The organism is Novosphingobium fuchskuhlense (assembly GCF_001519075.1).
In the GTDB taxonomy this organism is placed as follows: Bacteria; Pseudomonadota; Alphaproteobacteria; order Sphingomonadales; family Sphingomonadaceae; genus Novosphingobium; species Novosphingobium fuchskuhlense.
The window spans coordinates 1-228431 of sequence record NZ_KQ954244.1; the positions used below are offsets into that span (position 1 = coordinate 1).

A 228431-nucleotide genomic window follows, 5' to 3' on the forward strand; every position below is an offset into this window, starting at 1 on the left:
TGTGGACACCAGATCGAGGTCATGGTCGAAAGCCGCGCGCTCGGGCATGAACACCTTGTCGAGATCGGCCCGGTAGTAGGCATCATGCAGCCCGTATTCGACAGCTACGCCGACACCTTCGAGGAAGGCCAGCGCATCGGCGATGGAGGTGCTGACGGGCGTGACCTCGGGCACGGCACTGTCCTCCACGCCATCGACCTGATCGCGGTTGAAGACGACGAAACTGCGCGCAAAGAACCGTGCCCGGCTTTCGCCATCCGAGCTAATTTCGGCAGTGGCATCTGCCCGCTCAACCTTTTTCCAGAGGATGACGTGGGTGCCGATCTCGCCCTTGCGAACCTGTGCCCCGTTGCTCCGCCATTGCTGGTAAGTCGCCCAGGTGCCGGAGGCATAACCATAGGCGTCGGCAGTAGCCCACAGCACAAGGCGGTTGATGCCGGAATAGCGCCGACCGGCAACGCTGGTCGGGCGCATGACCGGCGCGCCGGAATGGTGCCAGGGCATCCGCCAGGAGCCCGCTCCGGCCTCGATGGCCGCGACGAGCTGGTCGGTGACGGTGGCGTAAATGTCGTGACGTGGCTTTGTGGGATGGGGTTTCATGGGAATTGCTCCTCTGATCCGAGCCGCTGCTCGCACGAGGTCCTCCCCCTTAAGCTTTTGCGAGAGGGGCGCGGCCGTTCGACATGACTGCGGGAACCAGGCAGAACCGGTTCCCGCAGCATCAGGACGGGATGTCAGGCAGCTTCGGACAGCGGCGCCCCGCCGTCATTCTGGTTGGCGGCTTCCAGGTCGTCGTCTGCGGGAGCGGCATCCGGTCCGGACGACAAGTGATCATCGAGGTCAGCATCGACGCACGGCCGCGCATCGAAGAAACCCATCACGTCAGGCACCCAGGCCATCGCCCGAGCCTTGATTTCGGGTTCGGTGATCGTGTCGCCGGCGCAGAGCCGCGCTGCGGCAGAGGCCAGCTCGGTCTTCTTCGCCGAAGCATAGCGCAGGGCGAGTTCGGGATCGAACTGACCGAGGATGGCAAGGATCTGGGATTTCTTGATACGGTCGAAGAAGTTTTCCGCACCCGGTCGCCAGTGCTGAGCCACGTCGATGCCGATATGGGCGCCAAGGCGGGTCTGGAAGGACGAGCCATGTGTTCCGCTGGCAAGGCTAGCCTTAAGGCTCTGGCTCACGGCGTAGGCCATCCACCCGGCCTTCACGTCCTCGGCCAGCGCGCGGAAGGCGAGGAAGGAAGCGAAGCTATCCTCCTCACCGGCCCAATCATTGGGCAGCGATGCCCGCAGGCCTTCCAGGTCAGTCAGCGCCGCGGTGGTGGGCACCCCGCTGAGACCCGAAGGCTCGTTACGGTCAGCGATGCGGATGGTGCAGCCGGTGTCGCTGTAGCCAAAGTGACCGGCATGATCGCGCGCCAGCGCAAAGATTGTCAGATCGAGTGCCAGCGCCGGGTCATGGGCGATGTGCAGCGCCATGACATCGCGGCGATCCTTCGCCAGTTGCTCTTCAAGCGACCGCGGCAGGCTGGCCGCCGGTGCAGCTTCGTCACCACCAGCTTCAGCGCCGCCGGGAACCTCGGCAGTGCTGGCGCCCCGGCGGGAGGGCTTTGCGGTGCTGTAGTAGGTTTCGAGGAGGCGCGGCTGCCCATCCTTGCCCAGCACGAGGAAAGTCCCAACAGTGGGCTTGTCCTCTTCAGGGATCAGCAGGTCGGTATCGGCAAGCCGGTCATGCTCGGCATCGAGCGCCTGATATTCGGCCTCAAGCGCCTCGACGTCGTCGCCATCCTCCGGACCGTCGATGATTTCGGCAATTTCGGCCATGCGGTCCGAAATCTCGTCCATCCGGGCCACCGCTTCAGCACTGGGTTCGGCGCGCCGGGGCCAATAAGCGTGAAGCTCCTTGGTGTCGTCGTAAGTGACATGGGTGGCGAGAGTCGGCTTGACCCAGGCCAGCTTGCTGCCGAGTTCGGCAACTTCCGCTTCAAACGCCAGCTTCTTGGTCGCCAGATCCATGGCAAGATCGCCATCGAGCCACTGGCCTTCCCCTTCGGCGGCGAACAGGTCGCGTTCGATCCGGCCGCCGCAGGCTGTATATTCCGCCTCGCCGACGAAACGGGCGATAGGATGGTCAGCCGACAACGCCTCTTCGGCGATCGCGCGGCGGATCGCCTGCGGATTGTCGCCCTGCCAACTCGTCGACAGGCGCTCCCATGCGGCTAGCTGGCGTTCGCGGTCACCGGTCGAGCCATAGGCTTGTGCCACGTCGAGCGTGATCTCGCCCTCGGCCAGCGCGAGAAAGATCGGCTCGGCAAGATCAGCGAGGCGCAGGCGGCCCTGTACATGGCGTACGGTGACGCCAAACCTGCGAGCTACGGCCTCCGCGTCAGTGCCGCCTGCGATGATGTCCTTATAGGCCCGCGCCTCGTCCGCAGGAGTCATCGCTTCGCGGATAAGGTTTTCAGCCAGGCTGATCTCGCGGGCTACGGCATCCTCATTCTCGCACAGGCGCACGTCGATGGCGTAATCCTTGGGCAAGACCCCGCGCTCGATCAGCAGGCCGATGGCGCGCCAGCGCCGCCCGCCTGCGTGGACATCAAACAGGGTCTTTTTGCCTGCGGACGGGCTGACAATCAGCGGCTGTAACAGCCCATGTTCGGCGATGCTGGCAGCAAGCGCCTCAAGGCCGGCGTTGCCATTGGCTTTTCGGACATTGCTTTCGGACAGGCGCAGCTTGGCATGCGCAATCGTGGTGGTCTGCATGAAGGGTCTCCGGACCAGTTCCGAGGCCCAGATCATCGAAGACGCTTTTCGCCTCCAGGGGGCCTCGCCCCCAGCCTTCCTTCTCCTCTTTGGTCCTGTGCGATCTTGTCGGACTCACCACGCCGGCAAGCCATCGCGATCGAAGAGCAAAGCGCACCAAGCTTGATGACCATTGCTCCGGGCAATCGTCGTGGGCAACTGGCAATGAATTACTCGCTGCGGATGATTTGTCCTGCCCGGCCGCGATCATAGGCTGCCAACCATTTCTCGCGAACAAGATTGTAGAGTGATTCTGGTAGCAAGCCATAGGCGACAGCCCCCGAATCCCCGCCGGGAACTGGACGAAGATCGGGCCCGGGCCAACTGAAGCGATTGGCCTCATCGATGACGATCCATGATCGCTCGCTATCAAGGCCGAGGCGCGCTTTTGTCGCGGCGGGGATTTCCACAGCGAGGTCCGGATTGATCGGCGCCGTATGAGTTACCGGCAAGACCGTGACGATATCGCGCCCACTCTGGCTGCGCAGCGACAGCAGGACAGCGCAAGGGCGATCCTTGCTACCCTCGTCGGCGCCGGCCCTGGCCTCGTGGCTCCAGAGAAACGAATAGCGGATGACAAGGCCGGGAACCGGCGTCGGAAACGCCATGAATTCAATTCATTTCGTTATTGAACGCCTGAGCCTCGCTGGGCGCTTGCGATGCTGCGATCGCTGCCCGGTCTTCATCAGTGAAGTCGCCAAACGTCAGAACTTCGCGATCGCGGCGCTTGAGCCGCTCATACTCCGCATGCGACAACAGCACGAGGCTGGCGGCACCGTGATGCGTAATCGTCACAGGCTCCTGAAGGGCTTGCCGGCTGAAACGCCCGAAAGACTTGGAAACCTCGGCTGAACTTGCGACATAGGTCATGACATTGCTCCTTTCCGTAATTTACGTGAAATCCGGAAAATTTCAAGCTTTGATTCCAAGGCAGGGCGGCCAAGGCTGGCGGACATTGGTACGCCGCTGCCAAGCGCCTTGACCCATCTATGCCGCCAGCTTGGCGACGATCTCATTCGCGTGATTGACCGGCATGAACAAGCGCGTCTGGTACTGAATGATCTCGGTGAAACAGCCTTTGGCCTTCCACGATGGCAGTGCGCGGGGATCGAAACCGATGACCTCGAGGCGCTGCTCGCCATTCACGCGCGAACGCTTGAGGCTGGTGCCGGATAGAGCGTCAATGGGGACAACCTTGCCGCCAAGCGCGGCCTCGACCACTTGTTCGGGCGACAGGGCGATCCGGTCACCGATCCCTAGCTTGTCGAGCAGCATGTTGACGGCCTCAGCAGGCACGATGCGACCGAGTACAGACCGGCCGTCCTGGGTGACAAGCCGGCGGACCTGCGCCTCGTCGCCGAGCAAATTCCAAATCGGCAGCAGCCGCCCCGTCGCGAGGTAGAAGCGCTCGGTGTAAGGCCGAGTTGCCAGATCATCAGCCTCGGTCTGCCAGACTTGATCGAAGGCCTCGCGATCGCAATCATCCCAGTGGCTCTCAGCGAGTTCGTCAGCGGTAATCCAGCTTCGGCCACCGGGCCGGTGCAGCGTGAAGCTGGCAACCGGTGTGCCATCGTCCATCAGGCGCGTGCGGTCCGGCATCAGCAATGCCACGCGCGACGATCGGCCATTGCGCAGCAGCCGCGTTTTGGGACCGATGCGCTGGATAATCTCGCCCAGCGGCATGAACTTGGGCGCCCATTGCGCTTCGAGGGTGAGAAGTTGGGTCGAAGCGCCATTGGCATCCTCGCGAAGGATCCGCTCCTCGATGATGGTCAGCTTGTCGGCCATCAGCGTCTCAACCCCAGCATCGAATGTGCCGGCCTTGCGCGCCGCATCGATCCGCGCCTCGACCAGTCCGAGGAATTCATCGAAGACGGCATTCTGCAGGGCGATGGGCAGCGCGAGGATACGGTTGAGCCAGCGCTGGATCGGCGGGAGATTGTCGGTGAGGCAGCCCTCCTGCTCAAGCTGCAGGCCGGTGCGCTCGCAGAAATCGGCAAATCCGATGCTGGTGAGCTTGCCCTGATGCAACAGGTGATACCAGCGGTTCAGCGCCTCGCGGGCGTAATCGCTCTCGAGGTTGTCGGCAGGATCGAACAGGTTCTGCCCACCCGTCTGCCGCTGGCCGCGTGTGAGCGCGCCAAGCGCATCGAGGCGGCGGGCGATGGTCGAGATGAAACGGCGCTCACCGCGGCAATCGGTGGTGACGGGGCGAAACACCGGCGCCGAGGCCTGATGGGTGCGGTTGGTACGTCCAAGCCCCTGGATGGCGCGTTCAGCGCGCCAGCCCGGCTCCAGCAGGAAATGCATCCGGCGCTGCTGGTTCTTGGCGTCCAGACTGGCGTGATAAGAGCGGCCCGTGCCGCCGGCATCTGAGAAGACGAGGATGCGTTTGGCGCCAGCCATGAAGGCATTGGCATCGGCCAGAGATTGATTGGCGGTGCGCGATTCAAGGCGCTGGCTGCCATCCGGCAAGGTCACCAGGCGGCGCGTCCGGCCGGTGATTTCGGCAACGCCGTCCGTACCGAAACGCGCGATGATCGCATCGAGCGCCGGCACGATCGGCGGCAGCGCGCCCAGCAATTCCAACGTCTCGGCCTTGATCCGGAGGGCCTCCTGCGAATGTACTGGGTTGCCAGCCTCGTCAACCATAGGGCGCGAGCGTTCATTGCCGTCCTCGTCCCAGTAGCTCTCCATGGCGCGTGTCGGGAAGGCATTGTCGAGATAGTCCGCAACAATCTCGCGAGGCGAAAGATCGAGCTGGATCTCGGCGCGGTCCTCGGCCGAGAGATCGGCAAGGCGTCGGTCGAGCAAGGCTTCGGCAGTCGAAACTAGCTGAATGACGACGCTATGATCTGTTGCAAGCGCGTCTTCGATGGCGGGGAGCAGCGATGGCAGTTTCATCGACAACAGAAGCTGGCCGAAGAAGCGTTGCTTCGAGCTCTCGAAGCGCGAGCGCGCTGCGGACAGGGCCTGCCCATTGAGTGTTTTGCCCTCCAAAGGGTCAACGACGCCCGATGCACCTAGCGCGGCCTCAAGGTTGCGGTGGATGATCGCCCAGGCATCGGCATAGGCGTCGAAGTCGGCGATCTGGCGCGGGGTGAGCGCATGTTCGAGGATGTCGTATTCGACACCGGCATAGGAAAGCGCGCGGGCCGTGTAGACGCCCATCGCCTTCAGTTCGCGGGCTACAAGCTCCATGGCTGCAATTCCGCCCTCACGAATACGGGCAATAAACGAGGTTCGATCGGGAAAGGCCGTCCCTTCACCCCACAGTCCGAGACGCACGGCATAGGCCAGATTGTTCACGTCCGAAGCCCCAGTGGCCGAAGCATAGATCACCCGGGCGCGCGGCAAGCGGTTCTGCAATTCAACACCGGCGATGCCCTGCTGCGAGCCCTTGGTCGCACCGAACCGGCCTTCACCGCCGGCGACGCCGCCCATGGCATGGGCTTCGTCGAAGAGGATCGAGCCGTCGAAGTCCGGGGTCAGCCATTCGAGCAATTGCTGGAGGCGGGTCTTCTCGCCGGTGCCGCTGCGCAGCGTGGCGTACGAGGCGAACAAGATGCCATCGGTCTGCAGGATCTTGGCCTCGGGCTTGATCTTCGAAAGGGGCTGGATGTCGAGCGTGATGCCGCCCAGCGCCTGCCAATCGCGGCGCGCGTCCTCGATCAGTGCATTGCTCTCGCTGATCCAGAGATGGCGACGGCTACCGCGCAGCCATTGGTCCATCAGGATCGAGGCGAGCTGGCGACCTTTGCCAGCGCCCGTTCCATCGCCGAGAAAGAAGCCGCGCCGGTAGATAGCACCCTCGGCATCGGGCACCAGTTCGAGGCCGCGTTCTGGGACGCAATAGCGGCCCGGAAGATCGGATGAGGTCGCATCGAGCGCGTGGACCAGCGTTTCGAGCTGGGCACGGCTCAGCACGCGGTCGCGGATCACCTTGGCGGGAAGCTGGGGGACATAGTTCGGTACCGGAAGTGCGACCGATGCCATGGCCGCTGATTCCACCAGTTGAGAGGGATGGTCTGCGGCATCGTCAAAGACCAGGCGTTGCGGCCGATAAGCGACATAGACGCCGATAGCCTGCGCAGCATCGGCGATGGAGTCGCTCACGGTATAATCCAAAGGTATGGCCCCGTTTGCGTTGCCGCGGGGCGTTGCAAGGCTAGGTTTCGGGGCGGCTAAGCGAAATTCGCCCAGCAGGGGTGGCATGGCTTTGGAACGTGGAACTGGGGGCGCTGTCACAAGCTGCAATTCGGCCGCAGTGTGCCTGCGCGTGGGAACCTTGGACAGGAAGGGGATAAGGTCTGCAAAGTTCGGTCGATTGATGACGGCGCTATTGATCGAGCCTGCGTGCTTATCGACCACCAGCAGGCGAACCGGGATCGAGGTACCCTGTTTGGAAAACGCCCGCACAAGCCGGGCATGGAAGGCCACACTCGCGCCTTGAAGCGCACGCTTGAAAAACTCTGCGCGGCGACCATGAGGCTGGAAGCTGTCGGGCATAACTGCGACGAGGCGTCCATCGGGCTTAAGCACATTCAATGCTGCCGCCAAGTGGCGTGCGGCCGTGGTGGGATCTTCGAGGCCAGCAACGTTGCGGGCGAATGGCGGGTTCATCAGCACCACACTCGGCCGCTTGGTCAGATGGGCACCGATGCGGGCTGCGTCAAAACCGCTCACCTGCGCGGTGGGGAACAGTTGACGTAAAATCTCCTGACGGATCGGATCGATCTCGTTGAGATGGAGGCTGGCTGCATGTCTGGCCCAGATAGCCAGCATTCCGGTGCCCGCGCTGGGTTCGAGCACAGCATCGTCGCACTTGATGTCGGCAAGGTGGGCGGCCAGCCATGCGAGCCCCAGCGGCGTCGAGAAGTGCTGATGCTCGACCTGCTCTTCACTGCGAACGGTTTGAGTTGGCAGGTGGGCTTCCAGATCGTGCAGAAAGGCAAAGGCCTGCTCAATCGCAGGAGGAATGCTCTGTTCGGCAAGCCAGCGAAGCACTGCCATTTCCAGCATCTGGAAACTGTCACGTTGGGTCCATGCCCCGGAAGCCGAGGTAGAGCCTGTTGCCGTCTCCATGGTGGAGTTGAGCACCCGTCGCGAGATCTTTTCGCGCGCAGTTAAATGCGGCGTTAAACAGAGGGCGGCTTCGACAAGCTGGCCCACATACGCTGCGGGCCCGAGGTGGCCGTGATACATGAAAAATCCTTTCGGGTTCAAGGAACTCGAAAGCCTTTCCTCCCACTCTCACTTTGGCGACGTCAGTGATGCAACGCGCTCGGATCTGACTCTCCCAAGGCAAGATCGGCCCGTTGTCAGCGGTCTTTTGTTCACCTCACCGGCTCGAGAACTACCAGTCGAAAAACGCCGCACTCGACTTCGGCCAGCGCGTGCTGGGGAAACGCAGCGTGCAATCCTGCGGGTGCCGGAACAACCGCAGGCCACCCTCGCGGGCCAACTTGCTCTGCCTGTCCCATGCGGCATGGAAAACAGCTCTGGTCTGGCGCAGCCCACGCAACCGCGCCGGCCACGCAGGGGTCGCCCAGCACGCGGCCATAATCGCGGCGGAATTCGGCCAGAACCTGCTGGCTGCGCGTTTCCCAATCCGGGCGCAGGGAGCGGGCCTGCGCGCTGTTGAAGTTGTACCGCAGCAGATTTGGCTGATCCTCGCCATCGAACAACCAGACAAATAGCCGCCGCGCAGCCTGCGCCGTGTGCTGCGCTCGCTTTTGCTGCCGTTGATCGGCGGCTCCGATTTAGGTGCTGCATGAGCTTGTTCGTCGGCAAATGCCTTGCTTTGCAGCGCAATTATCTTCGTGTTGTTTGCCCCCACTGCGAATTGGCTTGTCGCCCGGCATCGCAAGCAGGCCGTTCGCTGCGCCTGTAGGCGCGGCTGCGATACAAAAGTCTGTGCATCCATGTCGAAAATGTCGAAAGCAGCTTACGTCTGCGTTCTGTCGCAGGTGATCAATCAGAAATATTCCGTCGGCAACAGTGATTCCTCGGTTCATGCATTTCGGGCGGCCAGAAAACATGACATCAGTGAATGAGCAATTATTCGGCGAAACATCAGACGGATAAGGTGAATTTTGCTTCGCCAAGTCTGTCGAATTAGGCAGGACAATTCATGCAGTGCCCGGAGGTTGGCGCAAGCCAGGGCCAGACTCTGCAGATGTGCTCGCCGCCGGTCACGGCCGCGCCGCGCGGGTCATGGAGCCCATCTGACCTGACCGATTTCCGGCCGACGATAGCCGAGCGCGATGAGCACGGCACCGCCTGCGATCATCGGCACACAGAGCCATTGGCCCATATGGAGACCGGTCACCTGCGCGAATGCGATTAGCTGCTGATCGGGTTCGCGAATGAATTCGACGAGGAACCGCAAGACGCCGTAGCCAAGCACGAAACTGCCGGTCAGCACACCCGGACGCCTTCTGGCGCTGCCCAAGTGATAGAGCGCAAACAGAAGCAAAAACAGCAGTGGCCCTTCCAAAACGGCTTCATAGAGCTGGCTTGGGTGCCGCGGCAGCGGGCCTGCATTCGGAAAGATGATGCCCCAAGGAAGAGTGGTGGGACGCCCCCACAACTCGCCGTTTATGAAATTGGCAATTCGCCCGAGCATAAGGCCGAACGGAGTGCACATCGCGACATAGTCGAGAACGCGAAGCCAGTTCAGGTTGCGACGCCGGCAGAAAAGGAACGTTGCAAAGGCAACGCCAAGTACGCCGCCATGAAATGACATACCGCCCAGCCACAAGGCAAAGATGCGGAGCGGCTGCGCGACGTAAGCCGCAGGCTCGTAGAACAGCACATACACAATGCGCCCACCTGCTATGATGCCGATCGTCGACCACGCGATAAGATCGTCCGCGTCGCTTCGAGTCAGTGGAGCATCAGCGTCCCGGGTCAGATGGACCAGATAGAGCCAGCCAAGCGCGACGCCGGCAAGGTAGGCCAGACTATACCAGCGCAGCGCGAAAGGCCCCAGATGCAGCAGGACCGGATCGAGGCCGAGAGAGGAAAACGCTATGCCGTGTTGTGCGTCTTGCGCGAGACCCATAACGACGCCTTGGGTTATGGACGGGATCGGTGGCCAGACCCTGTTGCCAATTAACTCCCAACCTAGCCTGAACCAGCGGCGCAGCCAGTGATGCCACGATCCATGATGCAGATTTCATCTACATCCGGTTTTCGCCTTTCGAATGCGATCCCGCTCTTGCGGCGCATGTTTCGGGTCAGCGAGGTCAGCTTCATCCTGCTGGCGACCTGCGTTGGCGTTGCGGCCGGTCTGGTCGCCTCGCTGCTTGGCAAATTCGCCCGAGCCTTGCAGGTCGTGATCTATGGGCTCGACAGCCATGCACGGCTCAGCAGTGTCACCGAAATTGCCCCAGTGAGGCTGCTAGCCTTGCCGCTTGGCGGGCTGATGCTGGGGCTTAGCGCGCTTTATATTCATCGGCGGCGGGCCGCGATCGACGTGGTTGAAGCCAATGCCCTTCACGGTGGCCGCATTCCGATGCTGGACACCTTGCTGATATCAGCACAGACGCTGCTGTCCAACGGCTGCGGTGCTTCGGTGGGGCTGGAGGCCGCCTATGCCCAGTCTGGCGGCGGCATCGCCTCGTGGTTCGGGCAGGCCTTGCGGATACGCCGCGCTGACTTGCGTGTGCTCGTAGGGGCTGGCGCCGGCGCAGCCATCGCGGCGGCCTTCGGTGCTCCGCTGGCCGGGGCCTTCTACGCGTTCGAGATCGTGATTGGCGCGTACACCCCGGCTAGCATCGCCCCGGTTGCAGCCGCGACGATTTCTGCGGTCATTACCGCCCGCACGCTGGGGGCGACACCCTATCTCATTGCGGTAAGCAGCAGTCGTTCGATCATAACAGCTGACTACCTGCTCTATGCCGGTTTCGGGCTGGTCGCCGCAATTGTCGGCATTTTGATCATGCGTTTGGTCTCGGTCGTGGAAGCCTGGGTCCGGTATTCCGGGCTTCCCGAGTGGTCGAGGCCAGCACTTGGCGGGATGCTGCTTATACCGATTGCCTGGGTAACCCCGCATGCCCTTTCAGCCGGGCATGGCGCCATTCACCTGACAATCGATGCGGGACTGGCGCTGCGCGCGCTCGTCCTGATATTTACGATGAAGGCCTTGGCTTCGGTCATATCCCTTGGCTTTGGCTTTCGCGGTGGCCTGTTCTTTGCTTCGCTGTTCCTCGGGGCGCTGCTGGGGCAGATTCTGGCGACCCTGTGGATGATGATCCCTGGTGTCATACCGATCACCTACACCGACGCAGCACTGGTCGGCATGGCTGCCCTTGCCGTTGCAGTTGTCGGCGGCCCCATGACCATGTCATTGCTGGTACTCGAGGCCACACACGATTTCGAGATCACCGCAACGGTTCTGACTGCCGCGCTCTGTTCGAGCGCCCTTGTGCGGGACCGCTTTGGCTATTCATTCTCGACATGGCGCTTGCACTTGCGCGGCGAAGTGATCCGCAGTGCCCGTGATATCGGGTGGATGCGGTCTTGGACGGCCCAGAGGATGATGCGCGCTGCACCGCCATCTGCGGCAGCAAACCTCCCCGTCGAGGACTTCCGACGCCAGTTTCCGCTCGGTTCCACAAGTCGAGTGCTCCTGATCGACGAGGCCGGGCACTATGCCGGCATGGTTCCGACCGCTGCGGCTTTCGCTCCAACATTGGCAAATGAGAGTCCCGTTGCCGACCTGGCGATCCTTAAATCCGCATTCCTTGGTCCCGAAGACGGCATCGGCGAAATCATGCGACGCTTTGAGGAAAGCGAAGCGGACGATCTGGCCGTGGTATCGCCCTCCGGCGCGGTGCTCGGGATCTTGACCGAGAAGTATGTGCAGCGTCGCTATGCCGATGAAGCGGACCGCGCGCTCCGCCAACTTTATGGCGAAGGCTAGAAAGTACCGTCCACCCCCTACATGGTCGACCAACTTTTCCAGAGCATATAGAGCGCGACACAAAAGATCAGCACGGCGAAAACCGTGTTCAACAACCCCTTGTGCGCGGACAGACGGCGGGAGGCGGCAACGCCTACGAGACCGCCGAGAACACCGCCACCAATGAAGACCGCGGCCAGTCCCCAATCGATCAGACCGGAGAAGGCGTAGTTGAGCGCCGTCGTCAGTCCGAATGCGGCGACTGCGACGAGAGAGGACCCAACCGCGTTGATCATCGGCATGCCGGTTGATGCCATTAGGCCTGGCACAATCAAGAAACCGCCCCCGATCCCGAAAAATCCTGAAAACAGGCCGGTGGCGCTGCCATAGGCGATCACTTTGGGGGCATTTTCCCGCTTGCATTCGACGTTGGGGTTCCCCGCCTGTCCGCGATTGCGAAGCATCAGCGCGCCCACCACCAGCATCAGCAAGGCGAACAGAAACAGCAGCCGCTGGCCATCGAATGCCTTGCCCATGCTCGATCCGAGAAAGGCACCGGCCACCCCGGCAAGTGCATACATACCTGCACAGCGCCATTTGACCGTACCCTGCCGCGCATGTGGCACAAGGTTTGCCGCTGCATTCGCGGAGACCGCCAGTGCGCTGGTGCCAATCGCGACATGCGGAGAAGCGACGCCCACGAGGTAGACCATCAGCGGAACCGCGAGGATCGAGCCGCCCCCGCCGACCAGCCCGAGCGTGAAGCCCACAAGCGAGCCCGACGCGCCGCCGAGCAGATACTGAATGGGCTCAAGCACCATGGTTTTTCCGGGCCGCGCTACAGGCTGTTCAGCGGGAGTTTGAGATAGCGCGTGCCGTTGTCCTCGGGTTCGGGTAGGTGGCCGCCGCGCATATTAATCTGGATCGAGGGCAGGATCAGGCGCGGCATCCCTAGCGTTGCGTCACGCGCTTCGCGCATCGCCGCGAAGGCATCCTCGGTGATCCCCGGATGGATGTGAACGTTGTCCCGGCGCTCCTGACCGATAGTCGTTTCCCAGACGAACCGATCCCGGCCCGGAGCCTTGTAGTCATGGCACAGGAACACCCGGGTCTGGTCAGGCAGTGCCAGCAGCCGGTAGATCGAGCGGTAAAGGGTCCGCGCATCGCCACCGGGAAAATCGACGCGTGCCGTGCCGTAGTCAGGCATGAACAGCGTATCGCCGATGAAGGCCGTGTCTCCGATGACATAGGCCATGTCTGCGGGCGTGTGCCCAGGGACATGGAGCGCGATGGCATCGAGCGAGCCGAGCCGAAAGCGTTCGCCGTCCTCCAGCAAATGGTCAAACTGCGAGCCGTCCCGGGCAAAGGCCGGCCCTTCATTGAAGATTTTGCCGAACACCGACTGGACCGTCAGGATATCGCGCCCGATCGCCAGCGTGCCGCCAAGGTGCTCTTGCAGATAGGGAGCCGCCGAAAGGTGATCGGCATGCACATGGGTCTCGAGGTGCATTTCGACCGTCAGCCCTGCCGCCTCGACATAGGCGATCACCTGATCCGCGCAGTCGGTCGACGTGCGCCCCGATGCCGGATCGAAGTCCAGCACGCTGTCGATGATTGCGGCCTTGCCAGTTGCGGGATCACTGGCAATGTGGGTGGCGGTGAACGTCGCCTCGTCGAACACAGTATGCACTCGCACGCCGCTGGGCGCGGCTGCTTCCACAATGCCGCATGCAGCTTTGAGCGCCCGGTCGGTCATGCTGCTGCCCGCACCAACCATGCCTTGGCCGGCACTGCCATGCCCTCCGGCGTTTCGAACTGCTGGAAGAACGCGGTGACCTTGGCGCGGATCGTTTCTTCAAGACCGGGCTCAGCACCCTCCAGCACATTGGCGAACGAAAAAGCGCGGAGCGAGAATTCGGCAGCCTTGGCAGCGTCGCTGCCCGAGCCGCCAACCGGGATTGCGCCATGCCACGCGGCAATGTCTATTTGCGAAAAACCGGCCTTGTGCAGCAGGCTTCCAGTAGCATCCGGATCGGCCAGCCTGAACGGTCCCGGGGCCATCGGATCGGCCGTCGGCAGTTCAATGTGCTCAGCGACAATCGCGCGTGCGCCGCTCATCCAGACATTGTCTTGCGGCGAAGCCCAGACCATGAAATCTGCTCGCCCTCCCTCGACCAGCAGCGTCCGCAAATGCGTGAAGGCAGCCTCGGGATCGGCGAAGAACATCACGCCAAGCCGCGAGATCAGCCTGTCGAACGGCGCGCCTTCGGGCACGAAGGATGCTGCATCGCCCGTGCTGAAGCGCACATTGCCAATCCCTGCTGCCTCGGCGCGGCGGGTCGCTTCGTCCATCAGCATTGGGGCGATGTCGATCCCGTGCACGCTGCCGCTGGGGGCGACCAGATGAGCAGCCAGACGCGAGGTCCGGCCCCCGCCGCACCCGATGTCAGCAATGTGCTGCCCGTTTTGCAGCGCGGCGCGGTCCAGCAGTGCGATGCCGAGCGGCTCCAGCATCTGTTCATAGGAATCGAGCTCGGCAAGCCAGAGCGCGCCGCGCGCGTCGGCCCAATCTTCACCGCTCGTGCCTTGGGAATTGGACATATTGTTCTCCAAAATTGATCGCTCAGGCCTTGGGCTCAGGAGCCGGTATCTTGGCCGCGAACTGGTCGTAAGCTTCGATGGCCTGCGCGGCGTACATCAAGCTTGGTCCTGCGCCCATGTACAGCGCCATGCCCATAACCTCCATGATCTCCTCGCGGGTTGCACCCTGTCTGACGGCGGCCTCGCTGTGAAAGGCGACGCAGCCGTCGCAGCGGATCGCCACGGAAATGGCTAGCGCGATCAGCTCCTTGGTCTTGACGTCGATCACACCGGGCGCTGTCGCAGCGCGCGCCATGGCCGAAAACGCTTTGGTGACTTCGGGGCTGCCAAGGCGCATTTCCTTGATTGCGCCGGTGAGCTGCTCGGCCATTTCCGGCCAGTCCTTGTGCATCGCGGTCATCCTCTATGCGTCAGAATTTGCGGCCGAGCAGGCTGAGCAGCCGGTAGGCAGCCACGATCCGGTCGGTGCCCGCCCTCGCGGCACCGGCCTCGGCGGACGTCGCCTCGCGCTCCGCATCGAGCAGATCGAGCTGCGGCTTCATGCCGACGCGGACTTCCTGCCTGACGCTGTCGAGCGCTTTGGCAGCAGCAGCGGTCTGTTCGCCCGCTGCCTGTTCCACGAGCTGGGCTGTCCGCACATCCTGGAACGCGGCAATGACCTGTTCCTCAATCTGCAGCCGCGCCGCGCGTAGCCGCGCATCGGCGGCCAGAACAGTACTGTCCGCTTCGGCAACTTTGCCCGAGACCCGGCCACCGCTGAAAATCTGCCAGCGGGCGCGTATACCAACAGTGGCGCTGTCGCCGCGATAGCCTGGGAAGAACTGGTCGCGCACGGTCGATGCCTCGGCGAAAGCACCTACCGTAGGCATCCGTTCCGCGCGCGCGCCACGCGCCGCCGCCTGCGCACCGCGGAGGCCAGCCTCGGCCTGGGCGAGCATCGGATTGGCCTGTATCGCTGCGTCCATCGCCTCGTCGAGCGAAGCCGGGAGCGGGGGATTGGCAGGAAGCGGCTTGAGATCGGCGGGTTCGAGCCCGGTCAGATTGCGGAACCGCGCCTGCGCCGAAACCTGCATGCCTTGCGCGCGGGCCAGCCCAGCACGCGCTTCGGCGAGCCGCGCATCAGCCTGCGCAACATCGGTACTGGGGCTCTCGCCCGCACGGAACTTGAGCTGCGCCTGGCGCCCGATCTCGGTGGTCTGCGATACGAGCCGGCCATAGAGATCGACGAAATGCGCGGCGGTCAGCACATCGCCGTAGGCTTGCGTCACTGCCAGAACCAGCTGGCTGCGGGTGCCGGTCTTCCCCGCCTCCGCCGCCGCCATGCCGGCGCGCGCGCGGTCGATCCCCGCACCGACCCGCCCGCCGGTAAACAGCGGCTGCTCGATCGCCATCTGCGCCGCGCGAGGGGTCACATCGGCTCTACCAAGTCCGAAGAATCCGCCCGGATCGAGGCGGCCATAGCCGATCGTGCCGCTCAGCGTTGCGGTGGGCATATGCTCGGCCGTGGCCTGATCTACCCGTGCCGAAGCCGCATCGGCATCAGCGTCGGCTGCCGAGACTTCCGGCGCATGCGCCAGCGCGGCCGCCAACGCGTCCTCGAGCGTGGTTCCATGTGCCGTGCCGCCGAGCACCAGCGGCGCGGCGAGCCACAGCGCGAGCTGGAAAGTGCGGCGCAGGATAGTCATTTGAACGCTGTGCCCGGACGCACGCCCATGGCCTTAAATGCGATCGCGGCAGGACAGAATCCAGTGAACCCGGCCTGGATCATGTTGAGCCCGGCAAAGGCCGACAGGCCGATCCACCAGGGATGGACGGCAAGCGACAGGGCAATTCCGAGCAGCACGACAAAGCCAGCAAAAATCATCACAGCACGATCAAGAGTCATGGTTCGGTCCTTTCAGGATCGCAGTTCACCGCGGCACGATGCGGGTCAGCTCCGCAGCTTCTCGATGCCCATCACCTGCATCGCGAGCTTCTCGTAGAAGGGCTCGCTCTCTCCCTTGCGCACCTTGCGCAGGAAGTATTTTTCGAAGCCGATCTTGGCGAGGTGGACCCACTTGCCGCTGGCAGCCCAATTGACATTGCGCGGGGGGATCTGGGGCTGGGCAACAAAGGCAATGCCGCCATCGCCAAAGTCGGCAAGGCAGACCGCATTCCAGGTCGCCTCGGCGGTCGGTTCCTTGCCGTCGAGGATTGAACTGAGATTGGCAGCAGTGGCGGTCACCATGCTCTCGATCATGAAGCCGGTCTTGGGCACGCCCACCGGCACGTTGGTCGGCCCGGTCGGCGGGATGGCCACGCACACGCCCAGCGAGAAGATTTCCGGGAAGACCGGATTGCGCTGGTGCTTGTCGATCAGGATGAAGCCGCGCGGATTGGTGAGGCCGGGGATATCGCGCACGGCAGCCACGCCGCGGAACGCAGGCAGCATCATCGAATAGCCGAACGGCAGATCATGCGTCTTGGCGACTGCGCCGCCGTCCGCGATCTCCTCGACATGCATCATGCCTGCCTCGACTTTGGAAACGCGGGCGTTCGTGATCCACTTGATGTGCCGATCGCGCAGTTTGCTCTCGAGCAGTCCCTTGGTATCGCCCACGCCGTCGAGGCCGAGATGGCCGACGTAGGGCTCGGCCGTCACGAAGGTCATCGGCACCTTGTCGCGGATCTTGCGGCGGCGCAGCTCGGTATCGAGGATCAGCGCAAACTCGTAGGCCGGGCCGTAGCATGAGGCCCCCTGCACCGCGCCGACCACGATCGGACCCGGATTTTCCACGAAGCGGTCAAAGGCATCTGCGGCCATCGACGCATGGTCCGTCTGGCAGACCGAAACCGTGTGGCCCTCATGCGGGCCGAAGCCATCAATTTCATCAAACGCCAGTTCCGGCCCCGTACAAATTACGAGATAATCGTAATTCAGAGAAGTACCATCGTTCAACTCGAGTCGCTTTTCGGTCGCATGAAGCCGCTTGGCGCCGACCGCGGTGAACCCGATCTTCTTCTTGGCGAAAATCGGCGGAAGATGGATCTGGATCGCCTCAGGCTTGCGCCAGCGCACGGCCACCCACGGATTTGAGGGGATAAAGGAATAGGTTTCCGTGTTGGAAACCATCATGACTTCGGCACGCCCCTTCACGGCGTCCTGGATCTCATAGGCAGCGATGGTGCCTCCCAGTCCGGCCCCGAGCACCACGATTTTCGGCTTTTGCATCACGCCTGTTCCTCTCACCTCGATATCTTGCTTGACTGAATATGATGATTACACGATATATGCAATATACAAATTGAAGCCCCTCATTCACGACATCTCTTGGAGACCCACCATGTTCGGATTCGGCAAGACCAAGGCGCACAGCGAGATCGACGCGCTGACCCTCAAGACGATGCTGGCAGATGGCTCGGCCCTGCTGATCGATGTGCGCGAACCCGAGGAGTTCGCCGCTGAACGCATCAAGGGTGCAATCAACGCGCCGCTGTCGGGTTTCAATCCGCAGAATCTGCCTGACGCTGCTGGCCGAACGATCGTGCTCCAGTGCGCTGGCGGCAAACGCTCGGGCCTCGGGCTCGATCAGTGCGCCAAGGCTAAGATCGCCGTGGACACGCATCTCGCCGGGGGAATCGGGGCCTGGAAGGCCGCTGGTCTGCCCGTCGAGCAGGGCTGAACCATGACGCCCAGGCAATCTGGCAGGGAGCATGAGGCTGTGACCAAGTGGACATGGATAATCGCCAGCGGGGCGATGGCACTGGCGAGTTGCAGCAGCACCTCGCCCAGCGAAACGAGCGCGCCGACCTTGCCAGCCGGTGAGCAGCTGCAAGTGGCGCTGGTCGAGACCGCCGACGTGAAGGCTGTCGGGGGCGAAATCACCACGCGCGACCAGGCGCAGGCGTTCGCCCGAATCCCGGGCACATTGGTGAGCTTCTCAGTTCGCGCGGGCGACATGGTATCCAAGGGCCAGCGGATCGGCTCGATCGTCGATTCGCGGCTTGGTTACGAAACCAGTGCAGCGGGAGCCCAGGTTGCCGCCGCTCAAGCCGAAGCCGCGCGGGCGCGCGGCGATCTGGCGCGGGTCCAGGATCTGTTCAATCACAACGTCTACGCCAAGGCGAAGCTAGACCAGTCGGTCGCCATGGCGCGCGCTGCCGATGCGCAGGTCGCGGCCGCGCGCGCCCAGCAGTCTGCGAGTGCAAGCGTGGCGGGGCAAGGCGCGGTGCTAGCACCGGCCTCAGGCAGGGTGCTTCGCGCCGATTTTCCCGCCGGTTCGGTCGTAGCACCGGGCATGTCGCTGGCAACGATCACCGTTGGTCCGCCGGTGCTGCGCCTTGATCTGCCCGAGTCGCTGGCCAGTGCCGTGCATGTTGGCGCGGTGGTCACCATCGCGCAGCAGGATTTACCCCTCGGGTCGCACCAGGGGCAGGTGACGCAGGTCTATCCTGCGATCGCCGGGGGCCGGGTACAGGTCGATGCGACCGTTCCCGGCCTCACCACCGAGTTGGTCGGACGTCGGGTCGGCGTCTCGATCGAAGTCGGGCGGCGCAAGGCCATCGTGATCCCGCGCCGCTTTGTGTCCACCCGCTACGGCATAGACTATGTCGACGTTTTGAACGCCGACCGGCACGTGAGCGCAGTTGCAGTCCAGACGGCACCAGCAAGTGATCCGGGCAGCGTCGAAGTTCTCGGCGGGGTCGCCGCCGGTGATACCCTGTTCACCGCGAGGCGCCCGAAATGAACCTCGGCCTTTCCGGGCGCCTGACGCGCGCGACCATCTCATCCCCGCTGACTCCGCTGTTCCTGCTGGCGGCCATCGCAGTCGGCCTGCTCGCACTGTTCACGATCCCGCGCGAGGAAGAGCCGCAGATCAGCGTGCCGATGGTCGATATCCAGGTCATGGCCCCCGGCCTCTCCGCGCCCGACGCGGTCCAGCTTGTCGGCATCCCGCTGGAAACGATCGTCAAGAGCGTCGACGGCGTCGAACATGTCTACACGCAGGCCGAAGACGACGGCGTGATGGTGACCGCGCGCTTCATCGTGGGCTCCAACCCCGAAGCCGCCGCCACCCGGATCGATGAGAAGCTGCGCGCCAACTGGGACCGCATCCCGGTCGGCATCCCGGAGCCCAAGGTGACGGTGCGCGGGATCAACGATGTTCCTGCCGTGGTCCTCACCTTGTCACCCAAGGCGGGTGCTGCAGGGCGTTATGATGACCAGGCGCTCTATACGCTCGCCACCAAGCTGCGCACTGAGATCGCCAAAGTCGACAATGTCGGCCTGACATTCCTCACGGGCGGACGCCCCGAGGAAATCCGCATTGCGCCCGATCCGGGCAAGCTCAGCCAATATGGTGTGCCGCTGGGCAGCGTGATCGATGCCGCCGCGCAGGCCAATCGCAGCTTCCCGGCCGGCAGCATCCGCGAGGGCGGACAGGCTGTTTCCGTGACGGCAGGTCAGACGCTCGGTTCGGCGCAGGATGTCGGCATGCTGACGGTGCGGTCAGCCAGCGGTGCGCCCGTCTATCTGCGCGATGTTGCTGCCGTATCGCAGGGCCCGCGCGAGGATCAAGCCCGCGCGTGGCGCTGGGCCCGCCGCGATGGCCGCTGGTCGAGCGCGCCGGCGGTCAGCATCGCAATTGCCAAGCGCGCAGGCGCGAACGCCGTGGTGGTTTCAGATGCGGTGCTGCAGCGGCTGGAAAGCCTCAAAGGCAGCCTCATTCCCGATGGCGTCGATGTCGCGGTCACGCGCAACTACGGCGCGACCGCGAACGAGAAAGCAAACGAGCTCCTCTATCACCTCGCGCTCGCGACGGTTTCGATCATCGTGCTGATCGGCTTCGCTATCGGTTGGCGCGAGGCGGCGGTGACGGCCGTGGTGATCCCCACCACGATCCTGCTGACCATGTTCGCCTCGAACCTGATGGGTTACACAATCAACCGGGTCAGCCTGTTTGCGCTGATCTTCTCGATCGGCATCCTGGTCGATGATGCGATCGTGATGATCGAGAATATCGCGCGGCACTGGGCCATGCCAGACGAGCGCACGCGCACTGAAGCCGCCATCGAAGCAGTTGCCGAAGTGGGCAATCCCACGGTCGTGGCCACCATGACTGTGGTCGCGGCGCTGCTGCCGATGCTGTTCGTCTCGGGCCTGATGGGCCCCTACATGGCGCCGATCCCGGTCAATGCCTCCGCCGCGATGGTCTTTTCGTTCTTCGTCGCAGTCGTGATCGCACCGTGGCTGATGATCCGCTTTGCGCGCAAGGTGGCAACGGGCGGCGACGCGCCCGGAAGCCATCATGGCCATGACAACAGCGGCGGCAAGCTAGGCGGGCTCTATGCCAAGGTCGCGCACCGGATCATCGACAACCGCACTTCGGCACGCAATTTCCTGATCGCTGTGGGTGTGGCGACGCTGCTTGCCTGCTCGATGTTCTATTTCGAGGCGGTCACGGTCAAACTGCTGCCGTTCGACAACAAGTCCGAAGTGCAGGTCGTGGTCGACATGCCTGAAGGTACGAGCCTTGAGGCCACTGGCCGCGTTCTGGAAGACGTGGCGCGCCTCACGCGCCAGCTCCCCGAAGCGACCGCGATGGAAGCCTATCTCGGCACCTCCGCACCGTTCAATTTCAATGGCCTTGTGCGCCACTATTTCCTGCGCAGCCGCCCGGAAATGGGTGATGTGATGGTGACCCTGCTGCCCAAGGAAGACCGCTCGCGCTCGAGCCACCAGATCGCGCTCGATCTGCGCACCAAGCTGAAGGCGCTGAAACTGCCGGAAGGCGCGTCGCTCAAGGTCGTCGAAACGCCGCCAGGGCCGCCGGTGCTCGCAACGTTGCTCGCCGAAATCTATGGCCCCGACGCGCAGACCCGCCGCGCCACCGCAACCGAGCTCGAAAAGATCTTCAAATCGGTTCCCTATATCGTGGATGTCGACAACAGCTTCGGGCAGGCGCGGCCTAAGCTGCGTCTGATCCCGCAGCGCGACCGGATCGACTACTACGGCCTCTCGGCGCGCGACATCAACGACTCGATCGGCGCGCTGCTGGGCAGCCGCACGGTCGGCTATGCCCCGCGCGGTAACGAGCGCACCCCGCTCCCGATCACCATCGCGCTCCCGCAATCGGCGCGCAGCTGGACGCAGACCTTGAACAGTACGCCCGTGGCCATCGGTCAGGGTGGGCAGCTGGTCGAGCTCGGTGCCGTGGTCGAAGCGCGGCAGGAGCAGAGCAGCCCGGCGATCTTCCGCCGTGACGGCCATTTCGCCGATATGGTGACGGCGGAGCTGGCGGGCGACTACGAAGCGCCGATCTATGGCATGCTCGCGGTCGATGCGGCCATCGACAAGTACGATTGGGCGGCCAAGGGCCTCACCAAGCCGGTCATCCGCCTGAGCGGACAGCCGACCGACGAACAAGCCACATCGCTGCTGTGGGATGGTGAATGGGAAATCACCTGGGTGACGTTCCGCGATATGGGCGCTGCCTTCATGGTCGCCTTGCTGGGGATCTATATCCTCGTGGTCGCGCAGTTCCGCAGTTTCACGCTGCCGCTGGTGATCCTGACCCCGGTGCCGCTCACGCTTGTGGGCATCGTGATCGGCCACATGCTGTTTGGCGCGCCGTTTACCGCGACCTCGATGATCGGCTTCATCGCGCTTGCCGGGATCATCGTGCGCAATTCGATCCTGCTGGTTGATTTTATCCGGCACACCGCCGCGCCGGAGCGGCCCTTGCGAGATGTGCTGATAGAGGCGGGCACGATCCGGTTCAAACCGATCGTGCTGACAGCGGCGGCGGCCATGATCGGCGCAGCGGTGATTCTCACCGACCCTATCTTCCAGGGCCTCGCGATCTCCCTCCTTTTCGGGCTGGCCTCCTCGACCTTGCTGACGGTTCTGGTTATTCCGGCCATCTATATCGTGCTGCGTGACGACGGGAGGCCGGCAAGCCAATGATGATGACGAGCGGCACGGCCGAGATGCTTTGCGAGCGCGCAAGCGAAGTCGCCGCGTTCCTTAAGGTTGTCGCAAACCCGCAGCGCCTGCTGCTGCTCTGCCGTTTGCGCGAGGGCGAAGCCTCTGTGAGCGAGCTGATCGGCCTCTGCGGCTTGTCGCAGTCCAGCGTGTCGCAGCATCTGGCGCGGATGCGCGATGGCGGACTGGTCGAGACGCGGCGCGAGAACACCACGATCTACTACCGGATTGCCGACCGCCATACGCTCGCGCTGATCGCGTTCCTCTGTGATCAATTCGGCGATACGTCCGCCGCACCTGCCAGGCAGGCCGTAGCGTGATGCGCCGCGCAACCAGCACTTTGCTCGGCGTATTGTTGGCTTCGTCCCCCCTCACGCTCCGCGCCGAACCCACCCCGCTGGCCATCCGTGTGCTGAGCCTTGGTGGCAAGTTCATCGGATCGGGCATGGGCGGCGCCCGGATCGTCGTGCGCGATGCCGCAACACAGCGGATCCTGGCGCAGGGCGTCACCACCGGCGGCACCGGCGACACCAAGCGGATCATGGCTGGCGGACCGCGCAACGCGCAGGTCGCCGATGCCAGCGCTGCGGCATTTCATGCCGTGCTCGATCTCACCGAACCGACCCTCGTCGAAGTGGAGGCTTACGGGCCGCAAGCGCAGCTGCAATCGGCGGTTGCCGCGCGGTCACAGCGCTGGGTATTGCCGGGACACGGCGTTGCCGCAGGCGATGGCTGGGTGCTCGAACTGGCTGGCCTTGTGGTCGATGTCATCGATCCGCCAGCGCATCTGCGAACGGCAGCCGGCGACCACCAGATCACACTCCGCGCCAATGTCGCGCTGCTATGCGGCTGCCCGATCGAGCCGGGCGGCTTGTGGGATGCAGCGCGCTTCGATGTCACCGCCCGGATCACGCGTGATGGCGGTGAACCCATGACTCAGCAGCTATCCTACGGCGGGAAGACCGGCGTGTTTGCCGCCAGCATCGATGCCGCCAAGCCCGGGACTTATGCCGTCACCTTAACCGCGGTGGACCGGGCAACCGACGCCGTCGGCATCGATCGCACCAGTTTCATCATCCCCTGACGTTCCGACCAATTCGCTCTCCGCAGGGGTTATTCTAGACCAGCGGGTTCTCGTCCGTGTCCGAATGGAACTCGTGCCATAGCCCGTTGAGAATACTGAAGCCGACGGCAACGCCAAGGCCGAGAACCCAGGTAAAGTACCACATCGCTTTGAATCCTCGTTCAGTAGAAATCGGGGTTGGTGCGGACATCCTGCAGCGTCACGCGGCCGAACATGACCTTGTAGGCCCAGGCCGTGTAGAGCAGCACGATCGGCAGGAAGAGCAGCGTCACCAGCAGCATGTTGAACAGCGTCATATGGCTAGAGGACGCATTCCACACCGTGAGGCTGGACGCGGGATCGATCGAGCTGGGCAGGATGAAGGGAAACATGGAGAGACCGACCGTGGCGATGATCCCGGTCGCCGCGGCCGACGATCCGCCGAAGGCCAGCGCCTCACGCCGCGCACGAATGCCCACGAGCGCGATGATTGGCCCGACAAAGCCGAGCAGCGGAGCCAGCAGCATCAAAGGATGCGCGCTGAAGTTGTCGAGCCACGCGCCCGGTGCTGCGATCATCGCCGCCATATGCGGATTGGACGGGCCCGCAGGATCGACGGCGCCTTGCATGCGGAAGCCGTACCCCATCGTGGCCATCATCACACCACCTGCGGCAAACAGAACAATCGACAGCACCGCCGCAATCTGGCCGAAGCGCTTGGCCCGGTCATGGACCGCGCCGTGCTCGATCTTGAGCGCAAGCCATGCGGAGCCGTGGAGCACCAGCATGGTGACAGACAGCAGCCCAGCGAGCAGCGAGAACGGATGGAACAGGCCGAGCAGCGTGCCTTCGTAGAACGAGCGCAGATCGCTATCGAGGCGGAAGGGAATGCCTGCCAGCACATTGCCGACCGCGACGCCGAACACCAGCGCGGGCACGAACCCGCCCACGAACAGCGCCCAGTCCCAGCGGCTCCGCCATGCCGGATCGGGCCGCTTGGAGCGATATTTGAAGCCGACCGGCCGCAGGATCAACGCCGCCAGCACAAGGAACATGGCCAGATAGAAGCCCGAGAAGCTGACCGCATAGACAAACGGCCAGGCCGCAAAGATCGCGCCGCCGCCAAGGATGAACCAAACCTGGTTGCCCTCCCAGGTCGCGCCGACCGCGTTGATCACCATGCGCCGCTCTTCATCGGTCTTGCCAACGAACGGCAGCAGCGCTGCCACGCCAAGATCGAACCCGTCGGTGAGCGCAAAGCCGATGAGCAGCACGCCCATCAGGAGCCACCAGATGACGCGCAAGGTTTCGTAGTCGATCGGGGGAACCATGGCGGTATTCCTTATTCAGCAGGCAGCGCGGCGTAGCCCTGAAAGCGGGCCTCGCCTTGCGCCGGATAAGCAGGTTGGTGCGGCACGTGATCTTCGATCGGACCGTGCGCAATGGCGGCCAGCATCAGCCGAACCTCGATCACGGCCAGCGTGCCGTAAAGCGCGGTGAAACCGATGATCGTGGTCCAGATCTGCGGGATCGTAAGGCTTGAAGCGCCGAGGAATGTCGGCAGCACGCCGTCGATCGCCCAAGGCTGACGTCCGATTTCGGCGAGTATCCAGCCACCTTCGATGGCGAGCCAAGGCAAGGGAATGATCCAGACGGCCGCGCGCATGAACAGGCGGCAGAAGCCGTTGGCGCAGCCGAAGCGGCGGATCGAGGCCATGTAGAACGCGGCACCAAAGAAGGCGATGAAGAAGAAGCCGAGCCCGGCCATGCCGCGGAACAGCCAGAACATCACCGGCACGTTGGGCACCGTGGTCCAGGCCGCCTTCTGGATATCGGCGGGCGTAGCGGCGCGCGGATCAGCCATGAAGCGCTTGAGCAGCATGGCATAGCCGAGATCGAGCTTGTGTTCCTCGAACTGGGCGCGCGCGGCCAGATCGGTGCGATTGACCTTGAGCTTCTCGACCGCATCATAGGCTTTGATCCCGCTTTCGATGCGGGTTTCAGCCTTGACCACCAGTTCATCGATCCCGGCGACCTGCCCGGTCAGGCTACGGGTGGAAATCAGGCCCAGAACATAGGGCACCTTGATCTCGTAGCGCGTCTCGCGGCCTTCCATGCTGGGAATGCCGAACAGTGTGATCCCAGCAGGGGCCGGCTCGGTGTGCCACATTGCCTCCAGCGAGGCGAGTTTCATCTTCTGGTTATCTGTAAGCGTATAGCCCGACTCATCGCCCAATACGACCACCGACAAGGACGACGCGAGACCGAACGCGGCTGCAACGGTGAACGAACGCTTTGCGACCGCGACCCATTTCCCGCGCAAGATGTACCACGAGGAGACACCGAGCACGAACACCGAAGCGCAGACATACCCGGCACTCACCGTATGGACGAACTTGGCCTGCGCCACCGGATTGAAGATAACGGCGGCAAAATCGGTGACTTCCATGCGCATGGTATCGGGATTGAAGCGCGAGCCGGTCGGGTGCTGCATCCAGCCATTGGCGATGAGAATCCACAAAGCGGACAAGTTGGAACCGAGCGCGACCATGAAAGTCGTGAACAAATGCTGGCGCTTGCTGAGTTTGTCCCACCCAAAGAACATCATGCCGACAAACGTCGCCTCGAGGAAGAAGGCCATGAGGCCCTCGATCGCCAGTGGCGCGCCGAAGATATCGCCTACATAATGCGAAAAATACGCCCAGTTTGTCCCGAACTCGAATTCCATGGTGATGCCGGTGGCGACACCCAGCACGAAATTGATCGCGAAGAGCTTTGCCCAGAAGCGCGTGACCACCCGCCAGATCGGCCGGTCGGTCATCACGTAGATGCTCTCCATGATGACCAGCATGAAGGAGAGCCCGAGCGTCAGCGGCACGAACAGGAAATGGTACAGCGCGGTGAGGGCAAATTGCAGTCGCGAAAGCTCGATGACGGCCATATCCACCATGGGTGGTCACTCCTGTTTATCGGTCTGGCCGCACGACTCATGGTGCGGCGTCCGGAATTGATTAGCCATTAGCCGTAAGTGTGTATATGATCAAGTCCAGATCGCTACGGATACCATTTTGCCCACTCGTGCATTCCTGTTCTGGCTACTCGACGGCCTGCTTGCAATTGCGCTTGCGGCGGCGCTGGCGGTTGCAGTCTCGTTGCTGGCCGAGCGCGTCGCCGGCGCCGAACTGCTGCTCGCCTTGACACTTCTGTGCACCGCCGGCCTCGCCCGCGCCGGAGCACAAGTGCTTGCTGCAGGTGCCGGACAGCACGAGGCGGCACGCGCGAAGCAAGCCTGGCGGGTGCGCGCCTTCGGCGCCGTGCTGCGCGCGCCCGCAGGCCTTCGCGTCATGCTCGGTGAACAGACTGCGGACGCGACCGACCGCATCGAAGACCTCGACGGATATCATGCCCGGTTCCAGCCGCTGCGGCTGGCGGCGGTGGCAACCCCGCTGATGGTGGCGGCGGCTGCCGCGACGGCAAGCTGGGTCGCCGCCGCGATCATGCTGGCCACGCTGGTGCCGTTTGCATTCGGCATGGCCTTCGCCGGCACCGCCGCCGCCCGTGCTGCGGCACGGCAACTCGATGCGCTGAGCAAGCTCTCGGGCCTGTTCATCGACCGCGTGCGCGCTTTGCCGATCATCCTCGGCTTCGGGGCGCAGGACCGCGTGGTCCGGCAATTGGGGGCCGCCACACAGGATGTCGCCCAGCGCACACTGGTGGTGCTGCGCGTCGCGTTCCTGTCGAGCGCGGTGATGGAATTCTTCGCCGCCATCTCGGTGGCGCTGGTCGCGGTCTATTGCGGCTTCAGTCTGTTGGGGCTCCTGCCGTTCCGCGCGCCCGAAACCCTGACACTTGGGCGCGCGCTGTTCGTCCTCGTGCTCGCGCCCGAGTTCTACTTGCCGATGCGGCGTATGGCCGCCGCATACCACGACAAGCAGATCGGCGAGGCTGCGCTGGAGCGGCTCACACGGCTCGCGCCGACAGATGGCGCAACGGCAGCGAGTTCAGCCGATCTGACTGCGCCCCCGGGCATGGATATACGCGATCTTGTCATTGCTTACGAAGACAAGCTGATCGGGCCGTTCGCCTTCATTGCGCCCGCAGGTGAGCTGACCGTGATTTCCGGGCCATCAGGGGCGGGCAAGTCCAGCTTGCTCAACGCCCTGCTCGGCCTTGCGCCGATATCTTCAGGCGAGATCCTCCTCGATGGCGCACCGCTGGTGGCCACACAGCTTCAAGGTGCGGTCAGCTGGACGGGTCAGATGACCCTGTTTCTGCCCGGCACACTTGCGGACAATATCCGCCTGGCGCGTCCGGACGCTTCCGACGAGGACATCGCCGCTGCCGCCGCCAGCGCAGGCTTGACCGCCCTGATCGCAGGCCGCCCTGCAGGCCTCCAAACGCCCATCGATCCCCGCGGATCGGGGCTCTCGGGCGGCGAGCGCAGGCGCATCGGCATTGCCCGTGCCCTGCTGCGCGATGCGCCTTTGTGGCTGCTCGATGAACCCACCGCCGATCTCGATGCCGCATCGGCGGACGCGCTTATCGCGCTGATCCGCTCTGCATCGCAGGGCCGCACCGTACTGCTTGTCACGCACGATCCGGCGGTAGCAGCACTTGCCGACCATCACGTGGTGATCGCATGACGCGCCCCCAGCTCGACACCATGCTGGAGCAAGCAACCCGGCCCTATCGATCCGCTACATGGCTTGCGATCGCCTGCGCTGCGGGTGCAGTGATTACCGGGATCGCATTGCTGGGCCTTGCCGGATGGTTCATCACGGGCGCGGCGCTGGCGGGTGCCGCCGGGATAGTGGCCGTGCAGGCGTTTAACTATCTGCTGCCCAGCGCCGCAATCCGACTGCTGGCGATCACCCGCACGGTCACGCGCTACGGCGAGCGATTCTATGGCCACAAGGCCGCGCTCTCGGCACTTGCCGATTTTCGCGTGGCGCTGTTCGAAAGGCTGGTCTCGGCGCCCGGGACGGCCGCGCCGCGCGGCGCGGGCGATCTCGCCGCACTGCTCATTCAGGATGTTGATGCGCTTGAGGACCGGTTCGTGCGCCAGCCTGGCCAGATCGCGGCGCTTGTCGGCGCAGCCACGGCGCTGGCATTCGCGATTCCGGCAGGCTGGGCGGCCACCGCTGCCTTGGCCGCGATTATCCTTGCCGTGGTGATCGCAGCGCGGCTTCTGGCTAGACGCTGGCTCCCTGAAAAGGCGCAAGCCATTCAGCAGGATATCGCCGCGCTCAAACTGGTTTTCGTCGAATATGCCGCCGCTTCGCCCGAGATCGCGGCCTATGCGCTGGCCGCGCCAGTCGAGGCGCAATTACAGCATCAGGCGGCGCAGCTCGACACCCGGCGCACCGCGTTTGCTCAAGCTGAAGCCATGCTGGCGGCTCTCGTTACGGCCGCGGGCGGGCTGGCGATGGCGGCGATACTCGGCCTGTCGGAGGCCTCACTGCCGCTGACCCTGCTGGCCGCGCTGGCGGCCGCCGGCGCGGTAGAAGGTCTGTCGGCGGCCGTGCGCTCAAGCGGGCGTGACGCGGTGATCGCTGCCGGGCTTGCCCGCCTTGCCGTGCTGATCGGCACTGCCCCGGTGCCAAGCGCTCCGGCTGCACATTTGGCCGGTGATCAGATCACGATCACGCAGAGCGGCCAAACGCTGGTCCTGAAGCGTGGGGACCGACTTGTTGTGACCGGCCCCTCGGGCTGCGGCAAGACGAGCCTGCTCGAAACACTCGCAGGCGCGCGCGATGCAGCCAGCAACGTGATGATCGACGGCGACTTCATCGGAGCAATCCCTGCGGATCAGCGCCGCGCGCTCTTCGCGGTCTCGCCCCAGAGCGCGCAGATGATCGCAGGCACGATTGCCGACAATCTGGGCCTCGCGCGGCCTGGGCTTACCGCAGACGATATGTGGTGCGCGCTTGAAACTGCGTGCTTCGCCGACGCAGTCCGCGCCATGCCCGAGGGTCTGGGCACATGGGTCGGCGATGGCGGGACTCGCCTTTCAGGCGGCGAGCGCAAGCGGCTTTCGCTAGCCCGCGCGCTGCTGGCAGGTCGCCCCTGGCTCCTGCTGGACGAGCCCAGCGAGGGCCTCGATCCGCACACCGAGTGCAAGGTGCAGGTGAACCTTGATGGCTGGCTGGCGGAGACCGGGACGGGCCTCATTCTGGTGACGCACCGCGATGCGATGTTGCCGCTCGGCAAGCAGCACCTTGCAATGGGCAGCTAGAGCATCTTCGCAAACATCGCGGCAGACCCGCGCGCTGGAGGCTCCATGCGTTCGAGCTTTGCAAGTCTGCCAGCCCCATCGGATGGTGCGAGCGCGGCAAGGAAGCGCGCCGCTGGTGCAAACGCTTGTGGCGAAACACTGTAGTAGACTTGCTTTGCTGCGCGGCGAGTCTGCACTAACTCGGCCTTCCGCAAGATCGCCAGCTGCTGCGAGAGGCCTGGCTGACCGATGCCGGTCAAACCCTCGATCTCGCTGACAGATTTCTCGCCGTGTTCAAGCAGCGTGGCGATCAGCCGCAGCCGCGTGTCATGGCCAAGCGTGCGCATGACCTCGGCGAGCGCCTCGATATCAGGATCCATTTGCGGATCTTGCATCGCTTACCCTTTCGCCGGTTGCGGCCTGAGGCGGCAGAACCACGTCGGATCGTCTGCCTCTGCAAGCAACGCAGCCTGATCCTGATCGGGCGGGATAAGGACCGCATCGCCGGGCTTCCAGCCCTCAGGTGTCACGACATCTTCGCCATCGACGGCCTGCAAGGCTGCAAGCACCCGCAGCATCTCGTCAACCGAACGGCCGACCGTGGCGGGATAGCAGGTCATGGCACGAACAAATCCGGCTGGGTCGATGAAATAGGTTGAACGCATGGCCGCTGCATCCGCTGCGTGTTCGGCGACCATGCCGTAGGCGCGCCCAATGATCAGCGATGTATCCTCAACGATCGGGAAATTGATCGTCACCCCGAAACCGTCGCGGATCGCGCGAACCCAGGCCAAGTGCGAGTAAAGGCTGTCGACCGAGACGGCGAGGAGCGCACATTGGAGCGCCTCAAACCGGCTGCTTGCCTTTGCCAGTGCGATAAACTCGCTGGTGCACACCGGCGTGAAATCTGCCGGATGCGAAAACAGAACCAGCCAGCGCCCGCGAAAGTCCGCGAGTGACATTGGCCCCATGGTCGTCCGTGCCTGGAAATTGGGAGCCGGATCGCCGATGTGGAGCGACCTTGGATCGTTAGCCATCTGGGCCAGGTTGTCAGCCATTTCGCGAGATTCCGTGTCGTCCATCTTGGCAAAATTCCATACACGATTACATTACAAATGTAAGCCAGAAATTGTTGGGAAGGCTGATGCCGATGCTGGCAGGTGTTCCCTCGAGATGCTCCGGCGATCACGCTAAGACCCGCGCCAATCAATAGCGGAACGCGAAAAGAGGCGTAAATTCAAGGACACAGTCATGAATGCAGCCATGATCGATCCCGCCATCATTCTCTGCCCATCGTGCGCAACGGCAAACCGAGTGCCGTCAACCCGGCTCGAGCAGCACCCGGAATGTGGTCGCTGCGGCAAGATGCTTTTCCAAGGCGCGCCTATTGCCGTAAGTGGTGTGACGTTCAATCGCCACGTCAAGACCGGTACGCTACCCGTGCTGGCCGATTTCTGGGCAAGCTGGTGCGGCCCCTGCAAGGCAATGGCCCCTGCCTTTGCTGCTTCGGCCGGGACACTCGAGCCGAAGGTGCGGTTGCTCAAGATCGACACGGAAGCCGAGCAGGCAGCTGCGGCGCAATTCGCCATCAGGTCGATCCCCACCCTGATCCTGTTTGTCGGGGGCCGGGAGATAGCACGCAGTGCCGGGGCCTTGGATCAACGCGCGATTGTCGCATGGACCCAGCAGCACCTGACAGGAAAATGATGCTTGGCTTCATCTGCTTTCTGACAATTGATGCTGATTCATTGCGTACGTTGGAGGCAGCATAATGAGTGGGGACCTGAGCCTCACCCGCCGACCGGGCTTTCTCCATACTTGCGCAGGACGTCATCGAACGCTTCGGACATGAGGGCTTGGAGGCTTCGGCCTTGCTTGCGGGCGCAGAAATGCAAGGCCAGCGACATCTCGGGTGAGAAGTAGGCGGCGATGGCCTTGCGCCCGATGCGACTGGGCGCGGGTGGCACAATCACTGGCGCAGCTGTGCCAGGCTCCTGACGTCCGTTCGCAATCACTTCAGGGCGATGATCCCGAATTTCGGTTTTCGGCTTGTCGGCCAGATTGGCAAATCGGCTCACGGCTTCACACTCCCTCATTCGCACACGAGGACCTGTCCACATGTGCGATGATCCACATGTAGAGTTCTCTGATTTCTGCAGCCGCTTTTCCAACTTGCTCGTTTTCGATGACCGAAGCGCCGGCTGCGCTGGCATGCCGATAGATGGCGCGGTCAGGAAGGATGCACGGGCACGGTTCCACGCCGAACCCTCGCACCAGTTGGTAGGCCTCCTCGTACATCCTCGGTGCTTGCGGCGGCCCAGCAGTGAAGACGACGAAGGCCGGCTTGTCGAACAGCCTCACCAGACTGATGGTAGTCTTGATAGCCGCCAGATCGAAGGCACTGGGGCGGCACGGAATCAGGACAATGTCGGCTGCCTCGACCGCCCTGCTGGCCGCGCTGTCGGCATGGGGCGGCGTATCGATAATGATGAATGTGGCACCTTGATCTTTGGCCGCCCTGATTTTGGCCTGGATGCGCGGTGGGGCGCTGTCGATGACCTCCGGTGCACGGTCGCTTCGCCACGCGCCCCATTGGCTGGCCGTGGCCTGCGGGTCGGTGTCGATGATGAGGGCGACGGCACCGGAGTCTTCAGCGGCGGCGGCGAGGTTAACGGACAAGGTGGTTTTGCCCGAACCACCCTTCTGGCTGACAATGGCGATAATGGTCATGGCAGTCTCTTCACGAGTTCACATATGGAGATGTGGGAATGTGATTGTTTGGACGGTGGAAGTTGGCTGGTTCGTTCGCATCGATGGCCATGGCCGTCTTTCTCACTGACCTGACGTTCCAGGCTCGCCATCAACCGCATGGTCAGGTGCGCCATGGGGCCTGCTTGGGCTTCTGACATTTGCAGCCGGCTCGTCGCTTCTGGCGGCGGCAAGTGCCGGACCTCACGTTCGGTGGCCCGGAACAGGCCCAGAAGGTTGACGCCGTAATTGCCCGCCCGCCGCATCATGCCGGCCAGACACCGCCCAGGTGACAGCACGCGGTAACGATGGCCCGCGGGAAGTTCGGCATTCCGATCGATCAGCAAAACGCTAAGTGCCGCGCGTTCACGACCGAATTGCTGGCAGGCCCGGCCCCAAGTGCTCTGGGAAATGCCGAGCCGCCCGCAACTGCGCCAAGATGCCTCGACGAGGTTCGGCCATGATGGTCCACCTAGCGCCTCGACCAGCCCGCTATAGCCTTCGGTGGCCACGGCGATTGCGGTCGCTGGCCGGATCCGATCGAGCGGATCGAGCGTCGGTGCTGTACGCCTTCCTGATGATTTTTTGTCCTGTATGTTGGGTGCGCAGTTTTCTTCCGGCGCGTCGGAAGTTTTCAGCGCACGCACGTTAGCTTCGGGCTCAAGATCGGGCGCGGATTCGATAACTGCGAGCATGGCGGATAAAGCCTCTCGGATGGCGAACAGACGATCGATGTTGGTGATCCGCGCCGTGCGGCCGTCGGGTAGGATCGTCTCGGCCCTCTCGCGCAGAGCCTCGTCGCCCGCTTCGCGGATCCGTTGCCCCAGCTGGCGGATTTCGGCGCGACATTGCTGGATGGCGCGGGCCTGCAGTTCAATCGCTGCGGCTTTGGCCTGCAATTCGGCAAAACGATTGACCAGCGGCGCGAGGTTGATCCCTGCGGCCCAGACAATCGCACCGTCTTGCCGGTCTCCTGCCCGCTCGCCATTGATGCCGGCATTGCGGACGATGAACCCGGCCCGCTCCAGTTCGCGCTCGGCCGAATTGATCGAGCGTGGCGTCAGGCCTAATGCTTCCGCAAAGCGGCAGGCCTGCGACCAGACCGCGCAGATGCGCCCAGCCAGATAATCGCCATCCATTGTTTTGAGGACATAGTGGCGAACCAGCGCAACGGCCGTCGAGGACAAGCCGAAGCCCGGCCGTGCGACCTGCTCGAACAGGCGTAGCAGTTCGAAGCGGCCGACACCGACCGGAAGCCCGTCATGGCGCAATGTAGTGCTCATGGGAGCTCTCCCTTGCATTCCAGGCTTGCCCGCGAATCCCGGGAAAGGTATTCTGAAAATGTAGCTGCCCAGCTATATTGTGGACCGTTGCGGAGGGTTGCAGCCCTCCCAACGGTCTTACAGTTTCCGCAGATTTTCTTGTTGCGCGTTTCGCGCTACCTGCGCGATCTGCGAGTAACTGACGGTTCTGGATGTCGTTTTTGCCCCCTTGCGAGGTGTGACGACTTTCGTGCCGACACGGCTTGTGGTCCGTTACGCCGCCTGCGGGTTCTGCATTGGGCTTAACGGCATGAAAATGTAGGAAAGTTCGGGAGTTCAGGCTTTCCATCGGTGACAGAGCCGGGTTTGCTAAACCGTCGTACTGGGATTACCGGTACCGAGGGTTCGAATCCCTCCGTCTCCGCCATATCGTTTTCAATTGGCTGGATTTTTCTGTCTGGCGGGAAATGTCCGAGCGGCAGCGTCGTGGCGCATTGCGGCATCACTACGACACAGCCTTGCGCAATGCCGGGGTGACTGCGCCCCGCCCTCCATCACGGATCAGCCATCACGCAAGCCCTCCAAGCATCGTTTGTGTGCCGGGACTTGCCAGATTCCCCCAATTTCCAGCGGATTTACGCTGTGCAAGGCTGGACGGCGGCCGCGCGCCGAGCTAACCGGCCCGTCCAACCGTTGGAGAATTGGGATCATGAATACTGCTGAACTCGCCGAAGCCGTTGCCGCCAGCGCTGGCCTCACCAAGGCCGATGCGAAGAAGCTGGTCGACACCGTGTTCGCGGCAATTGCCGATGCGGCTGCGAAGGGCGAGGAAGTTTCGCTGAGCGCCTTCGGGAAGTTCAAGGTCAAGGAAAGCCCGGCCCGCGAAGGCCGCAACCCCTCGACCGGTGCCACCATCCAGATCGCTGCCTCGCGCAAGCTGACCTTCGCCGCCGCGAAGTCGGTCAAGGACAAGCTGAACGGCTGATCCATATGGCCGGCTCCACGGAGCTTGCCACGATGCGGCGCGCGGGAAGCAAGCCTTCCCGCGCGCCGTTCGCGTTTCTGGAGGAGGCCGGCAGTGGGCTTCGATGATCTGATGCGGCGCTATTTCGGCACGGCCGACCTGGGCGGCCTCAGCCCCGCCGAACTCGAGGCCGGCTCGGAACGGCTTTCTGTCGATTTCGGGCTGGAAACCGATCCCGCACGCCGCTTCGCGCTCTGGGCGCTCATGCATATCCTCGGCTGCGCGCCCGATCTCGATATCGCCTTCAAGGATCCGGCCGAGCGCAATGCCGCGCGCGATTTCATGGATCTCTTCGCCGGAATGGCCGATCCCCCGCAATAAGCAGAGGTGCAGACCGGTGGTCCGCGTGGTCAAACCCGGGCAACCGCATTCAAGGACCATGCCCATGACCGACCTCATTCTTGTCGCCATCGAAGGCGGCGTCGCGACCGTCACGCTCAACCGGCCGGAGGCGATGAACGCGCTGTCCAAGGCCTTGCGCGCGCGCCTCGCCGAGGTGATGACCGCGCTGGATGCCGATGCTGCGGTCCGCGCCGTCGTTCTCACCGGCGCCGGGACCCGGGCCTTTACCGCCGGGCTCGACCTCAAGGAGCTCGGCTCGACCGAAGGCGCTCTCGGCGCGGCCAATGCCGAAGGCGCATCCGAAAACCCGGTCAAGGCCATCGAAATCTGCCGCAAGCCGGTGATCGGTGCGATCAACGGCGTTGCCATCACCGGCGGCTTCGAAGTGGCGCTGGCCTGCGACGTGCTGATCGCCTCGACCAACGCGCGCTTTGCCGACACCCACGCCCGCGTCGGCGTCTATCCGGGTTGGGGCCTCTCGCAGAAGCTGCCGCGCCTGATCGGCATCAGCCGGGCCAAGGAACTCTCGTTCACCGGCAATTTCCTCGATGCCGCCACGGCCGAGCGCTGGGGCCTGGTGAACAGCGTGGTTGCGCCCGAGGACCTGCTCCCCACCGCGCAGCAAATGGCGCGCGACATGGCCTCGATCGACCCCACTTTCCTGCGCAACTACAAGGCGCTGATCGATGACGGCTATGGCCTGCCCTTCGCCGCGGGCATGGCGCTCGAGGCCGAGCGGTCCTCCGCCGCCAATTCCGCCGTGCGCCCCGAAGAAGTCGAATCGCGTCGCCTCGCTGTCCAGGCCCGGGGCCGCAGCCAATAACAGCAGCGGCCGAAATCCCGATTCGGGACAAGTTGACACAGTTGACACAGTCCTGAGGGATAATTGCATTCGATCAGTGCGCCGTTTTTGATCGCTGCAATCGATCAGTTGCAGGCCGAGGAACTGGTCGCCAGCACGAGGCGCGGAGAGGGTGGAGACAGGCATACCCCCACCCTCTCATAGTGCAGCCATGTAGGACAGCGACGGGCACGGGGCGACGTTGAGGGATCACCGTAAAGTCGTGCGATCCTAGATCGCCACCGCCAGCTCGGTTGCCTGCAGGATCGCGCGCTTGGCATCGAGTTCGGCGGCTTCGTAGGCCCCCCCGATCAGCTGCGGCGCGAGGCCCCTTGCGACCAGCTGGCCGTAAAGCTCGCGCGCCGGCTCCTGCCCGGCGCAGACGATCACCGTATCCACCGGCAACAGCCGCGGTTCGCCTTCGACGCGAATGTGGAGGCCCTCATCGTCGATCCGATCATACTCCACCCCGCCCAGCATCTGCACGCCGCGCCGCTGCAAGGTGATGCGGTGCGTCCAGCCGGTGGTGCGGCCGAGGCCCTTGCCGACGGCGCTCGCCTTGCGCTGGAGCAGCCAGACCTCGCGCCCGCTGGACGCCACTTCGGGCACCACACCGGTCACGCCGCCGCGCGGATGATTCTTGAAATCGATGCCCCATTCCCTGGCAAAGACGTCCACATCCAGCGAGCCCGGTGTGCCGGCATGGGTTATGAGCTCGGCAACATCGAAGCCGATACCGCCCGCCCCCATGATCGCGACCGTCCGGCCCACATTGGCCTTGCCAGTGATCACATCGACATAGCGGACCGCCTTGGGGTGATCGATGCCTGCGATTTCGGGCTTCCTCGGCGTGATCCCGGTGGCGATCACGATCTCGTCGAACCCGCCAGCTGCCAGCATATCGGCATCGACCCGGGTGGCGAGCTTCAGCTCGATCCCGTTCACCTCGATCATCCGCCCGAAGTAGCGGATCGTCTCGTCGAACTCCTCCTTGCCGGGGATCTTGCGGGCAAGGTTGAACTGGCCGCCGATCTCGCCGGCCGCATCGAACAGCGTGACCTTGTGCCCGCGCCCCGAGGCAATCGTTGCATAGGCAAGGCCCGCCGGCCCCGCGCCGACCACCGCGATCCGCCGCGCGGTGGTGGCCGGGGCCACCGTGATCTCGGTCTCGCGGCAGGCGCGGGCGTTGACGAGGCAGCTGGTGAGCTGGCCGGTGAACGTGTGATCGAGGCAGGCCTGATTGCAGGCGATGCAGGTGTTGATCTCGTCCTCGCGGCCTTCCCACGCCTTCTTCACGATCTCGGGATCCGCCAGCATCGGCCGCGCCATCGAGATGAGATCGGCATCCCCGCGCGCGAGCACGTCTTCGGCCACATGCGGCATGTTGATGCGGTTGCTGGTGATGAGCGGGATCGAGACGACCTTGCGCAAGCGCCCGGTAACCTGGGCGAAGGCCGCGCGGGGCACCATGGTCGCGATGGTCGGCACCTGGCTTTCGTGCCAGCAGAAATGCGTGCTGATGACGTCTGCGCCTGCGGCTTCGAGCGCCTTGGCGAGGCTGGCGACTTCCTCCCAGGCGAGGCCGCCTTCCAGCATGTCCATCGCGGAAATGCGGAAGATGAGGATCTTGTCGTCACCCAGCGCCGCGCGCGCACGCTTCACCACTTCGACCGGAAAGCGCATGCGGTTTTCCCACGATCCGCCCCAGCGATCGGTGCGCTGGTTGGTCCTCTCGACGAGGAAGGTCGAAATCAGATAGCCGGCGGAGCCGATGATCTCGACCCCGTCGTAGCCCGCCTCCACCGCCAGCGCGGCGCAATTGGCAAAGGCGGCGATCTGCTCCTCGATGCCCGCTTCATCCAGCTCGACCGGCGGCACCTTGGCAAGGCGCGAGCGCACCGGCGAGGGGCCGACCGGCTCGCGCACATTGGCGATGGAGCCCGAATGGAGGATCTGCATGCAGATCTTCACATCGGGATCGGCGGCATGGACGGCATCGGTGACCGCACGGTGCATCGGCACTTCCGAGGGCTCGCTGAGCTTCGCGCCGCGCCCGCCGCTGGGGTGCGGGGTGATGCCGCCGGTGATGATCATACCGACGCCGCCCTGCACACGCTCGACGAAATAGGCGGACAGCCGCTCTGCCGCATTGGGCAGGTCTTCGAGGCCCGAATGCATCGAGCCCATGATGATGCGGTTCTTGAGCCGGTTCCCCCGGATCACGAGCGGCGAGAACATCAGCGGATACTTCGGGTGGCTCTGGGCATGTGTCATCGGTCTGGTCCGTTCAGTCAGGCGTATAGTTCGGGCGGCGCTTCTCGAGGAAGGCGCGCATGCCCTCGGCAAAATTGGGGCTGGCGGCGGTCATCAGCTGGTTGCGGTTCTCGATCGCCATGGCCGCTTCGAGGCTTGGCGCATCGACCGCGAGGTTGAGGCCTTCCTTCGTCATCCTGAGGCCCTTGGGCGAGGCGGCGAGCAGTTCGGCCACATAGCCCTCGCCCACCGCTTCCAGCTGGTCATCGGGCACGACTTCGCTGACGAGGCCTGTCGCCAGCGCGCGCGGTGCATGGATGAAGCGCCCCGTCAGCATGAGTTCGGACGCGACCGACGTGCCGACGAGCCGGGGCAGAAAATAGCTGACGCCCATGTCGCACGCGGAGAGGCCGAGCTTGATGAAAGCGGCGTTCATTTTCGCGCTTTCGCCCGCGACGCGGATGTCTGCCGCCAGCGCAAAGGCAAAGCCACCGCCGCACGCCGCGCCCTGCACCAGCGCAACGATCGGCTGCGGGCAGCGCCGCATCTTCACGTAGACGTCGGCGAGATGGCCCTGAAAGCCGAAGCCCCCGCCGAACGGATCGGGGCCGTTGGCCGCCTGCCGATCCTTGATGTCGAGCCCCGCGCAGAACGCCCGGCCCGCGCCGCGCATCACCACCACGCGCGTTTCGCGGTCATTGTAGAGCGCGCCGAAATAGGCGCTGAGCTCGTCCACCATCTCGAGCGAAATCGCATTGAGCTGATCGGGCCGGTTCAGCGTGAGCCAATCCGCCGCGCCGCGTTTCTCCACCGTGATCGTTCGCCAGGACATGCCCCGCTCCCCTGAGGCGCCTCTGCGGGCGCGCTGGTGTTGTGTGTCATGGCGCGCCGCATGACAAACCTGCCCATATTGACAGCGCCGCGCCGGACCGCAGGCCTCGCGCAGACCGCCTTGCGCCCTACCCCTATCGAAAGCGCGCAAACGGCGGATGCGCGTTGCATGGACCTGACCGATCCCTTAGCCACACTCTCCGCCCGACCACAACGCAGGATGGCTTTCGAACGTGCAGCAAGCGGCCGTGGACCGCCCGCTTTCCGGGCTTGCGCATAGCCAGCGCGCGTTCGGTGCCGCGGTGATCCGCGCGATGGTGGCGACCAAATCCTGTCTGGAGACTGCCCGATGACCATGACCGATCCCGAACGCATCCCCGTCATCATCGGCGTGGGCCAGCTGAACGACCGGCCCGCGAGCCCCGAACTCGGCCTCGATCCGCCGGGACTGATGGCTGCCGCGCTGCGCCTCGCCGAAGCGGATGCGGGCGGCAACCTGCTCGCCGATCTCGACAGCCTTGCCATCGTCGACCAGATCAGCTTCCGCCACCTCGGCAATCTCTGTGCCGGCGTGGCCGGCGCGATCGGGGCCAATCCGCCGATCAGCTACCAGTCCGAAGCCCCGCACGGCGATACGCCGATCCGCCTGCTCAACGAAGCGGCCAACCGCATCGGGGCGGGCGAAGTGCGCCTTGCCGCCGTCGTCGGCGCCGAAGCCCTGCGCACCGCGGCGGGCCTTGCCGCGCTGGCCGCGAAAGGCGAGGACAAGAGCTACAACGCGGTGCGAGGCGTCTCCACCCGCCGCGATCCGACGTATGCGCAGGCGCACGGGCTGACCGCGCCGGTCGATGTCTACCCGATCTACGAGAACGCCGGCCGCGCCGCCTATGGCCAGACCCTCGCCGAAGCGCAGGCGGAAAGCGGCGCGATCTGGGCGGGCATGAGCGAGGTTGCCGCCGCCAACGAAGGCGCGTGGATCAGGAAGGCCGTCAGCGCCGAGGACATCCTGACGCCCGGCCCCGCGAACCGCCCGCTGGCGTATCCCTATACCAAGCTCACCGTCGCCAATTCCTCGGTCAACCAGGGCGCAGGCTTCCTCGTCGCCAGCCTTGCAGAGGCGCGGCGGCGCGGCATTCCGGAAGAGCGGCTGATCTACGTGGGCATGGGCGCAGCAGCCAAAGAAGACCCGAGCATCCTGCGCCGCGACCGCTATGACCGCTCCACCAGCATGGACACCGCGATCCGCCGGACGCTGGAGCTCAACCGGATGACGGCTGCGGACTTCGACCATGTCGAGCTTTACAGCTGCTTCCCCTGCGTCCCCAAGATGGCGCGCCGCGTGCTGGGCTGGCCGGTGGACAAGCCCGCGACCGTGTTCGGCGGGCTGACCTTCGGCGGCGGCCCCATCGCCAACTACATGAGCCATGCGGTGGTTTCGATGGTGGAGCGGCTGCGCCCGAAGGGGTCTGGGGGCGGTGACGGCAAGACCGGCTTCCTCTTCGCCAATGGCGGCTATGCCACCGACAACCACTGCATCGTGATATCGCGCGAACCGGTGGCGGCGGCACAGTTCCCGCAGGACTTCGACTATCAGGCCGAGGCCGATGCGGCGCGGGGGCCCATCCCCGAGCTGGAGAAGGACTATGTCGGCCCCGCATCGGTGGAGAGCTACACCGTGTTTCATGGCCGCGAGGGCGCGCCTTCCGCAGGCGTGGTGATCGCCCGCACCCCGGAGGGCAAGCGCACGCTGTGCCACATCGATGTGGCGGACGCCGCGATCTGCGCGTTCTTCATGGATGGTGCGGTGGAGCCGGTGGGGACTGCGGGCGCGATTGCGCTGGAGGGCGAGCGGCGGGTCTGGGTGCGGTGACCGCTCCCCAAACCAAAATGCCAGTAGGTCGCCGCCGCCGCCCGCTCTAGGATCGTGCCACGATTTGAGGGAGAGAACGATGAGCGGACGGTTCGCAGGCAAAGTGGCGCTGATCACCGGGGGCACCTCGGGCATAGGCGCGGGCACCGTGCGGCGGCTCGCCAGCGAGGGCGCGAAGGTCGTGTTCACCGGGTCGAAGGCCGAAGCCGCTGCCGCGCTTTGTGCGGAAACCGGCGCCGAGTTCGTTGCCCACCGGGTCGAGGATGCGGCGGCGTGGGACAGCCTGATGGCCGACATCAAGGCCCGGCATGGCCGGCTTGACGTGGCCTTTGCCAACGCAGGGATCGAAACCGGCGACAGCAGCGTGGAAGACATCACCATGGAGGCGTGGGAGCGCGTCATGGGCGTGAACCTCACCGGCGTGATGCTGACCATCCAGCACGCGATCCGAGCGATGCGGGCCAATCCCGATGGCCCCGTCGGCTCGATCGTGGTGAACTCGTCGATGAGCGCCTACCGGCCGCTCGCCAACTATGTCGCTTATTCGGCGAGCAAGGGCGCGCTGATCGCGCTGATGAAATCCTCGGCACTCCACTGTGCCACGCTGAAAACGAAGATCCGCGTGAACTCGATCCACCCCGGCGTGGTCGAGACAGAATTGATCCGCAGCGTGATCGACCGTTCGCCCGACAGCGCCGCCGCGCGGGCGCAATTCAATGCCATGGCCCCCATCGGCCGCATGGCGCAGGTGGAGGAAGTGGCCGCGCTGGTAGCCTTCCTCGCCTCTGACGAGGCCGGTTTCATCTCGGGTTCGGAATACGGGATCGACGGGGCGAGCACAGCGGGGATGATGGGGGTCTGAGGCGCCGCGCCCTCCGCTTCCGTTCGTCATCCCCGCGAAGGCGGGGATGACGAAAAATAGGTTGCCGCCAGTGGGTGCCGATGTGGCCTGCGGACGGGGCCCGACCGGCTCAGGACCGGATGGTGGTGAAGCCGGGCTGTTAAGCCGCAGCCCCCAGATAGCCCAACTGGCCCGCCTTGAAGACGGCCTGGCTGCGGTTCACCGCGTTGAGTTTTTCGCCCGCACGCTGGATGTGATAGCGCACCGTCGCGTGGCTCAAGGCCAGGATCAGGCTGATTTCCTTGTCGGTCTTGCCGATCGCGGCCCAACGCAGACATTCGACCTCGCGCTTCGAGAGGCGGCAGTCGCTCGGGATCCATTGCTGCGTGCGCATGGTGCTGACATAGCTGGCGACGAAGCGCCGGGTCAGCGCGCCGAGGAAATCGCCATGCTCGGCAAACACGGCCGACATGTCGTCGAGCGTCTTGTCCACCGGCACGAAGCTCGTCGCGGCGATCTGGCCGAACGAGAGGTGCGAGGGGATGACGATCATCGCCCGGGCCTTGCTGAACTTGTGAAACTCGGAAAAGTTCAGGTCTTCAAGGTAGTTGTTGCGGCTGACGGTGAAGGCCCCGTGGGCATTGCACCAGAAGGGCTCGCTTTCATACCGCGTCGCGCGCGGGAACGGCGAGGAGAGCGCCAGGGTGCCGTTTTCCCACCAGCGTTCGCCATCGGCGGTCCAGCCGAAGATGTCGGCGTTGATGATCTTGCCATCGGCATCGAGCATCTGCTCTTTCGACGAAATGTCGGGGCAGACGGCAATGCGCAGATCAAGCTGCAAGGCAATGTCGCGTATCGCAGTTGCGGCGGGCCGCACGTCTTCAACGGCCCGAATCGTCACCTGCTCGAAGGTGGTGTTCGCCCAGTCCATGCTGCATCCTCTGGCCGGTGCCGGTTATTCCGTCATCCGGGTCGAGTCGCATGCTAACCTACTGCGTGCCGTAGCGGAAGCCCCATCCGGAATGGTTGCGGAACGGGGTTTCCGGGAAACAATCGTTTGCTGTTTCGGCCTGGCCGAAACAGAGGCGGCACCGGCCCGCTCCCCCGTCCGGCCACCCATAGCGTACAATGTCGTTGGGTGGCCGGACGGGGGAGCGGGCCGGTGCCGCCATCCGCGTTAGCGGATCACATCAGAGTCCCAGCACCTGCTTGGCGATGATGGTCTTCTGCACTTCGTCCGAACCGCCGAAAATCGTGTAGGCGCGGCCGTTGAGGTAGGCGGGCATGGAAAGCTGCGCGGCGCGGCTGCCGACATATTCCGGCGCTTCGTTGCCATAAAGCGGACGGGTGACGGGAAGCTGCAGGCCCTCGTAGCCGAACAGGTCCACCGCCAGCTCGTCGATCTGCTGCCTGAGGTTGGAGCTCGTCAGCTTGACCAGCGAGGTCTGCGGTCCAGCCGGGCGGCCCTTGGCAAGCTCGGCAAGGATGCGCAGTTCGGTCACTTCGAAGGCCTGCGCCTCGAGCCGCAGGCGGGCAAGGCGCTGGGAGATATTGGGATCGTGGATCATCGTGCCGTTGGTTCCGGAGGCTTCCTCCTTGGCCCAGCGCTCGATCCGGTCGAGCTTGGCCAGCAGCGCGGGCGCCGCGCAGGAACCGCCGCGCTCGTTCTCAAGCAGGAACTTGGCGATCGTCCAGCCCTGGCCTTCCTCGCCGATCAGGTTGTCGGCAGGCGTTTCGGCGTTGTCGAAGAACGTGGCGTTGACTTCGTGATCGTTCGCCATCGTGACGATGGGCGAGACGCTGACGCCGGGCTGCTCCATCGGGATCAGCAGGAAGCTGATGCCGCGCTGCTTCTGCACGGTGGGATCGGTGCGTACGAGCGCGAAGATCCAGTTGGCGTGGTGGGCGTGGGTGGTCCAGATCTTGGAGCCGTTGACGACGTACTTGTCACCGACCCGCTCTGCGCGCGTCTTCACCGCGGCGAGGTCGGAGCCCGCGCCGGGCTCGGAATAACCCTGGCACCAGTAGTCCTCGCCCGAGATGATGCGCGGCAGGAAGCGCGCCTTCTGCTCGGGCGTGCCGAAGTGGCAGATCACCGGGCCGACGAGGCGCAGGCCAAGGATCGGCAGCGAGGGCGCGCCGGCAATCGCGCATTCCTTCTCGAAGATGTACTTTTGCGTCGGCGTCCAGCCCGGACCGCCGTCCTCGACCGGCCATGACGTCGCCAACCAGCCCTTTTCGGCGAGGATCGCCTGCCATTCGCGGGTGATGTCGGGCTCGGTGAACACGCTGGGCGTATTGGCCGCGCCTTCGCGCAGGCGGGCGTTGAGCTTGTCATCAAGGAACGCGCGCACTTCCTTCTGGAAAGCGAGATCCTCAGGGGAGAAATCCATATCCATAGCAATAACCCTCAGGCGATCTCACTCATGGCCCAGCGAATGCCACGACGCAGTGTTTCGTAATAGACGGGATAGTTCCAGCTGCAGCGTTCGGGATGTGTCCAAAAGGGCAGGAGTTCAATGACATCGAAGTGGCTGCGGCAGTGGCCGAGCGTGTTGTACAGAACCCCGCCCTTGCCATGATCGCGCAAGTAGAGGATCGGCACGACGACGTTCGAATAGTTCGCCTCGGTGAAGCCCGTCGCCTCGCCATCGAAACGCGTTTGCATCAGCACCTTGATCGGCGCCTTCTGCTTCATGATGTAGAGCTCGTCGATCACGTCGAAATCTTCGAGGCCCTGGGTGAGGGCATGGGTCTTGTCGACCACCTCGACGCGGAACGGCCCGATCGGCGGATGCGCCTTGAACTGGGTGCCGAGCACTTCCATCACATCGTCGCGCTCTTCGGGGCAATCGACGCCGCCTTCGACGAACTTCAGGATCGAATTGGTGCCGTGAAGCGCGAGCCAGCGCCCGCCGCGGTCGAGGAACTCCTTGATCTTCACAGTCTCTTCGGGCGTCGGCAGGACGGTGCAGGTGTAGGTCACGAGGAACTGGCATTGCTCCAGCCGCTCGGTGTTGGAAAAGTCCATCGCGACGGTCGTGCGGATCTCGGGATGCTCGCCCAGCAGCTTGAGCACTTCGAGCCGGGCGAAGTCGATATCGTGGTATTTGCCGGCGGCCACGAAATGGGCGTCAATCCGCTTGGTCATTCACTGCACTCCAAAAATCAGGTCACGCCGCGCGGGCATAATCCAGAATATCGCTGTCGGGATCGCCGAACAGCTTCGACAGCAGCACGATCCGCTTGAGACCATGACCGATGCCAAGCTCGTCGCTCATGCCCATGCCGCCGTGCAGCTGCACCGCCTGATGCGCGACCCAGATCGCGTTTTCGGCGACATGCGCCTTGATCGCCGCCATCGGCGCCGCCGGCTGGAGCAGTGCGCGCAGGATCGCCGACTGCACGCTTTCGACCCGCGCATAGGCATCGACCATGCGGTGCTGGAGCACCTGGAACCGGCCGAGCGGCTGGCCGAACTGCTCGCGCGTCTTGAGGTATTCCAGCGTATCGGCGAACAGGCGCTGGGCGATGCCGACCATCTCCGCCGCCGCCATCAGCCGCGCCCCGTCGATCACCGCCGCGAGATCAGCCGCCAGCGGTCCTTCCGCCGCCGCATCATGGAACGTCACGATCGCCGCAACGCCGCCATCGGCCACCGGATAGGGCCGCACTTCGACTTCGGCCGCCTTGGCATCGACCACAAAGAGCCCGGTCTTGCCGTCTTCTTCCGCCGTGACGACGAAGATGTCGGCCGCGCCGCCACCGAGCACGAACTGCTTGGTGCCGGTCAGCTTGCCACCTCGGACCTTGACGCCCTGCGCTTCGAGCATGAAGCGGCGGCCCGGTTCGGCGAAGGCGAACGCCGCGATGGTCTCGCCCGCGATCACGCCTTCAAGATGCGCGGAGCCCGCCAGCAGCCGCGCGGGGAGGAAAGCGCATTCCAGCCACGGCTCCACCGCCTGCGCATGGCCCAGCGCCTGCGCCACGACTGCAAGGTCGCCGTGCGAGCCGCCCATGCCGCCATCATCCTCGCCCGCGGCAAGGCCGATGAGGCCCAGTTCCGCAAGCTCCTTCCAGCGCGCGCGGTCGATGCCGCCCGGCAGGGCGCGCGCCGCACGGCGGGTCGCCACATCCTGGCCCTGGCAGAAGCGCTCGACCGCTGCCTTGAACAGTTCCTGGTTCTCGTCGAGATCGAAGTTCACGCGCCAGCCTTCTTGAAAGTGATGGGAACGGAGACGAATCCGCGCAGCAGCAGGTTGGGCGAAACCTTGAGCTCGGCGTCCTCCTTGATGCGGATATCATCAAGCCGGCGCAGCAACTCGGTGAAGGCGACGGTCATTTCCTTGCGGCTGAGCATGTTGCCCACGCACATGTGGATGCCCTTGCCGAAGGCGAGGTGGGTGCGCGCGTTGCTACGCTCGACGTCGAACTTGTCGGGATCGGGATACTTGGCCGGATCGCGGTTTGCTGCGGCATAGCGGAGCATGATCATTTCGCCCGCCTTGTAGGGACGCCCGCCAAGCTCGGTGTCCTTCGTAACCAGCCGCCACATGCCGGCGGTCGGCGTATCGAGCCGGAGCACTTCCTCGATCATGTTGCCCACCAGCGCCGGATTGGCGCGGACCTTCGCCTGCTGATCGGAATTCTGCGCGAGATGGACGATGCCGCCCGCCAGCGCATGCGTCGTCGTCTCGTTACCCGCCACCATCAGCTGCTGCGCGATCGAGAGGATCTCGGCATCGTTGAGCGGGGTTTCGCCATCGAGCCGGGCGTTGACGACATCGGACAGCAGATCGTCGGTCGGTGCCTCGCGGCGCGCGTCGATCTTCACCTTCAGCTTGCGCTGGAAATCGACGATCTCGTGCGCGCATTCGATCTCGCGCTCGCGCGGGATCATGTGGCCCAGCCGGTCGGCAAAGGCATCGGACCAGCGCTTCACGTCCGCGCGCTCCGCCTCGGAGAAGCCGAGCTGTTCGCAGATCACCTGCACCGGCAGGCCGACGCTGAACGCGGTGACGAAATCGCACTCGCCGTCTTCGATGAAGCCGTCGATGAGCTTGTTCACCTTGTCGCGGATGCCGGCTTCCAGCGCGTTCACGCGGGGCATCGAGAAGGCGAGGTTGACGAGCTTGCGAAAGCGCGTGTGGACCGGCGGATCGGCGGTCAGCAGCGTGTTCATCTGCGGCCAGCCCTGCGCCAGAATGCCGCTCACTTCCGGGTCCTCGGCCAGCGCACCTGAAAGCACACCGCTGAAATCATTCGAGAAGTCTTCCGGCCGGCCCGCCGCTTCCGAGCACATCTCGTAATTCATCACGATCTTCATGCCCGTCTCGGGCATCTCGATCACGGGCGCGTTCGCGTGGGCCCACTGATAAAGCGGGAACGGGTTCTGCATCACCTCGGGATCGAGCAGGCTCTTGGTCATCTCATTCATGGCGATCCCTACCCCTTTGGCCCCACTGCGTTATGCTTCGATTTGGCACCGTCATATACCCACTGCCACGCGCGAAAATGCTAGGTTGGCCTGCCCGCTGGGGCAGGTGTTCACGAATGGACCATGACCCCGCCATCGACCATGATCCCCTGCCCGGTGATGAAGCGCGCATCATCGGTGGCGAGGAACACCATCACATCGGCCACATCTTCAGGCTGGCCGACCCGGCCAAGCGCGGAGCGGCCGGCATAGTAGTCCTTCGCGCCCGGCGTATCCTCGAACAGGCTTCTGGTCATGCCTGTGGCGATGGCGCCCGGCTGCACGCAGTTCACGGTGATGCCCTGCGGCCCCAGTTCCATCGCCAGCGCGCGGGTCAGGCCCAGCACCGCATGCTTGGAGGTCGTATAGGCCACCAGCCCCGCATCACCATAGCGCGACATGATCGAGCCGACATTGACAACGCGCCCGCGCCCCGAGGCGGCGAGAAGCGGCATCAGCGCGCGGGTGAGCTTCATCACCGCTGTGACGTTGATGCCAAGCGCCGCGTTCCAGTCCGCCTCGGCCATATCGGCGAAGGGGCCGCTGGGGCAGACGCCCGCGTTGTTGATCAGGATATCGCAGCCGCCCAGCAGGCTTTCCGCCGCGCCGGCAATGCTGGCGATGGAATCCGCATCGCCGAGGTCCGCGATGAGGGTGTGCGTGCCGACGATGCCATCGCCCACCCGGTCGACGCCGAGCACGTGTGCGCCTTCCGCCAGCAGCCGCGCCGCCGCCGCCGCGCCCATGCCGGACGCCGCACCGGTGACGACTGCGCGGCGGCCGGTCAGGTCCTTGCCGCGTGCGATCTGGAGAGGCTCGGCCATTTCAGGCAAACTCCCGCCGGAACTCGGCCATGTCGAAATAATCGCGCCACTGGGTGATCTTGCCCTCGGCATTGATCTCGAACGTGCCGGAGACGCGGATGGCCCGCCAGCGCCCGGCAACGAGGAACTTGTCCGTCCGCTCGGTCAGCACCACGTTGCCATTGGCGGCGATGTGGTGGGTGATCCATTCGCTGGCCTCGATGGGCGGGAACTGGCCCATCAGCGCCTGCACCCCGGCAAGGCCCACGGCAGGCTCCATCGGGATGTTATGCCAGACGATGTCCTCGGCCATCATGCCGAACGCGGCGGGCACGTCGCCCCGGTTCCACGCAGCGATGAAGGCCTCGACGATTTCCTGCGGGGTCATGCGCTTCTCCTGTTATCGCGCGGTCCACGCCAGCGCATTGGCGATCACCCGGCGGACGACCGGGTTGGCATAGGTGTGCGGACCGTCGCCGAACTGGCAGTAGACGATCTGCGCCGCGCCTGCGGGCTTGGTCCAGGCCACCAGATTGCTTCCCGGCGGATGCGGCCAATCGGAATTGTCGAACATGCGGCCTGCCACGGCGTGCGCGGCGGAATAGAAGTTTCCCGCCACATAGTCGTGCAGCGCGCGGATCAGCGGGGTCACATCGGCCTCGAACACTTCGCCCAGATAGAGCTCGTCGTTCACGTCGAAGGTCTGCGGAATGCCCGCGAGCACGGGATGGTCGGAGACGAGTTCCGCCGTGTAGTCCACATCGTGGCGGTAGCCGGAATCGAGCTTCAAGGCCCCGCGCACCGGGCCGGGCTGGTAGAGGAAGCGCCCGCCCAACCATTCGCTCCACTGCGGCCATTCGGCCCAGCCGGCGATGGCGTGGTGCATCATCACCGCGCCGCGCCCGCTGGCGAAGCGCCGGGTGATCGCATCCTTGAAGCCTTGCGACGGCGCGGCGGTCTTCACCGTGCCATCGGCGAAAGTATAGCCCGGCATATCGTAGAACAGCACGGCATCCGCGCTGTCTGCCGCGCCTGCCGCGACACGCTCCTCGGCCTCGGGGTGGACGTAGTGGGTCACCTCCCAATCGCCCAGCCCTTCGAGGAACGCCGCGAAGGGCTCCTCCTCATAGGGGTGGCCGCCGGAGAGGACGAGGAGCGTCTTGGCCATGGGTTCAGCTCAGCTTGAGGATCATCTTGCCGTCGTTCGAACCGCTGAACAGCCGCAGGAACGCCGGGAGCGCATTGTCGATGCCTTCGTCGACATGCTCGTCGAACACCAGCTTGCCCTCGGTCACCCAGCCCGCCATCGCGGCGATGCCTTCGCCGAACCGCGGCACATAGTCCGCCACCAGCAGGCCGGTCATCGAGGCGCGCTTGACGATGAGTTGCCACACGTTGCGCGCGCCGGTCTTCTCGCCCGCGTTGTTGTATTCGCTGATCAGGCCGCACACGCCGATGCGCGCATACATCGCAAGATTGTTGAGCCCGGCATCGAGGATATCGCCGCCGACGTTCTCGAAGATCACGTTGACGCCCTCGGGCGCGGCGGCGGCGATTTCTGCCGAGAGCTGGTCCACGGTCTTGCCGCGATAATCGATGGCGACATCGAAGCCGTAGCGCTCGGTGAGGCGCTTGCACTTTTCGGGGCCGCCGGCGATGCCGATGACCTTGGAGGCGCCCTTGATCTTCGCGATCTGGCCGACGAGCGAACCGACCGCGCCGGCCGCACCCGTGACGAGCACGACATCGCCCGGCTGCGGCTTGCACACTTCCAGGTAGCCGAAATAGGCCGTCATCCCCACCGCGCCGAGGACGGAGAGGAAGTTTGTCGGCGAGGGCACGATGGCGGGATCGATGGCCGCACTAAAACCGCCCGCTGCCGAGACCGAGTATTCCTCGATCGCGTTGAGGCCTGAAACCCACTGGCCGACCGGGAAATCGGCGGCCTTGCTGGCGACCACTTCGCCCACTGTCGAGGCGCGCACCGGGGTGCCGAGCGGGATCGGCGGCATGTAGCTTGGCGCATCGTCCATCCAGCCGCGCATGGCGGGATCGAGCGAGGCAAAATGGTTGCGGATCAGGAACTGGCCCTCCGCCAGTTCGGGCAGGGCTTCAGAAACAAGACTGAAGTCTTCGGCTACCGGCGCGCCATCGGGGCGGCGGACCAGCAGGAAACGGCGGTTTTCGGTCACTTGAAAAGCTCCTGAACGGGGGACTCCCGACAGGGTAGAGCCTAGACCCCGCCAGCGCCAAGACGACTCTCATTTTTGCCCATTGGCGCGGGGCACGCTCTCCATTTTGGCCTACTCCCCTTTTTAGGAGGTGAACCCGCACCCCATCGCACCCACAGTGTACCAAGGCCGTCCTGCAGCGCGGCGAACAGGGAACTTCACAAGGATTCCGGGGGCCATGGCAGAACCGTTCTTCGATCACCCCTACCTCTCCGGCCACCACGCGCCGATCCGCTTCGAGGCCGATGCGCCGGATCTGATCGTGCAGGGCAAGCTGCCGGACGATCTGGCCGGCCTGTTCTATCGCAACGGCCCGGACCCGCTCTATCCGCCGCGCGAGGGGGATTATCACTGGTTCGACGGCGACGGCATGGTCTTCGCGTTCGAATTTTCGGACGGCCGCGTCTCGATGCGCAACCGCTGGGTGAAGACCGAGAAGTTCGAACTGGAAAAGGCCGCCGGGCGCCGCCTGTTCGGGATCTTCGGCAATCCGATGACCTCTGACCCCAGCGTGCAGGGCAAACGCTACAACACCGGCAACACCAACATCATCCTCCACGGCGGCCAGCTGCTGGCGCTGATGGAAGGCGCGCCGCCGGTGGCGCTCGATCCGCGAAAGCTCGATACGCTGCACGAGGAGACCTACGGCGGCCTCGTCACCTCCAGCTTCTCCGCGCATCCCAAGATCGATTACGCCACGCGCGAGATGTTCAATACCGGCGCTGCCATCCACGGCATGATGGGCCCGGCGGAAATGCGCTACGACGTGGTCGCGGCGGATGGGACGATCCGCAAGACCGAGATCATCCCGATGCCGCACTTCAGCCTGATGCACACCTTCCTGCTGACGGAAAACTGGGCAATCTTCCCGTTCATTCCCATCGACACCGACCTCAAGCGCTTCGCTGCCGGCGGGCCGATGACGGCGTGGGTCAATAACCGCCCGACCAAGTTCGCGGTGATGCCGCGCGAGGGAACGGCGGCCGATATCAAGTGGTTCGAGTTCGAGCCGCGCCACATGTTCCACGAGCTCAACGTGTGGGAAGAGGACGGCAAGATCATCGCCGATGTGGCCGCGGCCAACGGCACCGCGCTGTTCCCCGACGAGACCGGCGCCCGCCGCACGCACCTCGATACGCAGCAGAGCCTGCGCCGCTGGACCATCGACCCCACCGGCAACACCGGCTGGATCAAGGAAGAAGTGCTCAACGGGCGCGACATCCAGTTCCCGCGCCCCGACGACCGCCTGATGACGCGCAAGAGCCGCCACAGCTTCGCCAACATCAACCTCAAATCACGCGATGGCCGGGTCGAGGGGATGGACGCGGTGCTGCGGTATGACACCCAGACCGGCGAGGAAGACATCTGGCACTTCGGCGCGGGCGCGGCGGCAGGCGAACTGGTGTTCGCGCCGCGCCTTGGCAGCACGGATGAGGCCGACGGCTATGCCATGACGCTCGTCCACCCCGCGAACAGCCCCACCAGCGAACTGGCGATCTTTGCCGCAAGGGACATCGCCGCCGGGCCCATCGCCCGCGTGCTGATCCCCTTCCGCGTGCCCAGCGGCTTCCACTGCAACTTCTACGCCGAGGACAATCCGCTCTACCAGCAGACCCTGGCAAACTGACAAGGGCCTCCCATGACCACGATCCCCGCGCAGCCCATTCCGGCGCATTTGGCGCAGTATGCCGCCGACGGCAGCTGGACCAACATGACCATCGGCGACTACGCGCGCCGCTGGGCCGAGACCGATCCCGAAAGGCAAGTCTACCTCGGCGATCCCGCAGCGCCGACTTATGCAAGCCTGCTGGCCGACGGCGAGGCGCTGGCCCGCGCGCTGCGCGATCTGGGCCTGCGCACGGGTGACGTGATCGGCTTTCAGGTACCCAACTGGGTCGAAGCCTCGGTGATCAACCTTGCCGCCAACCTCGGCGGCTTTGTGGTCGCGCCGATCGTGCCGATCTACCGCGATGCCGAAGTGATCCAGATGCTGGGCGATTGCGGCGCCAAGGCCTATTTCGTCGCTGAGAGCTTCCGGGGCTATGACTTCGCCGGGATGATGGACCGGGTGCGCCCGCACCTGCCCGAATTGAAGCACGTCATCTACGTGCGCCCCACTGAGCGCACGCCCGATTTCGCCGCACTGGTGGCGCATGGCAGGGGCCTCCATACGCCGCTCGACAAGGTCGACCCGAATGCGCTGAAGCTCGTTCTTTACACCTCCGGCACCACGGGCCGGGCCAAGGCCGTGCTCCATTCACACAACACGCTGGACCGCGTCGCGCAGTTCGGCCGCAAGTATAGCGGCGTGCCGAACGACGTGACGCTGATGCCGTCCCCCGTCACGCACATCAGCGGCTTTTCGGGCGGACTGGAGAAGCCCTTTGCCTCGGGCAGCCAGGTCGTGCTGATGGAAGTGTGGAAGGCGAAGGACGCGGTGGACCTGATCGACCGCTACGGCATCACCTCCACCGTCGCCGCCACGCCCTTCCTTCAGGAACTGTGCGATGCGGCCGAGGCCGCCGGATCGAAGCTGCCCACCTTCCGCCGCTTTGCCTGCGGCGGCGCGGCGATCCCCTCGGAACTGGTCTACACCGCCAACAAGCGCCTCGCCCATCCGTGTGCCTACCGCGTTTACGGCAGCAGCGAAGTGCCGCTGGCAACGCCCGGCGTCCTGCCCGAGGAGAGCCTTGAACTGGCCGCCGAGACCGATGGCCGGCCGCTCGACTACGAACTGCGATTGGTGGACGATGATGGCAACGAAGTGCCCCAGGGCAATGACGGGGAGATCCTCGTGCGCGGCCCGGCGATGTTCCTGGGCTATGCCGATCCGGCGCAGACCCGCGAATCGCTGACCGACGACGGTTTCTTCAAAACCGGCGATATCGGCCGGATCACGCCATCGGGCTCGCTCGTCATCACCGGGCGCAAGAAGGACCTCATCATCCGCGGCGGCGAGAACATCAGCGCCAAGGAAATCGAGGATGTGCTCCACCTGCATCCGGCGGTTCGGGAAGCAGCCGTCGTCTCGATGCCGCACGCACGGTTGGGCGAAGGAATCTGCGCCTATCTCATCGCGGATGGCGAGGAGACGCCGGACATGGCCGCGCTTTCAGTCTTCGTCAGCGAGGCGGGCCTCGCCAAGCAGAAATGCCCCGAGCGGATCGAATGGGTGGAGACCTTCCCGCGCACCGCTTCGGGCAAGATCCGCAAGGACGTACTGCGCACGATGATCAAGGAAAAGATGGCGGCGGAGCAGGCGGGGTAGGCCCGGCTTTCCCTTAGGCCCCATCGTCACCCCGGGCTTGATCCGGGGTGACGATGGTGTGTGGGATGAGGCATTTGGGCTGGACGGGAGGATCAGTTCCCTGACGCCTGCAGCGCGGCCATCGCCGCGCCGACGGCCGCCTGGATCTCATTCGGGCGCGGATTGCGGCGCAGGGTGAGGCCGCCGTTGATCTGCAGGTTCTGGCCCGACATGAAGCAATCGTCGCTCACCACCCACAGCGCCGCCTTGGCGATATCTTCCGAGGTGCCGACGCGGCCGAGCGGATATTCCTTGATGAAGGCATCGGCGAGGCCGGGGACCGCGAACGACTGCTCGGTCATCGGGCTGTAGGTGAAGCCCGGCGAAAGCACGTTGGCGCGGATGCCTTGCGGACCATACTGGTTGGCGACGCAGCGGATCAGCGCCTCGGACCCTGCCTTGGTCGCGATATAGGCCGCGTGGTCATCGATCACGCACTGCGTGGTGGCCGAGGAAATCTGGATCAGCGACCCGCCATGCGGCATCGCGCGGACGAAGGCGCTGAGGAAGTAGTGCACGCCCTTCAACTGCAGCGCGATGATCTGATCGAGCTCTTCCTCGGTGATCTCGTGGAGGCCCTTGAGCAGGCCCCAGCCCGTCGCGTTGATCGCGATGTCCACTTTGCCGTGGCGATCAAGCGCTGTGGTCGCCAGCGCCTCGACATCGGCCTTCTTGGAAAGGTCGCACAGCGCCCAATCGCCCGCGATCGCGCCGGCGCACGCCTTGAGCGGTTCGGCCTTGCGCCCGGCCACGACAACCTTGGCCCCGGCGTCGGCCAGAGTGCGGGCGATGTGCTGGCCCATGTTGTTCTCGCCCGCCGCGCCGATGACGACGGCCACCTTGCCCGAAAGATTGGTCATGACAGATCAGTCCTTTGCGGTGAGGAAGGTCGCCGTCGCAACGCCGTCGGGGCCATAGACCGGCTCCGAAAGATCGCAGCGATACTTGCGCGTGTTGGCCCCCAGAATGTTGAAGTTCGCCAGATGCGCGCCCATCTTGAAATAGGATTCGGCGAGCAGGTGGACGGCCAGATCCTCGGCGGTTTCCCACTCCTCGAACACGTGGATGCGGCCCGGATGGTGCGGATCGAGGCTCCACGCATAGTGGCGGCAGCCATTCTCCGCGAGCGCCATGTCGATCAGCGGCTGGGCGTCCTTGAGCACTTCGTCGCGGACTTCCGGCGCGAAATCGATTTCCCCTGCGACAACAACGATCATCACGAATACCCTTTCAAAACGGAAAAGCTGCGGCTCTGGTAAAGCCAGGTGCCGCCGCGCCTGACGTATGTGTCCTCGTAGCGGCCGATGCTGCGGCGCAGGTTGCCTTCCTGGTCCTCGAGCGTCTCGTTGGTGTAGACGCGGCCCGTGGCGGTATCGCCGTCGATCACGATGGCAGCAGTCTGCTGGAAGAAGCCGACGAAGGCGAAGGTCGACATCGCGCCCGTCCACAAGCCGACGATGGCGTCCTTGCCGTTGACGATGGTGCCGGCAAGGTCCCAGACGGCATCATCGGCCCAGAGCGCGCCCCAATCGGCAGCGTCGCGCCGGAACACGGCGTCGGCGTAGTTATCATGCAGCGCGCGGATCGCGAGCTGATCCTCGATGGGTCCGGTGATGGCCATATTCTCTCCCGATTTGAGGCGAGCCTAAGGCGATTCAGGGGGCTCAGAAACTATCATTTCCGCGCGCTGCCAGCCCGCGCGTTTTGGCTATTCTGCCCCCACAAAGGCCCGGGTCAGCCGGGTGCACATCATGGACGGAGAGCGCGATGGATCTGGGTCTGAAGGGCAAGAAAGTCATCATGAACGGCGGGGCCCGCGGCATCGGGCTCGAGATTCTCAAGATCCTCACCAGTGAAGGCGCCGATATCGCCTTCTTCTCGCGCGATCAGGCCAAGATCGACGCCGCGCTGGCAGAACTGGCCGGCAATCCCGGCACGGCCCACGGTGACGCGTTCGACATGACGAACAACATCGAAGGCTATGTGGCCTGGCTGACCGGCGCGGTGGAAAAGCTCGGCGGCTGCGACATCTTCATCAACATGGCGAGCGTTTCGGGCGCGGGCGCCACGCAGGACTGGCAGAAGTGCCTCGACGTGGACATCATGGCTGCGGTCAAGGGCATCGAGACGCTGACCCCGGCGCTCGAAGCCTCGGGCGCGGGCTCGATCATCGTGATGTCGTCCACCGCTGCGGTCGAGACGTTCATCATGCCGCAGGCCTACAACGCGATCAAAGCCGCGCTGATCACGTATGCATCGCAGCTTTCCCAGGCGCTCGCGCCCAAGGGCATCCGTGTCAACACCGTCTCGCCCGGCCCGATCGAGTTCAAGGGCGGCAGCTGGGACATGATCCAGGGCGCGATGCCGGACTTCTACAACGGCATCAAGGCGCAGATCCCGATGGGACGCCTCGGTGCGCCGGACGAAGTGGCCCGCGCGGTGGTGTTCATCGCCAGCCCGGCCTCGTGCTATACCACCGGCGTCAATCTCGTGATTGACGGCGGCTTCACCAAGCGCGTGCAGTTCTGAGACCATGAGCCAAATGCCTCACAAATCCCCGCGCGAACTCGCCGAGACCATGCTCGGCTGCATCGACAAGGGCGACTGGGCCGGCGTCCTCGCCATCACCTCGCCCGACTATGTCGTCCACGAGCCGCCGGAGCTGCCCTTCGGCGGCGACTGGAAGGGGCAGGACGCGCTGATCCGCCTGTTCCCGCACGTATGGAGCTATTGGGACGACGTGGTGGTCGACCGGTTGGGCATCCTGACGGACGAAAACTACTTCTGCCTGCAGCTGCGCATGACGATGACCTCCAAGCTCACCGGCAACCGCATCAGCACTTCGCTGGCGGAGACGACACGCTGCGTCGAAGGGCTGATGGTGGAATACACGATTCACTACCACGACTGCGCGCTGGTCGCCCGCGAGGCCGGCCCGCCGCGCCCTGGCGCGGTGAAGCTGGAGGGCTGACATGGACCGTCTGAAGGGCAAAGTCGCGATCATCACCGGCGCGGCCAAGGGGCTCGGGGCAGCGGACGCGCGGCTGTTCGTGGCCGAGGGTGCGCGCGTGATCCTCACCGATGTCGATGACGCCGCGGGCAGCGCGCTTGCCGCCGAGCTGGGCGATGGCGCGCAGTACCAGCACCTCGACGTCACCAGCGAGGCCGCATGGGAAGCGCTCATCGCCGATGTGGTGGCGCGCCACGGGCGGCTCGATGTGCTGGTCAACAATGCCGGTATCGTCGAATTCGGCGATCCCGAGACGCTGACGGAGGACACCTACCGCAAGATCATGGCGGTCAGCCTCGACGGCGTGGTGTTCGGCACCAAGCACGCGATCCCGGCGATGGCTGCGAACGGCGGCGGCGCAATCGTCAACATGGCCTCGATCGCGGCGATCCAGGGCGAGCCGACTTTCGCCGCCTACAGCGCGGCCAAGGGCGCGATCGATGCCTATACCCGCGCGACGGCGGCCTATTCGATCAAGAACGGGCGCGGCGTGCGGGCCAATTCGGTGCTCCCCGCCGGGATCGACACGCCGATGGTGCAGAGCCTTGGCGGAAAGCTCGCCGCGCTTGGTGCCGCCGCCCCGGTGCATGACAACGCCACCGCGATGAACCGCCTTGGCGAACCGGTCGATGTCGCCAATCTTGTCCTCTTCCTCGCCTCGGACGAGAGCCGCTTCATCAATGGCCAGAGCCACGTGATCGACGACGGTGCCTCGGTGATCGCCGGCAGCACGGTACCCCGCACAGATCGCTGATTGCCGCACCGCACAGCGCAACCTATCACTTTTATGGCTTCTCAAGCATAACGCTGGGTGGCCATGTCATTCGCATGATCCGCGCGCGGCCATGAGCGCCGCGCTGGCCAGCAAACCGGGAGATTGAAGGTGCAACTCAGCCGCGACCAATTGCTGCGGGCCTATCGCCAGATGAAGGTCATCCGCGAATTCGAGGAACGACTCCACATCGACATCCAGACCGGCGAGATCGCGGGCTTCACCCACCTCTACTGCGGGCAGGAAGCCGTTGCGGTGGGCGTGTGCGAACACCTCTCGACCGATGACAAGATCGTCTCGACCCACCGCGGCCACGGCCACTGTCTGGCAAAGGGCTGTGACGTGGACGGCATGATGGCCGAGATCTGGGGCAGCCGCGACGGCCTGTGCAAGGGCAAGGGCGGCTCGATGCACATCGCCGATGTCGACAAGGGCATGCTGGGCGCCAACGGCATCGTCGGCGCGGGCGCGCCGATTGCGGTGGGTGCGGGCATCGCCTGCAAGATCGACGGCAAGGGCCACGTTGCCATCACCTTCTCGGGCGACGGCGCGTGCAACCAGGGCACCACCTTCGAGGCGATGAACATGGCTGTCGTCACCAAGGCGGCCTGCATTTTCGTGTTCGAGAACAACCACTATTCCGAACACACCGGCTTCGAATACGCGGTGGGCACCAACAAGGATATCGCCAGCCGCGCCGAAGCCTTCGGCATGAAGGTGTGGCGCGGCGACGGCACCGATTTCTTCTCGGTCTATGAAACGATGCGCGAAGTGCTCGACTATGTCCGCGTGCCCGGCAACGGCCCGGCGGCGGTGGAGTTCGATACCGAGCGCTTCTTCGGCCACTTCGAGGGCGATCCGCAGCGCTATCGCGGGCCGGGCGAACTCGACCGCATCCGCGAGACGCGTGACTGCATCAAGAAGTTCCGCGCCAGCGTGACTGGCGCGGGCTTGCTGACGGATGCAGATATCGATGCGGTCGACGCCGATGTGATGGACGCCATCGAGAACGCCGTCACCAAGGCCAAGGCCGCCCCGCGGCCCACACCCGAAGACGTCCTTGAAGACGTCTACATCTCGTACTGATTCCGCCCACGAGGAGCGCGACAATGGCAAGAATGATGTATCGCGAGGCGGTTCTCTCCACGATCGCCGAGGAAATGGAGCGCGACCCGAACGTCGTCGTGCTGGGCGAGGACGTCGTGGGCGGCAATGGCACCGCAGGCGGCCCCGAGGCCATCGGCGGGATCTGGTCGACCTCGGCGGGCCTGTGGGGCAAGTTCGGCGGCGACCGCGTGATCGACACCCCGATCTCGGAAAGCGCCATCGTCGGCGCGGCGGCCGGTCTCGCGCTCTCGGGCAAGCGCCCGGTGGCCGAGCTGATGTTCGCCGACTTCATCGGCGTTTCGCTTGACCAGATCTGGAACCAGATCGCCAAGTTCCGCTACATGTTCGGCGGCAAGACCAAGTGCCCGGCGGTGATCCGCATGGCCTGGGGCGCCGGCTACAACGCCGCCGCGCAGCACAGCCAGGCCGCGCACCAGATCCTGACCGGCATGCCCGGCCTCAAGGTGGTGATGCCGAGCACGCCTGCGGACGTGAAGGGCCTCTTGCGCACCGCGATCCGCGACGACGATCCGGTGATCTTCCTCGAGCACAAGGCGCTCTACGGCGTGAAGGGCGAAGTGCCCGACGACAAGGATTTCATGATCCCCTTCGGCCACGCGCGCCTCAGCCGTGCGGGCAACGACGTGACGATCGTCTCCACCGGCCTGCTGCTCGGCTTCTGCGAGGCGGTGGCCGACAAGCTGGCCGCCGAAGGCATCGGCTGCGACGTGATCGACCTGCGCACCACGAGCCCGATCGACGAGGAAGCGATCCTCGATTCGGTCGAGGTGACCGGCCGCCTTGTCGTGGTCGACGAGGCCCCGCCGCGCTGCAGCCTGTCGAGCGACATCTGCTCGATGGTCGCCGAAAAGGCTTTCGCCAGCCTCAAGGCCCCGCCGCTCGGCGTGAACCCGCCGCACACGCCTGTCCCGTTCGCGCGCGAGCTGGAAACCGCGTATCTCCCCTCGATCCCCAAGATCGAAGCGGCGGTGCGCAAGGTTCTCTCGTACCGCTAAGGAAGCCCACCATGGCTGATATCCGCCCGTTCTGCATGCCCAAGTGGGGCATCGAAATGACCGAGGGCACGGTTGCCGAATGGATGGTCAAGGAAGGCGAGGCCTTCACGCGCGGTCAGGTCATCTGCCTGATCGAGACCGACAAGATCACCAATGAAGTCGAGGCGGAATACGATGCCGTGCTGAAGCGCGTGCTCGTGCCTGCCAGCGACCAGCCCCAGCCGGTCGGAGCGCTGCTCGGGGTGTTCACCGATGCGGCCACGACCGACGCCGAAGTCGATGCCTTCGTGGCATCATTCAAGCCCGCTGAAACGGGCGTTGCCGCTAAGGCCGGAGCCGAAGCGGCACCGGCTGCCGCCGCTGCTCCGGCCCCTGCGGCTGCCGCGCCGGAGCCCAAAAAGATCGTCACCAACCGGCCGATCAGCCCGGAGGCGCTGAAGCTCGCCGAAGCGAGCGGTGTGGATATCGAACCCATCACGGGTTCGGGTCGGGGTGGCCGCATCACCTATCAGGACGTAGTCCAGGCGATGCGCCCCGAGCCAGTGCTCTCCCCCAAGGGCCCGGCCGACCTTCCGGCCGAGAGCCGCGCCGTCTTCGCCTCGCCGCTCGCCGCGCGCCTTGCCGCGCAGTACGGCATCGACCTTGCGAGCCTCAAGGGCACCGGCCCGCGCGGCCGTATCTCGAAGGCGGACGTGCTGGGCGCGGTGAAGCCTGCCGTGCCGGAAGCCGCGCCAGCGCCCGCGTTCGGCGCGCCCTTTGTGGCGGTGGCCAACACGCCGGTCGTCCAGCCCTTCGACAAGGTCCGCAAGGTCGTCGCCCGCCGCCTGACCGAGGCCAAGCAGACCATCCCGCACTTCTACCTGCGCGTCTCCGCGCGGGTCGATGAGCTGGTCGCGCTGCGCAAGACGGCGAATATCGTGATGGGGACGAAAGCCTCGATCAACGACTACCTCGTCAAGGCCGTGGCGATGGCGCTGGTGCGGCACCCGGACGTCAACGTGCAAGTCGCGGCAGACGCAGTGCACTCCTTCCCCCATGCAGATGTGGCGATTGCAGTCGCGAGCCCCAAGGGCCTCGTCACCCCGATCGTGCGGCAGGCGGACCGGATGCACATCGCGCAGATCGCCGCCACCACCCGCGCGCTGATCGACAAGGCTGCAGCCGGACGGCTCAGCTTCGAGGACATGGACGGGGGCACGTTCTCCATCTCCAACCTCGGCATGATGGGGATCGAGGAGTTCGACGCGATCATCAATCCGCCGCAGGGGGCGATCCTTGCGGTGGGCGGGATCAACCGCGTCGCCGTGGAGACGGCGGACGGCGACATCGCGTTCGAGAGCCAGATCAGGCTCTCGCTCTCGGTCGATCACCGCGCAATCGACGGCGCTGCGGGCGCAGGCTTCCTGCAGACCTTGAAGGCGCTGATCGAGGCACCGGAATCGCTGTTCAGCTGATGCGCAGAGTGCGCTAGTGGGCCTGGCCATCCGGCAGATTGCCTACTTCTGTGCCGACGTGCGCGCGGCTGCTGCTGCGCACCATTCGGCATATGGCTCCGGTCCGTTCTTCGTGGCGGACAACATCCCGCTGGCGCGCTGCGTCCATCGCGGAGTGGAGCGTCCGCACGATCACAGCTCGGCCTATGGGCAATGGGGTGAGGTGATGGTGGAGTTCGTCCAGCAGAACAACCCCGGCCCCTCGCCGTTTCACGACATCTATCCCGAGGGCTCGGGCCGCTACGGGTTTCACCACGTTGCCGTCTTCGTCGAGGATGTGGATGCGGCGCTCGCGGCGTTTGAGGCCCAAGGTGCCCCCTGCGCCATGCGCGCGGAGATGGCGGACGGCTTCGTCTATGCCTTCGCCGATACCAGCGCCACGCTGGGCCATATGACCGAGCTCTACACCCCGCGCCCCAGCCTGCTTGGTTTCTACGCGATGGTGGCCGATGCTGCGCGCGAGGGCGCTCCGCCGCGTGATCTCATCACCACCATCCGCTTGCGCTGAAAGCTGCGACCATGACCACCAACCGTTTCTGGCAGCTCGATGCCCATCCGCAGGGCGACGCTTTCGCCAGTGCGCTCTCCTTCCGCGAGGAAGCGCTCCAGCCGCTGGCCGAGGGTGAAGTCCGCATCGCCGCTGGGTGGCTCTCGATGGACGCGGGCACGCGCATGTGGATGAGCCCGCGCACCGATGGCTACCAGCCGCCGTTGCCGCTGGGCTCGAAGATGTCAGGCCTTGTCATCGGCCGCGTGGTCGAGACGCGCGACCCCGCGTTCCCCGAGGGCACGCTGGTGCGCGGGTTCGGGCAGTGGGCGGATTATTCCGTGGTCACTCCCGCCATGGCTGGCCTCATGGCGCTCGACGAGAGCCTGCCCGACCTGCGCGAGCATTTCGGCGCGCTGGGCATGAACGGCTGGACCGCCCTCCTCGGTGTGCGCGACACCGCGCGCATCCAGCCCGGCCAGTGGATCGCGGTTTCCGCCGCTGCCGGGGCGACCGGCAGCCTTGCGGTGCAGGTTGCGCGCAATCTCGGCGCGCATGTGGTGGGGATCGCGGGCGGCCCCGCCAAGTGCGCCTATCTCGTGCAAGATCTCGGCGCCGATATCGCCATCGACTACAAGGCGGACGACGTGGCCGCGCGCCTCGCCGCCGAAGTTCCCGGCGGGCTCAATGCCTATTTCGACAATGTCGGCGGGCCGATCCTGGATGCGATCCTGCCGAACATGGCGCTGTTCGGCTGCGTTGCGGTGTGCGGACTGGTGGCGGCCTATGACGCCGACAAGCCGCTGCCGGGCCCGGCGCGCTATGATCAGGTGCTGATGAAGCGGCTGCGGATCGAAGGCTTCTTCGTGCCCGATCACTTCCACCGCGCCGAGGAATTCATCGCCCCCTTGCGGCAGTGGCACGACGAGGGCCGCCTCGTCTCACGCTTCGATGAAACGCCGGGCCTTGAAAACACGCTGGCCGCCTATGCGAAGATGCTGGGCGGCGGCGCGATCGGCAAGGTGCTGGTGAAAGTGGCCTGACCCCGCCTCCTCTCCCGCTGAACGGGAGGGGGCGGGGCAGAAACGCGGATCAGTCCGCCATCCACTTTTCCAGATTCTCGTGGAAGTAGCGCACGCGGCGCTCCTGCCATGCGAGGTAATCGCGCTTGTAACCGCGCGAGTGCAGGCCGCGCTGCTGCGCTTCCCACACCGAGACATCCTGATCGATCCCGGGGCCGGCAGAAACCTCGCCCCACTTGCCCTGCACGTGCGGGGCGGGGACCGAGACATCGACCCATTCGGACATCGACTGCGAGTAGTAGCGCGTCGTGCCCGCGGGGAAGAGCGTCATGTACCACATGTCGAAGTAGCACTTTTCCGGTTCGGTTTCGTGCGGGCGGGCGCGCAGCCAGATGTTGCCATCGGGCTTGAGGCTGAACGAGAGGTTCGGGAAGATCGTGTAGTGCCAGTGATCGGTCAGCTGGTCGTCGTGGTAGGTCGAGAAGTCGAAGCCCTTCTCCGCCCCCTTCGCGCGCTTGGCCTGCTGCAGGGCCTTGCGGATCTCGCCGGTCTTGCCGCCGCGGAACTGTTCGGGATCGAGGTCCCAGAACTCCAGCTCCTCGCGCAGCATTTCGAGCGTCTCCGCCTCGCCGCCACGCAGCTGCTTGGTGGGGCCCGCACCCGGCATGAACATGCGCGCATGGCCTTCGGGGTAGAGATCGAACTGGCAGTGGTTGTAGCCGTACTCCATCACGAACTTCGTCTGCGGGTGGACGAAGGGCACGTGATAGCTCTCGTTGAAATTGTCCTGCACCAGCTTCCAGTTGAAGTTGCCCTCGATCGTCACCCAGTGCGTGCGGACCATCGCGTCCATCGGATAGGTATCGATCTGATCGGCAATCGGCCCCATGAACTGCCGCAGCGGCGCGGCGTCCTTGTCCATGTTGATCCACACGAACCCGGCCCAGGTCTCGCACTTCACCTCGACGAGGTTGAGCTTGCCGCAGGGCGAGCCCTGCACGAAATCGGCCTCGTCGGGCACGACCTTGAGCTTGCCGGTGAGGTCATAGGACCAGCCGTGATAGGGGCAGACGAGCCGCTTGGAGTGGCCCTGCTCGCCCGTCACCACCGGCATCGCGCGGTGCTGGCACACGTTGTAGAACGCACGCACCTGCCCATCGTCGCCGCGCACGCAGACGATCGTTTCGGGCCCGAAATCGGCGGTCAGCCAATCACCCGCATTCGGGATCTGCGCCTGCGTGCCGGCGATCTGCCAGGTCCGCGTCCAGATCCGGTCCCACTCGCGGTCCGCCCATTCCTTCGAGAAATAGCGGTCCGGCGTGATCGGCGCATTGCCCAGCGGCGGATCGGCCAGCGGGGAGATATCGGCGAGCGACGTGGCGCGGGCGCGGGCGAGTTCGGCTTGCGTGGTCATGGGATGGTCTCCTGTTTCAGGCACCGGCAAAGTGAGGATAGGATGGATCGACGTGGCCGCGTTCCCCGAAGGCGTATCCGGGCATGGCCGTGCGGTCCCACATATCGGTCGATGGCGCGACCGTGCTCCAGTCATAGACGGCATGGCGGTGGGAAATCTTCCACGTCCCACCGCGCCGCTCGAACCGGTCAAGATAGCGCCCGGCCGCGACCATGAAGTTGTCGCCGCCAGCCTCGCTCGGGATATGGTGGTGCGCGATGAAGTAGGCCTCGCCCTTGGCCGTATCGCCGTCGACCTCGACCAGCACGTTGCCGATCATGTGCTGGGTACGGCGCATGCCGGCCAGGACTTCCATCACCCACGGCACGAAATCGGCCGCAGTGCCCTGGTACATGCCGTGGTCGTCGGTCGCATCGGGGTGGAACACCGAACGCACGAGGTCCGCGTCGCAGCGGTCGATCCCGCGCGCGAGGCGGTGGACCAGTTCGGTGCAGGCCATCTTGTCGAGCAGCAGCGCCACGCGGGGATCGAGGTCAGCAGCCATGGGGTCAGTCTCCGGTATGCAAGGGATCGTCGGGCAGGCGCTTGCCGTGGCGCTTCAGCGTTCCATAAAGCGGACCGTCCCACTGCGCGGTCGAGGGGCCGTTGCGGCTCCAGTCGAGCACATAGCGGCGGTGCAGCAGCCGCCATTCGTCGCCGCGCCGCTCCAGCCGGTCGAGATAACGCCCGCCAACTTCCATCTCTGCAGGACCATCAGGCCCGTCCACCTCATGCCAGGCGCGGCAATAGGTTTCCGCCGCGGCCTGCGCGCCGTCGATATCGATCAGCATGTTGCCGAGGAAATGCTGCGTGCGGCGCATGGCGGCCAGCGCCGGAATCACGCCTTCGGACCATGCCAGCGCATTGATCTCGCCCGTGCCATAATCCGCCATCGCTTCCGGCCACCAGACTTCGCGCAGCACAGCCAGATCGCACCGGTCGATCCCGCGCGCATAGCGGCTGAGCAGGTCCATGATCGCAAGCCGATCGGCCAGCTCCTCGGGGCGCACCATGCTCATCGAACCCGCATCTCCTCGCGCCGGCAGCTGAGATCACGGGGCGCGCGGGCGCCCCAAGGAAACATCGTCTCGCCCCCCGGCAGATCGGCGGCCGGTTCGTCGCGCACCCAGTCGACCAGTTCACTGCGGTGGGCGATCTTCCAGAGCCCTGCGCGCCGTTCGTAGCGATCGACGTAGCGCCCGGCGACGAACATGTCGCGTTCGCCGCCATCCTCACCCACCACGCGGTGGTGCGCCTGGAAATAGACCTCTCCAAACGCCGTGTCGGCGCTCTCGAAATCGATGCGCACCTGCCCGATCATGTGGTGGTTGGCCTTGTGCGGGGTCAGCACCTTTTGCGCGAAGGCGACGAACCCCGGTGCATCGCCTTTCCACCCTGCGCCGTAGTCGGTGGTCGCATCATCGTGGAACACGGAAATATGCAGCGCCGGATCGAGCCGGTCCTGCGCGCGCATGTAGTCGCAGGAAAGGTCGTAGATAGCCTGCCACGAGGTAAGGCGATCCAGCGCGTCCATCATCAGGGCCTTTCCAGATACTGATCGAGTGTCTGGTGGAACTGACGGATGCGCGCCTCCTGATAGTTCCCCAAGGTCTGACCGCGCTTCGCCGAGCCCAGAAAGCCCTGGTATTGCAGCGCGAGATTGTCGGTATCCTGATCATAGACTCCGCCGAGCCCCGGGTTCATTCCCGGCGCTTCGGCATAGGATTGCTCGACGGTAAGCCGCACCGGCTCGGGCGGATGCTCCACGGGCGTGCCCGGCGGCACCAGCTTGAGGAACAGGAGATCAAACAGCGTGCGCGAAGGGTCGCCTCCGATCGGGCGGAAGCGGTAGATCATCGGCAGCGAGACGCCGGGGAACAGGCACATGTTCGGGAACAGGTGGTACTCGATCGAATCGAGCATCTCGCTGTCCGAATAGATGTCGAGCGGGACGCCCAGATCGGCCGACATCTGTTCGCGCAGCATTTGTGCAGCATAGGAGCGTGCCGTGCGTCCTTCCGGCAGCGTGCCCGGGGCGACGCGCATCCGGTCATAAAGCTCCTGCTCCGTCTGCGTGCCGGTGTAGTGCGGGCTCGCAACGCCGATGGTGTGGACGAAGCGCGTCACATGATCGCTGAACAGGTCGTATTGCGCGTTGGCATCGGCCGCGGTGGGCAGCGCCTGCGCATGGGTTTCGTAGACGTGGTAGGCCTCGAGGAAGGCCTCCTGCGCCGCCTTCCAGTTGGTCGGCAGCTCCTTCTGGAGGTGCAGCGAAATCCGGCGGTCGGCAAGATCCCAGCGCCCCGAGAAATGCTCGGCCAGCGGCCCGAGCTGCTCCATCAGCGGCCGCGCCTCGGGATCGAGGTTGACGAAGATGAACCCGCCCCAGGTTTCCATCCGCACTTGCGGCAGCTGGAATTCCTCGTCCTTCACATGCGGGAAGTCCCACCGGCAGGGCAAATGCGCCAGTTCGCCCTCGAGCGACCAGCGCCAGCCGTGAAAGGGGCAGCGCAGTTCCGCCGCATTGCCGCTGCTATCGGAGCGCTTGAGCTGGGTGCCGCGATGCAGGCAGGCATTGCGATAAGCGCGGATCGCACCATCATCGCCGCGCACGATCAGGATCGACCACGGCCCGATATCGTAGGTGATGTAATCGCCCGCCTCGGGGATATGTTCCTCGCGCGCGGCCCATTGCCAGGTGCGTGCCCACATCCGGGTAAACTCGCGCGCCATGAAATCGGGATCGGTATACCGATCGTAGGCGATGTCGGCATCCCCCGCGAAGGCATAGGCCTCCGTGATCAGGGCAGGCGGCACATCCTGCCCGTCCGCGAGGATGATATCGCGCGTGCTGGGCCCGGGGCAGCGGGCCGCACCGGGTTCCGCAGGGAGAGGCAGGCTGGTCTCAAGGTTCATGCCGCAAGAGCTCCTTCCGCCCCTCCCCGCCCCAGGTTCAATACTTGACCGTCACCTGCAGGCGCACCGTGCGCGGCATCGAGCCGTAGCCAATGATGTCGCCCAGCGTCGCGTTGTTGGTACCGGTGCCCGCGCCGGTCAGCGGAGCGGTGCCGGCACCGATGAAGTAGAACTTGTTGGTGAGGTTCTTGCCGATCACGGCAAGCTGCCAGCGGTCGTTCTGGGCGCCGATCCTGAGGCCCGCATCGAGCACGGCATAACCGTCCTGCCGGGTATAGGGATCGCCGAAGCTCGAACCGAGGTACGAGCTCGTGGTGCGGGTATCGATGTTGCCGCCGATCTTGAGGTCCTTGCCGATCTCGGTCTCATAGGAGACGCCCGCCGTTGCCGTCCATTCCGGCGCGGAGGATGTCGGCGTGCCGCTCAGGTCCTGCCGCTCGATGCCGTTCACCTTCAGCGAGCAGCCCGCCGCGATGCTCTGGCCCGACCAGCACGGCGCGATGAAATCGATGTAGCGTGCGCGGTTGTAATTGAGCGTGCCGCGCAGCGTCAGGCCCGGCACAGACCGCGGCGCATATTCCAGCTCCAGCTCGGCCCCCTTCGAACGCGCCGCACCGGCGTTGTAGGTGACGTAGGCAAAGACCTGCGCATTGAAGAAGTCGATCTGCAGGTCGGTATACTTGTAGCTGTAGAGCGTGAGGTTGGCGCGCAACTGGCGATCGAACAGCGTGGTCTTGATGCCCGCCTCGAAACCGCGGCCCTTTTCCGGGTTGAACGCAAGGTCGGCCGAGGGGTTGTTGGTGACCAGCGAGGAGTTGATCGCGCTGTTGGAGAACCCGCCCGACTTGTAGGCGGTCTTGTACGCGCCGTAGACCATCACGTCGGTGGTGGGCTTCCAGCTGAGCGTCACGTCCGGCGACCAGTCGTTGAACTTCTGGTCTCCCGTCAGCACGCCATTGGCCGCCGCGCTCTGCGGACGGAAGATGCCGGTGAGCGCCGGGTTGACGTAGGGCTGGGTGAAGAAGCTCTTCTTGGTCTCGTGCGTGTAGCGCACGCCCGCCGTGGCTTCGATCGTGGGGACGATCTTCCAGATCGCCTGGCCATACGCGGACAGCGTCTCGCCGTCGGTCGCCGAATCCTTGGCATAGGCGACATAGCGCATACCCGTCGGCGCGGCCGAGTTTTCGAGATTTGCGAACAGCACGGTCTGGAAGAAGGTGCGCTTGGTCTTCTGGTACAGCCCGCCGACCATCACGTTGAACGGCCCCTCGAACTTGGTCAGCGCGCGCAGTTCCTGGCTGAAAGCGTGGTAGCTGGCATTTTCCGTGGCCCACACGCCGCCGCCGAGGAAGTCGCAGTCGCAGCCGAACTTGTTGTTGTTCCAGTTGTAGTTGGTGACCGAGTTGAGGGTCACGTTCTGCATGTCGTAGTTGACCGTGCCGGTCACCTGCCACGACTTGTAGGTGTTGTAGAGATCGCCGTTTTCCCGCGCGAAGGGCGTTGCCTGCGCGATGTCGACGGGGAAGTTGTTCTGGTAGATCTTGAACCCGCCATCGCACTTGTAGGCCGGATTCAGCGCGGTCGCACCGGTCGGGCAGCGCACCGCCGAATAGTTCCAGCCGTTGCCGATGGTGTCGTTCCACGAACCCGATGCCTTGAGCGTGGCGGTCAGGCCAGTGCCGCCGTCATACTTCAGCGTGGCGCGCCCGATCAGCTCGCGTTCCTGCGGCTGGTCCGCAGCGGACGGGGCCGCCACGTGGTTGGTCGATGCAAAGCCCTTGGCGACGTCAAGGGTCGGGTAGTTCTGCGATCCGGCGGCATTGCGATACCAGCCGCCGAACATCTTCGAGCCGCGCACCGCAAGGCGCAGGCCCCAATTGTCGCCCAGCGGGGTCGAATAGACCGCCTCGCCGTAGAGCTGGCGAGCATTGGCCTCATAGCCGACACGCGCAAGGATCTCGCGGTCCTTGCCGGGATCGGCGGTGGTCAGGCTGATCACACCCGCGGTCGCGTTCTTGCCGTAGAACAGCGCCTGCGGACCCTTGAGGATTTCCACACGGGCCAGATCGAAGAAGCCTTCGTTGATGACGCGGCCCTGCCCGTAATAGACGCTGTCCACCACGATCGCGACCGACTGCTCGATACCGATGGACGTGGCGTTGGATCCGATACCGCGCATGGTGAGCTGCGCGCCGGCCCCGTTCGAGGCTCGCGCGACGGTGAACTGCGGGGTGGCCGCCGCGATCTTTTCAAGGCTGGTGAGGTCGCGGGTCTGCACCGTGGCCGCGCTGATCGCCTGCACCGACACCGGAATGCTCTGCACGCTTTCCGAGCGGCGGCGGGCGGTCACGATGATGTCCTGGACGCCGCTCGAGGCGGTCGAATCGGCCGACGCGCCGGACTGCGGCGGCGGCGCCTCATCGGCGGCAAAGGCTGGCGCCCCGGCCAGCAGCACGCCCGGTGCCAGCAGCGCAAGAGCGGCGCCGCGCGCCGTGCCGGACAGGAAATTCAGACGCACGGATTTGATGTGCCGCCCCAGATCACGCATAGTACCTCTCCCACTTCACGGAAGCGCCGCCCGGATTGTTCGTGGGGTCGGCGAACTGGAGCGAGGGTATCAATCTGGGGCCCCGGCTCAACCACTTATGCGCCAATTGACTACTTTTGATAGGGAAACCGGCAGGGATGCCGGGACATGAAAAAGCAGCCGGCCCATGGTGGAACCGGCTGCTTTTCTGTGTTTTCGCAGACTCGCCCGAAGGGCTGCCGGATATTACCAGGCGTGCGGCTCGCCATTCCACTTGCGGAACTCACCAGTATCATCAAGCGACCATCCGGCGCCCAGCCTGAGGATGCCGGCGGCGCTTTCCTGCGGGGTGATCTCGGCATGCGGGCCGCCCATATCGGTCTGCACCCAGCCGGGATGGACAAGGCCGATGATCACGCCCCGGGGCTTGAGATCGATGGCCACAGAGCGCATCAACCGGTTCAGCGCCGCCTTGGCCGAGGCATAGGCGTACATGCCGCCCATCGGCCACGTCGATGCGCCCAACTGGCTGGTCACGTTGATCACCCGGCTGCCTTCGCCAAGACGCGGCAGAAAAGCCTGAAGCACGCGCAGCGGGCCCTGCACCATGATCGCAAAGGCCTCGTTCCACGCGTCCCAGTCCGCGCCTTCAAGCTCGTTGGCGATGGGTCCGGTAACCCCTGCCACGTTGTAGAGCACGTCGACCGTGCCGGTTCCGCTTGCCGCCGCCGCACGCACGGAGGCATCGCTCGCCACGTCGCAGGGCGTGATCGTGAGCCTGCCGCCCGAAGACGCCGCCAATTCCTCCAGCGCCGCACTGGCCTTGCGCGGCAGGGCGATCACGGTATCGCCCGCCGCAATATGCTGCGCAGCAAGCTCGAGCCCGATGCCGCGTGCGCAGCCGGTAATTGCAACAGTTGCCATGGCCTTGTCTCCTGCCCTTTACAGCTTCAGCAGCTGCTTGCCCTTGTTCGAACCCGAGAACAGCCGCTGCAACGTCGCCGGTGCATTCTCGAAGCCATGCTGCACGTCCTCGCGGTAGGCGAGCCGGCCCTCGTTCACCCACTTGACCAGACGGCGGCGGATATCCGGGAACTCGCTGGCCCAATCGAGCACGATGAAGCCCTGCATCCGCGCGCGGCGGAACACGAGGTTGAAGTAGTTTTCAGGGCCCGCCGGCAGATTGCCGGTTTCGTAGCGGCTGATGCCGCCGCAGATCACCACGCGTGCGTTCGTGGCGATGCAGGCCAGCATGTCGTTGAGGATCTTGCCACCCACGTTGTCGAAGATCACGTTGATCCCGTGGGGCGCCAGTTCCTTCAATTGCGCGCGGATCGGCCCGGCCTTGTAGTCGATGGCGTGGTCGTAGCCCGCTTCCTTGACGAGCCATTCGCACTTTTCAGGGCCGCCGGCGATGCCGATCACCGTGCAGCCCGCGATCTTCGCCAGCTGCCCGACGATCGAGCCTGTCGCGCCCGCCGCACCCGAGACGACCACGACGTCGCCGGCCACCGGCTCGCCCACCTTGAACAGGCCGCAATAGGCCGTGACGCCCGTGGTGCCGAGGATCGAGAGCATCGCCGTGGGCGGCAGTTCGGACATGCAGGGGATCAGCCCCTCGCCATCGTGGATGAGGTATTCGCTCCACACGATCGAGCCCGCCAGTGTGGTCCCCACCGGGAACTTGCCGCCATTGCTCGCAACGACCTCGACGATGCCCGAGCCGCGCATGACATCGCCGATCGCCATGGGCGCGACGTAGTCGGCGATGTTTTCCATCCAGCCCTTCTGCGCCGGATCGAAACCCAGATAGTGCGTCTTCAGCAGCATCTGACCCGGCCCCGGTTCGGGGAGCGCGGTGGTGACCAGCTTGAGGTCGTCATCGTTGATGGGGCGGCCGCGCGGATGTCCATTGAGCAGCCATTGACGGGTTTCGGTCACGTCGGAATCTCCCGGAAAAAGTGTCTTGGCGGCAAGACTAGCGGCACTGCCGCATATCCGGACCTACCGAATTGAATGAGCCCCAAAGGACATCAGCGCGCCATGCCGGCCAGCCGCGTGGCGAGCGCCGGATCGCGCGGATCGTTCCAGTCCTGCCGGGCGGCCCATTCCGCGAGGCTTGCCGGCCTATGCCGGAAGTGCCGCGCCATGTCCTCGGGCGCAACGACCAGCGGCGACAGGGCCTGCGCGTTGTACCACCGGTAGAACTGCGCCATCCCGTCGTAGATCGAGGCCGGCTTCACGTCTGGCGAGCCCGTGACCAGCAGGCTCATCGCCGAGGCGAAATCATCCGGCGTGAGGCTCTGGAACACGATGGGCTTGCCCGCGACCTTGCTCAGGATCGCAGCCACTTCATCGCCCACCAGCGCCTCGGGCCCGCCCACCTTGTAGCGTCCGCTGGGCAGGTCCGGGTTGGTCAGCGCTTCGACCATGAAGGCCGCCACATCATCGAGGCAGATCCACGAGATCTGGAGATCGGGCTTGGCGGGATAGGCGAACACGCCCTTGTTGACGATCCCGGGCTTGTTCCAGCTGCGGATCATGTTGTCCATGAACACGCGCGATTCGATGATGATCCATTCGCAGCCGCTGCCCGCGATGGCCTTGATGATATCGCGCCGGCCATCCATCGCCGGGCTGCCGATGTCCTCCTCGGCGATATGGCAGCTGGTGTGGAAGACGATGCGCTGCACGCCATTCGCCTTGGCCGCCGCCGCGATGCTTGCCCCCATCTTGCGGGCAAGGTCCCGGTCGAACACGAAGGGAAGATGCGCGGCAATCGCGTCTACTCCCTGGGCCGCCGCGATCATCGAGGCTTCGTCATAGATATCCGCCGCCACGGTCTCGACGGCGGCGAATTCGGTACCGGAGAGCGCCTGCGGATTGCGCAAGGCTGCGACCGGGGTCAGCCCAGCCGCGATCAGCCGGGTGAGCAGCGGATGCCCCTGATCGCCCGTGGCGCCCAGCACCAGAATGCGCTTCATCTTGATTTCCTTACTGATTGGCGAGCCGGGCGGCAGTTCGCCCCGCGATGCATCCGAACGTGAGTGCCGGCCCCAGCGTCCCGCCCGCACCAGCGTAAACGCTGCCGGTGGGGCAGGCGATCACGTTGCCTGCGCCATAGAGGCCGGGGATCGGTTCGCCATCCACATCGAGCACTTGCGCCGCCGCATTGGTCCGCGCTCCGCCATTGGTGCCGAGCGCGCCGAGCCTTAACTGGACGGCGTGAAACGGCCCTTGCGTGAGCGGACCCAGGGTCGCTGCCGCGCCGGGGCGCGAACGGTCGCCGTAGAAGTGATCGTAGGCGCTTTTGCCGCGCCCAAAATCGGGGTCTTCGGCCTGTGCAGCATACCCATTGAAGCGTTCCACCGTCTGCAGCAGAGTTGCAGCATCGATGCCCATCCTGCCGGCCAGATCTTCGAGCGTATCAGCGACCAGAACGCTGTCGGGCAGCGGATCGAACGGCATCACCGTGCCAAGCGGATAGCGTGCACGATATTGCGCATCGCACACCAGCCACGCCGGATTGTTGGGATAGTCATATGTCGCCGGATCGAACTGATGGAACGCGCCCGCCAGCGAGGAATAGTTGTTCGCCTCGTTGCAGAAGCGCCTCCCCGCACGGTTGACGAGCAGGCTGTGCGGCAGGGTGCGTTCGATCAGCACGGGCGAAGCGCGCTCTTCGCCGCCCGGCCACTGCGCGCCGCCGAGGGACAGCGTGGGCACCCACCATGCCGAGGTCATGTTGCCAAGCCCCGCGCCGACCGACATGGCGAGCCTCAGCCCATCGCCGGTATTCCCGGGCGGCGAGGCAGGCATATCGAGCGGCCCGCGCAGGAAGGTTTTTCTGAGGCTTTCGTTCCACTCGAACCCGCCGGTCGCGAGGATCACGCCCCGGCCAGCGCGGATGCTGCGCCCGCCGGCAAAGTCCACCCCGACGACGCGGCCCGCCTCCACGATCAGCCGCTCGGCCTTCATGCCCAGCTGCGGCTCGATTCCGCGGGCGAGGCAGGCTGCCAGCAGCCGCCCGACCATGGCCTGGCCGAACCCGCGCAAGTCTGCCTCGGCGCGCCGCTTCAGTTCCGCCGGATCGACAAACCCGCTGCTGCCGCCCAGCGGCGTTTCGCGCAGCATCATGCGCTGGATCACGCCATCACTGAACACCTTCTCCGCCCACGGACCCAGCGTGGTGAAATCGAACAGCTCGTTGTCGAGCGCGCGCCCGCCCTCGGGCCTGGCGCCGGGCCGGTCGAGGTAATAGTCCGGATAGCCCGGCAGGATGCTGACCGACAGCGCGCCGGCCTCTTCCAGAAACGCCAGCGCGCCCGGCGCCTCGCGCACGAAGGCGCCCAGCACCTCGGGCTCCATCTCGCCGTGATCGAGGCTGCCGAAATAGGCGAGCGCGTCGTCCTCGGTGTCGGCCATTCCGGCAGCCTGCATCCGGGGGTTGTTCGCCGCCCAGATGATCCCGCCCGAGACCGCCGCCGTGCCGCCCAGCCGCTCGCCCTTTTCGACGAGCGTGACCGCAGCCCCCGCAGCATGGGCGGAGAGCGCCGCCGCCATGCCCGCCGCGCCCGCGCCGATGATGAGGACGTCGCAGGTCTCGCTCACCTCACAGTCCCCCGGCCACGTAAAGGCATTGGCCGGTAACCCAGCCCGAGGCGGGCGAGCACAAATAGACTGCTGCCGCCGCGATATCCTCTTCCCGGCCATAGCGCTGGAGCGGGATGCCGATCATCTCGCGCAGAGCCTCGCGCCGTGCTTCATCGTCGGTGCGCATGCAGGCGTTGAAGTTCTCGGTCGGGATCGGCCCGGGGGCCACGGCATTGATGCGGATTTTCGGGGCCAGTTCGCGTGAGAGCGTCTGCGTCAGACTGTTCACCCCCGCTTTGGCCGCGGCATAGGGCCCGTTCTTCACTTGCGGCCCGAAGGCTGCGCGCGAGGAAGTGTTGAGGATCACCCCGCCTGCCTCACCCATCGCTTTCGCGGCGACAACCGCGCCCATCCACACGGCCTTGAGGTTGAGATCGACTTGCGCGTCCCAGCTTTCTTCGGTGGTCTTGGTGAGATAGCGCGGGTTGCCATCGGGAATGCCACCCGCATTGCTGACCCAGATGCCGACCGTCCCCAGCTCCGCCGCTGCCTGAGCGGCGAGGTTTTCCAGAGCAGCCATGCTCGTTGCATCGGTCGGCACTGCAAGGGCCCGCCGCCCGCGCGCCCGGATTTCCTCGGCCACCGCATCGATATCTGCCGCTGTGCGTGCGCCGAGCGCGACGTCCGCGCCTGCTTCGGCCAGCGCGATCGCAATCGCCCTCCCGATCCCCTTTCCCGCACCGGTAACGACGGCAACCTGTCCATCGATGCGGAACCCATCCAGTATGCTCATGCGGCTTCGACCTGCTGTTCCATTTGCGCGACGCGCGGATCGCTGGGCCAGACCCATTCCTGGCCGATGACCTGCTTGACAGCGAGGTGCGGCGGCACCCGGTCCAGCCCGATCATCTTGTCGCAGGTCTGGTGGAAACTGTAGATGCGCGCTTCCTGATAGCTCAGCGGGACGGACTTGAAGCCGTCGCTTTCCATCGACTTCTGGATCGCCTCGCCGAACTGCGTGTCTTCGAGGATGATCGGGCTCATTGCGCGCCCGCCCATCCCGTCGGGCACGGTCCACAGATCGGGCACCGGGCCGTCGCCCCAGTCGAGCGCCATGGTGATCAGCTCGAGCCGGGTCGTGTTCAACGAGGTCGGCCAGAAAATCAGCGGCGGAATGAAGAAGTTGGAAAGCGGCGAGACCCAGTTGGGGAACATCGTGTAGCTCTGGGTCGTCGTCCGCCCCAATTCGCCCACCGTCTCGATCGACTGCCATTCGGGTGGATTGTCGATCGCACGCACATGGGCGCGGTTGGTGTCTTTCGGTGCCGGCGCGATCATCCGCGCGTGGCCGCCAGGAAACATGGTGTTCACGTTGCGCTTGTGATCGACCAGCGGCGCGACCGTATCGGGATGGATGAAGGGCACATGGTAGACTTCCATGTTCGCCTCCATCGCCACCTTCCAGTTGCACTTGAGATCGAACGACTGGCGCGCGGCGAGGCGCACACGGTCGAAACCGAACTCCTCCCACTCGTCCCACAACGGGCCCATCCACTCGCGCAGGCTCATCGCATGTTCGTCGAGGTTCACGAAGATCAGCTTGCCGAACATCTCGCAGCGCACGCCGATCAGACTGCGGCACGACTTGTCGAAACTGCTGCCGAAGTCCTGCGATTCCGGCACGCCGACGAGCTCGCCGTCGGTCTTGTAGGTCCAGTTGTGATAGCCGCACATCAAGCGGGGCGCGCGCCCGCTCTGCTGCGTGACGACCGGTGCGCCGCGATGGCGGCAGGTGTTATAGAACGCGCGGACGACGCCATCCATGCCATGGACAATGATCAGCGGCTGGCCGGCGTTGTCCCACTGCATGAAGCTGCCGGGCTCTGGCACTTCATCGAGATGCGCCGCAAACAGCCAGCTCTTCTTCCAGATGTGCTGCTGCTCGAGGTCGTAGTACTCCTGGCTGGTGTAGCGCCCGGCAGGCATGTCCGGCAACGATGGAAAGCCCTCGGGAGGGCGATCCCGCGCCGCTTCCCATTCCATCAGGCGCTTGATCGTGTCGACTGTCTGCTGATCCATCATCTGCCGCACTCCTCTTCGGGCGAACATCTCAGGCCCAGAAATTCAGGGATTTCCTGCAATCACTGATCGTGCATCGTCGACACGGATCGCCGCGCCGTTGATGAACTTGCTTTCGTCCGAGGCGAGGAACACCACCGTGTAGGCAATGTCGTCGGGCTCGCCGAGCTTGACCAGCGGGCCGCTGTTCAGCGCCTCTTCCGCGCCGCGCATCAGCGCCGCTTGCCGGCCCACTTCCATCACCATCGGGGTGAGGATCCCGGCAGGGTGGATCGAATTGCAGCGGATGCTGTAGCCCTGCTTCGCGCAGTGCACCGCGACCGCCCGCGTCAGCCCCTCTACCGCGCCCTTAGCTGCGCAATATGCGGCCACCGCGCTTTCGCCCTGCACCGAGGCGATCGAGGCCATGTTGATGATCGAGCCGCCACCCGTTTCCTTCATCACCCGCACCGCATGCTGGCAGCCGAACCAGGTGCCGTCCGCGCTGACGGCCATGATGAAGCGGTAGTCCTTCTCGGTCTGCGTCTCGATATCGCCGAGTTCGACCACACCCGCGTTGTTGACGAGAATATCGAGCTTGCCGTGCCGCGCGACCACGTCGTCGACCAGCACCTTCCATTCCGCATCGTGCCGCACATCGAGATAGCGGAACTCGGCCATCTCGCCGAGCTCGGCCGCGACCCGCTCCCCGTTTTCGCGGTCCACGTCGGTCAGGATCACCCGCGCGCCTTCGCGCACGAACATGCGCGCGTCCGCCTCGCCGAGGCCCTTGGCCGCGCCGGTGATGATCGCGACCTTGCCTGCCAGCCTGCCCATACCCGCTCTTCCTCTCAATTATGCAAGTTCCCACCAATTCACCCCGGATGCTAGGCAGACGTTACTAGCAAAAGAGAGGGGTAGGGCCGTGGCGGTGACGATGGACGAGCTGCTGGCGCGCGAGGAGATGCGCGATGTGCTCCACCGCTACTGCAAGGGAATCGACCGGCGCGACTGGGCGCTGGTGCGTTCGTGCTTTGCCGATGATCATGTTCACAAGCATGCGACCATCGAGGGTTCGGCGGACGATTTCGTGCGGATGGCGAGCGCCGTGCTGAGCACCATTCCGGCGACCCACCACACCATCGGCAACATGCACTTCGCTTTCGCCGAGGATGGCCTGAGCGCCGAAACCGAAGCCAATTTCGTAGCCTACCATCTGATCGAGGCCGGCCACACCGAAGGAACGCCGGTGCCGACCGGCGGCAAGGCGACCGACTGGATTGTTGCGGGCCGCTACTGCGACCGCTTCGAAAAGCGCGACGGCAAATGGATCATCGTGCGGCGGCAGGCCTACCATGACTGGGAACGTTTCGATCCTGCGAACATCTGAAAAACAAGCAAGATTATGGGAGATAACTTGATGCGACTGAACGGCAAGACCGCCCTTATCACCGGGGGTTCCTCTGGCCTTGGCGCCGCCATGGCAACGCGCTTCGTCGCGGAAGGTGCATCGGTCGTGATCGCGGATATCGATGACGCGAACGGCGAGGCGCTGGCAGCGGAGCTGGGCGCGAACGCCCGCTACATCCACCTCGACGTGACGCAGGAAGTAGACTGGGCTGCCGCCTTTGCCGGGATCGAGACACTCGACTGCGTGATCAACAACGCCGGCATCACCACCGCGGGCAACATCGAGCAGGTCACGCTCGAACAGCTGCGCCATGAGTTCGAGATCGACGTCGTCGGCGTGTTCCTCGGCTGCAAGTATGCAGTGGCCAAGATGAAGGGCACCGGGGGCGGCTCGATCATCAACATGTCCTCGCTCGCCGGGATCAAGGCGAGCGCCGATCTTGTTGCCTACAACGGCGCCAAGGCGGCCGTGGCGATCATGACCAAGTCGATCGCCGAACATTGCGGCAAGAGCGGCTACAACATCCGCTGCAACTCGATCCACCCGGGCGTGATCCGCACCCCGATCCTCGACAAGGTGCTGGCGCAGGTCCCCAATCCGGATGAGGTCTATGCCGGCTGGGTCGCTGTCCACCCCATCGGCCGCATCGGCACGCCGGAGGAAATCGCCGCCATCGCGGTCTACCTCGCCTCGGACGAATCGACCTTCACCACCGGCGCGGAATTCCGCATCGACGGCGGCAGCTCGATCTAGGGGTGGTCGATCTGATGAACCCGATCTCCTTCGCCTCGGGCATCGTCCCCGAATTCGGCCCGGTCGAAACGATCCGCGCGGCTCATGCCGGCGGATTCGACATGACCGGCCTGTGGGTCGAGCCCGGCGAATGGACGGACACGAAGACGCGCGAGGCCCGCACCGCGCTGGCGGACACGGGGCTGCCGCTGCTCGATGTCGAAGTGATCTGGATCCAGCCCGGCAGCGACATGGCACTCCACCGGAAGGTCATCGATGTCGGCGCGGAATTGGGGGCCCGGAACGTGCTGTGCGTTTCCTCCGACCCCGACATGGGCCAGACCGCCGCGCGGCTGCACGAACTGTGCGTCCACGCCGAAGGATCGGGCATGCGGGTCGCGCTGGAGTTCGGCATCTTCACCGAAGTGAAGACCCTCGCGATGGCGCTCAGCGTAGTCGAACAGGTGGGCCACCCGCTGCGGGCGCTGCTGATCGACCCGATCCACGTCGACCGCTCGCTGAGCCCGGTGGGCGATCTTGCCAAGGTCCCGCGCGACCTGCTGCCCTATGCGCAGTTCTGCGATGCGCCGGCCAAGCGCCCCGATCCGGCCGACTTCCCGGCGATCATCGAGGATGCCATCGACCTCAGAGAGCAATGCGGCGAGGGCGCGCTGCCGCTCACCGCGATGTACCGCGCGTTGCCGCCCGGGATACCGCTGAGCATCGAACTGCGCTCCAAGGCCCTGCGCGAGGCCTGCACCGATCCCGCCGACCGCGCGAAGGCGGTTGCGGCGGCGACGCGGCGGTGGCTGGCGGCGAACGCGGGTTAGTTCCCCCGCCCCTTCACGAACGCCGCCACATCATCGTGCAGCGCCTTCAGCGATTCCTCGTGGGCATAGACCATGTGGCCTGACGGGTAGTACTTGTACGAGATGTTCCCGCGCAGCGCCTCGGGCACGGGCAAGTGGCGCATCTGGAAGCGCCCCTCGAAATAGGGCGTCGCGGTGTCGTAGTAGCCGCCCAGCACCAGCACCCGCAGCGTCGGATTGGTCTTCATCGTGAAGGCGAGGTCGGGCAGGACATTGGCCGCGCCTTCGACAGCGCTGCCGGCACCCGGCGGGGTGTGCTTCATGTCCCAATCGCCGACATCGGCAAACAGCTTGAACGCCTTGCCGGCGCCATAGCGCAGCGTCGCTCGCGCATAGTCGTTGAAGGCGGAGACATAGGCCGAGCTGATCGCGGTGGACTGCGGATCGTATTCGGCCTCGCGGCTGAGCCCATCGAGGCTCGGGCCGGCAAAGCGCGTGTCGAGCCGGCCCACGGTCTGCCCGGTTTCGTCCATCAGGTTGCGATTGAACTGGCCGAGATTGACCCTGAGGTTCGAGCGCAGGATGTAGGCGGGCGTAAGGCCGGTATAGCGCGAGAGCTTCTCGGCAATCGCCTGCCTGCGCGTCGCAGGAAGGTCGTTCCCCTCGATCAGGGCCGCGGCATAATCGCCGGTGGCAAAGCGCTCGGCCTCCGCAAGGAACGGCTCCAGCGCCCCGGGGCGCCCGCCGGGCACGCGCTCATGGTACCAGGTCGTTGCCGCATAGGTCGGCAGGGAAACGATGTAGGGCAGGTCGTTGCCCGGGTTCCACTGCGGTGCATCGGCCCAGAAATCGAACGCGAGCGTTACCGACAGCAGCATGATCCCGTTGAGATCGACCGAATCCGCATTCTGCAACCGCGCCGCCAGCGCCACCGCGCGCGGCGTGCCGTAGCTTTCACCGAAGAGGTAGCGCGGCGAATTCCAGCGCTGATACTTGCTGAGGAATTGCTTGATGAAATCGGCAAAGGCATGGACGTCCTGATCGATGCCGTAGAATGCCTTTTCCTTGTCCTTGCCCGCGATCCGGCTGAACCCCGCCCCCGGCGCATCGATGAACACGAGGTCCGCCACATCGAGCGGGCTGTCTGCGTTGTCGACCACCTTGTAGGGCGCGGGCGCGGTATGGCTGCCGTCTGCCGTCACCACCCGGCGCGGGCCGAAGGCACCCATGTGGAGCCACACGGTGGAGGAGCCCGGCCCGCCATTGAAGACGAACAGGATCGGCCGATCCGCTGCGGGCGCGCCCTTCTTGAAATAGGCGGTATAGAACATCGAGGCTTCGGCGGGCGCCTCGTCGCCGGTGGCATCGGCCTTTGGCTTTGCCGCATCGTCCCAGCCCTTGGGATGGACGACCAGCGTGCCGGCGACGGCCTTGTAGTCGATCCGCGCGCCCCGCACGGTGACCGAACCTTCGCTCGCCACTTCCTCCGGCAGGAACAGCGCAGTGGGTGCCGCCTTGGCCGTTTCGGCGGGCTTCGCCGCATCGATGGGCTTGTCCGCCGCCAGCGCCGCTGTGCTCAGTCCGAATGCCAAAGCCAGCGCAGAAATACCCCGAAGCAACCGCATGAAAGCGCCTCATCCGTCAAAAGGAAACCGGCGCGATGGTTTGCATCGCGCCGGTTCCTTGTCCAGCAGAGGGAATGGGAAGTGCGTGCAAAAAACGACGCGCCTTCCCGGCAGGGATCACCCCGCTGAAGGCCGGTGCGCGGTGTCGGACCAGTCCTGCCGGGCCACCCACTGCGCCAGCGTTTCGAGCTCGATCCCCGGCAGGCGCTCCATCATCGCCTCGGTGTTGACCTCGAAGGGCTTGGTCGGGGCGTTGTTGTTGTAGTTGTAGAAGGCGGCAATGCCCGCCGAGAACGGTTTGCGTTCGGCCTCGGGCATGGAATCGCCCAGCGCCTTCACAAGGAGATCGCCGAACTCTTCGGGCGTGCAGGGATCGTACTTGATGGTGTGGCCGAAGTGGTCCGAGAGGATCTGCGCGACCTGCGGCGGCAGCAGGCGCTCCGGCCCGCCGATGTTCATCCAGGTGCCTTCCATGTCCGGACGGTCCATCGCGTGGATCATGATCTTGGCGACGTCGTCGAGGCTGATCCAGTTCGCGCCCAGCGTCGGCTTGTGCGGATAGACATAGCGGCGCTCGTGCATGATGAACGGCCGCGCCCAGTTGGTCAGAAGGTTGTCCATGAACAGCACAGAGCCGAACACCGTGGCGGGGACGCCCGAGCGGAACAGCGCGTTGATGCCGGCGGTGTTGCCCGCATAGGTGAAGGCATCGCCGGGCTTGTCGGGGATCCAGCTCGAGGTGTTCCAGACGAAGCGCTTGGCGTCGACTTCCTTGGCCGCCTCGCCGATCCAGCCGGCGAGTTCGGCACGGGAATCCCTGAGCTGCAGCGGGTGGTTGTAGAACACCGCATCGGAGCCCTCGAGCGCCTTGGTGTAGGTCTTGCGGTCGTAGAGATCGATCACGCGGGTTTCGATATCGGCGTTGGTCGGCCCGAGATCGGGCTTCTCGTTGCGCGACAGGGCGCGGACCTGATGCCCTGCAGCGACAAGCTGGCGTACTTGCGCCAGCCCTTGCCGGCCAGTTGCGCCCACGACGGATACCAGTGCCATTTCGCATCTCTCCTTTGGTGAGGCTGCCCGGCTCTTTGACCGGTGCAGCCGGAATTGGCGGGCCTAGCTGCGGATTGCGCTGGCTCCGTCGACATTGAGGTCGGTTCCGCTGGTGAAGCTCGAATCCTCGCAGCTCAAAAACAGGATCGCACGCGCCACTTCGTCCGGTTCGCCCACGCGGCCCATCGGGTGTGCGGAGGCCATCACCGCCTCGATCTCATCGGGCGTGGCGCCGCCGGCGTTGAGGTAGCGGTTGTACATCGGGGTGCGGATCGCGCCGGGATGCACGGTGTTGGCGCGGATCTTGAGGCCGCGCTCGGCGCAATCGAGCGCCACGGTCTTGGTGAGGTGGGTGACGCCCGCCTTGGACGCGCAATAGGCCGCCATATTGCCCGCCGCGCGGTGCGCCAGCATCGAGCCGATGTTGACGATCGTCGCGTTCTCGCCTGATGCCGCGAGCGCCGGAATGGCGGCGCGGCAGCCATAGAACGAGCCCGTCAGGTTGATGTCGATGTGGCGGTGCCAGCTGTCGAGATCGACGTCGACGGTGTTTCCGGGTTCGGAAATGCCGGCGATGTTACACAGCGTGGTGAGCTTGCCGAAGCGGGCCAGGGTCGCCGCGACGGCCGCCTCCCACTGCGCCAGATCGCGCACATCGAGCTGCACGGCATCGGCATTGGGGCCGAGCTTTGCGGCGTGGGCCTTGGCCTTGTCCAGCTGCAGGTCGCCCAGCATCACGCTGCCGCCTTCGGCCACGAACAGTTCGGCAACCGTACCGCCGATCCCTTCCGCGCCGCCCGAAATCAGGGCGACCTTGCCCGTCATCTTGCCCATTGCTCAGCGCTCCAGGATGCAGACGCCGGACAGGCCGGGCGCGCCATACACGTGGCTGTAGGCCGCCTTGGGCCTCCCGGGCACCTGCCGTCCGCCGCCGCGGCCGCGCAGCTGCACGGTGTTTTCATAGACCTGCCGGAGGCCCGAAGCGCCGATCGGTTCGCCGCAGGCAAGGCAGCCACCGTCCGTATTCACCGGCAAGCTGCCGGTGATCTCGGTGCGTCCCTCGCGCAGCCACTGTTCCTGATCGCCATCCTTGCAGAAGCCGTTTTCGGCCATGTGCATGATCTCGGCTCCGGATTCAGTATCCTGCAACTGGGCGACCGAGATGTCCTCCGGCCCGATCCCGGCCTGCTCGAACGCCGCCTTGGACGCGAGGATCGTGGGCTTGCCGCCGTTGTCGATATCGACCGAGGGGGCGAAGACCTCGAACGAGCCCGGCGGGCGGGTGCGGACGGCAACACTGGCGATCTTGACCGCGTCCGCGCCCAGTTCGCGCACCTTCTTGCCGCTGGCGAGGATCAGCGCCACCGCGCCTTCAGCCGGCGCGCAGAACATGTATTTGGTCAGCGGATCGTTGACCATCGGGGAGTTCAGGATCGTTTCCAGATCGACCGGCGAACGCCGCCACGCGTGATCGGCGTGGACGCCGTTGCGAAACGCCTTTTCGGCGACGCGGCCCAGCGTCTCGCGGCTGATGCCGTAGAGCTGCATGTAGCGCTGGATCTTGAGCGCGAAGAACTGCGTCGTCAGCATCATGCCGGTCTGGCCGTACCATTCGGGCAGGCCATAATCGCGGGGCTTGGCATTGAACGCGCCGCGCGGGTGCTTGTCGAAGCCGACCGCGAGCGCCACGTCGAACTCGCCCGCCGCGATGGCGTTGCGCGCGGAGGCGAGCGCAGAGCCGCCCGTCGCGCAGCCATTGGCCACGTTGATGAACGGCAGGCCGGTGAGGCCCAACTCGTTGACCATGATATCCGCACTGCCCGCCGCCGCCGAACCGCCATAGGCGCAGCCGACGTCGGTCCATTCGATGCCGGCATCGGCCATGGCCTGCCGCACCGCAAAGACGCCCTGATCGCGGCCCGAGCGCCCGTCAGTGCGGCCGAAGGGGTGGATGCCCGCCCCGATGATATAGACGTCTTCCATCACGCTTTCTCCGGACGAAACGCATAAGTCGCACGGGTCGCATCGAACGGTGCGACCACGAATTCCATCGGCATGCCGAGCTTCAGATCCTCCAGCACGCAATCGACGATCCGCGTCTCGACGATCACCTCGCCGGGCAGCTCGACATAGCCGAGGAGATAGGGCTGGAACGGTTCCGGCCCCTCGAAGGGTTCCTTGGGCTGGAAGTCCTGCCGGGTCCACGACCACAGCGTGCCCTTGCGCGAAAGCCGGTAAGGCTCGACGCCTTCCGCCGCATCGCCGCTGGGATAGGGGAAGACGATCTTGCCGTTCGGGAGCCGCCCGCCGATCAGCGCCGGCTCGGCTTCATTGGTCCACAGGTTCTCTGCAATCGGCTCAAGCTGCGCCATATAACCTTTCCCGAGAGGGTCAGGCCGGCATTCCCCGGCCCCCCGTCATTGCAAGGTATCGTGGCACCAAAGCCTGGGGGCGACGACACGCGAAAATGCTAGGCAGCCTGCCGGAGGCCTCCCCCTTTGTGTTAGTCGCCCCCGCCCCCGCGAATGCTTAGCCCTGTGTCATAACAAGGGAGCGGGCGTCTTGGGAGAGCATCGCCACTACCGCCATTTCGTCCTCGCCGTGATCACCTTCGGCGGGATGCTGAACATTGCCGACCGGCTGATCCTCTCGATCATGCTCGAAGACATCAAGCATGCCTTCGCGCTGAGCGACACGCAGATCGGCCTCATCACCGGCTTTGCCTTCACCGTGCTCTATGTCGTGTGCGGCCTGCCGATCGCATGGCTGGCCGACCGGATGAGCCGACCGCTGATCATTGCCCTCGCCATCGCCACATGGAGCCTGATGACGGCGTGTTGCGGCCTTGCGACCGGTTTCTGGACCTTCTTTCTGGCGCGCATGGGCGTGGGCATCGGCGAATCAGGGAGCGGACCCGCCGGCACCTCGCTCCTCACGCAGACATTCAAGGGCCACGAACTAGGCCGGGCGATGGGAATCTATTTTCTCGGCCCCACGCTCGGCACGGCAGCGGGGCTCATTCTCGGCGGCGTGCTGGCCCATGCGGTCGGCTGGCGGATGACTTTCCTGCTGCTGGGCATACCGGGCATTCTCTTCGCGCTGTTCGTCTTCCTGACGGTGCAGGAACCCGGCGGCCGCCCGATCCCGGACAAGGTCAGCCTCGGCAAAGGCCTGATCGCCTGGTTCACCGGCATTCGCGCGCTTTGCGCCAACCGTGTTTTCCTTGCAGGCTCGCTGGCTTTCGGCTGCATGATCGTGACCGGCTACGGCTTTGCCACCTGGCTGGCGGCGATCATGCTGCGAGGGTTTCACGTTTCGACGGCCGATGTCGGCTTCTACCTCGGCCTCGCCTTCGTGCTTGGCGGCATTCCGGGGCCGCTGCTGGGCGGCTACCTCACGGACTGGCTGGTGCAGCGCGACGGGCGCTGGCGCGCGTGGCTCCCGGCGATCGCGACGCTGGGCTGCCTGCCGATCTATCTTGCGGCGCTCCAGAGCACGAATTTCTGGACGTTCCTTGGCCTGTTCTCGTGCGGCTACCTTGTCTTCCTCACCGCGCAGGCGCCCACCGTTTCGCTGATCCAGCTCGCCGTGCGGCCCGACGAGCGCGCGATGGCGATGGCGGTCGCGATGATCTTCAACAACCTCATCGGCCAGGCGCTCGGCCTCTTCCTCATCGGCTATGCCAGCACCAGCCTTACCCCCCTGTTCGGGACCAAGGCGCTCACCTGGGCCGTGATCGACGTCAGCGCCGCCTTCGCGGTCCCGGCTGTGCTGTTCTACCTCGTGGCGGCCAGCGGCATGGCGAGGGGCCCCCTCAAAATGATGAATGGCCCGGGCTCTTCGCAGGCGTAGACTGACGCCCAAGTCCAAGGGAGAGCGGACACATGGTGGAAACCAAGACCGGGCACGACCGCACAGCCGGCGTGACCTACAACGACGTGATCAGGGCGGACACCGTTCCGCCGCCGGCCGTCTATCTTGAGGATTCGCCCTATCCCGGCGGGGTCACCAAGGTCGCCACGCACCGCTACTGGAGCCGGCAAGAGCACGAGCGCGAAGTCGAGCGGCTGTGGAAGCGCGTGTGGCAGATGGCCTGCCACGAGGACGACATCCCCAATGTCGGCGACACCCATGTCTACGAGATCGCCGGGCTCTCCTTCATCGTGGTCCGCAATGCCCCGGGTGACGGCCCGGGCGCGGTCAAGGCCTTCCCCAACGCCTGCCTCCACCGCGGGCGCCAATTGTGCGAGGCGCATCGCAAAGGCCTCAAGGTGCTGCGCTGCCCGTTCCACGGCTGGTCTTGGCACCTTGATGGCAAGCTCAAGGAAGTGCCCAGCCACTGGGATTTCCCCAGCGTGACAGAAGAGGAATATGCCCTCCCCGCCGTCTCGGTCGGCCACTGGGGCGGGTTCGTGTTCATCAACCCCGATCCGGATGCCGAGCCGCTCGCCGATTTTCTCGGCGATATCGACCGGCACTTCTCGCTGCCGTTCAAGCGCCGGTACAAGGCCGCGCACATGGTGAAGCGCCTGCCGTGCAACTGGAAGGTAGCGCAGGAAGCCTTCATGGAATCCTACCACGTCGTCGGCACACACCCCGAACTGCTGCCGATGTTCCTCGATACCGGCTCGAAGTACGACGTCTGGCCGAACATCAGCCGCGCCATGTCCGCCTCTGGCCCGCCGAGCGCGCACACCGATCTCGATGCGCCCGATCCCTCGGCCTTTCCGGAGGGCCAGGCCTTCACCAGCTTCCGCCATCCGCTTTCAGGCCACGTCTATCGCCGCATCGAGGAGAACCGCGTCGAGGTGACACGCCCCGATGGCAAGACCGGCCTGTTCGACATGACCGGCGCGCATGTGGAAGGCGAGGTTGTCAGCGCCGACGCGCACATGTGCAACTGGATCGGCGGCAAGATCGCACCAGGTGAGGAAAATATGCCCACCCGCTTTGCCGGCGCATCGTCTGCCGATTTCCGCGCGGATGCCGCGCGCGACCGGCGCGAGCTGCTGCGCCCGCAATGGGGCGACGCGATCGACGGGTTCAGCGACGCCGACATGATCGACGCGATTTTCTATTCGGTATTCCCCAACCTCCACCCCTGGGCGGATTTCAACCCGATCTTCTACCGTTTCCGGCCGGACGGGGACAATCCCGAGCAGTCGCTCCACGAGGTGATGTACATGGTGCAGGTGCCCGAGGGCGAGGAGCGCCCGGCACCGGCCAAGTGCACCTTCCTTGATCTCGAGGACGACTACACCAAGGCGACCGAGTTCGGCAGCTATCTCAACAAGATCTTCAATCAGGACGGCCTGAACCACGCCGCCGTGCAGAAGGGACTGCACAACCATCCCAAGGGCGAGGTGATCTTCGCGAGCTATCAGGAAAGCAAGATCCGCGATTTCCACGAGAAGCTGAACCGCTGGCTGGATAGCGAAACCGCGCCGAAAAGCCGCTGATCCCCCCGCCCGTCCCTCACGCATCCACAGCCGGCCAGGAGGCTGAGAAGGAGGCGGGGCCGGACCTGCGGCGCGGCACGGTATCGCTGCTTATGCCCCTACGGAATCCGTGCGTTTTTGCAGTCACACCGCGCACAAAAACCGACCTCGCGTCCCTATTTCTGATAGTTGCCGTTCGCCCCTCGCACCCTAGCCTAGTGCTCGGGATTGTGGGCGCAAAATCTAGCAAAAACAGCTGGATACGCACCCGCACACAAAAGGGAGGATTGCTATGGGGTTAAGGACAATCGTGTCGCCGTTCCGCGCCGCGCTCTTCGCGGGTGTGGCCGCCACTTCGCTGGCCCTGCCGGGTCTGGCCCATGCCGCCGATGCTGCGGCCGAAGCGGCCGGCGCCACTTCCGATGACGCCAACGCCATCACCGTTGTCGCGCGCAAGTCGACGGAAACGCTGCAGAACGTGCCGGTGACGATCACCGCGATCACCGCCGATGCGATCAACCGCGATCAGGCGACCAAGGCCGAAGCGCTCGGCACCCATGTTCCCACGCTCAACATCTATTCGGGCGGTTCGGGTTCGGGCGGCTCTATCGCGCTGCGCGGCGTTGGCTCCTCGGCCATTTCGGCGGCGTTCGACTCCGCCGTCGCGCTCGACATGGACGGCATCCAGCTCTCGTCCATGCGCCTTCTCCAGGCCGGCTTCTTCGACATGAAGCAGATCGACGTGATGAAGGGCCCGCAGACGCTCTACTTCGGCAAGAGCGCGACCGCGGGCGTGCTCGGCCTGCGTTCGGCTGATCCCACCAAGCAGTGGGAAGTGGGCGGCAAGGCGAGCTACGAATTCATCGAGCATGGCTATGTCATCGGCGGCTACATTTCGGGTCCGCTCAGCGACACCCTCGGCATCCGCGTCGCCGGCCAGTACAACGACATCTCGAAGTACACCCAGATCCAGCGGGACATCCCGGTCAAGATCCCCAACCGCGGCATGCGCGATTTCGTCGGCCGCCTGACCCTGCAGTGGGATCCGTCGAGCGCGTTCACGGCGAACTTCAAGCTCAACTACATCAGCAACCGCAACGACGGCGCGATCGGCCACCAGGACATCGATTGCGGCAAGAACGGCCGTGCGGACGAAGTCGTGCTGCTGGGCGGCGCGGTGGCGATTCCTTCAGGCGCGAACTGCAACATCAACGACCGCTACTACGCGATCAGCGACCCTTCGCCGACCCAGGCCGGCGGCTATCCGACGGGCAGCGCCGCGGGTGATGGCAAGTATCCGGGGCACCCCTTCGGTCGCACGGACATCTGGCTGGCCCGCCTGCGCATGGATCTCGACCTGAGCGACACGCTCAAGCTCAGCTCGGTGACCGGCTACTTCGACATCAATTCGGTCGATTCGGATACCTACAGCTCGGTCGGCGTCGGCCCGGCGTTCAATCCGAACGGCGTTCCGCTCAATCTGATCGCGCCGCGCCTTGCCAGCATGAACGGTCCCGGCATCTCGCAGGGCTTCGGTTCGAGCGACCCGCTCAACGCCACCAAGCAGTGGACGCAGGAACTGCGCCTCACCAGCAGCTTTGACGGTCCGTTCAACTTCATGGTCGGCGGCTTCTACGAACACCGCAACATCGATTTCAACACCTCGCAGCAGGGCGTGAACATCTCGATCATCGCGGCGGACCCGGTCACGGGCAGCTGGTTCGACTGGTACAAGAAGCACCACACCACCACGAAGGCCTACTCGCTCTTCGCCAGCGGCAACTACAAGCTCACCGAACAGCTCGAACTTTCGGGCGGTGTGCGCTGGACCAAGGAAGACAAGGTCAACACGATCGCGGTGCCCTATGTCCATGCCTTCCTCGCGGCGACCCCGGCGTTCATCAGCAGCGGCTTCTTCTCGGGCCCGATCCCGTTCAAGGACCACAACGTCTCGCCGGAAGTCACCCTGCGCTATAAGGCCAGCGATGACCTCAACATCTATGCCGCCTACAAGACCGGCTACAAGTCGGGCGGCATCGACAACTCCGCGCTGCCTTCAAACAGCCTGCTCGGCTTCAACAACCCGGCCACGCGTGATGCCGTGGCGCAGGGCCTGATCTTCAAGTCCGAGCGCGCCAAGGGCGGCGAACTCGGCGTGAAGTCGCAGCTCGCAGGCCGCACAATCACCCTCAACGGCTCGCTGTTCTACTATGTGTTCAGCGATATCCAGCTGCAGGTATTCGATGCCACCAAGGTCCAGTTCCGCACCTTCAACGCTTCGGAACTGACCACGAAGGGTATCGACATCGACTTCAACTGGCGCACGCCGGTCGAAGGCCTGCGCCTCAATGGTGCGATTGCCTATACCAAGGCGACCTTCACCAAGCCGCTGGCTTCGGCCATCGACGGTTCGCCGCTCGAAGGCCGCAAGGCGTCGCGCGCGCCGGAATGGGCGGGCAACGTCGGGTTCGATTACAGCACCCCCGTGACCACCGACATCGAGCTTGGCATGCACAGCAATGTGGCCTTCTCGAGCAGCTACTACACCGATACGACCAGCGTGCAGGACCCGGTCCAGAACGGCTGGGCAACCGTCGACGGCAGCCTCTCGATCGGCAACCGCGACGGCAAGTGGAAGCTCGCTCTCGTCGGCATCAACGTGTTCGACAAGCGCTACGTCCAGTCGAGCGGCGCGCGTCCGTTCCTCGCCGGCCCGGGCGGGCTCGGCACGCCGGGCACCGCCACCTACGTGCCGCAGGGCGATGACCGCAACGTGCTGCTCAACCGCGGCCGCCAGGTCTTCGTGGAAGCCAGCTTCAAGTTCTGACCTTCAGAACATAGGCAAAGAAAGGGCCGCTCCGGGGAACCGGGGCGGCCTTTTCCGTTTGGACGCTGGGGAGGACTGTGTTGGGCCGCTCTGGATTCCAACCTGCGCGGGAATGACGATTGCATATGGTGCACGCAATTCGTCCTCCCCGCGCAGGCAGGGATCCAGAGCAGGCTAACGCCGTGCCAAGGGCCCCTTAAGCCGCCACTACGCGCACGGGAATGGCGCTTTGCAGCACCATGCCGGTGATCGGATCGGCATCGTCGGCATCGTCGATCAGGCGGTTGGTTGAGGCGCCGACGGTCATCACGTCGTCCTTGCCGGCATCATCGTTGCCCCAGGCGTGCGACATCGAGATCACCCCGCGGCGCACCTTGTCGCTTGCGTTGGCCACGGCATGGATCGAGGCAACGCGCGAGGCGATCTCGATCACCGCGCCGTCCTCCACGCCGAGCGCGGCGAGATCCTCCGGATTGAAGTAGGCCGGGTTGGTCGGCATCTTCTTCTTGAGGAATTCGGAGATGTGCCCGTTGCTGTTGTAGCGGTGCTTGGAGCGGCGCGAGATCAGGCGGAAATCGAAGCCGTCCGCTTCGGGCCGTGCTGCAGCATAGTGCGAAAATGCTGCAGGCATCTCGCCCGCGCCCAGCTGGAACCGGTTCGCCGCGTCCGGATCTGCCGGTTCGATCGTGGCATGGGCTTCGGGATAGAACATTGCCCCGCCCGGGTTTTCGCTCGCCAGCGAATCCGCGCGCGCCTTGCTCGGTGCGACGAGGCAGCCGTGCGAGATGAGGTCGAGCATGGTCATCTTGTCGGGCACGCTCTCCATCGAGCAGGGCCCACCGGGCAATTGCAGCTGGAGGCCGAGATGCTTGGCGATCCACCACAGCATCTCGTATTCATCCATGGTGTCGCCCGGCGGCGGCACCATCGCCTCGGCATAGTGGGCGTAAGGTTCCTCGCAGAACGGCTGCGAGACGTTGTTGATGTCTTCCCGTTCAAGGCACATCGACGGTGCGAGGATCACGTCCGCCCGCTTTGCGCTGGCCGACATATAGGGATCGACCTGGACGAACATCTCCAGCGTTTCCAAGGCTTTCCTCACCTTGCGCTGGTTGGGAAAGGCGATTTCTGGGTTGCCGCCGATCGAGATCAGCACCTTGATCTGGCCTTCGCCGGGAGTGAGGATCTCGTCCGCGAGCACCGGACAGGGCATTTCGGTGCCGAGCTTGCCGATGCCGCGAATGCGCGACTGGGCGAAGCCTTCGCCGAACATCGGCATCGGCGGGGCGACCTGCGCTTTCTTGGGCCCGGCAGCAAAGGGCATGAACACCATGGGGTTCGCCACCTTGTCACCCGCCTGGTTGAACCGCGCGCAGACCACGTTGAGCGCGGTGACCATATATTCGGTGAGGACGCCGCGCCCGGCCATTTCCGGCCCGGTGCCCGTGACCACGCGGCCCTTCGCCGCGCGGGCGAACATGCGGGCGGCGGCGACGATCTGTTCGGCCGGAACCCCCGCTCGCTCAGCCGCCAGATCGGGCGTGAAGTCCTTTACCGCGTCAGCCAGCGCGTCGAAGCCATCGACATGAGCGGCGACGAAGTTGCGGTCGTAGAGACCCTCCTTGATGATCACGTGCAGCATGCCGCCAAGCAGCGCGGGGTCCTCGCCCGGCTTCACCTGCAGGTAGAGGTCCGCGAGGTTGCCGGTATCGCTCTGGCGCGGATCGGCGACGATCACCTTCATCCCCCGCGCCTTGGCATCGCGGAGGCGGCGCGAGGGCGAGAACGGCGGGACGCCGCCGCTCGGCGTATAGTGCGAGACGAGCGGGTTGTTGCCGACGAACATGACGACGTCGGATTCCTCGAAGTTGTTCGGCCCACCCATCCACTGGCCATAGCGCGCGGTGGTGAAGACCTTGGCGGGCTGGTCGACCGTGACGCTGGTATAGTAGTTGCGCGTGCCGATGGCCTCCGCCAGCGCATAGGATGTGCCGAGCACCGCGCTGTTCTGGAAGGCATTGGTGCCGCAATAGAGCGCGACCGCATGGGGGCCGTGTTCGGCAATGACGGCGCGGATCTTGTCTGCCACCAGCTTGAGCGCCTCGGCGGTCGAGGTCTCGACGAACTCGGCGCCCTTGACCCCAGCCTTGCGCACCAGCGGGCGCAGGTGCCGTTCGGGCAGATTGTGCATTTCGGGCATCTGGCGGCCCTTCACGCACGTATAGCCGTTGAAGAGCGGATTCTCGGGATCGCCCCGCACCGCCGTGACCTTGTCGCCCTCCACATCGACCAGCATGGCACAGCTGGCATGGCAGAAGCGGCAGAAGGTACGCAGGGTCTTATCGGCCAAGACACGTCTCCCAATATTTTGAATAGGGAAGCTATCGGCAATCCGGGGCCGGGCACACTGATGAAAGAGAGGGGGCCCGAGAACAGGGGGCACCGCTCATTTCCGCCAGTGGCCTTGGCTGAAAAACCCGGGCTTGATGCTAGCCCAGCCTGCACTGGAGGAGACACGATGAGCACCGCAAACCGCCACTGGATCCTTGCCCGGCGCCCTGTCGGCAACGGCTATGCCGAAGCCTTTGCGCTGGAGACGGAGACGCTGCCCGCGCTGGCGGAGGGCCAGATCCTCGTCGCAAACAAGGTGCTCTCGATGGACAGCGGCACCCGCATGTACATGACCGACCGTGAGGACAGCTACCAGCCGGGCACGCCGCTTGGTGCCAAGCTGATCGGTACGGTGCTGGGCGTGGTCGTGGAAAGCCGCCATGCGGCGTACAAGGCGGGCGACCGTGTGCGCTGCTATGGCCAGTGGGCAGACTATTCGGTGGTCGAACCGGATGCGACCTATTGCACCGGGCTCGACGACGCGCATGACGATCTCAAAGCGTACGTCGGCATTTACGGCGCCAATGGCTGGACAGCATGGGTCGGCGTGGTCGAGACCGGCGCGGCCAAGGCGGGCGAGACATTTGTGGTTTCCGCCGCCGCAGGCTGCACCGGGCTCATGGCAGGCCAGATCGCCAAGGCGCGCGGGTGCCGGGTGATCGGCATCGCAGGGGGCGCGGCCAAGTGCGACCTGCTGACGCGCGAATACGGCTTTGACGGCGCGATCGACTACAAGGCCGCCGACGTCGAGGCCGAACTCGCTCGGCTCTGCCCGAATGGCATCGACGTCTATTTCGACAATGTCGGCGGCGCGATCCTCGATGCGGCGCTTGCCAATATGGCGCTGTTCGGACGCGTCGCGGTCTGCGGGCTGATCACCAACTATATCGCTGAGGGGCCCGTGCCCGGTCCCTACCGCTTCGATCAGGTGCTGATGAAGCGGCTGCGCATCGAAGGCTTCTTCTCGCCCGACTTCTATGCGCGCGAGCCGGAATTCAATCCGCAGCTGGCGCGGCTGGCGGCGGCGGGCCAGCTGCGGCTGCCCTTCGAAGTGAGCACGGGGCTGGAAGCGACCTCGGCGGCCTTCACCAAGCTCTTCACCGGGGCGAACATCGGCAAGGTGGTGGTGGAACTCTAGATCTGCGTGAAGCCGCCGTCGATGACCAGCTCGCTGCAGGTCATGTAGCTGGCAGCATCAGAGCACAGGAACACCACGCCGCCGCCCATTTCCTCGGGCCGGGCCATGCGCCCGATGGGGTGGGTCATCTTGATGCCCTCCATCGCCGCCTCGCGGCTGGGCGCGACGCCCATCTCGACATAGCGGTCGATGATGCTGCCGAGCATCCCGGTATCGACGCCGCCCGGATGCACCGAGTTGACACGGATGTTGTAGCCGAGCGCGGCAAACTCGGCCCCCATGCACTTGGTGAGGCCGGTCAGCGCGAACTTGCTGGTGCAGTAGGCCGCGTTGAACGGTGCGCCGTTGATGCCGCCGACCGAGGAGAAGTTGACCACGCTCGCGCCGCTCGTCCTCGCCTTGCCGCCCTCGCGCAGCAGCGGCAGAAGCGCCTGCGTACCGAGGATCACGCCATCGACATTGACCGCATTGAGGCGGTGGAACGCCTCCAGCGTCGTGGCCTCGAAGCTCTCCACGATGGAAATGCCGGCGATATGCACCAGCGCATCGAGCCGCCCATAGTGCGCCGCGACCACATCGGCGAGAGCCTTCCAGCTCGCCGCGCTCGTCACGTCGAGGCTGTGGTAGAGATCGCAGGGCACATCTGCACCCGCGTCCGGCAGATCCGCCGCGATCACGACCGCGTGCGCGGCCTTGAGCGCCTTGCACACCGCGCGGCCGATACCCCCGGTCGCGCCGGTAACCAGCGCGACAACTCCGTCCAGCGCAATCGTCATGCCTGCATCCCTTACTGGGCGGTCCAGCCGCCATCGACGACGAGTTCCGCGCCCGTCACGTAGCTCGCATCGTCGGAGGCGAGGAAGGCGATGGCCGGGGCGATCTCGTCCGGTTCGGCAATGCGGCCCATCGGGGTGGTAGCGCCAAGGCCCGCCATGAGCGCCTCGACGGATTCGCCCATGCCCTTTTCCACCCAGCCGGCCATGCCCTGTTCGAGCAGATGCGTGCGCACGAAGCCGGGGTGGACCGAATTGACGCGGATCGGCATGCGCTTCTGCGCGAACTCGATGGCGACAGCCTTGCAGAACAGCCGCACCGCGCCCTTCGAGGTGTTGTAGGCCGCAGCATCGGCAATGCCGACGATCCCCATGATGGAGCTGATCGCGATGACCGACGAACCGCCGCGCGTGGTCCGTCCGGTCTCCTCCATCAGCGGCGCGCAGTGCTTCACGCCCAGGAACAGGCCATCGACATTGACCGCCATGACGCGGTGCCAGTCTGCCAGCGTGATGTCCTCGACCCGCGCGGTGCAATCGGTGCCCGCATTGGCGACCATCACATCAAGCCGCCCATGATCGGCGCGGACCTGTGCTGCGGCGGCCTGCCAATCGGCTTCCTGCGCCACGTTGAGCTGCAGATACCGCGCAGACGGCCCCAGCCGGCCGAGCACGGCGGCAACCTCCGCCGCACCCGGATCGGGCAAGTCCGTCAGCACGACCACCGCGCCTTCGGACAGCAGCCGCTCTGCCGCCGCAAGGCCAATGCCGCGCAGCGCGCCAGTGACCAGCGCGACGCGCCCTTCAAGCCGCTGCATCACGCCGTCTTCGGGAGTTCGCCGGAGATGTACTTGTCCATCGTGCGGTGGAACTGGCGGATGCGCGTTTCCTGATAGTGGCCGAGCTCGAGCTTCTTGTTCTTGCTGGCCTTCATGCCCGCCTGCACATGCGGCAGGTTTTCCATATCCTGATCGAACACGCCCGCGAGCGCCGCACCGATGAGATGGCTGGCGTAGGTGAAGGGCTGATCATCCGGGATCATGAACATCTCTGGCCCGCGCGCCGGCTTCTCGCCCTTTTGCGCGCGCATCAGGATGCGCACTTCCATCAGGCAGTGATCGGCATCCTTCCACGGCCGCCAGCGGTAGACGATGTTGGGCACGAAACCGCCCCAGGGCGACCAGTTGGGGAAGATGTTGTAGGTGAGGTTGTCGAGCATCTCGCTGTCCGAAGCCTCGGAGTAATCGTGCCCGTTCATCGCCGCGAAGCCTTCGCGGTTGGCCTGCGCCAGCACCTTGCGCGCGAGCAGCGGATCATCCGCATCGAAGCCCTTGAGGTCGGCCGGTTCGGCCGCGTTGCGACGGCCGCGCCCGTCGCCCGCACCAAGGAATTCCGCCAGCTTGTTGATCACATAGAGCTGGTCCTTGCCCTTGAGGTGGGGCGAGAGCGTGCCGTTGGGCGTGATCGCGCGGTTCATGTGATCGCCGTAGAGATCGTAGCGCGTGTTGGCGTCCGCCGTGAACGGCAGGATCTGCGGATGCGTGACGACCGAGTGCCATGCTTCCATGAACGCCTCGGCAACCGCCTTCCAGTTGGCGGGCACCACGCGCGCGACCCACGCGCCGGTGGTGCATTCGTCGAGCCGCCAGTTGTCGTAATGCTCGATGCCCGGACCGACCCAGTCACGGAATGAGGGCAGGTCGTGGTTCTCGGTGACGAGGATGAAGCCCTGCCAGCGCTCGACCTTCAGTTCGGGGAGCGAGAGGTCCTTGTCTTCCAGATGCTTAAAATCCCACGAGCAGGGGATTTCCTTGAGGCTGCCGTCGTTGTTCCAGGTGAAGCCGTGGAACGGGCAGCGCAGGTTGATCGAGCGCCCGCTTTCGATCCTGAGCTTGCGCCCGCGGTGGAGGCACACGTTGTAGAACGCGCGCACGCCGCCATCCTGCTGGCGGACCAGCAGGAACGACTTGTCATTGATCTCGTAGACCACCGTGTCGCCGGGATCGGGCATATCCTCTTCACGCGCGGCAAACTGCCACACATTGGGCCACATCTTCTCGTCTTCCAGCGCCTTGAACGCGGGGCTGGTGTAGCGATCCGGATCGAGCGGATCATCGCCCAGCTCCTGCGTCGATTCCATCACCAGATAGTCCGGCGCCGGGCGCGTATCGACGGCGAGCATGTCGGTATAGGTGATGCCCGGGCAGCGGTCCGAGCGGTCGATCTGGGGGTCAATATCAGCCATGGCGGGTCCTGATTGTGGGCGGCGTCGACAGGGCCGGGCAGGCCCTACCGCGCGCGCAGGTCTTGCACGCGCAGCATAATGCCATCGCGCCCGATGCCAACAAGCTGACGCATTGGATAGGAAGGGGGATTCTACTGCTTCTCCAGCAGCGCCGCGCCTTCGGGGATCACCACCCAGTCCTGCTTGCTGGTGGTCCAGAAATGGACGGTCGGCGCGAGGTCCTTCGGATCATCGAGCGTGCCCGCCTTGATGAAGATCATCCCCTGCGCCATCCCGTCAGGCGTTTCCGTGAAGACGGGTGAGCCGCACTTGGGGCAGAATTTGCGATAGACCGCGCGGCCCGCCTCGCTGCCGTCCTCGTACGTCGTGAGATCGCCGGACCGTTCGAGCGCGGCAAACGGCACGGCGACCAGCACCGAGAGCGCGGAACCGGCCTGCCGCTGGCAATGGCGGCAATGGCACACGCCGGTCAGCAGCGGTGGCCACGCGGTTTCATAGCGTACCGATCCGCAAAGGCATCCGCCCGTGCGCCGCTCGCCTGCCGTTTCCGTTTCGCTCATCGTCCCGTCTCCCTGTTCCTTGTCCTGTCCATCGCACAGCCTGTGCTGCGCGCCATCTCACGTTTCTGCCAGCACGGAATCCGTCAGCATGGCCTTGAGCTCGCCCTTCAGGATCTTGCCGTTGGCGTTGCGCGGCAAGCTCTCCGCGATGAAAGCGATCCGCACCGGGACCTTGAAACCGGCCAGCCGCGCAGCAACGAAGGCCTTGAGTTCGTCCTCGCCTGCCTCCGTCCCGGGCGCGAGACAGACCACCGCCGCCGGTTCCTCGCCCAGCGTGCGGTGGGGCACGCCCACCAGCGCCGCGTCGGTAACGGCGGGATGCTCGTAGAGCACGTTCTCGACCTCGATCGAATAGATGTTCTCGCCGCCGCGGATGATCACGTCCTTGGCGCGGTCGACGATGGTGCAGAAGCCTTCGTCGTCGAGCTTTGCCAGATCACCGGTGCGCACCCAGCCATCGACGAATGTCTGTGCACTCGCTTCCGGCCGGTTCCAGTAGCCCGCAACGATCATCGGGCCGCTCGCCCAAAGCTCGCCGACCGTGTTTGGCGGCAGCACGGTGACCCCGTCGTCGGCGCGGATTTCCAGCGACGCGACAGGGGCTGCCGGGCCGCAGCTGGAGGGCCGGTTGAGGTAATCCTCGGCCATATGGTGCGTCACCGTGGCACTGGTTTCCGTCATGCCCCAACCGTTGCCGGGGAGCGCGCCGAAGGTCTGCCAGATCGCCGAGACGAGTTCCGGTGCGGAGGGCGCGCCGCCATAGGCGATGGCCTCAAGGCTGGAGAGATCGAACTTGTGCCGATCAGGGTGCTCGATCAGCTGCCACGCGATGAAGGGCACGCCGCCGGTCATCGTCACGCGCTCCTGCTCGATCAGGCGCATCGCTTCCAGCGTATCCCACTTGTGGAGCAGCACGAGACGGCTGCCGCCCGCCAGCGAGCCCATCAGCGTCGCCGAGAAGGCAGTGGCATGGAAGAAGGGAACGGCCAGCAGGATCACGCGGGGGCGCGGCTCGGGCAGCCCCTCGCCGCGTCGCCTTGCCGATTGCGCGCCGCTCCACGCGCTGGTCATGATGTTGGTGGCCAAATTGCGGTGTGTGCCGAGCGCGCCCTTGGGCCGCCCGGTGGTGCCGCTGGTGTAGAAGATGCCGGCGGGATCATCGCTGGCGATTTCGGCCGGCGGCAGCTCGGCATCGGGCAGCGCGGGCCAACTCGCCGGCGCACCGATAAGGTCCTCCAGCCGCTCGGCGCCCTCGAGCGGACCCGAGGCGCGGGAGACGACCACGTTCTGCAGCGGCAGGCCAGCGGCCTGCGGGGCAATCCGCATCCACCGGTCGGCATCGGCGATCAGCAGCTTTGCACCACTGTCCTCCAGCGCGAACGCCAGTTCCTCGCCCGTCCACCAGGCGTTGAGCGGCACGATGATGGCGCCCAGCGCGCAGACGGCCATGAAGGCGACCGGCCATTCCGGCAGGTTGCGCATGGCCAGCGCCACGCGGTCACCCTTGCCCACCCCGCGCGCGGCCAGCGCCGCCATCAGCGCCGCGACGGCGCGGTGGAACGCATCGAAACTCACGCGCTCCTCACCGTAGACGAGGAAATCGGCCGCCCCATGGGTGCGCGCCGCCGCCAGAACGCCGCGCAGATCGGGCAGCGCGTTCTTCCACGCCCGCGTCGGCACGCCGCGGATCATCACGGTCTCCATCTCGAATGGCATGCCCGGCGCGCACAGCTCCTCGCGGATCTGGGCGAGCGTGTGGACAGGCCAGCCGGCAGGAATCGTGGGCAGCGCAGCGGTGATTTCAGTCATGGCATCCTCATGGGCTCCGCTCGTTCCGGCGGTGCCTTCCCTGGTGCGCGAGACTAGTCACCGGCCTGCCTCGCAGCAAGGGGGCCGAAACGCGCGGATGCCGTAGCGGAAGGCACGAAATCCGGCGGAATTGCTGCATTTTTTCGCGTTGACTTGCCTCGCAAAGCGCTTCCCTGATCTCCGATCATGACCTAATCCGATCCAATAAGAGGATTCGCGAAAGGGACAGGATTTGCCGGAAGCCGAGCACCCGGAGACCGTCATTGCGGCACCGGCCGAAGCCGAAATGGGCTTCGGCGCGCTCGCTGCGCGGCTTGAGCCGATCGGCGATGGGCGTTTCAGGCTGGATGGTGCGTCAGGCTGGATGCAGGGCCGCACGATGTATGGCGGCGCGGCGGCCTTCATCGCCTATTCCGCCGCGAAGCTGGCGTTCCCCGATCTCCCCCCGCTGCGCGCCGCCCAAGTCGGCTTCGTCGCGCCGGTCGGCGAGCATCTCGAAGTAGAGGTGGTCATGCTCCGGCAGGGCCGCAGCGTTGCCCAGGTCGAAACCTCGCTGCTGTGCGACGGCGCGGTTGCCCAGCGCACGCTCTGGCTGTTCGGTGCGGGGCGGGAGAGCAACGGCAGCGTGCCCGCCGCCGTGCTGACAAACCTCGTCCAGCCCGAAGATTCCCCCCGCCTCACCGCGAACGACATGGCACCTGCCTTCACCGCGCGGATGGACATGCGCCGTGCCGATCCGCCCGGCGGCTCGCCCCCCGGCACGATCCGCCGCTGGGTGCGCCTCAAGGACCGGGCAGGGCTTGATCCCGTCGGCGAACTCGTCGGCATCGGCGATGCACTGCCCCCCGGCTCCGCCCGCGCGATGGAGCGGATGGGCCCGATCAGTTCGATCACCTGGGCGCTGACCATGCTGGGCGAAGTGCCACCCACCCGCGAAGGCTGGTGGCTGCTCGAAACCGCCTCCAACCACATGGGGCACGGCTTCAGCAGCGAGACCCTGCGCCTGTGGAACAGCGACGGCGTGGCGGTGATGCACGGCCTGCAATCGGTGGCGGTGTTCGGATGATCCCGATAGCCGATCCTGCCGCCCACGGCTTCGATCCCGCCCGCCTCGCGCGGATCGGTGCGTTCCTCGAGGAACGCTATGTCGCCCCCGGCCTCATCCCCCATGCCGACCTGCTGATCGCACGCGAGGGCCAGCCGGTCCTCCGCTTCACCACCGGCAAGGCCCGCGCCGACGGCACGCCGCTGGGGCAGGATGCACTTTTCCGCATCGCCTCGATGACAAAGCCACTTACCAGCCTGGCCTTCATGATACTGCTGGAGGAAGGCAAGGTCGCGCTCGACGATCCCGTCACCAAGGTGATCCCCGAGTTCGCCGGGCTTGGCATTTACAATGGCGGCGGCGGCGATGCGCCGTTCTTCCCCACGCGCGCCGCGACAAGCCCGATGCGCATGGTGGACCTGCTGACGCACATGTCGGGCCTGACCTACGGCATCCAGAACCGCACCAATGTCGATGCGGCCTACCGCAAGGGGCGGCTCGATGGCCATGCCTCGCTGCCCGGCAACGATCACTTCATTGCCGAACTCGCGAAGCTGCCGCTGGAGTTCGATCCAGGCACGGGCTGGAACTACTCGGTCAGCACAGACGTGCTGGGCGTGGTGGTGGCGCGCCTTTCCGGCATGAGCCTCGGCGAATTCCTTGGGCAGAGGATTTTCGGCCCGCTCGGCATGACCGATACCGGCTTCCATTGCCCGCCCGAAAAGGCCCACCGCCTCACCGACAGCTGGGCGTGGACCCCGCTGGGCGCACCCACGCTGATCGATCATGCGGAAAGCTCCAACACGTTGCGCGCGCCCCGCTTCGAAAGCGGCGGCGGCGGTCTGCTTTCCACAACTGCCGACTACCATCGCTTCTGTGCCGCGCTGGCGAACGGTGGTGTTCCGCTGATCTCGCCCAAGACGCTTGCCCTGATGACGGCGAACCACCTCCCCGGCGGCGCGGACCTGACGACGCTTTCGCGCGCGCTGTTCAGCGAATCCGGCAATGCGGGCGTCGGCTTCGGCCTTGGCTTCGGCGTGGTGGTCGATCCTGCCAGGACGCTGATTCCCGGCACCAAGGGTGAATTCCACTGGGGCGGCATCCATTCCACCGCCTTCTTCGTCGATCCGGTCGAAAGGCTGCATGTGATCTTCATGACGCAGCTTTTCCCCTCTTCAGCCTACCCCATCCGCCGCCAGCTCAAGACGCTGGTCTATTCGGCGATGACGCACAGTAACGCCTGAATTTTGGCACGCCTGACATCTTCGAAGGAGACACCGCAATGTCCGATCCCATCCCCGGCGCCAAGGACCACATCGACACCGCACGCAAGCTCGCCGCGACGATCGACGATATTCCGGCCGACACCGCGCTGCTGCCGGTGAACAAGGTCGGCGTGATCGGCGCAGGGACCATGGGCGGCGGCATCACGATGAACTTCCTGACGGCCGGCATCCCCGTCACCATCGTCGAGATGACGCAGGAAGCCCTGGACCGCGGCGTCGCCACGATGCGCCGCAACTACGAAAACACCGTGAAGCGGGGCAAGATGGAGGCCGCCCTTGCCGAAGCCGCGATGGGCCGCCTGACGCCGACGCTCGATTTCAATGCCCTCGCCGACGCCGATCTGGTGATCGAGGCGGTCTACGAGAGCATGGACGTGAAGAAGGAGGTGTTCGGCAAGCTCGATGCCATCGTGAAACCCGGAGCAATCCTGGCGAGCAACACCAGCTACCTCGATGTGAACGCCATCGGCGCCAGCACGAAGCGCCCCGAAGCGGTGCTTGGCATGCACTTCTTCTCACCCGCCAACGTGATGAAGCTGCTCGAAGTCGTGCGTGGGTCGGCGACGGCCAAGAACGTCCTCGCGACGGTGATGGCGCTGGCCGTCAAGATCGGGAAGGTCCCGGTCGTCTCGGGCGTGTGCCACGGCTTCATCGGCAACCGCATGCTGAGCAAACGGCAGGAACAGGCCAATGCCCTCATCATGGAAGGTGCGGACTTCGCCGATGTCGATAACGCCCTGCTGGAGTTCGGCTTTCCAATGGGGCCATTTCAGATGGCGGACCTCGCCGGGCTCGACATCGGTTGGCACCGCGATCCGGCCCGCATCGAAACGCTGCGCGAGGCGCTTTGCGCGCTGGGCCGTTGGGGCCAGAAGACCGGCAAGGGCTTCTACGACTACGACGAGAACCGCCAGCGCACGCCGAGCGAAGTCACGCGCGGCCTGATTGCCGAATGGGCCGCCAAGGCCGGGAAACCGCAGCGCAAGATCGACGCGGCAGAGATCCTCGAGCGTCTGCTCTATCCGATGATCAGCGAAGGTGCGCTGATCCTTGAAGAAGGCATTTCGCAGCGCGCGTCCGATATCGATACCGTCTGGCTCAACGGTTACGGCTGGCCGGCGTGGACCGGCGGCCCGATGTTCTGGGCCAGCCACATCGGCCTCGCCACGGTCGTCGCAGGCCTTGAAAAGCATGGCCTCCCCGTCGCCCCGCTGCTCGCCCGGAAGGCGGCAGCCGGCGAAGCCTTCGACTGAGGACAGGAGCGGCCATGCGCATCGAGGAGATCATCGAAAGCCCGTTCATCCCGCTGAGCGTGATCCTGCGCACCCATGCGGCAAGGCGGGGCGACGCCATCGCGATGGCCGACGAGACGTCGTGGATTTCGTGGGGCGATCTCGACAGGATGCTCGACCGCGTGGCCGCCGCCCTCCAGCGCGAGGGGGTTCAGGCGAACGAACCCATCGCCATCGCGGCGAGCAACGCGGTGAACACCGGCCTCGCCTTTCTTGGGGCCCTGCGCGCCGGGGCGGTGGCAGCGCCGCTGACCTCGACGGCAGCCCCCGCCACCGTGCTGGCCATGCTGGCCGACAGCACGAGCCGCGTGTTGCTGCTCGACAAGGCCATGGCCGATGGCCTCGCGGGACTGCCCTTCCCCGAACACGTGAAGCGCGTCGCGCTCGATGACAGCGACGGGGGGCTCCCCTTCTCGCAGTGGATCGCGCCGGAAGGTGCCCAACCGGAAGAACGCCTCCCCCGTCCGGAAGACCCGTTCAACATCATCTATTCCTCGGGCACCACCGGCAGCCCCAAGGGCATCGTTCAATCGCACCAGATGCGCCACGAATATGTGCGCCGCGGGCTGGGCTCGGGCTTCGACGACAACAGCGCGACGATCTGCTCCACCCCGCTCTATTCGAACACCACGCTGGTCAGCTTCCTCCCCACCCTCACCGCGGCGGGCAAAGTGGTGCTGATGAAGAAGTTCGATGCGCGCGGCTTCCTCGAACTGTCGCAGCGCGAGCGTGTGACGCACGCCATGCTGGTGCCGGTGCAATACCGCCGGATCATGGAAGTGCCGGATTTCGACAGCTTCGATCTCTCCTCCTACCGGCTCAAGACCTGCACCTCCGCCCCCTTCCCCGCCTGGCTCAAGGCAGACGTGCTGAAGCGCTGGCCCGGCGGCCTTGTCGAAGGCTACGGCCTTACCGAAGGCGGCGCGACCACCAACCTTGTCGCGCACGAATACCCGGACAAGCTCCACACGGTCGGCCGCCCCTCGCCCGGCCATGTCATCAAGATCATCGACGAGGAGGGCAACGAACTGCCCCAGGGCGAAGTGGGCGAGATCGTCGGCCGCTCTCCGATCATGATGAACGGATATCATGGCCAGCCCGCCAAGACGCGCGAGATGGAGTGGTTCGACAAGGACGGCAACCGCTATCTACGCCACGGCGATGTCGGCAAGTTCGACGAGGACGGCTTCCTCATCCTGATGGACCGCGCCAAGGACATGATCATCTCCGGCGGGTTCAACATCTACCCGACGGACCTTGAAGCCGAACTCACCCGCCAGAGCGCGGTGAAGGAGGCGGCCGTCGTCGGCATTCCTTCGGACCAGTGGGGCGAGACACCGCTCGCCGTGATCGTGCTGGCCGATCCTTCCGCGGATCCCGAAGCCATTCGTGCAGAGGCCAACCGTGCGCTCGGCAAGACGCAGCGCATCGCCCGCATCGAGGTGGTCGATGAACTGCCGCGCAACCCCATAGGCAAAGTGCTGAAGCGCGAACTTCGCGATCACTTCGGCGGAAACCCCATTGCCCAAGCCCCCGTCGCAGATTCCCCCATTCCCGATTCCAAGGAGAACACCCATGCGTGATGCCGTAATCGTCGCTGCCGCCCGCACCCCCATCGGCCGCGCCTACAAGGGCGCGTTCAACACCACTGCCGGCGCCACGCTCGGCGCGCTCTCGCTCGAGGCCGCCGTGGCGCGCGCCGGGATCGAAGGCGGCGAGGTGGACGACGTGCTGTGGGGTTCGGCGCTCCAACAGGGCGCGCAGGCCGGCAACATCGCCCGCCAGGTCGCGCTTCGGGCCGGCCTCCCCGTCACCGTCTCGGGCATGAGCATGGACCGCCAGTGCTCATCGGGCCTGATGACCATTGCCACCGCCGCCAAGCAGATCATCGTCGACCGGATGGATGTGGTTGCCGCAGGCGGGCAGGAATCGATCAGCCTCGTCCAGACCAAGGACATGCGCGTTGCCCCGGACCGGTCGCTCGTGGCCATGCATGGCGCGGTCTACATGCCGATGCTGCAAACCGCCGAAACGGTCGGCAAGCGCTACAACATCAGCCGCGAGGCCTGCGACGAATACGCGCTCCAGTCGCAGCAGCGCACTGCCGCCGCGCAGGCTGCGGGCAAGTTCGATGCCGAGATCGTGCCGACCACCAGCTCGATGGGCGTGCAGAACAAGGAGACCGGCGAGATCACGATGCAGGAGGTGCATCTCACCAAGGACGAGGGCAACCGCCCCTCGACCACCTTGGAAAATCTTCAGGCGCTCAAGCCTGTGATCGAGGGCGGGATCGTGACGGCAGGCAACGCCAGCCAGCTGTCTGACGGCTCCGCCGCCGTGGTGCTGATGGAAGCGGCCGTCGCCGCAAAGAAGGGCCTCACCCCGCTGGGCCGCTATGTCGGCATGGCCGCAGCAGGCACCGAGCCCGATGAAATGGGCATCGGCCCGGTCTTCGCGGTCCCCGCCCTGCTGAAGCGCTTCGGCCTCAAGATGGATGACATCGGCCTGTGGGAACTGAACGAGGCTTTCGCGGTGCAGGTGCTCTACTGCCGCGACAAGCTGGGCATTCCGAACGAGCTGCTCAACGTCAACGGCGGGGCCATTTCCATCGGGCACCCCTATGGCATGACCGGCGCGCGCGGGGTCATGCATGCGCTGATCGAGGGCAAGCGCCGGGGCGCAAAGCATGTCGTCGTCACGATGTGCGTGGGCGGCGGCATGGGCGCGGCGGGGCTGTTCGAAGTCCTTTGAGTCCCCGCGCTCAGACCATGAAAAAAGGGGCGCTGCCGGATAGCCGGCAGCGCCCCTTCCTGTTTCAGGGCCGGATGATCAGAGGATCAGGTCGGCCGCGGTGATCGTGTTCACCCCGTCGAGCACGATGGCGAACTCGGCGTCCGGGTTCTTGTCGTTGCTGGCATACAGCGTGTGGGTTGCGGCATCGAACCACACCACACCGGCGCCGTTGCCCGCAGTCGGCGGGGTTGCCGACAGCGTGAAGGCGTTGTCGCTGCCGCCCTTGATCGCGTCGATCGCCGAAAGGTCGATCTTGTCGACGCCCGAGACGAAGTCGGTGATGTGATCGGAATTGCCCGAGCGCGATTCCTTGAGCGCCGTGTACTTGAAAGTGTCGCTGCCAAGGCCGCCGGTCAGGGTGTCCGCGCCCTTGCCGCCGGTGATCGCATCGTTGCCGTCGCCGCCGTTGATGACGTTGCTGGCCTCGTTGCCGATGATCACGTCGTCAAAGCCGGTGCCGATCACGTTCTCGATGCTCTTCAGCGTGTCGATACCGGTGCCCGGGTTGGTCGCCAGCGCGCTCGCGATCCCGATGAAGAGATCGATGCTGAGGCCCGCCGAAGCAGCCGAGTAGTCCACCGTGTCGGTGCCCTTGCCTCCATCGAAGGCATCGTTGCCGGCATCCTGCCCGGCGAGGAACGTGTCGTTGCCTTCGCCGCCATCGAGCTTGTCGCGCCCGTCGCCGCCCAGCAGCGTGTCGTCGCCCTTGCTGCCGCCGAGCTGGTCGTCGCCCGCACCACCGTTCAGGGTGTCGTTGCCGGTTTCGCCGACCAGCTTGTCATTGCCGTCGCCGCCGTTCAGCACGTCATTCCCGTCACCGCCGTTCAGCGTGTCGTTGCTCTCGCCGCCGTTCAGCGTGTCATTGCCTTCCTCGCCGCGCAGCGCATCGTTGCCAAGCCCGCCGCTCAGCGTGTCATCGCCGAGGCCGCCGAGCAGGGCATCGTTGCCGTCACCGCCGTTCAGCGTATCCGTACCGTCGCCGCCGACCAGTTTGTCATCGCCGGCGTTGCCATAGAGCGTGTCGTCGTCAGCGCCGCCGTCGAGGTAATCGCCGTTGGCACCGCCGTAGAGATCGTCGTTGCCCGCGCCGCCGAACACCTTGTCGTTGCCATCGCCGCCATCGAGGATGTCGTTGCCGCTGCCGCCGTCGAGCACGTCATTGCCGTTGTCGCCGACGAGCCCGTCGTTACCGGCGCCGCCATCGAGCACGTCGCCGCCATTGCCGCCCAGCAGCACATCATCGCCGGTGCCGCCATGGATGATGTCCGCGCTGCCGAGGCCTGCGATATGGTCATCGCCGGCGCCGCCGCTGATCACGTCCTTGCCGCCGGTGCCCTGCAGCGAATCGTCGTTCGAGCCGTCGCCGTCCTGGTCGCCCGGCACATCGCCGTCGCTCTCGCCGGCGGTGGGATCGTTGATCACCTTGCCGTCGAGCGATTTGAACACGACGGTGTCCTTAACGTAGAACGACGGATCATCGTTCGTCGCCGCTGTCGGGATGAAAGTCTTGATCTTCACGTAAGCACCGAAGGTGCTGGTGAGCGTGATGACGCCGGCCGTCGCATCAAGGCTGAGCGACTGGTTCTTGGCGAGCGGATCGGGCTCGAGCGAGCCGTCCCGTTCCACTTCGTAGCGCGTGATGGGCGTGGTCGTGGTATCGAACTTGAACACTTGCGTCATGGGTGGTCCCTCCTTCGCAATCCGAACCTGTTCGGCGGCGCACAGGATCGTGCCGCAGCCGTCTGCCTGCACCCTGAAATAGCGGAATATGCTGACACAACGGCGACAGCACTGTTCATGGGGCGTACAGGTATGCTTGGCCGATTCGTCGCCACTCGGTGCTGCAAGACGCTGAAAGGCGGCGACTTGTTGCGCCGCGCTACGTATTCGAACGTGTGCAGAATGACACCGGATCGGATCTTTTGCTGCGAACCCGCGCGCTGCCACCAATCCGCCACGATTCGCGCTTGAGCTGGTCGCCGCACCGCCCTAGCCGTGGGGCCAAGGAGCCTGCCGATGACCATTGCCGCCGACGAGAGCCGCCCCCCCGAAGACCGCCCATGGCCGCAGCACGGCCGCGAGCGCCTGATCTACCCCTCGCCCGTCGGCTGGAAGGGTACCGATTTCGTCGACAACGAGGGCGAGCTGTTGAAGCTGCTCAATCCCAAGACGGTGTTCATGATGGGCGACAACCCCGCCCTGCCGCGCATGCCCGAGCGCCCGCGCCTGATGGATTTCTTCCGCTGCCGCTTCGGCGATATCACCGTGCGCCACCTCCTTATCAGCGCCAAGCGTGCGCTGGATGATGGCCTGCCGGAAAAGGTTGTGATGGCCTGCCTGCTGCACGACATTTCGAACGGCTGCCTGGTCCGCTGCGACCACGGCTACTGGAGCGCGCAGCTGGTCGAGCCCTACGTCGATCCCGAAGTGGCGTTCGCGGTGAAGTACCATCAGGCGCTGCGCTATGTGCCCGATGAAAGCGTCGGCTATGCCTACCCCGAAAGCTACCACGCCTTCTTCGGCCCGGACTATCAGGTGCCGGACTACCTGCTTCGCGACGCGGAATATGCCAAGAACCACAAGTGGTACATGACCGCGCGGCAGATGACGCTCTACGACACCTACTTTTTCGACGATTTCCCGGTGGTGGTGCCGGAGGAGCTGGAAGACGTGATCGGGCGGAATTTCAGGGAGCCGGCGGAAGGGCTGGGCTTTGACGGTTCGCCCTCGGCGCATATGTGGCGCACGATGATCTGGCCGAACAACTTTCTCTAGCAGCTCCGTGACCCCGGACTTGATCCGGGGGGACAAAGAAGGCTGGTGGTGCGGGCCTCAGGCCACCCCAGCCTCAACCTTGCCCGCATGTCCGGCAAAGCCCTGCATGCCCAGCCACCATTGCAGCGCGATCACGCCGCCCTTGGCGGGGCGCAGGATGGCGGCGATCAGCGCGCCGGCGAGGACCAGCGCGATCAGCATCATCGCCCATTCCGGCAGGCTCTCGATCTTGCCGAGACCGATGATCACCGGCGCCATCAGGTGTCCGGTCAGCAGGATCGCGATATAAGGCGGGAAATCGTCCGCCGCGTGGAGCGTCCAGTTCTGGCCGCACATGCGGCACCGCTCGACCGGCTTCAGCCCGACCGTGAACAGGTGCGTGCCCCCGCAGCGCGGACACTTGCCCTGGACGCCGCGCAGGATCGCACTGCCCGCGCTGCGGGGCAGGATCGCAGGGTCCAGCGGCAGGGCAGTATCGGGCATGGCGCGTCCTACTTCTTGGCGAACGGGTTGGTCGGGCTGCGCAAGGTCAGCCGGATCGGCACCGCATCGAAACCCAGTTCGCGGCGGATGCCGTTCACCAGATAGCGCCGATAGCTTTCCGGAAGCTGATCGAGCCGCGTGCCGAACATCACGAAGCTGGGCGGGCGGGTGCGCGCCTGCGTGATGTAGCGCAGCTTGATGCGCTTGCCGCCCGGCGCCGGCGGCGGATTGGCGGCGAGCGCATCGTCGAACCAGCGGTTGAGCGCCGAGGTCGGCACGCGCTTCGACCACGCGCTGCGGATATCGAAGGCCGCGGTCAGCATCTGGTCGAGCCCCTTGCCCGTCCGCGCCGAAACCGCGAGCAGCGGCACCCCGCGCACCTGGGCGAGACCTTCATCCAGCGCCGCGCGCACGCCGTTGAACAGGGCGGAAGGGTCCTCCGCCACGTCCCACTTGTTGATCGCGATCATCAGCGCGCGGCCTTCCTCAAGCACCAGCGAGGCGATCTTGAGGTCCTGATGTTCCAGGCCGCGCGTGGCATCGAGCAGCAGCACGACGACTTCGGCGAAGTCGATCGCGCGGCGCGCATCGGCGACGGACATCTTCTCGAGCTTCTCGACGACCTGCGCCTTCTTGCGCATCCCTGCCGTGTCGATCAGCCGGACCGGGCGATAGGCCTCGCTCGTCGGATCGAACCACTGCCAGTCGATGGCGATGGAATCGCGGGTGATCCCTGCCTCGGGGCCCGTCAGCAGCCGGTTCTCGCCGAGCAGCTTGTTGATGAGGGTGGACTTGCCCGCATTCGGCCGCCCGACAATGGCGAGCTTGAGGACCGATTCGGGATCGAACTCCTCTTCCTCCTCCTCCGCGCCTTCCGGCGGGGGCACGTCGTCATCATCGTCGTCGTCGTCCGTGCCCTCGATATGCGGGCGCAGCGCCTCGAACAGATCGGCGAGGCCCTGCCCGTGTTCGGCGGAAAACGCGACCGGCTCGCCAAAGCCCAGCGCGAATGCATCATAGAGCCCCGGATCGCCAGCACGGCCCTCGGCCTTGTTGGCCATGAGCACGATGGGAATGCGGCTGGAGCGCAGATACCGGGCGATTTCCTCGTCGAGCGGGGTCACGCCGGCGCGCGCATCGATCACGAAGAGCGCAACGTCCGCCCCCACCAGCGAGGCTTCGGTCTGCTGTCGCATGCGCCCCGGCAGCGTCTCGGGATCGAGATCTTCCCAGCCCGCCGTATCGACGATGGTAAACTTGAGGCCGAGCAGATCGGCATCGCCAAAGCGGCGATCACGCGTCACGCCGGGCTGATCATCGACCAGCGCGAGCTTTTTGCCGACCAGCCGGTTGAACAGCGTCGATTTGCCGACATTCGGTCGGCCGATGATGATGACCTGAGGCAGCATCGCGTTCCCGTGGCCCCATTGCGCGCGGAAGGCAAGCGCAGCGTGACCGGGGGCAATGCTAAGGCGCCATTAACCAGCCTGACGAGAGGCGTTTTAACCAGAGCGCAGACAATAGTTTGACATGAGCCCGGCCTCTCTCAGACTCGTCATCCTGACTTTGCTTGCCGCGGCTCCCTCGCTGGCTGCGGCGCGCCCTGTCGCCCCCGATCCCGCCTCGATCACCGGCGATGACCGGGGCGAGGAATCCGGCCTCCCCTATATCCAGTGCGTGCCTTATGCCCGTCAGGTCTCGGGCATCCAGCTTTTTGGCGATGCGCATACCTGGTGGGATCAGGCCGCTGGCCGCTATGCGCGCGGCACGCAGCCCCGGGTCGGCGCCGTCATGGCCTTCCGCCCGCACGGCGCGATGGTGCTCGGCCATGTCGCCGCGGTCAGCCGGATCATCGATTCGCGCACCGTGCTGCTGCGCCACGCCAACTGGTCCCCCATCGACGGGCGGCGCGGCCACCTGGAAGACAACGTGCGCGCGGTCGACGTCTCCCCGGCGAACGACTGGAGCGAAGTGCGCGTGTGGTATGCCCCGCTCGGCGGGCTCGGCACCACGCACTGGCCGGTCGAGGGCTTCATCTACAACCGCAAGCCGTCAAAGACCCTGGGACCGGACGCGCGCCTGACAGTGCTGGCCTCCGCACCCGCGTCCGCGCCCAAGGCGGGATATACCTCGCGGATCGGGCCAGACTTCCTCAAGGGCATCGTGCCCGAGACAAGCGTCGCACCCGCGCGCCGCATGGTAGCCGCGCGCGAAAAGACAAGAATAACCGCCGCGCGGGATGACGAGCGCACCATCGCGGCATCCCCCAGCCTTGCGCGCGACCCCATTGGCCGCCTGATCGCCAGCCGCCTGCGCTGAACCGGACTATCTGACCACCAGCACCCGAATGCCCGCCCCGCTCACGCTGCGCTTAGCCTGATCGGGGCGGTGTTTTTCAGGTGTCGGCGGATCAAAGCGTCTTGATGATCGCCGAGAAATCGAGCCCGCCGTTGCCGGCCGCGTCGAACGCGGCGTAGAGTTCCGCCGCGCGTGCGCCCATCGGGACGTCCGCTCCGGCGCTCTTGGCCGCTTCCATCGCGAGCTTCAGGTCCTTGAGCATCAGCGCGGTGGCAAAGCCGCCCTGATAGCCGTTGTCCGCCGGGGTAGCCGGGCCGACACCGGGCACCGGGCAATAGCTCGTCATCGACCAGCACTGGCCCGAAGCCTTCGACGAGATGTCGAAGAAGGTCTGGAGATCGAGGCCCAGCTTCTCCGCCATGGCAAAGGTCTCGCAGGTCGCAATCATCGAGGCGCCGAGCAGCATGTTGTTGCAGATTTTGGCGGCCTGTCCTGCACCGCTTTCACCCGCATGGATCACCGCCTTGCCCATCGCGGCGAGGATCGGTTCGCCGCGCGCGAAAGCGTCGGCGCTGCCGCCGACCATGAAGGTGAGCGTGCCGCCATTGGCCGCCGCGATGCCGCCCGAAACCGGCGCATCGGCCATGGCGTAGCCAGCGTCTGCAGCAAGGGCCGCCACTTCGCGCGCGGTGGCGACGTCGATGGTCGAGCAATCGAGCAGCAGGGCAGACGTGGGCGCCTGGCCGATCACGTCAGCGGTGTAGACCGCCTTCACGATGGCGCCATTGGGCAGCATCGAGACGACAGCATCGGCACCCTGCACGGCTTCCTTCACCGAAGTATAGGTGGTGCAGCCGTTTTCCTTCGCGCGCGCCAGCGCCGCTTCGGCAAGGTCGAAGGCGTGAACATCATGCCCCGCCTTGACCAGATTCGCGGCCATGCCGCCGCCCATGTTGCCAAGGCCGATGAATGCGATTTTCATGGGTCTACCTTCCCTTCCACACGCCGGGGCGCTTCTCGATGAAAGCGGCCATGCCTTCGGCCTTGTCCTCGGTCGCGGTGAGGATCTGGAACACGCGGCGTTCGAAGAGGAGGCCCTGATCGAGCGTCATCTCGAAGGCGGCGTTGACCATTTCCTTGTTGGCGATGGTCGCAACCGGCGGCATCGCCGCAATCGCCTCGGCAGCAGCCACCGCCTCGTCAATCAGCGAAGCGAGCGGCACGACGCGGCTGACAAGGCCCGAGCGTTCGGCTTCCACCGCGTCCATCATCCGGCTGGTGAGGCACATGTCCATCGCCTTGGCCTTGCCCACCGCGCGCGTCAGGCGCTGCGAGCCGCCCATGCCCGGCGCGACGCCGAGCTTGATTTCGGGCTGGCCGAACTTGGCGTTTTCCGACGCGATGATGAAATCGGCCATCATCGCAAGCTCGCACCCGCCGCCGAGCGCAAAGCCGTTGACCGCGGCGATCCACGGCTTGCGCGTGGTCTTCACGAGGTGGCTGGTCCAGCGCGAGAAGAAATCACCGGTGTAGAAATCGGTCGCCGCCTTGTCGGCCATCTCTTTGATGTCGGCGCCGGCCGCGAAGGCCTTCTCGCCCGAGCCGGTCAGCACCGCGCAGCGCTGCGACGGATCGGCTTCATAGGCACCGAACGCCACGATCAGCTCTTCGAGCACCTGCGAATTCAGGGCGTTGAGCGACTTGGGACGGTTGAGCGTGATCAGCGTGACAGCACCGCGCTGTTCAACCAGGATCGTTTCATAACTCATAGCGGGCTCCATTCCTCGTTTTCAGGCAGTGGCGCGAAGATCGCGTCCAGCATGTCCTCGGTCACGCCTTCAGGCGTCGCCGGGTTCCACTTTGGGGCATTGTCCTTGTCCACGATCACCGCGCGCACGCCCTCGGCAAAATCGGGGCGCAGCAGGACGCGGCTGCAGATGCGGTATTCCATCACCATGTTCGCGGCGAAATCGGGCAGCGTGAGGCTGGCCGCCAGCTGGCGCAGCGCGACCTTGCAGGTCTGCGGGCTCTTGGTGTGGAGGCTCCCCAGCGTGGCGGCGGCAAACTCGCTGCTATCGGCGGCGAGCGCGGCGAGGATATCCTCGTAGCGGTCGGACGCGAACAGCCGCGCGATAGCATCTGCCTGCGCCGCGATCTTCGGCTCAGGCGGCGCGGCGGCGAGGCCATGCAGGATCGCCGGGATATCGCCGGGGTTCGCGGCGATCTTGGCCTTGGCTTCGGCCAGTGCGGCGGAGGGCAGATAGTGCGTGGCCGAGCCCGCCCAGAGGCATTCCGCCCCGTCCATCCGCGCACCGGTCAGCGCCAGATACTGCCCCAGTCGCCCCTTCATGCGCGACAGGAACCAGCCGCCGCCGACATCCGGAAACAGGCCGATGCCGGTCTCGGGCATGGCCAGCCGCGTGTTCTCGGTCGCGACGCGGTAACGCGCCGGATCGGCAATGCCGACGCCGCCGCCCATGGTGATCCCGTCCATGAAGGCCACGATGGGCTTTTCATAGGTCATGATCAGGTGGTTGAGGCGGTATTCGTCGAAGAAGAACTTGCGGCCCGCAACGCCCTCGTCGGTCAGTGCCGAGTTGCGCAGGAAGGCGATATCGCCCCCCGCGCAGAAGCCGCGCCCTTCCGAATGGTCGATGATCACCGCGCCAATCGCGGGATCATCGCGCCACTTCAGCAGCGCGGCGGTCATGCCATCGACCATCGCGCGGTTGAGCGCGTGGATCGCCTTGGGCCGGTTGAGCGAGAGCACGCCCATCCCGCCTTCGGTGCGCACCAGAATATCGTCGGTCATTGCCTTGCCTCTCCCAGATGCCGTTATTGCCGCAGCAGATCGCGCCCGACGATCAGCTTCATCACCTCGTTGGTGCCTTCGAGGATGCGGTGGACGCGCAGGTCGCGCCAGAAGCGCTCGATCGGATAGTCCTTGAGATAACCGTACCCGCCGAAGATCTGCAGCGCGCGGTCGACCACCGAGGAGCCGGTGTCGGTCGCCAGCTTCTTGGCCATGGCCGAGAAGCGCGTCTTGTCCGGCGCGTTCGAGGTCACCTTCGCCGCCGCGAGATAGAGCAGCGCGCGCGCCGCTTCGAGGTCCGTCGCCATGTCGGCAAGCTGGAACTGGGTGTTCTGGAACTCGGCGATCGGCTGGCCGAACTGGCTGCGCTCCTTGGCGTACTTGATCGCTTCATCGAGGCAGCGCTGCGCGCCGCCCAGCGAGCAGGCGCCGATGTTGAGGCGCCCGCCATCGAGGCCGGCCATCGCGAAGCGGAAGCCATCGCCTTCCGCACCGACACGGTTTGCCACAGGCACCTTCACGTTCTCGAGGATCACCTGCGCGGTGGGCGAGGCGTTCCAGCCCAGCTTGCGCTCCGGCGCGCCGAAGCTGACGCCCGGCATGTCCTTCTCGATCACGAGGCACGAAATGCCCTTCGGCCCCGGCTCTCCGGTGCGGACCATCGTCACATAGATGTCGCTCACCCCGCCGCCCGAGATGAACTGCTTGGTGCCGTTCACCACATAGTGATCGCCTTCGAGCTTCGCGCTCGTGCGAAGCGCCGCCGCGTCCGAGCCCGAACCGGGCTCGGTCAGGCAATAGCTGGCGATCCTGTCCATCGTGATCAGCGAGGGCAGATAGCGCGCCTTGATTTCCGCGCCGCCGAAGCGGTCGATCATCCACGAGGCCATGTTGTGGATCGAGATGAACGCGCTCGTGCTGGGGCAGCCATAAGCCATGGCTTCCATGATCAGCGCGGCGTCCAGACGGCCAAGTCCAATGCCGCCGCTTTCCTCGCTGACGTAGATGGAGGCGAAGCCCAGTTCGGCCGCCATCTTCACCGTGTCGCGCGGGAAGGTGTGTTCCTCGTCCCACTGCGCCGCGAACGGCGTGATTGCATCGGCGGTAAAGCGCCGTGCCATCTCCTGAATGGCGATCTGGTCGTCGGTGAGGGCGAACTGGTCGGTCATGCTCTGGCCTTGCGTTCTGGTGATGGTTGAATGGAAAGCGACGTGCTGCGTCCTAGCCGAAGCGCGGGACGTGGCAAGTGATGGACCTTGGGGCGGGTGCGCGCCATAACCGGACGTGCATGGAAAGCCTTGATACCGCCAGCATCGATACCGCACTGCGCCTGATCGGCATCGGCCAGCTCGTGCTGGTCGCGCTGGTGATCTGGCGCAGCGCCGCAGACGTGGTGGTGCGCCGCGTGACCGTCGCGCTGCTCGTCGGCGTGATCGGCTACCTGATCAATTCCGGTCCGCAATTTCCGGCCCTGGCGATGCCGCTGCGTCTTGCCGTCGTGCTCGCCAGCAATCTCGCCCCACTGTTTCTGTGGCTTTTCGCCCATGTGGTGTTCGACCGCGCAGTTGACCGGCGCGTGGGCCTTGCCGCGCTTGGGCTGATCGTCGCCAGCGTCATGGTCTATGTCCTGCGCCGCTGGTGCGAACCGCTGATCCCGCTGGCGGATGCGGTCGGCCACCTCACCGCCGCGCTGCTGGTGATCCATGCAATGGTTATTGCCCTGAACGAACGCGAAGATGACCTCGTCGAGCAGCGCCGGCGCTTCCGCGTGGCCTTTGTGCTGGTGATCGCTGTGCTCGCGATCGGCGTGCTGGCGAGCGAGGCCTGGTTCGGCTTCGGCCATGAACCGGCCTGGATGCTCGCGAGCCAGTCGGTCATCATTGCGCTGGCCATTCTTGGCATAGGCATCGCCATGCTGACGGCTGATCCCGCGCTGCTCGCCCCGCCGCGCGGGACCGGCACCCTGAACGCAGGGGATGACTGGAGCCCTTCCGAACGGGTCCTGCGCGAAAAGCTCGAAACCACCATGGCACAGCGCGTGTGGCTGGAACCCGGCCTGACCATCGGTTCGCTCGCCGAGCGGCTCGATGTGCCCGAGCATCGCCTGCGCGCCCTCATCAACCGCCGCCTCGGCCATCGCAACTTCTCGGCCTTCCTCAATGCGCACCGCATTGCCGAGGCGAAAGCCGTGCTTGCCGATCCGGCGCGCGTCGATCTGCCGGTACTGACCATCGCGATGGACCTCGGCTACGGCTCGCTCGCCCCGTTCAACCGCGCTTTCCGCGAGAGCGTGGGGCAAACCCCCACCGAATTCCGCCGCAGCGCCTTTGCCGAACCTGAAAAAGGCTGATCGTTTCCGGAATGCATCAGCATTTTCGGGGTAAGCGGAGCCAGCATGATGAGGCTCTGACACACCACGGGCACCCCCTTCCCGGAGAGCCCCATGCCGATCACTTTTCTGTTCCTTGTCCGCCGCATGATCGACAGCATCTGGATCGAAAGCCTGCGCTACTTCATCGGCGCCGCCGGTGTCGCCCTGCTGTGCTGGCTGCTCGTCCGCCGCATCGCCGATCGCCGCATCCAGACGCGCCGCGCCACGAACGCGGACCGCCTGCGCGAAGTGCGCCAGTCGATGTGGTCGATGGCGGTGTTCGCCTTCGTCGATCTGATCACGGTGGTGCTGATCGCCCTCGGCGCGATTGCCTTCAATCAGGGTCCGCCCGTCCTCACCACGATCCTGTGGCAGACCGCCCTGCTCATCGTGATGCACGATGCCTATTTCTACTGGATGCACCGCTGGATGCATCACAGGACGATGTTCCGCCTGCTCCATGCCGTGCACCATCTCAGCCGCACACCCACAAGTTGGGCTGCCTACAGCTTCGCCACCGGCGAGGCCGCGTTCGAAGCGGTGATCGTGCCGCTGATGGTCGCCGCGGTCACGATTGTCGCCCCGGCCGAACCCTGGGCGGTGTTCATTTTCCTGGCCCACCAGATCGCGCGCAATGCCTTCGGCCATGCCGGCTTCGAACTGGCCTGGCCCGGTTTCACCCGTTCGCCGTGGACGGGCTGGCTGACCACGACCACGCACCACGATCTGCACCACAGCGAGGGCCGCTACAACTTCGGGCTCTACTTCACCTGGTGGGACCGCTGGCTGGGCACCGAACATCCGCGCTACCATGAGCGCTTCGAGGCGGTGGTCGCCACCGCGAAAGGCGCCAAGCCCGCCATGGCCTGATCGCCCGGGACCGCGCCGAAAAGGAAGAAACCTGCCGTCACTCTTCCATCACTTCGGCTTCGATCTCGACCTTCCATTCGGGCCGGATGAAGCCGGAGACCACCAGCGTGGTGGTCGCCGGCCGCGCCTTGCCGAACCACTTGCCGTGGACCGCCGCGACCGCCGGGAAATCGGCCCGGTCGGTCAGGTAGATCACGGTGCGGACGGTATCGTCGACCGACCCGCCAAGGTCCTCGATCGCCTTGGCCACGATGGCGCAGCAGCGCTCCATTTGCGCAGCTGCGTCACCAGGCGTGGTCGATCCGTCGGGTTCGATGGGGGCAGTACCGGCAACCATGATCTGCTTGCCGGTGCGAACGGCCCGGGCGAAGCCGAGGATCGGCTCCATCGGTGAACCACTCGAGACCCGCTGCTTCACCACCGGGTTACCCCATCGTCGGGATGACGAACGCGTTGCCGCTGTCGGGCAGCCCATCGGGCCAGCGCTGGGTCACGGTCTTGACCTTGGTCCAGAACTTCACGCCTTCGACACCGTGCTGGTTGGTGTCGCCGAAGGCCGAGCGCTTCCAGCCGCCGAAGGTGTGATAGGCCACCGGCACCGGGATCGGCACGTTGATGCCCACCATGCCGACATTGACCCGCGCCGCGAACTCGCGCGCCGCGTTGCCGCTACGGGTGAAGAGCGCAACGCCGTTGCCATACTGGTGCTTCGAAGGCAGGGCGAGAGCTTCCTCGAAGTCCTTCGCGCGGACGATCTGCAGCACGGGGCCGAAGATCTCGTTCTTGTAGCTCTCCATGTCGGGCGTGACGTGGTCGATCAGCGTCGGGCCGACGAAGAAGCCGCTTTCGTGGCCCTGCAGCGTAAAGCCGCGGCCGTCGATCACGATCTCGCCGCCTTCAGCCTCGCACGTGGTGATCCAGCGCTCGATGTTCGCCTTGTGCGCGGCGGAAACCACCGGGCCGTAGTGGCAATCGTTGTCGGTCGAGATGCCGACGCGCAGCTTCTCGATCGCCGGGATCAGCTTGGCCTTGAGGCGCTCGGCGGTCTCTTCGCCCACCGGCACGACCACCGGCAGCGCCATGCAGCGCTCACCAGCCGAACCGAAGGCTGCACCCGCGAGGTCGTTGACCACCTGATCGAGATCGGCATCCGGCATAACCACGCCGTGGTTCTTGGCGCCGCCCATGGCCTGCACGCGCTTGCCGGCGGCAACGCCGCGATTGTAGACATAGTGCGCGATATCGGACGAGCCGACGAAGCTGACCGCGCCGATGGCCGGGTGATCGAGGATCGCGTCGACCATTTCCTTGTCGCCATGGACGACCTGGCAGATGCCCTCGGGCAGACCCGCTTCAAGGAACAGCTCGGCAAAGCGCACCGGCACCGAAGGATCACGCTCCGAGGGCTTGATGATGAAGGCGTTGCCGGTGGCAATCGCCACGCCCGCCATCCACAGCGGGATCATGCCGGGGAAGTTGAACGGAGTGATGCCTGCGCCGATCCCGATCGGCTGGCGCATCGAATAGATGTCGATGCCCGGGCCGGCGCCCTGCGTGTATTCGCCCTTGAGCACGTGCGGGATGCCGCAGCAGAACTCGATCACTTCAAGGCCGCGCTGGATATCGCCCTTCGAGTCGGCGATCACCTTGCCGTGTTCGGAGGAGAGCAGGTGCGCCAGTTCGTCGATGTTCGCCTCGACCAGCCGCTTGAATTCGAACATCACGCGGGCACGGCGCTGCGGGTTGACCGCGGCCCAGGCAGGCTGCGCGGCCGCTGCGGCCTGCACGGCGCGCTCGAGCGTCTCGGCCGTGCCCAGCGCCACTTCGGCCTGCACCGCGCCGGTGTTGGGATCGAACACCGGGCCCTTGCGCGCCGGAGCCCCGCCTGAACCGCCGACAATGAAATGATCGATCTGGCGCATGGGTCTGCTTCCTTTCCTGACGTATTTGACGGGCTTCCTGCACCCCGGATGATTTGCAAGCAAGGTGAGAAAATGCGAGGAACGCCTGCAATGATGCAGGCTCCTGACTGGACCGATTTCCAGACCTTTCTCGCCATTGCCCGCGCCGGGCAGCTCGCCCGCGCGGCACAGGCCATGGGCGTCGACGCCACCACCATGGGTCGCCGCCTGCGCCGCCTCGAAACGCGGATCGGCGCCACCTTGTTCGAACAGACGCGCGAGGGCCAGGTGCTCACCGAAGCGGGCGAGGCCATGCTGGTCGAAGTCGAAGCCATGGAGCGCGCCGCCAACCGCATCGCCGAACATGGCGGCGGTGGCCCCGCTGGCCTCCTGCGAGTCAGCCTTTCAGAAGGCTTCGCCAGCTGGATTGTCGCCCCGGCGCTCGGCACCTTCACGGCCGCGCATCCGCGCCTTGTCATAGATCTGGTCGCAAGCTCGGGCTTCCTCAGCCCCTCGAAGCGCGAAGCCGATCTCGCGGTCACCCTCTCGCGCCCGCGCGCCGGGCCGGTCATCGCCGGCAAGCTCTCGGACTACCACCTCAGGCTCTATGCAACGCCGGCCTACCTCGCCGGCCACGCCGCGCTGCGCCGTGCATCAGACCTCGCCAAAGGCCACGCGCTCGTCGGCTATGTCCCCGATCTGCTCTATGCTCCCGAACTGCGCTACCTTGCGGAAATCGAGCCCGGCCTTGCCGCGACGATCCGCTCGTCCTCGATCAACGCCCAGCACCGCCTCATAGCCGCTGGCGCCGGCATCGGCGTGCTGCCGTGCTTTATCGGCGATGCCGATCCAAGCCTTGTGCCGGTGCTGCCGGAACGCCGGATCACCCGCTCGTTCTGGCTTGTCATGCACAAGGACACCCACAGCCTTGCGCGCGTGCAGGCCTTCAAGACGTGGCTGACGGCGCTGGTGGACCAGGAGCGGGGACGGCTCCTGCCCCACTAAGCGCGGATGACTTTATCGTGGTTCTTCTGCGTCCCCCCGTGCTTGACACGGGGTTGGGCGCCTCTTGCGGGGCGGCGTCAAAAAAGAAAGCCAAGGCCCGGATCAAGTCCGGGCCGACGATTCCGGATGATGTCATCCCGCTCTGGATCCTGAACCCACGCCAGAGAGGATCAGAAGATCAGAGCTTCGCGAAGGGCGCGTCGTCGCCAAGGTCCTCGTACCATGCCTCGACCGGGCCGGAGAGCTTCAGGGTCAGCGGATTGCCCTTGCGGTCCATGGTCTTGCCCGCCTGCACGCGCACCCAGCCCTCGGAGATGCAGTATTCCTCGACATTGCGGCGCACGGTGCCCTTGAAACGGATGCCGATGCCGCGGCGCAGCTTCTCCGCATCGAAGAAGGGGCTGCGCGGATTGATCGCGAGGTGATCGGGGGGGACGTCCGGCGCGCCAGTGACGGCAGGCGTGGCGGCGGGAGCGGCGGATTCGGGCGCTGAGGCATCTTCGGTCATGGGGGGAGCCAAATATCTTGATCCCCCCACTTGTCAATCAAGCGCCGCCATGGCAGAGGCCCGCGCCTGTCTGGCCGCTAGCCTTTGTGCGATCCGGCCATGCGGGCGCGTAGCTCAGTGGTAGAGCACACCCTTCACACGGGTGGGGTCGCAGGTTCAATCCCTGCCGCGCCCACCATAAATCCCTTTGAAATATAGGGAATTTATGGATGGCCATTTTTCTCCCTCGCAGATTTTGACCCCGTTTCGCACCCGAAAAGGGCCGGAATCGACCTCCGCTCGTACAAAACCCGTACAGCATCAGGGCTCCTTTCTCAGCTTGAGCCGCGTCTTGCGCTCGGCTTTCAACAAGCCCCGCCGCAGGGCCTGATTGATCTTGATCTCCGCATCCTCGGCATGCGTGTAGGTGTTGCGCATCAGGTTCAGGTCGGACCAACCGCCGAACGCGCCGGCTGCCTTCTCGTCGACTCTCTCGCGGACATTCATTTCCTGACCAAAGCCATGACGGCCTGCCGGATGGAACGGGATCTGTTCGATGCCGGCATCTTCGCAGGCCTTGTTCCAGAGCTTTCGCGGTCCGCCACGGTCTGCATAGCCGAAGAGCCGCAGGTTCTCCGGTTTGCGCGGCCAGTCCCGAGGATAGACCTCTGGCAAGGCCGTCAGCTCGGACAGGATTTCGTCGGGCACCCGCAGCCATCGATCACCATGCCCTTTTGCGCCGGGAATGCAGATCATGCCCTTTGCCTTGTTGATGTGCTTGCGGGGATGCATCGAAACAGCCTGACTGATCCGGGCACCGGTCACGAACATGAGCAAAGCCAATGCACCCAGGCGCGGAGGCGCATGTTCCCGGAACTTGAGCAGCCATTCCCAGCTTCCCGGGGGGTACTTCTTCCGTCCGGTGCTCTTGCGCTTATTGTCCTGCGCGACTTTCTCTTTCTGGGTGTAGCCACGCACGCGAAAGGCAATCCCGCTTTCGCTATCGTTGATGTTGTTGAGCACCGCCCTGACCGGCGTGACGACTTGGCGTGTCCAGGTGTCGGTCGAACAGTTGGGATAGAGCTTCGGGCCGAGTTCGCGGACGACCTTGGGGCTGAGCTCATGGATCGGGATCGAGCCGATCTCTTTCGTTATCGGGACAAGGTAGGCCGCTTCCTTGGGCTTGGCCTCGTACTGGAGAACGGCTTCGGCAAAGGTGATGATCTTCTCTTCCGGATCCTCACCTAGCAGGTGGATGCGGATGACCCTTTGCTCTTCCGCCCGGCACCAGTCCCAAGCGCCCGGTTCCTCAGATGCGCCAGTGCTGCATCGGTAGTACTCGGTGATCGGCGCGCCGTTGTATTCGACACGGCCGCGCGCCCACCAGACCGCGCCGCGGGGATAAGGTTCGAGGGGCATTTCTTCTGGCTTTCAATGATGTGATCGAGCTGCTCGGGCGTGATCAGCATGACCCGGCCAACCTTGTGGCAAGCGCCCCAGCGATGGGCCAATTCCCGCAAGGTGCGCGGAGAGAGGATGATCCCTTTCTCGGCAAGCAGCTCAACCCAGGCTTCGGGCGTACGCGCCCGGTCGAGAATGGGGGTAAGCGCGGTCACAGCAGAGACCCCTGCGCGTCGTCAGCGCCTTGCAAGCCCTCACTGGGTTCAGGCTCGACCATGTTTGCAACGAGGAACTCGTTGATCGCGTTCTGTGGGATCAGATACCGATTGCCCCGCTTCAGGTGCCTGATGCGGCGCTCGGCCAGCAGTTTCCGGATCGCCTTGACCGACCAGCCTGAGTGGCGGGCCATCTGGCGCGGGGTCAGGAGATCGACCGATGTATTCCTCATTGCAGAAAACTCCCGCGAACGAGCCCGATAGGGTATGAAGAGGTAACCGACTCGCCCTATGGGGTACGTTTGAACACTTTTAGGGAACGATTGTCAACATGGCGGATCTTGCTGGCATCGGCGATCGCATGGCTGCAGCGCGCGCGAAGAAGCAGGCCTCGCAGGTCAAGGCGGCCGCGATGCTCGAGATCGCCGACAAGTCCTACAAGAACTACGAGGCCGAGAAGCGGGAGCTTCCTCTCGCGGTCGCAGTCGACTTCTGCGAAGCGTTCGATGTCCAGCTCGAGTGGTTGATCTACGGCCATCAAGCCGATCGGGCAGATAGGACCGCCGGACTGGTCTCGGAAACTGTCGAAGCGGTTTTCGCGGAGGCCCAGCAACGCAAACTGACGCTGAGCCCAGCCCGCGCTGGTAGGGTAGCCGGCTACATCTACAGCAATTGCACACAGAAGGGGACAAGCCCGAAGATCGAGGCCGGCCCCATCTTCGACATGTTCGACAACGAGTAAGGGGACGATCTGAAATGAGCCAGAGACCGACGCTCGAAGCCAAAATGGCGGACCTCGCCAACAATTTCCGCTTTGGCGGCACTGCCTCGATGTTCCTCGCCGGAATAGCGTTCCTCTTCAGTCCCCGGTTCGAGGGCTGGCCGCTCGATCCATTTTCGGTGGTGTTGATCGTACTCTTCGCCATCGGAAGCACCCTGCTGTTCTGCGGCCAGCTCATGGTGCGCAAGATCGTGGGCTTCGGCACAATGGAGCCGCCGCCCATCACGATACCAAAGGCCAAGGGGTGAATTTCCGGCGACTTGACTGGCCCACCAGCAGCCTGAAGCCGTTCGGACATCCACACACATGACAATGCGACATCCGGCGCCGCACAGATCGCAGCGTCAAATGTTCTCTATAACGGCGCGCCAGCGCTCTTGGCTGAATCGTCAGTGTGGTGCAGCCACCTCGGCAGGAGACACGCAGGCCAAGCCCAGCCACGTCGGCGTCGACAAGTGACAATCCGAACAATCCCACCCGCTGCATTCGCCGAATGCTCGCTGGCGTCAGGATCCTTGACTGGTCGGGCGCTATGTTCAGGAGCCGCGCCCCCGACCGCAGCAAGCGCTGCGCCCATGTGGTTTCTGCGACGATGGCCTGCGCGCGCGTCCGATGGACCTGCAAGATACGAAAGATCGGCATGGTCCCGCTGTGGATGAGTGTCGCCATTCTCTCATAGAGCGGACCGGGATCGTGCGGAACGACTGCTGCGTGCCGAAGGTGCGCCAGAATGCGCTGGCCGACATCCGCGGACTGTCCGGTGTAGATTGGCAGGCCGGGAAAGACGCCGCCAGGATCGGGCACCGTCGGATCGATGACGACATAGTTGACGTGCGCGCCTTTCGGCACGAGCGTCAGGATATCAACGACGATAGCCTTGAACTGCGCCCTGAGGCTCTCGGAGACGAAAGGTGGTTTTCTGCGCATCTGGTGATCCTTGCCGAGTTGCTGAACTCGACCTCATCATCGCCCCCTCCCCTCTTCCTTCGTCCAATTGGTTCAGTCTCGGCATTCTCCAGATAGCTCTGTGCCATCGGTCTGGATCTGCATTTCCCTTTTGCTTACAGGTTCTTGCGTTACCCTCCATCTGGCAATGCGGCGCAGTGTGCGCCCGTTTCTTTCTGATAATTTGCCACCTTGGCAAAGCACTTGCGGAGATTGCCGAGCATTTTCTCCGCATTTTTGCGGCGAATATGGCTTGCCATGCGGAGAAAATCCCTCATATTCGCCGCAAGAGGTGCGGAGATTATGAGCTACATTCACTTGCTGCCCGACTGGCCTGGCTTCCGGTGGTCCGAAACTGGTATCACGGCTCCACTGGCAGCTGTGCGCCACCGGCAAGGCCGGCTCATCGGCCGCATGGAAAGCCTCGGCTTTGAACGCCGCAACGAAGCCATTCTCGCCACCCTGACGGATGACGTGATCAAATCTAGCGAGATCGAGGGCGAGGCACTCGATCGCGAACAGGTTCGCTCATCAATTGCACGCCGCCTGGGGATGGACATCGCTGGTACCATTCACACGGATCGCAACGTCGAAGGCGTTGTCGAGATGATGCTCGATGCCACACAGAACTTCGCCAAGCCTCTCACCGAAGGCCGCCTGTTCGATTGGCATGCCGCACTGTTCCCAACCGGCCGAAGCGGCCTGACGCGAATAACAGTGGGCGCATGGCGACTGGACACGGAGGGTCCGATGCAGGTTGTCTCGGGTCCATACGGCCGCGAGCGAGTGCATTATGAGGCCCCGGCAGCCGAACGGCTTGCCGGTGAAATGTCATCTTTCCTCGCATGGTTCGAAGATCGAAACGAATGCGACGCGGTCATCAAGGCCGCCCTCGCACACCTGTGGTATGTCACCATCCACCCGTTCGACGACGGCAATGGCCGCATCGCCAGAGCGATTGCCGACATGGCTCTGGCCCGTTCGGAAGGGAGCGCTCAACGCTTCTACTCCATGTCAGCCGAGATCCAGCAGCGCCGCAAAGGCTACTACGACATTCTGGAGAAGACCCAGAAGGGCGACCTCGATGTCACGGAATGGCTGACCTGGTTTCTCGACTGTCTGGACGGAGCCATCACCCGATCCGAGACCGAACTGCAGCATGTTCTTGAGAAGGCTCGCTTCTGGGAGGCACACCGCGAGACGTATCTCAACGATCGCCAAAGGCTGATGCTCAACAAGCTGCTCGATGGCTTCGAAGGGAAGCTGACTTCGTCGAAGTGGGCGATCATTGCCAAATGCTCACAGGATACAGCGCTGCGTGACATCGAGGCGCTGATTACATCCGGAATCCTTGAGAAGGAGCCCGCAGGTGGGCGGAGCACCAGCTATCGTCGGCCGCGATGAGCACGTCGTAATGTGGCTGGGGACTAGGCAGATCCCAGTGGCTTTGCTCGATGTGCAGGTCTGAGTGAATCCATGCGCACATGATGCGTCCATGTTGGTTGATGGCGAAATCATCTATTTGAGGCGCCAGCCTGGGTCGGCTATTTTTCTGCAGTAACGTCATTCAAGCGTTGCAAACTGCAAGAGCGCTCTCCATATAGTGCTGTATGCTCGATATTGCACTCCCAACGATTCGCTTGAGCGAGGCAGCCGAGGTCCGTTCCGGCTTTCCGTTCCGAGGGGCAATAGACTCGCTTCCTCCAGGCGACGTGATGGTGCTTCAGGTTCGAGATGTCATTGTTAACAGTTCGCCTGAGTGGCCGAACCTACTCCGCAAAGAATTGCCGAACTCACGAGCGCCTGACTTCCTACGAGGAGGCGACGTACTCATCACCACTCGAGGCCGCCGGAACGATGCTTTGGCACTCCCGCCCCCGCCCGGTGACGCAGTAGCAGCTACAAATCTGTTTGTTATCAGAATAATGGATGGCGTCCCTTTGTTGGCCGCATTCCTCGCTTGGCAAATTAATCAAAGGCCCGCGCAAGACTTTCTTATGGCTGCAGCCACTGGATCACATATCCTCAACCTTACTCGACCAGCCCTTGAAGCGCTGCCAATCGCATTACCCAACCTTGAGCAGCAACAGCGGCTAGTGGAAGTAGCTAACAGTATTGCGCAGGAACAGACCCTGCTTATCCGCCTAATCGAAAATCGTCAGCAGCAGATGGACGCGCTCGCTTCGAAATTTCTGACAGGAAAGACAATCGCATGAACGACCAGATCAAGCAGGATACGGTAAACAAGGCTGCATGGGCGGCGTGTGGCACGTTCCGGGGAACGGTCGATCCGGCTATCTACAAGGATTACATCCTTGTGATGCTGTTCCTTAAGTACGTTAGCGACGTCTGGCAGGACCACCATGACGAGTATGTTCGGCAGTATGGCAACGAACCTGCTCTTGTTGCCGAGATGATGAAGAACGAGCGCTTTGTTCTGCCTGAGGGCGCAACTTTCGCGGCTCTCTACGCACGCCGCCACGAGCCGGGCAATGGAGAGCGGATCGACAAGGCTTTGTCCGCGATCGAGGATGCGAACCTCGGCAAGCTCAATAACGTCTTTCAGGATATCAGCTTCAATGCCAACAAACTTGGTGAGGAAGCTCAGAAGAATGACCTGCTTCGCCAGCTGCTTGAGGACTTCGCCAAGCCCGAACTCGATATGCGCCCATCACGCATCGGCAACCTCGATGTGATCGGCAACGCCTACGAATATCTCATCAAGAACTTCGCTTCAGACGCAGGACGAAAGGCCGGGGAATTCTACACCCCGCCCGAAGTGTCTGAGCTGATGGCCATCCTGATGGACATGCGGGAGGGCGAAGAGGCCTGTGACCCCGCCTGCGGCTCCGGCTCGCTTCTGATGAAGTGCGGCCGCCGCGTGCAGGAAAAGTACGGCAGCAAGAAATATGCGCTGTACGGCCAGGAGTCGATTGGCAGCACCTGGGCCTTGGCCAAGATGAATATGTTCCTCCACGGCGAGGATAATCACCGCATTGAATGGGGCGACACAATTCGCAACCCCAAGCTGCTCGACGGTGACGACAAGCTCAAGCATTTCGACGTTGTGGTCGCCAACCCACCCTTCAGTCTCGACAAGTGGGGTCAGGACACCGCTGAGAGCGATAAATTCAAGCGCTTTCGCCGTGGGCTACCGCCCCGGACGAAGGGCGATTACGCCTTCATTCTGCACATGGTTGAAACGATGAAGCCGCGCACCGGCCGCATGGCGGTTGTCGTGCCGCACGGGGTGCTCTTCCGTGGCGGGGCAGAGGGCAAAATCCGGCAAAAGCTGATCGAGGAAAACTTGCTCGATTGCGTGATCGGCCTGCCGGAGAAGCTGTTTTACGGAACTGGCATTCCCGCAGCGATTCTGATCCTGCGCAAGTCGAAGCCCGACAAGGACGTATTGTTCATCGATGCGAGCCGCGAGTTCAAATCGGGCAAGAATCAGAACCAGTTGACCACTGGCCCCGACAGCAACCTCGCCAAAATCATTGCAACGGTCGAAGCCGGCCAGAGCGTGCCGAAGTATGCTCACCTCGCCACACCGGAAGAGATCAAGGCCAACGAATTCAATCTCAACATCCCGCGCTATGTCGATACCTTCGAGGAGGAGGCCGAAATCGATCTGGTGGCAATCCGCACCGAGCGGCTGAGGCTGAAGGAAGAGTTGGCGGCCCTTGAGGTGAAGATGGACGGCTACCTGAAGGAGCTTGGCTTCTGATGGCTGGCGAGATCATCCTCTACACCACCGAGGACGGGATTGGGCAGGTTGGCCTGAAAGCAGTGGACGGCGATGTCTGGCTGACCCAGGCTCAAATGGCGACGCTGTTTCAAACGTCGATCCCGAATATCAACCAGCATATCAAGGCGATCCTAGCCGATGGAGAGCAGCCAGAGGCAACTCTTAAGCCGTACTTAATAGTTCAACCTGAGGGTGACCGCATGGTTGAGCGCAAAGTGACGCACTACAACCTTCCCATGATCATGGCGGTCGGCTTTCGAGTGCGATCGGCGCGCGGCATCCAGTTCCGCCAGTGGGCTGCTGCACAACTCAGCGAATATCTGGTCAAGGGCTTCGTCATGGATGACGCCCGCCTCAAGGAACCAGGCGGCGATCCCTACTTCGACGAGCTACTCGAGCGCATTCGCGACATCAGGGCCAGCGAGAAGCGGTTCTATCAGCAGGTTCGTGACGTGTTTGCCGCCACCAGCTCCGACTATGACGCCAAGTCGGACACCGCGAGCACGTTTTTCAAGACCATCCAGAACAAGATGCTTTACGCGGTCACCGGCAAGACGGCTGCCGAGCTGATCGTCGATCGCGCTGATCCGGCAGCACCCAACATGCAGCTCACTTCATGGAAAGGCAGCCGCGTCCGCAAGGGCGACGTGACGATTTCCAAGAATTACTTGACCGAAGCCGAAGTTCGAGAGCTCAACCGGCTGACCACGATGTTCCTCGATTTTGCCCAGGATCGTGCAGAGCGCCGGAAGCAGACGCTCATGGCCGAATGGATCGAGCAGACAGACCGTTTCCTGACCTTCAACGAGCGCGAAGTGCTGATCGGCAAGGGCAACATGTCACACGAAGCGATGGAGACGATTGTTGGCAAGCGCTACGCAACGTTCGATGCCAAGCGCCGTGAGGCCGAACGCCTGACGGCCGAGCAGGATGACGCGGCCGAGACACTCAAGGTGATCGAAGGCGTCAGCAAGCGGATCCGCAAGCGCAAAGGGGATCAAATATGACCCCCACAGGCTGGACCGAAACCCGCTTTGGCAATGCCTTTGTGAAGCGCACCGAGCGCGGCAGAGCTGGGCTACCGACCATGTCGGTAACGATCAGCGATGGCTTGGTTTTCCGAGATTCCATCGACAGAAAGATGGATACGAACCTTCTCGCGGAAGAGCATCTGCTCGTGCGGAAGGGCGACATTGCCTACAACATGATGCGCATGTGGCAGGGAGCTTCCGGCCTTGCCGAAGCTGATGCTCTGGTAAGTCCCGCCTATGTGGTCTTGCGACCAACAGCAACCATCGACCCGCTGTTCGCGGCATACCTTTTCAAGCATCCGCGGACGATCTACCTTTTTTGGGCCTATTCCTATGGCCTGACGGAAGACCGCCTCAGGCTCTATTTTGATGATTTCTCACTTATACCTATCTGCCTTCCCCCTATCTCCGAGCAACGCAAGATCGCCGAGATTTTGTTCACTTGGGATCGCGCGATCGAGAAAGTCCAGGAGCTGATTGCTAACGCGCGGGCCAAGAAGCTGGCACTGAGCCAGCGGATCCTCCCAATTAACGGCCAAACACCCAAAGCACGCCTTGCTGGCTTCTCAGGCGAATGGGCCAAAACCACGCTTGGCAGTCGCGGAGGATTCCGCAAAGGCAAAGGCGTCGCGCGCTCTGATGCCAAAGCTCAAGGCATCCCATGCGTCCGCTACGGTGAGATCTACACTCATCACAATGATGTAGTTCATACGTTCAACTCATTCATCGACGAAGCATCCGCTTTGCAGAGCGAGCCCCTCAGGCCAGGCGATATTCTGTTCGCATGCTCAGGCGAGACTGCCGAAGAAATCGGAAAGTGTGTTGCCTTCATAGGCAGACATGAAGCCTACGCCGGTGGTGACATTATCATATTCAACCCCGAACAGGATGACCCTGTTTTCCTCGCATATTTGCTAAACTCATCCCCGGTTGCCCTCCAGAAGGCTCAGTTTGGCCAAGGCAACTCGGTGGTTCACATCAGCGCGACAAACTTGGCCAAGCTAAAAATCGCAGTCCCTACGAGGGAGGAGCAAACGGCAATTGGCGAACTTTTCTTGGCGGCTGATCGGAGCATTTTGTCACTGACAGCCCAACTCGCCTCGCTCCGGGAGGAAAAATCGGCGCTGATGCAGCAACTCCTCACTGGCAAGCGGCGAGTGAAGATTGGTGGAGACTTTGCATGACGAAGACTCGCTCGTTTTCCATCTTCCTTTTGAAGGATGGCGTAGATGCAACGAACGCATTGAAAGATGATCACGCGCTTGAAGAGGGCATAGCGAGCGAAAACCTTCCCGAAGGCGCCGTTCTATACGTTTTGGATAACGAGCCCCGCCCACCGTGGTGGCGGGCATACTTCGGTGTCCAAAAGGACCTGAATCAGGTTTCAAAAGGTGCGCTTGTGTTTCTGCAGGCGTCGGGCCGCTGGTTCGCATTGTCGTTTGGCCATGTTTTCCATAACCTCAAAGACAGCAGTTACGAATATGACTTCGGCTTGCGGGTCACTCTCAACTGCGTAGATCCGGCAAAACTGCGCAGCACGGATGTCTTGGAGCCGAGCGGGGCAAAGCGGCAGAGGACGCAATTGCCCACCGCCGGTGACCTTACCTTTTTCGATGTCGATGCGGATAGTACAATCCTAAAGAGCCTCACCGGCAAGGTGAAGGACGAGCATCAGGATTTGTTCAAAAGTGCGACCGGCTCCAGCAACATCCGGATTTCATCAGCGATCGAGCCCGCCGGCCTGGTTGGGTTGTGCGAGCAGCTCCTCAACCTCTACAACGATGACACCTACAAAACTGCGTTCCCTGACATTCAAAATATTGCGCCTGTCCGCGACCCAAGTGTGATCGCGCAGCTCAACGGTCAGTTGCTGGTAGCCTTCCAAGCAAGGGATGAAGCACTGGCTTTGTCCGTGCCAGATATTGTTGATTTCGGTGACGGGCTCTGGGGCACGTTCACGGGCGCCAACAGGGGGGATGTGTACGACGACATCTTCATGCATCGCTATTACGAGTATCTCGATGCCGCTGGTGCCGACCTCAATGCGTTTGGAATCGATGACCTAAAGCGGCACCAGCTTGTATTGACGAATGAAGATGGCAGCGTGGTTCGAGATCGACATTCGATTTACAAGAGCCTGATCTACGATACGGCGCTGAACGGCGGTGCTGATAACTACCACTTCTGCGAAGGTAATTGGTACCTGGTTGATAGCGGCTACGTGAACCGGCTGCGGACATATCTCGATCCGCTTTGCAAAGACACGACGCTCCCCGACTTCAGCCACGATGACGAGGGCGCTTACAACGTTGCTGCATCGGCGGCGGCGGCAGGGCGAGTTTGTCTCGACAAAACCAATATTTCGATCGCTGGCCAAAAGCAGATCGAGCCTTGCGATATCTACGAAGTCGTTGGTGGCCAGGCCGTCCTGCACTGCGTGAAGATCTCGACGCTATCAGGGCAACTTAGCCACCTGTTTAATCAGGGGACCAACTCGGTGAATCTCATGCGTTCTGAGCAGCAAGCTTTGGAAAACATGAAAGAGCTCGTTGGCGCGGGTCGCCCCGATCCAGAACGGGAGGCGCTTGTTGCTCCACTCGCGAACAACAAATTTCGCGTCGTCTTCGGCATTGTGACACACAAGGACAAAGCCGACCGTTCAAATAACCTGCCCTTGTTTTCTCGCATCAGCCTCATGCGGTGCATGAAGGAATTGCGGAGAATGGGCGTAGACGCTGAGTATTGCTTCATCCCCGACACCTCCCCGGCGACCGCAGGTAAGGCGCGCAAGCGGAAGAAGAAGGCCGCCGAGCCGGAAGCGGGTGGAGAATGACCCCCAACACAGACGAGCTTTCAACGTCTCACATCCCGGCGCTTGCTACGTTGTGTGCGCTAGGCTGGCGGTTCCTAGCCCCCGCTGACTGCTTGGAGCAGCGTGGTGGCGAAGGCGGTGCATTGCTTCGCTCGGATCTGATCGCGCATCTCTCTCGTCACCGCTTTGACCATCGGGGAGCGCTGCACCCGCTATCGACCAACTCTATCGATTTCATCGTTCGAACACTGTCGGCACCGCCCCTGCAAGATGGGCTGCTCGCGGCGAACCAGCGCGTCTACGAATGGCTGACGCTGGGCATCACAGTCACCGAATTCGTTGATGGCAAGAAGCTCTCAATCACGGTTCCGCTTATCAATTGGCAGAATGTGGAAGCAAACCGCTTCGTGGTGACGGAGGAGCTTGCCTTCACCACTAGCGACGGCACCCGCACACGCCGGCCGGACATAGTCGGCTTCGTGAACGGCATCCCCATGATTGTCATCGAGGCCAAGCGTCCTGTTAGCGGCGGATCACAGCGGATGGTCGAAGAGGGCATCAGCCAGACGATCCGCAACCAGAAGGCGGATGAAATCCCGCAGCTGTTCGCCTTTGCCCAACTTCTCTTTGCTGTGTCGGGCTCTGATGGGCGCTATGGCACGACCGGAACGCCACGGAAGTTCTGGGCTTCCTGGCGCGACGAAGAGTTCGATGAAGCGCATTTTCTGGCCGTCAAAAACGGCACAGCCGCCGAGGATCGAAAGAGCCTGCTGACTAACCGTGTACGCGATGTTCGCGACGGGCTATCGCACCGCTGGTCTTCCGCGATGGCGGTAAACGAGCAAGATCGCCTGTTGATCGGTCTGGCGACCCCGGCCCGACTCCTGGAATTTGTGCGCTTCTTCATGTTCTTCGACCGCAAGGTTGGGAAGATCGCGGCGCGTCACCAACAGATGTTCGGCATCCGTAAGCTTATCGCCGAAATCTCGAAGGTGCGGCCTTCGGACCATCCCAAGGGGCCTGGACGCGAAGGCGGCACGATCTGGCACACTACTGGATCAGGCAAGAGCTTCACTATGGTGCTGCTCTGCAAGGCACTGTTGCTCCATTCGGATCTTGCCGAATGCCGGGTCATCGTTGTTACCGACCGGACCGATCTTGAAAAGCAACTAGCAGGCAACTTCTTGACCGCCGGAGCCTTCGGAACATCGCTCTCCGACAAAGAAGGCGGTCGATCCAAAGCGAATTCCGGCCGCGACTTGGCTAAGCGGATCGGAAAGGGCACTGACCGGATAATCTTCACCATCATCAATAAGTTCGCCAGCGCCAGCAAACTTCCCGAATGCCGCAATGACAGCCCCAATATGATCGTGTTGGTCGATGAAGGACACCGCAGCCAGGGCGGTGAAAATCATGAGCGGATGAAGAAGGCTCTACCCCAGGCAAGCTATGTCGCGTTCACCGGCACGCCGCTGTTGAAGGGCGAAAAGACCGAGGGCCGGTTCGGCAAGATCATCCACGCCTACACAATGCGCGACGCCATCGACGATGGCACCGTCACCCCGCTACTCTATGAAGAGCGCAAGCCAGTGCTCGACATCAACGAGCGCGCTATCGACAGTTGGTTCGATGTCATAACGCGCGGTCTGACAGAGGAGCAAAAGACCGATCTCAAGAAGAAGTACGCCAGCAGGGGCCAGGTCTATGGCGCAGAAGGGCGAATCCGGCGCATCGCCTGGGATATCGCCACCCATTTCCGAACCAATTTTAAAAATCTCAAACTCGGCTTGAAGGGGCAAATTGCCACCGACAGCAAACTTTCCGCGATCCGTTATAAAAAGGCGCTCGACGAGACCGGGCTGGTATCCAGTGCTGTGGTCATCTCTCCGCCTGACACCCGTGAGGGACACGAAGACGTAAATGAGAGCGAACTACCCGAGGTTCAGCAGTGGTGGGCAACCAATGTCAAAGGCGACCCGGATGATAACGAAAAGCAGATCGTCGACGACTTCTCAACTGAAGGCCGGCCGGATCTGCTCATCGTCGTCGATAAACTGCTCACTGGCTTTGATGAGCCGCGCAATGCGGTTCTTTACATCGACAAACCGTTGAAAGCCCACAACCTTATCCAGGCCATTGCCCGCGTAAACCGCTTGCATGACGCCAAGCAGTTCGGCTTTCTCGTCGACTACCGCGGCATCCTGAAGGAGTTGGATACTGCCATCGGCGAATATCAGGATCTCGCTGAACGAACCCAAGGCGGGTTCGACATTGCCGACCTCGATGGGCTCTATCGCGATGTCTGCACCGAGTATAAGCGACTTCCTAGCTTGCATGATGAGCTCTGGGCAATATTTGATGGTGTTCAGAATCGAGCGGACGAAGAGCAATTCCGCCAGTTCCTTGTTCCACGATATTCCGATTTGGAGGGTGGCGAACGCTTAGACCTGAACCAAAAGCGGCGCGAAGACTTCTACGAGGCGCTGACAGCCTTCGGAATGTGCCTGAAAACCGCTTTGTCATCGCGATCGTTCTTCGAGGATGGCGCATTCAGTGAGAAACAAATCGCTGTGTACAAGCGCGATCTTCGATTTTTCTCGGCTCTGCGGCAGCAAGCAAAGCAGGATTCCTTCGAGACAATCGACTTCTCGCAGTACGAGAAGCAAATACGTAAAATGATCGATACCAACGTAATCGGTGAGGAGATTGACGCGAACGGTCAATTGCTGCCGGTTGTAGGATTGGGCGCACCTGCCGATCCAGACACCTGGAGCGAGGAGAAAACTAGAAACGAGACGGATATAATCCGCAGTCGCCTAACGCGGACCATTGAGCATGATTTAGCCGATGACCCGTACGCTCAAGCTCATTTTTCCGACCTTCTGCGCAAAGCGATTGCCGAAGCCGCCTCACTGTTTGATCATCCTAGGCATCAGTATGACCTCTTCGACGGTCTTGAGAAAGCTGTCTCAAGCGCAACCATACCAGAAATCCCACAACAGCTGGCAGATCACCCCCACGCACGCGCGTACTATGGCATTTTCCGTATGCACGACCAGGAGGCGACGCATCTCTGGGCCGACAAGCACGTAGAAGCAGCTTGCAGAATCGAGAAGTTGGTCATTTCCGCCATCGCTGAGAACTCTCTCAATCCAGCTAGTATCGAAGCCGCGATTCGTAAGGGAGTACTGCCAACGCTGTTCAATCTCTTTGGTTTGGACAAAGCAAAGCTAATGACGGATGAGATTGTCAACATAACGCGCATTGGGCTCGCCAGTGGCAAACTCGGCTGAAGTGCTGCCGGTGACGGGCAGCTTCCAATATGGTGAGAGCACAATTCCCTACCGGATCACCTTCAACAAGCGGCTCGCTGCTCGCATAAGAGTACATATTCATCCGAATGCCACGGTCGAAATAGAGTGTCCACCCGATACCAATCGGTCTCAAATCGATCTCGTAATCGCGCGACGGGCACGTTGGATTTGGCGAAATCTTTTAGAGATATGCGAAGGTCGTCAGCACGTTCTTCCTCGTGAATTTGTATCTGGTGAGACGCACTTCTATCTTGGCCGTAGGCACCAACTGAGAATCATCCCAGATAAATGTTCTCCGTCGTCAGTCCGACTAACGCGAGGCTTGCTGGAGATAAGGCTTCCCGTCGCTGATCCATCAGCGGTTCGACGTCGGCTAAACGCTTGGTATCGTCATCGAGCCGAAGTGTATTTTAGCGAACGTCTCCGCATCATTTGCGCAGAACTATCGTGGGTCGCTCAGGTTCCGCCAATGATCTTGCTCAAGATGCGAAAACAATGGGGGAACTGTTCTCCTGACGGAAAGCTAACACTCAATCCTGCACTAATTAAAGCTCCGCGCCCATGCATCGATTACGTTCTTAAACATGAACTCTGCCATTTGAATCAGCATAACCACAGTCCAAAATTCTACAGCCTACTCGACCGTTGCGCACCGAACTGGCGAGCGGAAAAGGCAGAACTGGACCGGTTGGCAGAATTGCTGCTCTCCGGCGCCTGAGAACCGGGTTATCCTGGGCTGAGTCTCATAGAGATTGGTCTCTGGGACGACGCAGAGAAGAACATCGCGTGGTAAGGCTCAAGGGCTTTTAGCCGGTCGCTCGTCCGCTGCTGGTCGATAGTTGGTCCTGTGTTGCGCGCTAGGGTGCGGGCGTCGGCCTCGGTCACACGCAGGACTAGGTAATTCGCTACCGCCTCAAAGAGCCCTCCATCAAAATCTCGCACGCCCTGTGATGCCAAGGCAAGGGCTAACCCGTATTTGCGACATTCCTTTGCCAACCGCGGGATTAACTTCAGCTTTGCTGCTCTATGCGCTTCGTCGAAGATTACAGCATGAGTAAGCCTTTGCTGAACGCCGCGTCGAAACATGTCCTTATAGATGCTATACAAGACAAATGACGAAAAGGCGCGTTGCACAATCTCATTGGTGCTGAGATGGATACGGATGAGCGTAGGTTTTCCATCTACCAATATTCCAGGAGCACTATCATCGCCATCGAAGAAACCGTAGTCGTCCAACTCCTGCAACCGAGCCAGCAGGTTCTGGTTGGGCTTTGGGCGCGATTTGAGAATATCGAGGAAGGTTCGGAACCGCGGCGGCGCAGGCCTCTCCGTTCCACGCTCATTCCAGCCTAAGTCGTCATAGCTTTGTTTGATGGCGCCTCTTAGCTCCTCAAGCTGGATTTCGCCGAGATCGGGAAAAATTGAGGCGAAGATATCACGCAGTGTTCCTGCGACGTCGATGTAAGCCATTGGTCCGGGAGCATCCACGCGGAGTGGATTGAACCCCAGGCCATCGAAGTCAATCAATCGCATGGGTCCGATCGCGTCACCAAGTTTCTCGTCGATATCGTCGTGATACGAGAAAATGACTGGCGAGATCCCAGCGCTGGTCAGCTGCTTCGAAATGTTGATCAAGGCGGTGGTTTTGCCCATGCCAGGGAGACCAACCATCATCATGTGCGGATTGCTTCGGATCGACACTGACCAGTCGACGGGCATTTGTGTTAGAGACTCACCGAGACGGATCTCAACGGGATCGGATGCCGCTTCACTATTAGCGATCCCTCCACCGGCAGTATGTTCTATGCTGCCGTCCAGTATCACGGGGCTGGCCAGGGCCTCAGCCAACTCGGCTTGCAACTTGTTGCCTTCCTCCCGTTTGTCAGGATCGCTTGCCTTCTCAGCCTCAGGCTTTTCACCTTCGCGATCTGAGACTTCGTATGGCGTCGGAATCTCGTCGGATGAGCTGTAATCCGACCCAGTTGGAACGCTTTCCACGCTCATGAGATCATCGTGGATTACGATCGTTCCAACTGCACCGCTAATCTCGTCTGGGAGCATCATCGGACCGAAAAGCCAAAGTGCGGTGTCGCTGCGCTCAGGATAAATCCGTTCCACTTGCCCCGAGCGATGCTCAGGACAGAACACGTAGCCCACGTCCGGGCTATCGATCGTGCCGGGCTTATAGTTATCCTTAAGCACCATCTGGTCAATCTCGGCATTCAGCCTCGTCAACGCCTGCGCCGACAGCCTATGCCGTCCAGCACGATCCACGTAGAAGCGGAGTAGTCTAGCGAGCTGCGCACGCCGCACAACGCGATCAAGCGGCTCAAGCCCGTCGCCGAAGAACCAGTCCATCCACCGTTCGCGTAGCTCGCTTGTCTGAGCCACCATATGCGTGAGCATGTCGGGCTGGCGAGCGGTCCTCAGGTGACGTCGGTGCTTCACCTCGACAAAGCGGAACTCCAGCGGTCCGCGAGCAGGAGCGCTCACATGGATAAAGTCAGCTCGGCGTGCACTCTCTCCTTCGCTCGCAGGCATCTGAACGATAGGTGCGTGGTCAGCAATCTCGTCGACAGGTATGAGAACGCCTTGCGCGACATTAAGCCAAGGCCCCTTCTGCTCACCGCCTGCAGCACAATGTGCATACATCAGTGCCAATGCGATTAGCTCACCTGTTCTGGTGCCGCCATCAGCAAGTCGTATCGCTAGCCTGCCGCTCAAAGCCTTCAGATTAGCGACGAGGAAGCGGCTATTCCGCTCACTACTGCTGAGCCCCATGTCGCCAAGCGCCTCATCAACGAGATCGCGCACCGCATCTAGTTTCGTCGTTGAGGTAACGAGCTGGACCGCTGTGAGATCCGCCCGTTCGGGCACGGTATCGATGACAAACCGGTCGTAAGCATCAGGGCTGTCCTGCGGAGAATCGAAGTAGTCGAGCGCAGCATTTCTGTCGAGCGTGATGACCCAATCGCTTTGAGAATGCATCCGCTCAATTTTTAGCTGGTGCTCAACTGAGAGGCGAGTTCTGAGAACTGGCCAGTCCTCGTTCGTGCCCCCGAGCGCCCGAGCCGTTGCCCTAGCGATCGCACGATCAATACGCCGAAGCCTGTCGCTTGCCGTCCGCCCCTCCGGAGCCGGCTCACCGTTTAGCTCCGGTGCAGGGTATGTCATCCACTCAAGATCCAAATCGGGGATCGGACGGCGTTCTAGAGTACGCAAAAGCCCCCAAGCTTGGAGCGGACGCACGTCGGAAATTGAGGATAGAGGTACAATTCCCAGACTGGTTTCGAACAGATCGAACGAAAGGCTGACGTGCGATGCCCGAATGCGGCTCCACGCCTGCTCGTCTTCTATCGGAGGCTCTTGGTGCTTAGCCCACCGCAAGCGAGGAACCAAGACCTCGCCTGGCCGCGAAGCGGTCTCCGCGAGCCAGCGGTCACGCGGATCAAGCACCTGGCCACCCGCACGACGACGCTGACCAACTGCTGACAGGAATTGGCCTGCACCATCAGCTTGAGGCGCATGAAACAGATCGAGAGTAAAGCAAAGCGGCGCTTCAACCTCATCGTCTTCATTGAGGCCTCTGGCCGCCAATGTCTGGCCGAGCGCCCGAGCGACTGTGAGGCCATCACCGGCTCGCCACGCCTGGATTGTCAGCAGGTCGGGCCTCTCGCCACTCGCGCCTCCATAACAATCGAGATAGTGGCCGATCTCACGCGCAATTGCGGCAGCGCTAGCTTGACCAACGGAAGGCGCAGAAGCTGTACCCGCACCTAGACAAGCCGCGAGGAGCGCTGTCGCCGCCTTCGGCTCGCTTTCGCCATCGACGGTCATAGCGATCGTATGGAAGCCGATCACATCCGCAAAAATAAATCCTGGGCCATCTTGTTGGCCCGGGAGGGCGAACGGGAAAAACGAGGAATCGATAGCCTCGACCGCCGATTGGATGTGGCCAGGCAACAGGCCTTGCTCGAACCGAGCGTGCGTGATGATCTGATCGTAGTGAGCGTGCCACGCAAAGCGAAGCGGATGGAGTGGCGTTACCAGAAGACCGATCAAGGCGCCCGACTGGGCGCGCACCTCGACTGTGCCATGTCGCGCCAACATCGGAGAGCCCGCATCGAGCGCTTTTTCCCAAGCGTTCACGTAATTGTCGGCAGCGGTCCAGCCTGGAGGTATGATTACTCCGAGCAAGCCCCCAGTCCCAAGTTCATCCGCGAGCTTTCGGCTCGCATCCCGAGCACGTTCGGTAGTTGCACTGGCGTCCGAGGGTTCAATCTCTACGAACTTTGCATCACCGACAGGAGATCCATCAGCCCTAACTACCTGAATCCAATGTCCAATTCTGCCCCCACCTCTGATCCAATCCCGCTCAATTGCTCGCAGCAGCGCGGGGCGAAAGACCTTCGCCGCCCTTGTCGAGGCATCGCCCCTCCAGGTCAGAAAACCCTTTTTGTCCTCCACAGCTCGCTCCGCCGCGGCCGGGCCGCTTACGAGCTGGTCAAAGGCTGCACGGTCTCCGATCGCGATTGCACCTTCGACGAGAGTACGGACCGTTTGGCCAGAAGAGCTCGTAAGCTCCTTGATCGTCTCTCCGAACTCGAGCGTAAACGCCTCGCTCTGTACAGCGGCCACGCTCTCCTGGCCTACTGCGGCAACCTCAATGACGGCGTCGAATTTCTCGGTGCCCTCTAGGTCTTCGAAGTCATCAACCCCGAATGTGACTTGCTGTGTGCGATGTTCGCGATGGTGCACTACCCGTTCAGCGAGCACGTCCTCCCCTGCAATGACTGACACGCGATATTCCACGCTGCCAATCACAATTTCCTCGGGGTCCGTCGTCCATCGCACGGTCAGCTTTGCGCGATCCTTCGTCGCAGCCGTTCGGTCGAGAACAAGCCGCGGTGCGCTCTCCTCGCCGTCCGATCGCGAAAGACCGGACCACTTAAGAACATTACCCTTTGCATCCCGCCACGAGGTAAGCTGCAGGCGCCGCAGTTCATCGCTAGCAAAGCCGGGCTTTATAGGCCCAAGCCATAGATTGGGCTCGCTCTCGATATGGCGTGCAGCTTCCTCGGGACTCATGCCGGCAGCTGACCGGAGCGCCTTCTCCAATGCGGGGTTACGGTCTTCGGAATCTTCGAGCTGAAGTGCCCGCACGCGTTCCGCGATGGCCCTCGTGTCGCTTACATAAAGAAGGCGATCAGCAAGCTCCGCCGAGAGATCCAGCTCACTCGTCGATGGATCATCGTCGCTCGCAATCGGCCAGAGTCCAAGCCGAGCCAGGGAACGGCCCACGTTCTGTGCCGCGCCAACATAAAAGTCGAATTTCGACCAGGGTGTGAGCCGGCGACGTCGACCAAGGCGCTCCGCGCGCCAGACGGCATTGTCGAGGACGGCGGTCCGTCCATACATCGGCTTTCGCGCGAGCTTGAGCGCCTCTTGGAAGAGTTCGGCTTCACCAATCTCGCGGCCCGCGCTGTAGATGCCATCGAGGCCTGCACCGGCGCGCAGCGGGTCGATTAAGAGCAGGGCCGCGTCGGCTTTATCCTCGCGATACTCTACTGCTTGGTCGGCAGTGATGCGCCGCTGGCCGGCTGCTTCGACAACCGCGCTTACAGTCCAGCCCGGCACGTTGAACAAGTCACTGTCGGCAAGTGCATCTATATGCTCGGACGGAAGACAGCGCAGGAACGCCACTGCGCCGGACGTCGGGGCGCCGAGGCAGTTCGTTATCGCCTGTGCCAAATGCACGACATGCTGCGGAGTCATCACGCGGTCTGGCCTTCCGCCTGAGCATCCTGTTGGGCCTGATATCGCCATTTGATCTTCTTCATCCGTTCGGCATCGTTCACGCCGGCGAGTAGACCTAGGTCCCTCAAACGACGCTCGAACATTCTCCGATTTCGCTGCAGCAACTCACTCGGCACGGCCAGATTTGGTGGAGCGCGATCAATGAAAAAGCCGTAGCGTTCGCGCAGAATTGTCAGAAAGTCGGGGTAGGAAAGCGGTCGTTCCTTCCGTCCCTTCCCGGTTTTCCGTATATGTCGATGTACGAGATACTCGATGACCGGATTCGTCATTACGAATGATAATGCATCTCCCGCGCGACCCTGACCTTTACGACGCGTTTGATGTATCGTTACTTTTCGGCGCTTTCCGAGCCCGTTCACTTCGTCAATCATCAAGGCCGACGATAGAAACTGATTCAGATACTCTTTGCCGTTGTTTGACGACGCGGTGAAAGCCGCGCTAAGCGCTTCTGCTAGAGCTCGGCCTGGATCGCCATCGGATCCTTCGTCGCCCAGCAGCAAGCGCAGTTCGCTATCGTCTGCCTCCTCTGCAGCATCACGCAGCTTCCGCAAACACCTTGAAAAATGCCGACGCGCATCCCGAGCTTCTTCATGACTCCCATTGAGCAGACTCCCGGTAAGGTTCAACCAGGCTGTTGCATCGGGTGAAGACGGTGGGCGCTTGCTGCGATCAATTTCAGATTCACTATGCACGTATTGGTCGAGCAAGCGGGCGTGCATCAGAATAGCTGGCAGGCGATTAAGCGCCTGCCGCAAGAGAAAGCCGGACTCTTCAGAGGTTGCGCGCAGGGCCGGGTCGGACCCGCTTGAACAATCGAAAAACAGCGGGAACTGCATGGCTTTGTCAGCTTCGGGAAGCACTCCGGAAGTCGCCCAGCGGTTCATGATATCGACTGATCCAGTGAGGATACTGGTGAGGCCAATCGCGATCGCCGATTCAAGCATCTGTAGAAATGCTGATCGGGGCATCGATCCGCCGCCGGCATAGCAATCGAGGAATACAAGCAGGTCGTCGCGGAAGTTACTTCCCGCGCGAACCGCGATCGGGCGCTGATTGGGAATGGGTCCAGGGTTGTTTCGCCCGACGGCCTTTGCAGGTGCCTCCCCACAACCTTGAGCCAACCGAACCGTCAGAAGCTGATCCAGTGGAAGCGGAACGCTCTCGTCGAGCTCATCAGAGCGCAGGTCGCTCTTCATTCCTGTCGTTGACGTCGCCGGGGCAAGCGCCCGCAGAAGGTCGTTGTCTTCAATGCGTGCGCCCACGCGATAACGGCCTCGGTCGGTGAACGGGTCTATCGTTTTGCCTTCTGCCTGATTGCTGAGCAAAGCCGTAACCATTTCTGGAACGCCACGGAGATGAGCTGCGCTTACGGGCAGGTCAATCCACGACGCGTAATAGTGGTTCGCGAAACAGCGCTGGATTTGCTCATTATGTGATTCCGAGTGCCGCCTGTTCTCGAGGATTGACGTGAGCAAAAAGTCCCCGAGTATCGCTCGGCCTGAGGCTGTGTCGAAACCTTCGACTGCCCCGTCTGATATCAGACGGTCCACAGTGGAAGAGATTGTAGGCGCACCATCGCCGCTGTAGGTGGCCGCGAACTTCCCCTTTCCACGTCGATTCCCCCATCGGAACAAATATAGCATCATGGGCAGGACGGCGCCGACCGAGAAGTCCTGGGGGACGAACGGAAACACTGGAGGATAGGTGCTGGTCCATATCTGCGACGTCATTTGGCTACCCAGCACAGACTCGACCACTTGGCGTGTTTCGTTGGCCATTAGGCTGCCCCGCTCGAAAGAGTGATGGTCTGTCGGCCCTGGACATTGACGACGCCGATTTGCCGCACAACGTCGCTTTCAATTGGGTTCCATGCGTTCAGACTGCGCTCGTCTTCTTGAGCCAGCCGACTTGTGAAAACACCTAGGTTGGCGAAGACATCGTCCGAGAAGGCGTCAAGAATCTGAACCCCATCCGCCAAATCCATTAGCAGGCTGTATAATTCTAACGGCACGAGGAGTTCCTCACTACCCCCGTGATTGTGGTCGTAACGCAACACAAGGAAGCGATGGAGCGTCTCAAGGCCCGAAATCGCCTGGAATCGTTCGGCAGATAGCGAAAAGCGGGAAGCCAACTTCTTAATCCAAAATGCCGTTTCCGTTGGAGTTCTCGGTTGGAGGCGAATTGGGACGCTCGCCGGATCGTGATAGGCTAGATCTGGCAGCGCCTCGAGGCGAGACAGCCCTCTGCAAAGCCGTTGCTTGATCAGGAGCTGCTCATCTTCGGAAAATAGCGGGAAAGCCCTGAACTCGTGCGCCCGGCGACCATCGCGCAGCGAAAGCGCATGATCGTCGCCGCCAACAGCCGCCACCTGATCTCGCGACCATGTGAGAAAAGCGCGACGCCTCGCATCTCGCAATGGTAACGGACGACCAACGGCATCTCGAAACCTGCGGGCCCCATGTGCAGGATCCGGCGCGCCCTTTCCGACGAGATACCGATCAATGCGGGCATGGCCTTCGAGGGCGGGGTCAAGCCTTGCGAGTTCACGCAAGAGCTCGCCTTGGCGTCCGCGGGATTCCGGATTGAACGCATGGTCTGCTGGATCATGCGGGTCTAGGTCTGGGTTGCGATGAATATCCTCACAGTCGTCTAGACCGAACAAAATGTAGCTGATCGCCGCCTTAAGTTCACGAGCGGTGATGTGGATTTCATTGCGCTGGTGAACCGTTTGAAGCGCTTCGGTCAATCGTTCGCGAAGTCGGGCGCCTTCTGCTAATACCGCCGGATCACTGCTTGCACCCATCATATCCGCTGATCGCTTCATTGAACATCTGGCCTGAGCACTGCAGGTCTGGCAAGGCGCCCAAATCTGCGCCGCCTGCTCTCCACCAACCAAAAGGCGGATTAGTTCGTCAACAAAGTGCGTCGAGATTGAGCGGCGTTCGAGATTGAGGCCACCAACCAACGAGCGATTGTTCAACTCGACGAGCCGGATATGTGAAGGCACGTCATCAGCCTGCTGGGAAAGAGCCGCCGTCAACGCACTTGTTAAGGGACGTTCGCCATGCAGCATTTCTGCGTGCTCGATCCACTCCATAAGCCGGCCATCGTTCACCGCGACAAGATGTATACTGCCGTCATGCGGCGGATTATCGAGGAACGGCCCGAATAGCTCGTCGAGCAAGTCGTCCGCCGACCGTCCCTTCCAGCTTGCCGCGCCGTCGAGATTTATCATTGCCTTTCGATCTGCGAGTCTCCCACGCCAGACGCGCTCGCTAGACTGTGGCGGCTCTCCGCCCAGCGTCTGAACGAGACGCTGCAGAAATGCCGTCTTCCCGTCCCCAGCGTTACCGCATAAAATCACTAGAGACGCGTGGCCCCCTTTTATTTCAGCCGGGAGAATTGCGTCCAATTCCGTAGGAACATACGTGTCAAACGCAAATTCGGTATCGAGCCCGCGGGTCTCGGCGTTACCGAAACGTGAACCCGGATAGCTACTGAGGATATCTTTTACCCTGGGCACTACGTTAGGCCTTAGCGCTGGCTGAACGACAGGTGCGCTTGGGAGAGCTCCAGCCAATTTGTTCGGTGACACGAGGGCTGTTCGAAGGGCAGCTAACGCCATACCCGCGTCTGCGAAACGCATGTCGATGGGGCCGGTCGCCCGATCGAGGATGGAGGTCAAAATAGGAAACGCCAATTTCTCCTCGTCCGTCCAAGCGAGGCCCGACCTATTCTCAGCAAAGGCGGGGGGGCGGTCAGTAACGGCATGAAAGAGTGAAGCGGCGAGGCTGTATATGTCGTCCCGGGCCTGGACCGGAGCGCCATTGCGACGTTCCGGCGATGCGTAGATCAACGTCCCCGAGCTGAGCGGTGTGTGTCCGATCTGACCTGAGAGATCATAGTCGATAAGCATGACGTGGGATTCATCGACGAGTATGTTTGATAGGCTGACGTCTCCGTGGACCCATCCTTGTCCATGCAGCTCAACCAGTGCCTCGCAAAGCTTCTCGAACCATTCGAGGAGCAACTGCTCGGTTGATTCCCGCCCTGTCTCTTGGGCAATGAAGTCCAGATCGCCCCGCCACGCATCCAGAGGCGAACCTTGGCTCCAACGTAGCAACGCCATGAGTTCACCCGCGTTCCATTCGCTTGAGCATTCCAAGATGTTCGAGAGGCCTGGGTGCAGAGAAAAAGTGCGCATCCGCTGATAGGCTGCAAGTGAGGTAGGACCGAATTCGGGATTGAGAACTGCTTTTCCCACAAAGGTACCGATCGGCTCTCCAGTCGCATCAACCTGCTCAAGCTTGAAAGTTCGGGCAACAGCCCCCTGTCCCAGAACAGAGACGACACGATAAGAAGATTCTTTCCATTGGAAGAGATGACCCTCATCCCATCGCGAAGGGGATACAGCTGTGACCGGCTCGGGCGTATTCGCATCCGATAAGGGTGCCTCGACACGGTCATCAAGCAGGGCGCGCAACTCGGCAATGGATGCCCTACGTGCAGGGTCGGGGTCACAACCAAGTTTCAAGATCGTGCGGACGTCCTCGTCTTCCGCATCGTTAAAGAGCTCGGCAAGCACCGCGCAAAGGCTGTAGATATCAGAACGAGGGGTGGCCGCGGCGAGCCCGCCAGAGACGACCTCCGGAGCGGCATAATCCCCTGCCTGGGTGCCGATTTGGTCTGCGCTCAGCGTCTGCGCTGGCGTCAACCGCGCCCAGCGCCAACCGGCGAACAACGGCGTGTTATCTGCGCGCACCCGTAGACTGTCTCCGTCAAGCGCACGATGGAGCAATGGGCCTCCTTCAGCCTCTAGGAAGTCCTCCAACGCCGCCAATGTGCGATTGGCGAAGTCACGTCGCTGAGCCGATGTCCATTCCTTATCGTCTCGAAGAACGGATACTGGCGTCGCCGAGCTGTCACCGACGCTGAAGAAATACATCTCCCCCGCGTAATTCGGGACCGCTTGCCAAGTGTCGACGATGCTCGGAAGATGAGGTGACTTCTGGAACCGCTGAATGACGTCAAACTCTCGCCGTGCCCGACGATCAGTCAACGTCGCCGCCTCTCCCGGGGGTGCAGCAGACAAATCGTAAGTATGAAGTAAGACGCGATCGCCGGTGCGGGGATCGCGCGCGGCGAAAATGCGCTGAAAGCGGTCCTGATCGTCGGTTAGCAACCGAAGTTCGTCAAAGCGAGCCAAGCGCTTAAGGCGTCCAGCATCTGCAAGATTGTACCGTCCTGCAAGCGCATTCGCCAGACGCATAGCATCAATCGTTCCTGGCGAGGCCGCGGCGACAACTAGGTCCACAACGTCCTTAAGCCCGTAGGCAACCACTCCCATTGAATGACGGGGTAGATGCCCGTTCTTTTTGATCGAACCGGTCTCCCGCGTTAGCAAAAACGCTGGGGCAACAAAGCCAATCCGACTATCTGCGGAGCGCAGGCTCCCGGCTATGCGTTTGGACTTGGCGATGATCAGTTCTGCTGCTGGGTCTGAGAGATCGGACCTACGCAGCGCAGAAGCGTCCCAATGCTTCACCTCAACTACGACGGCGCCGCCCGGGCCAATCACCACGATGTCAATTTCATCTGCTTGGCCGCGAAGATTCGGATGAGTTAAATTAGTAAGAACGTAGGCAGTTCCATCACCGCTCCTCTTTCTGATTTCCTGATCAACAGCGTTGAACGCTTTAAGCTCGCTCGTGTTAGCGAACGGTCCGCAGGGTACATGAATTACACGCAAGTCACCCACCCCAGTTACCAAAAAGACGCGCGTTGCTCGTTTTCATTGCCGAGACAAGCGAGGGTCTCCAGAATGACCTTCACCATGAGGATCGAGCCACAGATGAACGTTCTGAACCAACGTCAGGCGGAGCTTAAGGTAAGGGAAACGCCACTTCAACATGCATGGCAAGCTCAGAACGCTTCCGACCCTCCCCGAACCCATAGTGGGGGCGATATGCCCCTGAGGGCTCCTTCGGCACTGGCATGTTTGACTGATTCGGCGAACTGACCATCCATCCATCGCCAGATATTGCGTCTCCAGCGCATTCCTTTAGCGTCGCCGCATGGCACTGCCGGACGACTTTAACGGCTTGTTGGAGCAGGCCGCGGCAGCCTTTGCTGCTTATGAAGCTGCGGCGGGCTACTCACCCGTCATTGTAGGCGGCGGGGCCATTGCCATCCAAACGCTTGGCGCCTTCATGTCGGGAGATCTTGATCTCTATGCGCCAAACGACGACCTGCTGGAAAAATGCCTTGTTGATGCTGGCTTCAAGCGAGAAGATCGCCAAGGGCGACTGCGCGGAGGGTATTACCACCCCGACTACCCTGCCTATGGGATCGAGGCGATCTCGGGACAGCTCTTTGATGGCCGGTCCGACCATAACCGGCTCCTTCGGATCATCCTTGAGGGCGACAGGGCGATCACCACGCCGTCATTTGAGGACATGATTGCAGATCGTCTGGGGCAGCACGCGGTGGACAGATCGCCGGCCAGCCCGCTTCTGCAGCAGGCGCGATTGCTGTTTAGAGTAGCTGTTGCGCTCGATCTGGAATATCTGAAACGGCGCGTCGCCGAAGAGGGCGGCAGCTTCGAACTGCTGAACTGAACCTCGAATTGGAAGGGAGGCTCGCGATGACCACGATCAGCATGGCCAAGCTTCGTGACCATGTAGAGGCCAGGAAGCGCGAAATCGGATGGGTCGACGACGACGCGGCGACCGATGCGCTCCGCAACAAGGGTGGCAACCGCACGCCCGAAAAGCGTGCCGCACTGGCTCGTATCGATGCACGCGCCATTGCCGCCGGCAAGAAGCCCACGCGCTCCTACTATTAGCGCATCAACCCACCCCTTATCCAGCTGAGGCAGTTTCGCAGGGTGCGGTGTCTGCGCCAGCTTAGCTGCCAATCGGGCTTTCACCGTACTTTCTCAGGACGTCATCAAACGCTTCCGCCATCAGTGCCTGCAGACTGACCCCATTCCTTCGGGCGCAGGTATGCAATGCCAGAGACATATCTGGCGAGAAGTAACCGGAAATTGCCTTCCGTCCGATACGGCTAGGTGCTGGGGCAGAGACAGTCGCAAGCTCTTCGGCCATCAAGCGGGCAGCTGACGTTTCCTTCGGCTTGTCAGCCAGCTTCGCAAACCGGCTCATCGACTGCCTCCCCGCACCTGTTTGTTCGTTGCCATGTTCACATGTTCACATGCCCACATGTGAACACGCTCGATCTCTCGCGCTGCCTTCCCATCGGGCTCGATCTCGAAGGCAGTCCGACCTGCGGCGCTTGCGTGTCTGAATGCAGCGCGATCGGCGATGCGATAGGGACAAATGGGCACCCCGAAGCTGGCGACCAGTTCGGCTGCCTCGGCATGGATCCGTTCTGCTTGGGCCGGACCGGCAGTGAAGACGACCCACGCAGGCTTCGCCAGCAATTGCACCAACCTCGCCGTCGTCCGGATGGCTGCCAGATCGAAGGCGCTCGGGCGGCAGGGTATGAGGACCAGATCAGCCGCTTCCATCGCCTTGCTGGCCGTCGAGTCTGCATGTGGCGGCGTATCGATCACGATGAAGGTCGCGCCGGCGGCCTTCGCTTGCTCGACCTTCGCAGCGATCCGCGGCGGCGCGCTGTCGATCACCTCTGGCGGGGCTTCCTCACGCCAGGCCGCCCACTGGCTGGCTGTCGCCTGAGGGTCAGCATCAATGATAAGCGCCACCTCGCCCGTGCGCTCTGCCGCCGCAGCGAGGTTGATGGCGAGGGTCGTTTTCCCGGCCCCGCCTTTCTGGCTGACAATCGCGATTGTGGTCATGTGAATTCCTTCAAGTGTGCACATGTTCACATGTGGGCATGTGCACATGTGCGGTGGTGGACACGGGCTCAGAGCCCGAAATCGAGGTCCAATCTCTTTTCCGGCACAGGGAGCTGGATCGGCGGCTTCGACTGGGATGCCTCGATCGCCGAGGTCTTGCCGCCGAGGTTCCGCGTCACGTCCCGCTCGAGCGCCTTCACGTTATCGACAACGAGGGTAACGCTGTCCGCGATGCGGGTGACTGCGACGAGAAAGGACTGCGCCGAGTTCAACATCTTCTCCCGTTCGCTCATCAGGATGATGCCTTTGTCAGCCGTCATGCCCTGCGCGATGTGGACGTTGATCGCGTAAGCGAGATCGAGCCGCTGGAGCATGGGATCGTCGCGGCTGAGTTCGTGCCGTTCACCGCCGCGCGTGAGCACTGCCATAGAATGGCGACCGATGGTCTCGATCCGGGCAATATCGCCGTTGAGGAGCCCGCGTTGCCGATCGTTGTCGGTCCAGCGGATGCGGTCGCCCTCGAACACGCCGATGGTCTTCTGCTGGTAGATCGAGACAGCGTCGTGAGAGAGGTTGCGGGGCAGCTTATCCGGCGTGAATTGCCGGACCGAACCGTCGGCCATCTCGAGCCGGACCTTGCCGTCTTCGGCATGCTTCACCACGCCTAGATCGCCGCGACTGAAGCCCTGGCTCGGCAGGTCTGTGCGGAACTCCACCATCCGCCCTTCCTGATAGCCTCTCATCTGCCGCGCCCCTTCCCGCGTAACGGTCACCCGGTCGAGCACGTTCAGCCGCCGCTCTTCGCTGCCCAGCTCTCCGCGCGTGATCCGCTCGCGCTGGACGGCCGCATTTGCGGCGGTGCGCATGGCGCGGCCCGATGCGAGCAGGAGAGTGCGGTCGCGAACGCCCTCCGGGAGCCCGACCCACAGCTTTGCAGCGGTTTCCGGTCCTTTGGCGAAGGGCACTTCGACCGTGGCGGGCTTCAGGACATCAAACGCCCTGCCGAGGTTCCGGCTTTCCAACGCCTCATTCAACGCCTTCATCTGCGGCGATTGCGCCCGCAAGTTCTCTGTGATGGTCGCTGTCGCGAGGCCTTCCTTCTGCAGCAGTTCGAACGGTTTGCCTGCCTCGATCGCCGGAAGCTGACGCGTGTCGCCGGCAAGGATCAATCGCGCGATATCCATGCCGTTCGCCAGTTCGATCAGCCTCGCGAGCCGGTCGTTGCCGATCTGCGCGGCTTCATCGACCATGATGACCGAACCAGACAGAGCGGCCCGGGCCTCCGCCAACCGTTCCGGACTGGCGGTGCCAGCCAGCACCCGCCCGTACCGGCCAAGGAAGCTGTCTACGGTCGATGCGGGCACATCGAGCTTGGCCCCAAAATCCCGTGCTGTCCGTCCCGCATGGGCCAGTGCAAACACGTTGCGGCCATCGGCCTTGAGCAAGGCTGCCACTGGCATGAGCGCTGCCGATTTGCCGACACCGGCACCGCCCTGGATTAGCTGCACGCGGTCGCGCGATTGCAGTACGTCGATCCCGGCACGCTCTTGGCCGGGGTTGAGCCGTCTCAGTCCAAGGTCACGTGCCGCTTGCTGGAGATTGGCAGCAAGGTCAGTGCCTTCGGCGGGCGGATTCACGGCATCACGCCCTGCGTTGGCCAGCGCAATAACCCGTTGCTCCAGCTGCAAAGCCGATTGGGTCGTTATCAATCGGTCGCCACCGATCAGGAGCCCCTTTGCTTCGAGCTGCGCGATTCTCGCCTCGACATCCGCGACGGTCACAGGGCCGCAGCGTTCCAGTGCGGCTCGAATGAGGTCGTTGCGCTCAAAGGCAGCCTCGCGCTCGCCAAGGTCACGCGCCGCCGAAGCGACCGCCTGCGCAGCGGCGTATGCTCGTGGTTCAAGTCGACCGAGGCGCTCCGGGACCAGCGGATCGCCATCCCTCGGCGTCAGGCCCATCGCGCTCGCGACGGCCAACCCACGCGCACCGATGCCGCGCGCGCTTCCGACAACTCGCGACCAGACCGTCTCACGTTGGGCGGCACGCCCTGCCGCAGTCTCAATCAGGTCCCGGCTATCAAAGCCAACCCGCTCTGCAGTTGTTTGCCACTCAGCGCCGCGCTGTTCGGGGCTGAACTCGGGATTCTTGGCCTGCCGAGTTGAAAGTGCCGCCAGTTCGCGCTCACGAGGACTGCTGCGCTCCTCCCGCGCCAGAGCTTCGAGGATCTCCTCGCGGCGGGTCGAGAAGGCTTCGATCGCTTCCCGCGAGACACCCTTGATCTCGAAGGCGCCATCAATGGGATTGCGCGCGGGCGTCGTCTCGTAACCGAGCTCCTCGATCCGTGCGCGCAGCTCGGCGTTGTGGATCGCGCCGAGGAGGTGCTGGCCGCGATAGAGCTGATCGTTGCGCACCGCATGCCACTTGCCATCGGACGCCTTGGTCGCGTTGGCGATCACCGCGTGGATGTGCAGCTGCGGCTCGTTGTTGCGGTTCACATCGTGGAGGAAGGTCGCAGCGAGCATGTTGCCGGTCTTCTCGGCCACCTGCATCTTCGTTGCAGGATCCCAGACGCGCGCCTCGATGAGGTTCTTCTCGGCCCATATCAGGGTGGCCGTGACGGAATCGCGGAAGGCGCCGACGATCCGGTCATCCTTCCCGATCAGCGCAAGAAGGGACACCGACTTCGGGGCGGAAAAGGTCATGTCGAGGCCCGGGCGGTGTTCACCATTGACGGCGGTGATCTCGCTTCCATCGGGAAGCTTGCCAGACAGAACATCGACGAAGGCCTGCTCACCGACTGCACCTTGCAGGCCCAATGCCTCGGCGCCTCTGCCGAACCACTCGCTCGCTTCGGTCAGTTCGGAGGTCGTGTAGTAGTTGTCCTGGCTGTAGTACGCGCCTGCGCCGCTGGCGGAACCGACTGGCGTGAGATTGATCATTTGCCGGCCCTCACCGCGCGGACCGATCCCCGCCGATACTCTGCCGGAACCTCGCAATCCCGAACGCCGTAGCGCTCGTTGACCAGATTGCAGATCAGCTCTGTCGTAGGCAGCAGCTTGCGAGCGACTGGGACACCGAGCCATTCCAAGTTGGCTGCGACAAAAACGAAGATCAGCGCGCCGATCATGGCGATCATCGAGGTCAGCGCGGTCAGGTACCCGATCGAGAAGTGACCGGGGAACACCACCTTGTAGAGGTTTCGCGGCGACGAAGCCTCCGCCCGTACCGCTTCAAGCCGCTCGTCGAGCTTCGCATGCTGTGCGGTCTGCTGTGCCGCCATTCGTTCCGCCGCTTCGCCAAATGCGGCTTGCAACTGTGTCAGCCGGACGACGAAGGGCTCATAGGACTTGCGGTTGATGTCGTTGATGCGGCCGACCAGATGCTCCTCGGCCACCCGGATTGCTTCAGCGCTGGCGACCCAGGATTCCAGCATCCGCTTCTCGTGGCGCTGGGTGGATCGCTGCACCCGGTCGAGCTCGATCACTGCCTCGCGCATCTGCACGGTCAGCGCATTGACGCTGCCCTCCAGTCTCGGCCCCTCGCTTTGAAAGGCGAGCGTTCCGGCATCGTGCGCTTCGACCGCTTCGTTTGCGATGGCCCGCAATAGCTCTGTCCGGGACAGCCCCCTCGCGCCGCAGACGCGGTCGATCCCGGCGAGAATGCGGTCATCGTAGGTGACGTTGACCTGCCCCATGGTCACACCCTCCCGATCGCTGAGCGATGGAGACCGAGTAGAGGACAAGTCCTTGATCTATTGAGACTATAGAATGGGTCTCTAGCCGTATTCGCAGCGACAAGAGCTTTCGCGCGCAGTTTATGGTAGGTCCTAGCGTCTAGAAGCCCGCATTTCCGCGGGTTCGGCGGACCCTCTCGCCTGCTACCCCGTAGCGTGGTGTGTGCACCTTCAAGCAAAAAAAGCGCAAGGGATCCGGCAAGGTCATCCCGGCTCTTCAACACAGACTGGGGCATTTGACCGGCGGGACCAGAACGGCCCGATGGCCACTCGAAATCGGCGGTGCAAAGAGCGGGGAAGGTCATGCCGGGTCTCCCATGGCGGCGCTGATGTGCGAGAGGATCTGGGCGGAGAGAGCAGCCATGCCCTCGTTCCCGCCGGGCAATGTCGGCGGCTGCTCAGCGCAAGGACTGGCCCCCTCACCCCGCTGGATCGCCCGCAGCAACCCATCGAGATTGAAGCCGCCCCTGGCGGCTCGTCTGACCATGCCGTTGAAGCACTTGCCCGGATGCCGTGCCTGATAGCGGTGCCCAGCATGCAACCGGGCGTTGCGCTCGATGACCAGCACGCACATCGCTGCGCGTTCCCTGCCCAGCAAGGCACAGGCATCGCCCCAGGTGCGCTGACTTATGCCAAGCCAGCTGGCGTTTTGCCGGGCTGCTTCAACAAGTCCCAGCCACCCTGGATGGCCTTTGGCACCGGCAAGCTCACGGAACTCTTCCGACGCCAGCTGCAGCGCGAGACGAGGTGTGATCGAAGGCGCCGCCGAGCGGCCGCTACAGGATTCTGATAAATGATGAGTCTGTATCTGGGGTCGGTCGTTTTCTTCCGATCCATCGGAAGCATTCGTCGCACGGGATGCGCCGCCTATCTCGGCCAACACTGCTTCCAGAGCAGCACGGATAACTTCCAGCCTCTCGATGCTGTGGATCGGTGCCATTCTGCCATCCGGCAGGATTTCGTCCGCACGGGCCAGCAAGACCGGCTCGGCAGCATCCCGGATCAACCGGCGGACACGGCGGATGTCGGCTTTGCACTCGGCGACCGCCTGCTGCTGCAGGTCTCGTGCCGCTCGCAAGGCCTTGAGCTCACAGTACCGCTCAATCAGCGGTGCCAGATTGATGCCCGCCGCCCAACGGATGACACCGCCGCTCCTGACGCCCGAGCGGGCCCCATTGCCACCTGTGGTCCTGACGAGCAGCCCCTTGACCTCCAGTTCTCGCTCGGCATCGTTGATTGCCCGGCTGCAAAGATCGAGGTCCTCGGCTGTCCGGCAGACCCGGTCCCAAACCGCGCAGATGCGCCCAGCCTGATAGTCCTCATCGCGCGAGCGCCAGACGTAGTGCCGAAGCACGCGTACGGCTGTGCTGGAGAGCCCCAGCCCGCGCTTTCCGAGGTCCTCGATCAGCGCAAGCAGGTCGACCCGCCGCACGCCACGCGGAAGACCGCCATGGACGAGTGCGGCGCTCATTGGACACCGTCCGCAAGCTCAACGCTTGCGCGGGATTCCGCGATGTCGTAAACAGAGACGGTAGCTGCGAGGCTATTGTGACGACCGCTGGCGAGGGTGGCAGCCCTGCCGGCGGTTTTTCGTTCCCGGTCCGGTGGCCTGGGAGCCAACTCCGTCGCAGCTCCAATTCCGCCAGAACCACGCGTTTCCGAGGGCCTCAAAGTGCCCGCTCGTACAAATCGCGTACAGGCAGCCTTGTACAGAAGGCTGTTTCTGCAACGAAAACACCTAACTAATTGATTTGGCTGACTCCCTTCACACGGGTGGGGTCGCAGGTTCAATCCCTGCCGCGCCCACCACCGGCCAAGTCGGTGACCCATCCCATCATGTTCCCACCGGCATCTCGTTCGGCCCCGGCGGCTCGGTGGGAACTTCCACGGCGATCTGGCCGGCTTCCACGCGCACAGGGAAGGTCCTGAGGTCAGGATAGGCTGCACCGAGGCATTTGCCGGTCAGGACATCAAAGCGCGCGCCGTGGAGCGGGCACATCACCGCACCGCGCCGCACCCGGCCGGGTGAAAGCAATGCGGCCTGGTGGGTGCAGCGATCATTGACCGCACGGTAGCTGCCATCGTCGGCGCGAAGCACCAGCACGTGCCAGCCGCCGAGCCGGATGGCCAGCTTGCCCTCGGCCGGAAACTCGGCCTCGGGCAAAAGATCATGCCAAGTGGTGCTCATTCCTTGGCTGCCCACCATTCTTCCATCACCGGTGTGATCGCGCGCGCGACCAGTTCGATCACCGGGCTGCCGGAGCGCGACAGATAGGCGATGGCGCCGTGGCCTTGATCCGCCGGGGCGCCGCCCAGCACCAGTTCCCAGCCCTCCGCCAGCATCGCTTCCGCGCTATCCGCCACCGAGTCGACCCACACGCCAAGGTGCGAAGGCCCCAGCGCGCGCATCGCGTCATAGGCGCTGCCCGGCACGCTTTCGATCAGTTCCATCCTGAGCGGGCCCTGATGCGAGTAGACCACACGCAGCTTCGCATCGAGCTGTTCGCCCGCCGCGTTCCACACCGGCATCGGATCGAAGGTGCGCACCGGCGTCCAGGTGCAGCCCATCGTCGTGCCGAAATGCACCATCGCGGCTTCCAGATCATCGACGATCACGCCATGATGAAAGATACCTGCCAAAATCTCCATACACATCACTCCCGTCACGCTCGCCAATCCTTGACAAGCCCATGTTTTATATATTGAAAATTGACCTCTTTGATCCCTGAAAGCATTGCTTTACAAGCATACATGAATGTTTTTAAGCTGCAATCGGAACCCTGCTGTTCCGGGAGAGTAACGATGTCTGAAGCCCTCGCTGCCGAGCCCCATTCCGCCGATCTGGCACGCATGACGTGGGAACGCGAACGGAATGGCCCGCCAGCCAATTTCCCGGCGCTGCCTTCGATCCCCGGTGGCCGCTATGTCGACCCCGATTTCCTCGCGCTGGAGGAACAGGGCATGTGGCAGCGATCGTGGCTCTATGCGGGGCACGTCGACCAAATCCCTGAGCCCGGCTCATGGTTCCTCTGTCGCAACACCGGCTCCCCCGTCATCGTCACCCGAACGCTTTCAGGTGACATCCGGGCGTACTACAACACGTGCCAGCACCGCGGCGCACCTCTCGTAAAGGAGGAGAGCGGCACCTCGCGCGGGTTCGTCTGCGGCTATCACGGGTGGTCCTACACGCTCGAAGGCAAGCTCACTGCGGTACGCGACCGGCGCGATTTTGCCGAAGGCTTCGATTTTTCCTGCCATTCGCTGAGCCAGGTGCGCTGCGAACTGCTCGGAAGCCTGATCTTCCTCAACGCTGACCCGGATGCCGAGCCGCTGATGCAGCACATCGGCCCGATGGCGGCCGAGCTGGAACAGCTCCAGCTCGAAACGCTGCGGCTGGTCGACAGCCGGACCTACGAGACCGACTGCAACGTCAAGGTGCTGCTCGACGCGTTCCTCGAGGTCTACCACCTCAAGTCGATCCACGAGAACACGGTGGACCGCTTCCTTGATCACCGCGCGATGATCGTGACGCTCTGGCCCAATGGTCACAGCCGCATGGCGACGCCGAACCGCCGCGAAGGCTGGACCGATCCCGGCACCGTCGGGATGCCGGAAATCCCGACGATCTCGGAGTTCGTCGCGAAGAACAACGTCAGCTATTCGATCTATCCCAACTTCGTGATGCCGCCCGCCCCCACCGGCATTCCGCTGCTGCAGTTCTGGCCGATGGGGCCGAAGCGCACCCGCGTCGTGTCCACCTGGCTTGCGCCGGAGCACGATGCCGCCAATCCCCACCCGCTGTGGGAAACGCGCATCAAGAACTGGGAGCGCATCCTCTACGAGGACCTGCAGTTTGCGCCGCAGATTCAGGAATCGGTCGAAGGCCCCGGCTTCAAGGGCATGTCGCTCAACTATCAGGAGCGCCGCATCTACAACTGGCACGAGGAACTCGACCGGCGCATCGGTGTGGAGAACGTGCCGGAACATCTGCGCGTAAAGCCGGTGCTCGCGCCCTTCATCGTTCGCGAATGACGGATACGGTTTCGCCGCTGGGCACGCCCTGGCGGACTTTCGAGGATCTGGTGGTGGGCGAGACACGCGTCTCGCCCCCGCGCATGGTGACCGAAGCGGAAATCCTCGCGTTTGCCCGCGCGCACGATCCGCAGTGGTTCCACACCGATCCCGAAGCCGCGAAAGCCTCGGTGTTCGGCGAGGTGGTCGCGAGCGGCATCCACGTGCTGGCCATCTGGCGACAGATGGACCACGCGATCAACGGCGACATCGATTTCGTCTGCGGCGTGGGCTGGGACCGCCTGCGTCTGAAGCGCGCGGTTCGCGCAGGCGATATCCTGCGCGTCTCCAGCGAAATCCTGAGCCTTGAGCCATCACGCAGCGGGAAGCCGCGCGGCACCGCCGTCACGCGCTATGTCGTGGCGCTGGAAGACGGCACCGAATGCGTGACGTTCGAGAGCACCAACCTCGTCTACACGCGCGGCGCGCGCGACAGATCGGCCACGAGCGCTTCGGCCGAAGCATAAGCCTCGTCCATCGCCGCCTCGACCGCTTCGGGCGGGCCATAGGTGGGGCGCAGATGCACCACGTGCACGTCGGTGATCCCGATAAAGCCCAGCCACGCTTGCATGAAGCGAACCTGATGATCGAGCTCCGCACCGGGCTGGCCCGGCCGGATGTCGAGCGCGCCCGAGGCAACGAGGATCGCCCGCTTGCCCGCACCCAACCCTTCGACGCCGCTTTCCGAAACACGGAAGGCCATGCCCGGCTGCGTGATCGTGTCGATATACTGCTTGAGCTGCCAGGGAATGCCGAAGTTCCACATCGGCACGCTGAACACGATGCAATCGAACGAGAGGAAATGCGCGACCGCCTCATTGATACTGGCCCATGCGGTGCGCACCTCGTCCGCCACCTCGCGGCCCTCGATCAGCGCATAGCGCCCCTCGATCACCGGCCCGGTGAGTGCCGGCAGATCCACGCTGCAGGCATTCAGCGTCTCGACCACCGCGCCGGGGCTTGCCGCCACCAGCCCTTCGATCAGCCGCTCGGCCACTTTCACCGACCGCGACCGCTCGCCGCGCGGGGATCCGATTACATGCAGGATGCGCATATCAGATATCCCCCGCCTGCTTGCCGCCCGATCCGTAGATGTAATCGTCGAGCACCTTGTGGAAGTGGCGGATGCGCAGTTCCTGCTCGCCGATCCAAAGGCCCGGGAAGCTCCCGCTCTGCATGCCGGCCTGCACCGTCGGCAGGTTGTAGGCATCCTGATCGAGCACCTGCCCGATGCTGCGATCGCCATGCTTGAAGCGGCGGTGCTTCGCGCGCTCGGGCCAGGGCTCGCCTTCGGGCACCAGCTCGAACACCCAGACGTCGTAGAGCATCTTGTTGGGATCGCTGGCGTGTGGGCGCTGGCGGAACATCATGATGTCATCGGCATGGACGTTGAGCGCCACATTCGGGAAGATCATGTAGTGGTAATCATCCGTCAGCTGATCGTCGTTCAGCGCCGAATAGTCCTTCCCCTGCGCCTTGCCGTGGCTGCGCTTGAACAGCTGCACATCGCGGCGGATGTCGCTCACCCGGCCTTCGTAGTCTGCCGGGTCCATCCCGGCATGACGCATGATCTCCTCGATCGCTGGCGGGATCGTGCTCGGCATCGCCACGCGCGGGGAAATCGCAGCGAAGGGGATCAGATAGCGGTTGTGCCGCTCGTAGCAGTCGATCTGCACGTTCACGTCATCGAGATACCACAGCAGCTGCGGGTGGATGCCCTGCACGTGGTAGGTTTCGTTGAAGGCATCAACCGAGGCCTTCCAGTTGCAGTCCCACTCCACGGTCACGTCGCGCTTCCACGCCATGCGCTCGGGGTGATAGGGCTCCAGATGTTCCTTGAGCGGCGCGATGAACGCGTCGAACGGCTCCACATCGGGGTTCAGCGAGAACCACACGAAACTGTTCCATTCCGTCACCGGCAGGCTCGGCAAGGTCATCCCCGGAGGGCCACCCTGCGGAAAGGTGCAGAGGTCCGGCAGCCGTTCGATCTTACCGTCGAGCCCGTAGGTCCAGTGGTGGTACATGCAGCGGAACGCCTGCGCGTTGCCGATCCCCTCCGGCCGCAGACGGTTGCCGCGGTGGAGACACACGTTGGGGAAGCAGCGCAGCGAGCCGTCATGCTGGCGCACGATCAGCACGCTTTCCTTGCCGATCTCGGTGCAGATGTAGTCGCCCGGGTTCGGGATGTCGTCGGCCCGCCCGCCGAGCAGCCAGACCTTGGTCCACACCCGCTCCCATTCGAGCTTCATGAACGCTTCGGAGTAGTACCGCTCCGCAGGGATCACCGCGTGCCCCAGCTCCGGATCGGGGGCCTTGTCGACCGGCGTGCGGCTGGTGTTGGTCTCCGGCGTCACGCGGATCACGTCGACGACGCGCTTCACGTCCATCTTCGACGTGTCCCAGGTCACCGGCTTGTGGGGCACCGCGCTGCTCATCTCAGAAATGCGTCCGGTTGGTGAAAGCGCCATCGACCACGAGATGCGAGCCGCTGCACCAGCTGGCCGCCTCGCTGGCGAGGAATACGATGGCGCGGGCCACTTCCTCGGGCCGCCCCAGCCGCCCCATCGGCTGCTGGCGCAACTGCGACTGGTAGAACTTCTCCATCGTGCCCTTGATCATGTCCCAGTTGCCGCCTTCGAACTCGATGGGGCCGGGCGAGACGACATTCACGCGGATGCCATCCTTGCCGTGCGCGAGCGCAAGCTGCTTGCCATAGGTGATCAGCGAGGCCTTCATCGCGTTGTAGGCCTGCGGGCCGCCCATTGCTTCGAGCGCGCTCGTGGTCGCGACAAGCACGATGGAACCGCTCTTGCGCTCCGCCATCACCGGGATCACCGCCTCGACCGCGCGGACAGGGCCCATCACGTCGGTCTCGAACGCGTTGGTCCAGTACTTCTCGCTGCCCATGCCGCCACCGGCCGAGCTCAGCGGGATCAGCACGTCGACGCCTTCGAGCGCCTCGATCGCCCATTCGAGCCACGCCTTGTAATCGTCCGCGCGCTTCACGTTGACGGGTTTGCCGACGACCTTGGTGCCATAGCGCGAGAGCGCGGCGACCGCGTCCTTCACGCTGTCCTCGCCGCGCGCGCTGATCGCCACGTCCGCGCCTTCGCGGGCCAGAATCTCGGCCACCGCATAACCGATGCCGCGCGCGCCGCCGACGACGATCGCCTTCTTGCCCTGAAGTCCCAGATCCATGCCTTGTCCTTTCCTGCGGCGGAGCTACCTTCACGCCCATGGCGGATGGCTTTGAATGCCCGCTCCTCTTGTCGCCGCGCACTCTATGGAGACGGGGCTCACCCGCCAAGAAAAAAACATGCTTGAATGCTTTTTTATGGTCCTTCATAGCGAAGTGAAGCGCTGCCATATGGCCAGAGGAAACGGGAGAATCATGGGGCACTCGAGGCGCAGCACAGCCGCCGGAGACACAACGGGATCCGGGGCATGAGCGGGCGCGGAAAAGGCCCCCTTGCAGGCGTACGGGTGCTCGATCTGACCGCCGTGCTGATGGGTCCCTATGCCACGCAGATCTTCGCCGATCTCGGCGCGGACGTGATCAAGATCGAAGGCCCTGCAGGCGATACCACGCGCTTCATCCCGCCAGGCCCGGACCCTGCGCGCGGCGCGATGTTCCTCAACGTCAATCGCGGCAAGCGCAGCCTCGCGCTCGATCTGAAGCAGCCCGCCGCCCGCGATGCCGTGCTGCGCCTTGCCAAGGACGCAGATGTCTTCATCCATTCGATGCGCGCGCAGGCCATCGCCCGGCTCGGGCTCGATTATGCCGCGCTGAAGGCCGCCAACCCCAAGATCATTTACGCCAATCTCTACGGCTATGGCCGCAGCGGCCCCTACCGCGACTATCCGGCCTACGACGATATCGTGCAGGCCGCCTCGGGCATCGTCGATCTTCAGGCCAGACTTTCGGGCGGCGAGCCAACATACAGCGCCAACGTCATCGCCGACAAGGTGGCAGGCCTCACCGGTGCCTACGCCGTGATCGCCGCGCTCTATGCGCGCGAGAAGTCCGGAGAGGGGCAGGAAATCGAAATCCCGATGTTCGAGACGCTGGTCTCCTTCGCCGCGACGGAACACATCTGCGGCTCGCTGTTCGATCCACCGCTGGGGCCGCCGGTCTACCCCCGCGCCACCTCACCCTCGCGCCGCCCCTACAAGACGGCGGACGGCCATGTCGGCGTGATGATCTACAACGACAAGCAGTGGCAGGCCTTCTTCCGCGAACTCGGCAATCCCGCGTGGTCGGCCGACCCGATGTTCGCCTCGATGCGCAGCCGCAGCGAGAACATCTCGGCGGTGCTGGGCGAGGTCGAGAAAGTCATGGTCACGCGCACCACCGAGGCGTGGATGGACTTGTTCCGCCGCGCCGAAATCCCCGCAACCCCCATCGCCTCGCTGCAGGACCTGCTCCACGATCCGCACCTTGAGGAGACGGGCTTCTGGCACAGCGCCGAAACGGAGCTTGGCACCTTGCGCTACCCCGGCATCCCCACGAACTTCTCCGGCACCCCCGGTGCCATCGGCGATCCCGGCCCTTCGCTGGGCGCTGACAGCAACGCCGTGCTGGCCGAAGCCGGTTTCGGCGAAGACGAGATCGCGGCGATGGTCGCTTCAGGAGCAGTCTTGTCATGAGTGGACCCGGAGCCGAATGGGATGCCGCCCTCGCCGAAGGGCGCTTCCTGATCCAACAGCGCGTCGGCGGCGGAAACGCCGTGTTCCCCCCGCGTGCCTTCGCGCCCGGCACCGGTGACGTGCTCGAATGGGTCGAGGCCTCGGGCTTCGGCACCGTCTATTCCGCCACCTGGATCCAGCGCAAACCGCCCGAGCCGCCCTACAATGTCGTGCTCGTCGATCTGGCGGAAGGCGCGCGGATGATGGGCCGCGTCGAAGGTGTGACGCCGGAAACGCTGCAGATCGGCATGGCCGTGAAGGCGCGCATCATCGCCGGGGAAACCCCGGTTGTTGTTTTCGATCCGGTGGAGCAGGCCCATGGGTGACGTTTTCCCACGCGGCCGCGTTTCCGTAGCCGGTGCGTCCACATTCGGTGTCGGCGAAATGCCAGGCCACTCGACAATCGAAATGGCGGGCAAGGCCGTCCAGCTTGCACTTGCTGATGCGGCGATCGGCCTCGCCGAAGTCGATGGCCTGTTCATCGCGCTGCCCGACGACCTCTTCGCCGGCCTCAGCCTCGCGCAGTACCTCGGCCTCCACCCCCGCTTTACCGACAACAACCGCGCCGGTGGGGCCTCGTTCATGAGCCACCTTGTCACGGCGTGCATGATGCTCGACGCGGGGTATCTCGATTGCGCGGTGATCGCCTATGGCGCGAACCAGCGCTCCAGCGGCGGCAAGCTCTCCACCCCGGCGCGGCCCGACCGGTGGGATGCGCCCTACAATCCGATGTACCCGCTCTCGTTCTATGCGCTCGCCGCTGCGCGCCACATGCACCAGTACGGCACCACGCGCGAGGAACTGGCGAGCGTTGCCGTCGCCGCGCGGCTCTGGGCCAACACCAATCCCGAGGCCTTCGCCAAGGGGCCGCTCACCATCGAGGACGTCATCGCCTCGCGCCTCATCAGCAGCCCGATCCGCGCGCGCGATTGCTGCCTCGTGACCGACGGCGCCGCCGCGCTCGTACTCACCCGCACCGACCGGGCGAAGGACGGACCCCAGCCGCTCGTCCCCGTGCTCGGCGCAGCCGCCGCGACCTGGTACAATTCCGTCACGCAGGCGGACGACATCACGGTGACCGCCGCCGCCGAATCCGGCCCGCGCGCGATGGCGATGGCGGGGCTCGCGCCCAGCCAGATCGACACCGTCCAGCTCTACGACGCCTTCACCATCAACACGATCCTGTTCCTCGAAGACCTGGGCTTCTGCGCCAAGGGCGAGGGCGGGAAGTTTGTGGCAAGCGGCGCGATTTCTCCGGGCGGTTCGCTCCCCGTCAACACCAACGGCGGCGGCCTCTCGTGTTGCCACCCGGGCATGTACGGCATGTTCGCGATGGTGGAAGCGGTGCGCCAGATGCGCGGGACCGCGGCGAACCAGATCGCCGGTGCCAAGACGGCCCTTGCGCACGGCAATGGCGGCACGCTTTCGGCGCAGGCGACGGTGATCTTCGGGAATGCCGAGACGGTTTGAGCAGCAACCGCCCCGGCGTTCACCCCAGCCCCAGTTCCGCGATCAACTCCGCGCGCAGCTTGAACTTCTGGATCTTCGAGGTCGACATCGGCCACTCGCTGACAACCCGCACATGGCGCGGGATCTTGAAGCCCGCCAGCTTGCCCTTGCAATGCGCGATAAGCTCAGCCTCGCCCGCAGAAGACCCTTCCGCCAGCTCGACAAATGCCGCCGCCACCTCGACATAGCGCGCATCCGGAATGCCGACGACTTGCGCCAGCTTCACCGCCGGATGGGTCTGCAGCATGGCTTCGATTTCCGCCGCCGCAACGTTCTCGCCGCCCACCTTGAGCATGTCCTTGGTGCGGCCGTGGAACATCACGTTGCCGCCCGCATCGACCGAGCCGATATCGCCGGTGTAGAACCAGCCATCGCGGATCGCCTCAGCGGTCTTCTCGGGCGCGTTGTAGTAGCCCTTCAGCATATGCGGGCCGCGCAGCACGATCTCGCCGCGCTCGTCCGGTCCGCAGTCACGCCCGGTTTCGGGATCGACGATGCGCATGTCCCAATCCTCGAGCGGGAAGCCGCAGCGGCCGGTGCGCACCTCGAAGCTGTCGTCCAGACGACTGGTCGAGACCGTCCCCGCCGCTTCGGTCAGGCCATAAGTCCCGACCTGAATGGTGTGCGGCATCGCGGCCACCACCGCGTCCTTGATCCACGCCGGCTGCACCGCGAAATTCGAATTCATTACGCGCAGCTTCGAAAGATCGGTCGTCTTGAAGGTGGGGTGGTTGATCAGGTCCTGCATGATCGTGACGAAGCTGGGATAGGCGATCGTCGCGCCCTCGGCGCCCAGCATGGCCAGCGCCTGCCCTGCCTCGAAGTGCGGCACGGTCATGTAGACCCCGCCCAGATCGAGGATCATCGTCATCGGCAGGATGCCAGCGATGTGGAAGATCGGCAGCGGCGACCACACCTTGTCCTCAGCCGTGCAGAGGTAGCGCTTGCCGAGATTGCGGCTGTTGCCCACCTGCGCGCGGTGCGAGACCAGCGCACCCTTGGGGTTCGCGGTGGTGCCGCTGGTATAGAGGATCATGGCGATGTCCTCCGGATCGACATCATCGATCCGCCGGTCGATCAGCTCGCTTTCGGTCCCCTCACCCAGCGCCAGCGCTTCCGCCACCGGCAGCATCCCGTCGGCACCCTCGGCGTCCAGCGAGATGATCGTGTGGAGCATCGGCGCTTCATCAAGGCGCAGACCGTGCGCCGGATCCGCCCCGGCCAGCGAAGGCAACGCCGCGCGCACGCGGTCGCGGTAGTCGAGCCCTTCGGCCACCTTCCCCGCCGTCACCAGCACGACGAGATCGGCATCGCGCGTCAGATAGGCCAGTTCGTGCGACTGGTACCGCGCGTTGATCGGCACCGCCACGGCGCCGGCCATCGCGATTCCGTAGAACGCCTCGATGAACTCCGGGCAAGTCGGCATGAACAGGCCGACATGCTGGCCCGGCTGCACACCCAGCGCGATCAGTGCCGCCGCCCAGCCCCGCGCGGCGGTATCGAGATCGGCATAGGTGATCCGCCGGTCCGGAAAGACCACGGCTTCGCGGGCTGCGAAGCCTCGCGCCGAGGCGCGGATCATACCGCCCATGGTGAGCGCAGGTGCAGCGGCTGGTGACGGCTGGTCGGTCATGCATCCCCCGGCCCCTTGGGCCTCTTCTTGGTCTTGGCCGGAGATACACAGCACACGGAAAAAGACAATCATATCTGTCTTTTTCCATACGATGCGCTACCCCTTACAAAGGCATGGCAGACAACTGCCGTGGGCTTGATTCGAAGCGCTTTCCGCGGCCACCAAACGCGCCGCCTGCAGGCCGGTCGAGGGACTTGTCCCCGGACCGGTAGCAGCGGCGGTTTCACGCGCGGCGAAAACGCATTATGGGTTGGAAAAAATGGCGTGCCCGCCGTGGTGCGCCAATGGTTCGGGCAAGACTGGCATGGCACTTTCACGTACGCGGGCGGCGCGGCCCGCCCCTCGGCCTACCCGCCCGGTGGCTGATCGCACGCGCACGTTGCAGGCCGCCAAGGCGGCCCAGACCCGCGCCCGCCTGATCGATGCAACGGTGCGCTGCCTGGTCAAGCACGGCTATGCCAACACCACCACGCCCAAGGTCGCCGAAGAAGCCGGCCTTTCGCGCGGGGCCATGGTCCACCACTTCGAAAACGGTTCGGCGCTGATCAAGGCCGCGATCACCGAACTCCACGAAAAGCGCCTGCGCGCCTTCCGCCGCGCAGCCGACCGGCCCGAGCACGAAGTCACCGATCTCGTCGAGACCTATTGGCGCCAGCTTCAGAAGCCCGCGTTCATCGCCTTTCACGAACTCGCCGTCGCGGCACGCACCGATGCCGATCTCGCGTCGATCCTTTCGCCGCTGCAAGACGAGTTCCGGGCCAAGTTCAACGCGCAAGCCGAAGCCCTGTTCCCCGAATGGCTGGGCTCCCCCAACTTTGCCCTCGCCATGACCCTCTCGCAGACGATCCTCGAAGGCATGGCCATCTCGCTGCAAACGGGGGGCATGGATCAGGCCCAGGTCGATCCCATGCTGCGCCATCTCGAAGCCCAGATACGCACACTGGCGCCCGCTCCGAAGTCCTGAACCTTCGCGCGTTTGCAAGGCGGCGCGGAACGTCGCCAAGCCCCGGTACACCTTGCGCAAATGGCGGTTCGGGCGCACAAATCAAAATCAAACCTGTTTGTTTTTTCTGCGCGGGTGTTCTAGCAAGACAGGAACAAAACAATGGGGAATGAACCGTTGAACGCGCCTGACTTGCACGCCCCGCGCATCTTCCGCCCCGAACCCGGCGATCCCGGCCGGCCCAAGCGGGGGCTCGATGACGAAGCGCTGCGCACGCAGGCGACGATCTTCCGCGATGACCTGCTTGCCGGGCACACGATCCTCATTTCCGGCGCAGGCAGCGGCATGGGCAAGGCGGCCGCTTACCTGGCCGCCAGGCTGGGTGCCAATGTCGCCATCTGCGGCCGCACGCGCGAGAAACTGGATGGTACTGCCGCGCTGATCCGCGAAGAAACCGGCCGTGAAATCCTCTGCGTCGAGGCCAATATCCGCGATCCCGAAGCCGTCGAGACACTGATCGGCGCGGTTCACGATCACTTTGGCGGCCTCGACACCCTCGTCAACAACGCGGGCGGCCAGTTCCCGCAGGATGCGATCGATTTCAGCCGCAAGGGCTGGCTCGCGGTGATCGACACCAATCTCAACGGCACCTGGTGGATGATGCAGGAAGCGGCCAAGCGCTGGCGCGCGGACGGCAAGCCGGGCCACGTCATCAACATCGTCGCCAATGTCGAGCGCGGGATGCCGCAGGCGGCGCACACCTGTGCGGCGCGAGCGGGCGTGATCTACCTGTCGAAGACGGTCGCCACGGAGTGGGCCCCGCACAATATCCGCGTCAACTGCATCGGCCCCGGCGTGATCGAGACCGAGGGCTTCCGCATGTATCCGGAAGAGGCGCTTGCCCGCTTCCACAATGCCAACCCGATGAAGACGCGCGGCAACGCGTGGGACGTTGCCGAGGCCATCGCCTATCTCGCCAGCCCGGCGGGCCGCTTCATCAACGGCGATCTGATGATCATCGATGGCGGGCAGGCGCAGTGGGGCGTCGTGTGGCCAGCTGGCATGCCTGAGTATTTTTCGGACAACGGCGCGGCCTGAAGCGCGCCGGCAGGAACAGGAGAGCGAATATGGGCCGGCTTGAAGGCAAGGTGGCGCTGGTTACCGGCGGCGGATCGGGACTGGGTGCGGCAGACTGCGAGGCGCTCGCCGCCGAAGGTGCAAAGGTCGTCGTCACCGATGTGAACCTCGCCGCTGCCCAGGCCGTGGCAGACCGCATCGGAGCCAACGCCATTGCGCTGGCGCTCGACGTGGCCAGCGAGGAACAGTGGATCGCGACTTATGCCGCGATCGAGGCGAAGTTCGGCGGCCTGCATGTGCTGGTCAACAACGCCGGCGTCGTGCTCAACGCCGATGTCGAGGATACCGGTCTCGACAAGTTCCGCTGGGTCAATTCGATCATGATCGACGGCGTGTTCCTCGGCATGAAGCACGCCATCCCGCTGATGAACAAGAGCGGCGGCGGCTCGATCATCAACATGTCCTCGGTCGGCGCGCTGCTCGGCTACCCGATCTATTTCGCCTATTCCGCCGCCAAGGGCGCGGTGCGCTCGATGACCAAGTCGGTCGCCGTGATGGCGCAGGTCAAAGGCTACAAGATCCGTTGCAACTCGGTCCACCCCGGCGCGATCGAAACGCCGATGGTCCAGCAGGCTGAAGGTCGGCCGGGTCAGGTCAACCAGATCCCCGATGGCGTGCTTCCGCACGGTTCGGCGGGCCACCCCAAGGACGTGGCGGCGCTGGTCGTGTTCCTCGCCAGCGATGAGAGCCGCTATATCACCGGTGCCGAACTGGTGATCGACAACGGGCTGACGATCCGGCCGTTCTGAGGGCTGCGCATTGCGCTCTTGATTCCTGCCTCCGCGGGAATGACGAAGTTTAGCGACTTCATCATTCCCGTACCCCCTCGTCATCCCCGCGCAGGCGGGGATACGGAGGGGCACAAACCAACGTGGCGGATCAAGCCCCCATCATCCGATCGAGCTCGGCATGGAAGTGCCGCAGGCGGCCTTCCTGCTCGCTCCACAGCGGCCCCTTGAAGCCGCGCGAGCGCGCGCCCTTCTGCACCACCGGCAGGAGATCGCTGTCCTGATCGAGCACTTCGCCCAGGCATGGCGGTTCGCCCAGCCCGGTGTGGATCACGTCCGGCCGGGTGCGGCCTGAAAGATCGACGTCCTCGCCCATCCCCATCCACGCGGGCGCCGAATAGCCAGGCGCGTCGACATGGCGGTAGAGGATGATCGTGTCGTAGGTGAACTGGTTCGGGTCGGTGGCATGCGGGATGAAGCGGTGGAGGAACACCGCTTCCGGATGGCAGCCGATCTGCACGTTCGGGAACACCGAGTAGACCACCGAGTCCGAAAGCTGGCTGTCGCTGAACCGCTCATAGCGCAGGCCCAGCTCGTCCGAGCGCTTGCGCTTCGCCTGCTGCACCGCCGTACGGGTCTCGCGCGCGCTGCCCTCGTAGGTTTCGGGATCGATGCCCGCATCGCGCAGCATCATTTGGATCCCGGGATTCACGCTTTCCTGATCGGGGAAGCGCGGGCTCGGCTGGGCAAACGGCACGAACTGGCGGCTGAGCCCGCCCGGCCACAGGTCGATCTGCGTGCGGTCGTCCATCAGGCACTGCGTCTGCGGGTGCACGGCATGGAGGTGGTAGATCTCGGCAAAGGCATCGACCCCGCCCTTCCAGTTCGAACCCCAGTCCGACCGGCGGTGCTGCACCACGTACATCTGGTCGATCTCGTAGAGTTCGAGCTGGTCGAGGACCGGCCCGAGAAACTCCGCCAGCGGCTTGATGTCTTGGTCCATCGAAAGGAACACGAAGCCCGCAGCCACTTCGCAGCGCACCGAGGAGAGATCGGTGCCGTGGCACAGCACTTCCGGGCGGAAGGTCTCGGCATCGGTGACCTCGACGCACTTGCCGTCGAGCGCGAACTTCCACGAATGGAACGGGCAGGTGAAGCGGCTCAGCGAGCCCAGATCGGCCGTCACCAGCTGGCTGCCGCGGTGCGGGCATACGTTGTAATGCGCCTTCACCGAACCGTCCTCATCGCGCACCACGATGAAGCTCTCCGGGCCGATATCGAACTTCATGAAATCGCCGGGTTCGGGAATGTCGGAGACCGGTCCTGCCAGAAGCCAGCTCTTCGCGAAGACCTTGTCCCACTCCTCGGCGGCATAGGCGGGGCTGACATAGCGGTCGGGCGAAGGCCGTCCGGTGCCGTTGTCGATCCGCGGCGCGCGCGCATCGAAGGGGAAGCGCTTGCCGGTGTGAATGTCCCAAAGGTCCAAGGCGTTCATTGTCGTTTCCCGATCATGATTGCGGGCCGCCATGCAGTTTCCCCGCATGGCGACCCGCAGACTTTAGCACCTGCCCGAAGCCGCCATCAGGGACCGCGGAACTTCACACCCACTTCGAGGCCATAGTAGCGCGGTGCGCCGAAGTTCGAGTTCAGCCACAGGCCCGCCACGTTCTGCGAAGCGATCCGGTAGCGCTCGTCGGTCAGGTTCCGGCCGATCGCCTTGATGTAGTACTTGTCGTCAACCTGCGAGAGCGTGAGCGACGCGTTCACCAGCGTGCGGCTGTTGAGGAACGTGTTGCCATCGATATCGGTGATCGACTGGGTGTTGAGGTTCTTGGCCGTGTAAGCTGCCGAGGCATTGGCGATGATCTTGTAGTTCGAACCGAGCGGCACTTCGTAGGCGCCATCGATCGTCCACTGCCATTCCGGCGCACGGTCGAGCGGCGCCTTTGCCAGATCATAGCCGGCACCGTCTGCCGTGTACTTGTTGTACTTGCCGTCCTGGTACCCCAGCACGCCGCGCAGGGTGAAGCCCTTGAACAGGCGCGCGGTCGCCTCAGCCTCGATGCCCTTCACCGTGGCGCTTGCCGCGTTGACGAACAGGGTGACCTGGTTCGGGTTGCCGTTGACCACGATCGGCACGTTGAGCTGCTTCTGCAGATCCTTGTACTTCACGTAGAAGCCGGTGAGGTTGAAGCGCAGGCGGTGATCGAAGAGCTCGGTCTTCACGCCGGCCTCAAACGAATCCGCTGTTTCCGGCCGCGTTGCGCGCGCCGCTTCGCGGAAGGCATTGAGGTCGCTCGCGAAGGCCGCGAAGCCGCCGATCTGGTCGTTGAAACCACCGCTCTTGAAGCCGCGCGAATAGTTCAGATAGGCATAGATATCCGGCGTCGCCTGATAGCCGAGGGTGCCGCGGAAGGTCGGCTTGTTCGACTTGTTGTTGACCGTGATCACGTTCGCCGGGAACTTGAACACGCTCGCGCCGAGCGCTTCGTTGACCGAGATCGAGGGATCGAACCCGCCGCCCAGTTGCGGAATGAACGCCTGGTTGCGGCCATACCAGGTCTTGTCTTCCCAGGTATAGCGGAAGCCGCCAGTCAGCGAGAGCTGCGGAGTGATCTTGTAGGTGCCTTCGGCGAAGACCGCCTTAGAGCTGGAACGCTGCGCGTTGCACAGGATGTAGGGCGTGTCGTTCCAGTTGCCGAAGGGCAGGGGCCCGCCGGTAAGATCGAGGAAGCCGAGGATCTGCGCCACGCAGAAATCCACGGTCTCGCGCTGGTAGAACCCGCCGATCACCGCATCGAACGCCGTGCCGGTGTTGGTGGCAAAGCGCAGTTCCTGCTGGAAGGTCTTGCGGTTGTCGTCACGCGTCGCATCGAAGAACGAGAGCGGCGTGCCGTCCTTGCCGATCGGCGCTGCACCCGCATAGGAGTTCGGGATGCGCGAGAGCTGGCGGCGCCAGCCGGTGACCGAGGTCAGCTTGCCGAAATCGAGATCGTAGTCGGCATTCAGATAGAAGCCGTCGACCGAGATCCGCTGGCCGTCCTTCATCTTGATGAGGCCGTCCTGACGGAACGAGATGGCCGCGTTGTCGAGCGGGTCACTGCTCGCCGGGTTCTGGCGGATCACCTTGAGGATATCGGTGAGGAACGGGGTATTGCCCTTGTAGCCATAGTTCTCGTTGACCGAAGGCACGGTCTCGGAACGATCGCGCAGATATTCATACTGCGCGAGGATGCTGAGGCGGCTGGTCGGCTGCCACAGCAGCTTGCCACGCAGCGTGGTCACGTCCTTGCCGCCTGCACGGCGGCCGTTGAGGCAACCCGAAACGCCCGAGTAGTTGCTCGGCACGAAGCTGACGACCGGGCCGTAGCAGGCGCCGTTGCGGTAGTAGCCGTCCGAGGTTTCCGACCCGGCGACAACGCGCAGAGCCATGTTGTCGAAAACCGGGATATTCGCGGCCAGCTGCAGCTTGCGGGTCTGGAACGAACCGAACTCGAAGCGGCCGTCCACGCCGATCTTGCCCAGCTCGGGGCGCTTGGTCTTGACCGTCACCGCGCCGCCGGTGGTGTTCTTGCCGAACAGCGTGCCCTGAGGCCCGCGCAGAACTTCGACCTGCGACACATCGAAGGTGTCGAGCAGCTGGGTCTGCACCGAAGGCACCACGAAATCGTCGACGAGCACCGCAACCGGCGGCTCGAAGTAGACGATGATCGAGGTCTGACCGACGCCGCGCATCGCGAACGAGGCGGCGTTGAAGTTGGTGATCGTGTTGGCCGAGAAGTTCGGCACGAAGGCGGCGAGATCACCGATATCGCGCGGGCTCGACTGGCGGATCAGGTTGGCGTCGACCGCGGAAACCGCGACCGGGGTGCTCTGCAGGTTCGAACTGCGCCGCGTGGCGGTCACCACGATCTCGTTCAGGCGATCGCTCGCCATTTCTTCGGCGCTCGACTGCGGCTGCGCCGCCTGCGCTGGCGGTGCTTCATTTGCGCCGCCCGCTGCCGCGAATGCCGGTGCCGAAATCATCGCTGCAGCAATTGCGCCGAATGCAGCCGACCAGCGAAGGTCCCTCAGTGCCATCCCCATCTCCTCATGCCCCGCATTTGCCCCATCATCTGGTTGCGGTGTGGCAGCAAGGATAACCCGGAGCGCGCATTTTGCAAGCAGACATGTATGTTTTTTTAGAGAGGGCTCAGTCCTCCCCGCCCACTGCGGCGGGGCGCCGCCGCGGCCGCCCGCGCCAAGGTTTCCTCAGGCGTAAAGGGCTAAACAACGAGACCCGCCGCCATTGCTTGCCCGCCTGCCCCGGCTCAACCGGACTGCGCGCAAGGCTCCATACATTCATGATTGTTTTCAGATCGGGTCCGGCTATCATGCGGTCCAAAGCAGGGCTGCAACCAAGTGGCCGGCGGGAGAGAAAGCACGAAGGATGCCCAGTCCGGGAGCCGATCTGGAGGCGCGTGTCGCGCGGCTGGAGGCAGAATCGCAGATCCGCCAGCTCGTCGCGCGCTACAGCTTCGACATTGATGATCGCCGCATCGATGCCGTGCGGGCGCTGTTTGCAGAAAATGCCGTGCTGCGCTCGCATGACGGGGTGATGCACGCGGCAGGGCCCGATGCGATCATGGCCCAGTTCGATGGCCGCTTCGCGGTCCTTGGCCCCGGGCACCATGTGATGCACGATATCCAGATCGATTTCGTCGACGAGGATAACGCCACCGGCCGCGTTGCCGGCCATGCCGAACTGATGCGCCACGGCCGGATGATGGTTGCTGCCATCCGCTACGACGATCGCTACCGCAAGACGCCCGCCGGCTGGAAGTTTGCCGAGCGCGTGATCGGCTTCCTCTACTACGTGCCGGTCGAGGCCTATCCCGGCATCCTGGGGAGGCCTGACCGCAACCACGCCTACGCCGAACCCAAGCTCGCCGACTATCCCGAACGCCTGCCCAGCTGGACCGCCTACGAGGCGGCGCACCGCACCTGAAAGAAAGATCCGATGGCCTTTTCCTTCCTCTCCCGCTTCCGCATCCGCGCCGACAAGGAAGCCGAATTCATCGCGCTTGCAAGGGACATGGAGGCGCTCGCCCCGTCCGAGCCGGGTACGCTCGCCTATCAGTTCTACCGGCTTGCCGAACCGGGCATGTTCGCGGTCTACGAACGCTTCACCGACGAGGAAGCGGACAAGGCGCACGTGGCATACCCGCACAACCAGCCGCTGATCGAGCGGATGATCGCCTGTATGGACGGGTCCTACACGCGCGAACTGCTCTACGATCTCTGACCCGCCAAATAGGGCTGACACCATGTCCGGAAAAAGTTTCATCGCGCAGCTGCGCACCAAGCCCGAGAAGCGCGACGAACTGATCGCGCTCCAGACCGAGCTCAAGAAGCTGGTCTTCGCGAACGAGCCGGGCGCCGTCGTCTACGAACTGTTCCAGTCCGACGAGGACCCCGACCTGTTCCAGTGCGTCGCCACCTTCAAGGACGATGCCGCGTTCGAAACGCACATGCACATCGATTTTCACGACCGGCTCGTGCCGCCGATCCTCGCCTGCCTCGCCGAGGACATGCAAATCGCGTTCTACCGTTCGCTTGATTGAAAAGGCCTCTCGCCATGCTGCTCAGAACCAGTCGTCTCGCGGTCCTTTCGGGTCTTGCCGCGCTTGCCCTTGCCGCTGGTCTCAACGCGGCGACCCCGACGCGAATCAAATCGACCGAAGAGATGAATTCCCGCGCGGGTCCGACCATCAATCCCGAGACCGCGCCCGGCCGACCGCTGTTCGAGCAGCACTGCGCGATGTGCCACCTCGGCGGCGTGCCCAAGGCGCCCTCACCCAACTTCCTTGCGATGCTGGCGCCCGATGCCATCGTTTCCGCGCTGACGAACGGCGTGATGCGCCAGCAGGCCGCAAGCCTCACCCCGGCGGAAAAGATCCAGGTCGCCGAGTACCTCACCAAGACCCCCTACGCCTCCTACCAGCGCCCGGCCCCGCCGCCGCGCTGCAAAGGCGCGGCGGCGAAGTTCGACATGACCGATATTCCGGCTGATATCGGCTGGGGGCATGACAACCGCCGCTTCATCCCCGCGAATATCGCGGGCCTCGCCAAGGCGGATGTGCCCAAGCTGAAACTCAAATGGGCCTTCGCCTACCCGGCCGCCACCCACATCCGCTCACAGCCTACCGTCGCGTGGGGCACGCTTTTCGTCGGCAGCCAGGACGGCACCATCTATGCCTTCGATCCGGACACCGGCTGCACCAAGTGGACGACGCGCCTCAGCGCAGAAGTGCGCACCGCGATCGTGGCGGATGCGGCCACCAAGCGCCTCACTTTCGGCGATCTCCTCGGCAAGGTCCACGTGCTCGACGCGCTGACCGGCAAGGAGATCTGGGCGAGCCGCATGAGCGACCACGCCGACGCCACGATCACCGGGACGCCCACGCTGGGCGGCGGGCTGCTCTACGTCCCCGTCTCCTCGCTCGAGGTCGTGCAGGCGGGCAACCCGGCCTATCCCTGCTGCACCTTCCGCGGCTCGGTCGTCGCGGTCGATCCGGCAACGGGCGCGGAAAAGTGGCGCGCATACACGGCAGGCCAGCCGGTGCCGCAGGGCAAGACCGCGGACGGCACCCCGATCCTCGGCCCCTCAGGCGCGCCGGTGTGGAACAGCCCGACCTATGATGCCGCAACGAACCGCGTCTACTTCGGCTCGGGCGAGAACTACTCGACCCCCGCCGACGACGGCTCGGACGCGGTCTTCGCGGTCGATGCGACCACCGGCAAGCGGATCTGGAGCACGCAGCTCACCCTCGGTGATGCCTGGAATGTCGGCTGCATGATGGGCCTTGGCTCGTGCCCCAAGGAAGGCGGGCCGGATTACGACGTCGCCGCCTCGCCGCTGCTGATCGATACCGGAGCGGGCGCAAAGATGCTCGTCATCGGCCAGAAATCCGGGCAGGCCTGGGGCCTCGATCCCGAAACCGGCAAAGTCCGGTGGATGACCCGGCTCGGCCACGGCGGAACGCAGGGCGGCGTCCACTTCGGCATGTCGGCCGAAGGCAGCCGCGTGTTCGTGCCGATCAACGACATGGCTGATACCGGCGACGCGCGCCTCTATGATCCGGCGATCCGCGGTGCCGGCCTCCATGCGCTCGATGCCAAGACCGGCAACGTGATCTGGCAGGCCAAGGCCAAGGACAACTGCGAGGGCCGCAAGTTCTGTGATCCGGGCATTTCCGCGGCCGTCACCAGTATCCCGGGCGTGGTCTTCGGCGGCCACCTCGATGGCATGCTGCGCGCCTATGACGCCGATACCGGCGCGGTCCTGTGGCAGTACGATACCACCCAGCCCATGCCTGCGCTTGGCGGCCAGACCGCCAAGGGCGGCTCGATGAGCGGCCCCGGCGCGGCGGTGTGGAAGGGCAAGGTATTCGTGAACTCGGGCTACGGCATGTACAGCCACGCACCCGGCAACGCGCTGATGGTGTTCGAGGTGGCGAAGTAAGCGGCAGGCACGAAAAAGGGGCTGGTGGAGCGATCCGCCAGCCCCTTTTTCATGTTCCGAACGCTCAGCGCTTCTTCACTTCGAACTCGATGTGCAGAGCCTTCAGGCTGCGCAGCAGGAAGTGCGGGTGGACCGAGAAGTCGTTCAGACAGTCCGCAAAGTGCATGTCCTCGAACCGGTCGACCACCGCCTGGAACCCCCACGCAAGCTCCCGCCGTGCGAGTGGTGCACCGAGGCAGTGATGCGTGCCTGAACCGAAACCCATGTGCGCGCCGGCCTTGGGCCGATCCAGATCGAGCTTTTCGGGGCATTCGAACGCCCGCTCGTCCCGGTTCGCTGCGGCAAAGCGCACGTTCACCAGCGCGCCCTTGGGGATCACCGTGCCCTCCAGCTCGGTATCATGCGCGCAGAACCGCATTAGGCTCTGCACGGGCGATTCCAGCCGCACCACTTCTTCCACGAACGTCTTCATATAGCGCTCGGGATCGGACTTCAGCTTGTGCCAGACGTCCTTGTTCTCGATCAGCAGCTTCATCCCCGCCGCGAGCGCATTTGTCGTCGTCTCGCTGCCGCCGACGAAAGTATCGGCCATCATCTCGGCGTGCAGCTCGTTGTCATTCAGCGGGCGGCCCCAGCCCTCGATCACGGTGTTGACCAGCACGCTGATCAGCGAGTCATCGGGCCTCTCCCGCAACCGCTCGAAGATCGGCTGGAAATAGTGCTGCGCCTCGATCTCGCGGTCGACCATCTCGATCTCGTCTTCCTCGGGCAGCATCATCGAGATGCGCTTGAAGAAGGCGTCGGTCCACCGCTTGATCTTCCACATGTCCTCGCGCTTCGCGCCCATCTGCTCGCCGATGATGTAGAGCGGCAGCGGCACGCAGAACTGGCTGACCCATTCGCAGCGTCCGTCGGCCACGAAGCCGTCGATCAGCTCGTAGGCCAGCGTTTCCACCAGCGGATCGATTTCCTTGATCCGGCTCGGCTTGAACGCCTCGTTGAACATGGCGCGCATCTGCTTGTGGTTGGGATCATCGCGCCCGCTCAAGGTCGGCTCTGGCAGCCAGCCGCGCTCGTTGAAGCGCGCGACCACCTTCTTCTGCCGCTCGACATTGGCCGAGAGCGTCTGCAACCCCGCCGTCTTCGGGCTGCTCGGGAAATTCTCGGTATCGAGCAGCACCCGCCGCACGTCCTCGTAGCGGGTCACGACGTAGATGTTCGTCCCCGGCTGGCGATAGGCGGGGGCCTGATCCCGCAAGCGACGGTAGGCCTCATAAGGGCACTGCTGGACCGCCGGATCGAACAGGTTGACGCCCAGTTCTTCGGAACCATCGCTCATCGCACGACCACCCGCTCTTCACCCCAGGGCGCGACCACGCCTTCACGCCGGAATGCATCGGGCAATTCCTCGACCATGTGCAGCGTCGCCGCCAGTCGGCCGAATCCCACGAAGAAGGCGCAGGTCATGCCCAGTTCGACAATCTCGGACTCGCTGAAATGCTCGCGCAGGCTTGCATACATCGCCTCGTCGATGCGCAGATGGTCGGTAGCAAACGCCTCGCCGAAGCGGATCGCGGCCTTTTCCGCCGGGGTCAGGTTCTCGGCCTCCTGCGGCCGCTCCAGCGAGCAGACGAGGTCCTCGGTCACGCCGTCTTCCAGAGCATCGGTATAGCGGATCGCCATGCAGCTGCGGCACTGGTTGAAGAAGGCGACGCGCAGCCGCACCAGCTCGACCAGCTTCTCCGGCAGCTGGCGGTGCACCTTCAGCGCCCCGGCGAACTGCATCATCCCCAGCACCTGATCGGGACAATGCGCAAGGAAGCGGATCATCCCCTGCTCGATCTCGGTGCGGTCTTCCGGCTTCAGCGCCGCGCGCAGGCGCGGGTCCCAGTCCTCGGGCGCAATCTTGGCGACGCGGGTCATGACATGATCTCCCATAGCCGCTGCCAATTATGGTCTTGGCAAAAGTGAGCATGGCAGCCCGCGCATTGGTCATGCACCATCCCCTGCACAACAACTGGCGATTTGGATAAAGCCGGGGGAGAGGGCCATGCGCCACGTCAATCACGAGCTGAGCCCGATGGCGTGCCCGCACGCGCTGGCAGACGTCGACCTCTTCGCTCCCGGTGCTGCCGAGCACTGGTACGAGGCCTATGCCATTCTCCACGCCGAAGCGCCGGCGCTGCGCCTGCCCGGCGAGGGCCTGACCCCGGACCGCGACGCCTTCATCCTCTCGAAGTACGAGGATATCGCCCGCGTCGTCCGCGATTGGGAGCGGTATCCCCCCACGCTTTCGCTCCTGCTGGAGGCGCGCAAGGCCGATCCCGCCTCGGTCCGCGCGATGCCCGATATCGACGCCATGGTGAAATCGATCGCCTCGCTGCGCCCGGGCCCCGAGCTGTGGCGCGCACACCGCCAGCAGCTAACGGACCCGTGGGTCGGCCCTGGCGCAAAGCGCCACGAAGCCATGATCACCGGCCATGTCGATGCCCTGATCGACCATTGGATTGCGGGCGACGGGTTCGATTTCGTCGCCGATTTCGCGAGGCCTTTGCCCCAGCGGACGATGGCCAGCGTGCTCGGCTTCCCGCTCGAGGATGTGAAGGACCTCGAGATCTGGGGCAACGCGCAAGTCATGTCCTATGTCCACGGCTGCGGGCACAACAACGTGCTCACGCCCGATCAGAGCGCCGAGAAGTTCCGCTTGCTCGCGGGCTTTTCGGACTATGTGCGGGACCACGTCCGCCACCGCCGCGCCAATCCGGGCGAGGACATGATCTCGTTCCTGACGCAGGTCCACTACGAGGCGCTCGACCGCAAGCTCACCGACGACGAGATCGACGGTATCGTCTACGCCATGGTCATCGGCGGCCTCGAAACCACGCAGTACGCGCTTGTCGAACAGGCCCAGCTCCTGATCGAACGCCCCGGCCTGTTCGCCAAGCTCAAGGCTGACCGCGCCCTCATCCGCCCGTTCACCGAGGAAGGCATGCGGCTTCGTTCGCCGACGCAAGGGCTCTCCACCCGCATCACTTCGCAGGACGAGGTCTTCCAGGGCGTTCCTGTCCCCGCCGGCTCCACGCTCCACCTGCGCTGGGGCGCCGCCAATATCGACCCCGACGAATTCGACGCCCCGCTGGAGCTCAAGCTCGACCGCGCCGCCGTGACGCGCCACCTCGCCTTCTCGGCCGGCCCGCGCGTCTGCCCCGGCTCGGGCCTCTCGCGGCTCGAACAGACCATCGCGTGGAACCGCCTGTGCGACCGGCTCGCCGCGCTGGACTACGCGACGGGCAACACTTTCCTCCACCAGCCGGGCATCATGCTCGGCACGCTCGCGCTTCACTGCACTTTCGAACCGGAGACCACGCCATGACCACCCTACTCGCGCACATCAGGATCAAGCCCGGCACCGAGGCAAAGTGGGAGGCGATCATGGCCGACATGGTCCACCAGACCATGACCACCGAAACGGGCGTCAGGCGTTATGAATACTGGAAAGGTGAAGCGGCGAACCTCTACTATTGCCTGCTCTCGTTCGACGACAAGGCCACGTTCTACCGCCACCAGATGTCACCCCATCACGAAGGCCACGATTTCGCCGCCGTGCTCGAGGACATCCGGCTGGAATATGTCGACCCGGTCAAGGGCGCGGGCGGGGGCCTGCCGCCCACGGTCGATACACCGCTCCCGGCCGATGCCGACGCCGACCTCAGGACCGCGCAGGAGCGCTTCCCCCTCACCATCCCCGCATGGTGGGGCACCCGCGCATGACCGCTGCCGCGTCGCTCGATGATCTGCTCGCCAAGGACGCGATCATCGACGTGCTGGCCCGCTACGCGCGCACGCTCGATTGGCTCGACGAGGAGGGTCAGGCCAGCTGCTTCTGGCCCGACGCCGCGATCGACTATGGCTTCTTCAAGGGCAGCGCGGCCGATTTTGTGCCCGTGGTCATGGCCATCGAACGCCGCAGCGCGCGGCGCTGGCACCTCAGCGGCCCGCCCGCGATCCGACTTCTCGATGCCGCCCACGCAGAGGTTGAAACCTACGGCCTCACGGCCGGTGCGCGGCAGGGCGAAGACGGGACCTACGCCGGCACAATGTATGGCGGACGCTATCTTGATGCCTTCGAGAAGCGCGAAAGCGAATGGCGCATTGCCCGCCGCGACTACATCCTCGATTGGTCGCACCCGATCCCGGAGCAGCCGGTGTTCGATCCGAACGCGGCCTTCCCGCTGCCGATCCTCGAGATCCTGCAAGGCGGGCATTCGCAATATCGCCCGATTTAATCTCGCCCCTCCCCACTTGATCCGCATCAATGTCCACCGATCACCCGACGCGCATAACCCCTCCATACCCAAGCGAAGTGGAGGACCCATCCCATGTTCAAGAGCAATATCGGCGATGCCGACCGCGTGATCCGTCTGGCGCTCGCCGCCATGCTCATCGTCTTCAGCCTCATCGCCGGGCATCCCGCGATTGCGCTGGTGGCAATCGTACCGATCGTGACGGCCTTCGCAGGCATCTGCCCGCTCTACAGCGTGCTTGGTCTGCACACCTGAGCTTGCCCCGGCGCGCCGCAAACGGCATAGCGCGCGGACCATGCATGACATCCGCCTGATCCGCGAGAACCCGGAAGGGTTCGACACCGCCCTCGCCCGCCGCGGCGTCGCCCCGCAGTCAGCGGCGATTCTTGCGCTCGATACCGCCCGGCGCGATGTCGCGACGCGGATGCAGGAAGCACAGGCCCGCCGCAACGAGGCCTCGAAGGCCATCGGTATGGCCATGGGCAAGGGCGACAAGGACGCCGCTGAAGCGCTGAAAACCGAAGTCGCGGAGCTCAAGAATACGCTCCCCGCGCTGGAAGAGGACGAGCGCCGCCTCACCGCCGAGCTCAACGCCGCACTCGCCGCGCACCCCAACCTGCCTGCCGCCGATGTGCCCGAAGGCGAGGACGAGGCCGGCAACGTCGAAGTGAGCCACTGGGGCACGCCCCGCAGCTTCGATTTCCAGCCGCAGGAACACGCTGATCTCGGCCCGCCGCTCGGCCTTGATTTCGAGACCGGGGCGCTGATCGCCGGCGCGCGCTTCACCTTCCTGCGCGGGGCCATGGCCCGCCTCCACCGCGCGCTCGCCCAGTTCATGCTCGATCGGCAGACCGGCGAGAACGGCTACACCGAATGCATGCCGCCGCTGATGGTGAAGGACGAGGCCGCCTTCGGCACCGGCCAGCTGCCCAAGTTTGCAGAGGACCTGTTCAAGACAACCGACGGCCGCTGGCTGATCCCCACTGCCGAAGTCAGCCTGACCAACTCGGTCCTCGGACAGATCCTGGCGGACGCCGCGCTCCCCCTGCGGCTGACCGCGCTCACCCCCTGCTTCCGCTCCGAAGCGGGCGCGGCGGGGCGCGACACGCGCGGCTTCATCCGCCAGCACCAGTTCGAAAAGGTGGAGCTCGTCTCGATCACCCGGCCCGAGGATTCCGATGCCGAGCACGAGCGGATGACCGCAGCGGCCGAATCGATCCTTCAGGCCCTCGATCTGCCCTACCGCAAGATGCTGCTCTGCGCGGGCGACATGGGCTTCACCGCGCGAAAGACGTACGATCTTGAAGTCTGGCTTCCCGGCCAGGGCGCCTACCGCGAGATTTCGTCCTGCTCGAACTGCGGCGATTTCCAGGCCCGCCGTATGAACGCGCGCTACCGGCCTGAGGGCGCGAAGGGCACCGAATTCGTCCACACCCTCAACGGCTCGGGCCTCGCGGTGGGCCGCACGCTCGTCGCGGTGCTGGAAAACTACCAGCAGGGCGACGGCACGGTGGACGTGCCCGAAGTGCTGAAGCCCTACATGGGCGGCGTCTCCCGCCTCGTCCCGCTCGGCTGATGCGGTTCCGGCTGGCGGCGACGCTCCTCCTGCTGCCGGCGGGGCTTGCCGCGCACGCGCAACCGGAAGACCTGCTCCCGAAGCGCAGCGCTCCAGCACCGCGCAAACCTGCCCCCGCGCCGGCCCAGCCCCCCGCGAAACGCGAGACCGGGGCCCCGCGCCTTGTCTGGCCCACGTCCGGCGCGGTCACCGCGAAGTTCGGCGCGCCCGTCAAGGGCCTGCCCAACAACGGCATCGATCTTGCCGCCTTCGCCGGGATGACCGTCCACGCCGCAGCGGCGGGCAAGGTCGTCTTCGCCGGGACCGAGCCCGAGCGGTTCGGTCAGCTCATCCTGATCGAGCACACGGGCGGCTGGGTGACGGCCTATGCCTATCTCGGGCAGGTCAAGATCAAGGAAGGCCAGACGGTCAAGGCCCGCCAGATCATCGCCCGCATCGGCAAGAGCGGGGAGGCCAAGCGCCCCGGACTGCACTTCGAACTGCGCAAGGGCACCAGCCCCCGCAACCCGGCGCTCTACCTGCCGATCAGGCTTTGAACGCCCAGAACACCAGCCCCATCAGCAGGTAGCTGGCGATCCAGAACCCGGCTCCGCGCAGCACCTTGCCCGCCGACGCGCCGGCCCGCGCCTCGCCGATTGCCAGCGCCGGCGCGACAAAGGCCAGCGCCAGCCCGCCCGACATCATGAAATAGAGCCACGGCTTCACGCTCAGGGTCGCCGCGCCCACCCGCGCGAACATGTGCCCCATCATGGAGGCCGTCAGCAGCAGCAGCGCGCCCGCCAGCAGCACTTGCGCCGGACGCCGCGCCGCCGGTCCCTGCACACCAGCGCCGAACGCGAGCGACGCCAAAGCCGCCACCATCACCGCCAGCCAGTTTACCGGACCCATGCAAAACGCCTTTCCATTACGGCCACTTCCACTCCCGTGTAGCCCCGCGCGGTGCCGCGCGCCATTCGTCCGCAAGGGCCGCCAGCGCCAGCGCGATGGCATCATGCTGCGCGTCGCTGATCGCCGGGCAGGCCACATGGCTCGCCGCGCAGGACGGCTCCGCCATCGCGAGCACATCCGCCAAGGACCCGCCGCCGCCCCACAGCAGCGCCTCATAGCATTCGACCAGCCGCTCCGCCTGCAGCAACTCGACAATCCCCGCTTCGGGGATGCCGGCCCGGCTCGCGCTGGCATGCCCACCAGCCTTGGCGAGGGCCTGAATCTCCTCCGGATGCCGGCCACCGGCCACAAGGCCCCAGAAGGCACCGGCCAGCCCCAGCTCGCGCTCGACGATCACATGAACCGCATCATGCGGCACGGGCCCTTTCCAGGGAAAGCGCGTCTCGGCCCGCGAACCGTCGGCTCGCACGATCGCCACATGGTCCTCACCGCTGCCCTTGGTGATACGAATGATCATCGCCTGCCGATAGCGCGTGGTGACGACCCCGCCAATTGCGTGTAAGCGCCCCCGCCATGGCAACAACTCCCATCGTTCTCCCGGAAGCCCCCAAAGTCGGCATGGTCAGCCTCGGCTGCCCCAAGGCGCTCGTCGACAGCGAACGCATCCTCACCCGCCTGCGCGCCGATGGCTATGCCATGAGCGCGGACTATGCGGGCGCGGACGTCGTCCTCGTCAACACCTGCGGCTTCCTCGATAGCGCCAAGGAAGAAAGCCTCGCCGCCATCGGCGAAGCCATCGCCGAAAACGGCCGCGTGATCGTGACGGGGTGCATGGGCAACGAAGCGGACGCCATCCGCGCGAAGTTCCCGCAGGTCCTCGCGGTGACGGGCGCGCACCAGTACGAATCCGTGGTTGAGGCCGTCCACGAAGCCGCGCCGCCCTCGATCAGCCCCTATGTGGACCTGATCCCGCAGGCTGATCCCGGCGACGTGAAGCTGACGCCGCGGCATTACAGCTACCTCAAGATTTCCGAAGGCTGCAACCACGCCTGCGCCTTCTGCATCATCCCCAGCTTGCGCGGCAAACTCGCCAGCCGCCGCATCGATGCGGTGCTGCGCGAAGCCGAAAAGCTCGTCGCCGCAGGGACGCGCGAACTCCTCGTCATCAGCCAGGATACCTCGGCCTACGGCGTCGACGTGCGCCACGAAACGCGGCAGTGGAAGGGACGCGAAGTCCGCACCCACATGACCGACCTTGCCCGCGAACTCGGGCAGCTGCGCACGCCGGACGGTCATACGCCGTGGGTGCGCCTCCACTACGTCTACCCCTACCCCCACGTCGATGCCGTCATCCCGCTGATGGCCGAAGGGCTGCTCACGCCCTATCTCGACATCCCCTTCCAGCACGCCAGCCCCAATGTGCTGCGCGCCATGAAGCGCCCCGCCAACGAGGCCAAAGTGCTCGAACGCCTGAAAGCCTGGCGCGAGGTGTGCCCAGACATCACCATCCGCTCCAGCTTCGTCGTCGGCTTTCCCGGTGAGACCGAAGCGGACTTCCAGTACCTCCTCGACTGGCTCGATGAAGCGCAGCTCGACCGCGTCGGCGCCTTCCGCTTCGAACCCGTGGCGGGCGCCGCCGCGAACGACCTGCCCGATCCCGTGGCGGAAGCGGTCAAGGAAGAGCGCTACGCCCGGATCATGGCGAAAACCGAAGCTATCAGCGCCGCCAAGCTCGCCGCCAAAGTCGGTCGCACCGTGCAGGTCATCATCGACGAAGTGGGCGAACCCGATGAAGACGGTGACGTGGGCGCAACCGCCCGCAGCCAGGCCGACGCCCCGGAGATCGACGGCGCCGTCTACTTGCGCAACGTGCCCGAGGGCCTGAAGGCCGGAGCCTTCGCCGAGGTGCTGGTCGAAGACGCCGACGCGCACGACCTCTACGGGGTGATCACGGCGCTAAGTTGACACAGTTGACACAGTCCTGAGCGAACACTCGAAAGGCCGGGCATACCCCGCCTGATTGCGCCGGAAGCAGCGGGAATCGTTGGACAACCGAGGCAAGCGCAGGGCCATCCGAGGACCATGCCGCAAGCGCCCGCCTGTAGGACAGCGGTTTACCGCGGACACGCGCGTCCGGTATTCCGCGCGCCGGCGGCATCGCCGCATCCCTGCTTGCACCGAAGTGGACCATCCCAGCCTCGACGGCAGGTCGCGCGGGGAGTACCTCCCCTGGATCACAGCAGAAAACAGGGCCGCGATCCATGAAGCACCGCTTGATCCTCCTGGCTCTCGCCGCCTCGCTCACCCTGCCTGCCCGGATCGCGGCGGCTCCGGGCAGCATGTCCGTCGCCACCTTTCTGGCCAAGGCCGAAGCGCTGCAAGCGAAGGGCATCATGGCCATGTTCTCCTCGGACGTGACCCTGCTCAAGGAAGAAGCAGGCGGCGCCGCACAGGCCTATCGCCGCCAGCTCAAGCAGGAGGCTGCAGCCGGCAAACCCAGCGCCTGTCCGCCCGAACACGGCAGCATCAACAGCAACGACCTGATCGCTCACATGCAAACCTACGCCGCCGCAGACCGCCCCCGCATTTCCGTCGGCCAAGCCATCGCGGACCTGTTCCGCAAACGCTACCCCTGCCCGGCGCGCTAGGCCGGCGCGCTTACTGCCCGTTTTTTTTCGCGGCGGAGTGGTGTCGGTGAGGCCGCAGGCGGGGGCTAGGCGGCTGACGAAAAGAGCCTCCGACGGGCAAAAGCCAGTACCTTTGCATTCCGCAGGAGCTTTTTTACAGTAAAAACAAAATAATTCTTAGAAATAATTTTTTGAGATCAATTCACTCTGGATTTTTTGAAATAATTTGCATTTTTTATCTCGTTATTTGACAATGACCTTATGGAACCTCGAACGGCATTGTCCTTTTTTCCAGAACGGTTCTATAGTCAGGTAAGGTCCATGAAGTTCCTCAACACGATCATGCGAAATGCAGGCATAAATGAGACCAGGAGCAATAATCCGCAATTTTTTGTGATTAATATCTGCTCCAATAATAAATTTTCTTCCGTCCCGAGGAAGTGGCATCTTTAGATAGAATGTCTTTAAAACAAGAAAATCCCGGTCCTTAAATAGGCCCACTTGCACTTTCGTATTTGTAAATACGAGGTGAATAGATCCATCATTTACGATGAAAGATATATCCGATCTGTCTTTTGTAATATTTTTCGTAAATATTATCGTTGCACTACCGCCACGATATCCTTTCAAAAACGAAACTTCAGCCCTAACGAGGCCTGCGAGCACCTTGAGGTCTGTAGATAGATAGGCGGCAGTTAAATCTGCGCCGCTATCGCGCGCAGTCAGCGCGCCATCAATGATTTCAGGCAAGACCCGGACGCCGCCATTTGCTGGCAGAGCATGCCATTTGCAGGCCGGATCATCTTCGATGACCCCATCTTTATGCAGAGAAAAATCTTCAAAGAGGACTGGCGAGATATCTTTAGGCCAGTCCGCATTGTTCTCAGCACAGATTCGGATAAATTTGTCGCAAAAAACATCATACCATTCAAGGATTACTGCCAATAATCCGCGAATGAGAGTACCCATAACGAATCGGAGGTCCACTATAGTTGCAATATACTATAGCACCTGCTCCTTTCCATCGCCAACAGCTTCCAACCGGCCATTCCCGCAGGGCGGGAATCCGGGATGGCTGGCGCGGCGTGCTGCGCTGGATTCCCACCGTCGCGGGAATGACAAAGAGTGGGGGATGAGGAAGGGTAAGGCCACGCGCCGACGAACGGGATGCAAGGGCAACAGCCCTTGCCCGCCGAAGGCATTTCTTCAGTGGCTTGAATTACCCCTCAGACCCGCCTTTGGCGGGCCGCCTCCCCATTTGTGCGTGCCGCAAAAATGGGGAGGGATTGAAGGTCAGCGCGGGAGTTCGGTCACGCCCATCAGGGCTTCGTCCACGGCGCGGGCGCATTGGCGTCCTTCGCGGATGGCCCAGACGACGAGGCTCTGGCCACGGCGCATGTCGCCGCAGGCGAAGATGCGGTCGACCGAGGTGCGGTAGTCGGCGGTGTTGCCCTTGACGTTGCCGCGCGGGTCGAGTTCCACGCCGGCCTGTTCGAGCAGGCCCTGCTTGCGCGGGCCGGTGAAGCCCATGGCGAGGAAGATCAGGTCGGCGGGGATGACGAAGGTGCTGCCTTCAACTTCCTCCATCTTGCCATTGTTCCACTCGACGCGGACGCATTCGAGGCCGGAGACGTCGTTTTCCCCGAGGACGCGCTTGGTGAGGACGGCGAATTCGCGTTCGACGCCTTCTTCGTGGCTGGAGGAGGTGCGCAGCTTGAGCGGCCAGTTGGGCCAGGTCAGCGCCTTGTCTTCCTTTTCGGGCGGGCGCGGCATGATTTCGAGCTGGGTGACCGAGAGCGCGCCCTGGCGGTTGGAGGTGCCGACGCAGTCAGACCCGGTATCGCCGCCGCCGATGACAACGACGTGCTTGCCAGTGGCGAGGAGCGAGCCGCGCGGGGCGGCGCGGATTTCATCGTCGCCAGCGACGCGCTTGTTCTGCTGGGTGAGGAATTCCATGGCGTAGCGCACGCCGGGGAGTTCGAAGCCGGGGATACCGATGGGGCGCGGATCTTCCGCGCCGCCGGCAAGGACGACCTTGTCGAAGTTTTCAAGGAGGCTGGCGACCGAGACCGTGACGCCGACTTCGACCGAGGTGCGGAACTCGACACCTTCGGCCATCATCTGGACGAGGCGGCGGTTGATGAGGTGCTTCTCGAGCTTGAAATCGGGGATGCCGTAGCGGAGCAGGCCGCCGACGCGGTCAGACTTTTCGAACACGGTGACCGAGTGGCCGGCACGGGCGAGCTGCTGCGCGCAGGCGAGGCCCGCGGGACCGGAGCCGACCACCGCGACGGTCTTGCCCGTCTTGTGCGATGGGATCTGCGGTTCGATCCAGCCTTCCTTCCAACCCTTGTCGACGATCGAGCATTCGATCGACTTGATCGTGACGGGCTGGTCGACGAGGTTCAGTGTGCAGGCAGCCTCGCACGGGGCGGGGCAAATACGGCCGGTGAATTCCGGGAAGTTGTTCGTCGAGTGGAGATTGTCGAGCGCGGTGCGCCAGTCGTTCTCGTAGACGAGGTGGTTCCAGTCCGGGATCTGGTTGTTCACCGGGCAGCCGTTGTGACAGTACGGAATGCCGCAGTTCATGCAGCGCGCCGCCTGGCCCTTGAGCGTGCCGTCGTCATGCGGGATGACGAATTCACGGTAGTGCTTCAGACGCTCCTGCGGGGCGTCGTAGCTGCGATCCTTGCGATCGATTTCGAGGAAGCCGGTTGCCTTGCCCATGTTCTTGATACCTTGACTTATTCTGCGGCGACGCTGGCGGCTGCGGCGCGCTCGGCTTCGAGCTGGCGCAGGGCGCGGGCGTAATCGCGCGGCATGACCTTGACGAAGTGCGGCAGCGCCTCGGCCCAGTTGTCAAGCAGCGCGCGGGCGTGCTTGCTGCCGGTGTGGAGGTGGTGGCGCTCGACGAGAATGCGCAGGCGATCCGCGTCGTGGCGCAGCATGTCGCCCATGCCGAAGTCGGTGACGTCCACCCCGCGCTGCTGCGGGCGGCCGGTGCCATCTTCCTCGTCACGCTCGGCCGAGACGGGGAGCACGTCCACCATCGCGGCATTGCACAGCGCGGGGAAACGGCCCTCCGGATCGTAAACGTAAGCCACGCCGCCCGACATGCCGGCCGCAAAGTTGCGCCCCGTCTTGCCGAGCACGACGACGACGCCGCCGGTCATGTATTCGCAGCCATGATCGCCGGTGCCTTCAACCACCGCGACGGCACCCGAATTGCGAACCGCAAAGCGTTCGCCGGCGACGCCGTTGAAGTAGGCCTCACCCGCGATGGCGCCGTAGAGCACGGTGTTGCCGACGATGATGTTCTCGTTCGCGGCGCGATCGACGTGCGAGGGCGGGCGGACGATGACACGGCCGCCGGAGAGGCCCTTGCCAACGTAGTCGTTGGCATCGCCCGTGAGATCGAGCGTGACGCCGTGGGCGAGGAACGCCCCGAACGACTGGCCTGCAACGCCCGAGAGCGTGACATGGATCGTGCCGGCGGGGAGACCGCGGTGGCCATGGCGCTTGGCGACTTCCCCCGAAAGCATCGCGCCGACGGTGCGGTTGACGTTGCGCACCTTGCTTTCGATGCGCACCGCTTCGCCGCGTTCGAGCGCAGGCTGCGCTGAGGCGATGAGGGTGTTGTCGAGCGCGGCATCAAGGCCGTGGTCCTGCGTGCCGCTCCAGCCCAGCGTGGTGCCCGGCGCCGGCTCGACGCGGTGGAGGAGGCGCGACAGATCAATGCCGCGCGCCTTCCAGTGGGTGATCGCGCTGCGGGTATCGAGGCAATCGACGCGGCCGACCATTTCCCCGACGGTGCGGAAGCCCAGCTCGGCCATGATGGCGCGCAGTTCTTCGGCGACGAAGAAGAAGTAGTTGATCACATGCTCGGGCTGGCCGGTGAAGCGCGCGCGCAGCACCGGATCCTGCGTGGCGACGCCGACCGGGCAGGTGTTCAGGTGGCACTTGCGCATCATGATGCAGCCTGCCGCGATCAGCGGGGCGGTGGCAAAGCCGAACTCATCCGCGCCGAGGAGCGCGGCAACCGCGACATCGCGCCCCGTGCGCAGGCCGCCGTCCGCCTGCACCGCGATGCGGCTGCGCAGGTTGTTGAGGAGCAGCGTCTGCTGGGTTTCGGCGAGGCCGATTTCCCAGGGCGACCCCGCGTGGGTGAGCGAGGTGAGCGGCGAAGCGCCGGTGCCGCCTTCGTAGCCCGAGATCGTGACATGGTCCGCGCGCGCCTTGGAAACGCCCGCAGCCACGGTGCCGACGCCGACTTCGGAGACGAGCTTGACCGAAATGCGCGCCTTGCCGTTCACGTTCTTGAGATCGTGGATCAGCTGGGCGAGATCCTCGATCGAATAGATATCGTGGTGCGGCGGCGGCGAGATGAGGCCGACGCCGGGCGTTGAGTGGCGGGTCTTGCCGATCACCTTGTCGACCTTGTCACCCGGCAGCTGGCCGCCTTCGCCGGGCTTCGCGCCCTGGGCCATCTTGATCTGGATGTCGTCGGCGTTGACGAGGTATTCGGTGGTGACGCCGAAGCGGCCCGAGGCGACCTGCTTGATCGCCGAGCGCATCGAATCGCCATTAGGCAGCGGCACGAACCGGTCCGGCTCCTCGCCGCCCTCGCCGGTGTTCGACTTGCCGCCGATGCGGTTCATCGCGACAGCGAGCGTGGTGTGCGCCTCGCGGCTGATCGAGCCGAACGACATGGCGCCGGTGGCGAAGCGCTTGACGATGTCGCTGGCGGATTCAACCTCCTCCAGCGGCACGGGATCATTCGCCGGCCTGAATTCGAGCAGGCCGCGGATCGTGAGCATGCGCGCCGACTGGTCGTTGATGGTCTGCGCGAACTCTCGGTACTTGTCGGGAATATTGCCGCGCACGGCGTGCTGGAGGGCGGCGACGTTCTCCGCTGTCCAGGCGTGTTCCTCGCCGCGCAGGCGCAGCTGATACATGCCGCCGACGTCGAGCATCTTGCGGTAGACCGGGCTGTCGCCATAGGCGGCGGCGTGACGGCGCACCGTTTCTTCGGCGATTTCGGTGAGGCCGACGCCTTCGATCATGGTGGCGGTGCCGGTGAAGTACTTGTCGATGAAGGCCGACGAGAGGCCGACCGCATCGAAGATCTGCGCACCGCAATAGGACTGGTAGGTCGAGATGCCCATCTTGGACATGACCTTGAGGATGCCCTTGCCCACCGCCTTGATGTAGTTCTTCTCCACATCATAGGCCGACAGCGGCAGTTCGCGCGCGACGCGGATCGATTCCAGCGTCTCGAAAGCGAGGTAGGGATTGATGGCCTCGGCACCGTAGCCTGCGAGGACGCAGAAGTGATGCACTTCGCGCGCTTCGCCGGTTTCCACGACAAGGCCGGTCTGCATGCGCAGACCCTGGCGGACGAGGTGGTGGTGGACGGCAGCAGTGGCGAGCAGCGCGGGCATGGCGATCCGCCCCGCATCCTGCGCGCGGTCGGACAGGATGAGGATGTTCTTGTCTGCCAGCACCGCTTCGGTGGCGGCCCAGCACATTTCCTTGATCGCCATTTCGAGACCGGCGGCGCCGCTGGCGGCATCCCACGTTGTATCGATCGTGGCGGTGCGGAAAGCACCGTCGAGCACGGCTTCGACCGAGCGGATCTTGGCGATATCGGCGTTGGTGAGGATCGGCTGATCGACTTCGAGGCGCTTGTGCGTGCCGGCATCATGGCCGAGCAGGTTGGGGCGCGGGCCGATCATCGAGACGAGGCTCATGACCAGCTCCTCGCGGATCGGATCGATCGGCGGGTTGGTGACCTGCGCGAAGTTCTGCTTGAAATAGTCGTACAGCAGGCGCGAGCGATCGGAGAGGACCGCGATGGGGGTGTCGGTGCCCATCGAGCCGATCGGATCATCGCCGGTCGTCGCCATCGGTTCGAGGAACTTGGCGATATCTTCCTGCGTGTAGCCGAAGGCCTGCTGGCGATCGAGGAGCGAGGAGGTCGGCTCGGGCAGCGCGGCTTCCTCGGGCTCGACTTCGGCCAGTTCCTTGAGCTTGTACTGCGCGGCGGCCAGCCACTCCTCGTAAGGCTCTTCCCCGGCGAGCTGCGCCTTGATTTCCTCGTCCTCGATGATGCGGCCCTGTTCGAGATCGATCAGCAGCATGCGGCCCGGCTGGAGCCGCCACTTGCGCACGATGTCTTCCTCGCGGAAGGGCAGGACGCCGCTTTCCGATGCCATGCAGACGAGATCGTCGCGCGTGATCGAGAAGCGTGCAGGGCGCAGGCCGTTGCGATCCAGCGTGGCGCCGATCTGGCGGCCATCGGTGAAGGCGACGGCAGCAGGGCCGTCCCACGGCTCCATCAACGCAGCGTGGTATTCGTAGAAGGCGCGGCGCTTGGCATCCATCAGCGGGTTGCCGGCCCAGGCTTCCGGGATCAGCATCATGACCGCGTGTGCGAGGCTGTAGCCACCCGCCAGCAGCAGCTCGAGCGCGTTGTCGAGGCTCGCTGTGTCCGACTGGCCGTGCGGGATCAGCGGCCACATCTTGTCGAGATCCGGGCCGAGCAGCTCGGATTCCATGGTGCGGCGGCGCGCGTTCATCCAGTTGACGTTGCCGCGCACGGTGTTGATTTCACCGTTGTGGGCGATGAACCGGTAGGGGTGCGCGAGCTTCCAGCTGGGGAAGGTGTTGGTCGAGAAGCGCTGGTGGACGAGGCCGAGCGCCGAAACGCAGGCCGGATCACGCAGATCATCGTAGAAGGAGCCGACCTGATCGGCGAGCAGCAGGCCCTTGTAGACCACGGTGCGCGAGGAGAAGCTCGGCATGTAGAGCTCGGTCACGCCGGGGAGCCCGTGCTTTTCGGCCAGTGCCTCCAGCGGGTTTTGAGTCTGCTTGCGGATCGCCAGCAGCTTGCGCTCGAATGCGTCCTGATCGGGGCAGTTCTCGCCGCGACGGATCACGCACTGGCGGATCACCGGCATCTGCTCGATCACGGTCTTGCCGAGGCCATCGAGGGTGGTCGGCACATCGCGCCAGCCGACAAGGTGCTGGCCTTCCTTGGCGATGAACTTCTCGAAGACCTCGATCACGAAATCGCGCGCGGTCTCGTCCTGCGGCAGGAAGCACATCGCGACGGCATAGTCGCCGGGCGCCGGCAGATCCTTGCCTTCGGCAGCGGCCCAACGGCGCAGCAGTGCATCGGGGATCTGGATAAGGATGCCCGCGCCATCGCCCAGCAACGGATCGGCCCCGACCGCACCGCGGTGATCGAGATTGCGCAGGATCTCGAGCGCTTGCTCGATAATTCCGTGGCTTTTGATGCCTTTGATATGCGCAACGAAGCCGACGCCACATGCGTCATGTTCGTTACGCGGATCGTAAAGGCCCTGAACCTGCGGAAAACCCATCACAATTTTTGCCCTGCACGCGGTCGCGGAAATCGACCTGGTTGATACAGACGCGCGAATCGCGCTGCCCAAAGGACAACGAAAGTTGCGCGAAAATCCCCCATGACTGCAGGATTGTTATTTTGCAACTACGCCGCGCGAATTGCCCAAAGGGCCCAGCGGCGATCCGGCCGGAAATACGGATGCATGGCCGCGCCGCACCGCCGGAGAGCGGACAGCACCGCCATGCCGTAGCGTCAACCCCGCGCGGTCATCCGCTGGAGCGTGGCCAGTGCCGAACGCAGCGCCGCATCGTTTTCGAACGGGGCGACGTCAGCCTGGGGCGCGGCCGGAGTTGCGCCGAGTTCGGCCAGGCGCAGCGGGATCACCGCTTCCCCGGTCGCTGGCGCAGCGGCCGGCACGGGCCGGCTGAACGGCGCCGAGCCATCGGCTTGCGCCATGTCTTCGCCCACCGCCACTGCACCAAGGCGTCGCAGGATCGCCTCGCGCGCCGAGCCAGCCGTCGGCACGCTGGCAGCGGTTGCATCCGCATCGCGCAGACCGGCATTCTGCGGCCGCGAGAACAGTCCCGGCATGCTTTCAGATTCGGCAGGCGCGTTGTCCGCACCTCCGGCTGCAACCGGGTTCGCTTCAACCAAGGCAGCTTCGGCTTCAGCCAGGGCAGCCTCGGCGGCAGCCTTGCGCGCGGCGATCGCCAGAGCGAGGCGCTCGATGAGCTGGACAAGACCAAGGTTCTCGAGCGGGGCGCCCGCGACGGGCGACCGCGTGCCATGCCCTGCATCCGGCAAGGTGGCCGTGAAGCCAGCCGGAAGCTGCGGCGTTGCGGCGATCAGCACCGGCGCTTCGGGCACGAGCGGCGCGGATGCGGCGGCCACACCGGCGGCAGGCTCCGCTTCGGCAGAGGCCGCTTCGTCAGGCTCTTCCTCGAAGGGGGCCAGCGCCATTTCAGGTTCGGGTATTGCGGAGGCAGGGACCTCATCGGCTTCGGCCAGATCGAGCGCGGCCAGATCAAGCGGCTCTGCCGCTTCACTGCCGCCGGGGGTGAACTCCGCGATCCACGGCGCAACAGGCGCGGGTTCGCCGGCACCTGGCGCAGGCTTGCGGCGCAGCAGGGGAGCGTCGGACGGCGCGGGTTCCTCGCCAAGCGGTTCCCCGAGCGCTTCGGTCAGCACCAGCGGGCGGCGCGGCGGCGCATCGGGATGGGCATCGCGCGCGCGGACCTTGTAGACATCATCGGCTTCCGGTGCGGGCGCGGGTGCGGGCGTGGCGGTTTCGGCCGGACGCACCGGCTGCGCACCGGCGGGGCGCAGACGCAGCCCGAGAGCGAGCCCGACCGCCCCGCCGAAGCCGGCCATCGCGAAGGCCACGAGCAAATGCGCGGTAAAGCCGAGCGGCGGCGCAGCAGCGGGGACGAGTGCGGGCAGACCGGTCTTGACGACCAGCGCGCCGAGCGCCGCGCCCGGGATCGCGAGGCTGGCAAGACCAAACAGCGCAGCGAACCAGAGCGCCGCGAAAACCGGAAACAGGGGATGTGCCGCGACCGGCGCCGGCGCGGCCTTGCGCGCCCTCCCGGCACGATCGCGCGCGGCCTTGGCCGGCCCGGAAGCCGCTGCGGAAGCCGCTTCGGCAACTGGCTTCTCCCAGTTCGTCGTGGCCTGAACCTTCTGGCGAAACGTACTCATGGCGCGTGTCGGACCCCGGTCTGGGTGGAATTATGATCCCGTGGGCACTTGGCCCGAAGATCAGGCCGCAGCGCCGGAGATTGCTTGCTTTCGGGTTAACAGGGTTTGGTAAACGGAATCATAACGGGCCGCGTTGCGCGACCAGTCGTGCGCGCGTTCGACGAAGGCGCGGGCGACCGTACGGCGGGCATCCCACAGACTGCGATCGCCGAGCAGGCTAGCCATGGCAGCGGCAAGGCCGACCGGGTCATCAGGCGGGAAGAGCGTGCCGGTCATGCCATCCTCGATCAGTTCGCGGTGGCCGCCGACCGCGCTTGCCGCGACGAGCTTGCCCTGGGCCATTGCCTCGAGCGGCTTGAGCGGCGTGACGAGATCGGTGAGCCGCATCGCCTTGCGCGGGTAGCAGACCACGTCGACGAGGGCGTAGTAGCGGTCGACCTCGTGGTGCGGCACGCGGCCGATGAAGTGGATCGCATGCGCCGCCGGGGAGGCTGCGGCCTGCGCGCGCAGGGCCGCTTCGGCCGGGCCGCCGCCGACGAGCAGCAGGCGGGCATCGCTCTGGCGCGCGAGGATCAGCGGCATCGCGGCAATCAGGTCGTCGAGCCCCTCGTAAGGGTAGAAGCTGCCGAGGAAGCCGATCACCGGCCCTTCGCCAAGCCCGAGGCTGCGGGCGAAATCGGCATCGCGCTCCAGCGGCTGGCCGAACAGTGCGAGATCGACCCCGTTCGGCATGATCGTGATCTTTTCGGCGGGGAAGCCGCGCGCGACCAGATCACTGCGCAGGCCCTCGCAGATGGTGACGACAGCATCCGCGCCGCGCACCACCTCGTTTTCGAGCGCCCGGGTCAGGCGGTAGCGCAGCGAGCCTTCGCGGCCTGTGCCATTGCCGACCGCGGCATCCTCCCAGAACGCGCGGATCTCGTAGACCACCGGCAGGCCGAGGCGGCGGCCCGCACGCACCGCGGCAAGGCCGCCAAGCGCCGGCGAATGCGCATGCAGCACCTCTGGCCGCCACTCACGCGCCACCGCCTCGATCTGGCGGGCCAGCGCGCCGATTTCCTGCCATTCCGACACGCCGGGCGGACCCGACGGCGCACCGGGGGTGCGGTGGAAGGCAAGGTCATCGTGCAGCTCGGGCTCCGCACCGGTGGCGGGCGCGGTGTGGCGCTGTCCGGTGAGGCCGCGCACCTCGTGGCCAAGCCCCTCCTGCGCCTTGAGAATGGCGCGCGTGCGAAAGGTGTAACCGCTCTGCAGCGGTAGCGAATGGTCGAGAATATGCAGCACCCGGGTCATCCCGCCCTCATGGCACGGGAGGACTTAACGCGGCGTCAACCGAGTTTGCCTAAACAGCAGGACAGGACGGTTCGATCGGGGCCGCAGTTTCACAGTCTGGGCATGCCCGCATGATCGATATCTTTACCGTGGTGATGCCGCATGCGCTGATGGCGATTGCCGTCTGGCGCCTGCTGGGCCGCGACGATCTCGACAATGACCCGATCCTGCCCAGCTTCAAGGCCTTGATGGGCCGGCGCAAGGGCGGGCCGGCAGCCCCGCAGGGAGAGGACAGGCCCGGTGCTTAACCTCTTCCTCACCGCCTTCGTGGCGGCGTTTTTCGCCGCCGGCGTGCGGCGACCATTCCTGTTCGTGCTGGCTTATGCCTATATCGATATCGTCGCGCCTCAGAAGGTCAGCTGGGGTTTCCTGCAATCGATCCCCATCAGCCTCATCGCCTTCATCGGCGCAGTGACCGCCTGGGCCGCGACCGACGACAAGAACGGCATCCGCTTCTCGCCGCGCCAGTTCATCCTGCTGCTGCTGCTGATCTACTGCGGGCTCAGCACGCGCACCGCCGACTTTCCCGAAGACGCCTTCGTGAAATGGAGCTGGGTGTGGAAAGCGCTCGTCTTCGCGATGTTCCTGCCGCTGACCTTGCGCACCCGCCTCAGGATCGAGGCGCTGACGCTGATCATGGTGCTCTCCGTGGGCGTGATCGTGATCGGCGGCGGGATCAAGACACTGGCCGGCGGCGGCGGCTATGGCGAACTCAAGCTGCTGGTGAACGACAACACCGGGCTCTACGAAGGCTCGATCATCTCGACCTGCGCGGTCTGCGTGATGCCGCTGGCGCTGTGGCTGGCCCGGCACGGCACGATCTTCAAACCGAGCTGGCTGGTGCGGCTCTTCGCCATCGGCATCTGCTTTTCCTGCCTGCTCATGCCGGTGGGGACGCAGGCGCGCACCGGCCTCATCTGCGTGGCGGTCCTGGGCCTGATGAGCCTGCGGTCGGTCAAGCGGCGGATGCTCTACATCGGCACGATCGGCGCGCTGGCGGTGATCGCGATCCCGCTGCTGCCGCAGAGCTTCACCGAGCGGATGAACACGATCCGCAACCACCAGTCCGATCAGTCCGCCTCGACGCGCGTGGCGGTGTGGATGTGGACGATCGACTATGCCAAGACCCATCCTTTCGGTGGCGGCTTCGATGCCTATCGCCAGAACGTCCTGTCCTACGATACCGTGCAGGCCGAAAACGCGGGCGACAACAACACCGCCATCGAGACCCAGCGCATCGAAGAGCACGCCCGCGCCTACCATTCGAGCTACTTCGAGATGCTGGGCGAGCAGGGCTATCCGGGGCTTGCGCTGTGGCTGCTGCTGCACATCCTCGGGGTGATCCACATGGAGCTCATCCGCCGCCGCTATGCCAAGGAAACCTCGCCTGAACTGGCATGGGTGACCCCGCTGGCGGACGCGCTGCAACAGGCGCAGATCGTCTACCTGTTCGGCGGCGCCTTTGTCGGCATTGCCTTCCAGCCGTTCTGCTACATGCTGGTCGGGCTGCAATGCGGGCTCTCGTCCTATATCGGACGCGTGAAGCGCGCGGCACCCAAGCCCTTCCGCGCGCCCCGGACTGGCGCATCGCCGCTGCCCGCCACGGCCTGATCGCAGTTAGCCTTTGCGCACCCCGTTGCATGCCGGCGCGTTTGCCGCCTAGAGATGGCACAAACGAGACGGCCGAAACGGGAGATGGCAGCGATGAAGACAATGGCACCGGGCGCAATCAAGGAACTGGTCGGCCAGGTGGTGGGCACCTCCGAATGGGTCGAGGTCACGCAGGAGCGGATCAACCAGTTCGCCGAGGCGACCGGCGATTTCCAGTTCATTCACATCGACGCGGAAAAGGCGAAGCTAACCCCCTTCGGCGGGACGATCGCGCACGGCTTCCTGACGCTGTCGCTGATACCGTTGCTGACGCAGGAAAGCGATTGCCCGCGGCCCGAGGGCGTGAAGATGGGCGTCAACTACGGCGGCAACAAGACCCGCTTCCTCGCCCCAGTCCGCTCCGGCAAGCGGGTGCGAGGGCTGTTCAAGCTGCTCGAGCTGGACGAGAAGCGGCCCGGCCAGTGGCAACAGACGATGGAAATCACCGTCGAGATCGAAGGCGAGCCGAAGCCCGCGCTGATCTGCGAGTGGATCACGCAGTTTTTTGTTTGAGATGAGAGGGTAGTTCCGCCTTCGCTCAGCCTAACCAGTATTCGTCACCTACGGGTAGAGCGAAGCAACCACGATGTGCTGGGAACCAACGAAGCTGAACGAAGGTGGCCGAAGTTACGCCACCACGCTCAGCTTGCGGGCCTTGCTGTGGCTCTTGATCCAGCCTTCCACCACCGGGGCGATGGTGCTGCGCCAGCGCGAGCCGTTGAAGATGCCGTAGTGGCCGACTTCGGGCGCGAGGTGGTACTTCTTGAGCTTTTCCGGCAGGTTCGGCGTGACCTTGAGCGCGGCCTTGGTCTGGCCGATGCCGGAGATGTCATCCCGCTCGCCCTCGATGCACAGGATAGCGGTGTCCCGGATCGCGCCGAGATCGACGCGGATGTCGCGGTGGTAGAGCTCGCCCTTGGGCAGGAGGTGCTGCTGGAACACGACATCGACGGTCTGAAGGTAGAACTCGGCGGTCATGTCGCAGACCGCGCGGTACTCGTCGTAGAAGGTCTTGGTCGCGTCGGCACTTTCGCCATCGCCCTGCACGAGGTGCTTGAACAGGCCGTAGTGCGCGTTCATGTGGCTGCCGAGGTTCATCGACATGAAGCTCGCGAGCTGGACAAAGCCCGGATAGACCTGCCGTCCCGCGCCCGGATAATTGGCGGGCACGGTGGTGATCACATTGTGCTTGAACCACACGAAGGGCTTGGTGATCGCGTGATCGTTGACCGCGGTCGGGCTTTCGCGCGTGTCGATCGGGCCGCCCATCATGGTGAGCGTGACCGGGCGGCACGGGTTTTCGCGCACCGCCATCACCGCCGTCGCCGCGAAGGCCGGGACCGAAGGCTGGCAGACCGCCATCATGTGCGCGCCCGGCCCGATGTGCTCGAGGTAGCCGATCAGGTAGTCGATGTATTCGTCGAGATCGAAGCGGCCTTCCGCAAGCGGCACGTACTTCGCATCGGCCCAGTCGGTGATGTAGACCACGCAGCCTTCGAGCATGCGTTCCACCGTGCCGCGCAGCAGCGTGGCGTAGTGGCCGCTCATCGGCGCGACGATCAGGAGGCGCGGCGCATCGGCGGGCAGGCCTTCATGCGTGAACTTGCGCAAGTTGCCGAAGGGCTGCTGGATCTCAACGGTCTCGTTCACCGCGTGGGGTGTGCCGTCCACAGTGATGACCTTGAGACCGAACGCTGGCTTGCCGCGCGGCGCGGCGGCATGGGCAAACACCTCGAGCGCGGAGGCCAACATCTGCGTGCCGCCGAAGGGCGCCCAGGGGTTGCGCGGATCGGCGAGCATTTCGGCACCCATCGATGCCATGGCGCTGCCCGCGTTGAGCATCGAGCGCTGGATCTCGTAAGCCTTGTAGAGCACTGCGAACACCTTTGTCTTGTTGCGGAGCCGTACGCGGCTTCGATTGGGCCCAGTGTGCCGTGATTTTGCACCTTGTGCAACGCACCATCGCTCCCATCCGGACAGGTTTGCCCTGCTGCCCCCTTTCAGCCCCTTCACGCATGGGCTAGGGCAAGCGCGATGGACGCAACACCCGAGAACACCGGCCCCGCAGCACCGGCTGCCGAAGCCGCACCTGCCCGGCCCGCACGCACGCTGAGCCCGCTCAGGATGCTGCTGCGCGAAGGCGCCAGCTATCCCGGCGAGGTGGCCATTGCGCTGACCGCGCTGCTGATCACCTCCGGCGCAACCATCGCGATCCCGGCCAGCTTCCGCTCGATCATCGACAGGGCGTTCGGCCACGGCGCCAATGCCGACACGATCAACGGCGCGTTCCGCTGGCTGCTGCTGGTTGTGCTGATCCTGGGCATCGGCACTGCGGTGCGGTTCTATTTCGTATCGTGGCTGGGCGAACGCGTCGTCGCCGACGTCCGGCTCAAGGTGCAGACCAACCTGCTGCGCATGCCGCCCAGCTTCTTCGAGAGCAACAGCCCGAAGGAAATCTCCTCGCGCATGACCGCCGACACCGCGATCATCGAACAGGTGGTGGGCACCACGGTTTCGATCGCGCTGAGGAACTCGATCACCGCGCTGGGAGGGATTGCCTACCTGTTCACGCTGGCCCCGGCGCTGACCGCGGGTCTGCTCGTCGGCATTCCGGTCGTCGTCGGGCCGATCGTGTTCTTCGGCTCGCGCCTGCGCCGTGCATCGCGATCGAGCCAGGACCGCGTGGCCGATATCGGCGTGCAGATCAGCGAAGTGCTGGGCGCGATGAAAGTGGTTCAGGCCTTCGGGCAGGAGAAGCGCGAATCCGCCCGCTTCGCCGAAGCCGTGGAGCGGACATTCGGCGCGGCCAAGCGGCGCATCCTGATCCGCGCGGCGATGACCGCGATCGTCATCTTCCTCGTCTTCGGCGGCATCGCGGTGCTGATGTGGCAGGGCGCGGCTGCGGTCGCCAATGGCTCGATCAGCGGCGGCACAATCGCCGCCTTCGTGCTGACCGGGGGCATCGTAGCGGGCGCGGTGGGCTCGCTCACCGAAGTCTACGGCGATCTGCTACGCGGCGCGGGGGCAGCCGGGCGGCTCAACGAACTGCTGCTCGAACAGCCCGAGATCACCGCACCGCCGCGCCCGCTGCACCTGCCGCAGCCGCCGCGCGGGCAGATCGCTTTCCAGAACGTCTCGTTCCGCTATCCCAGCCGCCCGGAAGTCGCCGCGCTCGAGGATTTCTCGCTGGCGGTGGAACCGGGCGAGACGGTCGCCATTGTCGGGCCCTCGGGGGCGGGCAAGTCGACGCTGTTCCTGCTCGCCGAGCGGTTCTACGATCCCCATGCCGGCACGGTCCGCATCGATGGCGTGCCGCTGCCGCAGGCGGACCCTGCCGAAGTGCGTGCGCGCATGGCGCTCGTGCCGCAGGACGGCGTGCTGTTTGCCGCCAGTGCGCGCGACAACCTGCGCTATGGCAACTGGGGCGCGAGCGACGCGCAGATCTGGGAGGCCGCCGAAGCCGCCAACGCCGCCACGTTCCTCAAAGAACTGCCGCAGGGCCTCGACACGTTCCTTGGCGAGGATGGCGCGCGGCTTTCGGGCGGGCAGCGCCAGCGCATCGCGATCGCGCGCGCGCTGCTGCGCGACGCGCCGATTCTGCTGCTCGACGAGGCGACCAGCGCGCTCGATGCAGAAAGCGAAAGGCTGGTTCAGGATGCGCTCGACCGGCTGATGAAGCAGCGCACCACGCTGGTGATCGCGCACCGCCTCGCCACGGTGCGCTCGGCGGACCGCATCATCGTGATGGACAAGGGCCGCATCGTCGAACAGGGCACCCACGCCGCGCTTTCGGCGCAGGACGGGCTCTATGCCCGCCTTGCCCGCCTGCAGTTCGACAGCATCGAGGCCTGATCGCGACCCCAAGCCCGCTGGACAAGCGCAGCGGGGTGACTACTTTTCGGCTGGCGCAATTTTCCTGACTGGACACCCCGACCCATGATGAAGCGATTTGCCGGCGCTTTTGCTGCCGCCTCCCTGTTCGCGCTTTCCGCCCCTTGCGCGCTGGCCGATGCGCCAGCCGCTCCGTCGTCGGGTCCCGGACTGATCGACGGCTACCGCGTACAGAGCTTCGGCGGATGGGGCTTCAACCCGGCCGATATCGACCCGGCGGTGAAGCCCGGCGACGATTTCTTCGCCTATGTGAACGGCAAGTGGGACCGCGCCGAAGTCATCCCGCCGCAATACCCCTTCAGCGGCAGCGCGCTCGGCCTGATCCTCGGCGCGGAGCAGGCGGTGAAGGAAATCGTCGAGGGGCTTGCGGCGCGCCCGCAAACGCCGGGCACGACCGGCCAGCGCATTGCCGACAGCTACCGCGCCTTCCTCGATACCGCCGCGATCGATGCCGCCGGGCTCGCGCCCGCCAAGCCGTGGCTTGACCGGATTCGCGGTGCGAAGACCCGCGCCGACATCGCCGCCCTGTTTGCCACACCGGGCTTCCCCTCGCCCGTGCCGTTCCAGGTAAGCATCGATCCGCAGCAGCCGGATGCCAACACGGTGTTCACTGGCATCGGCGGCCTCGGCCTGCCAGACCGCGACTATTATCTGGTCGACAGCGAGAGCAACCGCGCGATCCAGAGCAAGTACCGCGCCTACCTCACCTTCCTGCTCACCCGGGCGGGTTATGCCGATGCCGCGGCCATGGCGGACAGGGTCTATGCCTTCGAGCGCAAGATCGCGGTGGCGGACTGGGACAAGGCCGTCTCGCGCAATCCGCTGCTGACGACCAACCGGGTGTCGCGGGACGAGCTCATCGCCATGGGCGGCGCCTTCCCTGTAGCGCCGCTGCTCGAGGGCAGCGGGCTCGGCACTGTCGGCAGCGTGATCGTCGCGGAAATCCCGCCCAGCGCGACCAAGGCCGCCGAACTCGGCCTTGGGAAGGACGACCTTGCCAAGCTGGGAGGCGGCTTCCCAGCGCTGATCAGGCTGCTGGGCGAGGAGGACATCGCGGTGCTGCAGGCCTGGGGCGCAGCACATTTCCTCTCGGACTACGCATCGGTCCTGCCGAGCGACATCGATGCCGCGCGGTTCGATTTCTATGGGCGCACCCTGCAAGGCAAGGAGCGCGACCGCCAGCGCTGGCAGCGTGCGCTCTCCAACGTGCAGGCGCAGATGGGCGAGGCGATCGGCCAGGCCTATGTCGAGAAACACTTCCCGCCATCGAGCAAGACGGCGATGGTCAAGCTGGTCGGCAACTTGCGCGCCGCGCTCGCCGCGAACCTCAAGGACCTTGCGTGGATGACGCCCGCGACGCGGCTGGCGGCGCAGGCCAAGCTCGACCAGTTCACCGTGAAGATCGGCTATCCGGACAAGTTCAAGACCTATGACGGGATGGACATCCAGCCGGGCCAGCCGCTTGCCAATGCGATCGAATCCGGGCGCTGGCACTGGCAGGACATGCTGGACGAGCTGAAGAAGCCGGTCGACAAGGCCAAGTGGCTGATGACCCCGCAGACGGTCAACGCCTACTACATGCCGCCCGCCAACGAGATCGTGTTCCCGGCCGCCTATCTCCAGCCGCCCTATTTCAACCCGAACGCCGACGATGCGGTGAACTACGGCGCGGTCGGCGCCACCATCGGCCACGAGATCGGTCACGGGTTCGACGATGCCGGTTCGCGCTATGACGGCACCGGCACGCTGAAGGACTGGTGGACGGCGCAGGACCGCAAGACCTTCGATGCGCTGGGCGCCAAGCTCGCCGCGCAATACGATCAGCAGTGCCCGTTCGATGGCGGCAAGACCTGCCACAACGGCAAGCTGACGCTCGGCGAGAACATCGGCGACCTCGGCGGGCTCTCGATGGCGTACCAGGCCTACAAGCTCTCGCTGGGCGGCAAGCCCGCGCCGGTGTTGGACGGGCTGACCGGCGACCAGCGCTTCTTCCTGTCCTACGCGCAGGCATGGCGCTGGAAGTACCGCGAGGCCTTCGCCCGCCAGCTGCTCAAGACCGACCCGCATTCGCTGGCCGAAGCGCGGGTCAACGCGGTCGTGCGCAACTTCGACCCCTGGTACGCGGCCTTCAACGTCAAGCCGGGCGACCAGCTCTACCTTGCGCCGCAGGACCGCGTGCGGATCTGGTGAGATGACAAAACTTTAAGTCCGCCCGCGCTTGACTTGGCGCGGCGCGGCGGCGAGGCCATGCGCCCATGGACACGACGATCACCGCAATCCTCCTCGGCATTGTCGAAGGGCTCACCGAATTCATCCCGGTCTCCTCGACCGGGCACCTCATCCTCGCCTCGGAGCTGTTCGGCTATGACGCGAAGTCGTGGGAGGTGTTCAACGTGGTGATCCAGCTGCCGGCGGTGATGGCGGTGGTGGTGCTCTACTGGCGCACCTTCATGGACGTCGCCGTGGGTGCGCTGCGCGGATCGCGCGAATCGATCGCCTTCGTGCGCAATGTGCTGGCGGCGTTCATTCCGGCGGCGATCGTGGGCGTGCTGTTCAAGTCGCGGATCGATCTGCTGCTGGAAAATCCGGTCGTGGTCTGCGCGGCCCTGATCCTTGGCGGCTTTGCCATCATTGCGGTCGAACGGCTGGTCTCGCACCAGAACTACCGCCCGGTGGGCCAGATGCCGCTTGGCCAGGCGATCCGGATCGGGTTCATGCAGTGCATCGCGGTGATCCCGGGCGTCTCGCGCTCGGGCGCGACGATCATGGGCGCGCTGGTCATGGGCGAGAACCGCCGGACGGCGGCTGAGTTCAGCTTCTTCCTCGCGGTGCCGACCATGCTGGGCGCAACCGTTAAGCAGCTGTGGGACCACCGGCACGAGCTTTCGGCCGGCGCGGGCCCGGTCGGCATGAAGGAGATCGCCATCGGATCGGTCGTCTCGTTCGTCGTCTCGCTGATCGTGGTGAAGTTCTTTATCGGCTATGTCAGCAAGCGCGGCTTCACGCCGTTTGCCGTGTACCGGATCGTGCTCGGCGCGGCGGGCCTCGTCTGGCTGCTGTGGGTCTAATCCGCGCTCGCGCCTGAACGCCTGCCGCCGCGCAGGTGGTATTCCAGCGTGCCCCTGTGGAGCACGTCATCGACATCGATCACTGCACTGCCGGCGTAGGTAAACCCCGCACCCAGCCCGCGGTAGAGCCGGTCGAAATCGCGCTCCACGGTCTGGCGGTAGAGATCGGCGAAGCTCTCGATCACGAAGTAGGTCGGCTGGAGATCGTCGATCGCGTAATCGGTGCGCATCACCCGATCGACATGGAGCATGATCCGGTTGGGGGACTGGGCCTCCAGCGCGAAGACCGCCTCGGCCGGGCCGGAGAGGATGCCCGCGCCATAGGCCCGGAGCCCTGCGGCTTCCCGGATCAGCCCGAATTCGACCGTGTACCAATAGAGCGCGCCGAGCGCCTTCAGCCGGTTGTAGCGCATCGCCTTCCACCCGGCGCGGCCATATTCCTGCATGTAATCGGCGAATACCGGATCGGTGAGCATCGGCACATGGCCGAACACGTCGTGGAAGACGTCAGGCTCCTCGATGTAGTCGAACCGCTCGCGCGGGCGGATGAAGTTGCCGGCGGGAAAGCGGCGGTTGGCAAGGTGCCAGAAGAACACGTGATCGGGGATCAGCATCGGCACCGGCACCACGCTCCAGCCCGTGAGCGCGCCGAGTTCGGCGGAAAGCCGTGCGAAATCGGGGATGCCGCCGCGCCCCAGATCGAGCCGTTCCAGCCCTTTGAGGAACGCTGTGGCAGCGCGGCCGGGCAGCACATGCATCTGGCGCGCGAAGAGATCATCCCAGACACGGTGATCGTCTGCGGCGTAGTCGGTCTGGCGAGGCTCCAGCCAATCCTCGCCGACATGGGCGGGGCGCTGCAGCGGCGCGGTAAAGACGCCGGCCGGCAGTGCGGGGAGCCGCGTGAAATCGGCATCGAGTTCGCTGAGGCCTGACATGGTTTCAATTGCAACTTTTAGCAGGTCCGCCTGTCGGGTGCAATCGGTGGCGATTGCCAAAGCGGCGGGCGTGCGACAGTCTGCCTGGCCCGAACGGGAGGAATGCGCGTGAGCAAGGAAGAAATGGGCCGCAAGGACTACGAGGAAGCGCTGGAGGCGATGCAGGGCGACCTCACCGCGATGGCCGGCTGGGCCAGCCAGTGCGGCGCGCGAATTCTGGTGATCCTCGAAGGTCGCGACACGGCGGGCAAGACCGGGGCGATCAACGCGATTGCGCAGAAGCTCAATCCGCGCCAGGTGCGCACCGTGGCGCTGGGCACACCGACCGAGCGCGAAAAGACCCAGTGGTACTTCCAGCGCTACGTGCCGCATCTCCCCGCGGCTGGCGAGATCGTGCTGTTCGACCGCAGCTGGTACAACCGCGCCGGCGTCGAGAAGGTGATGGGCTTTGCCACCCCGGAACAGGTTTCGGCGTTCCTAGACGCGGCGCCCGGGTTCGAGCGGATGCTCGTCGATGACGGGCTGCTCCTGTTCAAATACTGGCTGACCTGCGATCAGGCGGAGCAGGAGGAGCGTTTTGCCGAGCGGCATGACGATCCGAGCAAGCGCTGGAAGATCTCGCCGATCGATCTGGCCGCGCGGAGCCGGTATCAGGACTATACCGATGCGCGCGAGGCGATGCTGCAGGCGACCCACACGAAACACGCGCCCTGGACCCTGGTGGACTTCAACGACCAGCGCCGGGGGCGGCTGACACTGGTGCGCGACCTTCTGGAGCGGCTGCCGGTGAAAAAGGTGGAGCAGACGGTGCCCGAACTGCCATCGCTGGCCGAACCGCTGGCGAAAGAGCACTTCGGCGTGCTCAAACCGCTACCGCCCTATCCGCGCGACTGATGACACGGCTTGACTTTTGCGTGATTCGCTCACAACGACCGGCCCCTGTCTGGCGGCGTGGCAACGCGCCGCCGTATCTGTTTTTGCGCGCACGAACTTTCAGGATAAAGCCATGGCCAAGCCCACTACCGTCAAGATCCGCCTGGTCTCGACCGCCGACACCGGCTTCTTCTATGTGACGAAGAAGAACCCGCGCAACACCACCGAGAAGATGGTGTTCCGCAAGTATGACCCGGTCGTGCGCAAGCATGTCGAGTTCAAGGAAGCCAAGATCAAGTAAGCAGGCCATGGCCCGGCGGCCGGACCTGCCTGCGGGTTCACGCCGGGTTCAATGCCTTTGGGCGATGGGCGAGGGATGACGATCATGCGCACCCCAGCCCGCCGGCTTCTCGCCATCCGCTCCGCCCTCGCCGCCGCGCTTTTTGCGTTGGCGGCGCCTGTCGTTTCGGCCTCCGCCGCGCCGGAAGCGCCCGCTCCTGCCGCCAATCCGCAGATCGAGCAGGCTGTCGCCGCATTGCGCGCGATCACTACGCTGCAGGCCGATTTTGCCCAGACCGACCGCAACGGCCAGCGCCTTTCCGGGGTCCTTACCCTGCAACGCCCCGGCAAGATCCGCTTCCAGTATCAGCCGGGCGTGCCGCTCCTCATCGTTTCCGATGGTTCGGCGCTGACCATGATCGACTACGAAGTGCGGCAGGTGCAGCGCTGGCCGATCCGCAACAGCCCGCTGGGCGCGCTGCTCGATCCGAACAAGGACGTGGCGCGCTACGCCACGCTCAACCCCACCGGCCATCCCGAAGTGATCAGTCTCGACGTGCGCGATCCGCGCCATCCCGAGTACGGCTCGATCACTATGATCCTGCTGAAGAAGCCTTCCGCGCCGGGCGGCTGGGAGCTCAACAGCTGGGTCGCGCTCGATTCGCAGAACCGGCGCACCACGATCCGGCTTTCGAATCAGCGCTATGGCGTGGCATTGCCTGCAAACATCTTCCGCTGGAACGATCCGCGCGGGATTGGCCGCAAGTAGGGCGCGGATTGTCGCAGCGGCAGCAAGCAAGCCGCCACCTTGCGACAATTTGCGTCGACTTTGGGCATTCCCTGACGGCTACGTTCATCCGCCAGCAAGCGGCGGGGTCCTAGAAGGAAGAGGTCAAGACGGACTCGACCGGGTTCGCCCCCCCTGTATCCCGGTCCCAACTCCCCCTCCGTCCTGACAGCGTGACGAACGCACAAGGAACCCTCGGACCACGCCCCCGGTCCGAGGGTTTTCCTTTTCGGGGCATGGCTTGCCGCTCCCGCTCAAGGTCCGTAAAGCGCGAAGCATGGCCTCCCCCACACTTTCCATCGCCACCTGGAACATCAACTCGGTGCGGCTGCGTATCGAGCAGGTCGCCCGCTTCCTGACCGAGCAGGCGCCCGATGTGCTGTGCCTGCAGGAGATCAAGACGGCAGAGGCCAGCTTTCCGCACGAGGTCTTCGAAGAGCTTGGCTATACCCACCGGGCTGTCCACGGCCAGAAGGGCTACCACGGCGTAGCAACCGTCAGCCGGGTGCCGATCCGCGAAATCGCCCGCCACGACTGGCAGGCCAATGGCGAGGCACGGCATGTGGGCGTGGAAGTGATGATGCCGGAAGGCGGGATCGTCCTTGAAAACGTCTACATCCCCGCAGGCGGCGACATCCCCGATCCGGAGGCCAACCCCAAGTTCGGCCAGAAGCTCGCGTTTCTGGGCCGCATGACGCAGTGGGCAAGCGCGATCGAGCGGCCGACGCTGATCGTGGGGGACTTCAACATCGCCCCGCTCGACTGCGACGTCTATGACCACAAGGCGCTGCTCAAGGTCGTCAGCCACACACCGCAGGAAGTGGCAGCGCTTGGCGCATTCGGCGCGGCACATGGCTGGGTGGACCTTGGCCGCAAGCATATCCCGGCACCCCAGCGCAACTATTCGTGGTGGTCCTATCGCTCCTACTGGCGCGACAAGGATCAGGGCCGGCGGCTCGACCACATGTGGGCCTCACCCGCGCTGGCGGCGCAGTCGGTCTCGCACCGCATCGTCGAGGAAACGCGGCGGTGGGACCAGCCCTCGGACCATGTCCCGCTGGTGACGGAGTTCGCGCTTTGAGCGGACGCGCGCGCGCGGTGGCCCTGGCGCTCGATGCGCTGCGCCACGGCTGGGCGATCCGGGTGACCGGCAAGGACGGCGCGCTTGATCTGCTGCCTGCCGAAACCGCCTTCGTGCAGCCCGGGCTCTATGCCGCCCGCCTGCTGATCAGCCACGCCCGTGCCGCCACGCTCAAGCTCGCCAACCAGCGCGACGCCGCCGCGCCGCACATGCCGGTGATGATCCACGGCGCGGAGCCCTTCTCGCTTCACGCGGCGCGCACGCTGGCCGATCCCGCGCTCGATCTGGCCGAGCCGATGCGCGGGCCCTTTCGCGCGGATGCCTGCCCCGCCCAGTCTGCAGCCGTGGCCGCGATGGAACTGGCGCGGCTGGCCGGCATCCTGCCTGCCTTCATGGTGGCAACGGGGGTGGAGCCGGCGGTCGATGTCACGCCTGCCGACCTCGCTGTGTTCAGGGACCCGCTGGAACTGACGATCCAGGCCCGCGCCCGCCTGCCGGTCGATGCCTGCGAGCATGCCGAAATCATCGCCTTCCGCGCGCGTGACGATCTGCGCGAGCATGTCGCGCTGGTGATCGGCACCCAGTCCGGCGACCGTGTGCCGCTGGTGCGGCTCCACAGCGAATGCCTGACGGGTGACGTGCTGGGCAGCCTCAAATGCGATTGCGGGCCGCAATTGGATGCGGCGCTGGCGCGTATGGCAGACGAGGCCAATGCGGGCGGTTGGGGCCTGCTGCTCTATCTCAGGCAGGAAGGCCGCGGCATCGGGCTCATCAACAAGCTGCGGGCCTATGAATTGCAGGATCAGGGCTTCGACACGGTAGATGCCAACGAGCGGCTCGGCCTGCCCAACGAAGCGCGCGACTTCCCGGTAGCGGCGCGAATGCTCGATCTGCTCGGCGTGCCGGCCGTGCGGCTGCTCACCAACAATCCGGCCAAGGTCGCGGCGCTCGAAGCCGTCGGCGTGACGGTCGGCGAGCGGGTGGCGCACCAGCTGCCGGCAAACCCGCACAATGCGCGCTATCTCGATACCAAGCGCGACCGGACAGGGCACCTGCTGCGCTAGAGATCACCGCGTTCGAGTTCGAGGAGTTCGGGCGGCAGGCGCAGCGCGCGGGCGGCAAGCCGGGTTTCAAGCAGGAGCAGGACCAGCGCCGCCATGAGGAGCGCGATGGCCGCGACAAAGGTGAGCGCGGTCACTACCCGCAGGTCCGCCCCTGCGAGTTCACTAAGGAACAGCGCCGCGACCGTGGTGCCGATGGCAAGGCCGCTGATCACCAGGCAGAGCAGGGCGCGGCCGATATGGGCGATGCGCTGGTCGATGATCCGCATTTCGACAACGACCACGTCATGCTCGCTGCCCTTGGTGCCGGCATGAAGTATCTGCAAGTGGCGCGAACGATCGACCATGCGCGCAAGGCGCGTGGTGAGGATGTTCATGATATTGCCGATCGCCACGAGCACGAAAACCGGTGCCAGCGCGAGCTGGATGGTCTGCGCGATCATCGCGGGATGTTCAGGCTGCACGGACGAGGATGCTCTGGCTATCGGGCGCGAAGGTGATGGCGGAGGCGGAAGGCGCGGCGGCGCATTCGCCCGGGCGCAGCACGGCACCGGCCAGTTCGACCTCGCCGCGGCGGGGCAGGACCAGCATCGGCCCATTGTATTCGGCGAGCAGCGCGGCATTGGGCACGCCTTCGACCCGGTGCGCGGTAAAATAGGGCCCACGCGCGAGTTCGATGGTGCCGGTGGGCGCAAGGTGGCGGTGGAGCGCTGGCGCATAGGGTTCACCGCGGGCGACGGCCATACCCTTTTCAAGATGAAGGGGGCGCGGGCGGCCATAGTCGTAGAGGCGGTAGGTGATATCGGAGTTCTGCTGGATCTCGATCAGGCTGACCCCGGCGCCAATGGCGTGAACGGTGCCCGCCGGAATGTAGAAGAAGTCACCCGCCTGCACCGGGTGCCAGACCAGCAGATCCTCGATGCTGCCATCGAGCGCGGCGGCGCGCATCGCGTCGGCCCTGATCGGTTCATGAAAGCCGATGCCAAGCGTGGCGCCGGGCTCGGCATCGATCACCAGCCAGCATTCCTCCTTGCCGGTATCGTATTCGCCAAGCTGCTTCGCCTGCGCGTCGTCTGGGTGGACCTGGACCGAGAGCTTCTGGCTGGTGAAGATGTACTTCACGAGAAGCGAAGGGACTTGCTCCACCGGTTCGAACCAGATTTCGCCGATCCGCTTGCCAAAAGGGGCGACGAAGGGTGCAGGCAGCTGATCCCGGCCCCACGGCTTTTCCACGGTGCGGATCTTGAGCGCGCTCACTGATTCACCGCGCCCGAGAGCTTGCCCACTTTCTGCGCGCCATCGCGGGTGCAAACGAGGACATTGCCCTCGTCGACCACGACGATCAGATCGCGCGCGCCGATGACCGAGACATGGGGACCATCACTATCGACAAGGACATGCGTGCAATCGACGAGTTCGGCAGGCCCACGCACCGCATTGCCAGCTTCGTCCTGATCAAGCGCATCGTGGAGCGCCTGCCAGTTGCCGATATCGGACCACGCCATCGTGGCGGGCACCATGGCGGCGCGGGACGTGTTTTCCATGACCGCGTAATCGACCGATTCGCCCTCGATCAGCGCGAAGGTGGCAGCATCGGGGTGGAAACGGGTGCCATCTTCGGAGCCGGCCGCGACGGAGGCACGCACGGCTTCGGCCAATGCGGGACGGTGCGCGGCCAGTTCATCGAGGAACGTCCCGGCACGGAAGGCGAAAATGCCGCCGTTCCAAGCATAGCCGCCATCGGCAAGGAAGCCGATCGCGCGCTGGAGATCCGGCTTTTCGACGAACTGGGCCACCGCAAAGCCGCCGCTGCCGGAAATGGCATCGCCGCGCTTCAAGTAGCCAAAGCCGGTCTCCGGCGCTGTGGCGGCAATGCCGAAAGAAACGAGCCAGCCCTGCCGCGCCAGCGCGGCGGCTTCGCGCGCGGCGGCCTGGAAGGCAGCGACATCGCCGATGTGGTGATCGCTGGGGCAGACCAGCATGACCGCATCTTCGGGCAGGCGCAGCGCGGCGAGCGCGATGGCGGCGGCGGTGTTCTTGCCCTCGGGCTCGACGATCACCGTGCTGCGGGCAGGATCCGGCAACTGCGATTCGACATGATCCAGATGGGCCGCGCCGGTGACGACGATAGGCGCCCCGAAGCCGGCCTCGGCCGGGCAGCGCAGCACGGTGGCCTCAAACAGCGTGGTATCGCCCACCAGCGGCAGGAACGGCTTGGGGCAGGCCTTGCGCGAGCGCGGCCAGAGGCGTGTGCCGCTGCCGCCACACAGAACTACGGGAATGATCGTGTCCATCGGGTTCCTGCGTCGTAGGGTCTTCGACCGGGCCATTCTTGGCGGGAGGCCTAACTATCGCAATAGCCTGACTCTTTGGCACTGCAATGTTGCAGTGCATCGTTTACGGCGCAATCCATCGCGTTTGCTACCCGAATTCGGAGATATTCGGACAGTCGGCGCAGTATCTGGCGGGACGGATGCCTGCATTGCCATCACACAAGCTGCCGGGATCCCGCTGCCATCAATGCGACTTGCGTCTGTCGGTAACGAAAAAGCTCTGCCGCCAGCCGTACTGGGATTCGACGGGATTGCCGGCCCGGTCTGTCGCCGGATGGAAGCGGAAGCGTTCGGTCGCCAACCGGCAGGTGATGGCATCCGCTTCAGGATCGGGGCTCGGCAGATAAACGCGGCAGCCGTGAACGCGGCCATCGGCTCCGACCGTGAAGGCAATGGTCACGCTGCTTCCGATCCGGAGATTGCTTGTCCTTGCCGGATAATCACGTGTCGCGGTGATATCGCCGGCAATCTGCACCGCGCGGCTGGCACCAGAGCCCGCGCCATCGCCTTGGCCGCCGCTGCCCGTGCCGGAACCGGCCGAACCGCCACCGGTGCCGGCACCTGCGCTTGCGGAGCCCGACTTCGTGGCATCTCCCGTTGAAGCGGCGGGCGCGGCGGTCATCGCCTTGTTCGGGATCTTCGCGGGCGCGGCGACCACAGGCTTGGGCTTGGCGGACGTGGCGGCAGCGCCTTCGGCACCGGCAGCCTTGGGCGTCGGGACGGGGCTGGCCGGTGGAGGCGGGGGCGGGGGCGGCGGCGGATCGAGCGGGACGGAATAGGCGGCGGTGGCGGCTTCCTGGATCATCGTGATCGCGCCGCCGGCCAGACCAGTGAAGATCGCAAAGCCGAGCCCCGCGTGGAGAAGCGCAACCGCCAGCAGAAGCCAGCCGCGCGTGCGGCGGCTGAGCGCAGGGCGATCGGCAAAGCGCGTGCTGGCGGGCGCGGTTGTCACCCGCAGGTGTCTAGAGCATCCGGGCGGAAACCGGAATCCTAACCGGCGAGGAAGCTGTCATCCCGCGCCAGCGAGACGAGGCGCAGGCCATGCGCCGCGGCCTGCTGCGCGGCGAGCGTGGAGGCGGCGGAGATCGTCACCAGCAGCGGGCATCCCGCGATCACGGCCTTCTGCACCAGTTCAAAGCTGCAGCGGGCGGTGAGGACGATGAAGCCCTCCCCTGCCCCCAGCCCGGCATGGCCCATCGCGCCGAGCAGCTTGTCGAGCGCATTGTGGCGACCGACATCCTCGCGCACCAGCAGGACCTCGCCCGAGGGCGCGCAGAAGGCGGCAGCATGGACCGCGCGGGTGGCGCGGCCCAGCGGCTGGAGATCGGGCAAGGCGGCAACGGCGCGGAAAATGGCGGCATCATCCACATCGAGCCGCGCGGCAACCGGCGACAGTGGACGCAGCACCTGTTCGAGGCTTTCGATGCCGCAGAGGCCGCAGCTGCCCTCGGCAAGGCGCAGGCGGGCGCGCTCCATCAGCGGCGCGGCATCATCGGCAGCGAGCTGGATCCGCAGCATCCAGCCGCCTGCGGGGACTTCGCTCGCCTCGGCGGAGAGGAGCTGCGGCGGCGAGGCTATCAGTTGTTCGGAGAGGCTGAAGCCAAGGGCGTAATCCGGAAGGTCCGCCGGAGTGGCCATCATTACCGCATAGCCGAGGCCATTGATCTCGATTGCAACGGGCGCCTCGATGGCGAGGAGCCGCTCGCGCATGGCAGGCGCGCGGCCATCGGCGAAGTGTTCGGCGAAGGTATGCGGGATGGCAGCTTCAGCTGGCATGCGCGGCGAGCCGGTCCAGCGCCGCGCGGGCGACCGGATCGAGCGCTGCACCTTCCGGCCCATCCAGCACGGCGAACACGTCTGCCTTCATCCGCGGCGACCAGAAGGCGTGGATGTGATCCGCGATCATGGATACGGGGTCTGGATCATGCGTCACGTGCCGCGCGATCTGGTTGGCCATGTAAACCAGCTTTTCGGTGGTGTGCGCGCTCATTCCGCCGGCTCCATCGCACCTTCATGGCCCTTGATCCGACGCGAACGCGCGGCCTGCGCCTCGTACTCCTCCTGCCAGTCGGTCGGGCCGTTCGAAGGTGTGATCTGCACCGCCGTCACCTTGTACTCGGGGCAGTTGGTCGCCCAGTCCGAATAGTCGGTGGTGACGACGTTGGCCTGCGTCGCGGGGTGGTGGAACGTGGTGTAGACGACGCCCGGCGCGACGCGGTCGGTCACGGTGGCGCGCAGCGTCGTCTCGCCCGAGCGGCTGGCGAGGCGCACCCAGTCGCCCGACTTTATACCCCGGTTTTCCGCGTCGGTCGGGTGGATTTCGAGGAGGTCTTCCTCATGCCACACTACGTTTGCCGTGCGACGGGTCTGCGCGCCGACATTGTACTGGCTGAGGATGCGGCCCGTGGTGAGCAGCAGCGGAAAGCGCGGGCCGGTGCGCTCGTCGGTCGGCACGTAATCCGTCACCACGAACTTGCCCTTGCCGCGCACGAAGCCATCGATGTGCATGATCGGGCTGCCATCGGGGGCGGCCTCATTGACCGGCCATTGCAGCGAGCCTTCGGCATCGAGCCGCGCGAAGCTGACGCCCGCGAAGGTGGGCGTGAGGCGGGCGATCTCGTCCATGATCTCGCGCGGATGGGTATAGGCCCAATCGAGGCCCATTGCTTGCGCAAGAAGCTGGGTAATCTGCCAGTCCTCGTAGCCATTCTTGGGCTCCATCACCTTGCGCACGGGCTGGATGCGGCGTTCGGCATTGGTGAAGGTGCCGTTCTTTTCAAGGAAGGTGGAGCCCGGCAGGAACACGTGCGCGTAGTTCGCGGTCTCGTTAAGAAACAGATCCTGCACGATCACGCATTCCATCGCTGCGAGGCCGGCGGCGACATGCTTGGTATCGGGGTCCGACTGGAGGATATCCTCGCCCTGGATATAGATCGCCTTGAACAGGCCATCGGTCGCGGCATCGAGCATGTTGGGGATGCGCAGGCCCGGCTCGGGATCGATCCTGACGCCCCATTCCGCCTCGAACAGCGCGCGCGCGCCGGCATCCGAGACGTGGCGATAACCCGAAAGCTCGTGCGGGAAGCTGCCCATGTCGCAGGCGCCCTGCACGTTGTTCTGGCCGCGCAGCGGGTTCACGCCGACGCCGCGGCGGCCGATGTTGCCCGTCGCCATCGCAAGGTTGGCGATGGCCATGACGGTTGACGAACCCTGGCTGTGCTCGGTGACGCCGAGGCCATAGTAGATCGCACCGTTCCCTCCGGTGGCGAAGAGCCGGGCGGCGCCGCGCAGGTCGGCTGCGGGAACGCCGGTGACGGGTTCGAGGAATTCGGGGCTGTTGCGATCAAGGGAGACGAACTCGGCCCAGTGGCGATATTCTTCCCAGTCGCAGCGCTCACGCACGAAGGCTTCATCGGCGAGGCCTTCGGTGACGATCACGTGGGCCAGCGCGGTCAGCACCGCGACATTGGTGCCGGGGCGCAGCGGCAGGTGATAGTCGGCGCTGATGTGGGGGCTGCGGACAAGATCGGTGCGGCGCGGATCGATCACGATGAGCTTCGCGCCCTGACGGAGGCGGCGCTTCATGCGGCTCGCGAAAACGGGGTGCCCGTCGGTGGGGTTCGCACCGATCACGAGGATCACGTCGCTGTCCTCGACTGAATCGAAATCCTGCGTGCCCGCCGAGGTGCCGAACGTGGTCTTGAGGCCGTAGCCCGTCGGCGAGTGGCAGACACGCGCGCAGGTATCGACATTATTGGTGCCAAAGCCGGCGCGGATCAGCTTCTGGACGAGGAAGGTCTCCTCGTTGGTGCAGCGGCTGGAGGTGATACCGCCGAGCGCGTTGCGGCCATACTTGGCGGAAATGCGCTTCAGTTCGCTGGCGGTGTGGGCAATCGCTTCTTCCCAGCTGACTTCCTGCCAGGGCTCGTCGATCGACGAACGGATCATCGGCGAGAGAATGCGCTCCTGATGCTGGGCATAGCCCCAGGCGAAGCGGCCCTTGACGCAGGAGTGGCCGCGATTGGCCTTGCCGTCCTTCCACGGCACCATGCGCACGACGTCTTCGCCGCGCGTCTCTGCACGAAAAGTGCAGCCGACGCCGCAATAGGCGCAGGTGGTGACGACGGCGCGTTCGGGCTTGCCGATTTCCTTGACCGCCTTTTCCTGCAGCGTCGCCGTGGGGCAGGCCTGCACGCAGGCGCCGCAAGATACACACTCGGAACTGAGGAAGCTGTCGGACGTCAGGCCTGCGCTGACCTTGCTGTCGAAGCCCCGGCTCTCGATGGTGAGCGCCAGCGTTCCCTGCACCTCGTCGCAGGCGCGCACGCAGCGCGAGCAGACGATGCACTTCGACGGGTCAAAATCGAAGTAGGGGTTCGAGATGTCCATCGGCTGGGCGAGGTTGTTCGCGCCCTCATAGCCATAGCGCACATCGCGCAGACCGACGGCGGCGGCCTGATCCTGCAGCTCACAATCGTTGTTGGCGCTGCAGGTGAGGCAATCGAGCGGGTGATCGGAGATATAGAGCTCCATTACCCCGCGCCGCAGCTTCTCGAGCTTCTTGGTCTGGGTGTGGACCTTCATGCCTTCGGAGACCAGCGTGGTGCAGCTCGCCGGGGTGCCGCGCATCCCGTCGATCTCGACGAGGCAGAGGCGGCACGAGCCGAACTGCTTGACGCTGTCCGTCGCGCAGAGCTTCGGGATCGAGCCGCCCGAGAGCGCCGCAGCACGCATCACGGTGGTGCCCGGCGCGACCGAGACTTCGCGCCCGTCGATGATCACCGTGACCGAGGCCGCGCCCGCGCGTTCGGCCGGCGAGGGCGGCGTGCCGAAATCGGGCTGGGGGCGATAGGTTTCGCGTTCAGAGTCCATCGATGTGCTCCTGCGCGGACGCAAGGTCTTCGCGCGTATTGATATTGGCGGTTTTCGTGGGAAGGGTCACGGGACGCGCGCCGATCATTTCGGCAAAGGCGCGCATCGAATGTTTGGCGTCGGTGGCGAGAAAGACATCGAGCGCGGGCGCGGCGGAGGCGGGCCAGAGGCCGATCACAGGCTGGTCCGCGACATAGGCCGGCGCGGGGGAGAGGTCGGTGCGGGTCTGCGGCGCGAGTCCGGCGCAATCGACGCCGCACGTGAGAACCTCGCTGTAGCCGCGGCTTGCGGCGTGATGGAGCGCGGCATTGATGCCGCCGAGCGGGCCCATGCCGGGGCGCGGGCGATCGTGAACCTCACCCCGGCCCACCACGATCACGCTGTCGCACTGCGCTTCCAGCGACGCGATGGCCCGCGCAAGCAGCGTCTGCCCGCCAAGCGCGGCCAGCGCCTTGTCGCTGCCGAAGCGCGAGGACTGGCCGCCTGCGAGGACCGCGCCGAGGATCACTCCGCCGCTTCCTGATCCGGCACATCCACGCCGAAATCCTCCGGCCAGTGCTTGAGAGCCGAAAGCACCGGGTAGGGCGTGAAGCCGCCCAAGGCGCAGAGCGATCCGAACTTCATCGTCTCGCACAAGTCTTCGAGTAGTTCGATCTCATCGCCCAAAGTGCGCGGTGCCTTGCGGGCGTTGTGCATCTGGGGGAGCGTCTCGACCCTGTCTGCCGCGCGGCCCGAGCGGGCGCGGATGCGGTCGATCAGTTCGACGCCGCGCGTGGAGCCGATGCGGCAGGGGGTGCACTTGCCGCAGGATTCGGCGGCGCAGAAGCTCATCGCGAAGCGGGCCTGCGCGCTCATGTCCGCCGTTTCGTCGAACACCGTCAGCCCCGCGTGGCCGATCAGGCCGTCGGCGGCGGCGAAGGCTTCGTAATCGAAGGGCAGGTGGAAATCGGCGGGCGGGTGATAGGCGCCCAAGGGCCCGCCAACCTGCACCGCACGGACCGGACGGCCCGAGGCGGTTCCGCCGCCGATCTCGTTGACCAATTCGCCCAGCGTAACGCCGAAGCCGACTTCGAACAGGCCGCCGTGCTTGATGTTGCCCGCGAGCTGAATCGGCATCGTGCCGCGCGACCGGCCGAAGCCGACGTCTGCGTAGGCCTGGCCGCCGTTCGACAGAATCCACGGCACCGCCGCCAGCGTAAGCACGTTGTTGACCACGGTCGGCTTGCCGAACAGGCCTTCGAGCGCGGGGAGCGGCGGCTTGGCGCGCACTTCGCCGCGCTTGCCTTCAAGGCTGTTGAGCAGCGAGGTTTCCTCGCCGCAGACATAGGCCCCTGCGCCGACGCGCACTTCGACCTCGAACGGGGCAATGTGCGGCACGGCGAGCGCGATGGCTGCGTTCAGCTTGGCGATGGCATGCGGGTATTCGCTGCGGACGTAGACATAACCCTTGCCCGCGCCGACCGCGTGACCGGCAATCGCCATGCCTTCGATCAGCATGAAGGGATCGCCTTCCATCACCATGCGGTCGGCAAACGTCGCGCTGTCGCCCTCGTCGGCGTTGCAGACGATGTACTTCACCGGGCCTGCCGCCTTGGCGACGGTGGTCCACTTGATGCCCGCCGGGAAGCCCGCGCCGCCGCGCCCGCGCAGACCGGACTGGGTGACTTCGGCGATAGTGGCTTCGGGGCCGAGTTCACGCGCGCGCTTGAGGCCGGCCCAGCCGCCGGTCGCGGCGTAATCTTCAAGGCTGAGGGGCCGCGTCTTGCCGGCGCGGGCGAAGGTGAAGCGCTGCTGGCGGGCGATGAAGGGGTGTTCGGCAATCGCGCCGATGGCCTTGTCGCTGGTCCCGGCGAGGACTTCGGCCACGTCGTCAGGGCTTAGCGGACCGAAGCCGGTGCCATCAATGTCGGCGAGCGGCTCCAGCCAGTGCATGCCCCAGGAGGAGACACGCTCCACGGTGCAGCCGGCCTGCACGAAAGCAGCGGCGACAGCATCAGCGCCGCAGGCGAGCGCGGCGGCGTCATCGGAAATGCGCACCACGGTCATGCCAGGCTCTCCACCAGTGCGCCAAGCCGGGCGGCATCAAGCCGGCCATGGACTTCATGGCCGATCATGGCGGCAGGGCCGACACTGCATAGGCCGAGGCAGTAGACCGTCTCCACCTTCACGCGCGGGTTTTCCGGCAGTGCGGCGGCGAGCGCTTCGACACCGCGTGCCTGGCAGCTTTCGGCGCGGCAGAGCTTGAGCACCGGGCGCGCCTCAGGTTCGTCGCGGAAATCGTGGTAGAAGCTGACGACGCCGTGAACCTCGGCCCGTGTCAGGTTAAGCGCCTGCGCTATGCGGCGGATGGCAGGTTCAGAAACATGGCCGAACGCGGCTTGCACATCGTGCAGGATCGGCAGCAGCGCACCTTCGCGGCCGGCATGTACGGCAAGAATGCCATCGAGATCGTCGTGGTCTGTCATGGAAAAAAGCCTTGGGAAATCGGCGCAAAAGGTCAAATCGAAATGCGTTATGGCTGATAGATTTATTCTATCAGAACGGCGGCTGAACCCCTGCCGGCTCAAGCGCCCGGGCGGCTGCGAGCGCGGCACGCGCCATCGGGCCGAGCGGATCGCGGTTCACCACCACCAGCCCCACCCGCCGCGCTTCCTCGGGCGCATCGAAGGGCAGGAAGCGCGCCCATTCGACCCCGGCCATCAGCCGCGCATAGCCATCGGGCACGATGGTCGCGAAAGTCCCCGAGCGGACCATGTCGAACAGCGCGAAGTGGCTGTCCGCCGTGGCGCGCGGGGTAACGGCGAGCCCGCGCGCCGCCAGCCGTTCATCGAGGATGCGGCGATATTGCATGCCCTGGTGGAGCAGGCACAGATCCTGTCGGGTCGCCTCCTCCCAACTGACCGCAGCGTGGTGGTCGAACCCGCTTCCTCGCGCGGCAAGGAACACGTAGCGTTCGGCATAGAGCGGCACCGAGAGCACGTTGGCGGGTGGCTCATGATCGAGGTAGGTGAGCCCGGCATCGACCTCGAAGGCATGGAGCCCGCGTTCGATCGCGCGCGAGGTGGCGGAGCGGACCGCCAGCGTGATGCCCGGGTTCTGCGTCAGCAGCGCCTCGCCCAGCAAGCCGACGAGGGGCAGCGCGGCGGGGATGGCAGCGAGGCCGAACTCGCCCATCAGCGGCGCAGTGGTCGCCGCGACGGCGCTCGCCATCCCGCTCACCGCACCGAGGATCTGCTCGGCCCAGGGCAGCATCGCCTCGCCATGCGGGGTCAGACCGATGAAGCGGCGATCACGCTCGACCAGGCGGCGGCCGAATTCCGCCTCCAGCGCGCCGAGCCCCGCCGAAAGCGTGGGCTGCGAAATGCCGCAGGCCGCGGCGGCCTTGGCAAAGTGCTGCTCCCGCGCGAGCGTGACAAAATAGCGCAAGTGGCGCAGTTGCATCAGGTCTCCCCCGGTAAGAGGGAGAGCCTATCACCACCGCGCCGGGTCAACCAGCCCAGCGCGCTCAGATCCGCCGGCCGGAGCGCACCGAGCCGAGCAGCAGCGAGAGCGCGAAGGCCAGCAGCATGCCCACCAGCATGCCTTCGAGCGCGAGCATCCCAAGGTTGGGCGAACTAGCGGCATCTTCGGCAACCGGCCGGGCGATCACGGTGAGGTAGCGGCGCAGGCGGCTCGTCTCGCGCAGCGCCTGCTGGTAGGCATCCCGCGTCGCGGCCAGATTGCTGTCGGAAAAGGTCTGCGCGTTCTTGAGCTGGGTGAAGCTCCTCAGCTGGTTCGCCTGCGAACCCGAACCGCCGGCCAGCCGCTGGCGCGCGGCGGCAAGCTGGTCCTCCAGCGCCTCGACCTGCATGCGCGCCGGGGTGAGCATCGGGTGATCCGGATTGCCGAAGGCCTTGACCTTGGCATAGGCGATCTTTGCCGTGCTCAGCTCGTTTTCGAGCTGCCCGATCATCTGCAACACCATCGTCGATTCCGCCTCGGGATCGACATTGCGATTGGCCCCGCGCCATGCGGCGACCGCCGATGCTGCCTCGATCGCCTGGTTCTCCGCCGCGTGTAGGCGCGCGGTTTCCACCTCGAGCGCGTTCCTCACGCCCTGTTCGTCCATCTTCTGGACGAAGTTCTCGGCAAGGCTCACCAGCGCCTCGGCGATGCGGCGCGAGCCATCCGGCGAGAAGGCATCGACCGCGACGACGTTTTCCTGCTCGACGAGGTTGAAGCGCACCGTCACGGCCTGCGAATAGGCCTTGTAGAGCGCTTCCTGCGATCCGCCGGCGAGCGACGTGCCTGCGGGCGAAAGCAGCCGCGGCAGATCAACGCGCTTGGCCAGCTGCAGCATGCAATCGCGCGACTTGAGGAAATCGTTGACCGCAAAGCCATCGACAAAGCCCGAACCCATGGCGGGGTTGGCCCCGGTGGTGAGGAGCCCGGTGGCTCCGCCGCCGGCAGCCGGCATGGCGGGGCTGGAACCGCGCACCGCAAAGCGGGCCTCGGCTTCGTAGCGCGGCGGAATGACGAACAGGCCGAGCAGGACCGCCGCCGCGATCGAGAGCGCGATCAGCGCGAGGTAGATCGCCTCACGCATGCGGCGTGCGCGGCGACTGGCGGCGCGCAGATCGCGCGCAACCGCGAGCGCACGCGAACCGGTCTGCTCGTCGGTGCCCTCCTCGCCGGGATAGCCTGCGGACTGCTCAGAAACCAAGATCGCCTCCATCCTCGGCAAATTGTGCCCCGCCACCGGTCGCATCCTCGCGCGAGGGGCGCAGCGGATAGCGTTCGATGCACGCTTCCAGATCGTCATTCACCGAAAACCGCCGCCCCTCATAGACCAGCGCCTTGGCGCAGTAATCCAGCAATTGTTTCTGGCGGTAGGAGGACAGGATCAGCGTCTTGCCGACCAGCCGTTCCTCGAACAGCGCCTGCCACAGGCGGGTGAACCGCGAGGGCTCCGACGGCATCGAGCCGTCGATTACGTAGATGTCGAAATCGGGGACCAGCCCCAGCGCATAAGTGAACTCGATGCGCGCGAACTGCGGCCAGTGCTCGATCCCGCGCTCGATCAGATCGGGGCGCGAGACCAGCATGGTGACGAGATCGGCGGTCTCCTCGGGATCAACATCGTGGACCGCGCTGACGAGGTTGATGATGTCGATGCCGGTCGCCTTGCCGCGCACGAAGCCCTGCCGACCGAGCGGCCACGACACGCGCCCGCCGTGAACGACACGCCCCCGCGCCGGGATGCGCACCCCGCCGAGGATATCGAGCAGCGGACGGTGCCACTCGGGCGTCTGCGACATCAGCGCGTAGCGGCCCGGTGGCAGGTGGAAATCCTCGTCCTCCAGCAGGTGGACGGTCTCACCGAAGACCCGGGGCGCATCGCTCACGTCGAAAAGGTCGATCATCGCCGCAGCTCCATCACATCGGCTGACTGCGGTGGCGCACCGCGCGCTGCATCACCGCCGCGACGAGCACCAGCACGCCAAGCCACACGAAGAAGTATTCCCCATTGGCATCAAGCGAGACGTAGCTATCGAAGTAGGACGAGCGCAGCTTTTGCAGCGCGTGGGCGAAGGGGCACCACAGCAGCCAGGGCCGGTACTGGTCCGGCAGCTGCTCGGACACGAAGAACACGCTGGAAAACAGCTGCAGCGCGCGCTCGATGATCGGAGCGAAACGCAGGAAGTAGGGCCAGATCACCGCGATGGAGCCGAAGATCACGCCCATCGCGGCACCAGCCGCCGCCATCGCCGCGATCCAGCCCGCAGGTTGCAGCCAGTGCACCGGCGGGGTGAAGAACCCGGTCAGCGCGCCACCGGTAATCAGCACCGCGAACACGCCGAGGTAGGACAGAAAATAGATGAGCGCTTGCCCCAGCCCGATCGTCGTCGCCGTAAAGGGCCTGAGGTTCAGCAACGCGCGGTGGGCGTAGAACGCGGTGCTGGTGCGGAAGATGATCTGGCGGAACATGATCCAGGTCGTCGCGCCCAGCATGGCGAAAGTCTGCACGTCCATGTCGAGGATGTGGTGCGTGCCGACGACAAGGTAGAGCAGCGAGATCAGCGTGAGCAGCACCGCCGGGCCCAGCAGCGTCCACGCCAGCGCAATGCGGCTTTCCCCGGCCAGCAGACGCAGTTCATAGCGCAGCAACGCCGCCATGGTGCGCGGGCCCACACGCTCGTCGTCGTGGCGACGCGGCCCCCGGGTCGCATCGATCCGGTCGAGCGCGCCGCGCAGCAGGGCCATGTCGGCCTCGTCCTCGGGCGCGAGCGCCACCGAATAGGCCTCGTCTGCCAGCACCGCCTGTCGCCGCGCGGCCTGCGTCTCCAGCGCCTCGCGCCGCTGCAGCAGGCGCTGGTAGCTCGCGGTGAGCGGGACCATCGCCTCTTCGATGGCGGCCGGGCGATAGCCTTCGGCGCGCACATCGATGCCATCGCGAAGGTCGCTTTCGACCAGCCGGACCATCACGCGCAGCTGGCGGCGGCGCAGTTCGGCGAGTTCCGGGTTGCTCCCCGCCGCTTCGCCCCCGCGCTCCATCCCGCGGGCGAGCGCATCATAGATCGCGCGGCGATCGGCGTTGGTCTGGCTGGGCAGCGCGCGCAGGCCGGTGACCAGCGCCGCCAGCAGCGCGCCGGCATCCTCGGGCGCGGCGGTAGCCAGCGTCTCGGCGCCGCTGGCGATCAGGGCCAGCGAGGTCGGCAGATCGCCATGCGCCTCGCGCGCGGCGGCCTCGGCCTCGCGCCGTGCCCGCCAGCGGGCAATACGGTCTTCGTTGCTGCTCACGCCCCCGCTCTGCCGGGCCGGGCGTGCGTGCGTCCGGCGATCATGGGGCGAGCTGGGCTGCCGAACGGGCGGTGTTGAGCACGCCACTGAAGGCGGTGAGCACCTTGCTCGCCTGCGCAAAGGGCGCATTGGCGATCAGCACGGCATCGCCATCATGGACGACGAAACGCGCGGCGACGGCAATCTGCGCCGGATCGCGGAAATCGAAGTGGTAGACGGCGGGCGCGGTCGCGGTGAGCTCGTTAGGATTGCTCAGCCGCATCAGGTAGACCGCGCCGGGGCTGGCCGCCGCATCGTTGAGCCCGCGGGCATCGGCCACCGCATCGATCAGGCTGTAGGCGCGCTTGGTGATCCGCACTCGGCCCTGGAGGCCCGCCGCGCCCAGCACGCTGACAGCCGAGACGACATTGCGCACAATCACGACATCGCCGGGCCGCAGCGCGATATCCTGCGCGGGTTGCTCGAAGATATCGGACAGACGCAGCGAGGTGGATTGCATGCCCCGCCGCACGGTCACCACTGCCTGTTCAAGATTGGCGGGCGTCGGCGCCGCCTGGCTCAACAGCGAGGTGAGCCGGCGGGTTTCGGGACCGAGCGGCACCATGCCGGGCTTGGTCACATCGCCCTGCACCGAAACGAGCAGGCTGTGCCGCCCGGAGATCGCGACCGTAACGTCGGAGCTCAACACCACCCGCCGCAGCCGCCGCAGCAGCGCGCTGCGCGCCTCCGCCGGTGTCAGCCCCGCGACCGGGACGCTGCCGACATAGGGGAGCTGGACCGCGCCGCCGCTCTCGACCGGCAGGCCGGTGAGCCGCGAGGCGCCATCCTGCCCGGCAGGGAACATGCCCAATCCGTCGCGTTCGAAAATGGTGACATCCAGCGTATCGCCGACCCCGATCACATCGGTGTTGAACGGCGCCACGGCCTGCCATTCGGGCGTGAAGCCGATGCCGGGATCGGCCTTCTGGCTTTCAGCGGCATCCTGCGCGGTCGCCTCGACCAAGCGGATCGCGCCCGCATCGGCAGAGCGCGCGAACTCGGCGGCGGAAGGACCGCTGCGCGGCAACATGCAGCCCGACAGCACCAGCGAGAGACCAGCCGCCATGGCGGCAATTCCGGTGGAGCGATGTAGCCGGTTCAAATGCACTGCTATCCTTCCCGCGGCCGCCGCGTTTCGGGCCTTGTCCGTCGTTTACGGCTGCCCGGCACCCTTGCCTATAGGCAAAGCGCGGTACCGCCTGCAATGGGGGGCGCCGCAAGTTGCCGTACTGTCATGCTCCATTCATCGTGGCGCCAGCCCCGGCGGACTAGGCAGAGCCTGCCCTTACGGCCTAGGATCGCGCCCATGACCCGCTTCACCTCTCTCGTCACTCCGCTGCGCGCGGCGCTGCTCGGCGCGCTGCTCGTGCTTCCCGCCTGCATGGCCTCGAGCCAGCTCTCCGCCCAGGCCGGAGACGCGCTCGGCCCTGCGCGCGACGACCAGGTGACCTTTGCCCAGATCACGGACAACCGGCCGGTGGACGTCAGTCAGACCGGCAGCGATGTGGGTTTCATCTGGAGCGGCTGGGGTCCGCGCGGGCGCGGCGACCGCGAGACGCGCGGCAGCTTCTATTACCCCATGGACCGCGATCTCGACAAAACACACGACATGGACTGGTACCGCGCCAATCATCCCGATTGGGCGGTCTACAAATGCGACCAGACCTCGCCCGCGCCGGTGTTCGTCTACAGCTGGGGCTTCAACACCCCGCTCGACATCACCAATCCGGCCGTGCGCGACTATATCGTGAACGAGCATATCGCGCCCGCAATCGGCGAAGGCCGCCGGATCATCGCGCTCGATAACGTGAGCCTCAACAATGATTCCAACCGCTGCGGCGTGTGGCGCGACGGGCAGTGGGTGCCGCTCTATTCCGGCGAGAAGCAGGACCCGAAATATGCCGAGGCGGTGTTCGATTACATCGGGTGGCTGAGCAAGGCGATCCACGCACGCGGCGGTCTGCTGGCGCTCAATGCCAAGGTCAACTTCGCCTCGCCCGAGCAGACGCAGCGGCTGGTCTCGCTGGGCGACATCTGGCTGGAGGAAGCCGCCTTCACGCGCAACTGCGAACGGCGGGTGAGCGACGACTACTGGAAGACCAAGTTCGAGCTTTCGCGCTGGGCCGCGCAGCGCATGCCCTGGATCGACAGCGACAAGAGCTGCGCCAGCCCCGCGGCGATGGATCCCGACGAGGCGCAGTGGGTAGTGGGCAATTTCCTGCTGGTGCGCGGGCCGCGCAGCTACCTTTCCGTGATCCACGATGGCGACGGCAAGGGCGTGCTGGCCTATCCCGCCACGCTCAATCCGCCGGTCGGCCGCCCGGCTGGCGAGCCCTTTGCCATCGCCGGTGGCGGCTGGGCGCGCAAGTTCGAGCGCGGCCTCGTCGTGGTCAATCCCTCATCGAAGGCGGGCCTCACCTACAGCTTGCCCGCCGGCGAGTGGACCGATGCGGCCGGCCAGCCGGTCTCCGGCGAACTGGCACTCGGCCCGGTCAGCGCGCGCGTCCTGATCGCGCGCTGAGGGCGGTTCAGGCGTAGCCGAAGGCCGCGCGATAGACGGCGCAGTCCTCGGAAATCGCCTGCACGAGCGCACATTCCTCCGCATCGAGCCCGCGCGCGGCGAGGCTGGGCGCGGCGTTGCCCACGCCTTCGCCGTGCCGCTCGGCCTCGAACCCCCGGCCCAGCCCTGCGAGGTGGCGTCCGACATCGCCCTCGCCGGTCCAGCCGACGAAGGCTGCCAGCGCGGCCCGCTCCGCGCCCGAGGCGATGAAATCCTCGTAGCGCACGACCCGGTGCGGCGTGCCTTGTGCCTCCAGTTCGCCCCGCAGCGCCATGACCAGCGCGGTCTCGCGGCGGCAATAGTCGGCCACCCACCCGGCATCGAAGCGATGGCGATTGCCCTGGCGCCGATGCTTCTCGAGGAAACTCGCCGCAATCGCATCAATATCGCGCACCGTGATCACCACGCGCGGCGGGGCAAACGCCGCGATCAGGCGGCGGTGTTCTTCGCCCAGCACTTCCTTCACCGCCCAGCGCCGCCCGGCGAGGCGCGGGGCAAACAGGCGGGCAAAGCGCGCCTGCCAGTCCGCATCGTACGCCGACCATTCCGCCGGGCTCGCAGCCATGCCGAGATCGGCGAACTGGCGGTGCAGCATCGCCGGATTTTCAAGCGCGAAGAGGAACGGCTCGATCAGCACGATCTCGCCGGGCGGACGGGTCAGCCAGTTGGCGATCATCGTGCTGCCCGAACGGCCCAGCGCGGCGATCACGAAATCGGGCACGAAATCGGGCCGCAGCGCCGCCGTCATGCGCTGCCCCCCGCCATCCATGCCAGTTCGCGCGGAATGATCACATCGTCGCCCGATTGCGCGCGGACCCGCGCCGCCGCCGCGGCGGAGCGGGCCTGAAACAGCGCCGGGTCTTCCACCATCGCGGCGATCTCGTGCGCCAGTCCGGCCGCATCGTTGGCCTGCGCCAGACCGGCACAGGCCGAATCGACAAATTCGGGCACCGCATAGACGGCGTTGGTGACCGGAACGAGGGATGAGGCCATCGCCTCGTCGCGCGAAACGCCTTGCGTGTCGAGCCGTGTCGGCACCAGGAACACGCCATGCGCGCGGTGCAGCCGCGCGATCTCGTCCTGCCGCACGAAACACTGCCGCAGCGTCACGTTGGGCAGGCCGCGCAGAGGTGCCATCGTTGCCGCAAACAGCGGACCATCGCCGACGAAGGTGAAGTTCAGCCGCGCAAACCACGGCCTTTCCCGCAGCGCGAGGACCGCTGCCACGGCAAGATCATTGCCATAGGCCTCGTTGTGATGCGGCCGGATCGACAGCACCGAGAAGCGGTCTTCGGGCGTCTTTTGCTGCGCAGCAAACAGGGCGGCGTCGATCGGATTGTGCAGCACGGTGGTCCGCCGATCCTGCAGCACGGCGCCAAGATCGGCCCGCATCACCTCGCGCGAATTGGCCGAGACGAAAGCGATCCGGAGGTTTTCCGGCCACGGATCAAGCACGCCGCGCCAGAAGGCGATGCGCGTTGCCAGCAGCGCTTCGTGCTCATCGCGCTGCGCCGGATCGGCGATCCAGGCGAGCTTGCCGCGCTGGATGCCCGGGATTTCGGTGCCATGCAGCCACGCGCAGACCGGCAGCTGCGGATCGAGCGCCGCAAAGGCCGGCCAGAGCATTTCCGACAGGCCATGCAGCGCGGCGACATCCGGCGCGAAACCGGCCACCGCACGGCGCAGCGCCGCAGCGCCCCCCGTCTCGCAGTCCACTCCTTCGAATGCGTGGCGGGATTCCCGGCCCGCCGGATCGAAGCGGAACACCGCCACGTCGTGGCCCCGCGCCCGATAAGCCAGCACGCGGCGGTGGACGAACGGATACTGGTAGAGATCGTCCGCGCTCGGATACGAGCGGGTCAGCACGAAAATCCGCAAGACCGCCGCGCCCGGATCAGCGGATCAGCCGCCAGATCCCGCCCGAAAGCCGCAGGTTCTGCGGCTCGCCGGCAAGGAACTGGCGCAAGTGACCGAAATAGGCCGCCTGCCAGCGGTTGGCATAGTCGTTCGCGGTCTCATCCGGTTCGGGCATCGGCAACGCTTCGAGCACGAAGCCAAGCCGGTTGTCCGGCCGCCACACCGGCGCGACGAAGGCCGATGGTGCGCCCATCCGCCACGCCATGCGCGAGGCGAACTGCGAATAGGTCACCTCGCGGCCTTCGAAGGGAATGCGCGGGGCGGCAAGGTTGATCGCTCCGTCGACCACGACCACCACGATATTGTCCTGCCCCAGCGCGCGCATGAAGGCGCGGGCAACTTGCGTGTCGGTCTGATCGCTCGTGGAGATCAGCGATTCGGCATAGGAGGTGCGCGCCACGCTCGGCGTCGAGGCCAGCCAGCGCGAACGCTCGCCGACGAGTTCGAGCGAAAGCGGGCCGAAGTACATCGCCCCGATATGGGCGGAAGCATAGATCGCGCCCTTGCCCGCAGCCATCGCGCGCATCTTCGCGTTGAAGTCCTCGAGGTAATCGAGCTCGTCCGCGAAGTGCAGCATCGCCTCGTGCACCTGCTCGTCGCGGCATTCGAGCCAGTCGAGCAGATAGTGATCGGCAAGGTGCCCCCATTTGGCGCGGCGTTCCCATTCGGCGCGGTCCAACACGCACGCTGGATCGCGCATCGACCACGCCCAATCGAGCCGGCCTTGCGGGATCTTCGCCTCATCAAGCCGGCTCCACAGCGCCTGCAGCCCCTCGTCGAAAGTGCCGGGCAGCGCGGCGCGGCGCTTGGCGACATAGGCATCAAACAGGTCGGCCGCTTCCTCGCGGTGCCCGGCCTGCGCCAGCGCGCCTGCGGCAAAGCGTTGCCAGCGCCCGCCATCGCCGGGAACCAGCGTCAGCAATTGGCGGAAAGAGGCTGCCGCTTCTTCGAGCCGCCCCGCCTGCTTGAGCGCGCGGGCATAGAGCGCGCGCACTTGCGCGAGCCTGGGTTGCAGCTCGCAGGTCCTGGCGAGGAAGGGCAGCGCCGCCTCGACCTTGCCCGCGCGCAGCAGGATATCGCCCAGCGCGGCATTCATCTGGATGTCGTTCGGCGCAAATTCGAGCCCGGCGCGGAAATGCGCTGCGGCCTTGTCGGCGCGGTCGGCCAGTGCCCCGCCCGCCAGCCACGCCTGCCCCAGATGCGAGCGCAGCATGGCCCCGTCGAGGCCCATCTCGAGGAGGTGCTCGCCCGCCTTGATCGCTGCCTGGTACCGGCCGGCCCGGGCCAGCGCCTGTACCACATAGCCGGCGAGGCCCGGCGTCTCGACGATCTCGGGATCGACCTTTGCCGCCAGCGCCGCCGCTTCCTCAAACGCTTCGGCGCGCAGATAGACCGCGAGCATGATCGCGGTCAGGCGCTCCTCCGCAGACGGAACCTGCTGCAGATCACGCACGAGCGCGAGCGCCTCGTCAATCCGGCCACCCTGCTGGCGGTACTGGATGCGGCTGACCATCGCGATCGTCCCGCCACCGGCACCAGTCAGCTCGGCCGCGCGATCGGCATCGGCAATCGCCTCGTCCCAGCGGCGCTGACGGGCCCGAATGCCGCCGCGCTGGGTGAAGTCATCGGCCTGTGCCAGGTCCGCCGCGACCAGCTGGTCGAGCAGGAGCCCCGCCTCATCATGCCGGCCCGCGCGCAGCAGGGGAGAGACCGCCAGCCGGCGCAGATCGCGCCGCCCCCCGGCCTCAAGCAGGAGATCGGCGGTGATCGCCTCGGCCCCGCCGGTCCCGGTCTGGAGCCGCGCGATCGCGACAAGCAGCCGCAGCGCCGCATCAGGCTGGGCACCCTGCGCCTGCGCCGCCTCTGCCGCCGCCAAGCCATCGGCCCACCGGGCGTCGCGGATCAGCGACTCGGCAAGCGCGAAAGGCTGGTCCTTGTCGATGATGGCAGGTTCGCCGGAAGAAAGGGTGGCGCTCATCGGATCGGTCCCTGGATTGCCGCGCAATCGCCAATCGCCCAGCTGGTCACCCGGCGGCGTCGGCGCTGGCCTGCATATACTCCAGATACCACTTCACGAAATTCGCGACACCCTCCTTGACGGAGGTTGCAGGCTTGTAGCCCAGATCACGTTCGAGGTCCGAAACATCGGCAAAGGTATCGGGGACGTCGCCCGCCTGCAGCGGCAGGAGATTGCGCTCCGCCGTCTTGCCCAGCGCCTCTTCAAGCGCATCGATATAGGCGGTGAGCTTGACCGGATTGTTGTTGCCGATGTTGTAGATCCGGTAGGGCGCGTTGCTGGTGGCCGGATCGGGCTTGAAGGCGTCCCACTCCGGGTTGGGCTGCGCCGGACTGTCGCACGCGCGGATTACGCCCTCGACGATATCCGCCACATAGGTGAAGTCGCGCGTGTGGTTGCCATAGTTGAAGACGTCGATGGGCTTGCCCGCGATGATGTTCTTCGCGAACAGGAACAGCGCCATATCGGGCCGCCCCCACGGACCATAGACGGTGAAGAACCGCAGGCCGGTGGTCGGCAGGCGATAGAGATGGCTGTAGCTGTGGGCCATCAGCTCGTTCGCCTTCTTCGTCGCGGCATAGAACTGCAGCGGATGGTCGACACCGACA

Annotated in this window: 205 protein-coding genes, 2 tRNA genes and 1 pseudogene (1 of these 208 running past the window's edge); 87 read left to right on the forward strand and 121 right to left on the reverse strand. The window is 64.5% G+C overall.

Features of this window, described 5'->3' with window-relative positions; genetic code table 11:
- From AQZ52_RS00005 to AQZ52_RS18945, 8 genes are all read right to left on the reverse strand, one after another.
- Positions 1 to 600: ArdC-like ssDNA-binding domain-containing protein (locus AQZ52_RS00005; protein ID WP_082697462.1), on the reverse strand; the 600-nt coding region annotated here is incomplete at its 3' end.
- Positions 601 to 734: 134 nt separating this feature from the next.
- Entirely contained in the window at positions 735 to 2765 is a 2031-nt protein-coding gene (locus AQZ52_RS00010) for a ParB/RepB/Spo0J family partition protein (protein WP_067909064.1), read from the reverse strand.
- A gap of 209 nt (positions 2766 to 2974) precedes the next feature.
- Positions 2975 to 3412, reverse strand: coding sequence for a hypothetical protein (locus AQZ52_RS00015; RefSeq protein ID WP_067905934.1), 438 nt, complete (start codon positions 3410 to 3412; stop codon positions 2975 to 2977).
- 4 nt (positions 3413 to 3416) lie between these two features.
- On the reverse strand, positions 3417 to 3674 hold the full coding sequence (locus AQZ52_RS00020) for a type II toxin-antitoxin system Phd/YefM family antitoxin (RefSeq protein WP_067905935.1): 258 nt from the start codon (positions 3672 to 3674) through the stop codon (positions 3417 to 3419).
- Between the two features lie 117 nt (positions 3675 to 3791).
- Positions 3792 to 7817, reverse strand: coding sequence for a strawberry notch family protein (locus tag AQZ52_RS00025; RefSeq protein ID WP_240481384.1), 4026 nt, complete (start codon positions 7815 to 7817; stop codon positions 3792 to 3794).
- Positions 7818 to 8140: 323 nt separating this feature from the next.
- Positions 8141 to 8491, reverse strand: coding sequence for an MmyB family transcriptional regulator (locus AQZ52_RS19265; RefSeq protein WP_169793697.1), 351 nt, complete (start codon positions 8489 to 8491; stop codon positions 8141 to 8143).
- Between the two features lie 527 nt (positions 8492 to 9018).
- Positions 9019 to 9870: a prolipoprotein diacylglyceryl transferase gene (gene lgt, locus AQZ52_RS00035; RefSeq protein WP_067905937.1), complete on the reverse strand. Its 852-nt coding sequence runs from the start codon at positions 9868 to 9870 to the stop codon at positions 9019 to 9021.
- A 114-nt stretch (positions 9871 to 9984) separates the two neighbouring features.
- Positions 9985 to 10167 carry a hypothetical protein gene (locus AQZ52_RS18945; RefSeq protein WP_240481385.1) on the reverse strand — a complete coding sequence of 61 codons (183 nt, stop codon included), beginning with the start codon at positions 10165 to 10167 and terminating at the stop codon, positions 9985 to 9987.
- A gap of 48 nt (positions 10168 to 10215) precedes the next feature.
- On the opposite strand from AQZ52_RS18945, the gene AQZ52_RS00040 reads away from it, so the two are divergent.
- Positions 10216 to 11733, forward strand: coding sequence for a chloride channel protein (locus tag AQZ52_RS00040; RefSeq protein WP_240481386.1), 1518 nt, complete (start codon positions 10216 to 10218; stop codon positions 11731 to 11733).
- 17 nt (positions 11734 to 11750) lie between these two features.
- Here the strand turns inward: AQZ52_RS00040 and AQZ52_RS00045 are convergent, their stop codons facing one another.
- Genes AQZ52_RS00045 through AQZ52_RS00075 form a run of 7 tightly spaced genes read right to left on the reverse strand, consistent with a single transcriptional unit; the run spans position 11751 to position 17524 of the window.
- Complete coding sequence (locus AQZ52_RS00045; RefSeq protein ID WP_067905939.1) at positions 11751 to 12533, reverse strand: sulfite exporter TauE/SafE family protein; 783 nt, start codon at positions 12531 to 12533, stop codon at positions 11751 to 11753.
- Between the two features lie 17 nt (positions 12534 to 12550).
- Entirely contained in the window at positions 12551 to 13468 is a 918-nt protein-coding gene (locus AQZ52_RS00050; RefSeq protein WP_067909071.1) for an MBL fold metallo-hydrolase, read from the reverse strand.
- Positions 13465 to 14313 (reverse strand): class I SAM-dependent methyltransferase, encoded by an 849-nt coding sequence (locus tag AQZ52_RS00055; protein WP_067905940.1) that lies wholly within the window; start codon positions 14311 to 14313, stop codon positions 13465 to 13467. Before AQZ52_RS00055 ends, AQZ52_RS00050 begins: the two co-directional genes overlap by 4 nt.
- Positions 14314 to 14335: 22 nt before the next feature.
- Entirely contained in the window at positions 14336 to 14683 is a 348-nt protein-coding gene (locus AQZ52_RS00060; protein ID WP_240481387.1) for a carboxymuconolactone decarboxylase family protein, read from the reverse strand.
- A gap of 40 nt (positions 14684 to 14723) precedes the next feature.
- Entirely contained in the window at positions 14724 to 15998 is a 1275-nt protein-coding gene (locus tag AQZ52_RS00065; protein WP_156424723.1) for a TolC family outer membrane protein, read from the reverse strand.
- On the reverse strand, positions 15995 to 16198 hold the full coding sequence (locus AQZ52_RS00070) for a YgaP family membrane protein (RefSeq protein ID WP_067905941.1): 204 nt from the start codon (positions 16196 to 16198) through the stop codon (positions 15995 to 15997). The genes AQZ52_RS00065 and AQZ52_RS00070 overlap by 4 nt, the downstream gene beginning before the upstream one ends.
- Positions 16199 to 16243: 45 nt before the next feature.
- On the reverse strand, positions 16244 to 17524 hold the full coding sequence (locus AQZ52_RS00075) for an NAD(P)/FAD-dependent oxidoreductase (protein ID WP_067905942.1): 1281 nt from the start codon (positions 17522 to 17524) through the stop codon (positions 16244 to 16246).
- Positions 17525 to 17636: 112 nt separating this feature from the next.
- On the opposite strand from AQZ52_RS00075, the gene AQZ52_RS00080 reads away from it, so the two are divergent.
- From AQZ52_RS00080 to AQZ52_RS00100, 5 genes are read left to right on the forward strand one after another with little or no spacing between them, the layout of a single operon-like run.
- The gene (locus AQZ52_RS00080) at positions 17637 to 17975 is read left to right on the forward strand and encodes a rhodanese-like domain-containing protein (protein ID WP_067905943.1); all 339 of its coding nucleotides are present in this window, start codon (positions 17637 to 17639) and stop codon (positions 17973 to 17975) included.
- Positions 17976 to 18014: 39 nt separating this feature from the next.
- On the forward strand, positions 18015 to 19040 hold the full coding sequence (locus AQZ52_RS00085) for an efflux RND transporter periplasmic adaptor subunit (RefSeq protein WP_082697463.1): 1026 nt from the start codon (positions 18015 to 18017) through the stop codon (positions 19038 to 19040).
- Positions 19037 to 22258, forward strand: coding sequence for an efflux RND transporter permease subunit (locus AQZ52_RS00090; RefSeq protein WP_067905945.1), 3222 nt, complete (start codon positions 19037 to 19039; stop codon positions 22256 to 22258). The genes AQZ52_RS00085 and AQZ52_RS00090 overlap by 4 nt, the downstream gene beginning before the upstream one ends.
- A complete protein-coding gene (locus tag AQZ52_RS00095; RefSeq protein ID WP_067905946.1) occupies positions 22255 to 22596 on the forward strand; it encodes an ArsR/SmtB family transcription factor in 342 nt (113 codons plus the stop codon). The genes AQZ52_RS00090 and AQZ52_RS00095 overlap by 4 nt, the downstream gene beginning before the upstream one ends.
- The gene (locus tag AQZ52_RS00100; RefSeq protein ID WP_067905947.1) at positions 22596 to 23360 is read left to right on the forward strand and encodes a hypothetical protein; all 765 of its coding nucleotides are present in this window, start codon (positions 22596 to 22598) and stop codon (positions 23358 to 23360) included. The genes AQZ52_RS00095 and AQZ52_RS00100 overlap by 1 nt, the downstream gene beginning before the upstream one ends.
- Before the next feature lie 34 nt (positions 23361 to 23394).
- On the opposite strand, the gene cydX is transcribed toward AQZ52_RS00100, so the two are convergent.
- Genes cydX through AQZ52_RS00110 form a run of 3 tightly spaced genes read right to left on the reverse strand, consistent with a single transcriptional unit; the run spans position 23395 to position 26286 of the window.
- Positions 23395 to 23505, reverse strand: a complete 111-nt coding sequence (cydX, locus tag AQZ52_RS17975; RefSeq protein ID WP_082697464.1) for a cytochrome bd-I oxidase subunit CydX — start codon at positions 23503 to 23505, stop codon at positions 23395 to 23397.
- Positions 23506 to 23521: 16 nt separating this feature from the next.
- Complete coding sequence (gene cydB, locus AQZ52_RS00105; RefSeq protein WP_067905948.1) at positions 23522 to 24670, reverse strand: cytochrome d ubiquinol oxidase subunit II; 1149 nt, start codon at positions 24668 to 24670, stop codon at positions 23522 to 23524.
- 11 nt (positions 24671 to 24681) lie between these two features.
- Positions 24682 to 26286, reverse strand: a complete 1605-nt coding sequence (locus AQZ52_RS00110) for a cytochrome ubiquinol oxidase subunit I (protein ID WP_082697653.1) — start codon at positions 26284 to 26286, stop codon at positions 24682 to 24684.
- 121 nt (positions 26287 to 26407) lie between these two features.
- Between AQZ52_RS00110 and cydD the strand changes: the two genes are divergently transcribed.
- Both cydD and AQZ52_RS00120 read left to right on the forward strand, forming a co-directional pair.
- Positions 26408 to 27982 carry a thiol reductant ABC exporter subunit CydD gene (gene cydD, locus AQZ52_RS00115; RefSeq protein ID WP_240481388.1) on the forward strand — a complete coding sequence of 525 codons (1575 nt, stop codon included), beginning with the start codon at positions 26408 to 26410 and terminating at the stop codon, positions 27980 to 27982.
- Entirely contained in the window at positions 27979 to 29574 is a 1596-nt protein-coding gene (locus AQZ52_RS00120; protein ID WP_067905950.1) for an amino acid ABC transporter ATP-binding/permease protein, read from the forward strand. The genes cydD and AQZ52_RS00120 overlap by 4 nt, the downstream gene beginning before the upstream one ends.
- Here AQZ52_RS00120 and AQZ52_RS00125 read toward each other — a convergent pair.
- Complete coding sequence (locus tag AQZ52_RS00125; protein WP_067905951.1) at positions 29571 to 29933, reverse strand: ArsR/SmtB family transcription factor; 363 nt, start codon at positions 29931 to 29933, stop codon at positions 29571 to 29573. The two genes, AQZ52_RS00120 and AQZ52_RS00125, sit on opposite strands and share 4 nt — an antisense overlap.
- A gap of 18 nt (positions 29934 to 29951) precedes the next feature.
- The gene (locus AQZ52_RS00130; protein ID WP_082697654.1) at positions 29952 to 30611 is read right to left on the reverse strand and encodes a peroxiredoxin; all 660 of its coding nucleotides are present in this window, start codon (positions 30609 to 30611) and stop codon (positions 29952 to 29954) included.
- A 193-nt stretch (positions 30612 to 30804) separates the two neighbouring features.
- Here AQZ52_RS00130 and trxC point away from each other — a divergent pair, with 193 nt between their 5' ends.
- A complete protein-coding gene (gene trxC / locus AQZ52_RS00135; protein WP_420806434.1) occupies positions 30805 to 31260 on the forward strand; it encodes a thioredoxin TrxC in 456 nt (151 codons plus the stop codon).
- An 83-nt stretch (positions 31261 to 31343) separates the two neighbouring features.
- Here the strand turns inward: trxC and AQZ52_RS00140 are convergent, their stop codons facing one another.
- Genes AQZ52_RS00140 through AQZ52_RS00150 form a run of 3 tightly spaced genes read right to left on the reverse strand, consistent with a single transcriptional unit; the run spans position 31344 to position 33584 of the window.
- Positions 31344 to 31631, reverse strand: coding sequence for a ribbon-helix-helix domain-containing protein (locus tag AQZ52_RS00140; RefSeq protein ID WP_067905952.1), 288 nt, complete (start codon positions 31629 to 31631; stop codon positions 31344 to 31346).
- A gap of 4 nt (positions 31632 to 31635) precedes the next feature.
- Positions 31636 to 32283: a ParA family partition ATPase gene (parA, locus tag AQZ52_RS00145; protein WP_067905953.1), complete on the reverse strand. Its 648-nt coding sequence runs from the start codon at positions 32281 to 32283 to the stop codon at positions 31636 to 31638.
- Positions 32280 to 33584, reverse strand: a complete 1305-nt coding sequence (locus tag AQZ52_RS00150) for a helix-turn-helix domain-containing protein (RefSeq protein ID WP_082697467.1) — start codon at positions 33582 to 33584, stop codon at positions 32280 to 32282. Before AQZ52_RS00150 ends, parA (AQZ52_RS00145) begins: the two co-directional genes overlap by 4 nt.
- Before the next feature lie 300 nt (positions 33585 to 33884).
- Here AQZ52_RS00150 and AQZ52_RS18325 point away from each other — a divergent pair.
- The 4 genes from AQZ52_RS18325 to AQZ52_RS00165 all read left to right on the forward strand — a co-directional run bounded on the left by AQZ52_RS18325 (position 33885) and on the right by AQZ52_RS00165 (position 35752).
- Positions 33885 to 33990 (forward strand) — tRNA-OTHER (locus tag AQZ52_RS18325).
- 282 nt (positions 33991 to 34272) lie between these two features.
- Entirely contained in the window at positions 34273 to 34548 is a 276-nt protein-coding gene (locus tag AQZ52_RS00155) for an HU family DNA-binding protein (RefSeq protein ID WP_067905954.1), read from the forward strand.
- Positions 34549 to 34641: 93 nt separating this feature from the next.
- The gene (locus tag AQZ52_RS00160) at positions 34642 to 34908 is read left to right on the forward strand and encodes a hypothetical protein (protein WP_067905955.1); all 267 of its coding nucleotides are present in this window, start codon (positions 34642 to 34644) and stop codon (positions 34906 to 34908) included.
- A 64-nt stretch (positions 34909 to 34972) separates the two neighbouring features.
- Positions 34973 to 35752 (forward strand): enoyl-CoA hydratase, encoded by a 780-nt coding sequence (locus AQZ52_RS00165; protein ID WP_067905956.1) that lies wholly within the window; start codon positions 34973 to 34975, stop codon positions 35750 to 35752.
- Between the two features lie 249 nt (positions 35753 to 36001).
- Here the strand turns inward: AQZ52_RS00165 and AQZ52_RS00170 are convergent, their stop codons facing one another.
- Positions 36002 to 38044 (reverse strand): NADPH-dependent 2,4-dienoyl-CoA reductase, encoded by a 2043-nt coding sequence (locus AQZ52_RS00170; RefSeq protein WP_067905957.1) that lies wholly within the window; start codon positions 38042 to 38044, stop codon positions 36002 to 36004.
- Between the two features lie 13 nt (positions 38045 to 38057).
- On the reverse strand, positions 38058 to 38855 hold the full coding sequence (locus AQZ52_RS00175) for an enoyl-CoA hydratase/isomerase family protein (protein WP_067905958.1): 798 nt from the start codon (positions 38853 to 38855) through the stop codon (positions 38058 to 38060).
- Positions 38856 to 39203: 348 nt separating this feature from the next.
- Between AQZ52_RS00175 and AQZ52_RS00180 the strand changes: the two genes are divergently transcribed.
- Together AQZ52_RS00180 and AQZ52_RS00185 are read left to right on the forward strand one after the other, a co-directional pair.
- On the forward strand, positions 39204 to 40724 hold the full coding sequence (locus AQZ52_RS00180) for an acetyl-CoA acetyltransferase (RefSeq protein ID WP_338045453.1): 1521 nt from the start codon (positions 39204 to 39206) through the stop codon (positions 40722 to 40724).
- A gap of 79 nt (positions 40725 to 40803) precedes the next feature.
- On the forward strand, positions 40804 to 41586 hold the full coding sequence (locus AQZ52_RS00185) for an SDR family NAD(P)-dependent oxidoreductase (RefSeq protein ID WP_067905959.1): 783 nt from the start codon (positions 40804 to 40806) through the stop codon (positions 41584 to 41586).
- 139 nt (positions 41587 to 41725) lie between these two features.
- On the opposite strand, the gene AQZ52_RS00190 is transcribed toward AQZ52_RS00185, so the two are convergent.
- From AQZ52_RS00190 to AQZ52_RS00230, 9 genes are all read right to left on the reverse strand, one after another.
- Positions 41726 to 42496, reverse strand: coding sequence for a helix-turn-helix transcriptional regulator (locus AQZ52_RS00190; protein ID WP_067905960.1), 771 nt, complete (start codon positions 42494 to 42496; stop codon positions 41726 to 41728).
- 259 nt (positions 42497 to 42755) lie between these two features.
- Entirely contained in the window at positions 42756 to 43964 is a 1209-nt protein-coding gene (locus tag AQZ52_RS00195; RefSeq protein ID WP_067905961.1) for an acyl-CoA dehydrogenase family protein, read from the reverse strand.
- 11 nt (positions 43965 to 43975) lie between these two features.
- Positions 43976 to 44716, reverse strand: a complete 741-nt coding sequence (locus AQZ52_RS00200) for a ThuA domain-containing protein (RefSeq protein WP_067905962.1) — start codon at positions 44714 to 44716, stop codon at positions 43976 to 43978.
- A gap of 22 nt (positions 44717 to 44738) precedes the next feature.
- Positions 44739 to 45770, reverse strand: a complete 1032-nt coding sequence (locus tag AQZ52_RS00205; RefSeq protein ID WP_067905963.1) for an acyl-CoA dehydrogenase family protein — start codon at positions 45768 to 45770, stop codon at positions 44739 to 44741.
- The gene (locus tag AQZ52_RS00210) at positions 45767 to 47002 is read right to left on the reverse strand and encodes a cytochrome P450 (protein ID WP_067905964.1); all 1236 of its coding nucleotides are present in this window, start codon (positions 47000 to 47002) and stop codon (positions 45767 to 45769) included. Before AQZ52_RS00210 ends, AQZ52_RS00205 begins: the two co-directional genes overlap by 4 nt.
- 110 nt (positions 47003 to 47112) lie before the next feature.
- Positions 47113 to 47865: an SDR family NAD(P)-dependent oxidoreductase gene (locus AQZ52_RS00215; protein ID WP_067905965.1), complete on the reverse strand. Its 753-nt coding sequence runs from the start codon at positions 47863 to 47865 to the stop codon at positions 47113 to 47115.
- Position 47866: 1 nt separating this feature from the next.
- Positions 47867 to 48232, reverse strand: coding sequence for a limonene-1,2-epoxide hydrolase family protein (locus tag AQZ52_RS00220; RefSeq protein ID WP_067905966.1), 366 nt, complete (start codon positions 48230 to 48232; stop codon positions 47867 to 47869).
- A 12-nt stretch (positions 48233 to 48244) separates the two neighbouring features.
- Positions 48245 to 49012, reverse strand: a complete 768-nt coding sequence (locus AQZ52_RS00225; protein WP_067905967.1) for a ThuA domain-containing protein — start codon at positions 49010 to 49012, stop codon at positions 48245 to 48247.
- 4 nt (positions 49013 to 49016) lie between these two features.
- Positions 49017 to 50036, reverse strand: coding sequence for an NADP-dependent oxidoreductase (locus AQZ52_RS00230; protein WP_067905968.1), 1020 nt, complete (start codon positions 50034 to 50036; stop codon positions 49017 to 49019).
- 217 nt (positions 50037 to 50253) lie between these two features.
- Between AQZ52_RS00230 and AQZ52_RS00235 the strand changes: the two genes are divergently transcribed.
- Together AQZ52_RS00235 and AQZ52_RS00240 are read left to right on the forward strand one after the other, a co-directional pair.
- A complete protein-coding gene (locus tag AQZ52_RS00235) occupies positions 50254 to 51702 on the forward strand; it encodes a carotenoid oxygenase family protein (RefSeq protein WP_067905969.1) in 1449 nt (482 codons plus the stop codon).
- 12 nt (positions 51703 to 51714) lie between these two features.
- Complete coding sequence (locus AQZ52_RS00240) at positions 51715 to 53343, forward strand: AMP-binding protein (protein ID WP_067905970.1); 1629 nt, start codon at positions 51715 to 51717, stop codon at positions 53341 to 53343.
- Positions 53344 to 53435: 92 nt separating this feature from the next.
- Here the strand turns inward: AQZ52_RS00240 and AQZ52_RS00245 are convergent, their stop codons facing one another.
- From AQZ52_RS00245 to AQZ52_RS00255, 3 genes are read right to left on the reverse strand one after another with little or no spacing between them, the layout of a single operon-like run.
- Entirely contained in the window at positions 53436 to 54242 is an 807-nt protein-coding gene (locus tag AQZ52_RS00245; protein WP_067905971.1) for an SDR family NAD(P)-dependent oxidoreductase, read from the reverse strand.
- Between the two features lie 6 nt (positions 54243 to 54248).
- Positions 54249 to 54599 carry a putative quinol monooxygenase gene (locus AQZ52_RS00250; protein ID WP_067905972.1) on the reverse strand — a complete coding sequence of 117 codons (351 nt, stop codon included), beginning with the start codon at positions 54597 to 54599 and terminating at the stop codon, positions 54249 to 54251.
- Positions 54599 to 55003: a nuclear transport factor 2 family protein gene (locus AQZ52_RS00255; RefSeq protein ID WP_067905973.1), complete on the reverse strand. Its 405-nt coding sequence runs from the start codon at positions 55001 to 55003 to the stop codon at positions 54599 to 54601. The genes AQZ52_RS00250 and AQZ52_RS00255 overlap by 1 nt, the downstream gene beginning before the upstream one ends.
- 146 nt (positions 55004 to 55149) lie before the next feature.
- On the opposite strand from AQZ52_RS00255, the gene AQZ52_RS00260 reads away from it, so the two are divergent.
- The 8 genes from AQZ52_RS00260 (at position 55150) to AQZ52_RS00295 (ending at position 62310) form a co-directional block, all read left to right on the forward strand.
- Positions 55150 to 55911 carry an SDR family NAD(P)-dependent oxidoreductase gene (locus AQZ52_RS00260; protein WP_067905974.1) on the forward strand — a complete coding sequence of 254 codons (762 nt, stop codon included), beginning with the start codon at positions 55150 to 55152 and terminating at the stop codon, positions 55909 to 55911.
- A gap of 4 nt (positions 55912 to 55915) precedes the next feature.
- Positions 55916 to 56353, forward strand: a complete 438-nt coding sequence (locus AQZ52_RS00265) for a nuclear transport factor 2 family protein (RefSeq protein WP_082697469.1) — start codon at positions 55916 to 55918, stop codon at positions 56351 to 56353.
- A gap of 1 nt (position 56354) precedes the next feature.
- A complete protein-coding gene (locus AQZ52_RS00270) occupies positions 56355 to 57146 on the forward strand; it encodes an SDR family oxidoreductase (RefSeq protein WP_067905976.1) in 792 nt (263 codons plus the stop codon).
- 129 nt (positions 57147 to 57275) lie between these two features.
- The gene (locus AQZ52_RS00275) at positions 57276 to 58250 is read left to right on the forward strand and encodes a thiamine pyrophosphate-dependent dehydrogenase E1 component subunit alpha (RefSeq protein WP_067905977.1); all 975 of its coding nucleotides are present in this window, start codon (positions 57276 to 57278) and stop codon (positions 58248 to 58250) included.
- A gap of 23 nt (positions 58251 to 58273) precedes the next feature.
- Positions 58274 to 59287, forward strand: coding sequence for an alpha-ketoacid dehydrogenase subunit beta (locus AQZ52_RS00280; RefSeq protein ID WP_067905978.1), 1014 nt, complete (start codon positions 58274 to 58276; stop codon positions 59285 to 59287).
- 11 nt (positions 59288 to 59298) lie between these two features.
- Complete coding sequence (locus tag AQZ52_RS00285) at positions 59299 to 60741, forward strand: 2-oxo acid dehydrogenase subunit E2 (RefSeq protein WP_067905979.1); 1443 nt, start codon at positions 59299 to 59301, stop codon at positions 60739 to 60741.
- 16 nt (positions 60742 to 60757) lie between these two features.
- A complete protein-coding gene (locus AQZ52_RS00290) occupies positions 60758 to 61288 on the forward strand; it encodes a VOC family protein (RefSeq protein WP_082697470.1) in 531 nt (176 codons plus the stop codon).
- An 11-nt stretch (positions 61289 to 61299) separates the two neighbouring features.
- Positions 61300 to 62310 (forward strand): NADP-dependent oxidoreductase, encoded by a 1011-nt coding sequence (locus AQZ52_RS00295; RefSeq protein ID WP_067905980.1) that lies wholly within the window; start codon positions 61300 to 61302, stop codon positions 62308 to 62310.
- A 49-nt stretch (positions 62311 to 62359) separates the two neighbouring features.
- Here AQZ52_RS00295 and AQZ52_RS00300 read toward each other — a convergent pair whose 3' ends face one another.
- The 13 genes from AQZ52_RS00300 to AQZ52_RS00360 form a co-directional block, all read right to left on the reverse strand.
- Positions 62360 to 63703: an aromatic ring-hydroxylating oxygenase subunit alpha gene (locus tag AQZ52_RS00300; RefSeq protein WP_067905981.1), complete on the reverse strand. Its 1344-nt coding sequence runs from the start codon at positions 63701 to 63703 to the stop codon at positions 62360 to 62362.
- 16 nt (positions 63704 to 63719) lie between these two features.
- Positions 63720 to 64247: a nuclear transport factor 2 family protein gene (locus AQZ52_RS00305; RefSeq protein WP_067905982.1), complete on the reverse strand. Its 528-nt coding sequence runs from the start codon at positions 64245 to 64247 to the stop codon at positions 63720 to 63722.
- Positions 64248 to 64251: 4 nt separating this feature from the next.
- The gene (locus AQZ52_RS00310) at positions 64252 to 64761 is read right to left on the reverse strand and encodes a nuclear transport factor 2 family protein (RefSeq protein ID WP_067905983.1); all 510 of its coding nucleotides are present in this window, start codon (positions 64759 to 64761) and stop codon (positions 64252 to 64254) included.
- Positions 64758 to 65279 (reverse strand): nuclear transport factor 2 family protein, encoded by a 522-nt coding sequence (locus tag AQZ52_RS00315; protein WP_082697471.1) that lies wholly within the window; start codon positions 65277 to 65279, stop codon positions 64758 to 64760. Before AQZ52_RS00315 ends, AQZ52_RS00310 begins: the two co-directional genes overlap by 4 nt.
- Positions 65279 to 66658 carry an aromatic ring-hydroxylating dioxygenase subunit alpha gene (locus AQZ52_RS00320; RefSeq protein WP_067905985.1) on the reverse strand — a complete coding sequence of 460 codons (1380 nt, stop codon included), beginning with the start codon at positions 66656 to 66658 and terminating at the stop codon, positions 65279 to 65281. The genes AQZ52_RS00315 and AQZ52_RS00320 overlap by 1 nt, the downstream gene beginning before the upstream one ends.
- 37 nt (positions 66659 to 66695) lie before the next feature.
- Positions 66696 to 69206: a TonB-dependent receptor gene (locus AQZ52_RS00325; RefSeq protein WP_082697472.1), complete on the reverse strand. Its 2511-nt coding sequence runs from the start codon at positions 69204 to 69206 to the stop codon at positions 66696 to 66698.
- Between the two features lie 225 nt (positions 69207 to 69431).
- Positions 69432 to 70109, reverse strand: coding sequence for an SDR family NAD(P)-dependent oxidoreductase (locus tag AQZ52_RS00330; protein ID WP_067905986.1), 678 nt, complete (start codon positions 70107 to 70109; stop codon positions 69432 to 69434).
- Between the two features lie 18 nt (positions 70110 to 70127).
- Positions 70128 to 71126, reverse strand: coding sequence for an NADP-dependent oxidoreductase (locus tag AQZ52_RS00335; RefSeq protein WP_067905987.1), 999 nt, complete (start codon positions 71124 to 71126; stop codon positions 70128 to 70130).
- A gap of 92 nt (positions 71127 to 71218) precedes the next feature.
- A complete protein-coding gene (locus tag AQZ52_RS00340; RefSeq protein ID WP_067905988.1) occupies positions 71219 to 72169 on the reverse strand; it encodes an SDR family oxidoreductase in 951 nt (316 codons plus the stop codon).
- Positions 72170 to 72179: 10 nt separating this feature from the next.
- The gene (locus AQZ52_RS00345) at positions 72180 to 73796 is read right to left on the reverse strand and encodes an FAD-dependent oxidoreductase (RefSeq protein ID WP_067905989.1); all 1617 of its coding nucleotides are present in this window, start codon (positions 73794 to 73796) and stop codon (positions 72180 to 72182) included.
- A 1-nt stretch (position 73797) separates the two neighbouring features.
- A complete protein-coding gene (locus tag AQZ52_RS00350) occupies positions 73798 to 74571 on the reverse strand; it encodes an SDR family NAD(P)-dependent oxidoreductase (protein WP_067905990.1) in 774 nt (257 codons plus the stop codon).
- Entirely contained in the window at positions 74568 to 75860 is a 1293-nt protein-coding gene (locus tag AQZ52_RS00355; RefSeq protein ID WP_240481389.1) for an aromatic ring-hydroxylating oxygenase subunit alpha, read from the reverse strand. Before AQZ52_RS00355 ends, AQZ52_RS00350 begins: the two co-directional genes overlap by 4 nt.
- Positions 75861 to 75902: 42 nt before the next feature.
- Positions 75903 to 76673, reverse strand: a complete 771-nt coding sequence (locus AQZ52_RS00360; RefSeq protein WP_067905991.1) for an SDR family oxidoreductase — start codon at positions 76671 to 76673, stop codon at positions 75903 to 75905.
- Positions 76674 to 76761: 88 nt separating this feature from the next.
- Here AQZ52_RS00360 and AQZ52_RS00365 point away from each other — a divergent pair, with 88 nt between their 5' ends.
- The 3 genes from AQZ52_RS00365 to AQZ52_RS00375 are packed head-to-tail and all read left to right on the forward strand — an operon-like array spanning position 76762 to position 78809.
- Entirely contained in the window at positions 76762 to 77226 is a 465-nt protein-coding gene (locus AQZ52_RS00365; RefSeq protein ID WP_067905992.1) for a nuclear transport factor 2 family protein, read from the forward strand.
- Positions 77227 to 77256: 30 nt separating this feature from the next.
- A complete protein-coding gene (locus AQZ52_RS00370) occupies positions 77257 to 78000 on the forward strand; it encodes a glucose 1-dehydrogenase (protein WP_067905993.1) in 744 nt (247 codons plus the stop codon).
- 14 nt (positions 78001 to 78014) lie between these two features.
- On the forward strand, positions 78015 to 78809 hold the full coding sequence (locus AQZ52_RS00375) for a sugar phosphate isomerase/epimerase family protein (protein WP_067909102.1): 795 nt from the start codon (positions 78015 to 78017) through the stop codon (positions 78807 to 78809).
- On the opposite strand, the gene AQZ52_RS00380 is transcribed toward AQZ52_RS00375, so the two are convergent.
- The 5 genes from AQZ52_RS00380 to AQZ52_RS00400 form a co-directional block, all read right to left on the reverse strand.
- Positions 78806 to 80413, reverse strand: coding sequence for a S10 family peptidase (locus AQZ52_RS00380; RefSeq protein ID WP_067905994.1), 1608 nt, complete (start codon positions 80411 to 80413; stop codon positions 78806 to 78808). The two genes, AQZ52_RS00375 and AQZ52_RS00380, sit on opposite strands and share 4 nt — an antisense overlap.
- 117 nt (positions 80414 to 80530) lie before the next feature.
- A complete protein-coding gene (locus tag AQZ52_RS00385) occupies positions 80531 to 81463 on the reverse strand; it encodes an SDR family oxidoreductase (protein WP_067905995.1) in 933 nt (310 codons plus the stop codon).
- 63 nt (positions 81464 to 81526) lie between these two features.
- Positions 81527 to 82297, reverse strand: coding sequence for an SDR family NAD(P)-dependent oxidoreductase (locus tag AQZ52_RS00390; protein ID WP_067905996.1), 771 nt, complete (start codon positions 82295 to 82297; stop codon positions 81527 to 81529).
- 3 nt (positions 82298 to 82300) lie between these two features.
- Entirely contained in the window at positions 82301 to 83449 is a 1149-nt protein-coding gene (locus AQZ52_RS00395) for a thiolase family protein (RefSeq protein WP_067905997.1), read from the reverse strand.
- Positions 83446 to 83835: a Zn-ribbon domain-containing OB-fold protein gene (locus tag AQZ52_RS00400; protein WP_067905998.1), complete on the reverse strand. Its 390-nt coding sequence runs from the start codon at positions 83833 to 83835 to the stop codon at positions 83446 to 83448. Before AQZ52_RS00400 ends, AQZ52_RS00395 begins: the two co-directional genes overlap by 4 nt.
- 190 nt (positions 83836 to 84025) lie before the next feature.
- On the opposite strand from AQZ52_RS00400, the gene AQZ52_RS00405 reads away from it, so the two are divergent.
- The 3 genes from AQZ52_RS00405 to AQZ52_RS00415 all read left to right on the forward strand — a co-directional run bounded on the left by AQZ52_RS00405 (position 84026) and on the right by AQZ52_RS00415 (position 89728).
- Entirely contained in the window at positions 84026 to 85315 is a 1290-nt protein-coding gene (locus AQZ52_RS00405) for a spinster family MFS transporter (RefSeq protein WP_156424726.1), read from the forward strand.
- Positions 85316 to 85347: 32 nt separating this feature from the next.
- The gene (locus AQZ52_RS00410; protein WP_067906000.1) at positions 85348 to 86922 is read left to right on the forward strand and encodes an aromatic ring-hydroxylating oxygenase subunit alpha; all 1575 of its coding nucleotides are present in this window, start codon (positions 85348 to 85350) and stop codon (positions 86920 to 86922) included.
- A 271-nt stretch (positions 86923 to 87193) separates the two neighbouring features.
- The gene (locus AQZ52_RS00415; protein ID WP_082697474.1) at positions 87194 to 89728 is read left to right on the forward strand and encodes a TonB-dependent receptor; all 2535 of its coding nucleotides are present in this window, start codon (positions 87194 to 87196) and stop codon (positions 89726 to 89728) included.
- A gap of 196 nt (positions 89729 to 89924) precedes the next feature.
- Here AQZ52_RS00415 and AQZ52_RS00420 read toward each other — a convergent pair whose 3' ends face one another.
- Entirely contained in the window at positions 89925 to 92078 is a 2154-nt protein-coding gene (locus AQZ52_RS00420; protein ID WP_240481390.1) for a molybdopterin-containing oxidoreductase family protein, read from the reverse strand.
- A gap of 168 nt (positions 92079 to 92246) precedes the next feature.
- Here AQZ52_RS00420 and AQZ52_RS00425 point away from each other — a divergent pair, with 168 nt between their 5' ends.
- A complete protein-coding gene (locus AQZ52_RS00425) occupies positions 92247 to 93257 on the forward strand; it encodes an NADP-dependent oxidoreductase (RefSeq protein WP_067906002.1) in 1011 nt (336 codons plus the stop codon).
- On the opposite strand, the gene AQZ52_RS00430 is transcribed toward AQZ52_RS00425, so the two are convergent.
- From AQZ52_RS00430 to AQZ52_RS00450, 5 genes are all read right to left on the reverse strand, one after another.
- Positions 93254 to 94033, reverse strand: coding sequence for an SDR family NAD(P)-dependent oxidoreductase (locus AQZ52_RS00430; protein ID WP_067906003.1), 780 nt, complete (start codon positions 94031 to 94033; stop codon positions 93254 to 93256). The two genes, AQZ52_RS00425 and AQZ52_RS00430, sit on opposite strands and share 4 nt — an antisense overlap.
- An 11-nt stretch (positions 94034 to 94044) precedes the next feature.
- Entirely contained in the window at positions 94045 to 94848 is an 804-nt protein-coding gene (locus tag AQZ52_RS00435) for an SDR family NAD(P)-dependent oxidoreductase (protein WP_067906004.1), read from the reverse strand.
- Positions 94848 to 96275, reverse strand: a complete 1428-nt coding sequence (locus AQZ52_RS00440) for an aromatic ring-hydroxylating oxygenase subunit alpha (protein WP_067906005.1) — start codon at positions 96273 to 96275, stop codon at positions 94848 to 94850. Before AQZ52_RS00440 ends, AQZ52_RS00435 begins: the two co-directional genes overlap by 1 nt.
- Before the next feature lie 131 nt (positions 96276 to 96406).
- A complete protein-coding gene (locus AQZ52_RS00445) occupies positions 96407 to 96835 on the reverse strand; it encodes a GFA family protein (RefSeq protein ID WP_067906006.1) in 429 nt (142 codons plus the stop codon).
- Positions 96836 to 96892: 57 nt separating this feature from the next.
- Positions 96893 to 98644 (reverse strand): class I adenylate-forming enzyme family protein, encoded by a 1752-nt coding sequence (locus AQZ52_RS00450; protein WP_067906007.1) that lies wholly within the window; start codon positions 98642 to 98644, stop codon positions 96893 to 96895.
- A gap of 232 nt (positions 98645 to 98876) precedes the next feature.
- Between AQZ52_RS00450 and AQZ52_RS00455 the strand changes: the two genes are divergently transcribed.
- The 5 genes and pseudogenes from AQZ52_RS00455 to AQZ52_RS00475 all read left to right on the forward strand — a co-directional run bounded on the left by AQZ52_RS00455 (position 98877) and on the right by AQZ52_RS00475 (position 105018).
- Positions 98877 to 99710, forward strand: coding sequence for an acyl-CoA thioesterase (locus AQZ52_RS00455; protein WP_240481391.1), 834 nt, complete (start codon positions 98877 to 98879; stop codon positions 99708 to 99710).
- Positions 99710 to 100933, forward strand: a complete 1224-nt coding sequence (locus AQZ52_RS00460; protein ID WP_067909111.1) for a serine hydrolase domain-containing protein — start codon at positions 99710 to 99712, stop codon at positions 100931 to 100933. The genes AQZ52_RS00455 and AQZ52_RS00460 overlap by 1 nt, the downstream gene beginning before the upstream one ends.
- A 59-nt stretch (positions 100934 to 100992) precedes the next feature.
- A pseudogene (locus AQZ52_RS00465) lies at positions 100993 to 102228 on the forward strand (3-hydroxyacyl-CoA dehydrogenase); the annotation flags it as partial.
- A 14-nt stretch (positions 102229 to 102242) separates the two neighbouring features.
- Complete coding sequence (locus AQZ52_RS00470; RefSeq protein ID WP_067906009.1) at positions 102243 to 103850, forward strand: class I adenylate-forming enzyme family protein; 1608 nt, start codon at positions 102243 to 102245, stop codon at positions 103848 to 103850.
- Positions 103843 to 105018, forward strand: a complete 1176-nt coding sequence (locus AQZ52_RS00475; RefSeq protein WP_067906010.1) for an acetyl-CoA C-acyltransferase — start codon at positions 103843 to 103845, stop codon at positions 105016 to 105018. Before AQZ52_RS00470 ends, AQZ52_RS00475 begins: the two co-directional genes overlap by 8 nt.
- 78 nt (positions 105019 to 105096) lie before the next feature.
- Here the strand turns inward: AQZ52_RS00475 and AQZ52_RS00480 are convergent, their stop codons facing one another.
- Positions 105097 to 106740, reverse strand: a complete 1644-nt coding sequence (locus AQZ52_RS00480; protein ID WP_067906011.1) for a calcium-binding protein — start codon at positions 106738 to 106740, stop codon at positions 105097 to 105099.
- A gap of 336 nt (positions 106741 to 107076) precedes the next feature.
- Between AQZ52_RS00480 and AQZ52_RS00485 the strand changes: the two genes are divergently transcribed.
- Positions 107077 to 107835, forward strand: a complete 759-nt coding sequence (locus tag AQZ52_RS00485; protein WP_156424727.1) for a hypothetical protein — start codon at positions 107077 to 107079, stop codon at positions 107833 to 107835.
- Between the two features lie 57 nt (positions 107836 to 107892).
- Here AQZ52_RS00485 and AQZ52_RS00490 read toward each other — a convergent pair whose 3' ends face one another.
- Both AQZ52_RS00490 and der read right to left on the reverse strand, forming a co-directional pair.
- Complete coding sequence (locus AQZ52_RS00490; RefSeq protein ID WP_067906013.1) at positions 107893 to 108318, reverse strand: DUF983 domain-containing protein; 426 nt, start codon at positions 108316 to 108318, stop codon at positions 107893 to 107895.
- An 8-nt stretch (positions 108319 to 108326) separates the two neighbouring features.
- Complete coding sequence (der, locus tag AQZ52_RS00495) at positions 108327 to 109727, reverse strand: ribosome biogenesis GTPase Der (protein ID WP_067906014.1); 1401 nt, start codon at positions 109725 to 109727, stop codon at positions 108327 to 108329.
- A 121-nt stretch (positions 109728 to 109848) separates the two neighbouring features.
- On the opposite strand from der, the gene AQZ52_RS00500 reads away from it, so the two are divergent.
- A complete protein-coding gene (locus AQZ52_RS00500; RefSeq protein ID WP_082697475.1) occupies positions 109849 to 110637 on the forward strand; it encodes a CHAP domain-containing protein in 789 nt (262 codons plus the stop codon).
- A 91-nt stretch (positions 110638 to 110728) separates the two neighbouring features.
- On the opposite strand, the gene mmsB is transcribed toward AQZ52_RS00500, so the two are convergent.
- Genes mmsB through AQZ52_RS00520 form a run of 4 tightly spaced genes read right to left on the reverse strand, consistent with a single transcriptional unit; the run spans position 110729 to position 114597 of the window.
- Positions 110729 to 111718, reverse strand: a complete 990-nt coding sequence (gene mmsB, locus AQZ52_RS00505; RefSeq protein WP_082697476.1) for a 3-hydroxyisobutyrate dehydrogenase — start codon at positions 111716 to 111718, stop codon at positions 110729 to 110731.
- Positions 111603 to 112385 (reverse strand): enoyl-CoA hydratase-related protein, encoded by a 783-nt coding sequence (locus tag AQZ52_RS00510; RefSeq protein ID WP_067906016.1) that lies wholly within the window; start codon positions 112383 to 112385, stop codon positions 111603 to 111605. Before AQZ52_RS00510 ends, mmsB begins: the two co-directional genes overlap by 116 nt.
- Positions 112382 to 113428: an enoyl-CoA hydratase/isomerase family protein gene (locus AQZ52_RS00515; RefSeq protein WP_067906017.1), complete on the reverse strand. Its 1047-nt coding sequence runs from the start codon at positions 113426 to 113428 to the stop codon at positions 112382 to 112384. The genes AQZ52_RS00510 and AQZ52_RS00515 overlap by 4 nt, the downstream gene beginning before the upstream one ends.
- 23 nt (positions 113429 to 113451) lie before the next feature.
- Positions 113452 to 114597 (reverse strand): acyl-CoA dehydrogenase family protein, encoded by a 1146-nt coding sequence (locus AQZ52_RS00520; protein ID WP_067906018.1) that lies wholly within the window; start codon positions 114595 to 114597, stop codon positions 113452 to 113454.
- Between the two features lie 119 nt (positions 114598 to 114716).
- Between AQZ52_RS00520 and AQZ52_RS00525 the strand changes: the two genes are divergently transcribed.
- On the forward strand, positions 114717 to 115778 hold the full coding sequence (locus AQZ52_RS00525) for an AraC family transcriptional regulator (protein WP_169793698.1): 1062 nt from the start codon (positions 114717 to 114719) through the stop codon (positions 115776 to 115778).
- A 93-nt stretch (positions 115779 to 115871) separates the two neighbouring features.
- Positions 115872 to 116669 (forward strand): sterol desaturase family protein, encoded by a 798-nt coding sequence (locus AQZ52_RS00530; RefSeq protein WP_067906020.1) that lies wholly within the window; start codon positions 115872 to 115874, stop codon positions 116667 to 116669.
- A gap of 37 nt (positions 116670 to 116706) precedes the next feature.
- Here the strand turns inward: AQZ52_RS00530 and AQZ52_RS00535 are convergent, their stop codons facing one another.
- The gene (locus tag AQZ52_RS00535) at positions 116707 to 117087 is read right to left on the reverse strand and encodes a RidA family protein (protein WP_240481392.1); all 381 of its coding nucleotides are present in this window, start codon (positions 117085 to 117087) and stop codon (positions 116707 to 116709) included.
- Between the two features lie 7 nt (positions 117088 to 117094).
- On the reverse strand, positions 117095 to 118591 hold the full coding sequence (locus AQZ52_RS00540) for a CoA-acylating methylmalonate-semialdehyde dehydrogenase (RefSeq protein WP_067906022.1): 1497 nt from the start codon (positions 118589 to 118591) through the stop codon (positions 117095 to 117097).
- A 93-nt stretch (positions 118592 to 118684) separates the two neighbouring features.
- Here AQZ52_RS00540 and AQZ52_RS00545 point away from each other — a divergent pair, with 93 nt between their 5' ends.
- Positions 118685 to 119575, forward strand: a complete 891-nt coding sequence (locus AQZ52_RS00545; protein WP_067909117.1) for a LysR family transcriptional regulator — start codon at positions 118685 to 118687, stop codon at positions 119573 to 119575.
- Positions 119576 to 119753: 178 nt separating this feature from the next.
- Here the strand turns inward: AQZ52_RS00545 and AQZ52_RS00550 are convergent, their stop codons facing one another.
- On the reverse strand, positions 119754 to 120083 hold the full coding sequence (locus AQZ52_RS00550) for a DUF3297 family protein (RefSeq protein WP_067906023.1): 330 nt from the start codon (positions 120081 to 120083) through the stop codon (positions 119754 to 119756).
- Between the two features lie 103 nt (positions 120084 to 120186).
- Here AQZ52_RS00550 and AQZ52_RS00555 point away from each other — a divergent pair.
- Positions 120187 to 120261, forward strand: a tRNA-Val gene (locus AQZ52_RS00555).
- Positions 120262 to 120383: 122 nt separating this feature from the next.
- Here AQZ52_RS00555 and AQZ52_RS00560 read toward each other — a convergent pair.
- Complete coding sequence (locus AQZ52_RS00560) at positions 120384 to 121481, reverse strand: tyrosine-type recombinase/integrase (RefSeq protein ID WP_067906024.1); 1098 nt, start codon at positions 121479 to 121481, stop codon at positions 120384 to 120386.
- 193 nt (positions 121482 to 121674) lie between these two features.
- The gene (locus AQZ52_RS00565; protein ID WP_082697479.1) at positions 121675 to 121911 is read right to left on the reverse strand and encodes a helix-turn-helix domain-containing protein; all 237 of its coding nucleotides are present in this window, start codon (positions 121909 to 121911) and stop codon (positions 121675 to 121677) included.
- A gap of 98 nt (positions 121912 to 122009) precedes the next feature.
- Here AQZ52_RS00565 and AQZ52_RS00570 point away from each other — a divergent pair, with 98 nt between their 5' ends.
- Together AQZ52_RS00570 and AQZ52_RS00575 are read left to right on the forward strand one after the other, a co-directional pair.
- Positions 122010 to 122420 (forward strand): helix-turn-helix domain-containing protein, encoded by a 411-nt coding sequence (locus AQZ52_RS00570; protein ID WP_067906025.1) that lies wholly within the window; start codon positions 122010 to 122012, stop codon positions 122418 to 122420.
- Positions 122421 to 122434: 14 nt separating this feature from the next.
- Positions 122435 to 122707, forward strand: coding sequence for a hypothetical protein (locus tag AQZ52_RS00575; protein ID WP_156424729.1), 273 nt, complete (start codon positions 122435 to 122437; stop codon positions 122705 to 122707).
- Here AQZ52_RS00575 and AQZ52_RS18330 read toward each other — a convergent pair.
- Positions 122682 to 123386 carry a hypothetical protein gene (locus AQZ52_RS18330; protein WP_156424730.1) on the reverse strand — a complete coding sequence of 235 codons (705 nt, stop codon included), beginning with the start codon at positions 123384 to 123386 and terminating at the stop codon, positions 122682 to 122684. The genes AQZ52_RS00575 and AQZ52_RS18330 overlap by 26 nt on opposite strands.
- A 149-nt stretch (positions 123387 to 123535) precedes the next feature.
- On the reverse strand, positions 123536 to 123664 hold the full coding sequence (locus AQZ52_RS19185) for a hypothetical protein (RefSeq protein ID WP_276203260.1): 129 nt from the start codon (positions 123662 to 123664) through the stop codon (positions 123536 to 123538).
- Positions 123665 to 123707: 43 nt separating this feature from the next.
- Between AQZ52_RS19185 and AQZ52_RS00585 the strand changes: the two genes are divergently transcribed.
- The 8 genes from AQZ52_RS00585 to AQZ52_RS19270 all read left to right on the forward strand — a co-directional run bounded on the left by AQZ52_RS00585 (position 123708) and on the right by AQZ52_RS19270 (position 135027).
- Entirely contained in the window at positions 123708 to 124808 is a 1101-nt protein-coding gene (locus AQZ52_RS00585) for a Fic family protein (RefSeq protein WP_067906028.1), read from the forward strand.
- 593 nt (positions 124809 to 125401) lie between these two features.
- A complete protein-coding gene (locus AQZ52_RS18335) occupies positions 125402 to 125620 on the forward strand; it encodes a restriction endonuclease subunit S domain-containing protein (protein WP_156424731.1) in 219 nt (72 codons plus the stop codon).
- Positions 125617 to 127131: a type I restriction-modification system subunit M gene (locus AQZ52_RS00590; RefSeq protein ID WP_067906029.1), complete on the forward strand. Its 1515-nt coding sequence runs from the start codon at positions 125617 to 125619 to the stop codon at positions 127129 to 127131. The genes AQZ52_RS18335 and AQZ52_RS00590 overlap by 4 nt, the downstream gene beginning before the upstream one ends.
- Positions 127131 to 128159, forward strand: coding sequence for a virulence RhuM family protein (locus AQZ52_RS00595; protein WP_067906030.1), 1029 nt, complete (start codon positions 127131 to 127133; stop codon positions 128157 to 128159). The genes AQZ52_RS00590 and AQZ52_RS00595 overlap by 1 nt, the downstream gene beginning before the upstream one ends.
- Positions 128156 to 129367: a restriction endonuclease subunit S gene (locus AQZ52_RS00600; RefSeq protein WP_067906031.1), complete on the forward strand. Its 1212-nt coding sequence runs from the start codon at positions 128156 to 128158 to the stop codon at positions 129365 to 129367. The genes AQZ52_RS00595 and AQZ52_RS00600 overlap by 4 nt, the downstream gene beginning before the upstream one ends.
- Positions 129364 to 131016 carry a DUF6119 family protein gene (locus AQZ52_RS00605; protein WP_067906032.1) on the forward strand — a complete coding sequence of 551 codons (1653 nt, stop codon included), beginning with the start codon at positions 129364 to 129366 and terminating at the stop codon, positions 131014 to 131016. The genes AQZ52_RS00600 and AQZ52_RS00605 overlap by 4 nt, the downstream gene beginning before the upstream one ends.
- Positions 131013 to 134288, forward strand: coding sequence for a type I restriction endonuclease subunit R (locus AQZ52_RS00610; protein WP_067906033.1), 3276 nt, complete (start codon positions 131013 to 131015; stop codon positions 134286 to 134288). Before AQZ52_RS00605 ends, AQZ52_RS00610 begins: the two co-directional genes overlap by 4 nt.
- 10 nt (positions 134289 to 134298) lie before the next feature.
- A complete protein-coding gene (locus AQZ52_RS19270) occupies positions 134299 to 135027 on the forward strand; it encodes a M48 family metallopeptidase (protein ID WP_082697656.1) in 729 nt (242 codons plus the stop codon).
- 8 nt (positions 135028 to 135035) lie between these two features.
- On the opposite strand, the gene AQZ52_RS18950 is transcribed toward AQZ52_RS19270, so the two are convergent.
- The 3 genes from AQZ52_RS18950 to AQZ52_RS00635 form a co-directional block, all read right to left on the reverse strand.
- Positions 135036 to 140012, reverse strand: a complete 4977-nt coding sequence (locus tag AQZ52_RS18950) for an ATP-binding protein (protein WP_240481393.1) — start codon at positions 140010 to 140012, stop codon at positions 135036 to 135038.
- A gap of 71 nt (positions 140013 to 140083) precedes the next feature.
- Positions 140084 to 141904 carry a methylation-associated defense system protein MAD7 family protein gene (locus tag AQZ52_RS00630; protein ID WP_205626400.1) on the reverse strand — a complete coding sequence of 607 codons (1821 nt, stop codon included), beginning with the start codon at positions 141902 to 141904 and terminating at the stop codon, positions 140084 to 140086.
- Positions 141904 to 145875 carry an NERD domain-containing protein kinase family protein gene (locus AQZ52_RS00635; RefSeq protein ID WP_067909129.1) on the reverse strand — a complete coding sequence of 1324 codons (3972 nt, stop codon included), beginning with the start codon at positions 145873 to 145875 and terminating at the stop codon, positions 141904 to 141906. The genes AQZ52_RS00630 and AQZ52_RS00635 overlap by 1 nt, the downstream gene beginning before the upstream one ends.
- 325 nt (positions 145876 to 146200) lie before the next feature.
- On the opposite strand from AQZ52_RS00635, the gene AQZ52_RS00640 reads away from it, so the two are divergent.
- Together AQZ52_RS00640 and AQZ52_RS00645 are read left to right on the forward strand one after the other, a co-directional pair.
- Positions 146201 to 146743 carry a hypothetical protein gene (locus tag AQZ52_RS00640; RefSeq protein ID WP_067906034.1) on the forward strand — a complete coding sequence of 181 codons (543 nt, stop codon included), beginning with the start codon at positions 146201 to 146203 and terminating at the stop codon, positions 146741 to 146743.
- A 26-nt stretch (positions 146744 to 146769) separates the two neighbouring features.
- Positions 146770 to 146970 (forward strand): hypothetical protein, encoded by a 201-nt coding sequence (locus tag AQZ52_RS00645; RefSeq protein ID WP_067906035.1) that lies wholly within the window; start codon positions 146770 to 146772, stop codon positions 146968 to 146970.
- A 61-nt stretch (positions 146971 to 147031) separates the two neighbouring features.
- On the opposite strand, the gene AQZ52_RS17985 is transcribed toward AQZ52_RS00645, so the two are convergent.
- The 7 genes from AQZ52_RS17985 to AQZ52_RS00675 all read right to left on the reverse strand — a co-directional run bounded on the left by AQZ52_RS17985 (position 147032) and on the right by AQZ52_RS00675 (position 154324).
- Positions 147032 to 147289, reverse strand: coding sequence for a ribbon-helix-helix domain-containing protein (locus AQZ52_RS17985; protein ID WP_082697480.1), 258 nt, complete (start codon positions 147287 to 147289; stop codon positions 147032 to 147034).
- Complete coding sequence (parA, locus tag AQZ52_RS00650) at positions 147286 to 147942, reverse strand: ParA family partition ATPase (RefSeq protein ID WP_067906036.1); 657 nt, start codon at positions 147940 to 147942, stop codon at positions 147286 to 147288. Before parA (AQZ52_RS00650) ends, AQZ52_RS17985 begins: the two co-directional genes overlap by 4 nt.
- A gap of 68 nt (positions 147943 to 148010) precedes the next feature.
- A complete protein-coding gene (gene mobF, locus AQZ52_RS00655; RefSeq protein ID WP_067906037.1) occupies positions 148011 to 150881 on the reverse strand; it encodes a MobF family relaxase in 2871 nt (956 codons plus the stop codon).
- Entirely contained in the window at positions 150878 to 151636 is a 759-nt protein-coding gene (locus AQZ52_RS18700; RefSeq protein ID WP_067906038.1) for a hypothetical protein, read from the reverse strand. Before AQZ52_RS18700 ends, mobF begins: the two co-directional genes overlap by 4 nt.
- Positions 151637 to 151976: 340 nt before the next feature.
- Positions 151977 to 153146 carry a replication initiation protein RepC gene (gene repC / locus AQZ52_RS00665; RefSeq protein WP_067906039.1) on the reverse strand — a complete coding sequence of 390 codons (1170 nt, stop codon included), beginning with the start codon at positions 153144 to 153146 and terminating at the stop codon, positions 151977 to 151979.
- 363 nt (positions 153147 to 153509) lie between these two features.
- Entirely contained in the window at positions 153510 to 153863 is a 354-nt protein-coding gene (locus tag AQZ52_RS00670) for a Rieske (2Fe-2S) protein (RefSeq protein WP_067906040.1), read from the reverse strand.
- Positions 153860 to 154324 (reverse strand): VOC family protein, encoded by a 465-nt coding sequence (locus AQZ52_RS00675; protein ID WP_067906041.1) that lies wholly within the window; start codon positions 154322 to 154324, stop codon positions 153860 to 153862. Before AQZ52_RS00675 ends, AQZ52_RS00670 begins: the two co-directional genes overlap by 4 nt.
- Before the next feature lie 153 nt (positions 154325 to 154477).
- Between AQZ52_RS00675 and AQZ52_RS00680 the strand changes: the two genes are divergently transcribed.
- Positions 154478 to 155707: an aromatic ring-hydroxylating oxygenase subunit alpha gene (locus AQZ52_RS00680; protein ID WP_067906042.1), complete on the forward strand. Its 1230-nt coding sequence runs from the start codon at positions 154478 to 154480 to the stop codon at positions 155705 to 155707.
- Positions 155704 to 156213 carry a MaoC/PaaZ C-terminal domain-containing protein gene (locus AQZ52_RS00685; RefSeq protein ID WP_067906043.1) on the forward strand — a complete coding sequence of 170 codons (510 nt, stop codon included), beginning with the start codon at positions 155704 to 155706 and terminating at the stop codon, positions 156211 to 156213. Before AQZ52_RS00680 ends, AQZ52_RS00685 begins: the two co-directional genes overlap by 4 nt.
- On the opposite strand, the gene AQZ52_RS00690 is transcribed toward AQZ52_RS00685, so the two are convergent.
- Genes AQZ52_RS00690 through AQZ52_RS00700 form a run of 3 tightly spaced genes read right to left on the reverse strand, consistent with a single transcriptional unit; the run spans position 156159 to position 158944 of the window.
- Positions 156159 to 156800 (reverse strand): FMN-dependent NADH-azoreductase, encoded by a 642-nt coding sequence (locus tag AQZ52_RS00690; RefSeq protein ID WP_067906044.1) that lies wholly within the window; start codon positions 156798 to 156800, stop codon positions 156159 to 156161. The genes AQZ52_RS00685 and AQZ52_RS00690 overlap by 55 nt on opposite strands.
- 1 nt (position 156801) lies before the next feature.
- The gene (locus AQZ52_RS00695; RefSeq protein WP_240481394.1) at positions 156802 to 158181 is read right to left on the reverse strand and encodes an aromatic ring-hydroxylating oxygenase subunit alpha; all 1380 of its coding nucleotides are present in this window, start codon (positions 158179 to 158181) and stop codon (positions 156802 to 156804) included.
- Position 158182: 1 nt separating this feature from the next.
- Positions 158183 to 158944 (reverse strand): SDR family NAD(P)-dependent oxidoreductase, encoded by a 762-nt coding sequence (locus AQZ52_RS00700; RefSeq protein ID WP_067906045.1) that lies wholly within the window; start codon positions 158942 to 158944, stop codon positions 158183 to 158185.
- 246 nt (positions 158945 to 159190) lie between these two features.
- Between AQZ52_RS00700 and AQZ52_RS00705 the strand changes: the two genes are divergently transcribed.
- Genes AQZ52_RS00705 through AQZ52_RS00715 form a run of 3 tightly spaced genes read left to right on the forward strand, consistent with a single transcriptional unit; the run spans position 159191 to position 161902 of the window.
- Positions 159191 to 160393, forward strand: a complete 1203-nt coding sequence (locus AQZ52_RS00705) for a CaiB/BaiF CoA transferase family protein (protein ID WP_067906046.1) — start codon at positions 159191 to 159193, stop codon at positions 160391 to 160393.
- Complete coding sequence (locus AQZ52_RS00710; protein ID WP_067906047.1) at positions 160390 to 160758, forward strand: Zn-ribbon domain-containing OB-fold protein; 369 nt, start codon at positions 160390 to 160392, stop codon at positions 160756 to 160758. Before AQZ52_RS00705 ends, AQZ52_RS00710 begins: the two co-directional genes overlap by 4 nt.
- Entirely contained in the window at positions 160751 to 161902 is a 1152-nt protein-coding gene (locus AQZ52_RS00715; protein WP_067906048.1) for an acetyl-CoA acetyltransferase, read from the forward strand. The genes AQZ52_RS00710 and AQZ52_RS00715 overlap by 8 nt, the downstream gene beginning before the upstream one ends.
- Positions 161903 to 161921: 19 nt before the next feature.
- Here AQZ52_RS00715 and AQZ52_RS00720 read toward each other — a convergent pair whose 3' ends face one another.
- The gene (locus AQZ52_RS00720) at positions 161922 to 163574 is read right to left on the reverse strand and encodes a class I adenylate-forming enzyme family protein (RefSeq protein ID WP_067906049.1); all 1653 of its coding nucleotides are present in this window, start codon (positions 163572 to 163574) and stop codon (positions 161922 to 161924) included.
- A 304-nt stretch (positions 163575 to 163878) separates the two neighbouring features.
- On the opposite strand from AQZ52_RS00720, the gene AQZ52_RS00725 reads away from it, so the two are divergent.
- The 3 genes from AQZ52_RS00725 to AQZ52_RS00735 all read left to right on the forward strand — a co-directional run bounded on the left by AQZ52_RS00725 (position 163879) and on the right by AQZ52_RS00735 (position 166403).
- The gene (locus tag AQZ52_RS00725) at positions 163879 to 164538 is read left to right on the forward strand and encodes a TetR/AcrR family transcriptional regulator (RefSeq protein ID WP_067906050.1); all 660 of its coding nucleotides are present in this window, start codon (positions 163879 to 163881) and stop codon (positions 164536 to 164538) included.
- A gap of 156 nt (positions 164539 to 164694) precedes the next feature.
- Positions 164695 to 165615 carry an SDR family oxidoreductase gene (locus AQZ52_RS00730; protein WP_240481395.1) on the forward strand — a complete coding sequence of 307 codons (921 nt, stop codon included), beginning with the start codon at positions 164695 to 164697 and terminating at the stop codon, positions 165613 to 165615.
- 29 nt (positions 165616 to 165644) lie between these two features.
- Positions 165645 to 166403 carry an SDR family oxidoreductase gene (locus tag AQZ52_RS00735; protein ID WP_067906052.1) on the forward strand — a complete coding sequence of 253 codons (759 nt, stop codon included), beginning with the start codon at positions 165645 to 165647 and terminating at the stop codon, positions 166401 to 166403.
- Positions 166404 to 166533: 130 nt separating this feature from the next.
- Here the strand turns inward: AQZ52_RS00735 and AQZ52_RS00740 are convergent, their stop codons facing one another.
- Together AQZ52_RS00740 and AQZ52_RS00745 are read right to left on the reverse strand one after the other, a co-directional pair.
- Complete coding sequence (locus tag AQZ52_RS00740; protein WP_067906053.1) at positions 166534 to 167877, reverse strand: aromatic ring-hydroxylating oxygenase subunit alpha; 1344 nt, start codon at positions 167875 to 167877, stop codon at positions 166534 to 166536.
- Between the two features lie 86 nt (positions 167878 to 167963).
- Complete coding sequence (locus AQZ52_RS00745; RefSeq protein WP_067909135.1) at positions 167964 to 170462, reverse strand: TonB-dependent receptor; 2499 nt, start codon at positions 170460 to 170462, stop codon at positions 167964 to 167966.
- A 349-nt stretch (positions 170463 to 170811) separates the two neighbouring features.
- Here AQZ52_RS00745 and AQZ52_RS00750 point away from each other — a divergent pair, with 349 nt between their 5' ends.
- From AQZ52_RS00750 to AQZ52_RS00765, 4 genes are read left to right on the forward strand one after another with little or no spacing between them, the layout of a single operon-like run.
- Complete coding sequence (locus AQZ52_RS00750; protein WP_067906054.1) at positions 170812 to 171369, forward strand: nuclear transport factor 2 family protein; 558 nt, start codon at positions 170812 to 170814, stop codon at positions 171367 to 171369.
- 12 nt (positions 171370 to 171381) lie between these two features.
- Positions 171382 to 171666: a putative quinol monooxygenase gene (locus AQZ52_RS00755; protein ID WP_067906055.1), complete on the forward strand. Its 285-nt coding sequence runs from the start codon at positions 171382 to 171384 to the stop codon at positions 171664 to 171666.
- 22 nt (positions 171667 to 171688) lie between these two features.
- Positions 171689 to 171985 carry a putative quinol monooxygenase gene (locus AQZ52_RS00760; protein WP_067906056.1) on the forward strand — a complete coding sequence of 99 codons (297 nt, stop codon included), beginning with the start codon at positions 171689 to 171691 and terminating at the stop codon, positions 171983 to 171985.
- A 14-nt stretch (positions 171986 to 171999) separates the two neighbouring features.
- Complete coding sequence (locus tag AQZ52_RS00765; protein ID WP_067906057.1) at positions 172000 to 173886, forward strand: outer membrane protein assembly factor BamB family protein; 1887 nt, start codon at positions 172000 to 172002, stop codon at positions 173884 to 173886.
- Positions 173887 to 173950: 64 nt separating this feature from the next.
- On the opposite strand, the gene AQZ52_RS00770 is transcribed toward AQZ52_RS00765, so the two are convergent.
- Together AQZ52_RS00770 and AQZ52_RS00775 are read right to left on the reverse strand one after the other, a co-directional pair.
- Positions 173951 to 175225: a cytochrome P450 gene (locus AQZ52_RS00770; RefSeq protein WP_067906058.1), complete on the reverse strand. Its 1275-nt coding sequence runs from the start codon at positions 175223 to 175225 to the stop codon at positions 173951 to 173953.
- On the reverse strand, positions 175222 to 175809 hold the full coding sequence (locus tag AQZ52_RS00775; protein WP_067906059.1) for a carboxymuconolactone decarboxylase family protein: 588 nt from the start codon (positions 175807 to 175809) through the stop codon (positions 175222 to 175224). The genes AQZ52_RS00770 and AQZ52_RS00775 overlap by 4 nt, the downstream gene beginning before the upstream one ends.
- Before the next feature lie 127 nt (positions 175810 to 175936).
- On the opposite strand from AQZ52_RS00775, the gene AQZ52_RS00780 reads away from it, so the two are divergent.
- The 6 genes from AQZ52_RS00780 (at position 175937) to AQZ52_RS00805 (ending at position 180302) form a co-directional block, all read left to right on the forward strand.
- Positions 175937 to 177259 (forward strand): cytochrome P450, encoded by a 1323-nt coding sequence (locus AQZ52_RS00780; protein WP_067906060.1) that lies wholly within the window; start codon positions 175937 to 175939, stop codon positions 177257 to 177259.
- Positions 177256 to 177657 carry a putative quinol monooxygenase gene (locus AQZ52_RS00785; RefSeq protein WP_067906061.1) on the forward strand — a complete coding sequence of 134 codons (402 nt, stop codon included), beginning with the start codon at positions 177256 to 177258 and terminating at the stop codon, positions 177655 to 177657. Before AQZ52_RS00780 ends, AQZ52_RS00785 begins: the two co-directional genes overlap by 4 nt.
- Complete coding sequence (locus AQZ52_RS00790) at positions 177654 to 178172, forward strand: nuclear transport factor 2 family protein (protein WP_169793699.1); 519 nt, start codon at positions 177654 to 177656, stop codon at positions 178170 to 178172. The genes AQZ52_RS00785 and AQZ52_RS00790 overlap by 4 nt, the downstream gene beginning before the upstream one ends.
- Before the next feature lie 93 nt (positions 178173 to 178265).
- Positions 178266 to 178445 carry a YgaP family membrane protein gene (locus AQZ52_RS00795; protein WP_067906063.1) on the forward strand — a complete coding sequence of 60 codons (180 nt, stop codon included), beginning with the start codon at positions 178266 to 178268 and terminating at the stop codon, positions 178443 to 178445.
- Between the two features lie 40 nt (positions 178446 to 178485).
- Positions 178486 to 179766, forward strand: coding sequence for a serine--tRNA ligase (gene serS / locus AQZ52_RS00800; RefSeq protein WP_067906064.1), 1281 nt, complete (start codon positions 178486 to 178488; stop codon positions 179764 to 179766).
- A complete protein-coding gene (locus AQZ52_RS00805) occupies positions 179766 to 180302 on the forward strand; it encodes a murein hydrolase activator EnvC family protein (protein WP_067906065.1) in 537 nt (178 codons plus the stop codon). The genes serS and AQZ52_RS00805 overlap by 1 nt, the downstream gene beginning before the upstream one ends.
- Here the strand turns inward: AQZ52_RS00805 and AQZ52_RS00810 are convergent.
- Both AQZ52_RS00810 and AQZ52_RS00815 read right to left on the reverse strand, forming a co-directional pair.
- Positions 180292 to 180654 (reverse strand): hypothetical protein, encoded by a 363-nt coding sequence (locus AQZ52_RS00810; protein WP_067906066.1) that lies wholly within the window; start codon positions 180652 to 180654, stop codon positions 180292 to 180294. The two genes, AQZ52_RS00805 and AQZ52_RS00810, sit on opposite strands and share 11 nt — an antisense overlap.
- A 16-nt stretch (positions 180655 to 180670) precedes the next feature.
- Positions 180671 to 181171, reverse strand: coding sequence for a hypothetical protein (locus tag AQZ52_RS00815; protein WP_067906067.1), 501 nt, complete (start codon positions 181169 to 181171; stop codon positions 180671 to 180673).
- 56 nt (positions 181172 to 181227) lie between these two features.
- On the opposite strand from AQZ52_RS00815, the gene rimO reads away from it, so the two are divergent.
- Together rimO and AQZ52_RS00825 are read left to right on the forward strand one after the other, a co-directional pair.
- Positions 181228 to 182619: a 30S ribosomal protein S12 methylthiotransferase RimO gene (gene rimO, locus AQZ52_RS00820; RefSeq protein ID WP_067906068.1), complete on the forward strand. Its 1392-nt coding sequence runs from the start codon at positions 181228 to 181230 to the stop codon at positions 182617 to 182619.
- A 296-nt stretch (positions 182620 to 182915) separates the two neighbouring features.
- On the forward strand, positions 182916 to 183302 hold the full coding sequence (locus AQZ52_RS00825) for a hypothetical protein (RefSeq protein WP_240481396.1): 387 nt from the start codon (positions 182916 to 182918) through the stop codon (positions 183300 to 183302).
- Positions 183303 to 183524: 222 nt separating this feature from the next.
- Here AQZ52_RS00825 and AQZ52_RS18345 read toward each other — a convergent pair whose 3' ends face one another.
- The 5 genes from AQZ52_RS18345 to AQZ52_RS00845 form a co-directional block, all read right to left on the reverse strand.
- Positions 183525 to 184250: a hypothetical protein gene (locus AQZ52_RS18345; RefSeq protein WP_156424733.1), complete on the reverse strand. Its 726-nt coding sequence runs from the start codon at positions 184248 to 184250 to the stop codon at positions 183525 to 183527.
- 324 nt (positions 184251 to 184574) lie between these two features.
- Positions 184575 to 186008 (reverse strand): glutamate synthase subunit beta, encoded by a 1434-nt coding sequence (locus AQZ52_RS00830; RefSeq protein WP_067906069.1) that lies wholly within the window; start codon positions 186006 to 186008, stop codon positions 184575 to 184577.
- 17 nt (positions 186009 to 186025) lie between these two features.
- A complete protein-coding gene (gene gltB, locus AQZ52_RS00835) occupies positions 186026 to 190666 on the reverse strand; it encodes a glutamate synthase large subunit (protein WP_067906070.1) in 4641 nt (1546 codons plus the stop codon).
- A 236-nt stretch (positions 190667 to 190902) separates the two neighbouring features.
- Positions 190903 to 192348: a hypothetical protein gene (locus tag AQZ52_RS00840; protein WP_067906071.1), complete on the reverse strand. Its 1446-nt coding sequence runs from the start codon at positions 192346 to 192348 to the stop codon at positions 190903 to 190905.
- A 60-nt stretch (positions 192349 to 192408) separates the two neighbouring features.
- Complete coding sequence (locus AQZ52_RS00845; protein WP_067906072.1) at positions 192409 to 193641, reverse strand: TIGR04063 family PEP-CTERM/XrtA system glycosyltransferase; 1233 nt, start codon at positions 193639 to 193641, stop codon at positions 192409 to 192411.
- Positions 193642 to 193751: 110 nt separating this feature from the next.
- On the opposite strand from AQZ52_RS00845, the gene AQZ52_RS18350 reads away from it, so the two are divergent.
- From AQZ52_RS18350 to AQZ52_RS00855, 3 genes are all read left to right on the forward strand, one after another.
- Positions 193752 to 193928 (forward strand): hypothetical protein, encoded by a 177-nt coding sequence (locus tag AQZ52_RS18350; protein WP_156424734.1) that lies wholly within the window; start codon positions 193752 to 193754, stop codon positions 193926 to 193928.
- Positions 193921 to 195291, forward strand: a complete 1371-nt coding sequence (locus AQZ52_RS00850) for a putative O-glycosylation ligase, exosortase A system-associated (RefSeq protein ID WP_067906073.1) — start codon at positions 193921 to 193923, stop codon at positions 195289 to 195291. The genes AQZ52_RS18350 and AQZ52_RS00850 overlap by 8 nt, the downstream gene beginning before the upstream one ends.
- Before the next feature lie 102 nt (positions 195292 to 195393).
- The gene (locus AQZ52_RS00855) at positions 195394 to 195843 is read left to right on the forward strand and encodes a MaoC family dehydratase (protein ID WP_067909141.1); all 450 of its coding nucleotides are present in this window, start codon (positions 195394 to 195396) and stop codon (positions 195841 to 195843) included.
- A gap of 114 nt (positions 195844 to 195957) precedes the next feature.
- On the opposite strand, the gene AQZ52_RS00860 is transcribed toward AQZ52_RS00855, so the two are convergent.
- Positions 195958 to 197205, reverse strand: coding sequence for a polyhydroxyalkanoate depolymerase (locus AQZ52_RS00860; RefSeq protein ID WP_082697659.1), 1248 nt, complete (start codon positions 197203 to 197205; stop codon positions 195958 to 195960).
- A gap of 159 nt (positions 197206 to 197364) precedes the next feature.
- Here AQZ52_RS00860 and AQZ52_RS00865 point away from each other — a divergent pair, with 159 nt between their 5' ends.
- The 3 genes from AQZ52_RS00865 (at position 197365) to AQZ52_RS00875 (ending at position 202289) form a co-directional block, all read left to right on the forward strand.
- Positions 197365 to 199182, forward strand: a complete 1818-nt coding sequence (locus tag AQZ52_RS00865) for an ABC transporter transmembrane domain-containing protein (RefSeq protein ID WP_067906074.1) — start codon at positions 197365 to 197367, stop codon at positions 199180 to 199182.
- An 84-nt stretch (positions 199183 to 199266) separates the two neighbouring features.
- Positions 199267 to 201411 (forward strand): M13 family metallopeptidase, encoded by a 2145-nt coding sequence (locus AQZ52_RS00870; RefSeq protein ID WP_067906075.1) that lies wholly within the window; start codon positions 199267 to 199269, stop codon positions 201409 to 201411.
- Between the two features lie 65 nt (positions 201412 to 201476).
- The gene (locus AQZ52_RS00875; protein WP_067906076.1) at positions 201477 to 202289 is read left to right on the forward strand and encodes an undecaprenyl-diphosphate phosphatase; all 813 of its coding nucleotides are present in this window, start codon (positions 201477 to 201479) and stop codon (positions 202287 to 202289) included.
- Here the strand turns inward: AQZ52_RS00875 and phhA are convergent.
- Complete coding sequence (gene phhA, locus AQZ52_RS00880) at positions 202286 to 203224, reverse strand: phenylalanine 4-monooxygenase (protein ID WP_067906077.1); 939 nt, start codon at positions 203222 to 203224, stop codon at positions 202286 to 202288. The two genes, AQZ52_RS00875 and phhA, sit on opposite strands and share 4 nt — an antisense overlap.
- Positions 203225 to 203326: 102 nt before the next feature.
- Here phhA and ppk2 point away from each other — a divergent pair, with 102 nt between their 5' ends.
- From ppk2 to ribA, 5 genes are all read left to right on the forward strand, one after another.
- Positions 203327 to 204118 (forward strand): polyphosphate kinase 2, encoded by a 792-nt coding sequence (ppk2, locus tag AQZ52_RS00885; protein ID WP_067906078.1) that lies wholly within the window; start codon positions 203327 to 203329, stop codon positions 204116 to 204118.
- 112 nt (positions 204119 to 204230) lie between these two features.
- Entirely contained in the window at positions 204231 to 204398 is a 168-nt protein-coding gene (rpmG, locus tag AQZ52_RS00890) for a 50S ribosomal protein L33 (protein ID WP_054106051.1), read from the forward strand.
- Positions 204399 to 204482: 84 nt separating this feature from the next.
- Positions 204483 to 205145, forward strand: coding sequence for a LolA family protein (locus AQZ52_RS00895; protein WP_420806435.1), 663 nt, complete (start codon positions 204483 to 204485; stop codon positions 205143 to 205145).
- A 295-nt stretch (positions 205146 to 205440) separates the two neighbouring features.
- On the forward strand, positions 205441 to 206244 hold the full coding sequence (locus AQZ52_RS00900; protein WP_067906080.1) for an exodeoxyribonuclease III: 804 nt from the start codon (positions 205441 to 205443) through the stop codon (positions 206242 to 206244).
- Positions 206241 to 207308 (forward strand): GTP cyclohydrolase II, encoded by a 1068-nt coding sequence (gene ribA / locus AQZ52_RS00905; protein WP_067906081.1) that lies wholly within the window; start codon positions 206241 to 206243, stop codon positions 207306 to 207308. Before AQZ52_RS00900 ends, ribA begins: the two co-directional genes overlap by 4 nt.
- Here the strand turns inward: ribA and AQZ52_RS00910 are convergent.
- From AQZ52_RS00910 to AQZ52_RS00980, 15 genes are all read right to left on the reverse strand, one after another.
- Positions 207305 to 207769, reverse strand: coding sequence for a DUF2721 domain-containing protein (locus AQZ52_RS00910; RefSeq protein ID WP_240481397.1), 465 nt, complete (start codon positions 207767 to 207769; stop codon positions 207305 to 207307). The genes ribA and AQZ52_RS00910 overlap by 4 nt on opposite strands.
- On the reverse strand, positions 207759 to 208562 hold the full coding sequence (locus AQZ52_RS00915; RefSeq protein ID WP_067906083.1) for a class I mannose-6-phosphate isomerase: 804 nt from the start codon (positions 208560 to 208562) through the stop codon (positions 207759 to 207761). The genes AQZ52_RS00910 and AQZ52_RS00915 overlap by 11 nt, the downstream gene beginning before the upstream one ends.
- Complete coding sequence (locus AQZ52_RS00920) at positions 208559 to 209599, reverse strand: mannose-1-phosphate guanylyltransferase (protein WP_067906084.1); 1041 nt, start codon at positions 209597 to 209599, stop codon at positions 208559 to 208561. The genes AQZ52_RS00915 and AQZ52_RS00920 overlap by 4 nt, the downstream gene beginning before the upstream one ends.
- A 223-nt stretch (positions 209600 to 209822) precedes the next feature.
- Positions 209823 to 210590, reverse strand: a complete 768-nt coding sequence (locus AQZ52_RS00925; RefSeq protein ID WP_067906085.1) for a TonB family protein — start codon at positions 210588 to 210590, stop codon at positions 209823 to 209825.
- 38 nt (positions 210591 to 210628) lie between these two features.
- Positions 210629 to 211414 carry a formate dehydrogenase accessory sulfurtransferase FdhD gene (gene fdhD, locus AQZ52_RS00930; protein ID WP_067906086.1) on the reverse strand — a complete coding sequence of 262 codons (786 nt, stop codon included), beginning with the start codon at positions 211412 to 211414 and terminating at the stop codon, positions 210629 to 210631.
- Complete coding sequence (locus tag AQZ52_RS00935; RefSeq protein ID WP_067906087.1) at positions 211404 to 211628, reverse strand: formate dehydrogenase subunit delta; 225 nt, start codon at positions 211626 to 211628, stop codon at positions 211404 to 211406. Before AQZ52_RS00935 ends, fdhD begins: the two co-directional genes overlap by 11 nt.
- Positions 211625 to 214510 (reverse strand): formate dehydrogenase subunit alpha, encoded by a 2886-nt coding sequence (gene fdhF, locus AQZ52_RS00940; RefSeq protein WP_067906088.1) that lies wholly within the window; start codon positions 214508 to 214510, stop codon positions 211625 to 211627. The genes AQZ52_RS00935 and fdhF overlap by 4 nt, the downstream gene beginning before the upstream one ends.
- On the reverse strand, positions 214500 to 215018 hold the full coding sequence (mobA, locus tag AQZ52_RS00945) for a molybdenum cofactor guanylyltransferase (RefSeq protein ID WP_067906089.1): 519 nt from the start codon (positions 215016 to 215018) through the stop codon (positions 214500 to 214502). Before mobA ends, fdhF begins: the two co-directional genes overlap by 11 nt.
- On the reverse strand, positions 215015 to 216556 hold the full coding sequence (locus AQZ52_RS00950; RefSeq protein WP_067906090.1) for an NADH-ubiquinone oxidoreductase-F iron-sulfur binding region domain-containing protein: 1542 nt from the start codon (positions 216554 to 216556) through the stop codon (positions 215015 to 215017). Before AQZ52_RS00950 ends, mobA begins: the two co-directional genes overlap by 4 nt.
- A complete protein-coding gene (locus tag AQZ52_RS00955) occupies positions 216553 to 216975 on the reverse strand; it encodes an NAD(P)H-dependent oxidoreductase subunit E (RefSeq protein WP_067906091.1) in 423 nt (140 codons plus the stop codon). Before AQZ52_RS00955 ends, AQZ52_RS00950 begins: the two co-directional genes overlap by 4 nt.
- Positions 216976 to 217045: 70 nt before the next feature.
- On the reverse strand, positions 217046 to 217951 hold the full coding sequence (locus AQZ52_RS00960) for a LysR family transcriptional regulator (RefSeq protein WP_067906092.1): 906 nt from the start codon (positions 217949 to 217951) through the stop codon (positions 217046 to 217048).
- A 64-nt stretch (positions 217952 to 218015) separates the two neighbouring features.
- On the reverse strand, positions 218016 to 219212 hold the full coding sequence (locus AQZ52_RS00965; RefSeq protein ID WP_156424735.1) for a KpsE/RkpR family capsule polysaccharide export protein: 1197 nt from the start codon (positions 219210 to 219212) through the stop codon (positions 218016 to 218018).
- On the reverse strand, positions 219202 to 219912 hold the full coding sequence (locus tag AQZ52_RS00970; protein WP_067906094.1) for a P-loop NTPase family protein: 711 nt from the start codon (positions 219910 to 219912) through the stop codon (positions 219202 to 219204). The genes AQZ52_RS00965 and AQZ52_RS00970 overlap by 11 nt, the downstream gene beginning before the upstream one ends.
- A gap of 13 nt (positions 219913 to 219925) precedes the next feature.
- Positions 219926 to 221290 (reverse strand): ABC transporter permease, encoded by a 1365-nt coding sequence (locus AQZ52_RS00975; protein ID WP_067906095.1) that lies wholly within the window; start codon positions 221288 to 221290, stop codon positions 219926 to 219928.
- A 40-nt stretch (positions 221291 to 221330) separates the two neighbouring features.
- Positions 221331 to 222431: a polysaccharide biosynthesis/export family protein gene (locus tag AQZ52_RS00980; RefSeq protein ID WP_156424736.1), complete on the reverse strand. Its 1101-nt coding sequence runs from the start codon at positions 222429 to 222431 to the stop codon at positions 221331 to 221333.
- Between the two features lie 204 nt (positions 222432 to 222635).
- Here AQZ52_RS00980 and AQZ52_RS00985 point away from each other — a divergent pair, with 204 nt between their 5' ends.
- Complete coding sequence (locus AQZ52_RS00985; RefSeq protein ID WP_067906097.1) at positions 222636 to 223850, forward strand: hypothetical protein; 1215 nt, start codon at positions 222636 to 222638, stop codon at positions 223848 to 223850.
- Between the two features lie 7 nt (positions 223851 to 223857).
- Here the strand turns inward: AQZ52_RS00985 and AQZ52_RS00990 are convergent, their stop codons facing one another.
- The 4 genes in view from AQZ52_RS00990 to AQZ52_RS01005 are tightly spaced (at most 46 nt apart) and all read right to left on the reverse strand, a layout consistent with a single transcriptional unit that may run on beyond the window.
- On the reverse strand, positions 223858 to 224637 hold the full coding sequence (locus tag AQZ52_RS00990; protein ID WP_169793700.1) for a sulfotransferase: 780 nt from the start codon (positions 224635 to 224637) through the stop codon (positions 223858 to 223860).
- Positions 224634 to 225755: a glycosyltransferase family 4 protein gene (locus AQZ52_RS00995; RefSeq protein WP_156424737.1), complete on the reverse strand. Its 1122-nt coding sequence runs from the start codon at positions 225753 to 225755 to the stop codon at positions 224634 to 224636. Before AQZ52_RS00995 ends, AQZ52_RS00990 begins: the two co-directional genes overlap by 4 nt.
- 28 nt (positions 225756 to 225783) lie before the next feature.
- Entirely contained in the window at positions 225784 to 227784 is a 2001-nt protein-coding gene (locus tag AQZ52_RS01000) for a tetratricopeptide repeat protein (protein WP_205626401.1), read from the reverse strand.
- Between the two features lie 46 nt (positions 227785 to 227830).
- Positions 227831 to 228431, reverse strand: the 3' portion of a protein-coding gene (locus tag AQZ52_RS01005) for an NAD-dependent epimerase (protein ID WP_067906100.1). The gene runs 440 nt beyond the window's last position; only the last 601 of its 1041 coding nucleotides appear in the window; its start codon lies off the right edge, out of view; the stop codon is at positions 227831 to 227833.

What these genes read in the sequence shown, in the direction of transcription:
- AQZ52_RS18335 (WP_156424731.1), top strand. Translation starts at nt 125,402, where the DNA reads ATGGCTGCAGCCACTGGATCACATATCCTCAACCTTACTCGACCAGCC.
- AQZ52_RS00355 (WP_240481389.1), bottom strand. Translation starts at nt 75,860, where the DNA reads ATGATGGATCAGCAGACAGTCGACACGATCAAGCGCCTGATGGAATGG.
- trxC (WP_420806434.1), top strand. Translation starts at nt 30,805, where the DNA reads ATGAATGCAGCCATGATCGATCCCGCCATCATTCTCTGCCCATCGTGC.
- AQZ52_RS00225 (WP_067905967.1), bottom strand. Translation starts at nt 49,012, where the DNA reads ATGGCCAAGACGCTCCTCGTCCTCTCCGGCGGCCACCCCTATGAGGAG.
- AQZ52_RS00710 (WP_067906047.1), top strand. Translation starts at nt 160,390, where the DNA reads ATGAGTGGACCCGGAGCCGAATGGGATGCCGCCCTCGCCGAAGGGCGC.
- parA (WP_067906036.1), bottom strand. Translation starts at nt 147,942, where the DNA reads ATGACCACAATCGCGATTGTCAGCCAGAAAGGCGGGGCCGGGAAAACG.
- AQZ52_RS00490 (WP_067906013.1), bottom strand. Translation starts at nt 108,318, where the DNA reads ATGCCCGATACTGCCCTGCCGCTGGACCCTGCGATCCTGCCCCGCAGC.
- AQZ52_RS00780 (WP_067906060.1), top strand. Translation starts at nt 175,937, where the DNA reads ATGCGCCACGTCAATCACGAGCTGAGCCCGATGGCGTGCCCGCACGCG.
- AQZ52_RS00870 (WP_067906075.1), top strand. Translation starts at nt 199,267, where the DNA reads ATGATGAAGCGATTTGCCGGCGCTTTTGCTGCCGCCTCCCTGTTCGCG.
- AQZ52_RS00385 (WP_067905995.1), bottom strand. Translation starts at nt 81,463, where the DNA reads ATGGCACTGGTATCCGTCGTGGGCGCAACTGGCCGGCAAGGGCTGGCG.
- AQZ52_RS00080 (WP_067905943.1), top strand. Translation starts at nt 17,637, where the DNA reads ATGTTCGGATTCGGCAAGACCAAGGCGCACAGCGAGATCGACGCGCTG.
- gltB (WP_067906070.1), bottom strand. Translation starts at nt 190,666, where the DNA reads ATGGGTTTTCCGCAGGTTCAGGGCCTTTACGATCCGCGTAACGAACAT.
- AQZ52_RS00260 (WP_067905974.1), top strand. Translation starts at nt 55,150, where the DNA reads ATGGATCTGGGTCTGAAGGGCAAGAAAGTCATCATGAACGGCGGGGCC.
- AQZ52_RS19185 (WP_276203260.1), bottom strand. Translation starts at nt 123,664, where the DNA reads ATGGCAAGCCATATTCGCCGCAAAAATGCGGAGAAAATGCTCGGCAAT.
- AQZ52_RS00485 (WP_156424727.1), top strand. Translation starts at nt 107,077, where the DNA reads ATGACCATTGCCGCCGACGAGAGCCGCCCCCCCGAAGACCGCCCATGG.
- AQZ52_RS00195 (WP_067905961.1), bottom strand. Translation starts at nt 43,964, where the DNA reads ATGGATATGGATTTCTCCCCTGAGGATCTCGCTTTCCAGAAGGAAGTG.
- AQZ52_RS00120 (WP_067905950.1), top strand. Translation starts at nt 27,979, where the DNA reads ATGACGCGCCCCCAGCTCGACACCATGCTGGAGCAAGCAACCCGGCCC.
- AQZ52_RS00315 (WP_082697471.1), bottom strand. Translation starts at nt 65,279, where the DNA reads ATGATGGACGCGCTGGATCGCCTTACCTCGTGGCAGGCTATCTACGAC.
- AQZ52_RS00700 (WP_067906045.1), bottom strand. Translation starts at nt 158,944, where the DNA reads ATGGATCTGGGACTTCAGGGCAAGAAGGCGATCGTCGTCGGCGGCGCG.
- AQZ52_RS00735 (WP_067906052.1), top strand. Translation starts at nt 165,645, where the DNA reads ATGGGCCGGCTTGAAGGCAAGGTGGCGCTGGTTACCGGCGGCGGATCG.
- AQZ52_RS00155 (WP_067905954.1), top strand. Translation starts at nt 34,273, where the DNA reads ATGAATACTGCTGAACTCGCCGAAGCCGTTGCCGCCAGCGCTGGCCTC.
- AQZ52_RS00250 (WP_067905972.1), bottom strand. Translation starts at nt 54,599, where the DNA reads ATGATCGTTGTTGTCGCAGGGGAAATCGATTTCGCGCCGGAAGTCCGC.
- AQZ52_RS00075 (WP_067905942.1), bottom strand. Translation starts at nt 17,524, where the DNA reads ATGCAAAAGCCGAAAATCGTGGTGCTCGGGGCCGGACTGGGAGGCACC.
- AQZ52_RS18700 (WP_067906038.1), bottom strand. Translation starts at nt 151,636, where the DNA reads ATGGGGCAGGTCAACGTCACCTACGATGACCGCATTCTCGCCGGGATC.
- mobF (WP_067906037.1), bottom strand. Translation starts at nt 150,881, where the DNA reads ATGATCAATCTCACGCCAGTCGGTTCCGCCAGCGGCGCAGGCGCGTAC.
- cydB (WP_067905948.1), bottom strand. Translation starts at nt 24,670, where the DNA reads ATGGTTCCCCCGATCGACTACGAAACCTTGCGCGTCATCTGGTGGCTC.
- AQZ52_RS00715 (WP_067906048.1), top strand. Translation starts at nt 160,751, where the DNA reads ATGGGTGACGTTTTCCCACGCGGCCGCGTTTCCGTAGCCGGTGCGTCC.
- AQZ52_RS00445 (WP_067906006.1), bottom strand. Translation starts at nt 96,835, where the DNA reads ATGAGCGAAACGGAAACGGCAGGCGAGCGGCGCACGGGCGGATGCCTT.
- AQZ52_RS00750 (WP_067906054.1), top strand. Translation starts at nt 170,812, where the DNA reads ATGCCCAGTCCGGGAGCCGATCTGGAGGCGCGTGTCGCGCGGCTGGAG.
- AQZ52_RS00360 (WP_067905991.1), bottom strand. Translation starts at nt 76,673, where the DNA reads ATGGGCAGGCTGGCAGGCAAGGTCGCGATCATCACCGGCGCGGCCAAG.
- AQZ52_RS00675 (WP_067906041.1), bottom strand. Translation starts at nt 154,324, where the DNA reads ATGGAGATTTTGGCAGGTATCTTTCATCATGGCGTGATCGTCGATGAT.
- AQZ52_RS00025 (WP_240481384.1), bottom strand. Translation starts at nt 7,817, where the DNA reads ATGGCAGTGCTTCGCTGGCTTGCCGAACAGAGCATTCCTCCTGCGATT.
- AQZ52_RS00680 (WP_067906042.1), top strand. Translation starts at nt 154,478, where the DNA reads ATGTCTGAAGCCCTCGCTGCCGAGCCCCATTCCGCCGATCTGGCACGC.
- AQZ52_RS00440 (WP_067906005.1), bottom strand. Translation starts at nt 96,275, where the DNA reads ATGGCTGATATTGACCCCCAGATCGACCGCTCGGACCGCTGCCCGGGC.
- AQZ52_RS00375 (WP_067909102.1), top strand. Translation starts at nt 78,015, where the DNA reads ATGAACCCGATCTCCTTCGCCTCGGGCATCGTCCCCGAATTCGGCCCG.
- AQZ52_RS00020 (WP_067905935.1), bottom strand. Translation starts at nt 3,674, where the DNA reads ATGACCTATGTCGCAAGTTCAGCCGAGGTTTCCAAGTCTTTCGGGCGT.
- AQZ52_RS00475 (WP_067906010.1), top strand. Translation starts at nt 103,843, where the DNA reads ATGCGTGATGCCGTAATCGTCGCTGCCGCCCGCACCCCCATCGGCCGC.
- AQZ52_RS00510 (WP_067906016.1), bottom strand. Translation starts at nt 112,385, where the DNA reads ATGAGTTATGAAACGATCCTGGTTGAACAGCGCGGTGCTGTCACGCTG.
- AQZ52_RS00875 (WP_067906076.1), top strand. Translation starts at nt 201,477, where the DNA reads ATGGACACGACGATCACCGCAATCCTCCTCGGCATTGTCGAAGGGCTC.
- AQZ52_RS00280 (WP_067905978.1), top strand. Translation starts at nt 58,274, where the DNA reads ATGGCAAGAATGATGTATCGCGAGGCGGTTCTCTCCACGATCGCCGAG.
- AQZ52_RS00310 (WP_067905983.1), bottom strand. Translation starts at nt 64,761, where the DNA reads ATGAGCATGGTGCGCCCCGAGGAGCTGGCCGATCGGCTTGCGATCATG.
- AQZ52_RS00010 (WP_067909064.1), bottom strand. Translation starts at nt 2,765, where the DNA reads ATGCAGACCACCACGATTGCGCATGCCAAGCTGCGCCTGTCCGAAAGC.
- AQZ52_RS00865 (WP_067906074.1), top strand. Translation starts at nt 197,365, where the DNA reads ATGGACGCAACACCCGAGAACACCGGCCCCGCAGCACCGGCTGCCGAA.
- AQZ52_RS00530 (WP_067906020.1), top strand. Translation starts at nt 115,872, where the DNA reads ATGCCGATCACTTTTCTGTTCCTTGTCCGCCGCATGATCGACAGCATC.
- AQZ52_RS00970 (WP_067906094.1), bottom strand. Translation starts at nt 219,912, where the DNA reads ATGATCGACCTTTTCGACGTGAGCGATGCGCCCCGGGTCTTCGGTGAG.
- der (WP_067906014.1), bottom strand. Translation starts at nt 109,727, where the DNA reads ATGCTGCCTCAGGTCATCATCATCGGCCGACCGAATGTCGGCAAATCG.
- AQZ52_RS00270 (WP_067905976.1), top strand. Translation starts at nt 56,355, where the DNA reads ATGGACCGTCTGAAGGGCAAAGTCGCGATCATCACCGGCGCGGCCAAG.
- AQZ52_RS00955 (WP_067906091.1), bottom strand. Translation starts at nt 216,975, where the DNA reads ATGACAGACCACGACGATCTCGATGGCATTCTTGCCGTACATGCCGGC.
- AQZ52_RS00300 (WP_067905981.1), bottom strand. Translation starts at nt 63,703, where the DNA reads ATGACCACGCAAGCCGAACTCGCCCGCGCCCGCGCCACGTCGCTCGCC.
- AQZ52_RS00815 (WP_067906067.1), bottom strand. Translation starts at nt 181,171, where the DNA reads ATGATCATTCGTATCACCAAGGGCAGCGGTGAGGACCATGTGGCGATC.
- AQZ52_RS00285 (WP_067905979.1), top strand. Translation starts at nt 59,299, where the DNA reads ATGGCTGATATCCGCCCGTTCTGCATGCCCAAGTGGGGCATCGAAATG.
- ppk2 (WP_067906078.1), top strand. Translation starts at nt 203,327, where the DNA reads ATGCGCGTGAGCAAGGAAGAAATGGGCCGCAAGGACTACGAGGAAGCG.
- AQZ52_RS00610 (WP_067906033.1), top strand. Translation starts at nt 131,013, where the DNA reads ATGACCCCCAACACAGACGAGCTTTCAACGTCTCACATCCCGGCGCTT.
- AQZ52_RS00265 (WP_082697469.1), top strand. Translation starts at nt 55,916, where the DNA reads ATGAGCCAAATGCCTCACAAATCCCCGCGCGAACTCGCCGAGACCATG.
- AQZ52_RS00645 (WP_067906035.1), top strand. Translation starts at nt 146,770, where the DNA reads ATGACCACGATCAGCATGGCCAAGCTTCGTGACCATGTAGAGGCCAGG.
- phhA (WP_067906077.1), bottom strand. Translation starts at nt 203,224, where the DNA reads ATGTCAGGCCTCAGCGAACTCGATGCCGATTTCACGCGGCTCCCCGCA.
- AQZ52_RS00570 (WP_067906025.1), top strand. Translation starts at nt 122,010, where the DNA reads ATGGCGGATCTTGCTGGCATCGGCGATCGCATGGCTGCAGCGCGCGCG.
- AQZ52_RS00060 (WP_240481387.1), bottom strand. Translation starts at nt 14,683, where the DNA reads ATGGCCGAGCAGCTCACCGGCGCAATCAAGGAAATGCGCCTTGGCAGC.
- AQZ52_RS00825 (WP_240481396.1), top strand. Translation starts at nt 182,916, where the DNA reads ATGAAGCACCGCTTGATCCTCCTGGCTCTCGCCGCCTCGCTCACCCTG.
- rimO (WP_067906068.1), top strand. Translation starts at nt 181,228, where the DNA reads ATGGCAACAACTCCCATCGTTCTCCCGGAAGCCCCCAAAGTCGGCATG.
- AQZ52_RS00350 (WP_067905990.1), bottom strand. Translation starts at nt 74,571, where the DNA reads ATGAGCATACTGGATGGGTTCCGCATCGATGGACAGGTTGCCGTCGTT.
- AQZ52_RS00540 (WP_067906022.1), bottom strand. Translation starts at nt 118,591, where the DNA reads ATGCGCCAGATCGATCATTTCATTGTCGGCGGTTCAGGCGGGGCTCCG.
- AQZ52_RS00745 (WP_067909135.1), bottom strand. Translation starts at nt 170,462, where the DNA reads ATGGCACTGAGGGACCTTCGCTGGTCGGCTGCATTCGGCGCAATTGCT.
- AQZ52_RS00305 (WP_067905982.1), bottom strand. Translation starts at nt 64,247, where the DNA reads ATGGCTGCTGACCTCGATCCCCGCGTGGCGCTGCTGCTCGACAAGATG.
- AQZ52_RS00590 (WP_067906029.1), top strand. Translation starts at nt 125,617, where the DNA reads ATGAACGACCAGATCAAGCAGGATACGGTAAACAAGGCTGCATGGGCG.
- AQZ52_RS00255 (WP_067905973.1), bottom strand. Translation starts at nt 55,003, where the DNA reads ATGGCCATCACCGGACCCATCGAGGATCAGCTCGCGATCCGCGCGCTG.
- AQZ52_RS00515 (WP_067906017.1), bottom strand. Translation starts at nt 113,428, where the DNA reads ATGACCGACGATATTCTGGTGCGCACCGAAGGCGGGATGGGCGTGCTC.
- AQZ52_RS00575 (WP_156424729.1), top strand. Translation starts at nt 122,435, where the DNA reads ATGAGCCAGAGACCGACGCTCGAAGCCAAAATGGCGGACCTCGCCAAC.
- AQZ52_RS00630 (WP_205626400.1), bottom strand. Translation starts at nt 141,904, where the DNA reads ATGGCCAACGAAACACGCCAAGTGGTCGAGTCTGTGCTGGGTAGCCAA.
- AQZ52_RS00330 (WP_067905986.1), bottom strand. Translation starts at nt 70,109, where the DNA reads ATGGCAACTGTTGCAATTACCGGCTGCGCACGCGGCATCGGGCTCGAG.
- AQZ52_RS00985 (WP_067906097.1), top strand. Translation starts at nt 222,636, where the DNA reads ATGACCCGCTTCACCTCTCTCGTCACTCCGCTGCGCGCGGCGCTGCTC.
- AQZ52_RS00175 (WP_067905958.1), bottom strand. Translation starts at nt 38,855, where the DNA reads ATGTCCTGGCGAACGATCACGGTGGAGAAACGCGGCGCGGCGGATTGG.
- AQZ52_RS00340 (WP_067905988.1), bottom strand. Translation starts at nt 72,169, where the DNA reads ATGAAGCGCATTCTGGTGCTGGGCGCCACGGGCGATCAGGGGCATCCG.
- AQZ52_RS00240 (WP_067905970.1), top strand. Translation starts at nt 51,715, where the DNA reads ATGACCACGATCCCCGCGCAGCCCATTCCGGCGCATTTGGCGCAGTAT.
- AQZ52_RS00095 (WP_067905946.1), top strand. Translation starts at nt 22,255, where the DNA reads ATGATGATGACGAGCGGCACGGCCGAGATGCTTTGCGAGCGCGCAAGC.
- AQZ52_RS00695 (WP_240481394.1), bottom strand. Translation starts at nt 158,181, where the DNA reads ATGAGCAGCGCGGTGCCCCACAAGCCGGTGACCTGGGACACGTCGAAG.
- AQZ52_RS00390 (WP_067905996.1), bottom strand. Translation starts at nt 82,297, where the DNA reads ATGGGCAAGATGACGGGCAAGGTCGCCCTGATTTCGGGCGGCGCGGAA.
- AQZ52_RS00740 (WP_067906053.1), bottom strand. Translation starts at nt 167,877, where the DNA reads ATGAACGCCTTGGACCTTTGGGACATTCACACCGGCAAGCGCTTCCCC.
- AQZ52_RS01000 (WP_205626401.1), bottom strand. Translation starts at nt 227,784, where the DNA reads ATGAGCGCCACCCTTTCTTCCGGCGAACCTGCCATCATCGACAAGGAC.
- AQZ52_RS00210 (WP_067905964.1), bottom strand. Translation starts at nt 47,002, where the DNA reads ATGAATGAGATGACCAAGAGCCTGCTCGATCCCGAGGTGATGCAGAAC.
- AQZ52_RS00245 (WP_067905971.1), bottom strand. Translation starts at nt 54,242, where the DNA reads ATGACCAATCTTTCGGGCAAGGTGGCCGTCGTCATCGGCGCGGCGGGC.
- AQZ52_RS00720 (WP_067906049.1), bottom strand. Translation starts at nt 163,574, where the DNA reads ATGACCGACCAGCCGTCACCAGCCGCTGCACCTGCGCTCACCATGGGC.
- AQZ52_RS00950 (WP_067906090.1), bottom strand. Translation starts at nt 216,556, where the DNA reads ATGACCGTGGTGCGCATTTCCGATGACGCCGCCGCGCTCGCCTGCGGC.
- AQZ52_RS18945 (WP_240481385.1), bottom strand. Translation starts at nt 10,167, where the DNA reads ATGGCTGTCGAGCCCATAGATCACGACCTGCAAGGCTCGGGCGAATTT.
- AQZ52_RS00410 (WP_067906000.1), top strand. Translation starts at nt 85,348, where the DNA reads ATGGTGGAAACCAAGACCGGGCACGACCGCACAGCCGGCGTGACCTAC.
- fdhF (WP_067906088.1), bottom strand. Translation starts at nt 214,510, where the DNA reads ATGGACTCTGAACGCGAAACCTATCGCCCCCAGCCCGATTTCGGCACG.
- AQZ52_RS18330 (WP_156424730.1), bottom strand. Translation starts at nt 123,386, where the DNA reads ATGCGCAGAAAACCACCTTTCGTCTCCGAGAGCCTCAGGGCGCAGTTC.
- AQZ52_RS00325 (WP_082697472.1), bottom strand. Translation starts at nt 69,206, where the DNA reads ATGCGTGATCTGGGGCGGCACATCAAATCCGTGCGTCTGAATTTCCTG.
- AQZ52_RS17985 (WP_082697480.1), bottom strand. Translation starts at nt 147,289, where the DNA reads ATGAGCCGGTTTGCGAAGCTGGCTGACAAGCCGAAGGAAACGTCAGCT.
- AQZ52_RS00895 (WP_420806435.1), top strand. Translation starts at nt 204,483, where the DNA reads ATGCGCACCCCAGCCCGCCGGCTTCTCGCCATCCGCTCCGCCCTCGCC.
- AQZ52_RS00215 (WP_067905965.1), bottom strand. Translation starts at nt 47,865, where the DNA reads ATGGCCGAGCCTCTCCAGATCGCACGCGGCAAGGACCTGACCGGCCGC.
- AQZ52_RS00425 (WP_067906002.1), top strand. Translation starts at nt 92,247, where the DNA reads ATGAGCACCGCAAACCGCCACTGGATCCTTGCCCGGCGCCCTGTCGGC.
- AQZ52_RS00830 (WP_067906069.1), bottom strand. Translation starts at nt 186,008, where the DNA reads ATGGGCAAGGCAACCGGCTTCCTCGAAATCGATCGCAAGGATCGCAGC.
- AQZ52_RS00770 (WP_067906058.1), bottom strand. Translation starts at nt 175,225, where the DNA reads ATGAGCGATGGTTCCGAAGAACTGGGCGTCAACCTGTTCGATCCGGCG.
- AQZ52_RS00180 (WP_338045453.1), top strand. Translation starts at nt 39,204, where the DNA reads ATGACCATGACCGATCCCGAACGCATCCCCGTCATCATCGGCGTGGGC.
- rpmG (WP_054106051.1), top strand. Translation starts at nt 204,231, where the DNA reads ATGGCCAAGCCCACTACCGTCAAGATCCGCCTGGTCTCGACCGCCGAC.
- AQZ52_RS00235 (WP_067905969.1), top strand. Translation starts at nt 50,254, where the DNA reads ATGGCAGAACCGTTCTTCGATCACCCCTACCTCTCCGGCCACCACGCG.
- AQZ52_RS00920 (WP_067906084.1), bottom strand. Translation starts at nt 209,599, where the DNA reads ATGGACACGATCATTCCCGTAGTTCTGTGTGGCGGCAGCGGCACACGC.
- AQZ52_RS00600 (WP_067906031.1), top strand. Translation starts at nt 128,156, where the DNA reads ATGACCCCCACAGGCTGGACCGAAACCCGCTTTGGCAATGCCTTTGTG.
- AQZ52_RS18350 (WP_156424734.1), top strand. Translation starts at nt 193,752, where the DNA reads ATGATCGATATCTTTACCGTGGTGATGCCGCATGCGCTGATGGCGATT.
- AQZ52_RS00400 (WP_067905998.1), bottom strand. Translation starts at nt 83,835, where the DNA reads ATGGCGCAGCTTGAGCCGATTGCAGAGAACCTGTGGACCAATGAAGCC.
- AQZ52_RS00165 (WP_067905956.1), top strand. Translation starts at nt 34,973, where the DNA reads ATGACCGACCTCATTCTTGTCGCCATCGAAGGCGGCGTCGCGACCGTC.
- AQZ52_RS00500 (WP_082697475.1), top strand. Translation starts at nt 109,849, where the DNA reads ATGAGCCCGGCCTCTCTCAGACTCGTCATCCTGACTTTGCTTGCCGCG.
- AQZ52_RS00090 (WP_067905945.1), top strand. Translation starts at nt 19,037, where the DNA reads ATGAACCTCGGCCTTTCCGGGCGCCTGACGCGCGCGACCATCTCATCC.
- AQZ52_RS00200 (WP_067905962.1), bottom strand. Translation starts at nt 44,716, where the DNA reads ATGACCAAGCGGATTGACGCCCATTTCGTGGCCGCCGGCAAATACCAC.
- AQZ52_RS00550 (WP_067906023.1), bottom strand. Translation starts at nt 120,083, where the DNA reads ATGACCGAAGATGCCTCAGCGCCCGAATCCGCCGCTCCCGCCGCCACG.
- AQZ52_RS00185 (WP_067905959.1), top strand. Translation starts at nt 40,804, where the DNA reads ATGAGCGGACGGTTCGCAGGCAAAGTGGCGCTGATCACCGGGGGCACC.
- AQZ52_RS00810 (WP_067906066.1), bottom strand. Translation starts at nt 180,654, where the DNA reads ATGGGTCCGGTAAACTGGCTGGCGGTGATGGTGGCGGCTTTGGCGTCG.
- AQZ52_RS00480 (WP_067906011.1), bottom strand. Translation starts at nt 106,740, where the DNA reads ATGACGCAAGTGTTCAAGTTCGATACCACGACCACGCCCATCACGCGC.
- AQZ52_RS00100 (WP_067905947.1), top strand. Translation starts at nt 22,596, where the DNA reads ATGCGCCGCGCAACCAGCACTTTGCTCGGCGTATTGTTGGCTTCGTCC.
- AQZ52_RS00765 (WP_067906057.1), top strand. Translation starts at nt 172,000, where the DNA reads ATGCTGCTCAGAACCAGTCGTCTCGCGGTCCTTTCGGGTCTTGCCGCG.
- AQZ52_RS00760 (WP_067906056.1), top strand. Translation starts at nt 171,689, where the DNA reads ATGTCCGGAAAAAGTTTCATCGCGCAGCTGCGCACCAAGCCCGAGAAG.
- AQZ52_RS00595 (WP_067906030.1), top strand. Translation starts at nt 127,131, where the DNA reads ATGGCTGGCGAGATCATCCTCTACACCACCGAGGACGGGATTGGGCAG.
- AQZ52_RS00435 (WP_067906004.1), bottom strand. Translation starts at nt 94,848, where the DNA reads ATGCAGCGGCTTGAAGGGCGCGTCGCGCTGGTCACTGGCGCGCTGCGC.
- AQZ52_RS00805 (WP_067906065.1), top strand. Translation starts at nt 179,766, where the DNA reads ATGCGGTTCCGGCTGGCGGCGACGCTCCTCCTGCTGCCGGCGGGGCTT.
- AQZ52_RS00450 (WP_067906007.1), bottom strand. Translation starts at nt 98,644, where the DNA reads ATGACTGAAATCACCGCTGCGCTGCCCACGATTCCTGCCGGCTGGCCT.
- AQZ52_RS00190 (WP_067905960.1), bottom strand. Translation starts at nt 42,496, where the DNA reads ATGGACTGGGCGAACACCACCTTCGAGCAGGTGACGATTCGGGCCGTT.
- AQZ52_RS00565 (WP_082697479.1), bottom strand. Translation starts at nt 121,911, where the DNA reads ATGAGGAATACATCGGTCGATCTCCTGACCCCGCGCCAGATGGCCCGC.
- AQZ52_RS00690 (WP_067906044.1), bottom strand. Translation starts at nt 156,800, where the DNA reads ATGCGCATCCTGCATGTAATCGGATCCCCGCGCGGCGAGCGGTCGCGG.
- AQZ52_RS00990 (WP_169793700.1), bottom strand. Translation starts at nt 224,637, where the DNA reads ATGACGGCGGCGCTGCGGCCCGATTTCGTGCCCGATTTCGTGATCGCC.
- AQZ52_RS00130 (WP_082697654.1), bottom strand. Translation starts at nt 30,611, where the DNA reads ATGGCTGACAACCTGGCCCAGATGGCTAACGATCCAAGGTCGCTCCAC.
- AQZ52_RS00640 (WP_067906034.1), top strand. Translation starts at nt 146,201, where the DNA reads ATGGCACTGCCGGACGACTTTAACGGCTTGTTGGAGCAGGCCGCGGCA.
- fdhD (WP_067906086.1), bottom strand. Translation starts at nt 211,414, where the DNA reads ATGCCAGCTGAAGCTGCCATCCCGCATACCTTCGCCGAACACTTCGCC.
- AQZ52_RS00295 (WP_067905980.1), top strand. Translation starts at nt 61,300, where the DNA reads ATGACCACCAACCGTTTCTGGCAGCTCGATGCCCATCCGCAGGGCGAC.
- AQZ52_RS00840 (WP_067906071.1), bottom strand. Translation starts at nt 192,348, where the DNA reads ATGAGTACGTTTCGCCAGAAGGTTCAGGCCACGACGAACTGGGAGAAG.
- AQZ52_RS00545 (WP_067909117.1), top strand. Translation starts at nt 118,685, where the DNA reads ATGCAGGCTCCTGACTGGACCGATTTCCAGACCTTTCTCGCCATTGCC.
- AQZ52_RS00055 (WP_067905940.1), bottom strand. Translation starts at nt 14,313, where the DNA reads ATGTCCAATTCCCAAGGCACGAGCGGTGAAGATTGGGCCGACGCGCGC.
- parA (WP_067905953.1), bottom strand. Translation starts at nt 32,283, where the DNA reads ATGACCATTATCGCCATTGTCAGCCAGAAGGGTGGTTCGGGCAAAACC.
- AQZ52_RS00795 (WP_067906063.1), top strand. Translation starts at nt 178,266, where the DNA reads ATGTTCAAGAGCAATATCGGCGATGCCGACCGCGTGATCCGTCTGGCG.
- AQZ52_RS00960 (WP_067906092.1), bottom strand. Translation starts at nt 217,951, where the DNA reads ATGCAACTGCGCCACTTGCGCTATTTTGTCACGCTCGCGCGGGAGCAG.
- AQZ52_RS00935 (WP_067906087.1), bottom strand. Translation starts at nt 211,628, where the DNA reads ATGAGCGCGCACACCACCGAAAAGCTGGTTTACATGGCCAACCAGATC.
- AQZ52_RS00125 (WP_067905951.1), bottom strand. Translation starts at nt 29,933, where the DNA reads ATGGATCCTGATATCGAGGCGCTCGCCGAGGTCATGCGCACGCTTGGC.
- AQZ52_RS00430 (WP_067906003.1), bottom strand. Translation starts at nt 94,033, where the DNA reads ATGACGATTGCGCTGGACGGAGTTGTCGCGCTGGTTACCGGCGCGACC.
- repC (WP_067906039.1), bottom strand. Translation starts at nt 153,146, where the DNA reads ATGAGCGCCGCACTCGTCCATGGCGGTCTTCCGCGTGGCGTGCGGCGG.
- AQZ52_RS00370 (WP_067905993.1), top strand. Translation starts at nt 77,257, where the DNA reads ATGCGACTGAACGGCAAGACCGCCCTTATCACCGGGGGTTCCTCTGGC.
- AQZ52_RS00725 (WP_067906050.1), top strand. Translation starts at nt 163,879, where the DNA reads ATGGCACTTTCACGTACGCGGGCGGCGCGGCCCGCCCCTCGGCCTACC.
- AQZ52_RS00150 (WP_082697467.1), bottom strand. Translation starts at nt 33,584, where the DNA reads ATGAGCACTACATTGCGCCATGACGGGCTTCCGGTCGGTGTCGGCCGC.
- AQZ52_RS00525 (WP_169793698.1), top strand. Translation starts at nt 114,717, where the DNA reads ATGGAAAGCCTTGATACCGCCAGCATCGATACCGCACTGCGCCTGATC.
- AQZ52_RS00855 (WP_067909141.1), top strand. Translation starts at nt 195,394, where the DNA reads ATGGCACCGGGCGCAATCAAGGAACTGGTCGGCCAGGTGGTGGGCACC.
- AQZ52_RS00755 (WP_067906055.1), top strand. Translation starts at nt 171,382, where the DNA reads ATGGCCTTTTCCTTCCTCTCCCGCTTCCGCATCCGCGCCGACAAGGAA.
- AQZ52_RS00790 (WP_169793699.1), top strand. Translation starts at nt 177,654, where the DNA reads ATGACCGCTGCCGCGTCGCTCGATGATCTGCTCGCCAAGGACGCGATC.
- AQZ52_RS00320 (WP_067905985.1), bottom strand. Translation starts at nt 66,658, where the DNA reads ATGAACCTTGAGACCAGCCTGCCTCTCCCTGCGGAACCCGGTGCGGCC.
- AQZ52_RS00900 (WP_067906080.1), top strand. Translation starts at nt 205,441, where the DNA reads ATGGCCTCCCCCACACTTTCCATCGCCACCTGGAACATCAACTCGGTG.
- AQZ52_RS00705 (WP_067906046.1), top strand. Translation starts at nt 159,191, where the DNA reads ATGAGCGGGCGCGGAAAAGGCCCCCTTGCAGGCGTACGGGTGCTCGAT.
- AQZ52_RS00015 (WP_067905934.1), bottom strand. Translation starts at nt 3,412, where the DNA reads ATGGCGTTTCCGACGCCGGTTCCCGGCCTTGTCATCCGCTATTCGTTT.
- AQZ52_RS00470 (WP_067906009.1), top strand. Translation starts at nt 102,243, where the DNA reads ATGCGCATCGAGGAGATCATCGAAAGCCCGTTCATCCCGCTGAGCGTG.
- AQZ52_RS00685 (WP_067906043.1), top strand. Translation starts at nt 155,704, where the DNA reads ATGACGGATACGGTTTCGCCGCTGGGCACGCCCTGGCGGACTTTCGAG.
- AQZ52_RS18345 (WP_156424733.1), bottom strand. Translation starts at nt 184,250, where the DNA reads ATGGGTACTCTCATTCGCGGATTATTGGCAGTAATCCTTGAATGGTAT.
- AQZ52_RS00520 (WP_067906018.1), bottom strand. Translation starts at nt 114,597, where the DNA reads ATGACCGACCAGTTCGCCCTCACCGACGACCAGATCGCCATTCAGGAG.
- AQZ52_RS00605 (WP_067906032.1), top strand. Translation starts at nt 129,364, where the DNA reads ATGACGAAGACTCGCTCGTTTTCCATCTTCCTTTTGAAGGATGGCGTA.
- AQZ52_RS00585 (WP_067906028.1), top strand. Translation starts at nt 123,708, where the DNA reads ATGAGCTACATTCACTTGCTGCCCGACTGGCCTGGCTTCCGGTGGTCC.
- AQZ52_RS00670 (WP_067906040.1), bottom strand. Translation starts at nt 153,863, where the DNA reads ATGAGCACCACTTGGCATGATCTTTTGCCCGAGGCCGAGTTTCCGGCC.
- AQZ52_RS00845 (WP_067906072.1), bottom strand. Translation starts at nt 193,641, where the DNA reads ATGACCCGGGTGCTGCATATTCTCGACCATTCGCTACCGCTGCAGAGC.
- AQZ52_RS00170 (WP_067905957.1), bottom strand. Translation starts at nt 38,044, where the DNA reads ATGACACATGCCCAGAGCCACCCGAAGTATCCGCTGATGTTCTCGCCG.
- AQZ52_RS00380 (WP_067905994.1), bottom strand. Translation starts at nt 80,413, where the DNA reads ATGCGGTTGCTTCGGGGTATTTCTGCGCTGGCTTTGGCATTCGGACTG.
- AQZ52_RS00220 (WP_067905966.1), bottom strand. Translation starts at nt 48,232, where the DNA reads ATGACCCCGCAGGAAATCGTCGAGGCCTTCATCGCTGCGTGGAACCGG.
- AQZ52_RS00560 (WP_067906024.1), bottom strand. Translation starts at nt 121,481, where the DNA reads ATGCCCCTCGAACCTTATCCCCGCGGCGCGGTCTGGTGGGCGCGCGGC.
- cydX (WP_082697464.1), bottom strand. Translation starts at nt 23,505, where the DNA reads ATGTGGTACTTTACCTGGGTTCTCGGCCTTGGCGTTGCCGTCGGCTTC.
- AQZ52_RS00045 (WP_067905939.1), bottom strand. Translation starts at nt 12,533, where the DNA reads ATGGTGCTTGAGCCCATTCAGTATCTGCTCGGCGGCGCGTCGGGCTCG.
- AQZ52_RS00070 (WP_067905941.1), bottom strand. Translation starts at nt 16,198, where the DNA reads ATGACTCTTGATCGTGCTGTGATGATTTTTGCTGGCTTTGTCGTGCTG.
- AQZ52_RS00065 (WP_156424723.1), bottom strand. Translation starts at nt 15,998, where the DNA reads ATGACTATCCTGCGCCGCACTTTCCAGCTCGCGCTGTGGCTCGCCGCG.
- AQZ52_RS00415 (WP_082697474.1), top strand. Translation starts at nt 87,194, where the DNA reads ATGGGGTTAAGGACAATCGTGTCGCCGTTCCGCGCCGCGCTCTTCGCG.
- serS (WP_067906064.1), top strand. Translation starts at nt 178,486, where the DNA reads ATGCATGACATCCGCCTGATCCGCGAGAACCCGGAAGGGTTCGACACC.
- AQZ52_RS00785 (WP_067906061.1), top strand. Translation starts at nt 177,256, where the DNA reads ATGACCACCCTACTCGCGCACATCAGGATCAAGCCCGGCACCGAGGCA.
- AQZ52_RS00050 (WP_067909071.1), bottom strand. Translation starts at nt 13,468, where the DNA reads ATGACCGACCGGGCGCTCAAAGCTGCATGCGGCATTGTGGAAGCAGCC.
- AQZ52_RS00775 (WP_067906059.1), bottom strand. Translation starts at nt 175,809, where the DNA reads ATGACCCGCGTCGCCAAGATTGCGCCCGAGGACTGGGACCCGCGCCTG.
- lgt (WP_067905937.1), bottom strand. Translation starts at nt 9,870, where the DNA reads ATGGGTCTCGCGCAAGACGCACAACACGGCATAGCGTTTTCCTCTCTC.